Source organism: Allobosea sp. (genome assembly GCF_017308075.1).
Taxonomy (GTDB): Bacteria; Pseudomonadota; Alphaproteobacteria; order Rhizobiales; family Beijerinckiaceae; genus Allobosea.
Genome location: NZ_JAFKFX010000024.1, coordinates 169,469 through 393,233 on the forward strand (window position 1 = coordinate 169,469; position 223,765 = coordinate 393,233).

Below are 223,765 nucleotides of genomic sequence, written 5' to 3' on the forward strand. Positions count from 1 at the left end.
GCGAACGCCGTCAGATGTTGAGCTCGATACCCTTCTTGCGGAGCAGCTCGCTCAGATTGAGCATGTCCCAGGTCGTCTTGCCCTGGAGCAGCTCGCGGCGGAAACGGGCTTCCTTCTCCTCGCGGGTCTTGGACGCCGCGGCGATGGCGACGATCTCCGCCTTCGGCACGATGCAGACGCCGTCATCGTCGCCAATCACGAGGTCGCCGGGCTCGATCAGCATGCCGCCGGCAACGATCGGCTTGTTCAGCGCGCCGAGCGTTTCCTTCACCGAGCCCTTGATCGACAAGGCGCGCGCGAAGACCGGGAAGCCGATCTCGGCGATGGTCGCGCCGTCGCGCACGCCGCCGTCGACGACGAGGCCGGCAATGCCCTTGCCCATGGCGCAGCTGGCCATCACATCGCCGAACAGGCCCTGCTCGGTGAAGCCGGCCGAGGCGCAGACGATGACGTCGCCTGCCTTCGCCATCTTCAGCGCCGCGTGCAAGGTGAGGTTGTCGCCGGGCGGGCAGACGCAGGTGAAGGCCGGGCCCAGCACCTTCATGCCGCGCCGGACGGGCTTGATGCTGGAATCGAGCGCGCCGCGGCGTTCCATGGCTTCATGGGCGGTAGCCGAGGCGACCGAAGCATAGGCTTCGCGATAGTTGAATTCGGTCATGATCTCTATCCGATGAAGGAGGGTCAGCGGGTGACGTTGGCTACGCCCCAGACGTAGTTCTTCCGGGGGAATTCTTCCCAGTACTGGCGCATGTCCTTGTGCGGGAAATCCTTGTATGGCCGCTTGCGCATGCGCTCGACATCGATGTCGACGCCGAGGCCCGGCGCGGTCGGCAGGTCGATCCAGCCATCCTCGACCTTCAGCCCGGGCGAGCCGATCTCGTCGCAGGCCTCGTTGAGGTTGATGAAGCACTCGGCGATCAGGAAGTTCGGGATCACCGCCGAGAAATGCACCGTCGCGGCGAGCCCGACGATGGTGCTGTTGTAGTTGTGCGGGCTGATCGCGATCGCGTGCGGCTGCGCCATCGCTGCGATGTCGAGCATCTGCTGAAGGCCGCCGACGGCGCAGATGTCGGGGTTGAGGATATCGGCCGCGCGCTTCTCGAAGACCCGGGCGAAATCCTCCTTGGTATAGAGGGTTTCGCCGGTCACGACGGGCGTCGAGATCGCGCGGCGGACTTCCGCGACGAGGTCGAGATTGTCGGAGAGGCAGGGCTCCTCATAGCAGAAGATGCCGTATTCCTCGAGCCGCTTGGCGACGCGGATGGAATGATGCGGCGCGACGCGGCGGTGCGCGTCGATCAGCAGGTCCATGTCGGGGCCTAGCGCCTCGCGCATCGCCTTGACGTTGGCGACGGCGTAATCCTCCTCCTCGCGCGTGATGAAGGTTCGCCACGGCCCGGGGAACGGGTCCCATTTCAGCGCCGTATAGCCCATCTCCTTGACCTGGAGCGCCCGCTCCACCGTCGACTCGATATCGGTGACGCCGTACCACCAGCCATTGGCGTAGACGCGGACCTTCTCGCGCGAGGCGCCGCCGAGCAGGTTGTAGAGTGGCTGTCCGGCCTTCTTGCCGACGATGTCCCACATCGCCAGCTCGATCGCGCTCCAGGCGCAGAAGAAGTCGACCGAGGAGCGCCTGATGGCGAAGTCGTCGAACATCACCTGTGCGGTGTGGCGGATATTGTGCGGGCTGCGCCCGATCACATAGGGCGCCATGGCGCGGATATAGTCGTCGACGACCTTCTCCTTCTTCACACCGACATAGGATTCGCCCCAGCCATAGAGGCCGTCATCGGTCTCGATGCGGCAGAACAGCAGGTTCTTGCCGCTGCCGGGGTGGAAGAAGAAGGTTTCGATACGCGCGATCTTCATCGCCAGCTCCGGAATTGGGGTCAGGGCCGCAGGATGGTCTGGCCGGTGGTGGCCCGGCTTTCGAGGGCTGTCTGGGCAGCCGCTGCCTCCTTCAGGGCGAAGACCTGGTCGATCTCCGCCTTGACCACGCCGCGGCGCATCGCCGCGAACAGGTTGCTCGACATCGCCTCGAGCCGGGCCCGGTCCTTGATGAAGGGGAAGATCGAGGGGCGCGAGAGCGTCGCGCATTTCGGCGCGAGGCCGGCGATGGCGAAGGGCGGAACCGGCCCCGAGGCATTGCCGTAGCTGACGATGTGGCCGAACTCGGCGACCGCGGCGAGCGAGGCCTCGAAGGTATCCTTGCCGACGCCGTCATAGACGCAGTGGCAGCCGCGGCCGCCGGTCAGCTCCTGCACCCGGGCCCCGACATCCTCGCGGCTGGTGACGATGACATGGTCGGCGCCGGCGGCGCGGGCCTTGGCCGCCTTTTCGTCGCTGGAGGCGGCGCCGATCACCAGGCAGCCGAGCGATTTTGCCCAGGCGGCGAGCAGCAGGCCGACACCGCCGGCGACGGCATGGATCAGCACGGCGTCGCCGGCCTTCGCCTGCGTCATCCGGAAGAGCAGCATCTCGGCCGTCATGCCCTTGAGCATCAGCGCTGCGGCCTGATCGTCGGAGATGTCGCCCGGCAGCTTGACCAGGGCCGCAGCGTTCATGACGCGGCGCTCGACATAGGCGCCGGGAGCGCCGGTGACATAGGCCACCCGGTCGCCGGCGCTGAGGCCGGTGACGCCGGGGCCGACAGCCTCGACCACGCCGGCGGCTTCCATGCCGGGCGAGCAGGGCATCGTGCCCATCTTGTAGAGGCCGGTGCGAACATAGATGTCGATGAAGTTCAGCCCGATCGCCGTGTGGCGCAGCAGAACCTCGCCTTGGCCGGGTTTGCCGGGGTCGAGATCGACCCATTCGAGCACGCCCGACCCGCCATGCTGGCGCAGGATGATTGCCCCGCTCATGTCTTGTCCTTCATTTTATTCATCTTGAATCGGGCTGCCGGCTGCCGGCATCCGGGAGATCGCGTGTCGTCAGACGGGCGAGGCCTGCCCCTTGCGGGTCAGCAATTCGCCGAGCTTGTAGACGTCCCAGGGCGTCTCGCCGGAAGCGAAGCGCTGCTTTGCGGCGGCCTCCTTCTCAGCCCGCAGCTTGCAGGCCGCGAGCACGGCATCGACGGTCTCGAACGGCACCACGACCAGCCCGTCGGCGTCGCCGATGATCACGTCGCCGGGGCGCACCAGCACGCCGCCGAGGACGATCGGCTCGTTCAGCGAGCCCAGCGTCTCCTTGATCGTGCCCTTGATGCAGATGCCGCCTGCGAAGACCGGAAAGCCGACCTCGCAGATCGTCGCGGAGTCGCGCACGCCGCCATCGGTGACGAGGCCCGCGAGCTTGGCGCCGACGGCGCAGCTCGACATCACGTCGCCGAACATGCCCTGCTCGGTGCAGCCATGCGCGTCGCAGACCAGGACGTCGCCCGGCTTCGCCATCTTGAGGGCGGCATGCAGCGTGAGATTGTCATTGGGCGGGCATTCGCAGGTGAAGGCGGTGCCGGCGACCGTCATCGCCTCGTCGACCGGCTTGATGCCGGAGGCGAAGGCGCCGCGGCGGCCCTGCGCCTCGAAGACGGTGGCGGAGCCATAGGCGAGCAGGGCCTGGCAGGTCTCGGGCGAAATGCGCGGGGGCAGGGGGGCTGTGGACATGGCGGCTCTCGTCAAAAACGTCAGGACTTGGCGGGGCGAGGCGCGGCAGCGAGGGCCGCGTCGAGAATGGTGAGCGCGGCGTCGAGCGAAGGCGGCTGACTGCCGCCACTGGCCGCGACGACGCCGCTGGCAGCGCTGCGCTCCATCAATTGGACGATGGCGTCGGTCATCAGCGGATCGAGGCCGGTCTCGGCGACGGCGGCGCGTGACATGCGCATCTCGTCGGCGCGGCGGCCGGCATGCGGAACATGCGAGCGCACCAGCATCGCGGCGGTGTCGAGGGCAGGGCGGGCATCGAGGAAGGCGCAGAAGCTCTGCAGCACCTCCGCCTCGACGCCCATGCGCCGCGCCGCGATCAGGGCCTCGACATAGAGCGCCTCCAGCCCCTTGGCGAGGACGCTGCGGACGATCTTGATGCCGGCAGCCGCGCCGAAGCGCTCGCCGACCGGTGAGATGTCCATGCCATAGGGCGCAAAGCGCTCGACGAACCGGTCCACCTCGGGCCCGGCCGCGACGATCGGCACGCGATTCCGCGAGGTCGGGGCGGAGCCGAGGATCGCGGCATCGACGAAGCGGCGCCCGGCGGCGGCGACATAGGCGCCGACCGCCGCCTTGTCGGTCGGTCCGAGCGAGGTCAGGTCGACATAGAGCGCATCGGGACTGACATGGCTCGCGCAGCTCTGGGCGACCGTCATCGACGCCGAGGGCTGGACCAGCACGAACACGGTCTCGGCGCCGGAAAGTCCTTCGGGACCATCGAGAAGCGTGACCCCGGCCTGCTCGGCCCGCTCGCGGATCCGTGTCCGGAACGGCCCCCGGTCGGCGGCGACATCGAAGGCGGCCATGCCGTCGAAACCCGCCTCGCGCAGGCCGCTGGCGATCGAGAAGGCCGCCTCGCCGAAGCCGACGAAGGCGAGCCGAAACCTGCGTGCTGCGGCGCTCACCATTTCTCGGGCGCCACGATCGCGGCCGTCTCGGCGGCCGACGCGCCGGTGCTGATCGCGTCGATCAGCGTCTTCTCCTTGGCGGCGACCTCCTCGGCCCGCGCCAGCACTTCGGCGGCGATGGAAAGCGGCACGACGATGACGCCGTCGGAATCGCCGAGCATCAGGTCGCCCGGACGGATCTGCACGCCGGCGATCTCGACGATGCCGTTGAACTCCAGCAGCTCGAAACGGTGCTTGCCGGTGCGCGGCGTCGCCCCGCGCGCCCAGACCGGCAGGCCCATGCGGCGCATCGCGTCGGTATCGCGCACGCAGCCGTCGACGACGACGCCGGCAAAGCCGTGCGCGGCGACGGCGGTCGCCATGATGCCGCCGATGTTCGAGGCAGCCGGGCAGGCGCTGCCGTCGATCACCATCACGTCGCCGCGCTGCGACAAAGTCACCGCGTCGAGCGCACCGAGGCGAGGGGAGGTCTTGTTGGCGATGTTGTAGCCGCTGGTCAGCCGGGCGGCGCCGTGCTTGACCGTGATGGCTGGGCCGACCATGCGCTGGCCCGGCGCGATCGGCGGCAGGGCCGTCGTCGGGATCGCCGAGTCGACGCCGTACTCGTCGAGGATGTCGGCGATGGCGGAGGTCAGGTCGGGCAATTGCCGGAAGCGCGCCACCAGATCCGCCGACGGACGCTCGAATGCGACGGCGCGGATACGCTCGACCGGGATCGTTCCGAGGAGCCGGCCCTCATAGGCGGCGAGCTGTTTTTCGATGCTGGTTGTCATGCCGCTGAACGCGCCTCGTACCGATTGCTCGATTCAATGGCATGCGCTTCGCATGCCATAAAGCGAATTAAATTCAGTTTCATCGATCGCAAAAATGCATCATTCTTGCTCGGCCTTCCTGAGTGGCAAGAGTCGGTGTTTCTCGTATTTGTCTCGCCAGGATCGGTAATTCTCAGCTGGATCGATCCGGATCGAAAAAGCGACCAAGTTTGACTTGAGTGATTGCTTTTTCTATTCGGTCTATGGACCGGCGAAAGGGGCCAGCCATGTTGACCTTCAAGCAAATCGAAGCCGCCTACTGGATCAGCAAGCTCGGCAGCTTCCATGCCGCGGCGAAACGGCTCAACACGACCCAGTCGACCGTCTCCAAGCGCATCGCCGAGCTCGAAAAATACCTCTCGATCGAGATTTTCGACCGCAGCAACAAGACGACGCAGCTCACCATCAAGGGGCGCGAGCTGATCGACGATTTCGTCCAGATGCTCGATCTGCAGCAGAACGTCGTGCGCCGCGTCGGCAGTGACGTTTCCTATGCCGGGCGCTTCCGCTTCGGCGTGACCGAGATGGTCGCCCTGACCTGGCTCCCGGCCCTGATCGCCGGCATCAAGCAGCTCTATCCGGACATCATCCTCGAGCCGAAGATCGATCTGACCGTCAATCTGCGCCAGCAGATGGTCACGCATCGGCTCGACATGATCATCTGCCCGGCGCCAAAGACCGACAACAGCTTCCCGACGGTGCCGCTCGACTTCCTGGAATCGGAGTGGATGTGCAGCCCCTCGCTGGTGGGAGCGAAGGGCGTCGTGCCGATCGAGCGCCTGATGGAGCTGCCGCTGCTGACCTATGCCGAGGGCTCGCTGCTGCATCTCAACCTGCTGCAGGCGCTGGCGGCGATCGACATCAAGCCGCAGAACACCATCACCTGCAACAGCATGATCGCGCTGGCGGAAATGGCGAGCGCCGGGCTCGGCATCACCTATCTGCCGACCGGCTACTTTTCCGCCTATCGCCAGGAGGGCTATCTCAGGCCAGTGCGGACCAATCTCGTCCTGCCGCCGCTCGAATACCTCGCCGTTCATCGCAACGACGCCGTCAGCCGCAGGATCGCGCAGCTGGCGCGCGAGACCTGCGATTTCGGGATCCCGCGCTGGCGCCGGCCGGAGGAGGCCAGCGCCGCCCGCGAGGCGTCCTGAGCGGGCATGCTCAGCGCACCTTGTATTTGCGCACCGCATCCTGGAGCGTCGCGCCGGTGCGCATGAAGCCCTGCATCTCCTCCTCGACCTCGACGAGCTCATGTGCCTTGGCGGCGATCGCGCCGGCCTGGGCCGGGTCGATGACGATGACGCCATCGGCATCGCCGACGATGATGTCGCCGGGGCGGATCAGCACGCCGGCGCAGATCACCGGCTCGTTGCGGATCGCGGTCGCAAAGCGGAAGTGACCGGCGCGCGGCGAGGTGCCTTGCGCGAAGATCGTCATGCCGAGCGGCCCCATTTCTTCGAGGTCGCGGATCGCGCCGTCGGTGATCAGGCCGAGCGCCCCGACCGCGGCCGCCCGCGTCGCCATGTTGCCACCCCAGTTGGCATGGGTGGCGATGCCCTGCGTCGCGATCACCATGATCGAGCCGGGACCACAGCCGTCGATCACCTCCTGGATCGCCAGCGAGAATTCGGGCTTGATCTCTTGCTGGCCGCCATTGGAGGGCAGGGGGACGCGCCCGATCGTCCGGGCGCGTCCGAGAATGCGCTTGCCGACGAGCAGGCGCACGGACGGGCCGAGCGCCGTATCCTTGAGCCCGAGCGCGAACATCGCGTCGGACAGGGTCGAGACCTGCAGGTGCTCGAACTGGGAGAGCTCGGGATCGTTGGCGGGGGTGGCTGAGGACATGATCGTCTCCTGGGCATCGGAGCCCGGCCGGCCAGGGGCGGGCGTTCGGTGAAATGGGGGCCGTCTCGGCCGGGCTATTGCGGCTTGAGGCCGGCGGTCTCGGCCGCCGCCTTCCATTTGATCAGCTCGGAGCCGACGCGCTTGCGCAGTGCCTCCGGGGTGTCGGGCGCGGGCAGGAAGCCGATCTCATAGAGGCGCGCACGCAGGGCAGGGCTCGCCACGGCGTCGCTGAAGGCCTTGCCGAGTTTCTCGACTATCGGCTTCGGGGTTCCGGCCGGCGCGAAGACGCCGCTCCAGGAATAGGCTTCGACCGGGGTGCCGGCCTCCGCCATGGTCGGCAGGTCCGGCGCGTTCGCGGCGCGTATCCCGGCGGCGATCGCCAGGCGGCGCAAGCTGCCATCGGCGATATAGGGCTCGGTCGCGGCGAAGGTGTCGAACATGAAGGTCAGCCGGCCGCCGAGCAGCTCGGTGATGGCCGGCGCCGAGCCGCGGAAGGGCACATGGGCGGCCTCGACCCCGGCCGCCGTCTTGAACAGCTCGCCGGCGAGGTGGAGCGGTCCGCCGACGCCGGAGGAGCCGTAATTGATCTTGCCGGGATTGGCCTTGAGATAGGCGACCAGCTCGGCCACGGTCTTCGCCGGCACATCGCGGTTCACCACCAGCACGAGCGGCACCTCGGCCAGCATCGCGACGGGCTCGAAGCTCGTCTGCGCGTCGAAGCCCAGCGACTTGTAGAGCGCCTGGTTCATACCATGGGTCGCAGCCGTGCCGAGCAGCAGCGTATAGCCGTCCGGCGCGGCACGCGCGACGGCGCTCGCCGCGATATTGCCGGCGCCGCCGACGCGGTTGTCGATCACCAGCGATTGCTTGATCGCCTCCGAAACGCCCGGCGAGATCAGGCGCATGAAGATGTCCTGGCCACCACCGGCGGCGAAGGGCACGAGAATGGTGACGGGGCGGGCAGGGTAGTCCTGCGCCAGTGCCGGCGAATGCCCCAGTGCCGCGCAGGCGGCAGCGGCCATGCCGCCGAGGAAGGTTCTGCGGTCCACGATATCGGTCCTTTTCGAGCGTTGGACGGGGGCGGCATCAGGTGCCGCCGCCGGATCAGTTCTGCATGCCCCAGCGCCGGATCGTGGCCGCCTCGATGCTCCGGAAGACCACCCCCTCGACGATCAGTCCGATGACGATCACCGTGAAGAGTCCGGCGAAGACATGCGCGGTTTCGAGCGCGTTGCGGTTCTGGAAAATGTACCAGCCGAGACCGGCCGAGCTGCCCGAGACGCCGAAGACCAGTTCGGCCGCGATCAGCGTGCGCCAGGCGAAGGCCCAGCCGATCTTGAGCCCGGCCAGGATCGAGGGAAACGCCGCCGGGATCAGGATGGAGAGCACCATGCGCAGGCCACCCAGCCCGTAATTGCGGCCGACCATGCGCTGCGTCTGACTCACCGAAAGGAAGCCGGTGAAGGCGTTGAGCGAGACCGCCCACAAGACCGAATGCACGATCACGAAGATCAGGCTCTCCAGGCCGAGGCCGAACCAGAGCAGCGCCAGCGGCAGGATCGCGATCGCCGGCAGCGGGTTGAACATCGCAGTCAGCGTCGCCAGCAGGTCGGTGCCGATCCGCGTCGAGATCGCGATCGTGGTCAGGACCGCGGCGAGCAGCACGGCCGTGCCATAGCCGATCAGCAGCACGCGCACCGAATTGCCGACCGCCGAAAGCAGGACACCGCTCGACATGTCGGTCGTCCAGGCAACCAGCGTGTCGCTCAGCGAGGGAAACATCAGCGGGTTGTCGGCGAAGCGCGCATAGACCTCCCAGAGGATGCCGAGCGCGATCAGCACCATACCCCGACGCAGCGGCGTATGCGCCATGGCACGCTGCCAGAGCCCGACATCGCGGACGATCTCGCCGATAGCCGCGGCGTCGAGCGTCTGGTGCTCGATGCTCGGGCGTGCCGGCAGTTCCTTGAAGCGCGTCCGGCCGCGCATGGCGTGAATCGCCTCAGCCATCGACCTGCCTATCCATGTGCGATCTTCTCCTCGCCGAAGAGCATGCCGTTGATCTTGCGATTGAAGGCCATGAACTCCTCGCTGCCGGCGTCCTCCTGCTTGAAGGGCGTGGCATCGAGTTCGGCGCGGATCTGGCCGGGGTGAGGGGTCATCACCACGATCCGGCTGCCGATCACGATCGCCTCCTGGATCGAGTGCGTGACGAAGACCAGGGTGAAGCGGATCTCGTTCCAGAGCTCGAGCAGCTCATCCTGCATGCGCCGGCGCGTCAGCGCGTCGAGCGCCGCGAACGGCTCGTCCATCAGCAGGATCTCGGGCTCCATGGCGAGTGCCCGGGCGATGGCGACGCGCTGCTTCATGCCGCCCGATAGGGTGTGGGGGTGGCTGTCGGCGAATTTGGCGAGCCCGACCTTCTCGACCGCGCGCATGGCCCGGTCTCGCCATTCCGAGCGCGGAAAGCGCCCGGTCTTGCGCATCGGGAACATCACATTGCCGAGCACGGTCTGCCAGGGCAGGAGCTGGTCGAACTCCTGGAAGACCATCATCCGGTCGGCCCCCGGGCCGGAGATGCGCTTGCCGGCAAGGCTGATCTCGCCCTCGACCGGTGACAGGAAGCCGCCAATGCCCTTGAGCAGCGTCGATTTCCCGCAGCCGGACGGGCCGAGCAGGATGAAGCGGTCCTGCCGCTGCACGTCGAAGGAGACGCGGTAGGTCGCCGTGACGATCTGGCGGCGCGTCTGGTACTGGAGCGTCACGTCGCGGACGCTCAGCAGGGGCGTCGCCGCCTGCTGAGCCTGCACTTCCATCGGCTCGCGCATCATAGCAAGAGCCATCGCACTAGCTGCCGGAGCCCTGGTTGACGGGCGGGAAGAACACGTCCTGCCACTTGGCCGGCGCGGCTTTCAATTGCCCGAGCTTCACCATGAAATTGGCAGTGTCGATGATGCCGTTCGGCTCGGTCGTGTATTCGTTCTTGTTGTTCTCGATGACCTTGAGCATCTCCTCGGCCGAGAGCTTGCTCGGCTCGGCGGCGGTGTAGATCTTGGCTGTTTCGGCGACCTCGCTCTGGATGAAGCGTCCAGCCTCGTCGAGCGCCGCGACCACCGCGGAAGACAGCTCCTTGTTCTCCTCGACGAACTTCCTGAGCACGCCGACCACGCCATTGGTCATGTTCGGCGGATTGTACTCCGTCGTCCGGCCGATGACGTGGACGTTCGGCTGCTGCGCCAGGAACTCGGCGAAGGGCGACAGCGCGAAATAGACCTGGACCGTATTGCCGGTGGTCAGCGCCGCGACCGCATCCGGATGGGGCAGGGAGACGATCTGCTTGTCGAAGCGCAGCGCCTCGCCCGGGCCGAAAATCTTCTCGGCGGCACGGCGCAGGATCAGCGCCTGCGAGCTCGTCGGGCCCGGCGTCGCGACCTTGTCGGTCGGGCGGATGTCCTTCAGCGACTTGATCGCCGGGTCGTTGGCGAAGATCGTGTAGACGCCCTTCCAATAGGCGCTGAGCCCGCCGAGATCGTAGGCGCGCCGGGTCTTCTCATGGGCGATCAGCAGGCCGAGCGTACCGAGCGCGCCGACCTGGATGTTGCCGCTGATCAGCCCCTCGGTGATCGCTGTCGGACCGCTCAGGCGCACGAAGTTAATCTTGGGATCGCGCACGCCCGCCTTCTCGGCCGCCTTGGTGAACAGGCCCTGCCGCTCGGCAACGATAAAATTCAGATAGGGCAGGCCATATTGGATCGCAAAAGTGATCGGCTTGGTTTGCGCCCAGACGGCCGGCGCGGGCAGGGCCAGCGTGGCCGCCGTTCCCGCTAACAGCTTGCGGCGATTAAGATTCATGACGTTTCAATCCCCATTGAGAAGGTCGATCTGTGCCGACTACTTAGATGGGGCTTTGCCCCTGGGACCAGCCTAAAACTGGAGAGCATGAAGTAAAGAGAACAATGTTCAGCTACGACAATCGCTTTTTGGAATTATCATCTACGCAACGGGGCAGCTGGAGAGCATTGGTCTCGCGCCGTTTGGGCGATCATTGCGTCGGCCGCCGCCGGCCGCTCGAAAACTCCGAGTCGCCGGTGTTCGGCTCTGGCCGGGACCGAAGCGTGCCGGGAACGGCAGCCGAGCAGCGCGTCAGCGAAAGACAACCCAAGATGGAATCGAGCTGTATCTGGACAGTTTCGATACGTGCGTTAAGCTGACTAAAGGGAAGGGATGAAAGGGCGGCAGATGATCAAGCTCAAGGACCCCGAGGGGAACGAGCGCGAATTCGATCCCGGCAGGATCGTACTGATCTTCTATTCGAAGTTTCTCAGCCCACCGAAGGCCAAGGGCAATATGGTCTACGATGGGACAATTCGCAGCTTGCTCGCCAAGCCGGACGAAATCGTCGCGGCTGTCGGCGGCCATGCCAAGCTGATCCAATTGACCTTGCCTGAAGGCGGGCTCGCTTCCGCCAAAGGTCCCGCCTGGTTCAATGTCGCGATGATCGACACCGTCACGCAAGGCAAGGCCGGCGCTGTCGTCAAGATGAAGCCCCAGCGCGGCGTGGTGCTCGTCAAGGAGAGCAAGCAGCAGGTGCTCGATCGCATCGAAGCTGCCGGCTGATGCGCGCCGCGGCTGGACGGAGCAGGCGGACATTCGCCAGTTTGTCTGCCTGCGCCTCAATAGCCACGATTCGCATAAGACATATTATGGAACTTAAATCTGACCCATGGAGCTGCAGACGGCCGGCGCTTACATGAGCCGCCTCGTCAAACCGTCAGGGTCATGCCGTCATAGGCAGGTTCGACATTCGCCGGCAAACGCTTGGAAAGGCGTACATAATCGAAGTCGACATGCAGGTTGGTCAGCACCGTCCGCCGCGGTGCCAGCGTCTCGATAGCACCGAGCGCCTGCTCCAGATTGAAATGGCTCGGATGCGGCGCATCGCGCAGGCAGTCGAGGATCAGCAGGTCCAGCCCGGCCATCGCCGCCATGGCCTCAGGCGGGATCGCGCTGACATCCGGCGCGTAGCCGATGCCGCCGAAGCGGAAGCCGAGCGCGTCGTAACCCGGGCCGTGCTCGAGCCGGAACGGCAAGGCCTCGATCGCGCCGCCTGGCCCGTCGACGACCTGGAGCTCGCCGGCCGTGAGCGGAGCCAGATCGAGGATCGGCGGATAGAGGCTGCCCGGCGGCGTCTCGAACAGATAGGCGAAGCGTGAGCGCAGCGTCGCGCCGGTCACCGCGTCGGCATGGACCGGAATGCGCTTGCGCATGTGCAGGACGAGCGCCCTGAGATCGTCGATGCCATGCGTGTGGTCGGCATGGTCATGGCTGAACAGCACGGTATCGAGCCGGGTCACGCCGGCGTCGATCAGCTGCTCGCGCAGATCCGGCGTGGTGTCGACCAGCACGCTCGTCGTGCCTCCGGCGCCTTGGCGCTCGACCAGCACCGAGCAGCGCCGGCGGCGGTTCTTCGGATTGGCGGGGTCACAGGCACCCCAGCCGGAGCCCGGCCGCGGCACGCCGCCGGAGGAACCGCAGCCGAGGATCGTGACCTTCAGGCTCATGCGGATACCAACCCGGATCAGCCGACCTGCGCCGGGCGCGTGGCGTGGTCCATCTTCCAATAGCAGCGGCGCGCATTTTCCGTGGTGATGCGCGCGATCTCGTCGAAGGAGACGCCTTTCACATCAGCCAAAATCTTTGCAGTCTCAACGACATAGGATGGCTCGTTGCGCTTGCCGCGATAGGGCGTCGGGGCGAGGTAGGGCGCATCGGTCTCGACCAGCAGGCGTTCCAGCGGGATCTCGCGGGCGATGGCCCGCAGCGCCTCGGAGGTCTTGAAGGTCAGGATGCCGGAGAAGGAGACGTAGAGGCCGAGCGCGACGCCGGTCCGCGCCAGCATCTCGCCGGCGGTGAAGCAGTGCAGGATGGCGGGGAAGGCGCCCTTCCCCATCTCCTCGCGCAGGATCGCCGCCATGTCCTCATCCGCCTCGCGCGAATGGATGACGAGCGGCAGCTGCGTCTCCCGGGCGGCGGCGATATGGGTCAGCAGGCCCTGCTTCTGCGCCTCACGCGGGCTCTTGTCGTAATGGTAGTCGAGTCCGGCCTCGCCGATGGCGACGCAGCGCGGATGCCGCGACAGCTCGACCAGTTGCGCGGCCGTGACGTCGAGTTCCTCATGGGCACCATGCGGATGCGTGCCGACGGTGCACCAGACCGAAGGGAAACGTTCGGCCAGCGCGGCATAGGCCGGAAAGCGCGCGACCCGCGTCGAGATCGTCACCATCCGACTGACGCCGGCAGCCTCCGCCCGGCCGACATAGGCTTCGATATCTCCGGCGAAATCGGGGAAATCGAGGTGGCAATGCGTGTCGATCAGCATCAGGAGGCCGGAGCCTCCTCAGGCTCTACATAGCGCGGGAAGACCGCGCTCGGCGCCGGCAGCACCGTGCCCGAGGTCAGGCGCCCAGCCTCGCCGAGCGTGGCGAAGCTGCGCGCTTCGTCCGGGATCGCCAGCAGGTCGAGCAGCTTCGCCATGGCTTGCGGCATGACCGGCTGGGTGAGGAGCGCGACCTGGCGGATCGTCTCGATCGTGACGTAGAGCACGGTATCGCGCCGGGCCGGGTCGCTCTTGGAGAGCTTCCACGGCTCATTGTTGGCGAAATAGCGATTGGCCTCGGCGACCACGGCCCAGATGTCGGCCAGCACGACATGCAGGGCGAAATCCTCCATGGCGGCACGTGTCTTCGCCAGCAGTCCGTCGGCCTGCGCCAGCATGGCGAGGTCGGCCTCGGTCAGCGCGCCGGCCGGCGGCACCCTGCCCTCACAGTTCTTGGTGATCATCGACAGCGAGCGCTGCGCCAGATTGCCGAGATCGTTGGCGAGGTCGGCGTTGATACGGCCGACGATCGCCTCATGGCTGTAGTTGCCGTCCTGGCCGAAGGAGACCTCGCGCAGGAAGAAATAGCGCAGCTGGTCGACGCCATAGGCATCCGCCAGCCCGAATGGGTCGACGACGTTGCCGAGCGATTTCGACATTTTGGTTCCCTTGTTCAAAAGGAAACCATGCCCGAAGACGCGCTTCGGTAAGGGCAGCCCCGCCGACATCAGGAAAGCCGGCCAATACACCGTGTGGAAGCGCACGATATCCTTGCCGATGATGTGAACATCGGCCGGCCAGTAGTGCCAGCGCGGGTTGCTCTCGTCGGGAAAGCCGCAGCCCGTGAGGTAGTTGTTGAGCGCGTCGACCCAGACATACATCACATGCTTCGGGTCGCCCGGGACGGCCAAGCCCCAGTCGAAGGTGGTACGGCTGATCGAGAGATCCTCGAGTCCGCTCTGGACGAAGGAAACCACTTCGTTGCGGCGCGTCTCGGGTGAGACGAAGTCCGGCACATCCCGATAGAGCGCGAGCAGCTTGTCCTGATAGGCTTTGAGGCGGAAGAAATAGCTCTCCTCCTCGACCCATTCGACCGGCGTGCCCTGCCCGCCCAGGCGCGTGCCATCGGGCTGGAGGGTCGTCTCCTCCTCGCCATAGAAGGCCTCGTCTCGGACCGAATACCAGCCGGAGTATTTGGCGAGATAGATGTCGCCATTGGCCTCCATCCGGCGCCAGAGCTCCTGCGTCGAGGGCAGGTGGTCGGCATCGGTGGTGCGGATGAAGCGGTCGAAGGAGCAGCCCAGCTGCTGCTCCATCTCCTTGAAGCGTGCGGCGAAGCCGTCGACGAAGTCCTGCGGCGAAAGGCCGTTCTGCGCAGCGGTGCGCTGCACCTTCTGGCCGTGCTCGTCAGTGCCGGTCATGGCGAAGACGTCGTAGCCGTCGAGGCGCTTGAAGCGGGCGATCGCATCCGCAGCCACCATCTCATAGGCGTGGCCGATATGCGGCGGGCCGTTGGTGTAGTGGATCGCGGTCGTCAGGTAGAACTTCGGGGCCGAGGCCATGGTCTGTCCGCTGCTGTCTCGTTTCACGCCGCGCGCGATCGCGCTACCGCCTCGGACAGATCGTGAAACAGCGACATGACGAGGGGGCGTCGGTCGAGATTATAGGTTTCCACCTCCCGGGCCGAGCGCGCAAGTCTCTCCCACACCTCCGCCAGGGGTGCAAGCCGTGCCGGCCCGACCGCGGCATGCGCATGGAGATGGGCGCTGAGCCAGCCCTGGATGGTCTCGATCAACACCGCGAACTCGGCCTCGCCGGCCTTGCCCGCCACATCCTCTCCGAGAGCCAGCAGGGCCGGAAGATCGACGCCCGGCAGCGCGTCGAGCCGCGCCCTCACCGCTTCGACCAGAGCCAGCGTCGCCGGGTCGACATAGCTGAGCGCCCGCTTCACCGAGCCTTCGGAGAGCGCAGCCGCCCGTTGGAGCGCGGAACCGTCATAAGGCAGGCCCATCCGCTCGAGCGCGATCCGGCCGGCCTCGGCGACATCGCCCTCGGACAGAGGCTCGAAGCCGAGCAGCCGGCAGCGCGAGCGGATGGTCGGCAGGATCCGGCCCGGCGCATGTGCGACGATCAGGAAGAGTGTGCGGGCCGGCGGCTCCTCGAGCAGCTTGAGCAGGGCATTGCCGGCCGAGCGGTCGAGTTCCTCGCTGGAATCGACGATGCAGACGCGCCAGCCGCCCTCCCCGGCGCTGGAGCCGAAGCGCTCGAGCACGCGGCGGACCAGATCGACCGGGATGTTGCTGGTGAAGCTCTTGCCGTCGGGCTTTGGGATCCGGCGCAGCAGATGCAGGTCTGGATGCGATAGCGCCATGATCTTGCGCGTCGCGCCATCATCGGCGGGCATGGAAAGATCGCCTGCGGTGCTGGCGCGGCGCATCGGATCGCCCTCCGCCAGCAGAAAGCGCGCGACGCGATAGGCGAAGCTCGCCTTGCCGATGCCCTCCGGCCCACCCAGCAGCCAGGCATGGTGCAGCCTGCCGGAGCGCAAGGCCGCGAGAAAGGCCTGCTCCTGGCGTTCATGGCCGATCAGCGCCAGCGTTTCGCGCGGATGCGGCGCATTGGGCAGGCGGTCGGGTTCATTGGTCGATTCGATCATGCCGGCGCAATCTGCGGTAGCCGCAGCCGGCTGGCCAGCGCCTGCCAAGCCTGCTCAGCCAATTGCTCTGGAGACCGGCTGGCGTCGAGCACGACGCAGCGGCCGGGCTCGGCCGCTGCGATGTCGAGGAAGGCCTGGCGCAGCCGGCGATGGAAGTCGAGCGTCTCGCCCTCGAAGCGATCGACCGCCTCGCCCGGCAGCCGGCGGCTCGCGGCACGGGCCAGTCCGATCTCGGGCGCGAGGTCGAGGATGAGGGTGAGCTCCGGCTTCAACCCGGCAATGGCGACGGTCTCCAGTGCGGCGAGCTTCTCGGGGCCGATCGCGCCCAATGCACCCTGATAGACCCGCGTCGAGTCGATGAAGCGGTCGCATATCACCCAGGCTCCGCGCGCCAGCGCCGGCTTGATGCGCCGGTCGACATGGTCGATGCGGGCGGCGGAGAACATCAGCGCCTCGGCGAAGGCGCCATAGGGCTTGATCTGGCCGGCGAGCAGCGCGTTCCGGATCCGCTCGGCTTTCGGCGAGCCGCCGGGCTCGCGCGTCAGCTCGACGGTGAGGCCGAGCGCGCCGAGCCGGGCGGCCAGCGCCTTCGCCAGCGTCGACTTTCCGGCACCCTCCCCGCCCTCCAGCGTGATGAAGTGGCCGGCTTCCGGCGCCGACGCGCTGGTGTTCTGCTTGGTCATCGCCGCGCTCAGCTCCGCCCGAGCGCCTTGCGGATCCAGCCGGTCGAGACCTCGAACAGGGCATCGAGCGCGCGCTGCTGCAGGCTGCCGACCTTCACCGCCTCGGCCGTGTAGAGCGGGATGTCGAGCGTCTTGACCTCGCCGCGCGTCACCAGGAGCCGCGCCACCTGGGCACCCTCCTCCACCGGTGCCTGCAAGGGGCCGCGATAGACGATACGGGCGTTGAGGCGTTCATTGCTGCCCCGCGGCACCAAAAGGTTGATCGGCCCTCTGGCCTTGAGGGCGACGCGTCCCTTGTCGCCACCATAGACGCTGGCTTCGCCGACTGTTTCGTCCGCAGCGAAGACCTGGCGCTGCTCGAAGGAGCGGAAGCCCCATTCGAGCAGCTTGCGCCCCTCGCTCGCCCGGTCACGGGCGTTCTTCAGCCCGGCGACCACGACGATCAGGCGCTGGTCCTTCTGAACCGCCGAGCCGACCAGCCCATAGCCGGAATCGTCGACATTGCCGGTCTTGAGGCCATCCGCGCCGATATCCATCGCAAGCAAGGGATTGCGGTTCTGCTGCTTGATCTTGTTCCAGGTGAACTCGCGCTGGCCGAAGATCTTGTAGAGATCGGGATAGGTCTTGATCAGATGGTCGGAGAGGCGCGCCAGCTCGCGGGCCGTGACCTTCTGCTCGGGGTCGGCCATGCCGGTGGCATTGCGGAACACGGACTTGCTCAGGCCGAGCGCCCGGACCCGCTCCGTCATCAACCGCGCGAAGTTCGCCTCGGTGCCGGCGACCGCTTCGGCCAGGGCGATGGCGGCATCGTTGCCGGATTGCACGATCAGGCCTTGCAGAATGTCGCCAAGCTTCACCCGGCTGTTGACCAGCGCGAACATGGTCGAGCCGCCCGAGACGCCTCCGCCCTTGCGCCAGGCGTTCTCCGAGATCGATATCTCGGTATCGAGGGTCATCCTGCCCTGCTCGATCTCCTGGAAGGCGACCAGCGCCGTGGCGATCTTCGCGAGGCTCGCCGGCACCATGAGTTCGTCGGCGGCTTTTTCGTAGAGAATGGCGCCGCTGCCGGAATCGAGCAGCACGGCATGGGGCGCGGCAGATTGGAAACTCTGGGCGCCCGCGCCGGGAATGGCCGCGAGCAGAAACGCCAAAGCGCCGAGCGAGCGCCCGCCACGCGCCAGAAAACGGCCGAACATGAGCATCGAACGACCTCGCGCCATCTCTCGATCAGATGATGGCGCCGTGCGGGCGGTCAAGCCCGGCGCGGATCAATTCCGCGCAAGCGGCTGGAGAATCTGCGGCTTGACGCCGGAAGCCAGCGGGTGGCCGGCGGCGAAGCGCGCCGACGGCGCCTTTTCCGGGGCGGCGAAGAGGCTGGCGACGCTGGTCCGCGGTGTAGCCGACGCGGAGGTCATGACGGCCGGCCGCAGAACCGGGACAGGCTTGCTGGCGTTGGCGATGGTGTCGAGATCGAACGGGCGCTCGGGCGGCAGCCTGACACCACGCATCGGAACGCCGTCGCCCGCGGTGCTGACGGTCGAGACCTGGATCGGGCTCTGGAGCGGCGCGCGCTGCGGTTGCTCGGCGTAGGCCTGAACCACGGGCTGCGAGGCCGGCGCCGCCCGGACGGGAACCGGAGCCGGCTGCGGGCGTTGTTCTTCTGAATCGGAGCTGGAATCGACCTGCGTATTGCCGGCGACGAGGCTGCGCGAGCTCTGACCGGGGATCGAGGCCGGCTGGCCGTCGGTACGAAGCGATGCGAGCAGCAGCTTGTCGTCGGAGCCGCCGAGCGAGGCCTGGCCGAGATACTCGACCTTGACGCGCGCCGTGCCGAGATGGCGGAAGGCGAGCGCGTCGGCCGTGCGTTGCGACACGTCCATGAGGCGGCCGCCATGGAACGGGCCGCGGTCGTTGACGCGCACGATGATGGAGCGATTATTGGCCACGTTGGTCACGCGGGCATAGGCCGGCAGCGGCATGGTCGGATGCGCGGCGCTGATGGCGTAGCGGTCATAGATTTCGCCATTGGCGGTGCGGCGGCCGTGGAAGGCCTCGCCATACCAGGAGGCGGTGCCGACCAGCGTATGGCCGACCGGCTTGTCGTAAGGCGTGTAGCGCTTGCCGGCGACGGTATAGCTGCGGCCGATCAGCTGGCGCCCACCACCCTTCGGGACCGGTTGGCCTTCCTGGACGACGCGGGCGCTGGCGGGGCCGTATTTCGAGGACGGGAAGGCGCCGATCTCCTTCGACTTGCCGCGGCGGGCGACGCCGTCATTGGCGCAATTGGCAAGGAAGACGCCGGCCACCATGACGCAACCGAGGCGGGCAGCCGTCTTGATCAACGGGGTGCGGGAACGGGAGTTGTCGCGGGCTTCATTGGCGCTGGCTGCCACCGGTGCCGAAGAGCTCGCGCGTCCCATCATGCCCAAATTCCTGCGGTTCGCCAAAAACAGCACTACGCTCGCCGCGAGATCGCAGCGATACGCCAGCTTTCGGCCGATTCAATTAAGGGATCGTTAAGGCGGCGAAGCGCGCAGGCGACACCGTTAACAAAAGCCCAGCTGCCCCCTTTGGGCGGGCACAAAGGTGTCGGAAATGCGGCAGCTGTCAACCCGCCTCCATCTCTCCGCCATTTTTCGGGCCGGCGTGGCCTCGATGCAACGACGCTCTCGACGCGACCTCCAAACGAGCGCGCGGCGTCGTGAGATTGCGTAAGCTACTGACAGGCATGGTTTTTCGAGCCGACTGCCGTTCCGGAGCGCGCCCTTTCGGCGGCGCAGGGCCGCAGGGCGCTTGCAAAACGTCGCAACCGGCGGCAATGACGGTCACACCGGAAGGGTGGCCGAGTGGTTTAAGGCAGCGGTCTTGAAAACCGCCGTGGGTGGAAGCCCACCGTGGGTTCGAATCCCACCCCTTCCGCCAGCGCCGGCGGCAAGCTTCCGGCCGCGACCGGAGGCCGCCTTGTCTGTCGAAATCCCCCTCGCCGAGTATCCGCTCCGAACCCGTGACAAGCTTCGCTACGGCGATACGGACCGGCAGGGGCACGTCAACAACGCGGTATTCTCGACCCTGTTCGAAACAGGCCGCGTCGAGCTGATCTACGATCCGGAACATCCTTTGGCCGAGCCCGGAACGGCCTTCGTCATCGCCCGGCTGGAAGTCGATTTCCGGGCGGAACTGCTCTGGCCCGGCGAGGTCGAGAGTGGGCTGCGTGTCGCTTCGGTCGGCCGCAGCTCGGTTCGGCTCGAGCAGGCGATCTTTCAGGCCGGGCGCTGCGCGGCCAGCGCAGTCACGGTGATCGTCCTGGTGGACGAAACGACACGAAAGTCGCGGCCCTTCTCCGACGCTGTGCGCGAGCGGCTGCTCACGCTGATGCCAAATTCCCCAGCGCCCTGACATCAGTCACGCGCAGCCCGAGACATCACAGATCCTGCTGTCAGGCCGGAGCTCGATCAATACAAATTGCTCGACACCGTATCGAATGGAAGGAACCGAATCGCCCTCGCCGCGTTCGAAGCCAAAATGCGGGAGGACATCATGAGCAGCCTTGTTGCGGTCTCGGCGCTGTTCCTGGCCGGCGGCCTTTCAACCGTGACCATGGGGGCCGTGCCGCTGCAGGGCATTCTCAACGAACTCTTCTGGGCCGGCCTCGCCATTTCGGCCTTCATCACCACGGCCGGTCTCGAAGCGTCGAGCTGAGCAACCTCCACAAGCGCTCCTCTGACCGGATCTGACCGCCTGCCTGTTCGGCGTGACTCCTGCGCGCCGCGCAGCCGGGCTCCTTTGGCTCTTGGCAGGCCCCTCTACGCGCGGCAGGTCTTTACGCGGCCCTTATGCCCCTCCCTGCCCTTCCCGCTCGAACGCTTACCCTGCCCGCCCCCACATCTCCGGTCTGAAACACAGGCTGGAGACAGATATGGCCGACATCTTTTTCTTCGCGCTTGGGACCGGAGCCTTCGCGCTTTTCGGCCTCTATGCGGCGCTGCTGCGCAAGGTCTGACGACCATGGCGCTCACCCTTCTCTACGCCGCCGCGGCCATCGGGCTCGCGGTCTACATGGTCGCCGCGCTGCTGCGCCCCGACCGCTTCTGAACTCGAATAATAAAGGAGACCTCGCATGGATTGGCGGGGCTGGGCCGAGATCGTCTTTACGATCGCGTTGACGGTGGCCGTGGGCTGGCCACTCGGTATCTATATGGCGCGCGTCTGGACAGGCGAGCGCACCGTTCTCGATCCGGTGCTGAAGCCGGTCGAGGCCGGGTTCTACGCGGCGCTCGGCGTCGACCGGAACAAGGGGCATGGTTGGCTCGGCTATGCCGGCGCGGTGCTCGCCTTCAGCGCCGCAGGTTTCGCGCTGCTCTACGCTATCCTGCGCTTGCAGGGGCAGTTGCCGTTGAACCCACAGGGCTTCGACGGGCTGTCGCCGCATCTCGCCTTCAACACAGCCGTCAGCTTCGTCACCAACACGAACTGGCAGTCCTATGGCGGCGAGACGACGGTCAGCAGCCTCAGCCAGATGCTGGGCCTCACCGTGCAGAACTTCGTCTCGGGCGCGGTCGGTCTCTCGGTGGCGGCGGCCATGGCACGCGCCTTTGCCGCCGACCGCGGCGAAACGCTCGGCAATTTCTGGGTCGATCTCACCCGCAGCACGCTCTACGTGCTGTTGCCGGTCTCGATCGTCACCGCGCTCGCACTCGTTGCCGCGGGCGTGCCGCAGAGCCTGCTCGCCAATGTCACGGCCAAGACGCTGGAGGGCGCCGACCAGATCATCGCGCTCTTCCCGGTCGCCAGCCAGGAGGCGATCAAGCAATGGGGCACCAATGGCGGCGGTCTGTTCAACGTCAACTCGGCGCATCCGTTCGAGAATCCGACGCCGCTGACCAATCTGATCGAGGTCGTCTCGCTGAATGCGATCGCCTTCGCCACCGTCGTCGCCTTCGGGCGTGTCGCCGGCGCCCGCAAGGAGGCGCGCGCGCTGATCGCGGCGATGGTGATCCTTCTCAGCCTTGGCGCTGCCGCGATCTATGCCGCGGAGACGCTGACGCCGCAGCCAGCCATGGTCGCAGCGGGCATCACCGACGCGCCCGCCAATATGGAAGGCAAGGAAGTGCGCTTCGGCGCTGCCGCCTCCGCCGTGTGGGCCGCCCAGACCACCGGCACCGCGAACGGCTCGGTGAATTCGATGCACGCCTCCTACATGCCGCTCGGCGGCGGCGTCGCGATGTTCCTGATGCAGCTCGGCGAAATCGTGCCCGGTGGAGCCGGCTCGGGCCTCTACGGCATGGTGGTGATGGCTCTGCTCTCGGTCTTCGTCGCCGGGCTCATGGTCGGGCGTACCCCGGAATATCTCGGCAAGAAGGTTGAGGCGCGCGAGATCAAGTTCGCCATGCTGGCGGTGCTGATCCTGCCGCTCTCCATTCTCGGCTTCTCGGCGATCTCGGCCGTACTGCCGGTCGCGCTGGAAGGGCTGCTGAACAAGGGGCCGCGCGGGCTCACGGAGATCCTCTATGCCTATTCCTCGGCGACAGGGAACAACGGCTCGGCCTATGCGGGGCTGACCGCCAATGCGCCCTGGTGGAACACCACCCTCGGCATCGCCATGCTGCTCGGCCGCTTCGCCTACATGGTCCCGGTGATCGCCCTGGCGGGCGCCATAGCCGCCAAGCCGAAGCTCAAGCCGACCGCCGGGACGCTGCCGAGCGACAGCCCGCTCTTCGTCGGCCTGCTCATCGGAATCATCCTGATCCTGGGCGGCCTGCAATTTTTCCCCGCGCTCGCGCTCGGGCCGATCGTCGAGCACTTCCAGGTGCTTGCGGCCGCTCGCTGAGCCAACGAAAGAACGCACTCATGTCTTTCTCTCTCGCCAGATCCGGCGCCTTCGACCAGGCCGTGATCCTCGCTGCCCTGAAGAGCGCCTTCACCAAGCTCGACCCGCGCGCGCTTGCCGGCAATCCGGTGATCCTCGCCACCGAAGTCGTGGCCGTGCTGGCCACGGTCTCGGCCGTGGTCGCCATCGCCGGTGGCCAGCCCGCCGGCTTCGCCGTCCAGATCGCCGCCTGGCTCTGGCTGACCGTGATCTTCGCCAATTTCGCCGAAGCGATCGCCGAGGGGCGCGGCAAGGCGGCGGCGGATGCGCTGCGCGCCACCCGCGTCACCACCAAGGCCAAGCTGATCATCGACGCCTCGCGCAACGCGATCATCCCGACGCCGGCGCATGAGCTCGCGCCGGACGACATCGTCCTGGTCGAGGCCGGCGACGTCATCCCGGCCGATGGCGAGATCGTCGAGGGCGTCGCCTCGGTCAACGAGGCCGCCATCACCGGCGAATCCGCCCCGGTGATCCGCGAGAGCGGCGGCGACCGCTCGGCCGTCACCGGCGGCACCACCGTGGTTTCGGACTGGATCAAGGTCCGGGTCACCTCGCGGCCGGGCTCGTCCTTCCTCGACCGGATGATCGCGATGGTCGAGGGCGCCGACCGGCGCAAGACCCCGAACGAGCTGGCGCTCGCCGTGCTGCTCGCCGGCCTGACCCTGGTCTTCCTGATCGCAGTGGTGACGCTGACCGGGCTCGGCGCCTTCTCCGGCGTCTCGCTCGACCCGATGGTGCTCGGTGCCCTCTTCGTCACCCTGATCCCGACCACCATAGGCGGCTTGCTGAGCGCCGTCGGCATCGCCGGCATGGACCGGCTGCTCAAGGTCAACGTGCTCGCCACCTCCGGCCGCGCCGTCGAGGCCGCCGGCGATGTCGACACGCTGCTGCTCGACAAGACCGGCACCATCACCTTCGGCAATCGCATGGCGGTCGAGGTTGTTCCCGCTCCCGGCATGCGTCCGGAAGCGGCCCTGCGCGCCGCCCTGATGGCCTCGCTCGCCGACGAGACGCCGGAAGGCCGCTCGATCGTCGACCTCGCCCGCAGTCTCGGCGTCACCGCCGAGATTCCGCACGGTGCCAACGCCATCCCGTTCAGCGCGACGACGCGTCAGTCCGGCCTCGATTCCGATGGCAAATCCTGGCGCAAGGGCGCGGTGGACGCGGTGATCCGGACGCTCGACCTCAGCGAGGCGCAGGTGCCGGCCGAGCTGCGCCAGGCGGTCGACGCCATCGCCCGCTCGGGCGGCACGCCGCTCGCGGTCAGCGAGAACGGCGCGCTCGCCGGCGTCATCCACCTCAAGGACGTGGTGAAGCCGGGCGTCAAGGACCGCTTCGCCGATCTGCGCCGCATGGGCGTGCGCACCGTGATGATCACCGGCGACAACCCGGTCACCGCCGCGGCGATCGCGTCCGAGGCCGGCGTCGACGATTTCCTCGCCGAGGCCACACCCGAGGACAAGCTGCGCATTATCCGGGCCGAGCAGGCCAAGGGCCGCCTCGTCGCCATGTGCGGCGACGGCGCCAACGACGCCCCGGCTCTCGCCCAGGCCGATGTCGGCGTCGCCATGCAGACCGGCGCCCAGGCCGCGCGCGAGGCCGGCAACATGGTTGACCTCGACAGCGACCCGACCAAGGTCCTGGAGATCGTCGAGGTCGGCAAGCAATTGCTGATCACCCGCGGCGCGCTCACCACCTTCTCGATCGCCAATGACGTCGCGAAGTATTTCGCCATCATCCCGGCGCTGTTCGTGGTCTCGCTGCCGGCTCTGGGGGCGCTCAATGTCATGGGCCTGTCGAGTCCGCAGAGCGCCATCCTCTCGGCGGTGATCTTCAACGCGCTCGTCATCGTCGCGCTGATCCCGCTGGCCCTGCGCGGCGTGCGCTACCGCGCGATCGGTGCGGCCAAGCTGCTCTCGCGCAACCTCACCCTCTACGGCATCGGCGGTCTGATCGCGCCCTTCGTCGGCATCAAGCTGATCGACATGCTCGTTTCAGCCCTCGGTCTGGCCTGAGCCGCGGAAAGGACAAGAGTCATGATCTCGCATCTGCGCCCCGCCATCGTCGCGATGGTGTTCTTCACCCTCCTGCTCGGCCTCGCCTATCCGCTTGGCGTGACCGGCCTCGCCCAGACGCTGTTTCCGGCCCAGGCCGGCGGCTCGCTGATCCGCAACGCCAACGGCGTGGTCATCGGCTCGCAATGGATCGGCCAGAACTTCAAGGGCGAGGCCTACTTACGTCCCCGCCCCTCCGCCGCCGGCAAGGAGGGCTACGACGCCTCCTCTTCCTCGGGCTCGAATCTCGGCCCGCTGAACGAGGATCTCGCGGCGCGCATCAAGGCCGAGGCCGAGGCGCTGCGGGCCGAGGCGGCGGGGCCGATCCCGGTCGACGCGGTCACCACCTCCGCCTCGGGGCTCGATCCGCATATCTCGCCGGCCTATGCGGCCCGGCAGGTGGCGCGCATCGCCGCGGCCCGCAAGGCCCAGCCGGCCGAGGTTCTGGCGGTGATCGCGGCCAACACCGAGGGCTCGACCTTCGGGGTGCTCGGCGAGCCGCGCGTCAACGTGCTCGCCGTCAATCTGGCGCTCGATGCGCGCTGGCCTCAGCCGCAGCGTTAGCAGCAGAAACAGACTATAGGTTGGGCCGTCCCGGGCGGAGCGCCGGCCCGGGGCGACCCTGAAAGATGGTTGAGAACGTCCGGATAATGTCCAGCGACGAATCCCAGTTCCGTGAGGCGGGCCGGCCCGACCCTGACGCCCTGCTGTCATCGGCCGGTCGCGGCAAGCGCGGCCGGCTGAAGATATTCCTCGGTATGGCGCCGGGGGTCGGCAAAACCTACGAGATGCTGACGCAGGGGCGGCGGGCCCAGGCCGAGCATGGCGAGGTGCTGGTCGGCGTCGTCGAGACCCATGGCCGCCGCGAGACGGAAAGCCTGCTCGAAGGGCTCGAAGTGATGGCCCGCCGGCCGATCGAGCATCGCGGCCGCATCCTGATGGAGTTCGATCTCGACGCCGCGCTCGCCTGCAAGCCGCGTCTGCTGCTGGTCGACGAATACGCCCATTCCAATGCGCCCGGCAGCCGCCATCCCAAGCGCTGGCAGGATGTCGAGGAGCTGCTCCAGGCCGGCATCGATGTCTGGACGACGCTGAACGTCCAGCATCTCGAAAGCCTGGTCGAAGTGATCTGGAAGATCACCGGCGTGCGCCAGCGCGAGACGGTCCCCGACAGCGCGCTCAGCCGCGCCGACGAGATCGAGCTGATCGACATCACGCCGACCGAGCTGCGCCAGCGCATGGACGAAGGCAAGGTCTACCTGCCGGAGACGGCGCGGCTCGCCGCCAGCAACTTCTTCAAGCCCGAGAACCTCACCGCCCTGCGCGAGCTCGCCTTGCGCAGGGCGGCGCAGACCGTCGACGACCAGCTCAGCCAGGCGATGAAGCGCGCAGGCGTCGAGGGGCCCTGGGCGGCTGGCGAGCGTATCCTCGTCCTGATCGGTCCCGACGCCATGGCGGGCCCATTGGTTCGCGCCGGCAGACGGCTCTCCGACATGATGATGGATGCGCCCTGGACGGTTGCCCATGTCGAGCGGCCGAACCGAGCCGATAACGATCCCGGCCGCGGCGCACCGCTCATCGAGGCCCTAAAGCTCGCCGAACAGCTCGGCGGGGCGAGCGTCGTGCTCAATGGCGACGATCTCGCCGGCGCGGTGCTCGACTATGCCAGGCGCAACAACGTCACCCAGATCGTCGTCGGCAAGTCGCATCGGCGCGGCTGGCGTTCGCTGTTCCACCGCTCGCTCGCTCCGGAACTGCTCAAGGCGCAGAACGGCGCCGCACTGCACATCATCACCGAGATGGGCTCGGGTCCGTCCGCGGCGCCCGCTTTCACGGGCCCGAAGCCGCGGTTCCAATGGCGCGGCCATGTCGGCGCCGTCACCATGGTCGGTGCCGCGATCGGCCTCGCCGCCCTGCTCGACCAGCATGTCGAGAACGCCAACCTCGCCATGCTGTTCATGGTCTCAGCGCTCGGCGCAGGCCTCGCCTTCGGGCTCTGGCCGGCCGTGACCGCCGCGGGCCTCGCCGCCTTCGCCTACAACTTCTTCTTCCTGCAGCCACGGCTCTCCTTCTGGATCGGTCACCCGGCCGATCTCCTGACCTTCCTCGTCTTCTTTGCGGTCGCGATGACGACCGGCAGCCTGACCGGCCGTGTCCGCGACCAGGCGACTGCGACGGCAAGACGCGCCTCGGCCATCACCGCTTTGCTCGCCGCGAGCCGCCGCCTTTCCGGCGCCGCCCGCAAGGAGGACGCCGCGGCGATCCTCGCCGAGCAGGTCTCGGCCGCGACCTCCGGCAAGGTCGTCGTTCTGCTGCCGACCGATGGCGGCGAGATCGCCGCCATTGCCGGAGCGCCAGAGATCGAGCCGCTCTCGACCGCCGACATGACCGCGGCGCGCTGGACCTGGAATCGTGGCGAGCCGGCTGGCGCCGGCACCGGCACCCTGCCCAATGCCGGCTGGACCTTCCGGGCGCTGCAGGGCGTGCGCCTGCGCTCCGGGGTCGTCGGCTTCGAGCCGAGCGCGCTGGCGACCGCAGAGAACGAACGCTTCGCGCTCGCCCTGCTCGACCAGGGCGCGATCGCGATCGAGCGCGCCGAGCTCGCCGCGGCGGCGGTCGATGCCGAGGCGCTGCGCCGCAGCGACCGCCTGCGCGCGGCTTTGCTCAATTCGGTCAGCCATGATCTGCGCACGCCACTCGCCACCGTGCTCGGCTCGGCGACCACCCTGATCGACTATGGCAGCGGCATGAAGCCGGCCGTGCGCGACGATCTCCTGCTTTCGATCCGCGAGGAGGCAGAACGGCTCAACCGCTATGTCGGCGACCTCCTCGACATGACGAAGCTGGAAGGCGGCGCTCTGGTGGCTCGGCGGGACTGGATCGATGTCCGCGACGTCATTGTGGCAGCGCTGGCCCGCGTCTCCCGTCGGCTCGGCCAGCGCCGAGCGCTGCGCGATTTCCCGGCCGAGCTCTCCATGGTCAGGGCCGACCCCGTCCTGCTCGAACAGGTGCTGGTCAACATCCTCGAAAACGCCATCACCTATAGCGAGGATGGCGCGCTGATCGAGACGGCGGCCTTTGAAGACCGGGGCAATGTCGTGATCTCGATCGAAGACGAAGGCCGCGGCATTCCGACCGCCGAGCTGGAGCGCGTCTTCGAGAAGTTCCGCCGGCTCGAGGAGGCGATCGATCGCGGTGGCGAGCGCGGCAAGGGCGCCGGCCTCGGTCTTGCCATCGCGAAGGGTTTCGTCGAGGCCATGGGCGGGCGCATCGCCGCCGCCAGCCCGATCCGCGAGCGGCCGGACGGCTCGAAGGGCGGCACCCGTATCCTGATCAGCCTGCGCAAAGACATCGCGGGCGGAGAACCCGACGCATGACAGCCTTCCGCCCCCGCATCCTGGTCATTGACGACGAGCCGCAGATCCATCGCTTTCTCGGCCCTGCCCTCGATGCCGCCGGCTACGAGCCGATCCGCGCCGACGATGCCACGGCCGGCCTGCGCGAGATCGCCCGCAAGCCGCCCGACGCCGTCGTGCTCGATCTCGGCCTGCCCGACATGGACGGCAAGGAGGCGCTGGCCAAGGCACGCGCCTTCTATGATGGCCCGGTGATCATCCTCTCGGCCCGCGACCGCGAGACCGAGAAGATCGACGCGCTCGACGCCGGTGCCGACGATTATGTCGAGAAACCGTTCGGCGTCGGCGAATTGCTGGCGCGCCTGCGCGTCGCGCTGCGCCACCGCATCGAGCGTCAGGGCGCCGAGCCGGTCCTAGTCGCGGGCAGCGTCGAGATCGATCTGGTCAACCGCCGGATCAGCCGCGCCGGCGCCCCGGTCAAGCTCTCTCCCAAGGAATACGACCTGCTCGCCTGCCTTGCCGGCGGCCATGGCCGCGTGCTCACGCACAAGCAGATCCTGACCGCCGTCTGGGGCCCGGCCCATGAGCACGACGTGCAATATCTGCGCGTTTTCGTCGGCCAGTTGCGCCAGAAGCTCGAGGACGACCCGTCGACCCCCCGGCTGATCGAGACCGAACCCGGCGTCGGCTACCGGCTCGGCGGTCTCGCCTGACAAAGGGCAAGCCATCTGTCGTTCGGCACAGGGCTCGAAAGACAAATTTCCCACATTTGAACGGAAATAAGAAAAATCACGCTATCCAACGTGAATTGATGCGGGGCGTTCGGCGGTTTATTTTCAGCGTTCGTAATAGCGAACGTAGCGAGCGCCAGTGTCCAGTCCGAAATCGATCGAGAATGAGAGCATCGCGCCCCGCCAGGGCAGCAGGAGCGTGTGATGGCGGCCTTAGCGAAGCGCCCCGCTTTGCCCGCGATCCTGCTCGCCAACGACCTGCGCGACGGCGATGTCGTCTTCGCCTCCGCGGCGGGCGCAGCACTGGCCTGGACGCGCGACCCGGCGCTGGCGCTGGTCGCCAATGATGATCCCGGCGCCGAGCGCCTGGAAGCCTTCGCCGTGGTCGAGTTCGGAGCTCAGCGCGTCGTCGACGCCTATCTCGTCGACGTCGAGACGGAGACCGGCCGTCCGGTGCCCCGCCATTATCGCGAGCGGATGAAGACGCTCGGACCGAGCAATCGCCGGGATCTCGGCAAGCAGGCCGGCGAAGGCATTGCGCCTTCCGGTCAGAGGGCCTGACAGATGTATCGTTACGACGAATTCGACGAGCGCTTCGTGCGCGAGCGGGTGGCGCAGTTCAGTGATCAGGTCGCCCGCCGCCTCGACGGTTCGCTGACCGAGGACGAGTTCAAACCGCTGCGGCTGAAGAACGGCGTCTATCTCCAGCTCCATGCCTACATGCTGCGGATCGCCATTCCCTATGGCACGCTGTCCTCACGCCAGCTCCGCCAGCTCGCGCTGATCGGCGAGCGCTTCGACCGCGGCTACGGCCATTTCACCACGCGCACCAACCTGCAGTTCAACTGGCCGAAGCTGCGCGACGTGCCCGAGATACTCGGGCTGCTTGCCGATGTCGAGATGCATTGCATCCAGACCTCCGGCAACTGCATCCGCAACGTCACGGCCGACCATTTTGCCGGCATCGCCCGCGACGAGATCGAGGATCCGCGCCCGACTGCCGAACTGATCCGGCAATGGTCGTCGCAGCATCCCGAATTCAGCTACCTGCCGCGCAAGTTCAAGATTGCGGTGACCGGCGCCGAGCAGGACCGGGCGGTGATCAAGGCCCATGATATCGGCCTGCGCATCCGCCGCCATCCCGATACGCACGAGACTTGCTACGAGGTCAGCGTCGGCGGCGGCCTCGGGCGTACGCCGATGATCGGCAAGGTGGTGCGCGACTATCTGCCCAAGGCAGATCTGCTCGCCTATCTCGAGGCGATCATGCGGGTCTATAATCTCGAAGGCCGACGCGACAACAAGTACAAGGCCAGGGTCAAGATCCTCGTCCACGAGACCGGCCACGCGGAGTTCACCCGCCGCGTCGAGGTGGAGTTCGCCGCACTCGACGGCCCCTCGATCAATGCCGATCCCGAAGAGGTCGCGCGCATCGCCGCCTATTTCGCGCCGCCCGCCTATCGGGCGCTGCCGGAGACGAGCACGGCGCTGGAGACAGCCCGGGCCGGAAATCCCGATTTCGATCGCTGGGTCGAGGTCAACACCACCGCCCACAAGCAGCCGGGCTATGCGGCCGTGACGATCTCGCTGAAGACGGTCGGCGAGGCGCCCGGGGACGCAACCAGCGAACAGATGCGGCTCATCGCCGATCTCGCCGAGGAGTTCTCCTTCTCGGAGATCCGCGTTACCCATGCGCAGAACCTCGTTCTGCCGCATGTGAAGCTGTCGGATCTCTTCGCGATCTGGCGGCGCCTCGGGGAAACCGGGCTCGCGAGCGCCAATATCGGCCTGATCACCGACATCATCGCCTGCCCCGGCCTCGACTATTGCGCACTCGCGACGGCGCGTTCGATCCCGATCGCCCAGGCCATCGCCCGCCGCTTCGCCGAGGATGCGCGGCAGCAAGAGATCGGCGCGCTCAACATCAAGATCTCCGGCTGCATCAACGCCTGCGGCCACCACCATGTCGGCCATATCGGCATTCTCGGCCTCGAGAAGCGCGGCATCGAATCCTACCAGATCACGCTCGGCGGCGACGCCACCCAGGATGCGGCGATCGGCGAGATTCTCGGTCCCGGCCTCGCGGCCGAGGAGGTGCCGGATGCGATCGAGCGCATCGTCGCGGTCTATCTGGAGCAGCGCCAAGCCGGCGAAAGCTTCATCGAGAATGTCCGCCGCCTCGGCCTTGCTCCCTTCAAGGCCGCTTTCCTGGAGCTCGACCGTGCTGCTTGATCGCAACGGACCCGCATCCGATCCCTGGACGCAGAGCGATGGCGCCGCCATCGGCAATATCCCGCTCGCCCTCGTCCCTTGGGAGGCGCTGCCGGAAGCTCTCGCCAACAGGGCGCCGGGCCAGCAGATCGGCGTGGTGATTCCCAACAGCCTCGCCATCGCCGAGATCGAGGCGCTGCTGCCGGAGCTTGCGTTGATCGCGATCGGCTTTCCCGCCTATTCCGACGGCCGCGGCTTCAGCCTTGCGAGGCAGCTCCGGCGTGCCGGCTTCACCGGCAGGCTGCGCGCCAGCGGTCCGCTGATCGTCGACCAGTTCGCCTATGCGCTGTTCTGCGGCTTCGACGAGATCGCGCTGCCGGCCTCCAGCGCCGGGCGCCAGCCGGCGGAGCAATGGCAGCGGGCGCTAGGCCATGTCGGCGCGCGCTATCAGCGCGGCTATGGCGACGGCGGCAGCATCCTCGACCAGCGCCGGGCGAAGCGCCTGGCGCAGGCGGCGGGCTGACGGCGATGAGGAGCGCGGCGCAGCAGCATGAACTGCGGCCGGCCGATCGCCATAGCGACGATCATTGGGAGGAAGCCATGCTGACGAGCGCCCTCGACCAGCTGGAGTCCAGCCCCCGCGAACGCTGGTTCGATCTTTGCTTCCGCCTTATCATCCTTGCGCTCGCCGGGCTTTGGCTGTTCATGCCGCCGAGCAGCGAGACGCAAGGGCCGCCGGACGTGAAAGCAGCAGTGACGCCAAGATGACCGACAGAGCCCCGCGCCCGACCGCCCCGCGCCGCATCGAGCGGCTCGCGACGCTGCCGCTGTTCCACAAGCTGGACGGGCGCAAGGTCGTGCTGGCCGGTTCAAGCGAGGGTGCGCTCTGGAAGGCGGAGCTGCTGGCTTCCGCCGGCTGCAACCTTCTGATCCTCGCAGGCGGCAGCGCCGAGATGTTCGCAGAACTCGCCGCCGATCCGCCATCCGGCACGGTCGAAGTCCTCGCGCGCAACTGGCAAGCTGCCGATCTCGACGGGGCGACGCTCGCCATCGCCGATATCGACGCGGTCGAAGAGGCGAAGGCCTTCGCCGCCGCCGCACGCCAGCTCGGCGTTCCCGTCAATCTCGTCGACAAGCCGGAATTCTGCGATTTCGCCTTCGGCTCGCTGGTCAACCGTTCGCCTCTGGTCGTGGCGATCTCGACCGACGGCGCCGCTCCCGTCTTCGGCCAGGCGATTCGCGCCAAGATCGAGGCGTTGCTGCCGGCCGGGCTGAAGCACTGGGCCCAGGCCGCCAAGGACTGGCGCCCGGCCGTGCAGGAGCGCGAGCTCGCCTTTCCCGCGCGCCGCTCCTTCTGGGAGAGCTTCACCAGTCTTGCCTTCGGCGAGCCGCAGCGCCGGCCGGATGCCGGTGATCATGCCAGCCTGCGCAGCACGCTCGACCAGATCGAGGCGTCGGGTTCGGCAGGTGGGCGCGTAACCCTGGTCGGTGCAGGCCCCGGCGATCCCGAATTGCTGACGCTGAAGGCGATCCGCGCTTTGCAGAGCGCCGACATCATTCTCTACGACGACCTCGTTTCCACCGATGTGCTGGAACTCGCCCGGCGCGAGGCCAAGCGGCTGCTGGTCGGCAAGCAGGGCTACGGCCCGTCCGTGAAACAGGACGACATCAACGCCATGCTGGTGGCGCTCGCCGGCCAGGGCAAGCATGTCGTCCGGCTGAAGGGCGGCGACCCCGGCATCTTCGGTCGCGCCGGCGAGGAGATCGAAGCCTGCGCCCAGGCCGGCATTCCAGTCGCGATCGTGCCTGGCATCTCGGCCGCTCAGGGCGCAGCCGCGTCGCTCGGCCTGTCGCTGACCCATCGCGACCACGCAAGACGGCTACAATTCGTCACCGGCCATGCCCGCGACGGGCAACTGCCCAGGGATATCGACTGGGCCGCGATGGCCGACCCGGTCGCCACGACGGTGGTCTACATGGCGCGGGCCACCCTCGCCGCCTTCCGCGACGGCGCGCTCGCCGCCGGAATCGATCCGGCGACGCCGGCCATCGCGATCTTCGGGGCGACGCGCCCGGACGAGGCACGTGTCTCCGGCACGGTCGCCGATCTGCCCGAGCGCCTCGGCGAGCTGCCGAGCAAGGGGCCGGTCCTCGTGATCATCGGCCACGCCATGGGCGCGGCCGTGTCGGCTGCCATTCGCCAGCAGGCTCGCGCCTGAGATTGAACCGATCGGCCGGAGAGGCGTTTTCTCTCTGGCGATCGATGTTTGGAAAGGCTCTACTGCCACACGCGGTTGAGTGCATGCCGCTAATTCAGTACGTTTCGTTTGTTATTTCGAACGGTCTTTCCCTCCCCGGGCCGTTCAATACGGAGCACTGACATGACGCGACAGAGACTTCGCCATCTGCTTCACGCCGGATTGACGCTCGGCGCCTTCTCGCTCTGCTTCGGGCTCGTGACCGGTGTCCGCGCCCAGACCGAGCTGCTCAACGTCTCCTATGACCCGACCCGCGAACTCTATCGCGAGATCAATGCGGCGTTCATCGCCGATTGGAACGCCAGGAATCAGCAGAAGACGATCCGGACGATCCGGCAATCGCATGGCGGCTCCGGCGCGCAGGCCCGCACGGTCATCGACGGCCTCAATGCCGACGTGCTGACGCTGGCGCTCGCCGGCGACATCGACGCCGTGGCGCAGCGCTCCAAGAAACTGCCGGAGAACTGGCAGTCGCGCCTGCCGCACAACTCCTCGCCCTATACCTCGACCATCGTCTTCCTGGTCCGCAAGGGCAATCCGAAGGCGATCAAGGACTGGGGCGATCTGGTGAAGCCGGGCGTCCAGATCATCACGCCGAACCCGAAGACCTCGGGCGGCGCACGCTGGAACTATCTCGCCGCCTGGGCCTATGCCGAGAAGGCCTTCAACAAGGACGAGGCCAAGATCCGCGACTACATCGCCAAGCTCCTGGCGAACGTTCCGGTGCTCGACACCGGCGCGCGCGGCGCGACCACGACCTTCACCCAGCGCGGTATCGGCGACGTCTTCCTGTCCTGGGAGAACGAGGCCTTCCTGGCGCTGAAGGAGTTCGGCGCGGACAAGTTCGACATCGTCGTACCCTCGCTCTCGATCCTTGCCGAGCCGCCGGTGACGGTGGTCGACGGTAATGTCGACGCCAAGGGCACGCGGGCCGAAGCGCAGGCCTATCTCGACTTCCTCTACACGCCGAAGGGGCAGGCGATCATCGCCAAGCATCATTATCGCCCGCGCAATCCCGAGGCCGCCGATCCCAAGGACATCGCCAAGTTCCCGAAGGTCGAGCTCATCACCATCGATGCCGCCTTCGGTGGCTGGTCCAAGGCGCAGCCCGCCCATTTCGGCGATGGCGGCACCTTCGACCAGCTCTACAAGCCGACGCGCTGAACCATGAGCGCGACGGTCTCCCGCTGGCGTGAGCCCAGTGTCCTGCCCGGCTTCGGCCTGGCGCTCGGCATCACGCTGACGGCGCTGTCGCTGATCGTCCTGATCCCGCTCGCCGCGCTGTTCCTGAAGGCGGCGAGCGCCGGCCCGGCCGACATCTGGGCCGTCGCGACCTCGCCGCGGACGCTCGCGGCACTGCGCCTCTCCTTCTTCGGCGCGCTCTTTGCCGCCACGGTCAACGCCGTGTTCGGGTTGATCCTGGCCTGGGTTCTGGTGCGCTACGAGTTTCCGGGCCGGCGCCTGATCGACGCCGCGGTCGACCTGCCCTTCGCTCTGCCGACCGCCGTCGCCGGTATCGCGCTGGCGGCGATCTACGCGCCCAATGGCTGGGTCGGCGGCCTGCTCGCGCCTTACGACATCAAGGTCGCCTACACGCCGCTCGGCGCGATGGTGGCGCTGATCTTCATCGGCCTGCCCTTCGTCGTGCGCACCGTCCAGCCCGTTCTGGAGGAGCTGCCGGCGGATATCGAGGAGGCCGCGGCTCTGCTCGGCGCCAGCCGCTGGCGCACCGTCTTCCAGGTGCTGCTGCCGCCGGTCCTGCCGGCGCTGATGACCGGCTTCGTGCTCGCCTTCGCCCGGGCTGTCGGCGAATACGGTTCGGTGATCTTCATCGCCGGCAATGTGCCGATGGTCTCGGAGATCGCGCCGCTGCTGATCGTGATCCGGCTGGAGCAGTTCGACTATGCCGGCGCGGCCGTGGTCGCCACCCTGATGCTGCTGCTGTCCTTCGCCCTGATCCTGCTGGTCAATCTCGTCCAGGCCCGCGCTCGAAGGAGGTTCGGCAATGTCTGATGCGAGCCTCCCCCTTCAGGCGGAAGACCTCGAGCCCGTCCGTGCTGCGAGGCGCATCTCCGGCGAATCCCGGCTGGTGCAATGGCTGCTGGTCGCGATTTCCCTGGCCTTCCTCTGCCTGTTCCTCTTCCTGCCGCTGATCACGGTCTTCGTCGAAGCCGGTGCACGGGGCTGGCAGGCCTATCGCGAAGCCATCCTCGAGCCCGACGCGCTCGCCGCCATCCGCCTGACGCTGCTCGTCGCCGCGATCGCGGTGCCCTTCAACATCGTCATCGGCATCGCTGCCGCCTGGGCGATCGCCAAGTTCGAGTTCCGCGGCAAGAGCCTGCTGACCAGCTTCATCGACCTGCCCTTCTCGGTCTCACCGGTGATCTCGGGCCTGGTCTTCGTGCTGCTCTTCGGAGCCCAGGGCTATTTCGGCCCCTGGCTGAAGGCGAACGACATCCAGATCGTCTTCGCCTTGCCCGGTATCGTGCTGGCGACGATCTTCGTCACCTTCCCCTTCGTCGCCCGCGAGCTCATCCCGCACATGCAGTCGCTCGGCTCGGCCGAGGAGGAGACGGCGCTGACGCTCGGCGCGTCGCCCTGGCGCACCTTCCTGACCGTGACGCTGCCAAATGTGAAATGGAGCCTGTTCTACGGCGTCCTGCTCTGCAACGCCCGTGCGATGGGCGAATTCGGCGCCGTTGCCGTGGTTTCCGGCAAGATCCGCGGCCTGACCAACACCATGCCGCTGCATGTCGAGATCCTCTATAATGAATACATGGGCGCCGCCGCCTTCGCCGTCGCTTCGCTGCTGGCGGGCCTGGCCCTCGTCACGCTCGCCCTGAAAACCCTGCTGGAATGGCATTTCGCCGACGCGATCGCCGCCAGCCGACGTCATTGAGAGCTCGTCCCATGTCCGTCGCCGTCACCATCGAAACCGTCGAGAAGCGCTTCCAGAACTTCCCTGCCCTGCGCGGCGTCTCGCTCGACATTCAGCCCGGCGAACTTGTCGCCCTGCTCGGCCCTTCCGGCTCGGGCAAGACCACGCTGCTGCGCGTCATCGCCGGGCTGGAGCAGGCCGAGCGCGGGCGTGTGCTCTTTGGCGGCACCGACACCCGCGATCTCTCCCTGCGCGACCGGCGCATCGGCTTCGTCTTCCAGCACTACGCGCTGTTCAAGACCATGACCGTGGCTGAGAACGTTGCCTTCGGGCTGAAATCGCGCCCGCGCGGCGAGCGGCCGGAGCCGGCCGAGATTCGCCGCCGCGTCTCCGAACTGCTCGAACTGATCCAGCTTCCCGGGCTGGAGAAACGCTATCCGAGCCAGCTTTCGGGTGGCCAGCGCCAGCGCGTCGCCCTTGCCCGCGCCCTCGCCATCGAACCGCGCGTGCTGCTGCTCGACGAGCCTTTCGGCGCGCTCGACGCCAAGGTCCGCAAGGAATTGCGCGCCTGGCTGCGCCAATTGCATCAGCGCACCGGCCACACCACCGTCTTCGTCACCCACGACCAGGAAGAGGCGCTCGAACTCGCCGACCGTGTCGCGATCCTGAGCGATGGCCGGCTCGAACAGGTCGGCTCGCCCGACGATGTCTACGACCATCCGGCGACACCTTTCGTCTGCGAATTCCTCGGCGACGCCAACCATCTGCCGGTCAAGGTCGTCGGCAGCCAAGCCTTCTTCCGCGATCGGCCGGTGCTCGGTGGTCTTTCCCAGAACAAGAGCGGCCCGGCCTCGCTCTATGTCCGTCCGCAGCATCTGCGCATCGTCGACGATGCGCCGCTCGCCTTGCCCGGCATCGTCGAGCATCTGCGTCGCAACGGACCGCTGCGCCGCGCCGAGGTCGCCGTCGAGGGCCTGCCGAAACGCCTCGACGTCGATCTCGCCAGCCAGGTCGCCCCGGCGATCGGCGAGCGCGTGCGGCTGCGCATCTCGCATGGCAGCCTGTTCGCTGCGGCCTGACCCTCTCGCTTCGCGCGCCGCGCCGGGCTATTCCGATAGCGAACCAGGCCGAAGGAGATGGCGATGAAAGCGCGCGCAAAATGGGTCGAGGGCATGGCCTTCATGGGTGAGGCCGGCAGCGGTCACGCCGTGGTCATGGACGGCGCCCCTGAATATGGCGGCCGCAATATCGGCATCCGCCCAATGGAGATGCTGCTCATCGGGCTCGCCGGCTGCACCGGTTTCGACGTGGTGCAGATCCTCAAGAAGGGCCGCGAGAACGTCACCGGCTGCGAGGTCGAGGTCGAGGCGCAGCGCGCGGCGGAAGATCCCAAGGTCTTCACCAGGATCCATATCTCCTATCGGATCAGCGGGCGCGGCCTCTCCCCGGCCAAGGCCGAGCGTGCCGTCGCATTGTCGAAGGAAAAATACTGCTCGGCTTCGATCATGCTCGGCGCGACCGCGGAAATGAGCGCCTCGCTCGAGGTTATCGACGAGTTGAAGCAGGTGGCAGCCGAATGAGCGATTTCCCCGTATCCGGACTGGTTTCGCCCGAGATCCTGCAGGCCTCTCTCGGCCGAAGCGACCTCGTCATCCTCGACATCCGCAGCACGGCCGAAGGCGGCCGGGCAGCGTTCGAGGCCGGCCACATCCCCGGAGCGGTGCACAGCGACTATGCCGCCGATGGCTGGCGCGCCAGGATCGGCAATGCGCCCGGCATGCTGCCGCCGCTCGACCATCTCGCCGCCCTTGCCGGCAGGCTCGGCACCCGGCCGGAAAGCCGGGTCGTGATCGTTCCGGCCGGCCTCGCCGCCACCGATCTCGCTGCGGCGGCGCGCGTCTACTGGACGCTGAAGCTGATCGGCCATGGCCAGCAGGCGATTCTCGATGGCGGCTTCAAGGGTTGGCAGGCCGCCCCGGAGCGCCAGGTCGCGACCGGTCCGTCGCAGCCCAGGCCGGCCGAGCCTTATCCCGTGGTCGTGAAGCAGGAACTGCGCAGCACGGCGGATGCGACCTTCGTCGCCGCACGCGGCAAGCTCGCGACCTTGGTCGATGCGCGCGCCGCCAGTTATTTCGACGGTCGCGAAAAGGCGGCCGAGGCGACGCGCGCCGGCCATATCCCGGGCGCGGTCTCGCGCGACTATGCGGCGGCCTTCGATACGGTCACCGGCAAGCTCAAGTCGCGGGACGATCTCGGCGCGCTCTATGGATCCGTGCCCGGCGGTCCGGCGATCTCCTATTGCAACACCGGCCACACGGCGGCTCTGAACTGGTTTGTGCTCTCCGAGGTGCTCGGTCGCGACGAGGTCTCGCTCTATGACGGCTCGATGACCGACTGGACCCAGGATCCCGAGCGGCCGGTCGCAACCGCGGCCGGCTAAGGCGTTTGGGGCGAGGCCGACACCATTCACGCGGCTTTCGGCATGATGACGATCATCCCGAAAGCCATCTTGAAACCCGCCTGCGCTCATCCGGCATTTGCAAATTCGTCGAAAAAGGATCAAAGGAAGCGCCAATGCGCCGGCCCTGCCGCGCCTTTCCCTTTTCCTGACATCGAGTCCAGCCGCCGATGAATGCCGTCGCGCCGAAAATCTCCTTCGTCTCGCTGGGGTGTCCCAAGGCCCTGGTCGACTCCGAGCGCATCATCACCTCGCTGCGCTCCGAGGGCTATGAGCTCAGCAAGAGCCATGCGGGCGCCGACCTCGTCATCGTCAACACCTGCGGGTTCCTCGACAGCGCCAAGCAGGAATCGCTCGAGGCGATCGGCTCGGCCATGGCCGAGAACGGCAAGGTGATCGTCACCGGCTGCATGGGCGCCGAGCCCGAGCAGATCCGTGGCGCCTTCCCGAACGTGCTCGCGATCACCGGCCCGCAGGCCTATGAGAGCGTCGTCTCGGCCGTCCATCAGGCGGTGCCGCCGAAGCATGACCCCTTCGTCGACCTAGTCCCCGAACAGGGCATCAAGCTGACGCCGCGCCACTACGCATATTTAAAGATTTCAGAAGGTTGCAATAATCGTTGCAGCTTCTGCATCATCCCGAATCTGCGTGGCGACCTCGTCTCGCGGCCGATCGGCGAGGTGCTCCGCGAGGCCGAGAAGCTGGTCAAGGCCGGGGTCAAGGAACTCCTGGTGATCTCGCAGGACACCAGCGCCTACGGCCTCGACATCAAATACGCACCCTCGATGTGGAAGGATCGCGAGATCCGCACCCGTTTCTTCGAGCTGGCGCGCGAGCTCGGCCAGATGGGCATCTGGGTGCGCCTGCACTATGTCTACCCCTATCCGCATGTCGACGAGGTCATCCCGCTGATGGCGGAAGGGCACGTTCTGCCCTATCTCGACATCCCCTTCCAGCACGCTTCGCCGAGCGTGCTGAAGGCGATGCATCGGCCGGCCCATCACGAGAAGACGCTGGAGCGCATCGGCAAATGGCGGGAAATCTGCCCCGATCTCGCCATTCGCTCGACCTTCATCGTCGGCTTCCCCGGCGAGACCGAGGAGGATGTGGATTTCCTGCTCGACTGGCTGAAGGAAGCGAAGCTCGAGCGCGTCGGCTGCTTCAAATACGAGCCGGTGAAGGGCGCCAAGGCCAATGATCTCGGCCTGCCCGCCATCGCCGAGGAGGAGAAGGAAGCGCGCTGGCACCGCTTCATGAAGACCCAGGCGTTGGTCAGCGCCCGCCTCGCCAAGGCGAGGGTCGGCAAGCGCATTCCGGTGATCATCGACGAGGCCGGCCCGAGCGTCGCCAAGGGGCGCTCGAAATGGGATGCGCCGGAGATCGACGGCAATGTCTATGTTGCGAGCCGGAGGCCGCTGCGGCCGGGCGACATCGTCACGGTCAAGGTCGAGCGCGCCGACGCCTATGACCTCCACGGGGTTGCGGTCTGACGGAACCTCTTGTCGCTTCCTCTGATCAGGCGAAGCTCGCACCGACGACGCGCGGCATGCGGCGGATTTCGGCGACACGCCCGACACGCATCCGCGAGGGCTTTTCGAGCCGGGCCTGGCCCTCTTCGAGCTGCAGCGCGACGTTGATGGTCGGCCGGCTGGTCAGCTGGCCGAAGAGAACGGTCGCAACGATCAGGAAGGAGAGGCTGAAGCCTGCAAGGCGCAGGAAGCGGTACATGACGTAAGGTCCGGGAAGTGATTTGCTTCCCGGTCATTGCCGTCGGCAGAAGCGCTTTCGATTCTCGCTTTCGCCTGCTTTCGCTTTTTTCTCTTAGGGCGGCTTCGCGCCGGCTCATGCTGCGGCAGGCAGGGCCGGCTGCCAGCGAAGGACCGAGGCCCCTTGCCGTCTCGCTCGCTCCAGCCTGCGGCGACGGCCGAGGCGGCCGAGCCACCAGCCGAAGCGCTGCGCCGCCATGGCGAGCGCCAGCGCATAGCCGATCAGGGCCAGCATCCAGCTCGCGGCGCTGAGGCTTAGCGTTCCGAGCACCAGGGCCGAACGGCCGAGCACCTTCAGTGTCGCCCGCAAGGTCGAAGGTTTCGCCGCTCCGAGCCGGGCCGCCTTGCCGATATCGCCGGCATCGTCGGCTATGGCGAGCACCTGCCGCAGGCCGCGCTGGCCGGTACGGGCATAGAGGACACCGGCATCCTGTCCGAGCGCCGTGAAGCGTGCCAGCGCTGCCGGGCGGACGATCCCGCCGGCCGCGACTTTCGCCGCGGCAAGGTCGAGCCGCGCGGCGGCGCCGAAGCTGGCGGCGAGTGCCGGCCTGTCGAGCGCGCCTGCGGCGGCACGGCCGAGACTGGCGGTGAGGGCCGGCGACAGCAGCTTCGCCTTGCCGGCGGCCTTGACGGCGCTCAGGCCACCACGGGCCGGCAGGCCGCCACCAAGGCTCACCCAGGTAGCGGCGCTGACGGCGAGCCCGACGGCCGAGAGTGCAAGAACGGTTTCGTCCGCGCCCTCCCCGCCGAGCAGCTTGCGTCCTTCGAGGGCAAGATCGCGCAGATCGCCAAAGCCGCTGACATCGCTCGCCAGCGCTCCGGCGAAGGCGGCGTCGCTATCGCGCGCTCCGGCGAGGAAACCATGTCCGAAATCGGAAGCGGAGCGCAGCCAGGCACCGTCGCGCAGCGCCTGGAGTCGCCGGAGCTGCTCGGGCGCCACCGCTATGCCGCGTTCGGCTGCGAGTGAGATGAAGCTGTCGGCGAGCTCGGCGTCGCCGGCATCGATCGCTGCGTCGATCCCCGTTGCAACGCGCGCCGCATCGAGGGTCTCGCCGAGGCGCAGCTGCGACAGCGCGACCGGGTCATCGGCGGCCATGTGAAGCTCCCACAGCCGCAAGGCCGGTGGTGCGACGAGCGCCCCAGCACCGGCGAGCCCGAGCGCCAGCAGCAGCGCCAGCCCCAACCTGTTCATCCCGAAACCTGCTCGCAGCCCGCTCCAGCCGGAAAGCGCTTCCGGCAGGACCGTTCCTAAACGGCAATTCGGGCGGAATAGCGCTCCGGATGCTGCGGTGACTGGAGCATTCTGCGCTTCGTTGAAACGCATGACTGCTCCAGTTCGCATTTTCTCCAGACGAACCGGCGCCCACTCCGCTCGAAAATGCGCTACGGAATAATCACCGTCGAGCCGGTGGTGCCGCGGCTTTCGAGGGCGCGATGGGCCGCAGCCGCCTCGGCCAGCGGGAAGCGGGCATTGATCGCCACCGTGACCTTGCCGGAGCTCACCGCGCCGAACAGGTTCTTCGCCATCTCGACCATGGTCTCGCGCTTGGCGGTATGCGTGTTGAGCGTCGGCCGGGTCACGTAGAGCGAGCCCTTGCTCGCCAGGATGCCGAGATTGACGCCGTCGACTGCGCCCGAGGCATTGCCGAAGCTCGCCAGCAGGCCGAATGGCTTCAGCGAGTCGAGCGAGGCGATGAAGGTGTCCTTGCCGACGCCGTCATAGACCACGTCGCAACCCTGGCCACCGGTGATCTCCTTGACGCGCGCGGCGACGTCCTCCTCGCCGTAGAGAATGACGTGATCGGCGCCATGGGCCCTGGCGAGATCGGCCTTCTCTTTCGAGCCGGCGGTGCCGATCACCGTGGCGCCCAGCGCCTTGCCCCACTGGCAGAGAATGGTGCCGGTGCCACCGGCCGCGGCATGGACGAGGATCGTGTCGCCCGGCTTAACCTTGTAGGTCCGGTGCAGCAGGTACTCGGCCGTCAGGCCTTTCAGCATCATGCTGGCGGCGGCCTCATAGGACACCGCATCGGGCAAGGCCACGGCCGCAGCCGCGGGAATGATCCGCTCCTCGGCATAGGCGCCGAGGCCCGCGACGCAGGCGATACGGTCGCCCGGCTTGAACTCGGTGACGCCTTCGCCGACCGCGAGGACATCCCCGGCCGACTCGTTACCGGGCGTGAACGGGAGCTGCGGCGCCGGGTAGAGGCCGGTCCGGAAATAGGTGTCGATGAAGTTGAGGCCGATGGCACGGTTGCGGATCAGCAGTTGACCGGGCCCCGGCGCCGGCAGCGCGATGTCTTCGAGTTGGAGCACGTCCGGTCCGCCGGTCTTGTGCACGCGAATGGCCTTCACCATGGCAATCTCTCCTCGAGGCAGGTGCGCGACCATAGGGACTTGCATCCGGGCGGCGCAACGGCTGGACTGCGCATGGGGGTCGGCGTCCGGCGCGAGTCGCGTGCCGGAGCGCGGTCGGGCTGGTGGGATCGCAGCGCAGGAACAAGACATGAACGAGCCAGGGGCGCGCCTTGGCAGCGACACGGCTTCGCATGGAACCTTCGCTCCCAAGCTCTTCACCGTATTGCGGGAGGGCTACGGCCCAGCCCGATTGCGGGCCGACGCGCTCGCCGGACTGACGGTCGCCATCGTCGCCCTGCCCCTTTCCATGGCGATCGCCATCGCCAGCGGCGCAACCCCGGCGGCCGGCCTCTTCACCGCCATCATCGGCGGCTTCCTGGTTTCGGCCCTCGGCGGCAGCCGGCACCAGATCGGCGGCCCGGCCGGCGCCTTCATCGTCCTGATCGCCGCGACCATCGACCAGCATGGCTTCGACGGGCTGGTGCTGGCGACGCTGCTCGCCGGGGCCATTCTCATCGCCATCGGGCTGCTCAGGCTCGGCACCTATATCAAATACATTCCGCACCCGGTCCTGGTCGGCTTCACTGCCGGCATTGCCATCATCATCTTCGCCAGCCAGATTCGTGACCTCTTCGGGCTGACCCTGCCGGGCAAGGAGCCGGCGGCATTGCTGCCGAAGCTGGAGGCGCTCTCGGGGGCGCTCGCTACCATCAACCCCGCGGCCGTCGCGCTTTCGGCGCTGACCATCGGCGTCATCCTCGGCCTGCGCCGGTGGCGGCCGGGCTGGCCGGGGCTGTTGATCGCCGTCGCGCTCGCCGCTGCGCTGGTCTTCCTGCTGAATCTGCCGGTCGAGACCATCGGCAGCCGCTTTGGCGGCATCCCGAACTCGCTACCGGCCCCGCATCTGCCGGCCTTCAGCCTCGAGAAGCTGGTCGCGGTCCTGCCGGCGGCGGTCTCGATCGCGATCCTCGGCGGCATCGAATCGCTGCTCTCGGCCGTGGTCGCCGACGGCATGACCGGCCGGCGGCACCGCTCCAACACCGAACTGGTGGCGCAGGGGGCCGCCAATATCGGCGCCTCCCTGTTCGGCGGCATTTGCGTGACCGGGACCATCGCGCGCACGGCGACCAATGTCCGGGCCGGCGGGCAGTCGCCTGTCGCGGGCATGCTGCACGCCTTGTTCGTGCTGCTCTTCATGCTGGTCGCTGCGCCGCTCGCCTCGTACATCCCGCTGGCCGCGCTGGCAGGGGTGCTCGCCGTCGTCGCCTGGAACATGGCGGAGAAGGCGGCCTTCATCGCCATCCTCAGGCATTCCCGCGCCGATTCGGTGGTCCTGCTCGCGACCTTCCTGTTGGTGATCTTCGAGGATCTGATGGTTGGTATCGGCGTCGGCGTCGTGCTCGGCTCGCTGATCTTCATGCACCGCATGGCCAATGTCGTGACCGTCGAGGCCGGCATGGACCCGGCCCTGGTCGACGACGATGATATGTCCGAGCCCGCCGAAGTGGATGTGCCCCGCAACGGCAATGGCGATACCTTCCGCTATCGCATTTCCGGCCCGCTCTTCTTCGGAGCCAGCATGAGTGTCGCGACCGTGCTCGATCGGACCGGGCCCTTTCCGGCTCGTATCGTGCTCGACCTCTCGGACGTCCCCTTTGCCGATTCCAGCGCCGCCGTCGCGCTGCGGGCGATGATCGACAAGGCGATCCGCCATGACGCCAAGGTCGAGATCCTCGGAGCGACGGCGCCGGTGCGCCGCGTGCTCGGCCATGAAGGCATCGACGATAGGCTGGTGAGGTTTCGTGATGTCTGAGCTGCGGCAAGGGCGCGCTCGCCAGCGCCGCCGACATGAGCTAGCCAAGACGGCATGACGGAACAAAGCATGCAGGATTGCCAGATCGCCATCGTCGGCGCCGGCGCCGTCGGGCTCGCCGCGGCGCTCGCCCTCGCCGCCACTGGCCGGGAGAGTGTACTGTTTGGCGCCGCGACCGCCCCGCGCGACGGTCGCACTGTCGCCCTGCTCGACGGCTCCTGGCGCCTGCTCGGCGAACTCGGCCTCGGCAAGGCACTGGAGCGCATCGCCGCCCCGCTCGAGATCATGCGCCTTGTCGACGATACCGGCAGCCTGTTCCGTCAGCCGCCGGTCGAGTTCAAGGCCGCCGAGCTCGGGCTTCCGGCCTTCGGCTGGAATGTCGAGAACGCCGCCCTGGTCGAGACGCTCGCCGCGCGCGCCGCGCAGAAACCGGCGATCCGCATGGTGCCCTTTCCGGTCGAGGAGATCGAGCTCGGGCCGGACGCGGTGCGGCTCTCCGGCGCCGGCTTCGAGCCGCTGCATGCGGCGCTCGTGATCGGTGCCGATGGCCGCAATTCGCGGGTTCGCGCCGCCGCTGGCATCGAGACGCGCGACTGGACTTATCCGCAGGTCGCGCTGACCGCGATCCTCGGCCATCGCCGCGAGCATGGCGACGCCTCGACCGAGTTCCACACCCGCGCCGGGCCGTGCACGCTGGTGCCGCTGCCGGGCCGCCGTTCCTCGCTTGTCTGGATGTTGGCTCCCCGCGAGGCCGACGAGGTCGCCGCGCTCGACGATGCCGGCTTCGCCCGCGCGGTCGAGCGCCAGACTCATTCGATTGTCGGCGCGATGACCGTCGAGGGCCGGCGTGGGCGCGTGCCGATGGGCGGCCTTTCCGTCGAGCGCTTCGCCACGGACCGCGCCGCACTGATCGGCGAGGCCGCCCATGTCTTCCCGCCGATCGGTGCGCAGGGCCTCAATCTCGGCCTGCGCGACGTCGCCGCGCTGCGCGACTCCCTGATCGAGGCCGAGGACCCCGGCGCGGAAGGGCCGCTGGCGCGCTACGATCTTTCGCGACAGACCGACGTCCGGTTGCGCACCGGTGCGGTCGACGCCCTCAACCGGACCCTGCTGACCGATCTCTTGCCCGCCGACCTCCTGCGCGGCGCCGGCCTGCTCGCGCTGTCGCGCTTCGGGCCGCTGCGCCGGCTCGTGATGCGCCAGGGCCTCGCCGGTGGCACCGCCGCAGGCTGAGCGCGCGCCTCAGGCTCAGAGCATCTCGTCGCCGACGGCCGGAACCTTGCGCAGCGCCGGCGCCGCATCGCGGAAGACCGGCGCCAGCGGTAAAGGCGTCGAGACGATCCGGCGCCCGCCCGGCTCCTCGGCCTGCCGGTCGAGCAAACCGCGGGCGGTGAGCTGCGGGTCGGCCAGCGCCTCCTCGAGCGTCCGTACCACGGTGCAGCAGCAGTCGAGCGGTTCGAGCAGCCCGCGCCAGTGCGCGGCCGGCTGCGCGCCGATCAGGGCCGCAACGGCGGTGCGCGTTGCTTCCTCCTGTCGGCGATCGTCGCGCAGGGCCTCGTCGAGACCGATCGCCGCGCTGAAGATCGCCCAGAACTTCTCTTCCAGCGCCCCGACGGCGAGGAACCAGCCATCGGCGGTGGCATAGAGCCCGTAGCGCGGGCTGCCGCCGGTCAAAAGCCCCTCGCCACCCTGCGGATAGCGCCCGCTCGCCTGGCCCTGCGCCAGCCCGTACCAGGCGAAGGTCGGCATCGCGTCGGTCATGGCGATGTCGAGATGACAGCCCTGCCCCGAAAGGTCGCGCTCGCGCAGCGCCAGCAGGATGTTGAGTACGGCCGGCATCGCCCCGCCGGCGATGTCTGCGACCAGCGTCGGCGGCAGCGGCGCGGGCTCGCCGCGCTTCAGGGACTGGCCGAGCAGCCCGCCGATCGCCTGGTAGTTGATGTCGTGCCCTGCTTCGAGCGCGCGGGGGCCTTCCTGCCCGTAGCCGCTGATCGAGCAATAGATCAGCCGCGGGTTGACGGCACGCATGGCTTCAAAGCCGAAGCCCAGCCGCTCCATCACGCCCGGCCGGAACTGCTCGATCAGGATGTCGGCCTTCTCGATCAGCGGGCGCAGTCGCTCCAACGCATCGGGAGCCTTCAGGTCGATGGCGAGGCTGGTCTTGCCGCGATTGAGCGCCGCGAACGGCGCCGAGGTCTCGCCGAGCCGTGGCGGGAAGCGGCGCATATCCTCGCCCTCCGGCCGCTCGATCCTGATGATCCTTGCCCCCGCTTCGGCCAGGAACAGGCTGGCGAGCGGTCCCGGCAGCAGCGTCGAGAAATCGAGGACGAGGAGATCGGAAAGCGGCTGCATCGTCGGGCCCTTGGCGAGGCCCGGAGGGGCGCTCAATGGAAGAGGTCGGCCGGCATCCTGCCCGTCTTCACCAGCCACAGGAAGCCCGTCAGCGTCACGGTGGAGACGATGGTGCCGACGAGGATACAGGCCGAGGCGCGCTCGACGCCGACGCGGTACTGCGTCGAGATCACGAAGATGTTCAGCGCCGGCGGCAGCGCCGCCATGATCACCGCCGCATAAATCCAGGCGTCGGAGAAATTGTCCATCGCCGAGAGCAGCACCCAGACCAGCAAGGGGTGCAGCACCAGCTTGATGAAGACCAGCGCCGGCAATTCGCCGGGCATGCGCTTCATCGGCCGCAGCGCGACGGTGACGCCGAGCAGGAAGAGCGCGCAGGGCGCCGCCGCCTGCGACAGCCAGAGCGTCATCTTGTCGATCGCGGTCGGCAGCTCGAGCTTGGTGAAAGCCGCGAGCACGCCGGCGACGGTCGCGAGGTTGAAGGGGTGCGTCGCGACCTTCCAAGCGACGTCGCCGGCCGTCGCCGCGAGGCTGCGCTTCTCGACGCCGGCGACAGCCATCAGGAACGGGATCAGCGAGAACAGCAGGAGGTTGTCGAAAACGAAGATCAGGACGACCGGAGCGCTCGCGACCGGGCCCAGCGCCGCCAGGATCAGCGGCGGTCCCATATAGCCGATATTGGAATAGGAGCCGGCGACGCCCTGCATCACCGCCTGGGGCATGTTCCCCCGCGTATACTTGTAGCCGAGCCCGAAGGAGAGCGTGAAGGCAAGGAAGGTCGCCGTGGTGGTCGCCAGGACGAAGCCCCAATTCGTCAGATCGCTCAGCGGCTTGTCGGCGATCAGCCGGTAGAACAGGCAGGGCAGCGCCACATAGATCAGGAAGAACTGCATCCATGCGAGCCCCTCCTCCGGCAGTTGCTTGTAGCGGCCGACGGCGAAGCCGAGCACGATCAGCCCGAAGAAGGGCGCGACCAGATTGAAGAGATTGGCGAGATCGGCCATGCGGTCGCGGTACTCGGTGGGGAGTGTCCACCTGGTGCCTTCCCGAAAAGGCTCGAACCACGCGGTACGGCCTTATAGGATGCGGGGCGGCGGATGAGAACCTGCTGTTCCATGCGCTGTCAGCATGACGAGCCTGATCGGCGGCAGAGGCCCGGTGCGTCGCGCCGAAGCGCCCAGAACTCGCGCGCCCTATCTGATGAAGCGCTCGACGGGTTTCGCATTGATTTCGAAGGCCTTGCGGACCCTGCCATAGCATTCGCAGGCATGGCCCTGAAGCCGACCGCCGTCGAGAACGGTCAGATCGCCCCGCGAATAGGCGATCGCGCCGTTCTCCATCAGCTTCGAACAGACTTGGTTGACGGTTGCGCGGCGCAGCCCGAGCGCTTGCGAGATCGCCGCCTGGGTGAGCTGGAAACTGTCGCCTACGACCCGATCATGCGCAAGCGCGAGCCAGCGCGCGATACGCTCCTCGGCGCTGTGCAGGCTGTTGCAGGCGACGGTCTCGAGCAGCTGGATGATTAGGCTCTTGGCGTAGCGCAGCATGGCGTCACGAACGCAGGGGAAGCCGGCGATCGCCTCGTCCAGATCCTCGATCGACAGCCAGGAGGCATAGCCGGATACGGCGACCGTCGACTGGCTGATCGCCTCGCCTCCCCCCATGATCAAGGCGATGCCGATGAAGCCCTCATAGCCGATCGAGGCTTTTTCGACGCTGCGTCCGTCATGCATCTCGGCTCTGAGCGAAATCACGCCCTCATGCGGGAAGATCGCGTGCGTGAACGGTTCGTTCTCCTGGTAGAGCGCCTGGCCCGGCGATAGTCGCCGCGTGATCAGCCTCGGCGCGAGGAACGCTCGCGCTTCGGGCCGAACCGAAAGCAGGATCTGGTTTCGAATCTCGAAATCGCCCCTCAACTCTTGCGTCAAGCATTCCCCCGGACATTGCGTTGGGCCGCGGTGGACAATTTCCTGTTAACCTTACGTAATGTACGATACGGTACTCAATAAGAACGGAATCGTTCGCATCGATCTCGACTCCATTGGTGCGAGGCGATCAGCCGCGGGGGAGCCATCATTCCATGAGTCTGGCTGGACCTGAAGGGGTGGGAGCGGTATCCGTGGCAGGTTCCGGGAGCGCGCATCCTTCACCGGGAGAGCGGCCCACCTTTGGCCGGGGCGGCTCCGGCGATCGCGCGAGCGGCGACGACATTGCCGAAAGACTCAGCTTCGCCGGGATCGATGACGAGGTGCGCCGCGCGCTGCGCGAGATCCGGCCGCTCGTGGCTGCGGAACTGCCCGGGGTGCTCGACGCATTTTACCGGCATATTCGCGCATTTCCCGATGTCGCTCGGTTGTTTCCAAACGATGCCGTGATTGAACGGGCCCGCCAGATGCAGCTCTCGCACTGGGACCTGATCACCGAGGCAAGCTTCGATGATCAATATGCCAGCTCGGTCCGGCGCATCGGCGAGGTGCATTGCCGGCTCGGCCTCGAGCCGCATTGGTATATCGGCGGCTACAATTTCATTATCGCGGGATTGACCGCCCGTATCGGTCAGGCGAAGGCCGCATGGCGGATCGGGCGGGAGCCCCGCATGCGCCGGGCGGCGATCGCGCTCAATCGTGCTGCCCTGCTGGACATGGACCTGGCGATCTCGGTCTATCTCGAGGCCGAGCGCCGCAATCGTCGCGAGACGCTCGAAAGGCTGGCGGGCAGTTTCGAACAGGTGGTCGCCACCGTCGTTCGCTCGGTCACCATCGCCGCGAATGATCTGAAGGCATCGGCGGGGTCGCTCGCGGCCTCGGCGAGCGAGACCCTTCACAGGGCAAGCGACGCTACCGAATCCTCGATGGAGGCGACGAAGGCCATCGAAACGGTCGCTTTTTCGACCGACCAACTGGCAGCGTCCCTCAGCGAGTTCGGTGAACAGATCGCAGCTTCCGGTCTGGTGTCCACGCGCGCCGTCACCGAAGCCGAACAGATCAGCCTGCAAGTGGGCGCATTGACCGGCTCTGTCGACAAGATCGACGGCATCGTCGAGGCGATCCGCGAGATCGCAGGCAAGACCAGGCTGCTGGCGATGAATGCGAGCATCGAGGCGGCCCGGGCGGGTGAAACGGGCCGAGGCTTCTCGGTGGTTGCCGGGGAAGTCAAGCTGCTAGCCGCCCAAACCGCTCAGGCGACAGCCGAGATCGGCTCACAGATCGGCGCCATCCGCGACTTCACCCAATATGTCGCGCTCGCCACCGACGCGATCAGGCAGACCATTCGGGAAATGAACGAGATCGGAGCGGCGATCGCGCATGCGGTCTCCAGTCAGGAGCACGCCACCGAGCGAACGGCCTGCAATCTCCGACAAGCCTGGCAGAGCTCGGCCGAAGTGGCGAACGGCATCGTGGGGGTGGCCCGGCGCGCTTCGGAGTCGAGCGAGGCGTCCGCCCACGCCCTCGCCGCTTCGACCGAATTGGTGCGGCAGGCGGAGAAGCTTTCCTCCGAAGCCGAAAGCTTCCTGGCGACAGTGCGAGCCGCCTGACCGCCACGCCGCCGCCGGAGAGCATTTTCCGGCGGAAGCGAGATCGATCAGCCGCGCGATTTTTCTCCCAGCCTACCGGACCAGCCTGGCCTGCCCGCGATTTCAGCCATCACTCAACCCATCGGGATAGTCACATGTCGTCGTCGAGCGCCCTATCCGAACGTCTTCGATTCATGAAGCTGGGCAAGACTGCCCTGGACAATCTTCAGAGCGCAAAGCCGATCGTCATGGGCGCGCTGCCCCAAGCGCTCGACGATTTCTACGAGCAGGTCCGGGCGTTTCCGGAAACAAGAGCTTTCTTTTCGGGGGAGGCTCAGATCGCCGGTGCCAAGGGCAAGCAGATCGCCCATTGGGAGATGATCTCGGGTGGGCGGTTCGACGAGGATTATCTCAGCGCCGTCTCGATCGTCGGCCAGGTCCATGCCCGGATCGGGCTTGCTCCGCGTTGGTATATCGGCGGCTACGGCCTCGTCCTCGAATCTCTGATCGGCAAGCTCATCGAGGCGCGCTGGCCTCGGGGCGAAGGTGAAAGTGCCGCGTCGAGCGTCCTGGGAAAGGCCTTTCGCGGCCGCCAGGCCAAGAGCGGCGCCGCGGCCAGCGCGCAATCGGTCGCCGCGGAAGTGAGCGCCGTCGCCAAGGCAACGCTGCTCGACATGGATTTTGCGATCTCTCTTTATCTGGAGGCCGCCGAGGCTGCTCGGCTCACGGCCGAACGGGAGGTCCTGGAAAAGGAGCGCGCGGCGGTCGTCAATTCGGTGGGGCAGGCGATGGCCGCCATCGCCCGGGGCGACCTGACCTATCGCATGCCCGATGATCTGCCGGGCGAGTACGGCCAGCTCCGAGACGATTTCAATGCGGCCGTCGCCACCTTGCAGGATACGATGCGGACCATCCTGTCGACGACGCGGGACATTCGTTCCAGCGTCGGGGAGGTTTCGCAGGCATCGCAGAATCTGGCCGAGCGGGCCGAGGAACAGGCGGCCTCGCTGGAGGAAAGCGCCGCGACGACCGAGGAGCTTGCCGCCTCGGTCAAGAGCAACGCGGAAACCTCGCGCAACGCCGAGCAGGCCGCGCGCGAGGCGATGCTGGTCGCCGAAGAGGGCGGCGCGATCGTCCGTCAGGCGGTCGAGGCGATGACGGGGATCGACGATGCCTCGAAGAAGATCGCCGAGATCACCTCGCTGATCGACGGCATCGCCTTCCAGACCAATCTGCTGGCGCTCAATGCCGCCGTCGAGGCGGCCCGAGCCGGCGATGCAGGCCGCGGCTTCGCCGTGGTGGCCTCGGAAGTCCGCACCCTCGCCCAACGCTCCGGCGAAGCCTCGAAGGGCATCAATACGCTGATCGGCGCTTCGAATGCCGAGGTCGCGCGCGGGGTCACCCTGGTGCGCTCCGCCGGCTCCGCGCTGGAGAGGATCGTTGCCGCCTCGCAGCAGGTGGCGTCGGCCGTCTCGGGCATTTCGGCCGGCTCGTCGGAACAGGCCAATGGCATCGAGGAGATGAGCCAGACCCTGGCGATGATGGACGCGACGACACAGCAGAACGCCGCCCTGGCCGAGGAAAGCGCGGCGTCCGCAGCGGCCCTTTCAAACCAGGTTCAGGCCCTGGATCGGCTGATCGCGACGTTCAGGGTAGACCTGTCGGCGGCCCGTGGCCCGCGGTCGATGCCGCTTGCCTCGGAAGTGCTCTCCGAAGCGCCTCTCCGTTCGATCGCGTTCGCCGGCAAGGGGGCCGCATGACATCGGCCGCGGCCGCGCCGTTTGCGCTACCCCGATCCGCGAACCGCGGCCCGGCCTTGTCCGGCCCGCGGCGATGCAAGACCATCGGCCTCAGGCGGCGGCGAGCAGCCCGAACAGGTTGCGCGGATCTTCCGGCTCGGTCAGCAGATCGATCTCGTCATAAAAGTCCGTGCCCTCGATCAGATCGCTGAGATAACGCAGCGCCGAAAAATCCTCGGTGGCGAAGCCGACGGAATCGAAGACCGTGATCTGGTCGCGGGTGCGGCGCCCTGCCGTCTCGCCCACGATCACCCGCCAGAGCTCGGTCACCGGGAAATCGGGCGGCATCTGCTGGATCTCGCCCTCGATCCTCGTCTGCTCGGGGAGTTCGACGAAGACGTCGGCACGCAGCAGGATTTCGCGCTGCAATTCGGTCTTGCCGGGGCAGTCGCCGCCGACCGCGTTGATGTGGACGCCGGCTCCGACCATGTTGTCGGAGAGAATCGTCGCCTTCAGCTTGTCGGCGGTGACCGTCGTGATGATGTCGGCGCCGAGGACCGCTTCCTGCGCGCTCGCCGCCACCTCGATCTCGAAACCCTGGCCGGCGAGATTGGCGAGGAATTTCTCGGTCGCCGTCGAATCGATGTCGAAGACGCGCAGGCGCCTGATGCCGTTCAGCGCCTTGAAGGCGAGCGCCTGGAACTCCGATTGCGAGCCGAGCCCGATGATCGCCATCACCGCGGCATCCTTGCGCGCGAGATAACGGGCCGCGACGGCCGAGGTCGCCGCCGTCCGAAGGGCGGTGGTGATCGTCATCTCGGAGAGCAGGCGCGGATAGCCGGTGCCGACATCCGCCAGCACGCCGAAGGCCGTCACGGTCTGCAGGCCGGACTGCGTGTTCTTCGGGTGACCGTTGACATATTTGAAGCCGTAGAGCGCGCCGTCGCTGGTCGGCATCAGCTCGATCACGCCGTCACGGGAATGGCTGGCGACGCGCGGCGCCTTCTCGAATTCGGCCCAGCGCCGGAAGTCCTGTTCGATATAGTCCGCGAGCCCGGTCAGATAGGCCTCGACCCCGACGGCCCTGACCAGCCGGACCATGTTGTCGACGCCCACATACCGCATCATCGCGCACCCTCCTCCGTTGTCTCGTTCTCTCTCCATTTTACGGCAAAGCAATTTGCACTAAGAACAGCGAACAAGTGCACTTGGATGCAGAAATCAGAACAGTCTGCCAATCGGGATTGAACATTTTGTCATGCATGTTTTCGACGAGCTGGATCATCGATTGATCTCCGCCCTGCGCGAGGATGGCCGTGCGCCGATCTCGAAGCTCGCCACGATCCTCGGGGTGTCGCGCGCGACCGTGCAAAGCCGGCTCGACCGCCTGATCGAATCGGGGGCCGTGCTCGGCTTCACCGTCCGGTTCCGGCAGGATTCCGACGACAAGGCGATCCGGGCGATCATGATGATCGAGGTCACCGGCCGTTCGACGACCGCGGTGATCCGGCAGCTACGCGGCTTCCCCGAATTGCATTCGCTCCACACCACCAATGGCGGCTGGGATCTGATCGCCGAGGTCCGGGCCGACAGCCTGAGCGATTTCGACCGTGTCCTGCGCGAGGTCCGGACCATCGACGGCGTCCTCAACAGCGAAACCAGCATCCTGCTCAGTTCGGTCTGATCGACATGCTCTCCCGGCAACAGAAGCGACGCCGTAGTCGGACGCCCTCGGGACAGCCAGAAGGACGAGCCGGCGAGGCCCTCCCTCATCGCGACAACGCGACCTGCGGCCCCTGTCAGGAGTCGGCACGGCTCGTGGAGCTGGAGGACAAGATCAGGGTGCAGCGGGCGATGCAGCCGGATGGTGGCGAAGAGTGAAGTGACTTCATGTTTGGCGCCTCAGGTGATGAGGGCTCTCCGGGGCCCGGTCAGTTTACGGTCTTCTGCTTTCGCCGTGTTGCGACAGTGAGTGTCAATCCGATCAGCACGAGGGCAACGCCTATGAGGAAAAGCGGCCCCAATGCGTCCCCGAACATCACCGCCGCAGCCGCGACGCCAACGATTGGCTGCAGATACTGAATACTTGCCGCGATGCGTGCAGGAACCGTCCGTAGCAAATGAAGCCAGAGGAAGAGCCCGGCCACGGTCACCATGACGCCGAGATAGACAGCCGAGGCGATGCCGACAGCGGTCACCTCGAATGAAACCCGCGACATCTCCCAAACAGTCCAGGGCAGCACCGCAATGAAGCCGAACAGAGTGCTCCAAGCCGCCACGACAACGGTCCCGTGCCGTTCCGAGAGTTCGACGCTCCACACATAATAGAACGCAATCGTCAACGCGGAGAGCAGCACGAGAGCCGCGCCCGTCAAACTTGTCTGCGATGCAGCGGAAGTCGCATCGCCGCGTCCCCAGGCGACCAAGGCGATTCCTACGAAGGCCGCGGCAATGCCGAGGGCCTGGATACTCGACACCGACTGCTTGAGCCTCATCGCCGCGAAAATGACGACGAAAGCGGGAATCGCCGCAGAAATCGTCGTTGCCACCGAGGCCGAGGTTCCAACGACACCGAAGGTTTGAGCAACCTGTCCAATCCCAATGCCAAGGATGCCAAGCGCTGCAACCTTGGGAAACGCCCTGAGTGGTAGACGCTGCTTTCCAAGGACGAGGAGGAACATCAACGGCACGGCGATCAGGAAGCGCAACCCAGTCAAGGTCAAAGGGGGCAGCGTAAGAAGGCCAAGCTTCGTGATGGGAATCGAAAGCCCCCACATGACAGCGAGGAATAGCGCCGCCGTAAGGTTTCGGAAGGATGCGCCGGTAGGGGAAGCAGCGGGTGCGCTCATGGGGGCAGTCGGGAGACGGAAGCTGGGCCGAAGCCTTAATTCAGCTTCTTGCGCGGGACAATCGGAACGCGGCGCCGGAAGCTCCCCCGCCGCTGCTGCTATCCGGGACCGTCACGAAGTTCGCGGACGCCCTCTTCGCTTGCTTCAGCCTGCCCGGAAAGAGCTGTCAAGCGCCGCGCCGCTCAGCGGCTGCTCATGCCCGGCACAATGGCCGCTTCCGCGTCGGAGCTTCGCGGTCTTTCATCCATCGCAGCATCGTGGGGGACGCCCTCGATCTTCCGCTTTTCATTTTCGTGTAGTTTCAGATACGCACGGCCACCCAGAAAAAGGTGGCGCGACCTACGGGAGTCGAACCCGTCTCCCCAGCGTGAAAGGCTGGTGTCCTAACCGATAGACGAAGGTCGCGAGCTTCTGCCGCGAGGCGGCGTTGCTGCGAAGCGGGGCGAGCTATAGTCACCCTGCCGCGGTTGGGCAAGCCCGGTTTTCGGATTTCTGTCGACGGCTCACAACGGCTTCGCCAGATCGAGCACGCGCAGCTCCGCCTTCTCCGAACCGCCCCAGCGATTCAGGGTCAGCGTCGCGGCGAGGTGGACCTGCTCGCCGCGCGCCGCCAGCAGCGCCTGGCCGAGCGGCTCCTGCGCCGCCCGGAAGGCGACGCCGCCGATGCTGGCGCCGTCGCCTGCGCGCAATCTGACCCGCAAATGCCCGCCGCTACCGATCTCGACGACATCGGCCAGCCGATGCGCCGGCAGCACGAAGACCGGCTCGGGGCAGCCGGAGCCGAAGGGGCCGGCGCGGTCGATCTCGGCAAGCAGGCGGGGATTTGCACCGCCCGCGCTGATCGCCGCATCGACCAGCAGCGCCTCGGATTCGCGCGAGGCGGCGACATTGGCCGCGAGCTCTGCGCTCATGAAGGCGATGAAGGGCGCCTCCTGGCCGGGTGCCAGGGTGATTCCCGCCGCCATGGCGTGGCCACCGCCCTTGATCGCGAGCCCGGCCTCGACCGCCCGGCGCACCGCGGCGCCGAGATCGACGCCGGGGACGGAACGGCCGGAGCCGGTCGCGCCGCCATCGGCATGCCGCGCCAGGGCGAAGGCAGGACGTCGGAAGCGCTCCTTGAGCCGGGCGGCGATCAGCCCGACCACGCCCGGATGCCAGTCGGCCGAGCCGACCAGCAGAACCGGATGCTCGACCGCGTCGCCGAGACGGTGCTCGACCTCGGCCACGGCCTCCTCGACGGCGGCGCGCTCGATCTCCTGCCGCTCCTGGTTCAGCCGGTTGAGCTCGGCGGCGATGCTGCGTGCCTCGACCTCGTCATCGGTCATCAGCAGGCGCGCGCCGAGGCCGGCATCGCCGATCCGCCCGCCGGCATTGATGCGCGGGCCGAGCAGGAAGCCGAGATGCCAGGGCTGGGCCGGGCCATCGAGCCCGGCGGCGTCGAGCAGCGCCGCGAGACCGGGCCGCTGGCGCAGCCTCAGAATGGCGATGCCCTGGCGCACGAAAGCACGGTTGAGGCCGATCAACGGCACCACGTCGGCGACGGTCGCGAGCCCGACGAGATCGAGCATCGCCAGAAGATCGGGCTCCCCGCCCCGGCCCGACCAATGCCCGAGCCGGCGCAGTTCGCGTGCGGTCGCGACCAGCGTCAGGAAGACCACGCCGGCGGCGCAGAGATGGCCGAGGCCGGAGAGATCGTCCTGCCGGTTCGGATTGACGATCGCGGCCGCCGCCGGCAGCTGCTCCGGCGCCTGGTGGTGGTCGAGCACGACGACATCGAGGCCGAGCCTCACGGCCTCGCGCAGCGGTTCATGGCTGGTCGTGCCGCAATCGACCGTGACGAGGAGCGTCGCGCCCTCCCCGGCCAGCATGGCGATCGCCTCGCTATTCGGGCCGTAGCCTTCGATCAGCCGGTCGGGAATGTGCACGCGCGGGCGGGCCCCGGCCTGCTTGAGGAAGATCGCGAGCAGCGCCGCCGAGCAGGCGCCGTCGACGTCGTAGTCGCCGAAGATCGCGACCTTCTCAGCCCGCAGCGCCGCCTGCGCCAGCCTTTGAGCCGCCGGTTCCATGTCGAGCAGCACGGAAGGGTCCGGCAGCAGATCGCGCAGCTTCGGTTCGAGATAGCGCAGGGCCTCGCTGGCGACGACGCCGCGCCCGGCCAGGATGCGCGCCACAGCGTCGGGGACGCCTTCGACCTGCGCCAGGGCTTCGGCCCGCGCCAGCCCCGCAAGGTCGAGCCGATCACGCCAGGGGCGTCCGAGCGCCGAGCGCTCCACGCCGAGAAAGGCGCGTTGGGAAAGGGAAGTCATCCGCCACCGGTCGCCCGACGAGGCGCCTTCGTCAACGGGGCGCGATGCCGCCGGCCCGTCATTCCAGCGGTTTCTGGTCGGCGATCGCCTGCGCCGTCGCCTTGCGGGCGCTGACAGGCGCATGACCGGAGACCTCGGCGCCGGCATCCGGCTTGAGCCGCGCCATCCAAAGCGCCGAGGAGGCCGCGATCAGCCCGACGAGTACGAAGGCCGGCCAGAAATCGGCGGCGCCTAGCGCCGCACCGCCATTGAAGGCGTTCGCCGTCTCCAGCGCGAAGGCGCCGATGGTGACGCCGAGGCTCAGCGATAATTGCTGCGCGACGCTCGACAGGCTGGTCGCGCTCGACATGTCGCGGTTCGAGATGTCGGCATAGCTCAGCGCATTGATGCCGGTGAATTGGAGCGAACGGAAGCAGCCGCCGATCAGGAGCACGCAGAGCATCAGCCAATGCGGCGTCGCCGGCGTGAACAGGCCGGAGGCGGCGAGGAAGGCGGCGCCGATCAGGGCGTTGAAGATCAGCACGCGGCGGAAGCCGAATCGCTGCAGGATCGTCTTCGCCAGGGTCTTCATGATCAGCGCGCCAGCCGCCGAGGCGAAGGTGATCAGGCCCGATTGCAGCGCGTTGAGGCCGAAGCCGAGCTGCAGCATCAGCGGCAGCAGGAACGGGATCGCGCCGATGCCGATGCGGAAGATCGAGCCGCCGATCACGCCGGTATTATAGGTCGGGATCCGCAGCAGCCCGAGATTGAGCACTGGATGGGGGGTGCGCCGGGCGTGGAACCAGTAGGCCAGCAATGCCAGTGCGCCGAACGCGACGCAGGCATAGGAGACGCTCTCCGGTACGAGATGCCGCCCGCCGGTCACCAGGCCGAGCATCAGGGCGGCAAAGCCGGTCGAGGACAGCAGGAAGCCCTTGATGTCCAGCGGCGCCACGTCCTCCTCGCGGATATCCTCGAAGAACTTCGTCGCCAGCACGATGCCGAGCAGACCGATCGGCAGGTTGATGAAGAAGATCCAGCGCCAGTCGAAATAGGTGGTGATGAAACCGCCCAGCACGGGGCCGACCACGGGGCCGACCAGCGCCGGTACGGTCAGATAGGCGAGCGCGCTGACCAGTTGCGATTTCTCGACGCTGCGCAGGATGACGAGGCGGCCGACCGGCACCATCATCGCCCCGCCCATGCCCTGCAGGAAGCGGGCGCCGACGAAAGCGCCGAGCGAGTTCGAGAGCGCGCAGAGCACCGAGCCGAGCATGAACACGCCGAGCGCCGTACGGAAGATCGTGCGAGCGCCGAACCTGTCGGCCATCCAGCCCGAGATCGGGATGAAGACCGCGAGGCTGACCAGATAGGAGGTGACCGCCAGCTTGAGGGCGATCGGGTCCTCGCCAAGCGATTGCGCGATCACCGGCAGCGAGGTGGCGATCACCGTCGAGTCGGTGTTCTCCATGAACAGCGCACAGGCGACGATCAGAGGCAGGAGCTTGGCACGCTGCACGGGCGGACTTTCTGGCGAGCTGCGCGTCAGCCTTAATCCGCGATCCGCCCTCTGACGAGATGCAGGGGCAAGAATCGCTGGCTTGCGCGAGTTGCGCCTGCCGCATGACGAATCCATCCACCGCCCGCAAGGTGACTGCGAGGCAGGCGCAAGCCTTGGCACGAAGACGTGATGGCAAGCTGGCCATGCGTTCGATGCAGGTCAAAGACGGGCGCGCGTCCCTATGTGAAGTCCGGGGCGAAGATCTTCACATTCGAGATCGGAAGGGCCGGCTCGCCGGCGAAGGTGTCCCATGTCTAGTCAAGTGCAGCATTCTTACCGCCTGGCACCAGTCGGCGTGCCTGTTCGCGCCGCCGCCTTCGCCATCCTCGCCGGCTTCGCCTCCCTCGGCCTCGGCTCCACCGCCGCGAGCGCCCAGTCGAACAGCTGGGAACGCGCTTGCGCCGAACGCATGGTCTCGCCCGGTTCCGGCGATGCGCTGCGCGCCTATAACTGCGCCCGCCAGAAGGAATGCCAGGCGATGGCGAATGCCAAGGGCGCGATGATGATGGAGCGCGGTTGCTTCTTCGTCAGCCCCTCGACGGCCGAGGCTGGACGCTCGCGCCCAGGCCAGCAGCAATAGCCGAATCGTGGTTGGGCGCGCCTCGCGGGTGCGCCCAACACAACTTTCCGCCGCCAGCCCCTAGCGGCTTCGTCTCCCGCGTGATAACGGGCCTCGTCAACTCGGCCATGGGCGCCCTGCCCGGCCATGAACTAGTGCCGGCCCGGCCGGCCCCGGAGTTGACGATGGCAACGATCACCGACGGCCTTATTCGCGACGGCCTGACCTTCGACGACGTCCTGCTCGAGCCGGGCCCCTCGGAGGTCATGCCGGCCGATGTCGACGTCTCGACCAAGCTGACCAAGACGATCTCGCTCAACCTGCCGATCATCGCCTCCGCCATGGATACGGTGACCGAGGCCGGCATGGCGATCGCCATGGCGCAGGCCGGCGGCCTCGGCGTGGTGCACCGCAATCTCGACCCGGAGCAGCAGGCCGCGCAGGTCAAGCTGGTGAAGAAATTCGAGTCGGGCATGATCGCCAACCCGATCACGATCTTCCCGGACGAGACGCTGGGCGATGCTCTCGCCATCATGAAGCACAACTCGATCTCGGGCATCCCGGTGGTCGAGCGCGGCCCGCAGGGTCATAAGGGCCGCCTCGTCGGCATCCTGACCAATCGCGACGTCCGCTTCGCGGCCAATCCCGAGCAGCCGGTCTCCGAGCTGATGACCAAGGATCGGCTGATCACGGTGCGCGAGGGGGTCGGCCAGGATGAGGCCCGCCGCCTGCTCCATCAGTTCCGCATCGAGAAGCTGCTCGTCGTCGACGACCATTTCCGCTGCATCGGCCTGATCACCGTCAAGGACATGGAAAAGCAGGTCGCGCATCCCAACTCCGCCAAGGACACGCATGGCCGCCTGCTGGTGGCGGCAGCGACGACCACCGGCGACAGCGGCTTCGAGCGCTCGGAGATGCTGATCGACGCTGGTGTCGACATCATCGTCGTCGACACCGCCCATGGCCACTCCGCCAAGGTGCTGGAAGCCGTGACGCGGGTGAAGAAGCTCTCCAACGCCGTCCAGATCATCGCCGGCAACATCGCCACCGCCGGCGGCGCCCAGGCCCTGATCGATGCAGGCGCCGACGCGATCAAGGTCGGCATCGGCCCGGGCTCGATCTGCACCACCCGCATCGTCGCCGGCGTCGGCGTGCCGCAGCTGACCGCGATCATGGATGCCGCTTCCGCGGCCAGCAAGGCCGGCATTCCGGTGATCGCCGACGGCGGTATCAAATACTCCGGCGATCTCGCCAAGGCGCTCGCCGCCGGCGCTTCCTGCGCCATGGTCGGCTCGCTGCTTGCCGGCACCGACGAGACGCCGGGCGAGACCTTTCTCTATCAGGGCCGCTCCTACAAATCCTATCGCGGCATGGGCTCGGTCGGCGCGATGGCGCGCGGCTCGGCCGATCGCTATTTCCAGCAGGACATCAAGGACTCGCTGAAGCTGGTGCCGGAGGGCATCGAGGGCCAGGTCGCCTATAAGGGCCCCGTCGCCAACGTGCTGCATCAGCTAGCCGGCGGCTTGCGGGCGGCGATGGGCTATGTCGGCGGGCGAAACCTCGAGGACTACCGCGCCAAGGCCCGCTTCATCCGCATCACCAGCGCCGGTCTGCGCGAGAGCCATGTCCACGACGTCACCATCGTGCGCGAGAGCCCCAATTATCCGACCCGCTCGTGAGAAACCTGCTTTGATGCATGTCTGCAGCGCGTCCTTCACGAGGTAGGCCATGACGCTCAAGCTGATCTATCCGGCGCTCGCCCAGATCTTCTGGACCTTCGTCGTGCTGATGATCACGTTCCTGCGTCGCAAGAAGGCCTTCGCCAATCGCGAGGTCCGCATAGCGGACGTCGCCGTCTCGACCGAGCGCTATCCGGAACCCGCCCGGCTCGCCGCCGCGAATTTCAGCAACCAGTTCGAGACGCCGGTGCTGTTCTTCGCGCTGGTGCTGATCGCGACCCATGTCGGTGCCACCGGCTATGCCATGGCGGCCCTGGCCTGGGCTTTCGTGGCGACGCGGATCGTGCACACATTGATCCACACCGGTGGCAACGACCTGCGCCGGCGCGCCCTCGTCTTCGCCGCCGGCGTCGCCTGCCTGTTCTTGATGTGGATAGGTGTCGTCGTCGCGATACTGTGAACGGGACTTGCCCTAACCCGCTATCCTTGGATGAGCGACGCGGCGCAAGGTATTCGTTGTCCGTGTCACATTGTCGCGACGTGCCGCGATAGGCCGCAACAATGCGTGATGCCGGCTTGCGCCGGAAAACAACCCTCTGCATGCTTGATTTCGGCGGCGGCGATGGTTGGTGGGGTGGCGGTTCCGTAAGGTTCCGCCCGGCCGCTCGCATGGCGCAAGGCTCTTCATGGCAAGGCTGTCTCTCGGGCGTTTGGCCCTGTTCTCGGCGGCAGGAATCCTCGCTGTCGGCGCCGCTCTGCACTACACCGGCCGCCCCATCCCCTGGCCGCTCGACCAGGTTCCCTATGGCAAGCTGATCCCGACACAGGCGAAGCCCCCTGCGCCGGTCGCCACCGGGCCGGGCGGGCGCGGCTCCGGCAGCCGTCCGGCGGTGACGGTCGTCACCGCCAAGGCCGAACGCCGGGCGATGCCGGTCCGCCTCGATGCGATCGGCACCGTCCAGGCGATCTCGTCGGTCAATGTCCGCTCGCGCGTCGACACGCAGATCACCGAGGTGGCCTTCAAGGATGGCGGCTACGTCAAGAAGGGCGACGTGCTCTTCCGGCTCGATTCGCGCCTGGCCGAGGCGCTGATCAAGCAATCGGAAGCCGGTGTCGCCAAGGACCGCGCCTCGCTCGCCTCGGCCGAGACTGATCTCAGGCGCGCCGAGGAACTGGCCAAGCGCGATTTCGCCACCGATCAGCGCCTCGATACCGCGCGCACCCAGGTCGCGACCCTGAAGGCGGCCATTCGCGGCGGCGAGGCTGCGGTCGAGGCGCTCAAGGTCCAGCTCAGCTACTACACCATCCTCGCCCCCGTCTCCGGCCGCATCGGCGCCGCCGGGCTGAAGGAAGGCAACATCGCCAAGACCGGCGACAATTCGACCGTGCTGGTGACGATCAACCAGATCGACCCGATCTATGTCAGCTTCGCCGTCGCCCAGCGCCACCTCCCGGATATCCGCACCGCGATGGCGGCGGGGACCGCCGTCGTGCAGGCGACGCAACATGGCGTCTCGAAAAGCGTCGAGGGCACGATCGCGGTCATCGACAACCTGGTCGACGCGACGACCGGCACGATCCAGATCCGGGCCTCCTTCGAAAACGCCGATGAAACCCTCTGGCCCGGCGCGCTCTGCCAGGTCCGCGTGACGCTGCGTGTCGACCCCCACGCCGTCACCGTGCCGCGGGAGGCGATCCAGACCGGGCAGAACGGCTCCTTCGTCTTCGTCGTCGAAGACGGCGTCGCCCGGGCCCGGACGGTCGCCGTCGACCGCACGGTCGATGATCGTGTCGTGATCACCTCCGGCCTCGTCGGCGACGAGACGGTCGTCGTCGACGGCCAGCTCCTGCTGACCGAAGGGGCCCGCACCGTCGAGCGCAAGCGCGATCGCGGCGGCCAGAGTCCGCCGCCGAACCAGACTTCGCTGCGCGGGAGCGCCGGCTGATGAACCTGCCCGAGCTCTGCATCCGTCGCCCGGTCATGACCACTCTGGTCATGGCGACGTTCCTGATCTTCGGGCTCTTCGCCTTTAAGCAATTGCCGGTCGCGGCCCTGCCCCGCGTCGACTTCCCGACGATCAATGTCAGTGCCCGCCTGCCCGGCGCCAGCCCGGAGACGATGGCTTCGTCGATCGCCGCCCCGCTGGAGCGCGAATTCGCCTCGATCTCCGGCATCACCTCGATGTCCTCGGTCTCGCAGCTCGGCTCGACCTCGATCACCCTGCAATTCGACCTCAACCGCAACATCGACGGCGCCGCGCTCGATGTGCAGGCGGCGCTCAGCGCTACGACGCGGCGCCTGCCGCCGGAGCTCCCTGCTCCGCCGAGCTTCAGGAAGGTCAACCCGGCCGACCAGCCGGTGCTGTTCATGGTGCTGACCTCGGCGACCAAGCCGCTCTACGAGGTCCATGAGTTCGGCGAGAACGTGCTGCAGCAGCAGATCGCGCAATTGCCGGGCGTCGCCCAGGTCAACATCTTCGGCGCGCAGAAATACGCGGTGCGCATCCTGGTCAATCCCGATGCGGTCTCGGCACGCGGGCTCTCGCTCGCCGATGTCCGAAACGCCGTTTCGGCCGCCAACTCGAACTCGCCCGTCGGCACGCTGAACGGCATCAACCAGCGCCTGACCCTGGGAGCCACCGGTCAGCTCGAACGCGCCGCCGAATACGGCAACCTGATCATCTCGCAGAAGAACGGCATCCCGATCCGGCTCAGCGACGTCGCCCAGACCTTCGACTCCGTCGAGAACAACCAGACCGCGAGCTGGTATAATGGCGAGCGCTCGATCATCCTCGCCGTCTATCGCCAATCCGACGCCAACACCGTCGAAGTGGTCGACAGCATCAAGGACCGGCTCGAAGCCTATCGCGCGCAATTGCCGGCGGCGATGAACCTCGCGGTGTTGAACGACCGCTCGATCCCGATCCGCGAGGCGGTCGAGGATGTCGAGGTCTCGCTGATGATCGCCATCGTGCTGGTGATCATGGTGATCTTCCTCTTCCTGAAGAGCCTGACCGCCACGCTGATCCCGACGCTGGCGCTGCCGATCTCGCTGATCGGCACCTTCGCGATCATGTATGCGCTCGGCTATTCGCTCGACAACATCTCGCTGCTCGCGCTGACGCTCGCCGTCGGCTTCGTCGTCGACGACGCGATCGTCATGCTGGAGAACATCATCCGCCATATCGAGATGGGCAAAAAGCCGTTCCAGGCGGCGCTCGACGGCTCGCGCGAGATCGGCTTCACCATTGTCTCGATCACCATCTCGCTGGTGGCAGTCTTCATCCCGGTCTTCTTCATGGGCGGCGTCGTCGGCAAGGTCTTCGCCGAATTCGCCGGCACGATCGCCGCGGCGATCATCGTCTCCGGCTTCGTCTCGCTGACGCTGACGCCGATGCTCTGCGCCCGCTTCCTCAAGGCGCATGACCAGCACAAGAAGCCGAGCCTGCTCGACCGCACCTTCGAAGCCGGCTTCCAGGGCATGCTGTCAGCCTATCGCTGGACGCTTGACCATGTGCTGAAGGCCCGCTTCCTGATGCTGCTGTTCACGCTGGGCACGGTCTATGTCTCGGTCCAGCTCTATATCGACATCCCCAAGGGCTTCTTTCCGATCGAGGATACCGGCCTGCTGCGCGGCGCGACCGAGGGTCCGCCGGACACCTCCTTCGAAGCGATGGCGGAGCGCCAGATCCGCGTCGCCGAGATCGTCCGTTCCGACCCGGCGGTCGACTATCTGACCTCGAATATCGGCGGCTTCAACGCGACCAATAACGGTTTCATGTTCATCGCGTTGAAGCCCAAATCAGAGCGCGACAAGGCCGATGTGGTGATCGCGCGGCTGCGCCGCGCAACCGCCGAAGTGCCCGGCATGACGGCGGTTTTCCAGCAGGTCCAGAACATCAATCTAAATGCCGGCCGTGCCTCGCGCGCGCAATACCTCTATTCGCTGCAGGGGCCGGACCTCGCGGCGCTGTTCAATTACGCGCCGCTGATGCAGCAGCGGCTCGCCCAGATTCCGCAACTGCGCGATGCTAATATCGACCTGCAGTTACGCAACCCGCAGCTCTCGATCGACATCGACCGCGAGCGCGCCGCCAGCCTCGGCATCTCCAGCGACCAGATCCGCCAGGCGCTCGGCAACGCCTTCGGCTCGCGCCAGATCGCCACGATCTTCACGCCCGCGACCGACTACCAGGTGATCATGGAGGCGAACCGCGCCTATCAGCAGGATCCGGGCGTGCTCTCGCGGCTCCTGCTCAAGACCGCGAACGGCCAGAACGTCCCGCTGGAAACCGTGGCGACGATCAAGCCGAGCGTCGGTCCGCTCGCGGTCAATCGGATCTCGCAGCAGCCGGCGGTGACGATCTCGTTCAACACGGCGCCCGGCGTCTCGCTCGGCGATGCCGTCAACGCGATCCGCGCCGCCGAGCGCGACGTGAACCTCCCCGCCTCGATCGTCACCAGCTTCGCCGGCTCGGCCCAGCTCTTCCAGGATGCGTTGAAGGGCCAGGGCCTGCTGATCTTCGCGGCGATCCTGGTGATCTACATCATCCTCGGCATCCTCTATGAGAGCTTCATTCACCCGATCACGATCCTCTCCGGGTTGCCTTCGGCCGGCCTCGGCGCCCTGCTCGCGCTGCAGTACTTTCACATGGACCTGTCGGTGATCGCGATCATCGGCATCCTGATGCTGGTCGGCATCGTCAAGAAGAACGCGATCATGATGGTCGACTTCGCGATCGAGCGCCGCCGCCATGGCGACGATGCGCTCTCGGCAATCCGCGAAGCCGCGCTGGTGCGCTTCCGGCCGATCATGATGACGAGTTTCGCCGCGATCTTCGGCGTGCTGCCGATCGCGCTGGGCGCCGGCGCCGGCGCCGAACTGCGCCAGCCGCTCGGCATCGCCGTGGTCGGCGGCCTCCTGGTTTCGCAGCTCCTGACGCTCTACATCACACCGGTGATCTATTTCTACCTCGATAAGGTCGACAGCTGGATCGCCGGGCGCGGCCGCGGCGAGCCCGACGAAGCGCCGGTCGAGGCTGCACCGGTCGCCGTCCCGCAGGCCATGCATCGCGCCGAGCGCTGATCGCGATCCGTTAAGGATCCGCCGCGCCTGCGGGCCGATCCTTCAAATTTTCGAGAATTTTTTCGAGCATTCTGAACAGCGCCCGGCCTACCGCTCACCACAAGACGAGCTTCGTGGGGGAGCGCAGGGACATGTCGGGCGTTGGGGAAGGGATGGCAGAGCGGCCTCGCGCCGCTGGCCCCGGCGCTGGCAGGCATTCCGCCGGCTATCGGCCCCGGCTCTTTCATGGCTCTGCTCTCCTCGCCGCCGCCATCGGTGCCGGCGCCCTGTTGGCGGCCTCCTCATTCGTACGCGCCGAGGACGATGCCGGAATCCGGGCCTTCCACCGGGCCGAAGCGGGCAGATGGGCCGGCCGGCCGGCCGCGCCCTCTGTGCCGGCGCCTCTCTGGTTCGCCCGCCCGCCCCTCGCCATGCGGAATGAAGGGCGCCTTAGCCAGCCTGCCCGCCCGAAGCCGCGGCTGGCAGCGCCTCACGATCGCGGCTCCTTTGCTGGCATGGGCAGTGCCGGCCGTACGGTCTGCGTGCGCCTTTGCGACGGCTTCCATGCTCCGCTCGGTCATGCCCGCTCACAGGCCGATTTCCGGGCCCAGGAAGCCTTGTGCGAGGCGCAGAACCCCGGTGTTCCCGTCAAGCTCTTCCGACTGCAGGCGGGCGCCGCGACGGTCGATCGTGCCATCGCCGGCGACGGCACCCGCTATGCCGCGCTGCCGAACGCCTATGCCTATGAGAAGAAGGCCGATCCGATCTGCCGGCCGGCGATTGCCGGTGCCGGCGAACGGCGCGTCTCTCTGCTGCGCGGCATCACCTTGCGTCCCGGTGACTCCATCGTCCTCGACGGCAAGGTCGCGACCTTCACGGGCGCCTCGGCCTTTCCGTACGAGGCCGGCGACTTCGAGGATTTTCGCCAGGCCGGCAGGCTCGGCTCTGCCACGAAGCGGATGATCGACGAGACCGTCGGCATCAGCCAAGCCGAGGCGCGCCAGAAACTCCTGCGCCAGAGCCTTCAGGTGCGCGAAGCGCCGCGCGAGCTTGCCAGCGTGGCCGAGCTTCGCGGCATGCTCGATTCCGACACCCGCATGGCCGTGCCACTGCGGGAGACGATCCTGCGCTGAGGCGCGTCCGGCTCACCTCCCGAGTCCTGCGGCGGGCGCGGCGTTAAGCATCGCGCCCGTTTGCCGTTGCGGCCGCCTGCGATTGAATACTAACAAAAAGTAAATTATGGCTCGTTTGCGGCGGACAGCTGAACCAGCGAGCGATGGAGTGATCGCGGTGTTTCGTGTCCGTAATATCGATTCGATTGCTCCCAAGGCAGCCATCGCTCTCGCTTCGACCTCTGCTGCGGCAGGCCGGGCCGGCAGCGGGCGCAAGCTGATGCGCCTGGCGGCGATGACCGGGTTCGGCCTTGCCTTGGGCGCCGGCGGCATGGTGCTGACCGTCACCTTGGTCCAGGCCGAGGACGACGCCGGCATCAGGGCCTTTCACCGGCAGGAGGCCGCGGCCCGGCAGGCCCGGTACCAGGCTGCGCCACGAGCGGTCTATGCCTCCGCGCGGGCCTATGCCCCCGAGCGCAATCTCTGGACCTTGCCGCTCTGGCAGGCTCGTCCCGACGGCGTGATCGCGCATCCGAAGGTCGAGCTGAACCCGTTCAAGCGGCGTGAAGCCGCGCCGAAGCGCGCCGCCCCCCGGCAACCGGCGATCCGCTTTGACACCGTCTCGGGCGCCGCCGACATGACGCGCACCATCTGCGTGCGCCTGTGCGACGGCTTCCACGCGCCGATCGGCTATCTCCGGAGCCAGGGCGATCTGAAGGCGCATGAGGCGCTTTGCCAGGCCAATAATCCCGGCATTCCGGTCAAGGTCTTCAAGGTCGCCGCAGGGGCCACGACCATCGACGGCGCGGTCGCCTCGGACGGCAGGACCTATCGCACTCTGCCGGTCGCTTACGGCTATGAGCAATCCTCGGACCCGGCCTGCCGCCCTGCGATCGTCAACCCCGGCGAACGCCGCGTCTCCCTGCTGCGCGACATCACCTTGCGTCCCGGCGACAGCGTGGTTCTCGACGGCAAGGTGCGAACCTTCGCCGGCTCGACCAAATGGCCCTATACCGCCTCCGATTTCCGCGACTTCCGCGACTCGTCCGATCTCAACGCGCGGCAGCGGCGCGAGATCGATGCAAGAGTCGGCATCTCGCATCGCGAGGCCGAACTGCGCAGTTTCCAGCGCCGGATTCGTGTACGGGAGGCCAGTCTGCAGGATCCGAGCTTCGCCAGCGACGCTCCCATGCTCCGCGGCGGACTCGGACCGCGCGACCGCGTGGGCCCTGCGCCGAGGATCGTGCTCGAGACACCTTTCACCCGGAATTGAGCTGGGACCTCGGCGCCCGACCAAGGATCGCAGAATAAGATTATTTTCCTGATATCTACAGCAGGAAAATAATCCCAGGCAATTTTGCCTAGACCTCTATCCCAAAGCCCAGTGGACGCCGTCAGCATGCTCGGCCACATTCGCTGCAGCGCAGCATGGAGCCGAGCATGAGCACGAAGACACCCCGCCAGTTCTACCGCCCCCTGGCGATCGGTGCGCCGGAGCCCTATCGGGAGCCGCCGCTGCGCCTGGAGCGGATGATCCATTTCGTCCCGCCCCATCTCGAAAAGGTGCGGGCCAAGGTTCCCGAGCTCGCCGGCCAGGTCGATATCGTGCTCGGCAATCTCGAGGATGCAATTCCGGTCGAGGCCAAGGAGGCCGCCCGGGACGGCTTCATCGAACTGGCCAAGGCCACCGATTTCGGCGCCACCGGTCTCTGGACCCGCGTCAACGCCCTGAACTCGCCCTGGTTCCTCGATGACATTGCCGCCATCATGAGCGAGATCGGCGGCAAGCTCGACGTCGTCATGGTGCCGAAGGTCGAGGGCCCCTGGGATATCCACTTCGTCGACCAGTTGCTGGCGCAATACGAGGCGCGGCACGCCCTGCGAAAGCCGGTGCTGATTCACGCCATCCTGGAGACGGCCGAGGGCGTCAAGAATGTCGATGCGATCGCCACGGCCTCCCCGCGCATGCATGGCATGAGCCTCGGCCCGGCCGATCTCGCCGCCTCGCGCGCGATGAAGACGACACGTGTCGGCGGCGGCCACCCTGAATACAAGGTGATCGCCGATCCCCAGGCCGATGGTGGGCCACGGGCCGTCGCCCAGCAGGATCTCTGGCACTACACGCTGGCGAAGATGGTCGACGCCTGCGCCTCAGCCGGCCTGAAGCCGTTCTACGGCCCGTTCGGCGATTTCTCGGACGCAGCCGCCTGCGAGGCGCAATTCCGGAATGCCTTCCTGCTCGGCTGCGCCGGCGCCTGGACGCTGCATCCCTCCCAGATCGAGATCGCCAAGCGGGTCTTCAGCCCGGACCCGGACGAGGTCGCCTTCGCCCGCCGCATCCTGGACGCCATGCCGGATGGTTCCGGCGCTGTGATGATCGACGGCAAGATGCAGGACGACGCCACCTGGAAGCAGGCAAAGGTCATCGTCGATCTGGCGCGGCAGGTCGCGGGACGCGATCCGGCGCTCGCAGCCCGCTACGGTTTGTGACGCGAAGTCGTGACCGCGACGGAGATTGACCTGACGGCGAGCTAATCCTAGGTCAGGCTTGGGTCGGCGACGCATTCTGGCGGGGTGAAACCCCACCATATCAAAAACAGATCGAAGAAGCATGGAAGCAAGAACTGCGAAATTTCGCATCGGACAGGTGGTACGTCATCGCGTTTACCCGTTCCGCGGCGTAATCTTCGATGTCGATCCGGTCTTTTCCAATTCCGAGGAGTGGTGGCTCGCAATCCCAGAGAATCTGCGCCCGTCCAAGGATCAACCCTTCTACCATCTGTTCGCCGAGAACGAGGAGACCGAATACGTCGCCTATGTCTCCGAACAGAACCTGGTCAGTGACGAGACGGGACAGCCGATCCGCCATCCCCAGGCGCGCGAATTCTTCCGGCGCGACCGCAAGGGGCGCTATCGGCTCGACAAGGCCGAGCTGAACTAAGCCGGCTTCTGGCGTTCGGGCGAAGCGAACCTGCCGACCGAAACCTCGCTCCGGGGAAGCCGCGATGCGGCGCAGCTCCGGAATTCATCGCGGAGCGCTGAGGGCTGTGATGGCTTCCGGCGCTCCCTTTTGCAGCGCAGCCGGAATGATGGCGCGTGTTGCTCGGACGCCGCCCTATCGCTCCGGCTCGGCCTCCGGAAAACGCGCCGCGAAGGCCCCTTCCCGCTCGGGCGGCAGCCGCACCAGCAGGCTCAGCGCGCCGTCCTCACCGTCGCTGCGCGCCAGAATCTCGCCATTGGCGTGCAGCCAGGCCAGCGATTTGCCGTCGCCCGGCGCGAGCACCAGCCGGTAGACCGGGCGGCTCCGCGCGATCCTGGCCTCGATCGCATCGGTCAGGCGCGTCATCCCCTCGCCGGTCAGGGCCGAGACCAGGACGGGCCGGGAAGCCTCCGGCCTCAGCCCGGCAAGCGCCGCCTGACGTTCGCGCTCGCCCTCGCCGAGCAGATCGGCCTTGTTCCAGACTTCGATCACGCGCTGGCCGTCATCGGGGTCGATGCCGAGATCGCGCAGGATCGCCCGCACATCCGCGGCCTGGGCCTGCGTGTCCTCATGCGAGACGTCGCGGACATGCAGCAGCACATCCGCCTCGATCGCATCCTCCAACGTCGCGCGGAAGGCGGCGACGAGCTGGGTCGGCAGATCCGAGATGAAGCCGACCGTGTCGGAGAGCAGGATCTTGGCGCCATGCGGCAGCTTCAGGGCCCGCGCCGTCGGATCGAGCGTGGCGAACAGCATGTCCTGCGCCAGGACCTCGGCCGAGGTCAGGCGATTGAACAATGTCGACTTGCCGGCATTGGTGTAGCCGACGAGCGCGACGATCGGATAGGGCACGCGCTTGCGGCTGGCGCGATGCAGTGAGCGCGTGCGCTTCACTGTCTCGAGGTCGCGCTCGATCTTGGTCATCCGCTCCTGGATGACCCGCCTGTCGGCCTCGATCTGGGTTTCGCCGGGGCCGCCGAGGAAGCCGAAGCCGCCGCGCTGGCGCTCGAGATGGGTCCAGGACCGCACGAGCCGGCTCTTCTGATAATTGAGATGCGCGAGCTCGACCTGCAGCGTGCCTTCACGCGTGCGGGCGCGCCGGCCGAAGATCTCGAGGATCAGGCCGGTCCGGTCGATGACCTTGCAGCCGAAGGCCTTTTCGAGATTGCGCTGCTGCACCGGCGAGAGGGCGCAGTCCATCACGACGAGCCCGATCTCCTCGAGCTTCACCCGTTCCGCCAGCTCCTCGACCTTGCCCTTGCCGAGATAGGTCGCGGGCCGAAGCGCGCTCAGCATGACCTGGATCGCGTCGACCACCTGCAGGTCGATCGCGCCGGCGAGGCCTATCGCCTCGTCGAGGCGTGCCGCATGACTGCGCTGGTTCTCATCGGCCGCGCCGGCCCGGCCCGGGAGGGAGCGGGCCGGATAGGGGCCGACGACGAAGGCGCGGGTATCGGCCGCGATGGCGTGCTCCGCCGCATCGATCGGCTTGGCGATCGACGCGTCGGAATCACTCCCGGCCTTGCCGGCCATGGCTCAGGCCTTTTCCTGTTCCTCGGACTCGAACAGCTGCACGGGGTGACCCGGCATGATCGTCGAGATCGCATGCTTGTAGACGAGCTGCGAATGGCCATCGCGGCGCAGCAGCACGCAGAAATTGTCGAACCAGGTGACGACGCCCTGAAGCTTCACGCCGTTCACGAGGAAAATGGTGAGGGGAATCTTCTGTTTGCGGACGTGGTTGAGAAACGTGTCCTGGAGATTCTGAGCCCGCTCTGCGGCCATGTTATGCCTCTGTTGTTGGGATCGCAATCGGCTTGCGCATGCGATCCAGATCGTTCCGTTGGGAGCACGGCGACAGCCGCCGAGCCTCGGAACACCGACGCTCCATTAGATCGTGAGGGCGCGATGTCGCGCAAGGGTTGCGGTGCAACAATTTTAGGCGACCGCCCTGCGTGAAACGCATTGCGGACGCGCTATGCTACCCCACTCCCAGCGATTTCAGCTTGCGATGAAGAGCTGAGCGCTCCATGCCGATGAATTCCGCCGTGCGCGAGATGTTGCCCGAGAAGCGGGCGATCTGCGCCATCAGATACTCCCGCTCGAAAATCTCGCGGGCGTCGCGCAGCGGCAGGCTCATCAGCTTTTCGCCGCCCGCTCCCGACGGCGTGGTCGGCACCATCGCTCCAACCTCGGCCGGCAGCATCTCCACGGTGATCTCGGCACCGGGATCGCCTTTGGTCAGGATCATCAGCCGCTCGACATTGTTGCGCAGCTCACGGACATTGCCGGGCCATTCATGCGATTGCAGGATCGCCATGGCGTCGCCGCCGATGCGGCGCTTGGGCAGGCCGCTGGCCACCGAGATCTGCTCCATGAAGAACTCGATCAGCTCGGGCACGTCCTCGCGCCGCTCCGACAGCGCCGGCACCCGGATCGGCACCACGCCGAGGCGATGGTAAAGATCCTCGCGCAATTGCCCTTCGGCGATCAGCCTGACGAGATCGCGGCTGCTCGAGGAGATGATCCTGACGTCGACATGAACGCGCGTCGCGCCGCCGACGCGCTGGAAGTTCTGGTCGACCAGCACGCGCAAGATCCGGTTCTGGGTCTCGCGCGGCATGTCGCCGATCTCGTCGATGTAGAGCGAGCCGCCATGCGCCTCCTCGAGCGCACCGACCCGGCGCGAGCGCCCCTCGCCGCCTTCGACGCCGAAGAGCTCCTCCTCCATCGTCTCGGGCGTGATCGTCGCCGCGTTGATCACGATGAACGGGCCGCCGGAACGGGTCGAGGCTTCGTGCAGCGTCCGCGCCGTCAGCTCCTTGCCGCAGCCGGGCTCGCCGGTGATCAGCACGCGCGCATTGGTCGGCGCCACGCGCTCCAGCGTCTGCCTGAGCTGATTGATCGCGCTCGAACGGCCGACGATCCGGCTCGCCTGGACCGAACGCGTCTTGAGGTCTCGCACCTCGCGACGCAGTCGCGACGCCTCGAGCGCGCGCTCGGCGACGAGCACCAGCCTGTCGGCCTTGAACGGCTTCTCGATGAAGTCGTAGGCGCCGTGCTTGATCGCCGAGACCGCGGTCTCGATGTTGCCATGGCCGGAGATCATCACCACGGCGAGCTCGGGATGGCTCTCCTTGATCAGCTCCAGCACCTGCAACCCGTCGAGCCGGCTGCCCTGCAGCCAGATGTCGAGAAAGACCAGATTCGGCCGCCGCGCGGCGATCGCCGCCAGGGCCTCGTCTGCCGAACCGGCCTTGCGTGTCCGGTAGCCCTCGTCCTCCAGCAGGCCGGCGACGAGTTCGCGAATATCGGCCTCGTCGTCGACGACGAGAATGTCAGCGCTCATGCCTTGGTCCCGTTCATCTGTCCTCCGGCTGTCTCCGCCGGTCTATTGCGCGTTTCTGAGTTCACTTCGCCGCTCTCCGTCGGCCCGGTCTCGACGAACCAGAGCCTGACATGCGCGCCGCGGGCGCTGTCGGGCCGGTCGAGCAGCTCGATGCCGCCGCCATGGTCCTCGAGGATTTTGCCGACGATGGCGAGGCCGAGACCGGTGCCGCCGTCGCGGGTCGTCATATAGGGCTCCAGCAGCTTGTGGCGCTGGTCGGCCGGCAGACCCTTGCCGTTGTCGAGGATGTCGATAACGATTCGGCCATCGCCGTGGCGTTCCAGGGAGATATCGATGCGGCCCTTGCCGCGCTCCTCGCCCGGCACCGCCTCGATCGCCTCGGTCGCGTTCTTGATGACATTGGTCAGCGCCTGCGACATCAGCCGACGATCGAACTGGGCGAGCAGCGGCTCGGCCGGCAGGCGATCGGCGATGATGAGTTCGGGATTGCCGACGCGCATCAGGAAGACGATCTGGCGCACCGTCTCGACGATGTCCTCTCGCGCCAAAGAAGGCTTCGGCATGCGCGCGAAGGAGGAGAATTCGTCGACCATGCGGCGGATATCGTCGACCTGGCGCACGATCGTCGCCGTGCATTGATCGAAGATCTCCTTGTCCTCGACGATGACCCGGCCGAATTTGCGGCGGATGCGCTCCGCCGAAAGCTGGATCGGCGTCAGCGGATTCTTGATCTCATGCGCGATCCGGCGCGCCACATCGGCCCAGGCCGCCGTGCGCTGCGCCGTGACGAGATCCGTGATGTCGTCCAGCGTCACGACCAGTCCGGCACCGGCCCCCTCGCCTTCGCGCACGGCCCGGATGTTGACCATGCGGTCGCGTCCGCCGCGCGTGATCACGACCTGACCGGAGCTCATGCGTTGGCGATTGGCCATCGCCTCCGAGACGAACTCCGCGACCTCCGGGGCGATCTCGGCGATCGGCTGCCCGAGCAGGCGCCCGCCCGTCCCGAGCAGAGCGTCGGCGGAGCGGTTGCTGATCGTCACATGCCCGCCCTCGTCCAGGCTGAGCACGCCCGATGAGACGCCGGACAGAACGGTCTCGGTGAAGCGCCGTCGGCGGTCGATCACCTCGCTCGCGGTCACCAGCCCGTCGCGCTGCCGGCGGAGCTCGGCCGTCATCTTGTTGAAGGTCTCGCCGAGATGGGCGAGGTCGCCCTCGGCTCGTCGGATCGGCACCTGCACGTAGAAATTGCCGCTGGAGACCTGATCGGTGGCGTGGATCATCCGTCGGATCGGCGCCACCAATCCATTGGCGAAGTTCAGCCCGAGCCAGCTCGCCGAGAGCAGGAGGATCACCGCGATCAGACCGTACATCGAGGCGAAGGCGATCTGTACGCCTTTGCGACGCGCATCGATGCCGAGATATTCCACCGCCGCCGCGCGGGCGACCGCCGGAAACTCGACCGCCAGCGGATCGACCTCGCGCGCGACATAAAGAAACGCACCGTCATAGGAGGCGAGCTTCACCAACGCGCCGAAGATTCGTCCTGTCGACGGCACGACACAGATCGGCTCCGGCGAAGTCTGGGCGTCCTCGAAAGCGGCGGCATCCGGTTTGCTGGCGCCGCGCAGCACGTCGATATTGGCCCGCACCAGCACAGTGTCCGGCGGCTTCATGATCCAGACCACCGGCAGGCCCAGCGCCGTGGCGCGCGCCGTCAGGAAATTCTCGAACCAGGGCCGATCCACGTCGAAGGCCGGCTTGGCACGCGCGAGATCGTCCGCCAGCAGGCGGATTTCCCGGCCGAGCGAGCGGCACTGGTTCGCCGTATAGGCATCGGCGACCTCGACCGACTTGAAGATCACATCGCGCATCCGGTCCGAGAACCAGGGCTCGAGGCCGCGCTCCAAGGTGACGGTCGCGACCACGGCGACCAGAGCGGCTGGCAGGGCGGCGACGATGCTGAACAGGCTGACGATGCGCACATGCAGGCCGGCGGCCGCGACGCCCGCCCGCCGGGCGCGGATCAGGACCGCCGCCTCGATGGCGACAATGACCAGCAGCAGCAGGATCAGGAAGCCGTTGAGGACGAACAGGCCGAGCACGACCTCATGGACCGGCGCTACCGGTGTCGCGCCGGCCAGGACGAGGAAGGTCGCAAGCCCGGAAACCAGGGCGAAGCAGACCACCGTCGCCCCGAGCCAGGCCGAGAAACGCCTGGGAGGCTCTTCCGTACGCGGCGTCATGCGAAGGTCGCCGATCGAGGCAGTCAAGACGAGGTCGAAGCTCCTTGGACGCCCCCCGTCGGAATGCGGGCCGGGCGAACGGACGCTGTGATGCGCCGCCGCAACGGTGTTGTCAAAATATGACACGGGCAAGGCAGGAAACCTTGCCGGCAGGAGCTCCGTGAAAGCCAATCTGTTGAAGCCCGGATAGGGCTCTATACCCCCTCGCAGACTGTCTCTAGCCTGTGCATAAGACGGATCCCAGAGGCCATCATGCTCATCGCCTTCCATCAACTACCGTTGGCCGCGATGTTCCTGGTCGTCTGGTCGATCAGCACTGCGATCTGCTGGCTGCTAATCGGCTTCGTCCGGTTCGCCGTGCCGCGCATGGGCTACCGGTTGAGCGAGCCGCTGCCGATTCGCGATTCCCTCATCAATGCCTGCGGCGCGCTCTTTGCCCTGATCGTCGCCTTCTCGGCGGCCGGCATCTGGAACGACGCCGTCTCCGCCCGCACTGCGGTTCAGCGCGAGGCCGATGCCGTCGAGAACGCCTTGGTCGTTTCGGCCGGCTTGCCGGACGAGGTGCAGATCCGGTTGAACGGTGGTCTGCAAGCCTATCTCAAGGAGGTCATCGCGACGGACTGGCCAGCCATGGCCAGGAGCACGCCGCTCGACGACAAGGTCTACGATCAGTCGGAAAAGCACCTGCTTGGCGCGATCGACCTGATCGCCCGGCAGAATCGCGCGCTGGGCGACGGGACGAGCTATTCACCGCTGCTCGGTCAATTGCTGGAGATCCGGCACGCCCGGCTCGCCCGCCTCGCAGCCTCCCGGGCTGGGACGACATGGGCGCAATGGAGCGCGATGTGGCTGATATCGACGGCGACTCTGCTATTGATCATTATCTGCCACAGCCACACCTTCCGCATGCAGATCCTGGCATCGCAGATCTATGTGCTGGTCGCCGCCGCGGCCTATTTCGTGGTCCTGGCACATGACAGGCCGTTCGTCGGCAAGATATCGATCCAGCCGATCGCCATGCAGGGGCTCGTAACGCAGTCGGCTGCGAAGTGACTGGCTTGGAGCGCCTTCTGTGCGCCAAGCGCCACCCTGTTCGCTCGAAAAATGCTCCATCACTTTCGCCCGCAGCCTCAACGCGGCGAGCGCACCACCTGCATGTCGAGCTCGCGGATCTTCTTGCGCAGGGTATTGCGGTTGAGGCCGAGCAGCTCGGCGGCCCGGATCTGGTTGCCGCGGGTCGCCGCCAGCGCCGCCGCGATCAAAGGCGGCTCGATCTCGCGCAGGATACGGTGATAGAGCCCCGGAGGCGGGACATGATCGCCGAAACCCGAAAAATACTGGGTGAGATGACGCTCCATCGAGCCTGAAAGCGTCTCCGCGCGCTCCGGCCCGCCGCCGGCGCCGGCATAGTTCGGCGTCGCCGCGGCAGGTTGCAGCTCCGCCTCGACGATCGGGGCCGTGATCGTCTCCTGCGGATAGAGTGCCGCCAGCCGCCGGACGAGGTTTTCCAGCTCGCGGACATTGCCCGGCCAGCGATAGCGCCGCATCACGTCCATCGCCTCGGAATCGATCTGCTTGCGCGGCAGGCCTTCCTTCTCGACCAGGCCGAAGAAATGGCGGACGAGGTCCGGCACGTCCTCGACCCGCTCGCGCAGCGGCGGCAGGCGGATCGGCACGACGTTCAGCCGGAAAAACAGATCCTCGCGGAACAGCCCATGCGCGATCGAGATGCGCAGATCCTTGTTGGTCGCGGCGACGATGCGGACATTGGTCTTGATCGGCGTGCGCCCCCCGACCGTGGTGTATTCGCCCTGCTGGAGTACGCGCAGCAGCCGCGTCTGGGCCTCCATCGGCATATCGCCGATCTCGTCGAGGAAGAGCGTGCCGCCCTCGGCCTGCTCGAAGCGCCCGGAGGAGCGGGTCAGCGCCCCGGTGAAGGCGCCCTTCTCATGGCCGAACAGCTCGGACTCGATCAGGTCCTTCGGGATCGCCGCCATGTTGATCGCGACGAAGGGCCCGTTGCGGCGCTTGCCGTAATCGTGGAGCGCCCGCGCCACCAGCTCCTTGCCGGTCCCGGATTCGCCGTTGATCATCACGGTGAGGTCGATCGGCATCAGCCGTGCCAGCGCGCGGTAGACGTCCTGCATGGCCGGCGAGCGGCCGATCAGCGGGATGTCGTCGGGCTCAGCCGCGTGCCCGCGCCCAACCTCGCCGCGCGGGCGCGACAGGGCGCGGCCGACGATCGCGACCAGTTCCTTCAGGTCGAAAGGCTTGGGCAGATATTCATAGGCGCCGCGCTCGGAGGCCTTGATCGCGGTCATGAAGGTGTTCTGCGCGCTCATCACGATGATCGGCAGCTCGGGCCGAACCCGCTTGATCCGCGGCAGCAGATCGAAAGCGTTGCCGTCGGGCATGACGACGTCGGTGATGATCAGGTCGCCGAGCCCCTGGGCCGCCCAGGTCCACAAGGTTGCCGCCTGTCCGGTGGTTCTGACCTCGTAGCCGGCGCGAGCGAGCGCCTGGTTGAGGACCGTGCGGATGGCGGCGTCGTCATCCGCGATGAGAATGTTACCCGTCGGCATGCAGCTCTGCTTCCTGGTGGCGCTTAGCCTGCCTGACGCTCGCGCGCTTCGTGCAGGGGCAGTCGGATCCGAAATGTCGTACGTCGCGGCACGGACTCGCACTCGACGATTCCGCCGTGATCGCCGATCACCTTGGCGACGAGTGCAAGTCCAAGGCCACTGCCCTGAGCCTTGGTGGTGACGAAGGGATCGAACAGATGGGCGTGCAGATCGGCAGGGACGCCCGGGCCGTTGTCGCGCACGCCGATCTCCAGCGGCAGAGCAAGCCGCGCATGCGATCCCGGCGCCTGCATGCGGATGCCCGGCCGATAGGCTGTGGTCAGCGTGATCTCGCCGTCGATCGCATCGGAGCCGATCGCTTCGGCGGCGTTCTTGACCAGATTGAGCAGCACCTGGACGAGCTGATCGCGGCTGCCGGAGACCGGCGGCAGAGACGGGTCATAGGCCTCACTGAAACGGATATGCCGTGCGAAGCCCGACTGCGCCAGCCGCTTCACATGGTCGAGCACGTCATGGACGTTGACCGGGCCGCGCTCGCTCGGCCGCTCGTCGCCGAACAATTCGACGCGCTCGACCAGCTTCACGATCCGGTCGGCCTCGTCGCAGATCAGCTGCGTCAGCAACCGGTCTTCATCCGGCACCGAGGTCTCGAGGAGTTGCGCTGCGCCGCGAATGCCGGAGAGCGGGTTCTTGATCTCATGCGCCAGCATCGCGCCGAGCGCGGTGATCGAGCGGGCTGCTCCGCGATGCGTCAACTGCCTGTCCATTTTTTCGGCAATTGTCCGTTCTTGCAGCAGAAGCACCACCGCTTCCGGCTGCCCCGGCAGCGGCGAGGCGAAGACATCGACGATCCGGTCGAGCCCGAGCCGGGGCGAGCCGAGTTCGAGCCGATACTCGCTGACGCCGGCGCCGCGCCGCTGAACCTCGTCGACGAGGGCCAGGACCGGCGAACCGAAGGCGATCAGATCCTGGAGCCGCTGGCGCTTCAGCACCACGGCGCTGGCCTGGAAGAAATCCTCGGCTGCCGTATTGGCATAGAGCACGGCATGCTCCTCCCCGACCACGACGACCGGCATCGGCAGCACATTGAGCGCCTGGATCTCGAGAGAATCGAACAATGCGCCGCCCGGCGTCTCTCTGCTTTCGCCGAATATCGCCATGGTCATACGCGGTTTCCCCTGTGGTTCAGGCGGCTGCGCCGAGGCGCTCGGTCGAAAACAGACGGCCGAGCGCCGCGAGCGCGCGGGACGGCTCGACCGTGGTCAGGAGCTCGCGCCGGGCCTGCTCATCGGGCTCGAGCCCGCAGGCCAGCGCCTCGTCGGCATAGGCGGCCAGATGCTTGCGGGCATGGCGGACGCCGACCTCCCGCCCCATCAGCGACAGCAGGCCCTCATAATGCTCGCGCGCCAATTCGGCCTTGGTCTCGACGGCGATCGCCTCGGGCTCGCGTCCGGCGAGCATCGCGCCGATCTGGCCGGGCAGCCAGGGACGTCCCAGCGCGGCACGGCCGATCATCACATAATCGGCGCCGGACTGTTCGAGGCAGTCGCGCGCCTGCGCCGCGGTCGCGATGTCTCCATTGGCCACCAGCGGAAAGGCACCTGCGGCGCGTACCGGCGCGATCGCCGCCCAATCGGCGACGCCCTTGTAGAATTGCTGGCGCGTGCGGCCATGCACGGTGATCGCCGCAGCCCCGGCCGCGACGGCACGCCGTGCGAGCTCAGGCGCATTGCGCGAGGCATCGTCCCAACCCAGCCGCATCTTGACGGTGACGGGCACCTTCACGGCCGCGACCACGGCCTCGACCAACCCGATCGCATGGTCGAGATCGCGCATCAGCGCCGAGCCGGCCCAGCCTCCGACGACCTTCTTGGCCGGGCAGCCCATATTGATGTCGACGATCTCGGCTCCCGAGGCTTCGGCGACCTGCGCCGCTTCGGCGAGCCAGCGCGCCTCGCAGCCGGCGAGCTGCACCACATGCGGCGTCACGCCCGAGCCCTCGGCCCGCAGGCGCGCTTCCTCGCTGCCCCGCACCAGCTCGTCCGAGGCGATCATCTCTGAAACGACCAGGCCGGCGCCGAAGCGCGCGCTGATCCGGCGCATGACCACATCGGTCACGCCCGACATCGGCGCGAGGAAGGCACGGGCGGTCGGCATCAGCCCGCCGATGGCCGCAACCGCATCGCCTGATTTTGAGGCAGATTCCATTATGGTGATTTATTGGACATCTGCTGCGCTGCGCAAGGGAATTCTCGACAATGCTGCATTGCACCATGGTCGCACGCCGATGGCCGCGACTGCATTTTCGATGTGCAGCAAGGTCGGCACAGACCATCGGACCGGCAGGCCGCTTGGCTATCGGCGCTGCGCGGCCTATCACCCAGCACCAGCAGAATCCGGAGCTTCCGACGCATTCATGACCATGGCCGTAGCCGCCCTGATCGTCGCCGCCGGCCGCGGCCTGCGCGCCGGCGCCGAAGCGCCCAAGCAATACCGCCGTCTCGGCGGCCAGCCCGTGCTCTGCCGTGCGCTCGCGCCCTTCCTGGCCGAAGCCCGCATCGGCCCCGTTCTGGTGGTGATCGGCGCCAGGGATGATGCGCGCTATCGCAATGCCGTAGCGGAACTGGGCGAAGCCGAGCGCGCGCGCCTGCTGCCGCCGACCCATGGCGGCGAAACCCGCCAGGCTTCGGTCCGGGCCGGGCTGAAGGCGCTGTCCGAGGCAGGCTTCGCCGGAGCCGTGCTGGTGCACGACGCCGCCCGCGCCCTCGTCTCGCCCGAACTGGTCCACAGGGCACTCATCGCCGCCCGCAAGACGCAGGCTGCCGTCCCCGCCCTCGCCCTGACCGATACGGTGAAGCGGCTCGATGCCGACGGCCGCATCGTCGAGACCCCGCCGCGCGATCGCCTCGTCTCGGTGCAAACGCCGCAGGCCTTCGCCTTCGCGCCCCTGCTCGCCGCGCACGAAGCGGCCTTCGCGGCAGGCGCTCACGGCTTCACAGACGATTCCGCCCTGATGGAATGGGCCGGCCACGAGGTCGCGACCTTCGCTGGAGACCCGATGAACCTGAAGCTCACCCATCCCGAAGACTTCACTGCCGCCGAGCTGCGGCTGGGGCGCAATCTCGTGCCCCGAATCGGAACCGGCTACGATGTGCACGCCTTCGCCGATGGCGACCATGTCTGGATCGGCGGCGTCAGCATTCCTCATTCGCGTGGCGTCACCGCGCATTCCGACGGCGATGTCGGCCTGCATGCCCTGACCGATGCGCTGCTCGGCGCCCTTGCCGATGGCGATATCGGCAGCCATTTCCCGCCGAGCGACCCGCAATGGCGCGGCGCCTCCTCCGACCGCTTCCTCGCCTTCGCGGCAGAGCGCGTCGCAGCGCGCGGCGGGAAGATCGACCATCTCGATCTGACGATCATCTGCGAGGCGCCGAAGCTCGGCCCGCATCGCGATGCGATCCGTGCCCGCATCGCCGCGATCGCCGGCCTGCGGCTCGACCAGGTCGGGGTCAAGGCCACGACCTCGGAGCGCCTGGGCTTCACCGGGCGCGGCGAGGGACTCGCGGCACAGGCCTGCGCCAGCATCCGTCTGCCGGAACCGGAGTGAGAGCATGTTCGACCTCGAGACCCGTTCGCTGGCTGCCGAGCTCCTGAACATCTCGCGCGAGCGCGGCATCACTGTCGCGACGGTGGAATCCTGCACCGGCGGGCTCGTCTGCGGCGCCCTGACCGCGATCGCCGGCTCGTCGAGCGTGGTCCTGGGAGGCCTCGTCACCTATTCGAACGAGGCCAAGACCACGCTTGCCAACGTCCCTGCCGAGCTGATCCTGCGACATGGCGCGGTCAGCGAGCCGGTGGCGCGGGCGATGGCCGAAGGTGGAAGGGAACGGCTCTCCGCCCGCCTCGCCGTCTCCATCACCGGCGTCGCCGGCCCCGATGGCGGCAGCGAGGAGAAGCCGGTCGGACTCGTCCATTTCGCCTGCGCCGGCGCCGGCCAAACCCTGCACCGCGAAAAGCGCTTCGGCGCGCTCGGGCGCGACGAAATCCGCCGCCTCAGCGTGCTTGAGGCGCTCGACCTGCTGCGCGAGGCCTCGCTGACCTCAGCCTGAAGCGAGAGGCACCCCGGCACCATAGACGGCGTCGGCCCGGCGCTCGAACGCCTCGGCGAATTTGCGGAAGGCCTTGTCGAACATCGCGCCCATCAGCAGGCCGAGCATGCGGCTGGCGAATTCGTAGGAGATGAAGAACACCACCTCCGAGCCCTTCTCGGCCGGTCGGAAGCTCCAGCGGTTCTCGAGATAACGGAACGGCCCGTCGACATATTCGACCAGGATCTTCAGATTGGCCGGATCGAGCGTCACCCGGCTGGTGAAGGTCTCGCGGATCGCCTTGTAGCCGACGGTCATGTCGGCGAGCAGCACCTCGCCTCCGCCCTCGCGCGGCGTTCGCCGACGCACCACCAGCCCCTCGCAGAGCGGCAGGAATTGCGGATACTTCTCGACGTCGGCGACGAGAGCGAACATCTCGGCGGGCGAGTGCTTCACCCGCCTGGTGCTGTTGAACATCGGCATCGGAGAGCCGCTCTCAGGCGCCCGTCTTCGCGGCGCGCGCCGCCCGCAATTTGGCGAAATCCTCGCCCGCGTGATGCGAAGAGCGGGTCAGCGGCGTCGCGGAGACCATCAGGAAGCCTTTCACATAGGCGATGGTCTCGAAGCTCTTGAATTCGTCGGGGGTGACGAAGCGGATCACAGCATGGTGCTTGCGCGACGGCGCCAGATACTGGCCGATGGTGATGAAGTCGACCTCGGCGGAGCGGAGATCGTCCATCAGCTGGAGAACCTCGTTCCGCTCCTCTCCGAGGCCGACCATGATGCCGGACTTGGTGAAGATGGTCGGGTCGAGCTCCTTCACCCGCTGCAGCAGCCGCAGCGAATGGAAATAGCGGGCGCCGGGGCGCACCGTCAGATACCTGCCCGGAACCGTTTCTAGATTGTGGTTGAAGACGTCGGGCTTGGCCGCGACCACGACTTCGAGCGCGCCGGGCTTGCGTAGGAAATCGGGCGTCAGGATCTCGATGGTCGTCGTCGGCGAGGTCTCGCGGATCGCGCGGATCACGCGAGCGAAATGCTCGGCGCCGCCATCATTGAGATCGTCGCGGTCGACCGAGGTGATGACGACATGCTCGAGCCCGAGCTTGGCGACGGCCTCGGCAATCTTGCGCGGCTCCTCATGGTCGAGCGCCTCGGGTACGCCGGTCTTGACGTTGCAGAAGGCGCAGGCCCGCGTGCAGGTGTCGCCCATGATCATGAAGGTGGCGTGCTTCTTTTCCCAGCACTCGCCGATATTGGGGCAGCCGGCCTCCTCGCAGACGGTGACGAGCTTCTCGGCCTTCACGATCTTCTGGGTCTCGGCCCATTTCGGCGAGCCCGGCGCCTTGACCCGGATCCAGTCCGGCTTGCGCAGGATCGGATTCTCCGCGCGCTTCTGCTTTTCGGGATGGCGGACTTCGCCCGGCTTCGCCTCGGCCTTCGGATTGCCGATATTGGGACGCGGGTCGCGGTTCAGAAGGTCGAGCACGACGGCCATGGATGGGTCCGTTTCCTGCGGCCGCAGGAGAAGGCGGCCTCGCCGTCTAGCTAATCCCGATGGCGCGCGCGGGCAACCCGCCCCGCCGCGTGACTCAGTTGCGCAGGGCGCGCCAGACCACGATCAGCAGGCAGGCGCCGGCGATCGCGGCGGTCAGCGTGCGCCAGAAGCCGTAGACCGGGATCTCCAGCAGATCCGCAAGCCGGCTGCCGACGAAGGAGCCGGCGACTCCGACGATCATGTTGGTGAAGAGCCCATGATCGGAAGAGGTGACGCGCTCGGCGATCCAGCCGGCGACGATGCCGATCAGCAACGTCATGAAGAAGCCGTAGCCCGGCGTGCCGAGCGCGGCGACGATCTCGTTGTTCATGCTAGTCCCCCCTGCCCTCGCCGGTCGCAATCCCCCGCGACCGAGCGAACAACGCCGGCGGCGCCGGCCGGTTCCGCCTCAGGCGATGAAGCGCGCCAGCAGCACCACCAGGATCGCCCCGATCACCGCCGTGGCCATGTCGTCGGCGAAGCGGGAACCCGTCGAGATCCGCCAGGCGGTGACGCGCACGATACCCTGCCCGACCAGCATGCCGAGCAGGCCGACCACGGCATGGCGCAGGAAGCCGCCGCCACCGACCACCAGGCTGGCGATGAAGCCGGCCGCCGTACCGAAGGCGACGGGCGGCAAAAGCCGGCGCCAGTCGACCGCAAGGCCCCGCTTCGGCGGCAGGATCTCGACCTTGTCGTCCTCGATGATCCGGCCGGGACCGCGGGGTTTGCGCGTGCGTGTCGTCGTCATCGCAGCGATATGCCCATCGCGCTCGCCGGTTTCCAGAGGAAAGCGCTCAGGCGATCAGCCGGGCCAGCAGCACGACGACGATCGCGCCGATCGTCGCGGTGACGATCTGCGAGATCAGCGGATTGCCGATGCCGAGATTGATGCCGAGGGCGCCGAGCAGGAAGCTGCCGACGAAGGCACCGATCAGGCCGGTGACGATGTAGCGGATAAGGCCTCCGCCGCCGACCACGATACTGGCGAGCCATCCGGCGACGAGGCCGATGACGATGGCGACGAGGATTGCACGCATATCCATCGGAAACCTCCGGAAGCGATCGACCTTGTACCCGTTCGACGCAGATCCCCCGGAAATGCGTCGCGGCCATGGAGAATAGACGGGAGCAGCCGGGAAACAACCGCCCGCGCGCCAAAGACGCTTCCAAACCAGGCCTTTCGGGCGGCTGCGGTTGACGGAGCAGTGTTTTGGGAGTTCGCTATGGCATCGGGCCGAAAAGTGGAATCCACTTTTCGGAAAATTCCGATTCGATAACAATGGCATAGATCACCGTGACCGCGTCCGAACGGACGCGCGGTGATCTAGCCGCTTGGACTGGAGGCTCTGGCTCTGCGGCAGCGTGGAGGACGACGCCGGCCATGCCCTGTTGCGAAGGCGCTCTCGCACCTGAAGGCAGAACCCGTCCACGCCGTTCGGGCGTGCTGATGACGGGGGGCTTCCTTGCTGCCGCCTTCGGCGGCGCCCCTGTATCAATCGCCTCGGAGCGCGAAACGGAGCGGCGCTGGCATGCGACCGGATATGTCAGTCGCTGGGTCAACACCGATCTTCTCGACGTGCCCAGCCGCGCCGTCACCGGCAATCTGAGCTTCTCGGACACGAATTTCGCCGGCGTCGGACTGTCGCGGGTGATCGTGCCCTCTTTCTCGATCCCGCTGCCCTTCACCGATTTCGCTTTCCGCGGCAACCGCATCGAGCTGGAAGGGCAGGTTCTCAAGCATTTCGGCGGCCAGAGCCATTGGGAGGGCACGCTGGCACTGATGTTCCGCACCGGGCAAATCCCGCTCGGCGGCGGGCTCGAAGCCAATCTCGCCATCGCCGAAGGCCTGTCGGTCGCATCCGAGCGGCCGCGCTTCGAGGGGGCCGTCGACGTCCGGCCGTCGCGGGTGCTGAACTATCTCGCCTTCGAGGCGGAGTTCTCGCACGCCTCTGCGCCGGGCGTCTCCTTCGTCACCCGGCTGCATCACCGGTCCGGTGTCTTCGGCCTGATCGCGCCGAAGAAGTCCGGTTCGAACTTCATCGGCGTCGGGATCAGGATCGAGCTGCGTTAGCCCCGCCGCTCAGGCGTTGAGCACCTTGCCATAGGCGTCGAGCACGGCCTCCTTCATCGTCTCCGACAGGGTCGGATGCGGGAAGATGGTGTGCATCAGCTCTTCCTCGGTGGTCTCGAGGTTCATCGCGACGACGAAGCCCTGGATCAGTTCGGTGACCTCGGGCCCGACCATATGAGCGCCGAGCAGCTTGCCGGTCTTGGCGTCGAAGATCGTCTTGACCATGCCCGAGTCCTCGCCGAGCGCCACCGCTTTGCCGTTGGCGACGAAGTTGAAGCGGCCGACCTTGAGCTGGTGCCCGGCTTCCTTCGCCTTGGCCTCGGTCAGGCCGACGCTGGCGATCTGCGGGTGGCAATAGGTGCAGCCCGGGATCATCGTCTTGTCCATCGGGTGCGGATGCAGGCCCTTGATCGCTTCGACGCAGATCACCGCCTCATGCTCCGCCTTGTGCGCCAACATCGGCGGGCCGGCGACGTCGCCGATCGCATAGACGCCCTTCACATTGGTCCGGCAGAGCCCGTCGATCGCGATCACGCCGCGATCGAGCTTCACGCCGAGCGCTTCCAGCCCGAGATTCTCGACATTGGCGACGACGCCGACGGCCGAGATCATCCGCTCGGCGGTGATCGTCTGCTTATTGCCCTTGTCGTCCTCGATATGGGCGGTGACGGAGTTCGCCCCCTTCTCGACCTTGGTGACCTTGGTCGAGGTCAGGATCTTCATGCCCTGCTTCTCGAAGGCTTTCCGCGCGAAGGCGCCGATCTCGGCATCCTCGACCGGGACGACCTGCGGCATCACCTCGACGACCGTCACCTCGGCGCCGAGCGTGCGATAGAACGAAGCGAACTCGATGCCGATCGCGCCCGAGCCCATCACGACCAGCGATTTTGGCATGGTCGGCGGCACCAGCGCCTCGAAATAGGTCCAGATCAGCTTGCCGTCCGGCTCCAGCCCCGGCAGCACGCGCGGCCGGGCGCCGGTCGCGACGATGATGTGGTCGGCGGTGTAGGTGCCCTCGCCCTTGGCGTTCTTCGGCGGCGGCACCTGCGGCTGCATCGCCGGCTTCTTGGTCGGCGCGACCACGATGGTGTTGGCCTTGGTGAGCTTGGCCTCGCCCCAGATCACGTCGACCTTGTTCTTCTTCATCAGGAACTGGACGCCGTTGTTCATCCGGGCGGCGATGCCGCGCGAACGCTTCACCACGGCTTCGAGATCGGCCTTGAACGTGCCTTCCAGCGTCAGCCCGTAATCCTTGGCGTGCTGGCCGTAATGCAGGATCTCGGCCGAGCGCAGCAGCGCCTTGGTCGGGATGCAGCCCCAGTTCGAGCAGATGCCGGCGAGATGCTCGCGCTCGACGATCGCCGTCTTGAAGCCGAGCTGCGCCGCGCGGATCGCCGCGATGTAGCCGCCCGGGCCGGAGCCGATGATGATGATGTCGTAGTCAGCCATGGAAGGCACCTCGGCTCTGTCCTCCCATTTTCGGGAGGCGTTGACGTTGCGGGGCAAGGCCCCGGTAATTCCCTTTACGGACCGGTGATCCGCAGCGCCGGCCCACGCGCCGGCAGCGGCAGGCCGAGCAGCCCGTCGACGACCGGCGCAAGCGCCTGTCCGATGGCGCGGGTGTTGTCGGCGTCAAGATGGATGCCGTCTTCGCCGGTCACGCTCGCGACCACCGCCGCGTCGAAGAAATGAGCACCGATCTCATCGGCGATGCGCCGATAATATTTCGCCAGCAGCGCCATCTTCTCCGGAGCGCCCTCCATGAAGAAGTTGGCTTCATGCTCGGGATCGTCGGGCATACGCACCACCGGCGGCGAGACGATCAGCACCTCCGGCACCGGCATGCCGGGCTCGACCGGCGGGCGCTGCGCCACCTGGGCCAGCATCCGCATCGAGCGGGCCACGTCATAGGGCGCCAGCGAATGCTGGCGCTGGCAGTCATTGGTGCCGAGCATCAGGATGACGAGATCGAGCGGCGCATGGCACTCGATGAACAGCGGCAGCAGCGAGATGCCCGAGCGATAGGGCCGCAGCGGGTCTTCCAATGCGATCCGCCGCCCGTTCAGCCCCTCCTCGATCACCGTGGCGTAGCCGCCGAGCGCCTTCTCCAGCACGCGCGGCCAGCGCACATCGTCGCCATGCCGCTCCGGCCGGTTGGCGATGCGCCCCCAGGTCAGGGAGTCGCCGAAGGCGAGGATGCGCGCCTGACGGGTCATGGCTACCTCACACCAGCATCGCCATCGGCTTCTCGATATAGCCCTTGAAGGCCTGGAGCAGCTCGGCGCCGAGCGCGCCGTCGACGGCGCGGTGATCGGTCGAGAGCGTCACCGACATGATCGTCGCGACCGCGAGCTGGCCGCCCTTGACCACGGCGCGCTGTTCGCCGGCGCCGACCGCCAGGATCGTCGCATGCGGCGGGTTCACCACCGCGGCGAAGTCCTTGACGCCGAACATGCCGAGATTGGAGACCGCCGTCGTGCCGCCCTGATACTCCTCCGGCTTCAGCTTGCGTGCCTTGGCCCGTGCCGCCATGTCCTTCATCTCGTTGGAGATCTGGGAGAGCGTCTTGTGGCAGGCGTCTCGGATGATCGGCGTGATCAGACCGCCCGGGATCGAAACCGCGACGCCGACATCGGTATGCTTGTGCTTGAGCATCGTGCCTTCGGTCCAGGAGACGTTGGCGTCCGGCACCGCCTTGAGCGCCAGCGCCAGGGCCTTGATCACCATATCGTTGACCGAGAGCTTATAGGCCGGCTTGCCGTCCTTCTCCGGCGCCGCCGCATTGAGCTCGGCCCGCAGCTTCAGGAGCGCGTCGAGCTCGCAGTCGAGGGTCACGTAGAAATGCGGGATGGTCTGCTTGGCCTCGGTCAGGCGGCGCGCGATCGTCTTGCGCATGCCGTCATGCGGGATCTCCTCATAGGAGCCCGGCGCGAACAGCTTCTTGACCTGATCGTCCGACGGACCGGCCGCGAGCGGCGCGGAAGCGGGCTTCGCTGCGGCAGGCGCAGCGGCGGCTGCGGCCGGGGCGGCCTTAGCCCCGCCTTGCTTGGCGGCTTCGATATCCTTCTCGACGATGCGGCCATGCGGGCCGGAGCCCTGGACCTTGCCGAGATCGATCCCTGCTTCCTTGGCGAGGCGGCGCGCCAGCGGCGAGGCGAAGGCCCGCTCGCCTGAGGCCGCTGCCTGGGCCTGAGCGGCAGGCGCCGCAGCCGGAGCGGGGGCAGCCGCAGCTGCGGCCGGAGCGGACACTGCCGGAGCCGGCGTGGCCGCCTTGGCCTCGGCCTTCGGAGCCGGCTCGGCCTTGGCCGGAGCGGCGCTCGGCGCCGAGACGCTCTTGGCATCCTCGCCCTCGCCGGCGATCACGCCGATGACCTCGTTCACCGCGACATCCGCGGTGCCTTCCGGCACGACGATCTTCGCCAGCACGCCCTCGTCGACCGCCTCGACCTCCATGGTCGCCTTGTCGGTCTCGATCTCGGCGATGATGTCGCCGGCCTTGATCTTGTCGCCCTCCTTCTTGAGCCACTTGGCGAGGTTGCCCTTCTCCATGGTCGGAGACAGCGCGGGCATCAGGATGTTCACGGGCATGGCTGGAGGCTCGCTTTTTCCAATGCGATGAGCAGCATACGGCGGACGGTGCCCATGCCGAAGCTGAGGGAGACGAGAACGAAGGCGATATAGTCGAGACGTTCGAGCGCGGTGCCGGCGAGTGTCCGTCCCCCTATCAGCTCGGGCGCGAAGGCCTGAACCGATTCAGGGATGAGTGTCAGGACGCCGGCCGCCGCCAGCACGAAAGAAATAAGGTCGACGCGATGCAGGCTGAGCCTCGCCAGAGCGAGATCACGGGCAACCAGCGGGCGTGGCGCCAGCCGGCGCTTGGGCTGGACATAGGCATAGGCCGCCAGCCCCCCGAGCAAAGCGAGGGCGACCGAAGCGATCATGGCTCCGATCGTCAGCTGCACGCGTCAGGCCCTGTAGCAGACGGCCTTGGCCGCCGCGACGACCTCGCCGACATTCGGAAGCGCGAGCTTCTCGAGATTGGCGGCGTAGGGCATCGGCACATCCTTGCCGGTGACACGGGCGACCGGCGCATCGAGATAGTCGAAGGCCGCCTCCATGATCTTCATGCCGATCTCGGCGGTGACGCCGGATTGCGGGAAGCCCTCCTCGACCGCGACGCAGCGATTGGTCTTCTGCACCGAGGCGATGACCGTCTCGATGTCCATCGGCCGGATGGTGCGGAGGTCGATAACCTCGGCCTCGATGCCTTCCTTGGCCAAGGCCTCGGCGGCGCCGAGCGCATAGGTCATGCCGATGCCGAAGGAGACGATGGTCACGTCCGTCCCCGGGCGCACCACCTTGGCCTTGCCGATCGGCACCAGGAAGTCGTCGCCCTTCGGCACCTCGAAGGAGCGCCCGTAGAGAATCTCGTTCTCGAGGAAGATGATCGGGTTGGGATCGCGGATCGCGCTCTTCAGCAGGCCCTTCGCATCCGAGGCGCTGTAGGGCATCACCACCTTGAGCCCCGGCACGTTCGAATACCAGGCGGCATAGTCATGGCTGTGCTGGGCGGCGACGCGGGCGGCCGCGCCGTTCGGGCCGCGGAAGACGATCGGGCAACCCATCTGGCCGCCGGACATGTAGAGCGTCTTGGCGGCCGAGTTGATGATCTGGTCGATCGCCTGCATGGCGAAGTTGAAGGTCATGAACTCGACGATCGGCTTCAGCCCCGTCAGGGCGGCGCCGACGCCGATGCCGGCGAAGCCATGCTCGGTGATCGGCGTGTCGATCACGCGGCGCGCGCCGAACTCCTGCAGCAGCCCCTGCGTGACCTTGTAGGCGCCCTGGTACTCGGCGACTTCCTCGCCCATGACGAAGACGTCGGCGTCACGGCGCATTTCCTCGGCCATGGCATCGCGCAGGGCCTCGCGCACCGTCATCGTGACGATTTCGGCGCCGGCCGGGAATTCCGACGCGGCGTCATAGGCCTTCGCCTGAGCCGGAACGCTCGGCGCCGCGGCCGGAGCAGCGGGCGCTTCGGCCGGCGCTACCGGTGCGGGAGCCTCCGCCGCCTGCGGCGCGGGGGGCGCCTTCGCGGCGCCGCTCGCTGCGGCGTTCACGTCCTCGCCGTCGGCGGCGATCACGCCGATCGGCGTATTCACCGCGACGTTCTCAGTGCCGTCGGCGACCAGGATCTTGGCAAGGACGCCCTCATCGACCGCCTCGACCTCCATGGTCGCCTTGTCGGTCTCGATCTCGGCGATGATGTCACCGGCCTTGACCCTGTCGCCCTCGGCCTTCAGCCATTTTGCGAGCTTGCCCTGCTCCATGGTCGGCGACAGCGCAGGCATGAGAATGTCGATCGGCATGAACGCACCTGGATTTCTGGAAAGCCCGTTGGGCTGAAAAATGCGATTTGGGAGCGCAGCGCCGGTCAGGCCTGCGCCGGCTCCAGCAGAATGTCGGTGAAGAGCTCCGAGACGTCCGGCTCGGGATCATGCGTCGCGAACTCGGCCGCGTCGTTGACGATCTCGCGCACCTTGGCGTCGATCGCCTTGAACTCATCCTCGCCGACCTTGTGCTCACGCGTCAGGCGGCCGCGCACCTGCTCGATCGGATCGTGCTCCTCGCGCATGCGCTGGACTTCGTCCTTGGAGCGGTACTTCGCCGGGTCGGACATCGAATGGCCGCGATAGCGGTAGGTCTGCATTTCGAGGATGTAGGGCCCCTTTCCGGAGCGGGCATGATCGATGGCGCGCTGGCCGGCGGCGCGCACCGCCCGGACGTCCATACCGTCGACCTGCTCGCCGGGAATGCCGAAGGAGACACCGCGGCGCGAGAAATCGGTCTGGGCCGAAGCACGATTGACCGAGGTGCCCATGGCGTAGCGGTTGTTCTCGATCACGAAGACGACCGGCAGCTTCCAGAGCTGCGCCATGTTGAAGCTCTCGTAGACCTGGCCCTGATTGGCGGCGCCGTCGCCGAAATAGGCCATCGATACTCGCCCGTCCTGCCGGTACCAGTTGGCGAAGCCGAGACCGGCGCCGAGCGAGACCTGGGCGCCGACGATGCCGTGGCCGCCATAGAAGTTCTTCTCGCGGCTGAACATGTGCATCGAGCCGCCCTTGCCGCGCGAATAGCCGCCGCGCCGGCCGGTCAGCTCCGCCATCACACCGCGCGATTCCATGCCGCAGGCCAGCATATGGCCGTGGTCGCGATAGCCGGTGATGATCTGGTCACCCTCTTTCGAGGCCATCTGCATGCCGATCACCACGGCTTCCTGGCCGATATAGAGATGGCAGAAGCCGCCGATCAGGCCCATGCCGTACATCTGGCCGGCCTTCTCCTCGAAGCGGCGGATCAGCAGCATCTCGCGATAGGCGTGCAGCTCTTCTTCCTTGTCGAAGACAGGGATGTTGGAGATCGCCTTGCTCTCGCTTTTGCCCCGCGTGGCGGTCTTCGCCGGGGTCTTTCCGGCCACCTTGGCAGAATCGCCTGCCTTCGTCTTACGCGCGGCAATGGCCATAAGCAGTCCTCCGAAGCTCAACTGCTTCGGTTGTAGAGGAACGCAAAAGCCTTGGCGAGATGGACATCTCGCACTGCAACATGAGCTAGTGTGTTGATATATTTTGAGTATCGACGATTAACTTGATATCGGTTAATCGATCTTTTTGCGACTATCGCTACCCTCTGAGCCGGCTCAACGCCCCATCACCACGACATCGTTACGGTGGATGCGGCCGAGCACAGCGCGCCCACGCTCCTCCAGAAGATCGCGATCGACGGCTTGGTCGCGCATCAGGCTGAGGCGCTTTTCCCAGCCTTGCCTCTCGGCCGTCAGGGCGGCGATCTCGACCTCCATCTCGCCGAGCTTCTCGCGCAGGCCGCCGAGCGCCTCGAGGCCGCGCGCGCCATGCTGGGCGTGGAACAGGAAATAGCCGACGACCGCGCCCGACACGAGGTAGAGCGCCAGAGCGATCAGGATGGAGCGGACGCCGCGACGAATGACCATGGCGTGACGCTAGAACGGCTTGGTTTATGGCGCGTTAACGAATGGGCGCCGACACCCGCAAGGCCGGATCCTCCGGCGCAGGCTCACCCTTGCCGAGTGCGATCAGATCGGCCTCGATCCGGCGGGCGATCGGCAGTCGGTAATGTGCCGGATCCCAGTAATTGGCATCCTCGCGGGTCAGGGGCGAGACATGGGCGTAGTCGGCGACGACCGCCCCGTGCCGGGCCGCGATCGCGCCGATCTGCGCCTTGCAGGCGAGTTCCCGCTGATGGGCGGCAGTGCCCTCGCGAGGCAATGCGCCGCCATGGATCGGAGGCAGGACAAGGATGCGCCTGGTCTGCGACGGAAAGACCGCCAGGGCCTGATCGAGCCAGGCCAGCGCCGGAAAACGCCATGTCGCCCGCTGTTCCGGCGTGACCGCCTCGGGCGGCGTCAGCGGCGCAATCTCGGGCGCCTTGCCCTGGCTGCCGCGGTAGAGGTGGAAGCGGGCGCGGTCGAGATCATAGCTCGCCTCCGGCGGCGTGAAGACCTCGTAGCCGTCGCCGCGGATCCGCGGCGGTACCAGGCCGAAACGATTCCCGGCGAGCCTGACGGCGATCTCGAGCGTGGTGAAATTGAGCTGCTTTGCCCAGTCGTTCCAGCCGCTGTCGTCATAGAGCCAGGGCGGAAACGGCCGCGGTGTCAGCTTGCGCGCCTCGCTCGTCGCATCGGCCTCGCACCAGGGCAGGTCGATGCCCCAGATCACGAGCTTGGGCGCCGCGGTCTTGCGCGCGAACAGTGCGGCGATCTGCACCTGCTCCCATGGGGTCGCCGCGTTCATGCCGAGATTGACGAACCGTGCCTGCAGGCCCTGCGACAGAATCGCCGGGTCGAGCAGCCGGATGGTCGAGGTTCCGATGATCGCGGAATCGAAGGCGCCGGACCGCACCAGCTGCGGGTACATGAAGCGCTGATTGAGATCCATCAGCGGGCGCGGCGACTCGCCTGCCTCGACTCGCACGCCATAAGGATCGAGCAGGGCGACGAAGCCGAAAAGCGCGCCGGAAACTCCGAGCGCAGCCAGCGAAAACGCCTTGATCCAGCCCGTCCAGCGGCGGCTATCGCGATTTTCCATAACTTCAGGCGCTCCGGGCGCATCTCGTCCGCAAGGGCCGCGGGGACGCGGTTGCGGCCGGAAAATGCGTGGACTGGGACGTCTGGAACATGCGCGATGGCGACCTCGAAAATCTCTGCGGCGCTTCTGCCATGAGGAAAGCCTGCGAACAATGTTGACCGGAAAGCCGTCGCTCCCTATTCAGCGCCCGGTGAGGGCGGGTAGCTCAGTGGTAGAGCACGTGACTTTTAATCATGTGGTCGAGGGTTCGATCCCCTCCCCGCTCACCACGGCCCAGGTCGTTTATTATCAAAGCTTGGGTCGTTCGAGAGGTCTCCAGAGCCCTCCTGCCGAGGCTGAGAAGCCGGCTCCTGCCCTGAACAGGCCGGGAACATACAGCCTCTGCCTGCGCCGCGCCTGTACGAAACTTGTACAAAGCCCCCCGCATTTGTTCGCCGATGGCCAGATTCGCCCCGCAGGAATCCGGGGCTAATACGGGCTCCAGTCGGCTTTGATCTCCGCGACGCGATAATCGCAATCAGCTTCAAGCAGCCATATCGGCGAGAGCATTTTCTAGGCAGCTCCGAAAGCTCGCAGACGCGACCGGCTGGCCGAAGGGTCTGTGGAATATGGACCGTCGGGCGGGAGCCATATCCGAATCTTTCGGAGCCGGCGCGGATCCAGCCGATGTGCTGAAGGCTGCGGCCCGCACGCAGATCAGCACGACAATGGGCTACGATCATAAAGGCACTGTGCAGTCGATCAGAGTTGCCGGCCTATGGAGTCGGCTCCTCGAGCGACACGTCGAGTGAGACAAGGGGTCAGGTCTTGGGCTTTCCGCGCTCGCTAAAGCCGCCGGCAAGCTGGAAGAACGCGGCAAGCGCGCAGCGTGCAGAACTGTTCTTGACGGATCGGGGGAAGATACGCCCTACCAATGAGGATTTTCGACTGATGCCGAAAAGGAACGGCGCATGATCTCGCACAAGCAGATGGAGGCGATCTACTGGGTCAACAAGCTCGGGACGTTCCATGCCGCAGCCCGCCATCTGAACATCTCGCAATCGACCGCCTCGAAGCGTGTCCAGGAATGCGAGACGATCCTCGGACGCGAGATCTTCGACCGTACCACGCGGCATGTCGAACTCACGCCCACCGGCCGCAGCATCATCGGCCTCGTCGATCAGAGCCTTCATCTTCAGGACGAGATCCGGCAGCTGGCGCGGAGCCCCGATCAGTTCGCCGGGCGCTTCAAGTTCGGAGCTACCGAGATGATCGCGGTGAGCTGGCTGCCCAAGCTGGTTTCGGCGATCAAGGAAGCCTATCCGAAGGTGGTCCTCGAGCCGGTGATCGACGACGCCTGGACCTTGTTCAGCGGTCTGCGGGACCGAAGCCTCGACCTTGTCTTGACCCCGCGCCTTCGCGGGGAGCTCGACCTCCCCTATGTCCCGCTCGGCGACGTCGCGACGTCATGGATGTGCAGCCATTCCCTCTATGCTGGACCCGACATGCTGCCGATCGAGCGGATCGTCGAGTTTCCGGTGCTGATCCAGTCGGAGAAGTCGTCGATCTACGATCTGCTGGCGGCCTGGTTCAACGAGCACAACGTTTCGATCAACCGCACGATCATCTGCAATCACACCTCAGCCGTGGCCGAGCTCGCCAAGGCGGGCTTCGGCATGGCCTGCCTGCCGACGAATTATTTCCTGCCGCAGGTCGCCAGCGGCGCGCTCAGGATCATCTGGACCACGCCGCCTCCGCCTTCGCTGCGCTTCGTCGCCGCCTATCGCAACGACCGGATGGCGCCAATCTGCGCGCGCATCGCCGAGATGGCGCGGCAACAGCATGATTTTGCGCCCCCTGCGGAAGGCTAATTGATTACTTTAATGCATCAGTCAGGCGTCAAAAATATCGCTTTTTTAGGAGAGTGCATCACGGTCTAATCCTCGGGCAAGCTGGCCTGGAGGATCGTCTTGAGCCCATTCGAAGGACGCCGATGCAGCGTGGGGATGCCGGGCCGGGCCCCGTCCGGCTGGCCACCGCGTATCCGATTGGGCTGGATTCGCCGGCCGTCTCGCGACGGCGGTAGAGCGCTCCGCACCGAGGACCGGCCATGACGCATCGCGGCACGATTGCGGTGCTGGGGGCCGGGGCGATCGGCGTGTCGGTGGCGCTCTATCTCCAGCGTGACGGCCGTGACGTCGTCCTGATCGACCAGGACGAACCCGGAAGCGGATGTTCCTATGGCAATGCGGGGCTGATCCAATGCGCCAGCGTCGTGCCGGTCGCGACCCCCGGCATCGTCGGCGCAGTGCCGCGCATGCTGCTCGACAAGAACCAGCCATTGCATATCCGCTGGCGCCATCTCGGCTCGCTGGCGCCCTATCTGCTGCGCTTCCTGCGGGAGGCGCAGCCTGCACGGGTCGAGGCGAATGCCCGCGCGCTCTCCAGCCTGGTTCCGCGCGCCTATGAGGACTACCGCCCCCTGATCGAAGCCGCCGGCATCCAGTCGATGGTGCGGCCGAGCGGCGAGCTCCACGTCTTCGAAACCGACGCGACCTTCGAGAACGCCAAGGCTGCGAACTTCGCCATCAGACGGGCCCATGGCGTACGGGTCGACGAACTCGATGCGGACGCAGTCCGGCAAATGGAGCCTGGCCTCGCGCGCAGCGTCCGGCACGGTCTGTTCCTGCCGGACTGCTACCAGACCGTGAATCCGCAGCGCTTCGTCGCCGCGCTCGCGCGAAACTTCACTGATAATGGCGGCCACTTCATCAAGGCGAAAGTCACCGATATCGCCCTGCACCCGGGCGGCCCGGTCGCGATCACGACGGAGGGCGGGGAAATCGTCTCCGAGATGGTCGTCCTCGCCTTCGGCGCCTTCTCGAAGCCCTGGGCGAGAAAGCTCGGCATCGCGGTGCAGCTCGATTCCGAGCGCGGCTATCATGTCATGTTGCCGGAGCCGGGCGTTGCGCTGAACCGGACCGTCGTGTCGGGCGAGTACAAGTTCGCGCTGTCGCCGATTGACGGCAAGGTCCGGATCGTCGGCTCCTCCGAGCTGGCCCGGGTCGGCGCGCCTCCGAATTACGAGCGCGCGATGCGCTTGCTGCCGCTCGCGAGGCATTTGCTGCCGGGGTTGAACGAGGCCGGGCACAGCCTGTGGATGGGGCACCGGCCGTCGACGCCGGACAGCCTGCCCCTGCTCGGTCCCGTGCCAGCCAATCCGAACATCATCTTCGCCTTCGGCCACAACCATTCCGGCCTCACGCTCGGTGGCACCACCGGAAAGCTGATCGCCGACCTCCTGGCGAAGCGCATCCAGCCGAGCGACCTTTCCCCCTTCAGCCCGACCCGCTTTGCGCGGGCGGCCTAGACCTGTGCCGCGGAACGAGACAGCCATGTCGGTATTTCAGAAGCTCGGAATCGAACCGGTCGTGAACTGCGGCGCGTCGCGCTCGTTCTACGGCAGCAGCATCATGAGCGACCCGGTGCGCGAGGCTATCGACAGCGCCTCGCGCGACTATGTCCTGATGTCGGAGCTAGGCGACGCCGTCGGCCGCCGTCTCTCCGAACTCACCGGCGCCGAATGGGGAGTCGTCTCGGCCGGGTCGGCCGGTGGTCTGGCCCTCGGCACGGCAGCCTGCATCGCCGCCAATGACCCGCTGCGGATGCTGCGGCTGCCGCAACCCTTCCATAACGAGGAGCGGGTGGTGCTGACGCCGAAGGGCCAGCGCTTCGCCTATGATCAGAGCGTGCGCCTCGCCGGCGCGCGCATCATCGAAGTTTCGGATGTGGCGGAACTCGCCGAGGCGTTGGGAAGGCGCCATGTCGTCATGATCCTGCTCTTCGGCGAGCGCGACGCCAGTTCCTCCCTGAAATTCGACGAGATTTTACCGCTGGCCCGAAAGGCCGGAGTGCCGATCCTCGTCGACGCCGCGTCGGAGCCGCTCGCCTGCCCGGAACACTGGACGTCGCGCGGGGCCGATCTGGCCGTCTACAGCATCGGCAAGCTGATCCGCGGCCCTGCTGCGGCCGGCCTGCTGCTCGGGCGCAAGCCGCTCGTGCAGGCGGCATGGTTCAACGGCCCGCCCCATCAGAGCTTCGGCCGCGCGATGAAGATCGCCAAGGAAGAGATGGTAGGCGCGGTCGCGGCGGTGGAGCAGTGGTTCGCACGCGACCTCGAGGCCGAGCGCCGGCAATGGCGGCTGCGCGTCCAGACGCTGCGCGATCGGCTCGCAGCGATCCCCGGGCTCAAGCTCGACATTTCCGCGCTGGCCGGCGGCATTCCGCGGCTGAAGATCGACTGGAGCGAAGCGCAGCCGAACCTGACCTTCCGCGAGCTGCGACGCGAGCTGCTCGAACGGCGCCCGCGCATCCTGATCGACGATTACGGCGGCAGCGAGCACTCGACCATGATCAGCCCGTTCGCCCTGGGCGACGAGCAGATCGATCTGGTCGGCGACGCGCTGCAGGTTGCGCTGACGGCAGCACGGCAGCCGGCGGCCGCCCCGCCGCCGATCGAGGTCGAGATCTCCGGCCAATGGACCGTCACGCTGGACTTCGCCGTCCGGCCCGCCGTCCATCAGCTGAGGCTGCGGCGCGAAGGTGGCAGGCTGGAGGGCCAGCACCTCACGCCCTTCGGCGAGGTCGCGGCCAGCGGCGTCATGACCGAGAACGGCTTCGAGCTTCAGGCCTTCCACATGGTCGAGGGCAATACGGTGAGCTTCCGTTTCGTCGCCGAGAACTGTGCGAGCGATGCGATGTCAGGCTTCGTCGAACTCGGTGCAGCGGCGAGCCATACCAAGGGACCGACGACCTTCGGCCAGTTCGGTCGGATCGCCTTCTCTGCGGTGCCTGCTACCGAAACCTAGCGCATCCAACCGAGCGGAGCTCCCATGGAACCGACCTATCTCAACCCCAAGGGCCTCAAGCATCGGTCCGACACGGTCGTCTTCAACGGCGTCGCCTATGTTTCCGGCGTGGTTCCGGCCGACAACAGCGTGACGATCGCCGATCAGACCCGGCAGGCGCTGACGCAGATCGACGAGCGGCTCGCGGCGGCCGGCACCGACAAGAGCCGGCTGCTCTCGGCGACCATCTGGATGCACGACGTCAATCGCGACGTCGCCGCATTCAACGAGGCGTGGAACAGCTGGCTCGTCGCCAGGTGCGAGCCGGCCCGCGCCTGCGTCCAGGCTACGCTGCAGGGCGGCGCCCAGCTCGAGATCTCCATCATCGCCGCGATGCCGTCGCGATGATCTTCCGCAAGCCCCGAAGGCCGGAGAAGGGCTGCCGGCCGGCGGCCTGGAGCCGTCGGGCCACCGCCGCGCGGCCCTGGTTCTGTCCCCTCCGGCGCGATGCGAAAGCGACGAGGCCCTCGCGATGAGCGGCTTTGCGACCATCCTGTCCTCGCCCTATCTGGAGCAGTTCGCCAGCGGCCTCGTGCTCACCCTGCTGATGACGGTCGCCTTCGTGCTGATCGGCGGGCTGTGGGGAATCGTTCTCACTATGCTGCGGGCAGTGCCGGGCCTCGATCCCGTCATCGCCTTCTACATTTCCTGCCACCGCAACGTGCCGCTGCTCGTCCAGCTGATGTTCTGGTATTTCGGCGCGCCGGAGCTGCTGCCCTCGGCCATCGTCGACTGGGTCAACCAACGCTCGAGCGAAGTCTATTTCGCGGTCTGGGCGATCAGCCTGGCGTTCGGCGCCTATGTCTCGGAGGATTTGCGGAGCGGCATTCGCGCCTTGCCGCCGGTTCAGTACGAGGCGGCGCGCGCCGTCGGGTTGAGCTACATCCAGGCGATGCGGCTGGTGATCATCCCGCAGGCCGCACGCATCTCGCTGCCGGCACTGACGAACCAGTTCCTGCTCTATTTCAAGGCGACGAGCATCGCCTCGGCGATCGGCGCCGCCGAGCTCACCCACGCCGCCTACTCCATCAACAACGCCACCTATCTTACCTACCAGACCTTCGCGGTCGCCACCGCACTCTATCTGGCGATCTCGCTGCTGATCATGTCGGGCAGCGAATGGCTGCGCCGCCGCGAGGGGGTGCCTGCGCGATGATCGAGATCATCCAGAAATACTGGCTGCTGCTCCTGATCGGGCAATATCCGCACGGTCCGCTCGGCGGCCTCGCTATGACGCTGATCATCGCGTTGACGGTGCTGGTGATCTCGATGCCGCTGGCGATCGCGATCGCACTCGCCCGCACGAGCGGCATCGCCTGGCTCGGCCGGCCGCTGGCGCTGCTGGTCTCACTGGTGCGCGGCCTGCCGTTCCTGATGTTCGTCTTCTGGGTCTATTTCGGCGTTCCCGCGCTGTTCGGCATTTCCCTCGGCGGCACGACGACGATGATCGTCGCCCTGACGATCTATGAGGCGGCCTATATCTCGGAGATCGTCCGCGCGGGCATCGAGGCGATTCCGAAGGGCCAGATCGAGGCCGCGCACGCGCTGGGGGTGCGCTATGGGGTGCGCACGCTGCGGATCGTGTTGCCGCAGGCGCTGTTCAACATGCTGCCGAGCCTGATCACGCAGTTTGCGTCGATCGTGAAGGAAACCTCGATCGGCTACATCATCAGCGCCCAGGAACTGACCTTCGCCGCGACACAGGCGAACAATCTCGAGATCACCAAGCCGGCCGCGGTCTTCGGCGTTCTGGCGGCGGGTTACTACATCCTGTGCGGCGGCATCGCGGGAATCGCGAAGATGCTCGAACGACGGATCCTGCAGCAGCGCCAGCGGGCGGCGGCTGCGGAGTTCGTACCGCTCGCCGCGGCGGTGCGAACATGATCCGCTTCTCCGAGGTCTCGAAATTCTATGGCGCCTTGCCCGCCCTGCGCGGGGTCAGCGGCGAGGTCGGCGCTGGCGAGGTTACGGTCGTCTGCGGCCCGTCGGGATCGGGCAAGTCTACTCTGATCCGCACGGTCAACCGGCTCGAGCCGATCAATAGCGGCCAGATCCTCATCGGCGGCCGCGACATTCATGAGCGCGGCTGGTCCGTCAATGCGCTGAGGAGCGGGGTCGGCTTCGTCTTTCAGTCTTTCGGGCTCTTTCAGCACCTGAACGCTCTGGACAATGTCACACTCGCCCTGCGGCATGTCCGCGGCCTGCCGCGCAAGGAGGCTGAGGCCCTCGGCCTGGCGCAGCTCGAACGCCTCGGCCTGGCCGAAAGGGCCCGACAAATGCCGAGCGCACTCTCCGGCGGGCAGCAGCAGCGCGTCGCGATCGCGCGCGCGCTGGTGATGAAACCCGCCGTCCTGCTGCTCGACGAGCCCACATCGGCGCTGGATCCGGAAATGGTCGGCGAGGTCCTGCGTGCGATCGAGGCGCTCGCGGCGGATGGGCTGACCATGATGTGCGTGACCCATGAAATGGGCTTCGCGCAGCGCGTCGCCGACCGGATCTGGTTCATGGAAAGGGGGGAACTCAAGGCGGACGCGACGACTGAACAGTTTTTCAAGGGAGAGGCAGGTGCTCGCGCTCGCGAGTTCCTCAAGCAAATCTGACAAGTGCAATAACGGGGAATGTACAATGACCAGGATACCCAGGAATATCGCGGCCATCGGCTTGTTCTTTCTGGCGGCTACCGCTCCGGCCGCGGCCGACCAACTGGCCGACATCCAGGCGAAGGGCGAGATCGTCTGCGGGACCATCGGCACGGTTCCCCCGTTCAGTTTCCAGGATCCGGCAACCAGAACGACCTTCGGCTATGATGCCGATATCTGTCAGCTCATTGCCAAGGCGTTGGGCGTCCAGCCGAAACTGGCGCTGGTCGCGGGTGCGGCGCGCATCCCCGAGCTCAACCAGCGCCGGCTCGACGTGATCACCGGAACGCTCGGCTGGACGCCGGAACGCGCCAAGCAGGTCGACTACAGCTATGCCTATTTCAATTCGAACCAGATGATCGGCGTATTGGCCAAGACCGGGCTCCGCTCCATGAAGGAGCTCGACGGCAAGCGCGTCTCCGCCCAGACCGCCTCGACCTCGGAAGCGGTCGCCAAGCAGAAGCTGCCGACGACCGAGGTGATATCCTTCCAGGATGTTCCGCAGGCATTGCTTGCCCTCAATCAGGGCAAGGTCTCCGGGCTCGTCTTGTCGGAGCTGATGCTGCGCGACTTCGCGGTGACCAGCAAGGACACCAACACCGCGCTGACGGTCCTCGACGACTCCACCTTGATGATCGAGAAGGTCGGCGTCGGCGTGCGCAAGGGCGAGGACAAGCTCCTCGCCAAGATCAACGAGACTTTGGTCGCGGCCGACAAGAACGGTGAGATCGATCGAATTTACGACAAATGGTTTGGCAAGAGCTCGAAATTCAACATGCCACGCAGCTTCAAGGTCGAGTTGATCCAGTAGCCCATCCGTGGCCGGGGGAGCGCGGCTCCGCGCTCCCTACCGGACGCCGTACAATAGAATCGCACAGGCGGGACAGCTCAGAGCGACGTCGCCCGCCAAGGGACAGCTCACCCCCTTCTTGCCAAGGCGAGCCTCAGGCGAATCCAGTAGCAATTCCTTTTCGCCAAGTGCGCGCTACCCATTTGGGGAAGGCGTCATGCCTTGCAATGTGCACTTCTGCGCCCGACCGAGGCATTGCCGCCGACGGCTTTCTCCCGCGGAGAGGAGTTGGCCATGCGCTCTCTAGCCGTACTTGTTCTTATACCCTTGACGTTCTCGGCCGGGCCTGCAGCGGCCAGGCAGGGCGGCAGAGGTGACGACGAGAGTGCCCGCGAGACTTGTCGTGAAGAAGCCCGGCGAGCCATACAGAAGTCCCGAACGTCTCGACAGGGTATAGAGCAGATCAGGGAACTGCGTCGCGAATACGTGCGCAGTTGCATGCAGAAGGGGCGATGAGGCGCCGATCGCCGGACGGCCTCAATAGCGCTTCAGCCCGGTCCACACCCTGATCATCGCAATGTGATCCACCCAGTTCCTGTCAGCGTTCATCGCCGAGCCATTCGCGATAGATTTAGACGACGCTTGCGCCAAACCGCGAGCCACCCTCATGATCGCCGCGAAGATCGATGCCTGAAATCGTCGATCGACTTATCCTGCTGCATCGGATGTCTGTCGATGACTGATCTTAAAGGCCAACATATCTCCGCCATCGCCCTGGGATTTCTACTCCTCGCCTCGACGGCAAAATCGGCAAACGCCCAGATCCGAATTGACAAGGACCAGACCGGCCGGATCGTCGCGATGGCGAACCTCTCCACGGCCAGCGGCTGTTCCAGAGCCAGCGGCCGCGGCCGGGTGGTCGACCATCATTTCGAAAACGGCCAGATGAAGGGCGTGACCTTCAAGGACGCGAAGTATGGCGAGCGCTATCTCAACCTGCCCTTGCTCGCCATGATCAGCCCCGCATCGGCACGGGCACGTGTCGCCGAAGGCTTCGCAACGCTGCTGGTCAAAGGACAGGACCTGAAGGTCGTGACACTGGGTTGCGGCGCCGCCGGCCGGATCGAGAAACTCGCCTCCGTGGAACTGGTCGGCCCGCCAGTGCGCTCAGGCTCTGGCGCCGCCGCGGCGAACAGCCTCGCCCGCCCGCCGATGGTGGCCGCAGCCCCACTCTCCGACACAGGCGTCAGGTCGCAGGACGGCGACGACAGCGTGCTGCGGGCACAGGACGGGCAGGCGGTAGCTGCGGCGACCTCCTCAGGTCCTCAAGCCGCACCGGCGACCATTACCGGCGAACTCACCTACCCTGGTGAATGGCTGCCGAAGGACCTCAAAGTCTGCGCGGATGAGGTCGTTTCGAAGAAGAGAACCTGCACCAACCGCCAGCAAAAGCGCGGTAAATCCATCCGCTATGAGCTGAAGGTGCCCGCTGGAACCTATCTCGTATTTGCCGAGAGCCGAAGCCAGCCGCAGGGTTCTCCTGCCTATTACTCCGAGTTCGTCATCTGCGGGTACGATAATAGCTGCCCGTCCCATAGGCCGATCCCTGTCACCGTATCTCCCGGCGAGCGTCGGGCCAAAGTCGACCCTGGCGATTGGTACGCCAACAACTAAGCAGTAGGCGGAGCCGGCGTTCGTCGAGGGCCGGCGCCTCGTAGCACCGCGGCTCGGCTCTGAAGAGCAACCTCCATTTGACGGACTAACCCGTTTGCGCCGTTGCGGAACTGCCGCATGGCAGACACCTTGAAGGCTATGGATGACGACGACATTTCATATCGCCTTCCAGAGATCATCGAGGCGATCCAGCGCCGGGTCCGAATTGCCGGTTACTTCACGCTCGCCATCATCGGCGCCTTCATCGTCTGGCGCATCTCGCACTGACGACGGCCCAGGCCATTTCTCGATGAGCCGCACCCCGCCCTGGCCGGCGGGTTTTTCTTTGCCGCCTCGGGACGGCTTTTCTCTGCCTGGAGCGATCTGATGAGGAAGGCTGGCGCTCGGCCAACTCGCATGCTTTGCACGAAAGCCAGCATTGCTCAAACTACCGCGCATCGATCCGGCGCGGCCCGGCGATCAGCAAGGCGACCGGCCACGATCAATGCGCTGCCAAGGCTCGTCTGTCCGTCGACCTCCGCAAGGACGAAGCCGGGAGGCTGGTCCGAGCGGAAAAACAGAGTTTTCGCGATTTCTATGCCGCGCCCGGTTCGGCAAGCGCTTCGATCTTCTCGATGACGAAATCGAAGGTCTTGGTTTCCTCCATCAGCGCCATGTTGAGGTCGCCGCTCTTCAGCGCCGATAGCAGCTCTCCCTTGAAGCCGGTCGCCGCGTCGGCGCCCTCATGTGTGGCGATGTGCTTCATCGCAAAATCGATGCACAGATAGAGCGTATTCAGAACGATCTTTATCTGCTCCATGTCGGTTCCGTCGGTGCTCACGCCGTCATCTGACATGTCGTGCCTCCAGGTTCTGATCGGCCTAGGCGCGCGATCCAATCGCGGCGCACACCGAACCTAACCCGGCATCGCCAGAGCTGTTCCCGCTGGCGGCCGACGATCGCCATTTCGAACATCGGCCCCAGCCCGGCGCAGGCATCGCGCCGGGTCATCACGCCAGCGCGCGCGAGCGCGTTGGCCATGTGCCCCTGCCCGCCACATCCATCCTCGAAGACGGCGGGATCGTGCTCCGAGTTCGCCGCTCGAGGAATGGCCGTCGGCTCAGTTACCGGACAATGCCTGGCTGATGGCGTCCTTGATCCGCAGACGCTCCTTGCGCAACTCGGTTTCGGTGAGCTGATCCACGGGAGCGATGTTCGTCTCGGCCAGATGGACCTGATCGTTGACCTCGTCATAGCGGGCCAGCAGACGCGCGAAATCGGGATCCGCGACCTTCAGCTTGCTGATCGTCTCTCCCGCTCCCGGGAATTCATCGGCGAGAGTATGCGGTGTATTGGACATAGCTGCATCCTAAGTGGAGGAATCTTCCGCAGTCGATGCTACGGGCTCGAGACAGCGCCGGACTTGATTCAACGCAATCGTCCGCGATCGGCGGTTGCGAGCCCGTCGGAGAGTGGCGATCGCTCGCCATCTCGGCAGCGGCACCGCCTGCCCTCGCCCGGTCGCCCCTCAGCATCGTTGCGCTTGCGGACAGGCACTGTTTCACCCCCCATTTGGGGGGCGTTCTCTCGCAGAAAAATCGGCAAACTCCCGGAAAAATGGGAGGCTGGCGTGCTGGAGTGCGAGTACGAGTGCGAGCGGTGCTTTCAGGCGCAGATCGTCGCCGCAATGCCGCATTGGCTGACGGCGCTGGTGAACATCGCCGGCGCTGCGACCCTGCTTCTCATCTGTCGACTATAGGCTCTGGCCGAGAATCTGCTTCGTTGATGACCGAATACCGGCCACCGCTGAACCTGCGCGCATGACGGCCGCGAGCTTCGGCGAGGGATTATGCCGAGATCATCCACTGCACTCGCCCTTGACGGAAGCAGCGAAAGCCATCCGGCGGTTGATCAGCGCATGCCTCGCCATCAGGGCGGATTTCAAGAATAATTGCGGGGTTTGATATCCGCGCAGGTCAGGCCCCTCGAAACCGCGGAAAGAGAAAGCTCCAATCATGCACGCAACTCGGCTCGGCGGCCTCCTCGCCGCATCGCTTTTGATCGCCGCGTCGCTCCTCCACCCCTCATTCGCGCAGACCCCATCACAGCCGGATCCTGCCTTGAATGACAAGGCGATCGCCATGCTGCGAAGCACCTCCGACGTGGCCCGGCAGCGGCAGGCCTTTGCCATGCTCGAGGAGGCGGAGAAGGCGGGAGATCTGCGAGCCCGCGCCAATCTCGGTCTCGGCTCTCTGCTGGGCGTCGGAACGCCGCGTGATCCAATGCTGGGCGGCCGGCTGCTGCGGTCCGCCGCCGAAGCCGGCGATCCCTTCGCCGCCCTCGCAGTCGCCACGACGCTGGCCGGCGGCAATGGCAGTCTCTTCCTGCATGACAGCGCCGCCGCCTGCCGCATGCTCGAGGCCCTGTTCCAGGGCCCGGCCGCCCCCGAAGCGCAATATCGCTATTTCGAGCTCTGCAGCAGCGATCCCAATCTGCAGCAGAGCTTCGCACTGCTCGAGCAAGCCTGCCACGCCTCGGCGCAGCGCCGGCACCGGGTGGCGCTCTATGCCTGCGGAGACCCGAAATCGGGGTCGATCAACAGCCTGAAGAAGTACAAGGCCGCCATCGACCGCGCGATCGGGCTGAAGCCCTGGCAACAGGGCTCGGCCTATGAGGCCTCCTACATGCCGCTGTTCTTCTCGGACCGCGACGAATTCCTCGTCTACACGATCCGTCTGCTCGACCATAACGGCCCGGCCTGGAAATTCGACGTTCAGAAATATCTCGAAGAGCGCGGAATCGTGCTGGCAAACTGGTAGCGGGCGAAGGCCGGCTCGGATGAATCGGCCAAGGCTGGAGCCGCTTCAGCCCAGACGCCTGACGACTACGCCTTGTCGCGGCTCCGTCCATGGCCGCCCCTTCGCCGGCGCACCGGCATAGGGCGCGGTGGCCGGGCCGAAGGACATCGGCACCTGCACCCGCCCTTCGAGTTCCCAGCAACGCAAGCGCTGAAAATCCGCCTCGCTGGCGGCCTCGGAGCAGGCCATGAGTTGTGAGCGCGGCCAGAAGGCCCCGGCCGGCGCGGCCACGGCGCTCGCGACGATTGCGAGCGCGACGACGGCAAAGCTCCTCTGCATTCCGGCAGCCTTTCGCAACACTGTCAGGGCTCGTCCCTGCCCCTCCCAGCAGACAGCAGCAATCCCTAGCGAAGCCTGAACTCAGCTCGATCCTGGCCGTCTGCGAAGGCTTCCGTTCAAGAAGGCGTGAACAAAACCCTGCTTCGGGGGTTGTTCGGGCATCCCGCTTGATGCGGAAGCCGATAGGAGGAACACGATGTACAAGCGTCACGTTGCACTGACGGCGATTGGCGGCGTCATGCTTGCCGCGGCGGCCGTCGCCCAGACGACCGCGCCGAATACCCCACCGAGCCCGCAGCCTGCCGCGCCTGCCACGACAGCGCCGGCAGCCCCGGCCCCTGCAACGGCCAAGGTCCCCGAGAACAACCTCGCGGGCCAGGGCAAATGGCGGGCTTCGAAGCTGATGGGCGTCGACATCTACGGCCCCGACAACAAGAAGGTCGGCGATGTCACCGAGGTCGTCTTCGACAAGACCGGCAAGATCGAGCTCGTCACCGTCGGCGTCGGCGGCTTCCTGGGCATCGGCTCCAAGGATGTCGCGATTCCCTTCGATCAGGTCACCTGGAGCGACCAGCCCATGGCCGCCTCGGCCCCGGCTCCGTCCGGCAGTGCCGGTGGTGCCATGAGTCAGCCGGCGCCCACGCCGCGCGCTCCGGAAATGTATCCGGACCACGGCAAGATCAACATGAGCAAGGAGCAGCTCACCAGCGCTCCGGCTGTGACCTACGCCGCCCGCTGAGGTCTTCCCTGAAGGCCTGATAGCCTGACAACGAGCCCGCTCCCGGGAAGGGGGCGGGCTCTACCTTGCCAGCGGCCCTCGCCCGAACGCCGGTTCAGCCGGCAACCAGCCGCAGCGCGCCGGGCAATGCCTCGGGCAGGTCGTCGGCTATCAGGCCGAAGCCCAGCGCCTCGCCGGCCTTGCCATGCAGCCAGACGGCGGCGCAGGCCGCTTCGAAGCCGGGCATGCCCTGCGCCAGCAATCCCGCAATAACCCCGCCCAGCACATCGCCCGAGCCGGCCGTCGCCAGCGCCGGCGAGCCCGTAGCATTGATGGCGGCGCGCCCGTCCGGCGCCGCGATCACGCTGTCCGGCCCCTTCAGCACGACCACCGCTCCGGTCGCGGCCGCCGCGGCCCGCGCGCGGAAGAGCCGGGAGCGCTCAGGAGAAAAGGCGCCCTGCCTACCGAACACGCGCTCGAACTCACCCTCATGCGGCGTCAGCACCGTCGAGGCGCTGCGCCGGCCGAGGCGCTCCGCCAGCAGGGCTGGGCTGCCGGCCAGAAGCGTCAGTGCGTCGGCATCGAGCACCAGAGGCGCGGCGGAGCCAAGGGCCGCCATCACGATGCTCTCCGCCATCGCGTCCAGGCCGAGCGCCGGGCCGGCGAGCAGCGCCGCCACCTTCCGTTTCGCGAGCAACACCTCGAAGGCGGCGCTGTCCGTGGCAGCAACCTGCATCAGCGCGTCGGGACCGCGCCCGGCATGCGCCGCGAGTGCCTCCGGCCGGCAGATGATCGTCGCCAGCCCGGCGCCGATGCGCAGCGCCGCCCGGGCCCCCAGGCGCGGCGCCCCGACCCCGGCGAGCCCGCCGGCGGCGACCGCGACCGCGCCGCGGCGGAATTTGTGGGTCCCGGCCTCGTGCCGGGGAAGCCAGGCCTGCCAGAGCAGCGGCTCGTTGCTGAAGGTCTTGGGCTCCGATTTGCCGGGACCGAACACCATCTCGGCGGCGATCCCGATATCGGCGAGGGTGACGACGCCGCAGAGCGCCTTGCCCGGGTAGAGCAGATGTCCCGGCTTGAGCCGGAAGAAGGTGACGGTTTCACCGGCCCTGATCGCCGGGCCACCCACCATGCCGCTGTCGCCGGAGACGCCGCTCGGCACATCGACGGCGACGACCGGGCGGCCGCTGGCGTTCACTCGCTCGACCAGCGCGGCGATGGAGCCTTCGAGCGGCCGGTTGAGCCCTGCCCCGAACAGGGCGTCGACGATAATGTCGTGATCTTCCGGCCGAGCCTGCGCAATGGCCAGGACCGGCGCCCGCCAGCCCGAGGCCGCCTCGCCGGCATCCCCCGTGAGCAGTTCGCGCTCGCCCGCCAGCGCAAGCGTGACGGCAAAGCCGCGCGCTTCGAGCAACCTCGCCGCGACGAAGCCGTCTCCACCGTTCTTGCCGGGGCCGCACAGCACCAGCACGCGCTCCCCTGGCCGGCCGCGCCGCGAGACCGCATCGGCCACGGCCCGCCCGGCGCGCTCCATCAGGGCGGAGCCGGCAATGCCGCTGGCGATCGCAGCCTCGTCGGCGGCCGTCATCTCGGCAACGTCGAGCAAGGCGAGTGAATCCGGCGCGGCTAGGATCATGTGTCGATCATCTAGGAAGGGCGCCCGCCCGGCAACAAGGAGCCGCCGGCGGTCATTGTCCAATCATTTGGCATATGCACAAATTTTAGCCGGTTTTCTGCCGCGGGAACGAGCGCTTTTGCGGGGATGCCGACATGGCGAGCGGGCCGCGCCGATGCTATGAGCAAGACAGGCGGGGCCAAGCTGCCCCGGCACGGTCGATACTGGGCCGTCGCCGGGGCGAGAACCGGGCCTGGGACTGCGAATTCGGTAATCTTACGCCACGGAGGCTGGTCGGCGCATGAAGAAGATCGAGGCGATCATTAAACCCTTCAAGCTCGACGAGGTGAAGGAAGCGCTCCAGGAAGTCGGCCTGCAGGGCATCACCGTCCTCGAAGCCAAGGGCTTCGGCCGCCAGAAGGGGCATACCGAGCTCTATCGGGGCGCCGAATACGTCGTCGACTTCCTGCCCAAGGTGAAGATCGAGATCGTGCTCGCCGACGACATGGTCGAGCGCGCCATCGAGGCCATCAAGAAGGCGGCCCAGACCGGCCGCATCGGCGATGGCAAGATATTTGTATCGTCCATCGAGGGGGCGATCCGCATCCGCACCGGCGAGTCCGGCGCGGACGCGATCTGAAGGAATTTTTCCGGAACCCGGCAGGCGTGCACCGGCGGCAGGAAAGCCGCGGACGACGCCGGTCGTGAGAAATGCAGTCGAGAGGAATGTCGAAAATGAAGAACGCCAAGGATGTGCTGAAGGCCATCAAGGACAATGACGTCAAATACGTCGACTTCCGCTTTACCGACCCGCGCGGCAAGTGGCAGCACGTCACCTTCGACATCTCCATGATCGACGAGGAGATCTTCGCCGAGGGCACGATGTTCGACGGCTCCTCGATCGCCGGCTGGAAGGCGATCAACGAGTCCGACATGCTCCTGATGCCCGACCCGACCACGGCTTGCATCGACCCGTTCTTCTCGGCCTCGACCATGGTCATTACCTGCGACGTGCTCGAGCCGGCGACCGGCGAGCCCTATGGCCGCGACCCGCGCGGCATGGCCAAGAAGGCCGAGGCGTATCTGAAGTCGACCGGGATCGGCGACACCATCTATGTCGGTCCCGAGGCCGAGTTCTTCGTCTTCGACGACGTCAAGATCGCTGCCGACCCCTACAACACCGGTTTCAAGCTGGACAATGTCGAGCTGCCGATCAACGGCATGACCGACTACGAGGGCGGCAATCTCGGCCACCGCATCGCCACCAAGGGCGGCTACTTCCCGGTTCCGCCGCAGGACTCGGCGCAGGACATGCGCGGCGAGATGCTCGCCGCCATGGCGGCGATGGGCGCCAAGGTCGAGAAGCACCACCACGAGGTCGCCTCGGCCCAGCATGAGCTCGGCCTGAAGTTCGACACGCTGACCCACATGGCCGACACCATGCAGGTCTATAAGTACGCGATCCACAACGTCGCCCAGAGCTACGGCAAGACCGCGACCTTCATGCCGAAGCCCGTCTATGGCGACAACGGCTCGGGCATGCATGTGCACCAGTCGATCTGGAAGAATGGCAAGCCGCTCTTCGCCGGCAACAAATATGCCGACCTGTCGCAGGAGTGCCTCTGGTATATCGGCGGCATCATCAAGCACGCCAAGGCCCTGAACGCCTTCACCAACCCGTCGACCAACTCCTACAAGCGCCTGGTCCCGGGCTATGAGGCTCCGGTGCTGCTCGCCTATTCGGCCCGCAACCGCTCGGCTTCCTGCCGTATTCCGTGGACGACCTCGCCGAAGGCCAAGCGCGTCGAAGTCCGCTTCCCGGACCCGATGGCGAACCCCTATCTCGCCTTCGCCGCGCTCACCATGGCCGGCCTCGACGGCATCATGAACAAGATCGACCCCGGCCCGGCGATGGACAAGGATCTCTACGACCTGCCGCCGCGCGAGCTGAAGAAGATCCCGACCGTCTGCGGCTCGCTGCGCGAGGCGCTCGACGCCCTGAAGAAGGACAACGCCTTCCTCAAGGCCGGCGGCGTCTTCACCGACGACTTCATCGAGAGCTATATCGAGCTCAAGATGCAGGATGTGGCGCGCTACGAGATGACGCCGCACCCGGTCGAGTTCGCGATGTACTACTCCTACTGAGCCCAGGGCTCGGTAGCTTTCCGTCGGCTGCGGCCAGTTCGCAGCCCGCCGCAAGGACCGGGGCGCAAGCGCCCCGGTTTTTTGTTGTTGGAGGCGACCGACAGGTCAGGACGCGCGATTATGCGCGATCAAGATCTGGGAACCGGCACCGACGGTCTGCGACAGCAGATTGGCATTGTAGGTGACGAGCGGCGGCGTCAGGCCGATCGAAGGCGCCGAGACGATCGCGTTGCCGCCGGATCCCGAGATCACGTTGTTCACGATCACCATCTTGCCGGCCGCAGCATTGGCGGAGAAGGCGATACCGACGCCGCATTGCCGCAGCAGGTTGCCGTCGCAGACGAGGTCGCGAGCGCCCTGCGCGACACCCAGCTTGACGCCGCCGAGCGCGTTCTCGACGATGTTGCTCGAGACGACGCAATCCTGTTCGACAGTCACGCCGATCGCCATCGTCGAATACGGCCCGATGCCCCCCGAAGCTGGAATGGCATTCGAGGACAGATTGCTGATCTGGTTACCCTGAATGATGGCCCTGCGCGCGGTTCCGTCACCGAAATAGCCGGAGTTGGTGACGTAGACACCGTCCCCGGCAGTATCGACCTTGTTGTTGACGATCGTGACGCCCGTACCGTTCTGTCCGGAAGCGGGAGCCTCGTAGTAAAGGCAACCCTCGCGGATGTTCCAGCAGGTGTTGTCGGCGACCACGCAGCGCGAGCCGCCATTGATGCGTACCGCCGAGAAATCACAATTCATGATGACGTTGCCTGTGACCGAGACGTCATTGGCCAGGTAGACGGCGACGCCGTTACCATTGGCCCCGGTTCCATAGTCACTCGCGACGAAATTGATCGTGTTGTTGCGGATGACCGAGAGGTTGCCGCCGCTGCCGATTGTTCCCCAGACCGCAATGCCGTTGTTCCTGGCACCGGTGACCTTGCAGCCATCCACGACGATCTCGGAGCTGAACGCCCAGATCGCGATGTCGACGTTGTTGAAGGCGCACCCGGCGATGCTGGGCTGTGAGTCGTTGACGAAGAGCAGGCCTGCCTTGTAGGCGCCAGTCGACGGCTCGCCCGCCGTCTTCACGGTATTTCGAAACGAGCAGTCCCGGAACACCGTGTCCTTCGCGTTGTCGAGGATGACCAAGCCAGCAGCGGCGGTGATGACATTGGGAGCGCTATAGGCCGGCAACGCGATATTCTGCCCGTCGAAGATCACGTTGCGAAAGCTCATTCCGGACTGGCCTGCGATCCGCAGCCCGTAGCTGCCGCCCGTCAAGGCGAGGATCGCCGTTCCAGCCTGGCAGAAGACCTCGACACCGCGCCCCGCCCCGTTCGTTGTCAGAATATCAACATTGGAGAGGCTATAGCTGCCTGGCCGAACCTGAAGCGGCTTGCCGGCAACCCGCGCGGCCTCGATCGCACCGCCGATCGAAGCACTGGTGAATCCGGTCGGCGGCGGCGTCGCGGGGTCGGCGATGACGAGATCGTCAAAGACGCGATATCCGGGCATCTGGTGTTCCTCGTTGTTGGAATATTTCAGGGACGCATCGGTATAACGGCGCCGGAAGCAACGGGGATAAGTTGTGGGTATAGTGCTTCGAATCCGGGATCTGGCGATCAAAGCTCTGGTCAAGCGCCAATGGGCGGAGCTGCGCCGCAGCTCTCCACGGCTCGCCGTGATCCCATACGAGCATATCGGGCTCGCCGTTTTGACCAACGGCCTGTACGAGCGCGAGGAGCTTTCCTGCCTGACGGATCTCATTCGCGAGCAGGCGCTAGGTGGCGGAATCTGCCTCGATATCGGCGCCAATATCGGTAATCATGCGGTCATTTGGTCAGGGCTGTTCGACAGCGTCGTCTGCTTCGAACCCAACCCGCATATGAGCGCCCTTCTGCGCGCCAACCTTGCCCTCAACGGCTGCACCAATGTCCGCCCCGTCGAGGCCGGCTTGGGCCCGGAGGACGCCGAGCTCCCCTTCTCCTTTTATGAGGAAGGCAATGACGGCTCCGGCACCTTCGCCAAGGGCACTGGCGACCGAACACTGCCGGTGCGCCATGGAGATCACCTCATCGCCGAACTGGGTCTCGCTGGGAAAGCAATCACCTTCGTGAAATGCGATGTCGAAGGCTTCGAGCACTCTGTGTTTCAGGGCCTCTCCGAAACCCTGGCTCGGCACAAGCCTGTAATCGTATTCGAAAGCAACTCGGCGGAGCTCGGCGCGTCGAGCTGGAACGTCCTGCACGGCCTCGGCTACGATCGCTTGTACATGCTCAGGCACACCGCACACACGGCCTCACCGCTCAAGCGCGAGCTTGTCCGGCTCTTTCAGGGACATGCGTGCCGGATCGAGCCTATCGATGCGCCTCCCGCATATTCCGCCAATCTGCTCGCGGCCGCTCGCCCCCTCGCTTGAACCGCCTCACGCAGCCGCAGCAAGAGCACTCCCGTAGCTATTAAGCAAGGCTTCGACATGGCGGCGCAACGTTGGCGGCTCCGTCCAGTACGCCTGATAGGCAGCACTTCCCAGTCGAGCCGCAAAAGCATCGTCGTGCAACGCAGTGAGAGCCTCGCAGAGAGCCTCCGGCTCGACCGCCGGCAGAACCATGCCGTCGATGCCATCACGCACCCGGCCGGCGGCGCCGATCGTGCGCGGCACGATCGGCGGAACGCCCTGCGCCATCGCCTCGCCGACGGTCAATGGCCCCGTCTCGTACCAGAGCGACGGGGCGACCAGGCAACGCGCGGCACGTAGTTCGGCGAGCACTTCTTCAGAAGCGAGCCAACCGGTGATCTGCGCATCAGGATTGAGCCGGCAGACCTCGGCCTTGATCTCGTCGTCGCCATCGCCCACGAACCGCAGGGCACGACCGGCCTCGCGGGCCGCTTGCGCCAGAACCAGCACGCCCTTCTCGCGCGTGAGCCGGCCGACGAACACAGCATGGCTGTTGCCCGCGACATCGGCCGGCTCACGCCTTTCCGTCTCCATCATGTTCTCGACTAGGACATGGCGAGCCGATTTCGGCAGGAACGGCTCGGCGAAGCCGCGGGCGAAGTCGCTGACATGGATGAAGAGCGGCGCCTTCAGGCTGCGTATCGCCTCGTCAGAGCGCCACTGCCTGGCGACGCGAACCAGCTTGTGGACATAGGAGGCGCGGTCGCAATTGGCGGTGACGCAGCCGGCCGACATCGGTGCTCTGCTGCAGGCGGCGCCGGCTCGGAAGTCGAAATAGCCGCCGGTCGGGCAGAAGGAGAAGTAGTCGTGCATGGTGATCGCGACCGGAAGACCGCTGGCGCCGGCCGCCGCGATCGCAGCCGGACTGAAGGCCTTGGTCCATTGATGCAGATGCACGAGCGTCGCATGGCGTGGCTGGCGGGCCAGCAGGACCCTCAGGAACTCATGAGCCTCGGCATTCCAGACCCCCTGGCGGGCCGCGGCGATCCTGTTGCCGACCTGCCAGATCTCCTCGCCCTCGAAGCGCGCGACCTCGATCCTGGGATGATCCAGCCGGTCGGAAACCGGGCCGATGGCACAGGCATAGACAACCTCGACGCCCGCTTCGGCCAGGCCGCGCGCGCTCTCGATCGCAACCTTGGCGGCGCCGCCATTTACCGAGCCGAAATCACTGACGATGACTACGCGCATGCCGACCTCCGCAGAGGCCTTCTAGCGGCGAAAGATTGAGGAAGGCTGACGAGGCCTCAGCGCAGCGCGAGCATCACCAGCCCGACCAGGGCGATCGCCGCGGCCACCCACCAGAGACGGCGCAGTTGAGCTGCCTCGACCTCGCGGGCGTCGGGATGACCGGAGAGCTCCTCATAGGCGAAAGCCTCACCGGCATGGCGAGCCGCACGCTCGAGTCCGGCAAGCCTGATCTTCGGCACAACGGCACGCGACGCCACGGCATTCCTCCCCTTGAGTACCAGCATATCCCAACCACCGGTCAGGCCAAGCCCGAGCTGGACGAGAACGATGATCGGGTCGGCATGGTTAACGATGCCTGAACCGCGCGGGAGCGGTCGAAGTTCCCTTAGCTCTTGACAACGGAGCCTGACGGCGCCGTGACATTCACTCCCCCCGCTCGCCATCCGGCCTTCCGGCCGAGGCGATATCGGTCTATTGCGGGCGGGTAGCGCCCTGCCTGCCACTCCCGGGCAGCGAATGCGCTATATTTTCTCGTTACGAATCACCTGGGCGCAAAAGCGATGGCTGACGATCTTTTCGGCGATGACGAAGGCAGGCTGGAAGGCGCCGAAACGCGCGCCCCTGCCGCCGCGCCGCCGAAGCCGGCGCGCGCCCCTGCCCGCTCCGGCACGCTGTCGGAAACCGGCTACGACGCCTCGGCGATCGAGGTACTGGAAGGGCTCGAGCCGGTGCGCCGGCGCCCCGGCATGTATATTGGCGGCACCGACGAGCGGGCGCTGCACCATCTCTTCGCCGAGGTGATCGACAACGCCATGGACGAGGCGGTGGCCGGCCACGCCACCTTCATCGATGTCGAACTCTTCGAGGACGGCTCGCTCGCCGTAACCGATAATGGCCGCGGCATCCCGATCGATCCGCACCCGAAATTCCCGGACAAATCGGCGCTGGAAGTGATCATGACGATCCTGCACGCCGGCGGGAAGTTCGACTCCCGCGCCTATGAGACCTCCGGCGGCCTGCACGGCGTCGGTGTCTCCGTCGTCAACGCACTGTCCGACCGGCTCGAGGTCGAGGTCGCGCGCGGCCAGGTGCTGTACCGGCAGATTTTCTCCCGCGGTATTCCGCAGGGCCCGCTGGAGACGGTCGGCCGCGTCGCCAACCGGCGCGGCACCCGCGTCCGTTTCCACCCCGACGCCCAGATCTTCGGCGAGGCCGCTCATTTCGTGCCGGCCCGCCTGTTCCGGATGGCGCGCTCAAAAGCCTATCTCTTCGGCGGCGTCGAGATCCGCTGGCGCTGCGCGCCCAGCCTGCTCAAGCCCGAGGGCGACGTCGCGGCCGAGGCGGTATTCAAGTTCCCTGGCGGCCTGCGGGACTATCTCGCCGGCGAGATCGAGGGCAAGGACCTGGTCGCCGAGCCGATCTTCAGCGGCAAGGTCACCAAGGAGGGTGGCCACGGCTCGCTCGAATGGGCCATCGCCTGGCTCGCCACCGGCGAGGATGGCTTCAGCTCCTCCTACTGCAACACCATCCCGACGCCGGAAGGGGGCACGCATGAGCAGGGCCTGCGCATCGCCTTGCTGCGTGGCCTGCGCGACCATGCCGAGCGCATCGGCCAGAGCAAGCGCATGGCCCAGGTCACCTCCGACGACGTGATGGCGACCTGCACCGCCATGCTCTCGGTCTTCATCCGCGAGCCGGAATTCCAGGGGCAGACCAAGGACAAGCTGGCGACGCTCGAGGCGGCGCGCATCGTCGAGAACGCGGTGCGCGACGCTTTCGACCACTGGCTCGCCGCCTCGCCGCAGCAAGCGCTGAGGCTGCTGGACTGGTCGGTCGACCGCGCCGACGAGCGCCTGCGCCGCCGGCTCGAAAAGGAGGTGTCGCGCAAGACCGCGACGCGCAAGCTGCGCCTGCCCGGCAAGCTCGCCGATTGCAGCAATGCCGGCGCCGCCGGCTCCGAGCTCTTCATCGTCGAGGGCGACTCGGCCGGCGGTTCGGCGAAACAGGCCCGCAACCGCAAGACCCAGGCGATCCTGCCGCTGCGCGGCAAGATCCTCAACGTCGCCAATGCGACCCGCGACAAGCTCAACGCCAATCAGCAGCTCGCCGACCTGATCCTGGCGCTGGGCTGCGGCATCGGCACCCAGTTCCGCGAGGACGACCTGCGCTACGAGAAGGTCATCGTGATGACCGACGCCGATGTCGACGGCGCCCATATCGCTTCGCTGCTCGTCACCTTCTTCTGGCGCCAGATGCCGCGGCTGATCGAAAAGGGACATCTCTACCTCTCGGTACCGCCGCTCTACCGGCTGCGCCACGGCAGCAAATCGGTCTATGCCCGCGACGACGCCCACAAGAACGAGCTGCTGGAGACGGTGTTCAAGGGCAAGAAGCCCGAGATCGGCCGCTTCAAGGGCCTCGGCGAGATGATGCCGGCCGAGCTCAAGGAAACGACCATGGATCCGGCCAAGCGCATGCTGCTCAAGGTCATGGTCGATCACGAGAGCAAGCAGGAGACCTCGGACACGGTCGAGCGGCTGATGGGCAACAAGCCCGAAGCCCGCTTCGTCTTCATCCAGGAGCGGGCCGCCTTCGCCGGCGAGTTGATCGACCTGTGAGAACCGGGCCCGGCCGCTGCAGTCGCGCCGGGCTCCCCGGCATTCCTGCCGGGCTGCGGGAAGGCCGCGTGATGGACATCCTGTCCGCATGCAGCCCTCCTCGCCCTGCCCCTGTCATGCTCATCCGGATCGCCCCACCCCCACGCCATGCCGCTGGCAGCTGATCGCATGGGGCAGCCTGCTTCCCCTCCATCTCGACGCGATGGCCAGCCTGCGGCCCTGCCCTGGGAAGATATCGAGATCTTCCATGCCGTCGCCACCGAAGGCGCACTCGCCTTGGCGGCCGTGGCGCTCGGGCTGAGCGAAACCACGGTCGCAAGACGGCTGCGGAGCTTCGAGACCAGGCTCGGTTTCCCTTTGTTCCGCCGCGGCGCCAACCGCCTGATCCCGACCGAGATCGGCGCGGCTCTGGCACAGGAAGCGTCGGCGGTCGCGACGGCCGCCGCGCGCTTCGCCAATCGGGCGCGGGCAGCACTGCCGGCCGACGACGCCCCGGTACGGATTACCGCCACCACCTCGATCAGCCTGCTCCTCACCATGAACGCGACCCGGCTCTCGGCGGCCGCTGGCGGCGTCGAGATCGTCATCCTCAGCACGCGCGAGCGGCTCGACCTCGCCCGTGGTGAGGCGGAGATCGCGATCCGCATGCGCAAGCCTCCGGAGGGCACCGGCTATTACGGCCAGAAGGTCGGCCGCCTCGTACAGGCGCTCTATGCGAGGCGCGACACCGACCCCGCCACCGCCCCGATCATCTCGGTCAGCCGCGAGGTGTCCTCGCGAATCGACGAGCATATCGTCGCCTGGGCCGCCGGGCGCCCGATCGCGGCACGGGTCGCCGATTCCGCCGCGCGCTATGAGAGCATCCGCTCCTCGGGGGCGGTCTCGATGGCGCCCTGCTTCATGGCCGACACCGACGCCAACCTGCTGCGGCTCGAGGAACCGCCCGAGGCGACGGCCGATGCCATCTTTCTCGTTTCGCACGAGATCGCCCGCCAGCGCCCGGCCGTATTGGCGGTGCTGGCGGAACTGCGCCGCATGTTCCGGGAGAACCGGGCGAAGCTTGAGGGGCATGGCTGATCCGCGCCGCCCTGCCGCCTTGTGCGCCGGCACGCCCGGCTATCGCAGCCGAAGACGTTTCGCTAACCAAGTTTTTACAGGACGGATTGCATTCTTCGCGAACCGGCGTCCTACGCCATGCCTTCTTTCAGGAGAGCGCGATGCGCCTCATCATGGCATTCCTGCGCAATCAGCGCGGCAGCATGGTCGCCGATGTCGCCAAGGCCGGCGCGGCGATCGCCTTTATCTCCGTGGTCGCCGCCAATCTGATTTCCTACAAGGCCGCGCAGCTCGACAGAGACGGCTTGCACCAGGCCGCCTCCGCTGCGGCGAAGGGGCAGCCGATCGATCCGCTCGTCACCGGCTCGCTCGCAAAACGCGCCGGCGAGGTCAAGCTCGACCCCTGCGTCGTCCAGCGCTGAGGCCTCAACCGAGCCAGTCGATCAGCGCCCTGTTCACGACCTCGGGCGCTTCCAGTGTCGAAAGATGGCCGCAGCCCGGAACCTCCAGATAGCGCGCCGCAGCGCCGATCCCGGCGGCGATCGCCCTCGCTTCGGCGGGTGGTGTGATCACGTCCTCGGCACCGACCAGGACCAGACTCGGCACGCTGATCGCAGGTAGCCACGGCCGGGCATCGACACGCCCCATGATCGCTCGCTGCTGGCGCACGAATCCGGCGGCGCCGACCTCCTCCGCCATTTGGCGCACGGTGAGCCTGAGAGCTTCATCGGCGAGCCTCTCGGGAGCCACGAGCTTCTGCCACAGCAGGGTGGTGACGTTGTCGAAGGCCCCTTTCTCGGCGAGCGCTATCATCTGCTCGCGGGGCTGGTTGGTTTCCGGCGTCGCGGGCTGCGCGGTGGTGTCGAGGAGGGCCAGCCGCGTCACGCGCTCCGGCGCCCGGCGCATCACCTCGAATGCGACGTACCCCCCCATGGACAGCCCGCAGAGCGCGAAACGCGCCGGAGCAGCCGCCAGCAAACGCTCGGCGATCGCCCCGATATTCTCGTCAAAGGTGGTTTCGGCGACGAGAATCTGGCGTCCGGCCGCCAAAATCCGCCATTGCGGCGCATAGAGCGCCGCGGTGCAATTCAGGCCCGGAACCAGCACCAGCGGCTCGGGAACCGCCATGCTTCTCGCGCTCATCATCGCCTAACCTCGCTAGAATGTTGACTTTGCCCTGCTTTTTCTGCATTCCACGGACGTCCGAAGGCGCGCAGGCAAGCAAAGTCGCGCCACCGTGGTGGTCGATCGGTCATCCCGCCACGTGTCACCGACCCAGAAGAAGCGCAACCCTCGATGTCCTTCGCCGAACTCGGCCTGAGCGATAAAGTTCTGACGGCCGTCACCAACGCAGGTTACACGTCGCCGACGCCGATCCAGGCTCAGGCCATTCCGCACGTCCTCGCCCGCAAGGATGTTCTGGGCATCGCCCAGACCGGAACGGGCAAGACCGCGGCCTTCACCCTGCCGATGCTGACCATCCTCGAGAACGGCCGCGCCCGCGCCAGGATGCCCCGCACCTTGATCCTCGAGCCGACGCGCGAGCTCGCCGCGCAGGTCGAGGAGAATTTCACCCGCTACGGGGTCAACCAGAAGCTCTCGGTCGCACTGCTGATCGGCGGCGTCTCCTTCGGCGACCAGGATGCCAAGATCACCCGCGGCGTCGACGTGCTGATCGCCACGCCCGGTCGCCTGCTCGACCATGTCGAGCGCGGCAAGCTCCTGCTCACCGGCGTCGAGCTGCTCGTCATCGACGAGGCCGACCGCATGCTCGACATGGGCTTCATTCCCGACATCGAGCGGATCTGCAAGCTGGTCCCCTTCACGCGGCAGACCCTGTTCTTCACGGCGACCATGCCGCCGGAAATCACCAGGATCAGCGAGCAGTTCCTGCACAATCCTGTGCGTGTCGAGGTCTCGCGGCCGGCAACCGCCGCGACCACCATCACCCAGCGCCTGATCGCCTCGAACAGCCAAGATTACGAGAAGCGCGAAATCCTGCGCAAGCTCATCCGCGATGCCAAGGACCTGCAGAATGCGATCGTCTTCTGCAACCGCAAGCGCGATGTAGCAACGCTTCACAAGTCGTTGCAGAAGCATGGCTTCCCCGCCGTCGCTCTGCATGGCGACATGGACCAGTACGCCCGCATGGCGGCGCTCGAATCCTTCCGGGCCGGCGAGAACCCGATCCTGGTGGCGAGCGATGTCGCGGCCCGCGGCCTCGACATCCCGGCTGTCAGCCACGTCTTCAATTTCGACGTGCCGACCCATGCCGAAGACTATGTCCATCGCATCGGCCGCACCGGCCGGGCCGGGCGCGAAGGCGCCTCCTTCACGATCGTGACGCGCCATGACGACAAGCTGGTCGCGGCGATCGAGAAGCTGACCGGCAAGACCATCGAATGGGAAGGGCCCGGTCTCGACGCCCTGCCCCCCGCCGAGCCGCGCGAGGAACGCCGTGGCCGCCGGGGCGAGGAGCGCCGGGGCGGCAGGTCGTCGGGGCGTGGCGGGCGCGATGGCCGGCCGCCGCGCAGCGAGCCGAAGGTGGAGACTGAGGCGTCGCATGATCGCGAGGTGCCCCCGCCACGCGAGCGCCAGCCGCGGCGCGAACATACCGCCGAGCCGGCCCCGCGCCGGGGCAATGAGCGGCCACGCACGCCGCGGCGGGATGAGCTCGACGACGGCCCGAAGGTCAAGGGCCTGGGCGATCACGTCCCCGCCTTCCTGTTGCGCTCGGTCCGCGCCGACTGAGATCTGAGCCGGGGGCGCCCTCGCCGCCTCCGGGAAATCTGCGAAGAAACTTTACCTTAACATCATCCGCCTAAGGTCCGTCCCCGGGGTTGAGTGTCGCCAAGCAGGCTGGCATTCGGCGGGAAGCTTGTTCCAGCCAGACCAGGACAGGATGTCCCGTTTCGGTTGATGCAGGGCCGACCTTCGTCGTGCGACGAGGAGTCGCCCGGCGAGGGAACAAGCGTGATGAGTCTCGACCAGCCAGCTTCGCCGCAACCACATGATCTCGCGGAACGCGTCGTCGCAGCGATGCGCCAGCATTATTCGCCGGGCTACCCCCGGGCCTTCGAGGTCTGGTACGCTCATCTCAGTGGCGAGCTGCCCGCTCTCAGCATGGCGATGAACGCGATCATCGCCAGCAGCAATGGCGAGGTCGGCGTCGCCGACATCGACACCCTATACGACCGCTTCATCGGCACCGAGCGCCTGTCGCGCCAGGCCGAGCGTACCAGCCTGCAGGTCCTGGGCGAGATCGACGCGATGATGGCCCTGGTCGACCAGACCCTGGCCTCGAGCCAGACCTATCACGGCCGGCTCTGCCAGATGTCCGACGAGGTCCCGCCCTCCGCCGACAGGCAGCGGCTGCGCGAATGGGTCGAAGCGCTCGTGCTCTCGACCCGCGAGGAAGTCGCGCGCAAGACCCAGCTCGAAACGCAGCTTCGCGAGAGCGCCCATGAAATCCGCAATCTGCGCGAGGCGCTGGAGTCGACTCGTGCCGAGGCCCTGACCGATCCGCTGACCGGGCTCGCCAACCGCCGCCATTTCGAGGAGATGCTGCAGAAGGCGATCGACCAGGCCACGCTGCGGCGCGAGCCCTTCGCGCTTGTCATGGCCGATATCGACTTCTTCAAGCATTTCAATGATGCGCACGGCCACCTCACCGGCGACCAGGTGCTGCGCCTCGTGGCACGGACCATGAAGGACAAGTTCAAGGACAAGGCGGTGATCACGCGCTTCGGCGGCGAGGAGTTCGCGATCATCCTGCCCGATGCCGACGTCACCGCCGGCAAGTTCGGCGCCGAGACCGTGCGTCAGGCTCTGCTGACCCGCGAGCTCGTCAAGCGCTCGACCAATGAGAATCTCGGCCGCATCACGATCTCGCTCGGGGTCGCCGTCTACCATCGCGGCGATACTCTCAACTCGATCGTCGAGCGCGCCGACAGCGCTTTGATGCAGGCCAAGCGCGACGGCCGCAACCGCACCGTCACCGAAGAGGCCGTCCTGGACGCGAACAAGGTCGCCTGAACGGCGGCCTCCGGCGGTGCTATTGCGCGGCGATCGCGCTCTCGGCCCGTGGCTTGATCTCGACCGACTCGCCACACCCGCAGGCCGAAACCTGGTTCGGGTTGTTGAAGACGAAGGTCGAGGAAAAGCGGTCCGTCCGGAAATCGAGTTCGGTTCCGAGCAGGAACAGCACAGCTTTGCCGTCGACGATGACGGTCGCCCCCTTCTCGGTCACGACCTCGTCGCCCTTCCTGGCCTCGCGCGCCACCTCGAAGGTGTATTCCATGCCAGCGCAGCCGCCCTTCTTGACGCCGACGCGCAGCCCGAGCACCGGAGTGCCCGTATCGTCATTGGCCGACTGCGCCATGATCTCGCGAATGCGCGCTGCGGCGGCATCGGATAGCGAGACGACTTTCAGGCCTGGTATCGAGAACATCCCTCGTCCCTCCTCGACCGGATTCAAGGTCCGGTGAAAACAGGATTGCATTCTGCAACATAAGGATTGGTGAGCGCAGCGTCGAGATGCGACGGCGCAGCACGGCCATTTCGCCGGGCACATTGCGCCGCGCGCCGCACCGTGCACTGTGGCGCTCCGCACCTTTTCGAGTTCCCCGATCAAGAAGCCGCCATGACCTACCGCCTGCACCGGCCCGAAGCGCTCCAAGCGCTCACTATCGCCATGATCACCGCCGCCGGCTGGAGCGAGGCCGAGGCCCGGGAGACCGCCGAACATCTCGTGCTCGCCAATCTCAGCGGCCATGACAGTCATGGTGTCGGCATGCTGCCGCTCTATTTCAACTCGCTCGCCGACGGCAATCTGAAACCCGCTTCGAAACTGTCGATCCGCATCGAGGCCGGGCCGTTCCTGATCGCCGACGGCAATGTCGCGCTCGGCCAGCCCACCGCCCGCGACGCCGTCGACCGCGGCATCATTATCGCCCAGGCCGGTGGCGTCGCCATCCTCAACCTGCTCGACGCCCATCACATCGGCCGTATCGGCCATTACGCCGAGGTTGCGGCGGCCGCGGGGCTGATCTCGCTGTTCTGGGTCAATGTCGCCGGCCGCCCGCCGATCGTCGCGCCCTATGCTGCGAAGGAAGCGCGCTTCGGCACCAACCCGCATGCGATCGGCATCCCGGTGCCCGAGAACGATCCGATCATCCTAGACTTCGCCACCAGCCGCATGGCGCATGGCAAGGCCCGCGTCGCGCTCAACAAGGGCGTGCCGGTGCCGGAGGGCTACATCATCGACGGCGAGGGCCGCCCGACGACAGACCCCAAGCACGTCTTCCAGCACGCCATTCCTGATCTGCCGCTCGGCGCTCTGCTGCCCTTCGGCGACCATAAGGGCGCCGGTCTCTCGCTGATCGCCGAATTGCTCTCGGCCGGGCTGATGGGCGCAGCCCGCATCGACGAGAAGCCGCATCGCAGCTGGATCATCAACTCGCTCTTCGGTGTGCTGATCGATCCCGCCCGTCTGGAGCCAGACGCCAATCTGCGCCGCAAGCGTATCGAGAGCTATCTTGCCTTCGTGCGCGCCGCCGCGCCGCAGGATCCCGCCGAGCCGGTGCTGGCGCCGGGTGACAAGGAGCGTACGACCCGGATCGAGCGCCAGCGCGACGGCATCCCGCTCGACGACGAAACCTGGTCGCAGATCGTCGCCGCCGCCAAGCGCCACGGCATCGACGCCGAGAGCTTCTGAAGCGGCATGACGCTCGCCGAGTACAACGCCTTCTGCGCCGACCTGCCAGCGACCACCCATGTCGTGCAATGGGGCGGCGCCGATGTCTGGAAGGTCGGCGGCAAGGTCTTCGCCCTCGGCCGTGACGAGGTCGACGGGACACTCTTCGTCTCGTTCAAGTGCTCGCCGATCGCCTATGAGATGCTGCGCGATGCGCCAGGGTGCCGCCCGGCGCCCTATCTCGCCTCACGCGGCATGAAGTGGATCCAGCGCTTCTCCGAGGAGAGCCTGCCGGACGACGCCTTTCGCGATTATCTGCGCGAAAGCCACCGGCTCGTTGCGGCCGGGTTGACGAAGAAGCTGCGCGTGGAGCTGGGCTTGAGCGGCTGAGGCGTGCGTCGTTCTCGGGCGAAGCGCAGGCCCGAGAATCTCATAACGAGAAGGTGCGTTTCAGAGCCTCTTTCGGCCTGAGATGCTCACAAGGTCGCTTCGCCGCGCAGCACCGGCACGCAGCCACCGCCTACCGTCGCACGGATCTCGCCGTCCATGCGCCGCGCTGCGACATGCAGCAGGCTGGGCCGCCCCATCTCGACGCCCTGGGTGATCTCGAAGGCGACGCTGTCTTCGCTACCGAGCGACAATGTCAGCGCAGCCAGCGTCGCGCTGGCGCTGCCGGTCGCCGGGTCTTCCCAGGTACCGGCCAGCGGCGCGAACATGCGGGCGCGGGCGTTGCCGCCATCCAAGGCATAGAAGAAGATCGAAAGGCGGCCTTCCAGGGCCGGATTGGCCTCGGCCAGCCGGCGATAGGCGGCGATGTCGGGGGTCGCTCGCCTCAGCGCCTCCGGCGTGACCTCGACCAGCACGAATTTGACGCCGACCGAGGCCTGCTGCGGCCGGTGGCGGCCGACGACGATATCCTCCGGCACGAGCCCGGCGCAGGCCGAGATCGCCTCCGCCGGCAGCTGGAGGCCCAGCGAGAGCGGCTGCGGCGCGGCGATGGTCGCGCCGGTCACCCGGCCCTCGCCATCACGCGAGACCTTGACCTCGACAAGCCCGGCCAGCTCCTCGAACCGCAGCACGCCGTCGCGATCGCGGCCATGGACCGCGAGCACGCAGGCCGTTCCGACATTGGGATGGCCGGCAAAGGGCATCTCGGCCGTACGATGGAAGATGCGGACGCGCGCCGTGTTCGCCGGGTCGCTTGGTGGCAGGACGAAGGTCGTCTCGCTGTAGTTCATCTCCGCCGCCAGCGCCTGCATCTCGGCATCCGACATGCCGCGCGCATCAGTGAAGACCGCGAGCTGGTTGCCGCCGAAGCGGCGGTCCGTGAAAACGTCGACTGTCTCGTAGGGATAGTTCGGCATGACGGTTCTCCGGCGGCCTAGTCAGCTGCGGAGACTGCCACCCGGCGCGGCGCCGGAGAAATCAGGAATCGGAATACGATCGATCAAGCTGCGCCGGTCGATCTTCAGATTGGTTTCCGGTGCCATCCCGGAGCTCCCTGCGGTCGCCCCGGATGACAAAAAATCGACGAACGGCGCGGGATACCCGATCAGGCCCACCAGCGCTCGCCGATGGCGAAGCGCCCGGCTGCCTGCTCGATCACCTCGCCCAGCGAGAACAGCGTCTCCTCGTCGAAAGGCCGGCCGATCAGCTGCAGCCCGAGCGGCAGGCCCTGGCTGTCGAGACCGGCCGGGACCGCGATACCCGGCAGACCCGCCATGTTCACCGTCACCGTGAAGATGTCGTTGAGATACATCTCGACCGGATCGGCCGAGCCCTTCTCGCCGATCCCGAAGGCGGCCGACGGCGTCGCCGGCGTCAGAACCGCATCGATGCCCGCGGCATAGGCCTCCTCGAAGTCGCGCTTGATCAGCGTGCGCACCTTCTGGGCGCGCAGATAATACGCGTCGTAATAGCCGGAGGAGAGCACATAGGTGCCGATCATGATGCGGCGCTTGACTTCGGCGCCGAAGCCGGCGGCCCGGGTCTTCTCATACATCTCGACGATGTCGCGGCCGGGCTCGCGCAGGCCGTAGCGCACGCCGTCATAGCGGGCGAGGTTGGACGAGGCCTCGGCCGGCGCGACGATGTAGTAGGCCGGCAGTGCGTATTTGGTGTGCGGCAGCGAGATCTCGACGATCTCGGCGCCGGCGGCCTTCAGCCAGGCGATGCCCTGCTGCCAGAGCGCCTCGATCTCAGGCGAGATGCCGTCGATGCGGTACTCCCTGGGAATGCCGATCTTCATGCCCTTGACCGAGCGGCCGACGGAGGCCTCGTAATCCGGCACCGGCTGGTCGACCGAGGTGGTGTCCTTCGGATCATGTCCGGCCATCGAGCGCAGCATCACGGCGCAGTCGCGCACCGTCTTGCCGATCGGCCCGGCCTGGTCGAGCGAGGACGCGAAGGCGACGACGCCCCAGCGCGAGCAGCGGCCATAGGTCGGCTTGATGCCGACCGTGCCGGTGAAGGCGGCCGGCTGGCGGATCGAACCGCCGGTGTCGGTCGCGGTCGCGGCAAGGCAGAGATGCGCGGCGACGGCCGCCGCCGAGCCACCCGACGAGCCGCCGGGAACGAGGTGATTGCCCTCGACGCTGCCGGCTGCGGCCGCGCCGACATTCGAGCCCTCACGGCGCCAGGGATTGACCACCGGGCCGAAAGCCGAGGTCTCGTTCGACGAGCCCATGGCGAACTCGTCATTATTGAGCTTGCCGAGCATCACCGCGCCATCGCGCCAGAGCTGGCTCGAGACGGTCGATTCATAGGCCGGCACGAAATTGCCGAGAATCTTCGAGCAGGCGGTGGTGCGCACGCCTTCAGTCGCGAACAGGTCCTTGATGCCGAGCGGCAGGCCTTCGAGCGGCCCGGCCTCGCCCTTGGCCAGCCGCGCATCGGAGGCTTCTGCCTGCTTCAGCGCGTGCTCGGGCGTCTCCAGCACATAGGCGTTGAGCGCCCGCGCCTGCTCGACGGCGGCGACATGCGCCTTGGTGAGCTCGGTGGCGGAGAAACTCTTGGCCTTCAGCCCGTCGCGGGCTTCGGTGAGGGTCAGGCGGGTGAGATCGGTCACGATGGCAAATCCGAAAAACTGGGCTGTCGGGCGTTTCGTCAGTACGCGCGCGAGGGCTGGTCCGCCTCGCAGGGCTCGCCGCGACGGCGAGCGCGCGCCTTACTCGATGACCTTCGGCACCATGAAGTAATCGTCCTCCGAGGCCGGGGCGTTGGCGACGATCGCCTTGGCGATCTCGCCATCGTTGACGACGTCCTGGCGCTTCTTCATCGCCATCGGCGTCACCGAGGTCATCGGCTCGACGCCGGCGACATCGACCTCGTTGAGCTGCTCGACAAAGCCGAGGATGGCGTTGAGCTCACCTTGCAGCTTCGCGACATCAGCGTCCTCGACGGCGATGCGCGAGAGATGCGCGACGCGTTTGACGGTGGCGGCGTCGACCGACATGGGCGGGCTCCTGAAAGGGACGGGTGCGCGCGCACCGCAAATTCGTTGCCAGCCCTATAGCGTGCCGGCCTCCGAACCTTCAATCAATCAATGCCACCATTCCGGCCGATGCACGACTTTCGGCCGGAATGGTGGTTCTCGTCGAGAAAAGGGCGTCAGACCGCGACGGCCTTGCCCTTCTGCGGAACCAGTACCTCGATGCCGCTGCCAGCCATCGCCGAAACGAAGGCCGAGGCGTTCTGATCGATGATCGGGAACGTGCCGTAATGGCAGGGAATCGCCAGCTTCGGCTTGACGAAGCGGGTCATCGCCAGCGCGGCGGCCTTGCCGCCCATGGTGAAGCGGTCGCCGATCGGGCAGATGCAGATTTCGACGCCGTGCATCTCGGAGATCAGCGCCATGTCCGAGAAGATGTCGGTGTCGCCCATATGCCAGAGCGTCTTCTCGCCGGCCGCCTTGATGATCGCGCCGTTGGGGCTGCCGAGCGGCACGGCGACGCCGGCATCGCCCATGCCGGCCGAGTGGTCGGCGCGGACGAGGCTGACCGCGAAGGCGCCGAGATCGATCGTGCCGCCGGTGTTCATCGGCTCGAACTTCTTCAGCCCCTTGGACACCAGGTGCATGCACAGATCGTAATTGCTGATCACCGTGGCATCGTTCGCCTCGGCGATGCTGAGCGCGTCGCCGACATGGTCGCCATGGCCATGGGTGATCACGATGTGGCTGACGCCTTTGGCCGCAGCTGCCGCATCGCCCTCGAAGGACGGATTGCCGGTGAAGAACGGGTCGATCAGGATCGAGGTCTGAGGCAAATCGAGACGAAAGGCCGAGTGACCGAACCAGGTGAGCTGCATGACGATCTCCGCAAATGTCTGGAACGGGCGGGTATAGCGGCTGCCGCCCGCTCAATCGAGATGGACGGTGGGATACAGATCGTTCCAGTCGGGATTTGAACGCTCGATCAGCGCGATTTTCCAGGATCGACGCCAGTGCTTGACGCGCTTTTTCCCGGGCGACTGCGTCCAGCGCATCATCGAACCGGTCTGCATGAACCAGACGCAAGGCACCGTGGCGGCTGGCAAATTCCGAACCACATCCTTCGCGATGCTCATGGATGCGGCGAGACAACGAGTTGGCAACGCCGACATAGAGCGCGCCCTTCTTGCTCGCGAGAAGTTACATCCACATCTCAGGACCATAGCGCGCCGTCGTCCCGGCGAAGCAGAGTGTAGACCCGTGACCCATTCTGGAGCGTTCCCAGGACAGACACGGAAACCTGCCGCAGTCCTGGGCCGTTCCGGAATGGGTCCCGCATCGGCGCGGCGGCGCAGCTTGCCCGCAAGGGCACCGCGAAACTCATGCATCGCCAAGTCGACATCCCGGCAAGGCGCGTGCAATTTCCTTCGATCGACGCCATGGAGGGCTCAGCCATGACCGACGCAGCCACCCTCGCCCGCCGGATCGCGCAAGGCCGCGGCGACGAGCCCGCCGATCTCGTCATCCGCGGCGCGAAATTGCTCGACCTCGTCTCCGGTGACCTCGTCGAGACCGACATCGCGCTCTGCGGGGACTCGATCGTCGGCACCTATGGCCACTATGAAGGCAAGGTGCTCTTCGATGCCAAGGGGCTGATCGCCGTCCCCGGCTTCATCGACACGCATCTGCATGTCGAATCCTCGCTGGTGACGCCGCTCGAATTCGAGCGCTGCGTGCTACCGCACGGCGTCACCACCGCGATCTGCGACCCGCACGAGATCGCCAATGTGCTCGGCGCCGAGGGCATCCGCTATTTCCTCGCCTGCGCCCAGGCGATGCGGATGGATCTGCGCGTCCAGCTATCGAGCTGCGTGCCGGCGACACATCTGGAAACCGCCGGGGCCGCGCTCGAAGCCGGCGACCTGATACCCTTCATGAACCACCCGAAGGTGATCGGCCTCGCCGAGTTCATGAACTTTCCCGGCGTGCTGCATCGCGACCCCGGCTGCCTCGCCAAGCTCGCGGCCTTCGCGGAGCGCCATATCGACGGACATGCGCCGCTGGTCCGGGGCATGGATCTCAACGGCTATCTTTCCGCCGGTATCCGCACCGACCATGAGACGACGACGCTCGACGAAGCCCGAGAGAAGCTCGCCAAGGGCATGGCGATCCTGATCCGCGAAGGCTCGGTCTCCAAGGACCTGCATGCGCTGATCCCGCTGATCACCCGCGACGCCTCGCCCTTCCTCGCCTTCTGCACCGACGACCGTAATCCGCTCGACATCGCCGAGGAGGGTCATCTCGATTTCATGATCCGCACCGCGATCGCCCACGGCGCCGACATTCTTGCGACCTACCGCACCGCCAGCCTGTCGGCCGCGCGCAATTTCGGCCTGTTCGACCGCGGCTTTATCGGCGCCGGCAAGCGCGCCGACATCGTGCTGGTCGAGGACCTCGCCGCCTGCCGCGTCGCCCGGGTCTTCGCCGGGGGCAGGCTGGTCGAGGAGGCGCTCTTCAGCGACCGCCGGGCGGTCGCGCCGGTCGGCCTCGCCAGCGTGAAGAGCCGGCATTTGACGCCGGACGATTTCACGGTCCGCGCCCGCCCCGGCGAGACGCCGGTGATCGGCGTCGTGCCCGGCCGGATCATCACCGAGCGACTGTCCATGCGCCTGCCGGAGCAGGACGAGGCCGCCCTGCCCGACCTCGCCCAGGATGCGATCAAGGTCACGGTGATCGAGCGCCATGGCCGCAATGGCGGTGTCGCCACCGGCTTCGTCCACGGCTTCGGCATGAGGCACGGCGCCATCGCCTCCTCCGTCGGCCATGACAGCCATAATCTCTGCGTCGTCGGCGTCGACGAGCCGTCGATGGCGGCAGCGGCGAACCGGCTGATCGCGCTCGGCGGCGGCTTCGCCGTGGCGGAGGCCGGCGAGATCACGGCCGAGCTCGCACTCCCCGTCGCCGGGCTGATGAGCGATCGCCCCTTCGAGGAGGTCCGCCATGGGCTCGAGGCCCTGCGCGCCGCAGCCAAGGCGCTCGGCGTGGTTCTCGCCGAGCCCTTCCTGCAGGTCGCTTTCCTGACCCTGCCAGTGATTCCGCATCTGAAGATCACCGACAAAGGCCTTGTCGATGTTGATCGTTTCGATTTCGTCTGAACACCTGCGCATGCCTCGGCCAGAGAGGCTCGGCTCAGGCCCGGGCGAGACGCGGCAATGTCAGAGCTCGACCTCGATCCCTTCGGCTCGCGCCTTGGCCCGCAATCCATAGCGCCTCATGCCCGGCAAGCGCGTTCCCGGCTGCTCCTCGATCATATGCGCCAGCAGCTTCATGCGCTCATCGAACCAGTGGCCGCCCATGCTCGTCGGATCGATGGCGAGGATGAGCTGGCCCGTATCGGGCGGGCCGCCCTTGTCGTCGAGGAAGGAGGAGGCCTGGAAGGCGAAATGGGTACCGACCAGAGCGGCGGCGAGGATCTCGACCATCATGGCGAGCGTCGCGCCCTTGGCCTCGCCGAGCGGCACCATCGTGCCGGCGAGCGCAGCGGCGGGGTCGGTCGTCGGCTTGCCGTCGGCATCGAGCGCCCAGCCCTCGGGAATGGCCAGCCCCTTCTGCCTGGCGGCGACGATCGGCCCGCGGGCGACCCTGGACAGCGCCATGTCGATGACGACAGGCTCACGGCCGGCGAGCGGCGCAGCGAAGGCGATCGGGTTGGTGCCGAAGACCGGCTTCGAGCCGCCCCAGGGCGCGATCGCACCAGGCGTGTTCGCAAAGAGCAAGGCGACCAGACCCTGCTCCGCCAGTCGCTCGACATGGTGCCCCGCGGCCCCGCAATGATTGGAGCGGCGGATCGGTGCCGCGACGATGCCCTGCCAGCGCGCCATCTCCGGCAACTCGACGATGGCGAGGTCGATCGCCGGATAGGCGAAGCCATGGGCGGCGTCGATGGCCAGCACGCCGGGTCTCGGCTGGCGCGCCGTCGGCACGGCCTGTCCATCGATCTTGCCGGATTTCAGCATGGCGAGATAGGTCGGCACGCGCGACAGGCCGTGGCCTTTGAGCCCGTCAGCCTCCGCCGCGACCAGGGCCTGCGCCACCGAGGCGGCATTGGCGGCCGACGCACCGGCCGCGACGAACAGCGCCGCGACCTTCTCCTCCGCTTCTGCGAGCGACAGCCGCGTCATGCCCGGCCCTCCAGGGCAGCGATCACCCGCTCGGCGACGAGCCCGGAAACCCGGCCGTTCGATTCGATCGTATTGCCGGCGATATGCGGGGTCAGGATCAGGTTCGGCGTGCCGGCGAACAGCTTGGCGCCGTCCGCCTTGAGCGGCTCCTGCTCGAAGACGTCGAGCGCCGCTCCTGCGAGCCTGCCGCCCTTCAGCGCCGCGACCAGCTCGGCCTCGTCCATCACGCCGCCGCGCGCCGCATTGATCAGGATCGCATCCGGCTTCATCCGGGCGAAAGCCGCCGCACCGATCACGCCACGCGTCTCGGGCGTCAGCGGCAGATGGATCGAGATCACGTCAGAGGTCGAAAGCAGGGCATCGAGCTCGAGCTTCTCGACGCCCTGCCAGGCCGGCGCGTCGGCCGGCACATAGGGATCATAGGCGGCGACGCTCATGCCGAGCGCCTGGGCATGCCGGGCGACGTCGCGCGCGATCGCGCCGAAGCCGACCAGCCCCATGCGCTTGCCGGCGATCTCCCGGCCGATCAGCTTCGTCTTCGGAAATTCGCCGGCGAGCATCGCCGCATTGGCGAAATAGGCCCCGCGCAGCAGCGTCATCGCCGTGCCGATCACATACTCGACCACGGAGAGAGAATTGGCACCGGTCGCCGGGAAGACCTTGATCTCGCGCGCCGCGCAGGCTGCCATGTCGATATTGTCGAGGCCGACGCCGAGCCGGCCGACGACCTTGAGGTTCTTCGCAACGGCGAGCAGATCGCCCCGCACCTGCGTCTGGTTGCGCACGATCAGGGCCGGAACCGTGGCGACCAGCCGCGCCAACTCTTCCGGTTTGCCGAACAGCTCGGGATCGTGATGCACGGCGTAGCGCTCGCGCAGCGACGCCACCGCCGCCTCGTCCATGAATTCGGTGATGACGATGTCGGTCATGGCTTCCTGCTCGGTTGGCCGTGTTCAGCCCATGAGGATCAGGCCGCTCGTGGCGACCAGGAGGATGACGAGGCTGGTGCCCGTGACCAGGGCGATATGGCGCCAGCCGAGCCGCGCCATCGCCGCGATCGAGGTGCCGAGGCCCAGCGCCGCGATGGCGATCAGCAGCCCCCAGCGCGAGGCCTCCAGCAGCACGTCGCGGATCGGGCCGTAGACACCGGCAAAGGCAGGCTGGGTGGCAAGGATGCTGTTCACCAGGCACAGAAGCAGGAAGACGATGGCGAAGACCGGCACAGGCACCTTGGCCTCGCCATGCTCGCCGCCATGGCGCGTCAGCCACCAGCCGACGATCAGAACCGCCGGCAGCAGCATGAAGACGCGGAAGAGTTTGACGATGACGGCTGCGTTGGCCGCCTCGTCCGAGACCGACTGGCCGGCACCGACGACCTGCGCAACGTCATGGATGGTCGAGCCCAGCATGACGCCTGTCTGCTGCTCACTCAGGCCGAGCCAGACGCAGATCAGCGGATAGGCCAGCATCGCGACCGTCGAAAGCGCGTTCATCGCGATCACGGTGAAGGCGATGTCGGCGGCCTTGTTGCGGTAATCGGGCACGACCGTCGCCGTGGCGAGCGCCGCCGAGGCGCCGCAGACGGCGGTGGCGACGCCGCCGAGCGCGCCCATGCCGGTTTCACGGCCGAGCAGGCGCGCCAGCACGAAGCCGGAGACGATGGTGGCGGCCATCGAGACCACGACCAGCACGGCCGTGCCGAGGCCGAGCGCGACGATGTCGCCGAGCGCGATGCGCAGTCCGAGCAGCGCGATCGCCCAGCGCAGCAGCTTCTTGACGCAGAAGGTCATGCCCGGAACGAAGCGCTGATTGTTAGCGACGAGATGCAGCGACATGCCGATCAGCAGCGCGATGACGACGGCGGGGACGCCGATCCTGCCGCCGGCCATCTGCTTCAGCACCGGCTCGGCCAGCACCGAGACGATGGCCACGACCGTCGAGAGCACGATGCCCGGCAGGAGCGGGCCGAGCCCTTTCGCCAGACGCGGGATGGCAGCTTCGGTCATGATTGCAAATCGATCCGGTACATCAGGCGCTCCTCGGGGCCGTAGAATGGAGCGACGAAATTCTCGACGAAAAGCCCGCCATTCTTCTCGATGATCCGCCGCGAGGCCGCATTCTCGGCGTCGCAGGTGATCTTGACGAAGCGCAGGCCGATTGCGCGGGCTTCGGCGAGCACCGCCGCCAAGGCGGCGCTGGCATAGCCTCGCCCGGCATGGCCCGGCAGGATCGTATAGCCGACATGGCCGAGGACATGCGGCGGCAGCGTCGTGACCGGCCGGCCGGCGGCATCCTCCTGCCAGCGCAGGTTGATCGAGCCGACGAAGGGGCGCTCAGGCTGATCGATGGCGATGATCCAGCGGATGATATCAGGCAAGCGCTCGACTTCGCTGCCGTCATGCAGACGAATCTTGCCACCCCGTCCGTTCAGCCCGGCCAGGAACATGGCGGGATCGGCCGCGATCGCCGCGAGTTGCTCGGGCGCGACGTCGCGCATCGTGTTCGGGGACCAGCCCGCTTCCAAGGCATGGACATAGGCGGGCAACACGTCCCGCCCTGGCGCATGCAGTGAAACGATCCTGTCCGACACTCTTGCCTCGTCGCCCCTGGAGATCTTGCTCCTTAAAGCCCGCAGATCTCGCCGGAAACCACCGTCGTCATCCTGGCGAGCCAGGCTCGGCCCGGGATCCATCGTAGTGCGCGAGGGCCTTACAATGGTTTCCGGATCTGCACGGCTGCGCCGCCTATCCGGGATGACGACGTGGCTCCGGAGAACACCCGCATGCTCTATAGCATCGGACCGAAAAGTGGACTCCACTTTTCGGAAAACTCCGATGCGATAACAATGAGATAGATCACCGTGACCGCGTCCGAACGGACGCGCGGCGATCTAGGCGCTGCGGTATAGCTTGGTCATCGAGAATTCGCGATGGCCCAGCGCCTCGGCTGCCGTGAGGCGGCCATTCGCTGTGCGCACGATGTTCTCGATCAGCGCGTCGCCGGCCTGCGGAATCGTCATATCGCGGCGCAGGATACCGGAGACGTCGACGTCGATATGCTCCGGCATGGTCCGCATCGTCTTCGGGTTGCCGGTGATCTTGATCACCGGGACGATCGGGTTGCCGATGACGTTGCCCTGCCCGGTCGGGAAGGTGTGCACGACAAAACCGCCAGCCGCCATCAGGGTCACGCACTCGGCCGCAGCCGAGGAGGTGTCCATGTAGTAGAGCCCCGGCCCGTTCGCCGGCGTCTGCGCCGGCTCCAGGATGTCGATGAACTTGCACTCGCGGCCGATCTTCTCGAGATTGCCGAGCGCCTTTTCCTCGATCGTCGTCAGGCCGCCGGCGATATTGCCCTTGGTCGGCTGCGAATCCGAGAGGTCGTCGGTCTTGTGGGCCTCGATCACGTCGTCCTGATAGGCCTTCCACATCTTGTACCAGCGCTCGCCGACCTCCGGCGTCGCGGCGCGCGCCTTGCAGAGATGCTCGGCGCCGGTGATCTCGGAGGTCTCGCCGAAGACGCCATGGACCCCGCGCGGAATCCATTTGTCGTACATGTTGCCGACCGTCGGGCAGGAGGACAGGCCGGTCGTCGTGTCCGACTCGCCGCACTTGGTCGAGACCCAGAGCTCCTCGATGCCGCATTTCACGCGCTGCAGCTCGGTCGCCCACTGCACGAACTCCTTCGCGACATAGGAGGCGCGGGCGATGGTCGAGATGTCGCCATGACCCTCGATGCCGAAGCCGACCACCGGCTTGCCGGTCTTGGCGATGCCGTCGACGACGCGCTTGGTCCAGCCATCCTCGATGCCGATCACGACCACGGCCGCGACGTTCGGGTTCGCGCCGGTGCCGATCAGTGTGCGGAAATGGATTTCGAGGTCCTCGCCGAACTGCAGCCGGCCATAGGCATGCGGGATCGCCAGCGTGCCCTTGACGTTGTTGGCGACGGCCTCGCAGGCGGCATTGGAGAGATCGTCGAGCGGCAGCAACAGGACATGATTGCGCACGCCGACGCGGCCGTTCTCGCGGCGCCAGCCCATGAAGGAATCGAGCGAGCGGCCGCTCGGGCGCTTGATCTGCGGAACCTTGAACTCTGGCGCCTCGATCTTGCGGCCTTTGATGCGGCCCAGCTTGCCCTTCACGAGATCGAAATTGGCGACGATGGAAGACATGGAAAAATCCCTCGGCTGAGGGCTCGACCCGCTCGGGGAGCCCGATTTCAGGAATCGCGGCGGGCGAAATTCACCAGCGCTTGGTCTTCACATTGTGGATGTGGAGATGCTCGCCCTGGCGGATGTCACCGATGGCCTTGCCGATGTCCTGGCCGTATTTCCAGATCGTGTCGCCCTTCTTGATATCCTTCAACGCGACCTTGTGGCCGATCGGGATATCCATCTTGGCGGTCAGGCGGAAATCGGAATTGTCGTGAGTTACGACGCCGAGCATGTCGGTCCCGGCCTTGAGGCCCTCGACGACGACGACGCCGACGGTGTCCTTCTTCTCGTGCACCAAGAGATGCGGCTTGCTCATTGCGGCCTCCTTGCAGCTTCCTCGGATCGGTCGTCGCTCTCCGAAATCGGGGCTCGACCTTGCTTATCTCAAGTCTTATATAAGACACATGAGTGTGCACAAGCTCGAAAATGCAGCGCGGCCCGGCGAGGCCGGAATGCCGGAGGCGCTGGGCTTCCGTCCGCTCTATCGGCAAGTGAAGGCCATCTTCGTGCGCCGGCTCGTCGATGGTGTCTGGGCACCCGGCGCCGTCCTGCCGAGCGAAGGCCAGCTCGCCGCCGAGATCGGCGTCAGCCAGGGCACGGTGCGCAAGGCGCTGGACGAACTCGCAGCGGAGAATCTGGTCGTGCGGCGCCAGGGGCGCGGCACCTTCGTCGCCGAGCATGACGAGCGGCGAATCCTCTTCCAGTTCTTCAAGCTCGCACCCGATCAGGGCGCGCCGCGCTTTCCCGACAGTGTCGTCCTCAGCACCAAGACGGCCTTCGCCGATGCTGGCGAACGCGAGGCGCTCGACCTCGCAGACAGCGAGACCGTCATCCGCATCCGGCGACTGCGCTCACTCGGCGAGCGGCCGCTGATCGTCGAGACCCTGAGCCTGCCGCAGCGACTCTTTCCGGGGCTCGAGACCGGGCCCGTTCCGAACAATCTCTACAGCCTCTATGCCGGCCATTACGGCATCACCATCGCCCATGCCCGGGAACGCCTCAAGGCTGTGGCGCTCGGCAGCGAGGACGCAACCGCGCTCGGCGTCGCAGCCGGCGATCCCGCATTACAGATCGACAGGCTCGCCCTTTCGCTCGACGGCATGCCCGTCGAGCGCCGGCTCAGCCTGTGCCTGACACAGGAGGTCCACTACCTCTCCGACCTGCGCTGAGGGGCGCAAGGTCGGCAGAGACCGCACTTTTCCAAGCAAGCCGCCGCAGAGCGGTCAGCCCAACCGGAGGAAGTGAATGATTGCAGGTCTCAGACGCTTGCTGGCGACGCGCCGTAGCGCCCTCGCCGGCTTGATGGCATTCGCGCTTTGCGCGCCCGCCGCAGCCCAGAACTTTCCGACCAAGCCCATCACCCTGATCGTGCCCTTCGCAGCCGGCGGCCCCAGCGACGTGATCGCGCGGCTTCTCGGCGAGCATATGGGCCGGACGCTCGGCCAGCAGGTCGTGGTCGAGAATGTCGCCGGAGCCGGCGGCACCGCCGGAGCCAAACGCCTCGCCAGCGCCGACGCCGATGGACACACGCTGCTGATCCACCACCTGGCCCTGGCCGCCGCGCCATCGCTCTACAGCAATCTCGGCTATGACACGCAAACCGCCTTCGCCCCGGTCGGCCTGGTCAATACCGGCCCGATGGTCATCGCCGGCAAGCTCGCTTTGCCACCGGTCGACGGCAAGGCCTTCTTCCCCTTCGCCAAGCAGCAGGCCGACAAGCTGACCATCGCCCATGCCGGCGTCGGCTCGAACGCGCATCTTTGCGCCGTTCTGCTCTCCCAGGCTCTCGGGGTGAAATTCGCCCAGGTCGCCTATCGCGGCACAGGCCCGGCGATGAACGATCTCGTCGCTGGCCAGGTCGACGTGCTCTGCGATCAGTCGACCACCGCCGTCCCGCAGATCCAGGGCGACAAGATCCGCGCCTATGCGGTGACCTCGGCCGAGCGCCTCGACGTCCTGCCCAATGTCCCGACCGCGGAGCAGGCCGGCACCAGGATCGACATGACGATCTGGCACGGGCTCTACGCCCCGAAAGGCACGCCTACGGCGGCGCTCGACAAGCTCAACACGGCTCTCGCCGGTGCGCTGAAGCAGCCGACCGTGCTCGAACGCTTCAAGGCCGTCGGCACCAGCGCCTTCCCACAGGCCGAATGGAGCCGCGAGGCGCATGCAAAGCGCTTCGCAGCCGAGATCGCCAAATGGGCGGCCTCGCTCAAGGCGGCCGGCGTCACCCAGCAGACCGTCAACTGACGAAACCAACGCGCCGCTCGCAACTGCGGGCGGCGCATGGTACCGGCGGAACATGTCCAGCAATCTCGTTCCGCTCGAAACCTATCTCGACCTGCCGGCACATGCCCGGCTGCTCGGACTCGACCTCGGAACCAAGACGATCGGTCTTGCGCTCTCCGATGTCGAGCGGCGGATCGCCAGCCCGCTGGAAACGATCCAGCGCGTCAAATTCGGGCTCGACGCAGCGGCCCTGCTGAAGATCGCCGAAAAGCACGCCATCGCCGGGCTCGTCATCGGCTTGCCGCTCAACATGGACGGAAGCGAAGGCCCGCGCGCCCAGTCGACGCGTGCCTTCATCCGCAACCTCGCGCCTCTCACGGCGCTGCCGATCGTCTTCTGGGACGAGCGCCTCTCGACGCTCGCCGTTACGCGCACCCTGCTCGACGCCGACGCCTCTCGCGCCAGGCGCGCCGCCGTCGTCGACAAGATGGCGGCAGCCTATATCCTCCAGGGCGCGCTGGACCGGCTGGCCCGGCTGACACCCGAGGAGGAATGACCGCGCCGATCAGGGCAGCACATAGCCGCGCTTGATCGCCTTCTTCTGGGCCTCGCGATGGTTCTTCAGGGCCCGCTTCTGTTCCTCGATCGTCATCCGGTTCGCCGGAGTGTCGCGACCGCGACCATAGCCCTGCTCGCGCTGCGCCCGCTCATAGCCGCGATCATAGCCTCGATCATAGCCGCGCTGGTTACGCTGATCGTAGCCGCGCTCGTTGCGGCGGTCATATCCCCGCTCATAGCCACGCCGCTCGTAACCGGGGCGCTGATAACCCTCATTGTAGTATTGCGCCGATGCGGCCGCGGACCAGAAAGCTGCGACGGCAAGCGCGCCGCAGCCGGCCAGCAGGGTCTTCAGCGGGGATTTCATCGTCGTTCTCCAAGTCTGCAGGGCCTTCCCCTGCCGAAACGGCATGTCGGCCGCAAAGGAACGCCACCGCCGCAAGGCGATGGCGATCGTGAATCACTAGGTCCGGCCGGTTCAGAATTGCTTAAGGCTACCGGATCGCAGCACTTGGCTCAGCGATAGCTGCCGCCGGCCGGGTCGCGGATATTCTCCGGCACATAGCCATAGTAACGCGGCGCATAGTAGCGGCGCGGCGCGACATAGACCGGCTCCTCATAGACATAGCGCGGCTCGTAGCCGTACTCGTATCCGTAGACCGGTTCGGCATAGGCCGGCCGGCTGGCCGCAATGGCCGCCGCGCCCAGGACACCGAGGCCGACGCCAGCAGCCACGGCCGCACCGCGGTTGGCACGCCAGCCGCGCCGGTAATAATACTGCGAATAGTCCGCCTGAGCCTTGTCGAGCCTGCCCTTGTCGAAGGACACCGAACGGCCCGGATCGGCCGATGCCGGCGTCATGGTGACGGCCAGTAAGCCACCGGCCAGTGCAGCGGCTATGGTGAGGCGGCTCTTTCCGAAATCAAGCATGGCACCCTCCTCTCGGCGGCATTGCCGCCATGCCGCGGAATCTGGAGAACGGCGGTTGAATGGCTGCTGAACCAATCGCGGCCGAAATGCGGCTGGGAAGAAACGCGCCCGGCGGCGGCAGGTTCCCGGCTCAAGGTGCCAGCGCCTTGATATACACGCAAAGATTGCATTTCTGTTCACTGTTGGGCAATGATCCGTCTTGGCAACCAACCTTACGGTGACCGGAATGGGGTGGCCATCGATGAGAAAAGCAGATTCACTGCTTCGTGAATCTCTCTTAATAGGCCAAACATGACCGAATCCGATGAGAGAAACCGAGATTCCGGCAGAGAAACACCCTCTCCGACGCCAGCTCCAACCGAACCCGGATCCTTTGCAGAAAACCAACTACAGGTTGCATTTTACATCGAGGAAATCAGCCTGGAGCTCCGCGCTCTGGCACGTTCGGCACGGCTCGAGAGCCTCGCCTATTTCATCGACATGGCCCATGTCGAAGCGGAGAGCACGCGACGCCGTTGCGAAGCGCAGATGAGAAGGCCGGCACGTCCCCTGGAATGATCAGAACCGGCGCGAGAGCGCGCCTCCCGCATGACGCTGCACGACGCCGTCCAGTTCCAGCTCGAACACCGCCTGACTGACTTCGCGAGCCGGTGCGCCGCTGGCCCGGACGAGATCGTCGAGCCCGATCGGCGCCGCCCCGATCAGGGTGAGCAGCCGGGCCTTGCGGTCGCAGGCCTCCGCAGCCGGGAGGATCGAAGCTGCTGGGATCATGGCGAGCGCGAGCTCGGGCGCTGCCGCGATGTCCGGCAGATCGAGTTCGTCCCAGAGCGCCTGCGAGGCTGCCGCGCCCTCTCCCTCCTCGCGCGCCAGCATTGGCGGCGGCGCGAACTGATCCCTGCGCTGCAACATCGGTGCGAGCACCTCGATCACATGCGCCGCTTCGGCGCACAGGATCGCCCCCTCCCGGATCAGGTGATTGCCACCCTCGGCCCGCGGATCGAGCGGGGAGCCGGGAACGGCGAAGACCTGCCGCCCCTGCTCATTGGCGAATCGTGCCGTGATCAGGGAGCCGGATTTGCGCGCGGCCTCGACCACGACCGTGCCGAGCGCCAGCCCTGAGACCAAACGGTTGCGGCGCGGAAAGTCGCGCCCCCTTGGTGCCCAGCCGATCGGCATCTCGCTGATCGCCGCGCCGCGCTCGCACAGGCGGCGCAGCAGCGGCAGGTTCTGCGGCGGATAGATCTCGTCTAGCCCGCCGGCCAGCACCGCGACCGTGCCGTTTTCAAGACTGGCCTCGTGCGCCGCGGTATCGATGCCGCGAGCCAGGCCGGAGACAATGACGAACCCCGCCTCACCGAACTCCCGCGCCAGCACCGCCGTGAGCTTCAGCCCGGCGGCCGAGGCGTTGCGCGAGCCGACCATGGCGATGCAAGGACGGTTGAGGACGGTCGGATCGCCCTCGACTGCGAGCAAAGGCGGCGCCGAGTCGATCGCCTGCAAAGGGAGCGGATAGCTCGCCTCTCCCAGCGCGATCAGCCGCGCGCCTCGCCGCAGCAGCATCTCAAATTCGCGCTCGGCCTCGACCAGCGGGCAGATCTTCAGGGTTTTGCCGGCTTGGCGCGCTAGCTCGGGCAAGGCGTCGAGCGCTGCGGCGGCTCCGCCGAACCGATTGAGCAGCGCGCGGAAGGTGCGCGGGCCGATGCTCTCGCTACGGATCAGACGCAGCCATTCGAGGCGCTGTCGATCATCGAGAGCCGGAGCCGGCATGAGATCCTATCCCTTCTGGCCGATCTTGCCTTCGTTGCCGGCCAGCAGGCGCGCAATGTTCTCGCGGTGCATGAACCAGAGCAGCACGGTCAGGATCGCCATCAGGCCGGCCGCCTGCGGGTCGCGCACCCAGAACCAGAACAGCAGCGGCGTCAGCAGCGTCGCGACCAGCGCCGACAGCGAGGAATAGCGGCTGAGATAGGCGAGGCTGAGCCAGATCGCGGCGAAGGTCACGGCAAGCGGCCATTTCAGCCCGATCAGGATGCCGAGATAGGTCGCGACGCCCTTGCCGCCCTTGAAGCCGAGCCAGACCGGAAACAGGTGCCCGACAAAGGCGCCGAGCCCGGCGACCAGCGCGGCGTTCCTGCCGCCGAGCAGATAGGCCGCGAGCAGGACGGCGGCCGTGCCCTTCAGCATGTCGCCGACCAAGGTCAGCGCCGCCAGCTTCTTGTTGCCGGTGCGCAGCACATTGGTGGCGCCGATATTGCCCGAGCCGATGCTGCGCAGATCGGGGCCGCCCGAGAGTCGGGTCAGGATGATGCCGAACGGGATGGAGCCGAGCAGATAGCCCAAGGCGAGCGCGATCGCGCCCTGCGGGCCCGACAGTGCCCAGCTCAACGTCTCAGCCATAGAGCCTCCCCTGCCCTTCGGGCGCGATTAGAGCAGGTTTCCGTAAAGAAGGAACCGGTTTTCGCATGGTCGCCACCGCGATGCTTGCCGGCGCAGGCGCGCCGATCGCTCAAGCCTGGTCGCCGCGATAGACCGCAGCACCGCCGACCAGGGTCAACTGCACCATGCCCTGCAGCCTCGCCTCGTCGAAGGGCGAGTTCTTGGCACGCGACTTCAGCTTGCGCTTGTCGACGACGAAGGGCGCATCGGGATCGAGCAGGACGAGGTCGGCCGGCGCGCCGGCGACGAGCCGGCCGCAATCGAGGCCGAGCAGCCCGGCTGGCCGGCCCGACAGTGCGGCGAAGAGCGCCGGCAAGCCGATCTGGCCGGCATGGAACAGCCGCAGGCTGGCGGAAAGCAGGGTCTCGATGCCGAGCGCGCCATTCGCCGCCTCGGCGAAGGGCTGCCGCTTGGTCTCGACGTCCTGCGGGTCATGGTCGGAGACGATCACGTCGATCAGCCCCTCCGCAACGCCCTCGACCATGGCGAGGCGCTCGTCCTCGTGGCGCAGCGGCGGCGAGACCTTGCAGAAGGTCCGGTACTCGCCGACATCGTTCTCGTTCAGGCAGAGATTGTTGATCGAGACGCCGCAGGTCACGCCGAGCCCGTCCGCCTTGGCGCGGCGGATCAGCGCCAGCGAGTCGGAGCAGGAGATCATCGCCGCGTGGTAGCGGGCCCCGGTCGCGCGAGCGAGGCGGATATCGCGCTCCAGCATCACCGTCTCGGCCTCGACCGGAATGCCCGGCAGGCCTTTGCGGCTGGCGAACTCGCCGAGATTCATCACCCCGTCGCCGCGCAGCTCGGGGTCTTCGACATGATTGATCAGCAGCGCGTCGAAATCCCGGCCATAGATCATCGCCCGGCGCATTACCTGCGGGTTGCGCACGGCCTTGGCACCATCGCTGAAGGCGACCGCACCGGCTTCGAGCAGCAGGCCGAACTCGGTGATCTCCTTGCCGGCGAGCCCCTTGGTCAGCGCCGCCGACGGCAGCACGTTGACGATCGCCTTGTCCCGGGCCCGGCGCTTGATGAAATCGATTACCGAGGGATCGTCGATCGGCGGATCGGTGTCTGGCCGGCAGAGCACGGTGGTGACGCCGCCGGCAGCCGCAGCCTGCGAGCCGGTGCCGAGCGTCTCGCGAAACTCCGCGCCGGGCTCTCCGAGGAAGGCGCGCATATCGACGAGGCCGGGCGCCAGCACGAGACCGCGCCCCTCGATCCGCTCGACGCCCTCGGGCAAGGCCGGCGCCGCCTCGCCCCAGGCGACCGAGGCGATGGCGCCGTCGCGCACGAGGACGGAGCCGCGCTCCTCGCGCCCGCTGGCGGGGTCGACCAGCGTCGCCCCGAGAATGGCGATGTCGCGGGCCTCAGACATCGGAGTTTCCTATCAGAGCGACCGACAGGCCGGCGGCCCGGCTTCGCCACGCCCATGCCGGCCTGGGCAAAGCCGGGCCTTGCGCCGCCTCAGACATTGGGAAGATGTTGGGAGAGCGCATCGAGTACCGCCATCCGGACGGCGACGCCCATCTCGACCTGCTCGCGGATCAGCGATTGCGCGCCGTCAGCGACCTCCGAGGAGATCTCGACGCCGCGATTCATCGGTCCGGGATGCATCACCAGCGCGTCGGGCGCCGCCAGTGCGAGCTTGTCCCGGTCGAGCCCGAAATAGCGGAAATACTCCTTGGGAGACGGCACGAAGGCACCGTTCATGCGCTCGAGTTGCAGGCGCAGCATCATCACGATATCGGCACCGTCGAGCCCCTTGCGCATGTCGCGGAAGACCTCGACGCCCATGCGTTCGACCCCGGCCGGCAGTAAGGTCGAGGGCGCGATCAGCCTGACCTTGGCGCCGAGCGCGTTGAGCAGGATGATATTGGAGCGGGCGACGCGCGAATGCAGGATGTCGCCGCAGATCGCGACGGTCAGCCCCATGATCCGCCCCTTGTTGCGGCGGATGGTCAAAGCGTCGAGCAGCGCCTGCGTCGGATGCTCATGGGCGCCGTCGCCGGCGTTGACCACGGAGCAGCCGACCTTGCGGGCGAGCAGATTCACCGCGCCGGCCGCATGATAGCGCACGACCAGGATATCGGGACGCATCGCGTTCAGCGTCGCCGCCGTATCGATCAGCGTCTCGCCCTTCTTCACCGAGGAGGAGCCGACCGACATGTTCATCACATCGGCGCCGAGGCGCTTGCCCGCCAGCTCGAAGGAGGCCTGCGTCCGGGTGGAGGGTTCGAAGAACAGGTTGATCTGGGTGCGACCACGCAGGGTCGCGGTCTTTTTCTCGACCTGTCGCGACAATGCGACATAGGCCTCGGCCCGGTCGAGGAGCGCCTCGATATCCAGATGCGAAAGCCCCTCGATTCCGAGGAGATGGCGGTGCGGATAGAGGGGTGCTTGCGAGGTCATTAAAGCAGGCTGTTTAGGCGCGCCCCACAGCGTGCGCAAGATGGTCCGCACGGCCCTGCACAGGCATTGGCGCTGCCCCTCCCATCGGCTGGCAGGCAGGACAGCCCCGCATCGCCCAGCGCATGGCTGATCCGCGCTTGAACGGGCAGCCTCCCCGCTCCATTTCCGCGGCACCGCCCTCTCAGCGGATGCCGGAGCGCCCGACGCCGCTCCGCGCTTGACGCAAAGCACAATCGTCGTTTGACAGAGGCGGCGGGCTGAACCACTTTCGCGCGCAAATTTCCGAACCTTCGGAGCTTACGCCTGCCGCGCCTGCCGCCCTTTCGGCCGGGTGCGCGGTGGCGGAGGCTGTCTCATCGAGTATCTGGATCATGAAGCTTCTCGTCGTCGAGTCGCCGGCCAAGGCCAAGACGATCAACAAATATCTGGGCTCCGACTACGAGGTGATCGCCTCGTTCGGGCATATCCGCGATCTGCCGGCCAAGGATGGCTCGGTCGATCCCGAGAACGATTTCGCGATGCTCTGGGAGACCGAGGGCCGCGGCGCCAAGCAGGTGTCGGAGATCGCCAAGGCCGCGAAGAACGCCGAGAAGATCATTCTGGCGACCGACCCGGATCGCGAGGGGGAAGCGATTTCCTGGCATGTGCTGGAGGCGCTGAACCAGAAGCGCGCCATCAAGGGCATCCCGGTCGAGCGCGTCACCTTCAACGCCGTCACCAAGGAGGCGGTGCAGACCGCGCTGGCCAATCCGCGCCAGATCGACCAGGCGCTGGTCGACGCCTATCTCGCCCGCCGCGCCCTCGACTATCTCGTCGGCTTCACGCTCTCGCCGGTGCTCTGGCGCAAGCTGCCCGGCGCCCGCTCGGCCGGGCGCGTCCAGTCGGTAGCCCTGCGCCTGGTCTGCGACCGCGAGCGCGAGATCGAGGCCTTCCGGGCCCGCGAATACTGGTCGCTCACCGCGACGCTGGCGACCGCGGCCGGCGCGACCTTCGACGCCCGTCTCAGCGGCGCCGACGGCAAGAAGATCACCCGGCTCGACATCGGCACCGGCGAGGAAGCCGCAGCCTTCAAGGCCGCGCTGGAAACAGCAGCCTTCAGCGTCGCAGAGGTCGAGGCCAAGCCAGTCAAGCGCCATCCCCAGCCGCCCTTCCAGACTTCGACGCTGCAGCAGGAAGCCTCGCGCAAGCTCGGCCTCGCCCCGGCCCGGACCATGCAGCTGGCCCAGCGCCTCTATGAAGGCGCCGACATCGGCGGCGAGACGGTCGGCCTGATCACCTATATGCGTACCGATGGCGTCGACATGGACGGCTCGGCGATCGCCGCGGCGCGCCGCGTGATCGGCAAGGAGTTCGGCGACAATTACGTCCCGCAGGCGCCGCGCAAATACACGGTCAAGGCCAAGAACGCGCAGGAGGCTCACGAAGCTATCCGCCCGACCGATCTCGGCCGCTTGCCGGCGATGGTCGCGCGCCATCTCGAGCCCGAACAGGCCAAGCTCTATGAGCTGATCTGGAAGCGCACCATCGCCAGCCAGATGGAATCGGCCTCGATCGAGCGCACTACCGTCGACATCGCCGCCAAGGTCGCCGCGCGCCACCTCGAGCTGCGCGCCACCGGACAGGTCGTGCTCTTCGATGGCTTCCTGACGCTCTATCAGGAGAGCCGCGACGACGAGGAGGACGAGGACTCCAGGAAGCTGCCGCCGATGAAGGCCGGCGACCCGCTGGAGAAGCGCGCCATCGCCGCCGACCAGCACTTCACCGAGCCGCCGCCGCGCTTCTCGGAAGCGAGCCTGGTCAAGCGCATGGAAGAGCTTGGCATCGGCCGTCCCTCGACCTATGCCGCGACGCTCGGAACGCTGCGCGACCGCGAATATGTCCGCATCGAGAAGAAGCGCCTCGTGCCCGAGGACAAGGGCATGCTCGTCACGGCGTTCCTGGAGAGCTTCTTCAAGCGCTATGTCGAGTTCGACTTCACGGCGAGCCTCGAAGAGAAGCTCGACCGCGTTTCCAATGCCGAGATCGACTGGAAGGCGCTGCTGCGCGAGTTCTGGGAAGAGTTCACCGCGACGATCGGCGAGACCAAGGAGCTGCGCGTCACCGAGGTGCTCGACTCGCTGAACGGCATCCTCGGCGACTACGTCTTCCCTGCCCGCGCCGATGGCGGCGATCCGCGCCGCTGCCAAGTCTGCGGCACCGGCACGCTCTCGCTCAAGCTCGGCAAGTTTGGCGCCTTCGTCGGCTGCTCGAACTATCCGGAATGCCGCTTCACCCGGCCGCTGACCGTGCCGGCCTCGGATGGCGAAGCCTCCGGCGAAGGCGGCCAGATGGTCAACGGCGTGCGCGTGCTCGGCACGGATCCGGAGACCGGCCTCGAAGTCAGCGTCCGCGAAGGCCGCTTCGGGACCTATATCCAGCTCGGCGAAGGCGAGAAGCCGAAGCGCTCGAGCCTGCCCAAGGGCACCAACGCCGCGACGCTCTCGCTTGAGAAGGCGCTCGCGCTGCTCTCGCTGCCGCGCGAGGTCGCGCGCCATCCCGAAAGCGGCGAGCCGATCCTTGCCGGCATCGGCCGTTACGGCCCTTACGTCCAGCATGGCAAGACCTATGCGAACATCGACAAGGATGACGATATTCTCGATATCGGCGCCAACCGCGCCATCGATCTGATCGTCGCCAAGGAGAGCGGCGCGGGCGGCCGGCGCTTCGGCGCCGCGGCCACGCCCGGCCGCGAGCTCGGCGACCATCCGTCCGGCGGCAAAATGGTGGTGCGTGCCGGAAAATACGGGCCTTACGTCAACTGGGGCAAGGTCAACGCCACCCTGCCGAAGTCGATGACGCAGGAGGAGATCACGCCCGAGCAGGCCATCGAGCTGGTCAACGCCAAGGCGGCGGCAGGTGGCGGCGCCAAGTCGAAGACCAAGGCAAGTGCGAAACCTGCGGCCGCAAAGACGCCGGCAAAGGCAAAGAGCACCACGGCCAAGAAGGCGGCGCCGGCCAAGAAGGCCGGAGCAACCAAGAAGGCCGCCACGACCGAGGACTAGCATCGACGCGGCCCAGCGCAGTTAACACTGCATTCAAAGCCCTGAGTTACCCTGCGTCGCCGCGATCGAAACGACGGCGCAGGGGAACAGCATGAAATCCATCAGGACCCAGATTCTGGGGCTGATCGCGATCGTCGCGGCCGGTGCCTTGATTGCCGTTGGTTGCGCGCTTCTGGCGATGTTGCGCATCGAGGCGATGAACGAACGCTCCTCGCAGCAGAACCATGTCGCCCTCGCCGCCGAACGGCTCAACGCCGCGGTCAATCTCGTCGTCGCCGATTCCTATCTCGTCTATACCGCGCGCAACCCGCATTTCGCCGGCATCGCCGCGACCACGGTCGAGGCCGGCCTTGCCAAGGTCGAAGAGCGCCGCAAGGAACTCGCCACGCTCGTTCCCGCCGGCGAGCGCGAGCGCATGGAGAAGATCAGCGCACTTATCGCCCAATTCGTCGGCATCCGGCTCGAAACGACGCGCATGGTTCGCGAAATCTCGGCCCGGGCCGCCGAAGCCTGGGGCAACAGCGACGCCAGCCGGAAGAATCGTGCGGCGCTGCAAGAGGAGCTCGCTTCGCTCAGCGGCTTCAACGAAAGCCACGCCAACCAGTTGGACGCCGAAGCCAGCGCCTTTTCGGGTCAGGTGCGCATCTGGCTGCCGGTCGCCCTCATCCTGGTGCTCGGCGGCGCCATTGCCGGTGCGCTGGTGTTCTCCCGCCGCTCGATCATCGCCCCGCTCATCGACCTCGGCGGCACGATGAGCCGCCTCACCGCCGGCGAGACGCAGATCGAGGTGCCGCATATCGGCCGCCGCGACGAGATCGGCGAGATGGCGCGGGCGGTCTCGGTGCTGCGCGAGAGCACCGAGCAGGTCGCGCTTCTGCAGGAGCAGGAGCGCCAGGCTTCCGCGGCGCGCATTCGCTCGGCCGACGCCATGGCGGCGGTGGTATCGGATGTCGGCGAGGTCGTCGGCGCGGCGGCCGCCGGCGATTTCTCGGCACGACTGCAGATCGACCATGGCGACGAGCAGGTGCAGCAACTTGTCGACGGCATCAACGAGATCAACACCGTGGTCGACAACGCCACGACCGAATTCGTCGCGGCGCTGCGGGCGCTGGCCGCCGGCGACCTGACCCGGCAGGTGCCGACCGCCTATCGCGGCCGCTTCGCCGAGCTCAAGGACGCCATCAACGAGACCATGGCGGGCCTGTCCGCGACGGTCGGCACGATCCAGAACATGTCGACCGAGGTTGGCCTCTCGGCCCGCGAGATCACCTCGGGCTCCGACGACCTCTCGAAGCGCACGGAGGAACAGGCCTCGTCGCTGGAAGAAAGTGCTGCGACGACCGAAGAGCTCGCAGCCTCGGTGAAGGCCGCGGCCCAGGCCGCCCAGCAGGCCGTGCGCCAGGCCGGCGAGGCCATGCAGGTCGCCCAGGCCGGCGGCAACATCGTCACCGACGCCGTCTCGGCCATGGCGCGCATCGAGCAGGCCTCGAAGAAGATCTCCGACATCACCCGCGTCATCGACGACATCGCCTTCCAGACCAATCTGCTCGCCCTCAACGCGGCCGTGGAAGCAGCGCGTGCGGGCGATGCCGGCAAGGGCTTCGCCGTGGTCGCCTCCGAGGTCCGCAGCCTGGCGCAGCGCTCCGGCGAGGCGGCCAAGGATATTTCGGGCCTGATCTCTTCCTCGAACATCGAGGTCGAGGCCGGCGTCAAGCTGGTCCGGCAGGCCGGCGACGCGCTGACCCGCATCGTCGCGGCTTCGCAGAACGTTCAGAGCACGGTCTCGGACGTCGCCGCAGCTTCGGCAGAACAAGCCAACGGCATCGAGGAGATGAGCCAGACGGTCGCCCATATGGACGAGATGACGCAGGCCAACGCGGCGCTTGCCGAACAGAGCGCCGCTTCCGCCAGCGCGCTGTCGAGCAAGATCGGCGAACTCAACGCCCTGGTTTCGGGCTTCCGGACCAGTGAGAGCGCCGCCTCCGGATCTTACCAGCCGGCCGCCTCCAGCCCGGCCAATGATTCCGAGCCGGAACGGCTGCGGCAGCTGGCGGAAACCGCCTTCCAGCAGCACCAGCCGGCCCCACGCCGCGAACGCCTTGCCGTGGCCCAGGGGCCCGCAGCCGCTCCGGCCCGCAAGGTCGCCAATGCACGCGGTGGCGACGCCGGCTGGGAAGAGTTCTGAAACTGAAGCGCCGGCCGGGCCGCAAAAAACTGCGGCCCGGCCAACACCAAAGCCCGCCAGTTCGGCGATGAGTCTTGCGCAACGCTGCCCGGTCAGCGCCGCTCGATGCGTTGCAGATGGCAGATCTTGACCCGCCCGCCCCGGCCGTCCGAGCGCCAGCTGCAGCCCGGGTTGCGCGGCTTGCCCCGATAGAGATGGTAGACGCCGCGCTTCCGGCGGTCGAAGCGCTGGTTCGAAGCGTCATGCCCGCCGATGCGGACATTGTCGCCGAAGCGCACCTCGGCGCTCGCCGGCGTCGCCGAGACAGGCAGCAGAGCGAACATCCCCGCAATCAGGAGCCCTCCTGCCCCGGCCTGCAACCTCGCCATCCCGCCTCCTACAGAAATCCGATCCAGCGCCCCGCAAGCAGCGTCGCGAGCCAGAGCGTCGCCGAGACCGCCGCCCGAAAGCGCATCGCAGCCGTCACCATCCCGCTCGCGAGCGCCCTGCGGTAGCCACCAGCATGCTGCAGCCCGATATTGGCGATGGCGAACGCCAGCAAGCCGAGCTTCCAGAGGAAGGCTTCATTGGCGAGATACTCGTCCGGCTTGACGGTGAACAGCCAAAACCCCGTCGACAGCGCCAGCGCCAACCCGAAGCCGGCGGCGCGCGTCAGGAAGGCCGCGATCACCGCCAGCGGCACGGCGCGAAAGAAACCGAGAACCCGCAGGTCGAGCGGCAGGATCGCGCCGACCAGTAGTCCGATCCCGAGGATGTGGGCGGCGTTGACGAAGAGATAGGCGGTGCCGGATTGCCGGATCAGCACGGCGCCCGGCCAGGCCGCAAGACCGGTCAAGACGTCCATGGGCGGCGTCAGTTCGTGCGGATCCTCTCCGGATACATGTCGTAGTTCTTGCCGGCCAGCACGATCCGTACCGCTTTCATATGGGTCTTGCTCTTGTCGAGATGCCGGTTGCCGATCGCGGTCACCGCATCGCCCACCTTGGCGGTCGTACCGGTGAAGCCCGAGCGCTCGGTCTGGCTGGGATTGCCGAGATCGACCTGCCAGACCTTGCCGTCGGCCGCGGTGACCATCAGCATCGGATGCGGCGGAGCCATGGAGATGCTGCGGATCGTGCCCTTCAGCTCCATCTGCTCGCCCGCGGCCCAGGACCAGCCGTGATGAGCGAGCACCGGTGCGGCAGCGAGAACGCCCGCCGCGAGCGACCATGAAACAAGGTTCCGGCGGAAAAGCGAAAAGCGAAAGCTGCGATGGGTCATGGATCGGCTCCCTGTGCGCTCTGGCAGATGCCGGGACTATAGCCCCCGGCATCGCCAAGCTCATGGCGCCACCCGCGACCGCAAATCACGATCCGATCAGCGGCCGGATCAGCCCCGACCGGCGACCACGACGAGCCGCGTGATCTCGCCGCGCAGGAAGGCCTGCAGGAAGCGGTCATAGTCCTTGACCGAGACGCAGCCATTGGAATCGCCGCGCGGACCGAGCAGGTAGCTGTGCACCAGAAGGCCTGTGCGGCCGAAGATCTTGCCGGCGCCGCCGACCGGATGCATCCGGATCGCCCGCACGCCGTGGAACAGAGCCTCGCGCTCGGTCAGCGTGTAGACATGCGGCGGCGTCGGCCCGTGCATCCGGACATGGACATAGCGCAGATCGTTCATCTTCTCGCCGAGGCCGGAATTCGCCACGAGGCGCTCGCCATTCGGCAGATAGAGCGTGCGGGCGCTGATGTCATAGACCGCGGTCTTGGGGCCGACACTCATCGGCGAGGCCATCGGAGACGGCGCAGGCGCCGGCTCGGGCGCCACCGTCAAGCCACTGCCGCGACGCCCGGTGATGTCGTCCTGCGGCGCCGCATAGGCGAGCTGCGTACCCGTGCTCGGCGTGCGTGCGCCGAAGATCTTCTCGAGGAAGGAGCGGTTGTCGACCGGCGGCTCGGCCGCGACGGCGACGTCCTTGCTCCGGCGCGAGGCAGCGCGAGTCGTGGCGCGCGGTTCGGGCACGGAAGGCAGCCTGAGATCGGACGGGCGGGGCACCGGCAAGGGGCTGATCAGCGCGATCTGCTGCTGCGGCTCGATTGTTGACGGTGCAGGCTGGAGAACCGACGCGACCGCGGGACTGGACGGCGCAGACGGCGCGATCGACCCGGTGGTCTCCGGGTCAAGCACTACGAGCTTTGCCGCCGCCTTGGTCGACTGGAAGCCTCCGGCGAGCGGCCTGGTCTCGGCGAACGGCCGCGCGACATAGCCGGCGACATAGCCGGGCCTGAGCAATGGCGTGGAGGTGGCACTCACAGGGGCGGCGAGCTTGGCCGGCACCGCCCGCGCCATCTGGGCGGGCGGGCTTCCGGCGTCGCCGGTCTCGACCGACTTGCCCGACCAGGCCGAGAAGCCGGCCGCGGCCGCGCCGCCGAGCCCGACCAAGATGGCGAGGCGCATGATGGGCCCATGGCCACGCTTGCGCCCGAGGCTATAGGCATAGCCGGACGACCTGTTCGAAATACGCATACGCAACGCCTCGGGACACCTGGACGCCGTACTGAACCGACGCTGACCATCGCCCGCCCGCGCTAAGCGAACAGGCTTTCCCGGCCGGTGCCTGGTTGTGGGAGCGCCCAACCTCGTGGGTCCATTGAGCGCGCGCTTGGTTAATCCCGGATGAATCGCGGCGAAGAAATTTGACGGGACACCCCGCTGCGAAAATGCGCCGGGGCACCTGCCTCGCGGCAGATGCCCCGGCCGGTTCAGGACAGTGCTAGAGCGGCTTCAGCCCGGCCTCGATCGCCGCTCGCTTCGCCTCCAGGAAGGGCGGCAGCGACAGGGCTTCGCCCATGGTCTCGGCCGGCTCGTCGGTGGCGAAGCCCGGCCCGTCGCTGGCGATCTCGATCAGGATCCCGTTCGGCTCGCGCAGATAGAGCGAACGGAAGTAGAAGCGATCGACCGGCCCGCTATTGGGATAGCCGGATTCGCGCAGCCGCTCGGCCCAGGCATCGTATTCGCCGAAGCTCGGCGTCCGCAGCGCGAGATGATGCACGCCGCCCGCCCCTTCGCGGGCCTGCGGCAGTCCGGGTTCGACCGCGACGTGCAGCTCGGCCGCCGGCCCGCCCTCGCCGATCCTGAAGACATGGATGTCCCCCGAGGCATGCGCGGCATGCTGGTAGTTCGAGGTCCGCTCCAGCCCGAGCAGCTTGGTCAGGACGAGCTCGGTGCGCTCGATCTGCGGCACAGAGATCGTCACCGGCCCCAGCCCGCGGATCTGGTGCTCGGCCGGAACCGGGCTCTTCTCCCAGACCGCGAACGGAATCGCGCCGCCGTCGACGACGAGTGTCAGGCGCTGGCCCTCCGGATCCTCGAAATCGAGTGCCGCACGGCCATTGATCCCGACGATGTCCGAGACGGCGACGCCAGCCGCCGACAGCCGCTGCCGCCACCATTCGAGCGAGGCTTCGTTCGCGACGCGCAGGGCGGTGCGGACGATCGAATGCGTGCCGCGCCGCGCCGGCGCCGTCGGCCAGTCGAAGAAGGTCAGATCAGTGCCGGGCGAGCCGGCGCCATCGGCATAGAACAGGTGATAGGCCGAGGTGTCGTCCTGGTTCACGGTCTTCTTCACCAGCCGCAGGCCGAGCGTCTCGACATAGAAGCGGTGGTTCTGCGCAGCCTGCGCGGTGATCGCGGTGACGTGGTGAATGCCTGTGAGTTGCATGGCGTGAGCCCCTTTCCTGGCGCCGCCACCTTTCGGCGACGCACGCTGTTGCATCGGTCGTCACCAAGATAGGCATTGCCGTCACGCCACAAAGCCACCCTCACGACAATCATACATTGCAAAAATGCAATCAACCTTAAGGCTTCGCAGGCGAGGTGCCGGCCGGAGGCGGCGACAGAGCAGGCTTGCCGGCCTGATCGGCGGGTGTCGTCGGTGTCGTGCAGTCCTGCGGCTTCTTTTCGCAGTCATACACCATGGTCGGCGCTGCCGACTGTCCCGCCTGTCCGGCGGAGGGCAGGATCATGTTCTGGCCCTTGTCGACCTGCGCCGGATGCGTCGTCTGCGGCCCGACGCCCGGCTGCGTAGGCGGGCTCGGCTCCGGCGAAGGCTCGGGCGGCGTCGCGGTCTGGGCGAAACCCTGGCCTGCGCCGAGCGCTACGCTGATCAGCAGTGCAAATAGGGGCGTTCCTGTACGGCTTCGTGCCATGGCGTTGCCTCGCATCGTCCAAAAAAGAGGTTTGGACGACAACCCGCCGGCAGGCCGCGAGGTTCCCGCGCTATTCCGCGGCCCTGGCCTGCTGCGCCGCAACCGCTCCCTCGCCATGGCGGCTCGGCTTGGCCTTGAGCTTGAGTTCGCGCAGCTCCTCGCGCTCGCGCGGCGTGTTACGCATCAGCTGGTCCTTGCCGGGCTGGTACTGCACGGGCTGGGCGACATCCGCCCCATACCAGGCCGCGGCGCGCAGCACGAAGGACGGGTCGGCCAGATGCGGCCGCCCGAGCGCCACGAGATCGGCCCGCCCGGCCGCGACGATGGTGTTGGCCTGATCGGCAGAGGTGATCGCCCCGACGCACATCGTCGCGACGCCGGCCTCGTTGCGGATCCGATCGGAGAACGGCGTCTGGAACATCCGCCCGTAATGCGGCCTTGCCTTGGGCGTGGTCTGCCCGGTCGAGACGTCGACGAGATCGCAGCCGGCCGCTGCGAACGCCTCCGAGATCGCTACCGCATCCTCGGCGCTGATGCCGCCCTCCTGCCAGTCGGTCGCAGAGATACGGACCGACATCGGCTTGCCGGACGGCCAAGTTTTGCGAAGTTCCGCAAAGACTTCGAGCGGATAGCGCATCCGGTTTTCGAGCGAGCCGCCATAGGCGTCGTTGCGCCGATTGGTCAGCGGCGAGAGGAAGCTGGCGAGCAGGTAGCCATGGGCGCAATGCAGCTCCAGCATGTCGAAGCCGGCGCGCAGACCGCGCTCTGCGGCCAGCACGAAGTCGGCCAGTACCCGGTCCATGTCGACGCGCGTCATCTCACGCGGGACCTGGCTCTCGGGATAATAGGGCAACGGCGACGCCGAGATGATCGGCCAGCCCCCCTCATCGAGCGGGCGGTCCATGCCGTCCCACATCAGCTTGCTCGCGCCCTTGCGTCCGGCATGGCCGAGCTGGAGGCAGAGCTTCGCCGCCGAATTGGCGTGCACGAAGTCGACGATCCGCTTCCAGGCCGCCTCCTGCTCGTCGCTGTAGAGCCCCGCGCAGCCGGGGGTGATCCGGGCATCGGCCGAGACGCAGGTCATCTCGGTGAAGACCAGCCCCGCCCCACCAATTGCGCGGGCGCCGTAATGCATCAGGTGCCAGTCGCCCGGCATGCCCTCCTGCGCCGAATACTGGCACATCGGCGAGACGGTGAAGCGGTTCGCGACCCGCATCTCGCGCATCCGGAAAGGCTGGAAGGCCGGCGGCACCGGCGAACCGTCCCGCCGCACCGCCTGGTCCGCGCCGAGATCCTCTGCGACGAGCCTGTCGACGGCTGCGACGAACTCCGGAGCCCGCAAGGCGAGATTGTCATAGGTGATCGCCTTGGAGCGGGTCATCAGCCCGAAGGCGAAGCGCAGCGGCTCGACAGCCCAGAAGCGCTCGAGCTGCTCGAACCAGACCAGCGAGACATCGGCCGCATGCTGCGTCTTCTCGACCTCCTCGCGCCGAACTGACTCGAAGGAAGCGAGCGCGGCCCGGACATCGAGCCCGGCCCGAAGGAAGGCGCCATGCAGCGCGATCGCATCCTCCATGGCGAGCTTGGTGCCGGAGCCGATCGAGAAATGCGCGGTCGCCTTGGCATCGCCGAGCAGGACGACATTGTCGACCACCCAGTTCCGGCAGCGGATCATCGGGAACTGGCGCCAGAGCGAGCGATTGGTGATCAGACGATGCCCCTGGAGTTCCTCGGCGAAAACCGTCTCGAGGAAGGCGGCCGACCGCGCCTCGTCCATGCCCTCGAGCCCGGCCCGGGCAAAAGTCTCCGGATCGGTCTCCAGCACCCAGGTCGATTGCCCCGCCTCGTACTGATAGCAATGGGCGATGAAGACGCCGTGCTGCGTCTCCTTGAAGAAGAAGGTGAAAGCGTCGAAGGGCCGGGTCGAGCCCATCCAGACGAAGCGGTTCGGCCGCAGATCGACCTCGGGCGCGAAGCGGTCCCGGTCGCCTTCCCGGATACGGCTGTTGATGCCGTCCGCACCGACGACGAGGTCATAGTCGCGCTTCAGGGCGGCAATATCGACGATCTCCTCGGTGAAGCGCAGCGCAACGCCGACCTCACGGGCCCGCTCCTGCAGCAGCATCAGCAGGGTTCGGCGCGAGCAGCCGCAGAAGCCGTTGCCGGAGATCCGCTGCTGCGTGCCTTTGAAATGGATCGAGATGTCGTCCCAATAGGCGAAGCGCGAGACGATCGCCTCATAGCTCGGCAGGTCGGCCGCCTTGAACAGGTCGAGCGTCTGGTCGGAGAAGACGACGCCGAAGCCGAACGTGTCGTCATGGTGGTTGCGTTCGAACACGGTGACGTCGAGCGCCGGCCAGTCGCGCTTCATCAGAAGCGCATAATAGAGCCCCGCCGGTCCGCCGCCCACCACCGCAATGCGCATGACGTCTCTCCGCAAGCTGACGCAGATATTTTAGGTCTAAAATAATTTTCTTTCAACAGCGATACGAAAGGTCAAGACATCCAGCACGTCAAGCCGCCCCTACAATGACATAAGATACTGACAAACATCATAATTTATTAGTTTTGACCGCAGCCGTACCGGCATCGGAACGGTCCCTTGCAAAATGCTTCAGACCTAAAATATATTGATCCGCAAGACGGGAGTGGCAGCTTCATGGCATCAGCTCTGGCTGGACAGCATGCCCTGGTGAGCGGCGGTGGACGCGGCATCGGCCGCGCGATCGCCTCGGCCCTTCACCTTGCCGGCGCCCGGGTCTCGATCATCGGTCGCAACGGGACCATCCTGCAGCAGGTTCTGGACGCCGGCGAGGCCGACCGATCCGCGACCGTCGACGTCACCGACGAGGCCGCCATGGCCCGGACCCTGGCGGAGCTCTCGGCCGAGCAGCCTTTCGACATCGTCGTGGCCAATGCCGGCGCAGTCGAGACCGCGCCCTTCCGCAAGAGCGACGCCGCCCTGTTCCGGCGCATGGTCGAGATCAACCTCGTCGGCACGGTCAACAGCTTCCGCCCGGCCCTGCCCGCGATGCTGGAGCGCGGCTCCGGCCGGCTGATCGCGATTGCCTCGACCGCCGGCCATCGCGGCTACCCTTATGTCTCCGCCTATGTCGCGGCGAAGCATGCCGTGATCGGGTTGGTGCGTTCGCTCGCTTTGGAGACCGCCCGCAGCGGCATCACCGTCAATGCGGTCTGCCCCGGCTATACCGATACGGACATGGTCGCCGGCAGCATCGCCGCGATCACCGGCACGACCGGTGCGACGGCGCAGGATGCCCTGGCGCAACTGGTAAAGGACAATCCGCAGGGCCGGCTGATCACCCCCGAGGAAGTCGCGGCGAGCGTGCTCAATCTCTGCCGGCCCGAAAGCCGCGGCATCACCGGCCAATCCCTCCTGATCAATGGTGGGGAGTTCTGACCATGGAAATTCCCGTCAGCGCACTGATGCTCGACCGCGAGACCAAGGCGAGCGAGCGCCCCGGAGACCACAAGGACGAGCTGCGCCTCTGGCTGCGGCTTTTGACCTGCTCGACCCTGATCGAGAGCGAGATCCGCACGAGGCTGCGCGAGGAGTTCAAGACGACGCTGCCGCGCTTCGACCTGATGGCCCAGCTCGAAAAATCGACCACCGGCATGACGGTCGGCGAGGTCTCGCAGCGCCTGATGGTCTCGAATGGCAATGTCACCGCGGTCGTCGCCGGCCTCCTCGCCGACGGGCTGGTCGACAAGCGCCCGGCCGCCCAGGACCGGCGCGTGCAGGTTCTGACGCTGACCGCCCAGGGCCGCCGCGCCTTCAAGGCGATGGCGGAGCGCCACGAGGACTGGATCGCCGAGCTCTTCGCCGGGCTGGAACCGGCCGAGACGGCGCAGCTCTTCCATCTGCTCGGCCGCACCAAGGCCTCGCTGCACAACGCCATCAGCCGCCGCCAGAGCGGCACGCCGGATCCGGCGGGAGACCAGACATGACCAGCGCCAACCCCGTCACCCTGCCGCTCGCCGGCTTCAAGCCACAGCATTTCCAGCTTTCGATCGCCGGCAAGGTCGCGACCGTGACGCTGAACCGGCCGGAGAAGAAGAATCCGCTCACCTTCGAGAGCTATCGCGAGCTCGCCGACTTCTTCCTGGCGGCGCAGAAGGAGGAGGAGATCAAGGCCATCGTCGTCACCGGCGCCGGCGGCAATTTCTCCTCGGGCGGCGACGTCTTCGAGATCATCGGGCCGCTGGTCGCGATGGACACCAAGGATCTCTTGAAGTTCACGCGCATGACCGGCGAGCTGGTCAAGACGATGCGCGCCTGCCCGCAGCCGGTCATCGCCGCGATCGACGGCATCTGCGCCGGCGCCGGCGCGATCATCGCCATGGCCTCCGATCTGCGCCTCGGCACGGCTGAGACCAAGATCGCGTTCCTGTTCAACCGCGTCGGCCTCGCCGGTTGCGACATGGGCGCCTGCGCGATGCTGCCGCGCATCATCGGCCAGGGACGCGCCGCCGAGCTGCTCTACACCGGCCGCGTCCTGCGTGGCGACGAGGCCGAGCGCTGGGGCTTCCTCAACCGGCTTCTCGCCCGCGAGAACGTTCTGGCGGAAGCGCAGGCGCTCGCCGCCGAGCTCGCCGACGGCCCGACCTTCGCCAACGCCATGACCAAGCGCATGCTGGAAATGGAATGGGCGATGTCGGTCGAGTCCGCGATCGAGGCGGAAGCGGTGGCGCAGGCCTTGTGCATGCAGACCGAAGATTTCGCCCGCGCCTACCACGCCTTCGCCGCCAAGCAGAAGCCGGTCTTCGAGGGCAACTGACATGGTCTCGCTCGGGGATACGCTGGACTGGCCATTCTTCGAAGCGCACCACCGCGACTTCGCCGAAAAGCTCGCGGCCTGGGCCGACACCACCCTGCCCGGCCTGCCGCATGACGATGTCGACGCCGCCTGCCGCGCCCGCGTCAAGGCGCTGGGCGAGGCCGGCTTCCTGCGCGCCGCGGTGCCGGCCGCCCATGGCGGCCTGCATGCCGCGCTCGATGTCCGCACGCTCTGCCTCGCCCGCGAAATTCTCGCCGCGCGCGACGGGCTCGCCGACTTCACCTTCGCCATGCAGGGCCTCGGCACCGGCTCGATCTCGATCGCCGGCAGCGATGCGATGCGACTGCGCATCCTGCCCGGCGTGCGCGATGGCAAGCGCATCGCCGCCTTTGCCCTCTCGGAGAAGGAGGCCGGTTCCGACGTCGCCGCGATGGCGACGACAGCGACCCCGGACGGCAACGCACATATCCGCATCGATGGCGAGAAGACCTGGATCTCGAATGGCGGCATCGCCGACCATTACGTCGTCTTCGCCCGCTCCGGCGAGGCGCCGGGGGCCCGCGGCCTCTCGGCCTATCTGGTCGAGGCCGATACGCCAGGCCTCTCGATCGCCGAGCGCATCGACGTGATCGCGCCGCATCCGCTGGCGACCTTGCGCTTCGACGCCTGCCGCATCCCGCTGGAGAACCGTATCGGCGGGCCGGGCGACGGCTTCAAGGTCGCGATGGCGACGCTCGACATCTTCCGCTCGACGGTCGGCGCCGCGGCGCTCGGCTTCGCGCGGCGCGCCCTGCACGAGACGGTGAGCCACGCCAGTAGCCGCAAGCTGTTCGGCGGCACGCTCGGCGATCTCCAGCTTTCCCAGGCCGCCATCGCCGACAGCGCCGCGGAGGTTGATGCGGCCGCGCTGCTGGTCTACCGCGCCGCCTGGACCAAGGACCGCGGCGCGGCCCGTGTCACCCGCGAGGCGGCGCTCGCCAAGCTCGTCGCCACCGAGAACGCCCAGCGGGTCATCGACCGCGCCGTGCAGATCCATGGCGGGCTCGGCGTCACGCGCGGCGTCAAGGTCGAGGAGCTCTACCGCGAGATCAGGGCGCTGCGGATCTATGAGGGCGCGAGCGAGGTCCAGAAGATCGTGATCGCGCGGGACCTTCTGAAAAACACCGACGGACAGAACAAGGGCAAGATCTAGCTCCAGCCCTCATCCTGAGGAGCCGCGAAAGCGGCGTCCCGACGGATGATCGGGGAGACTCCGGAACCAACCGGAGCATTCTTCGAGACGTGCTCCTGGGGGGCGCTCCTCAAGATGAGGGCTGCGGATAAGACGAACAAAGCCAGGGGAACGAGATGGGTACCGCAGATCTCTTGCGGTCGGGACATGAGGACAGCTTTGCGCGCGACAACCTGCCGCCGCGCGAAAGCTGGCCGCGTCTCGACCTCGCGGCCGCCGGGCTGAGCTATCCCGAGCGGCTAAACGTGGTCACCGAGCTGGTCGACCGCCATGTCGCCGAGGGACGCGGCGACCGCCTCGCGGTGATCGGGCCGAGCGAGACCTGGAGCTATGTTCAGCTCGCCGAGACCGTGAACCGCATCGCCAATGTGCTCACCCGCGATCTCGGCCTCGTCCCCGGTCATCGCGTGCTGCTGCGTGCCGCCAACACGCCGATGATGGTCGCCACCTATCTCGCCGTGCTCAAGGCTGGCGGCGTCGCCGTCGCGACCATGCCGATGCTGCGCGCCGGCGAGCTCGCCTATCCGATCCGCAAGGCGAGGATCGCTCTGGCACTCTGCGACCATCGCGTGGTCGACGATCTTAAATCAGCACAGGTGCTTGCACCTGAACTCTCGACCATCGTGTCATGGGGCGACGGCGAGCTCGAAGCCCTGATGGCCAAGCCCGGCTATGGTGAATTCGCCGCCGCCGACACGGCGCAGGACGATGTCTGCCTGATCGCCTTCACCTCGGGCACGACCGGCGAGCCCAAGGGCACCATGCATTTCCAGCGCGACCTCTTGGCGATCTGCGACAGCTATGGCGCGCGGGTGCTGCAGGCCTCGCCCGATGACCGCTTCATCGGCTCGCCGCCACTCGCCTTCACCTTCGGCCTCGGCGGCATCGTGCTGTTCCCGCTGCGCATAGGCGCGGCCATCGTCCTGCCGGAGAAAACCGCGCCGGCCGATCTTGCGGCCGCGATCGAGCAACACCGCGCCAGTGTCTGCTTCACCGCGCCGACCGCCTATCGCGCCATGCTCGCCCAGGCCGGAGCGCGCGACCTCTCCTCGCTGCGCATCTGCGTCTCCGCCGGCGAGACGCTGCCGAAGGCGACCTTCGAGGCCTGGCAGGCCAAGACCGGGCTGCCGCTGATGGACGGCATCGGCGCGACCGAGATGCTGCACATCTTCATCGGTGCGCCCCGCGACAGGATCAGGCCTGGCGCGACCGGGCTGCCGGTGCCGGGCTACGAGGCCAGGATCGTCGACGAGGAGGGCAAGGAGGTGCCGGACGGCACGCCTGGGCGCCTGGCCGTACGCGGGCCGACCGGCTGCCGCTATCTCGCCGACAGCCGCCAGACCCGCTATGTCGAGAATGGCTGGAACATCACCGGCGACACCTATCTGCGCGATGCCGACGGCTATTTCTGGTACCAGGCCCGCTCGGACGACATGATCGTCTCGGCCGGCTACAACATCGCCGGTCCCGAGGTCGAGGCCTGCCTGATCGCGCATGAGGCGGTGGCCGAATGCGGCGTCGTCGGTGCGCCCTGCCCGGATCGCGGCCAGATCGTCAAAGCCTATGTCCTGCTGCGGCCCGGCTTCACCGCCGACGCAGCACTTGCCAAGGCCCTGCAGAACCACGTCAAGGCGATGATCGCGCCCTACAAATACCCGCGCGCCATCGCCTTCGTGACCAGCCTGCCGAAGACGTCCACCGGAAAGCTGCAGCGTTTCGCGCTGCGCGAGATGGCGCGGGCCGAAGCCGCCGCCGCTTCGTAGCCCGCCTTGATAATGAGAGCCTTTGCCGTCGCTTCATCCGCCATTCCGGTGTTTAGCTCCAGCCGCGATGACGAAGCGATGACGCCATGACCAGACAGGACCACGCCATGACCAGCGGCTTGCCGCCTTCCGACCTCGCCACGCGCAAGCCCCGTCCCGTCCTGCCGGATGGCTGGCCGCAGCCACGCGGCTACGCCAACGGCATGATCGCCCAGGGAAAAGTCCTGACCACGGGCGGCCTCGTCGGCTGGGATGAGAACGGCGTCTTCGCCAAGGATTTCCTCGGCCAGGTCGGCCAGACGCTCGCCAATATCAGGGCGGTCGTCGAAGCCGGCGGCGGCGAGGTCAGCGACATCATGCGCCTGACCTGGTACGTCACCGATATCGAGGCCTATCGTGGCTGCCTAGCCGAGCTCGGCCCGGTCTACCGCGCCCATCTCGGCCGGCATTTCCCGGCCATGGCGGTCGTCGCCGTCTCGGCCCTGGTCGAGCCCGAGGCTATGGTCGAAATCGAGGCGACGGCAGTGCTGGCGGACTGAGAGGGCTCAGCCGGCCTCTCCAAGCTGATCACGGCGTGCGGACGGCGCAGCCGCGCCGTTCCCGGATAGACCGGCAGGCGTGAGCGCGCCGCGCGCTCAGCGCGGCATCAGCCAGTCATGCGCGGGATCGTTGGCGAATTTCCAGATCCGCTTCGGCCCTGCCATCACATTGAGGTAATAGAGATCGTAGCCATGCGGCGCGCCGACGGGGTGGTAGCCCCTCGGCACGAGCACGACATCGCCATTCTCGAAGCTCATGGTTTCGTCGAGCGAGCGATCATCGGTGTAGACGCGCTGGAAGCCGAAACCCTGCGGCGGGTTGAGCCGGTGATAATAGGTCTCCTCCAACTGCGACTCGTCAGGCAGCCGGTCCTCGTCATGCTTGTGCGGCGGATAACTCGACCAGTTTCCGGCCGGGGTAATCACCTCGACCACGAGGAGCCCGTCGGCAGCCTCGGTTTCGGGGAGGATGTTGCGGACATGTCGGACATTGCTGCCCTCACCACGGGTCAGGCAGCCGACATCGGACGGCGCGATGACCCTTGCGGGCCGAACGTTCGCGATACCAGGCGCCGAGCAGATCGCAAACTCGCACGGTCCCCGCGCAGCCACGCTCCAGGCCGAGCCGGCCGGGACATAAAGCGACCAGGGATCGGGCTCGAAGGGCGAGGTGCGGCCACCGATGACCCCGCAATCCTGGCCGTCGGCCCGGGCTGCGAGCTTGCCCGAGAGCAGGACGAGGCAATGCTCGCGCTCGCCGGTCTCGCGCGACAGGGTCTGACCGTCGGCGAGGCGGTGGACGGCGAAGCCGACATGGCCCCAGCTCGCCGACTCCGGCGTGATCTCGTGGACGCAGCCATCGGCATCAGGGGTCCGCGGTTTCACCAGCAATTTCGACATGGCGATCCCGGGCTCAAACGAGCCCGGCCTCCTTCAGGCTCGCTTCGAGATGGGCGACGCCCTTCTTGGCATAGGTCAAAGGATGGGCTTTTTCGGGATCCTGCTCGGCCTCGACGACGACCCAGCCGGAATAGCCGGGCAGCGCCTTGAACACCGCAGGGTAGTCGACCATGCCGTCGCCCGGCACGGTGTAGACGCCGAGATCGGTACCCTTGCCGAGGATCGCGTCGAGGAAGCTCCAGTCTTCCGCCCTCGCCTGCTCCATCACAGCCTTACGCACATCCTTGGCATGGACATGGCTGATGCGGGCGCGATAGCGCTGCGCCAGCTTGACCGGATCGGCTCCGCCCCAGGTCGCGTGGCCGGTGTCGAGCAGCAGATGCGCCGCCTCGCCGGTCGCCGCCATGAAGGCGTCGATATCGGCCTCGCTCTCGACGATCGTGCCCATATGGTGGTGGTAGACCAGCCGGATGCCCTCGGCGAGCGCGCGCTCGGCGACTTCGGTGATCCGCTCTCCGAACTGCGCCCAATCACCCGGCGCCATCACCGGGCGCTGCGACAAGGGCTTGCTGCGGTCGCCATGGATCGCATTCGAGGTCTCGGCGAAGACCAGCACGTTCGAGCCCATCGCCTTGAGCAGGTCGAGATGCGGGCGCAGATGCTTCATCTCCTCGTCCGCGTCGCGCTCCAGCAATTCGGCCGAATACCAGCCGGAGATGCAGGCCATGCCGAAGGGCGCGAGCGCCGCCTTCAGGGCCTTGGGCTCGCGCGGAAACTTGTGGCCGAGCTCCATGCCGACGAAGCCGGCCTCCCGAGCCTCCGCCAGGCAGGTTTCGAGCGGCGTCGCGCCGCCGATGTCCTGCAGATCGTCATTCGACCAGCCGATGGGGTTGGCGCCGATGCGGATAGGCATGTCGTCCTCTTTGACTCAGTTGTCGCGCGCAGCGAGCGCGCCGTCATAGCGCTGGCGCGCCGCCTTGACCTCGTCGCGAACCGAAACCTCGGGCACCGCGACATCCCACCAGTGACCGCCGGCATCGGTCGAGATCAGCGGATCGGTGTCGATCACGATGACACTGGTCCGATCGTGGCCGCGGGCCTCCGCGAGTGCGGTTTCCAGCTCAACCAGGCTCGCGACCTTGCGCGAAATCGCTCCCATCGAACCAGCATGCGCGGCGAAATCGACCTCCGGAAGCACCTCGTGCCGGGCATCGCGTAGCAGGTTGTTGAAGGAGGCGCCGCCGGTCGCGTTCTGCAGGCGGTTGATGCAGCCAAAACCCCGGTTGTCGAGCACGACGATGGTGAGCTTGATCCCGAGCATGACCGAGGTCGCGATCTCGGAGTTCATCATCAGATAGGAGCCGTCGCCGACCATGACGACGACCTCCCGGGCGGGGTCGGCGAGCTTGGCCCCGAGGCCACCAGCGATCTCGTAGCCCATGCAGGAATAGCCGTATTCCATGTGGTAGCCACCCGGCGCGCCGGCTTGCCAGAGCTTGTGCAATTCGCCAGGCAGGCCGCCGGCGGCGCAGAGCACGACGTCGCTCGCCCGGCTCTGGCGCTGTACCGCGCCGATCACCTGCGCATCGCTCGGCAACGCTGCATCGCCGGCTGCGATATAGCGGGCGGCGGTGGCGAGCCAGGCATCGCGCGAGGCCTGCACCTGCTCCGTCCAGTCAGACGGTGCCCGCCAGCCCGCCAGCGCTTCCTCCAACTCGGCGAGCCCCGCCCCGGCATCGGCGACGAGCGGCTGCGCGCCATGCTTGCCGGCGTCGAAGGCTTGGGTGTTCAGCCCGATGATCCGGCAGTCCGGATCGGCGAAGAGCGCGCGCGACCCCGTGGTGAAATCCTGCAGGCGCGTGCCGACCGCGAGCACGACATCGGCGCTCTTCGCGGCATCGTTGGCGACGCCGGTGCCGGTGACGCCGATCGCGCCGAGATTGAGCGGGTGGTCATGCGGCAAAGCGCTCTTTCCGGCCTGCGTCTCGGCACTCGGAACGCCGTGCGCCAGACAGAAGCGGGCGAGTTCGCCCTCAGCCTCGCTGTAGAGCACGCCGCCGCCGGCGACGACCAGCGGGCGCCTTGCCCCTTTCAGCAGCGCGACCGCCTGCGCCAACTCCTGCTCGTCGGGCCGTGCCCGGCGCGGCTGCCAGATCCGCTCGGCGAAGAAGCTTTCCGGATAGTCGAAGGCTTCCGTCTGCACATCCTGGCAGAGAGCCAAGGTCACCGGGCCGCAGTCGGACGGATCGGTCAGCACCTGCATCGCCCGCTCGAAGGCGGGGATCAGCTGCTCCGGCCGGGTGATCCTGTCGAAATAGCGCGAGACGGGCTTAAAGCAGTCATTGGCGGAGACGGTGCCATCGCCGAAATCCTCGATCTGCTGCAGCACCGGATCGGGCCGGCGTCCGGCGAAGACGTCGCCGGGCAGCAGCAGCAATGGCAGGCGGTTGACATGGGCGACCGCAGCCGCCGTCACCATATTGGTCGCGCCCGGCCCGATCGAGCTCGTCACCGCCATCATCCGGCGCCGGCGCGAAGCCTTGGCGAAGGCGATCGCGGCATGCGCCATCGCCTGCTCGTTATGGGCGCGCAATGTCGGCAGGATGTCGCGGGCGCCATGCAGAGCCTCGCCGAGCCCGGCGACATTGCCATGGCCGAAGATCGCCCAGACGCCGGCGAAGAGCGGCAGGGCCCGTCCGCCGACGCGTGTCTTCTGCGCCGCCATCGCGGCGACGAGCGCCTGCGCCATGGTGAGCCTGATCGTGGCCATCGCCGTTCTCCTCAGCCGCGCTGCCAGGCGCCGACCAACTGGCCGAAGCGCTCGGCCATCATCGCGGTCGCCGCCTCGTCATCGAGCTTGCCGGCAAGCCAGCCGCGCGCCGCATCGCCGAAGATCGTTCGGCCGACGGCAAAACCCTTCACCGTGCTCGCGCCCTTGGCCAGCCGGAAAGCGGCTTCCAGCTCGGCGGCCGGCGCATCGAGGCCGAGCAGCACGACGCCGCGGCAATAGGGATCATTCTCTGCAATCGCGGCATCGACCGCAGCCCAGGCCGCTGCGCTCGGCTGGCCTTCCAGCTTCCACCAGTCGGGCTTGATGCCGATCTCGTAGAGCCGGCGCATGACGCTCGCCATGGTGTCGTCGCCGACCGACCCGTTCTTGGAGCAGATGATCTCGACCAGTAGCTCGCGGCCGACCTGCCGGCAGGCCAGAGCGGCACGCTTCAGCGTCGCCTCCTGCCCGGCCTTGAGCGCCGCATCATCGTCGGGATGATAGAAGACCAGCACCTTGGCGATGTGATCGACCGGCCATTCGTTCAGCGTCGCCCCGAGCGAACCGTCAGCGTCGGTCTCGAGGCGCAGCGGCCGCGAGCCCGGGACTTCGAGCGGCCGGGCGATCCAGAAACCGTGATCGCCGGCGCGGAACAGCGCCTCGCGGCCATAGCGCCCATCGAGCAGCATGCCGAAGCCTGTAGCGCCCTTCGCAACCCGCGCGGCGGCACCGACGGCGAGCCGCTTGAAGGCGGGAATGCGCTCGCGTGGTACACCCGCCTCGTCCGCCATCGCCTCGACCTGGGCGCGGTGATCGATGGCGAGCGCCATCAGCGTTTCGGCCTGTGGCCGGCGTGTCGTCGCCCAGTGGACATGGTTGATCGCCACGTCATGGCGTAGCGCCCGGTGCGGCGAGCCATGCTGCAGGAAGAACTGCAATTCGGCGAAGGTCGGGCTCTCCGGCGAGCAGAGCAGGCGCGAGACGGCGAAGGCGCCGCAGGCATTGGCCCATTTGCAGCAGGTCTCGACCGGCTCGCCGCGGAGCCAGCCGCGCAGGAAACCGGACATGAAGGCGTCGCCCGCCCCCAGCACATTGTAAACCTCGACCGGGAAGCCCGGGCCCTTGATGCCGTCCTCGATTGTTTCTGGGATGGCTCCAGGGAAAACCACACACCCCATCGGGCCGCGCTTGCAGACGATGGTCGCCCGGCTCAGCGCGCGGATGTTGCGGATCGCGGCGAGCGTGTCCTCCGAGCCGCCGGCGGCGTGCAATTCCTCCTCGGTGCCGACGATCAGGTCGCAATCGGGCAGGATCGCCTGGAGATGCTGGGTGACGGTGTCTGAGCGGATATAGCGCTCCTCGCCCGCGGCATGGCCGGCGAGCCCCCAGAGATTGGGCCGGTAGTCGACATCGAACACGACCTTGCGGCCGTGCCTGCGGGCAAGCGCGATCGCCTTCTTCTGCGCCTTCGCCGCATTCGGGATCGCGAAATGCGTGCCGGTGACGACCACCGCCCTCGCCGAGGCGATGAAATCCTCGTCGATTTCGCTCTCGTCGAGCGCTGCATCGGCGCAGTCGGTACGGTAGAAGATCAGCGGGAAGGTCTTCTCGTCGCGCACACCGAGAATCACCAGCGCGGTCAGGCGCTTGCGGTCGACGACGACGCCCCTGGTGTCGACGCCTTCGCGCTGCAATTGCTCCAGGATGAAGCGGCCCATCTGCTCGTCGCCGACGCGGGTGATCACCGCCGATTTCAGGCCGAGTCTCGCCGTGCCGATGGCGATATTGGTCGGGCAGCCGCCGACCGCCTTGGAGAAACTCGCCATGTCCTCGAGCCGGCCGCCGATCTGCTGGCCGTAGAGGTCGACCGAGGAGCGGCCGATGCTGATCAGGTCGAGCACGGGGTCAGACATCGTCGCGGACTTTCTCGGCAGTGCCGACGGCGAGCGTCATCGCGAGCGCGAAGGTCGCAGCCATCGAGCGGAAGGCACCATAATCGGCCTCGCTGACTTCGAGGCAGAGATCGCAATGCGCCGCCAGCGGGCTGAGGGCGCTATCGGTCAGGGCGATCACCGGCACGCCGGCAGCCTTTGCAGCGGCGGCCATCTCGATCGTCGCCGGGGTATAGGGCGCGCAACTCACCGCGATCATCACATCGCCGGGACGGGCCATCGCGGCCTGCTCGGCCCCCAGCGAGGCGACATTGTCGACGAGCACTGCGCGGATGCCGACCTTGCCGAAGGCGTAGGCGAGATAGGCGACGACCGGGAACATGCGGCGCGCGCCGACGAGCACGATGGTACGCGCGGCGGCGAGCATGTCCGTCGCGGTCTCGATGTCCTCTGGGCGCAGACCGGAGCGCAGCCGCTTCAGCGAGGTCTCGCTGGCATGGATGAAACCGTCGAGGAGAACCGAAGCCATGTCGGCTCCGGCGGCCCCACCGTTGCGGAGCGCCGCGAGGCGCTCGCGATGATCCGGCAATTGCTGGCGCAGCCTGGTGCGGAAGACCTGCTGCAATTCGCTGAAGCCGGAATAGCCGAGCGCCTGGGCGAAGCGAACCAGCGTCGAGGGCTGCACGCCGGCCCTCTGCGCGATCTGCGAAGCGGTGTTCAACGCCATGTCGTCGGGATGGGCCAGGGCATGGTCGGCGACCTGGCGCAGCCGCCGCGGCAGGAGCGGGGCACGCTCGCGCAGCAGCGCGACGAAGCCCTCGAAATCCGGCCTTGGCGTTCCCTGCTGAAGCTCTGCGGACATGGGGCCCCGTTCGCGTCCGGCCGGCTCTGCGGCGGCCTTGACTTGCGGGTGGGAAGATTGAAATATTTGTTCCACTAGTCAAGCAGAACAAAAAATCTGTGCCGAAAGCGGTCTCGGGGAGCAGGCGTCAATTGTCGGAAACACCGAGCTTCGGCCGCAGTCTGGCCGGCAAGATCGCGATTGTCACCGGTGCGAGCCAGGGCCTGGGAGAGGCCGTCGCCCGCGAGTTCGCCGAACGCGGCGCCGCCGGCCTGATCGTTACCGGGCGCAACCGCGAACGCGGCGAAGCGGTGGCCCGAAGCCTGCGCTCCGGCGGCTGTGATGCCCGCTTCCATAGCGTCGACCTCGCCGACCTCACCGGCGTCAGGACGATCGTTCCGGCGGCCGACAAGGCCTTCGGGCGGGTCGACATCCTGGTCAACGCCGCCGGCGACACAGACCGCGGCACGATCTTCGACACCTCGCCCGAGCTCTATGAGCGCATCATGGCGGTCAACCTGACCGCGCCCTTCTTCCTGATCCAGGACGCGGCGACGCTGATGCGGCGCGAGAAGCTCGCCGGCAGCATCGTCAACATCCAGTCGATGTCGGCCCATGGCGGCCAGCCCTTCATCGCCGCCTACAGCGTCTCGAAGGGCGCGCTGGCGACACTGACGAAAAACGCCGCCTACGGGCTGATCACCGACCGGATCCGCGTCAACGGCCTTAATATCGGCTGGATGGCGACGCCGGGCGAGGATGCGATCATGCGCCTGCGCCATGGCGCCGAGGATGGCTGGCTCGACAAGGCCGCCGGCGGCCAGCCCTTCGGGCGGCTGATCGACCCGCGCGAGGTCGCCAAGGCCGTCGCCTATCTCGCTTCGGGCGAATCCGGGCTGATGACCGGCGCCAACATCGATTTCGACCAGACCATTCTAGGCGCGCACGACTAGGCGGCCGGACCACGACGACGGGAAACGGAATCACGATGCGATTTGGTCTTTTGGGCGCCGGCAGGATCGGCCGGATTCATGGGCTGAACGTCGCGGCGCGCGGCGATGCCACCCTGGTCGCGCTGGCCGATGCCGCGCAGGACGCCGCAGCCTCGCTCGCCGCCGCCTCCGGCGCCAAGGTCGCCAGCGCCGAGGCGATCCTCTCCGATTCCTCGATCGACGCCGTGCTGATCTGCACGCCGACCGACACCCATGCCGATCTGATCGAGGCAGCGGTCTCGGCCGGCAAGGCGGTGTTCTGCGAGAAGCCGGTCGATCTCGACGCTGCCCGCATCCGCCGCTGCCTCGATGTCGTCGCGAAATCCGGCAAGCCCTTGATGATCGGCTTCAACCGCCGCTTCGATCCGAACTTCGCCGCGCTGGAAAAGCGCCTGCGCATGGGCGAGGCCGGCGCGATCGAGATTGTCAGCGTGATCTCGCGCGACCCCTCCCCGCCTCCGGTGGACTATGTGAAGCGCTCGGGCGGCCTGTTCCGCGACATGATGATCCATGATTTCGACATGGCGCGCTTCCTGCTCGCCGAGGAGCCGGTCGAAGTCTTCGCGCTCGGCTCGGCCCTGGTCGACCCGGCCATCGGCGCCGCCGGAGACGTCGACACCGCCGCCGTGCTGATGCGCACCGCGAGCGGCAGGATCGCCCAGATCTCGAACTCGCGCCGCGCATCCTACGGCTACGACCAGCGCATCGAGGTGCATGGCTCGCAGGGCATGCTGCGCGCCGGCAACATCCACGAGACCACGGTCGAGATCGCGACCGGCGCCGGCTTCCGGGCCGACCCGGTGCAGAACTTCTTCCTCGAACGCTATGCCGGCGCCTACCGGGCAGAGCTCGACGCCTTCATTGCCGCCGTGCGCGACCGGCGCCAGCCGTCGCCTTCCGGGCAGGATGGGCTCAAGGCCCAGATCCTGGCCGATGCCGCGACGGAATCCCGCCGCACCGGCAAGCCGGTCGGCGTCGCTCTGGAGACGATTTGACCATGCTTGCCGCCGATCTCGACCTGCGCCAGTTCGCCGTTCTCGGCCTCGTCCAGGAGGCCAGCCGCCTGGCGCTGGACTATTTCCGCAAGAGCGACAGCCTCGGCATTACCATGAAGGGCGCGCAGGACTGGCTCACCGTCGCCGACGGCGCCGTCGAGGCCCTGCTGCGCGAGCGCCTGGCGGTGCTCTTTCCCGACGACGCCGTGATCGGCGAGGAAGGCGGCGGCGAAGCGGCCGATGCGGTCTGGATCATCGATCCGATCGACGGCACCGCCAATTTCGCCCATGGCGACCGCAACTGGTGTATCTCGATCGGCCTCCTGCTGAACGGCGTGCCCGAGATCGGCATCGTCTGCGCCCCGGCCCTCGACGAGATCTATGTCGGCAGACGCGGCCGAGGCGCGACCCTGAACGGCGAACCGCTTCGGGTTTCCGGCCAGGCCGACATCGCCCGCTCCTGCATCGAGATCGGCTGGTCAACGCGGATTTCGCACGCGGACTATCTCGCCACCGTGCAAGGGACGCTGGCGGCGGGCGCATCGATCAGGCGCGTCGGCTCGGGTACGCTCGGCATCTGCCATGTCGCCGCCGGCCGGACCGACGGCTATGCCGAGCGCCATATCAATGCCTGGGACGTCGCGGCCGCCATGGCGATCGCGGCCGAAGCCGGCGCCGACCTCAACGACTTCTTTGCCGGAGATGGCATCCGCACCGGCAACCCGATCCTCTGCTGCACGCCCGCCCTCTCCGCCGAGATGGAGCGGATCACTGGCATCATTTGCCGGCGCAGGGGTGATTGATCTTTTCGGGCGAACGATCAGTATCGCTCCAAGAACAAAAGAACAAAAATCAACCATCGGGGAGGACGACATGCAGAAATCCAACTGGCTCCGGGCAGGGCTCCTGGCGACGCTCGCCGGCGGTGCACTGCTCGCCGGGACGCCGGCAAAGGCGCAGGGCTCGCTCGTGCTCTATTGCGCCGTCCAGGAGGAGTGGTGCCGCGCGATGAGCTCGGCCTTCGAGAAGGAGACCGGGATCAAGGTCGCCATGACCCGCAAATCATCGGGCGAGATCTACGCCCAGGTGAAGGCCGAAGCCTCGAATCCGCGGGGCGACGTCTGGTGGGGCGGCACCGGCGACCCGCATCTGCAGGCGGCCGAGGAAGGGCTGACGCTGGAATACGAATCGCCGATGAACAAGGATCTCCATCCTTGGGCGACCTCGCAGTGGAACGCCGCCAAGAAGCGCTCGATCGGCATTTATGCCGGCGCGCTCGGCTTCGGCTACAACACCCAGCAGATCAAGGCCAAGGGTCTCGCCGAGCCGAAATGCTGGGCCGATCTGCTCGATGCCAAGCTGAAGGACGACGTCCAGGTCGCCGATCCCAACTCCTCGGGCACGGCCTATACGCTGCTCGCCACCGTGGTTCAGCTGATGGGCGAGGAGAAGGGCTTCGACTACCTCAAGGCCCTGCACAAGAACATCAGCCAGTACACCAAGTCCGGCGCCGCGCCGGCCAAGGCGGCAAGCCTCGGCGAAACCGCCGTCGGCATCGTCTTCATCCACGACGTGGTGGTCTTCGCGGTCCAGGGCGACCCGATCAAGCCGGTCGCGCCCTGCGAGGGCACCGGCTACGAGATCGGCTCGATGTCGATCGTCAAGGGCGCGCGCAATCTCGACAACGCCAAGAAGTTCTATGACTGGGCCCTGACGCCCGCGGCGCAGGCGCTGGCGGCGCCGGCAAAATCCTATCAGGTTCCCTCCAACAAGAACGCGCCCGTCCCCGCGCAGGCGCCGAAGATGTCGGAGATGAAGCTGATCGACTACGACTTCGTCAAATACGGTTCCTCGGCCGAGCGTGTCCGGCTGCTCAGCAAATGGGACAAGGAGGTCAAGTCCCTGCCGAAGTAAGCACCGACGATCGAGACGAGAGGACTGAAGACGATGCGTTCCGCGACCCGGCTCGCGCTGCTGGTCGGCTGGCTCGGCTATGCGCTCATCCCCTGGTATCTTGCCGAGGGGATGAGCCTGACCGGATCCGGCTGGCTCGCAGGCTACCCATTCGGCAAGGCCGGAACCGCACTGGCGCTGGCGCTTTCAGGCGCCGCGCCCTGGCTGTTGCCGATCGGCCTGGTCCTGCTCGTCGCGACTCTGCTGAGCGGCAGGGAGTCGTCCCCCGCCACGGGGAAGATCCTGGCCTGGGCCGGTTTCGCCGGTCTCGTCCTCTTCTTCGCCCAGGGCTTCGCCGTCACGCTGAAGGGCCAGGGCATTCCCTGGCTCGCGGCCTTGCTGGGCGGTGCCGGCACCGCCCAGCCCGGGATGGGCTTCGGCGCCTTCCTGACCGTGCTGTCGCTGCTGCTGCTGCTCTGCCACGGCCTGGCCTATCGCGGGGTCTGCCGCGGCGATCTGTTCACGACCTCCTCGATCGGCATCGTCGTACTGCTGATCAGCCTGTTCATCTTCCTGCCGGTGGCGACGATCCTGCAGAGCGCGCTCGTCGATTCCGACGGGGCGCTGGCGCTCGCCGATTTCGGCGAACGCTTCCTCAGCCCCAGCATCTGGGGGCTCGGCTGCCTCACCGCCAACACCAATTGCGGCGTCGCATGGAACACGCTGATCCTGGCGGTGCTGACCGGCATCATCACCACCCTGCTCGGCCTCGCCTGCGCGCTCCTGATCCTGCGCACCGGCATGCCCGGCAAGCGGGCCATGCGCCTGCTCACCGTGCTGCCGATCATCACGCCGCCCTTCGTCATCGGTCTCGCGCTGATCCTGCTCTTCGGCCGCTCCGGCCTGGTCTCGACGGTGCTGTTCGAGTGGTTTGGCATCCCGCGCTCGCGCTGGATCTACGGCCTGCCGGGCGTGCTTCTGGCGCAGGTGCTCGCCTTCGCACCGATCGCCTTCCTGGTCCTGATCGGCGTGGTGCAAGGCATCGCGCCCAGCCTGGAAGAGGCCTCGCAGACGCTCGGCGCCAAGCGCTGGACGACGTTCCGCACCGTGACCTGGCCATTGCTGCGGCCCGGCCTCGCCAACTCGTTCCTGCTCGGCTTCGTCGAGAGCATGGCCGATTTCGGCAACCCGCTGGTACTCGGCGGCAATTTCGAGGTGCTTTCGACCAAGATCTTCTTTGCCGTCGTCGGCGCCGCGCATAACCAGGGCCAGGCGGCGGTACTCGCCATCGTGCTGCTCGGTTTCACGCTCGCCGCCTTCTGGGCACAGCAGCGCTGGCTCGGCAGCAAGTCCTACACGACCGTCACCGGCAAGGGCGATTCCGGCCTGCCGACCCCCTTGCCGCGACGCATCACCTGGATCGCCGCGCTGGTGATCGTGCCCTGGGTGGCGCTGACCGCGATCATCTACATCGTCATCCTGATGGGCGGCTTCGTGAAGACGATGGGGCGCGACTACACCCCGACGCTGCAGCACTACATCACCGGCTTCTCGGTCGATCTCAGCCGCGGCCTGCATTTCGACGGCTCGGCCTGGCCATCCTTCTTCACCACGCTGAAGCTGGCGGCGATCTCGGCGCCGCTGACGGCGCTGGTCGGCCTGCTGACGGCCTATCTGCTGACGCGCCAGCGCTTCGCAGGCCGCGGCGCGCTCGAATTCGCGACCATGCTGAGCTTCGCCATTCCCGGCACTGTTCTCGGCGTCGCCTATATCCTCGCCTTCAACGTGCCGCCGGTCGAGATCACCGGCACCGGCCTGATCCTCGTCATCGCCTTCGTCTTCCGCAACATGCCGGTCGGCGTGCGCTCCGGCATCGCCGGCCTCTCGCAGATCGACAAGAGCCTGGACGAGGCTTCGGCCACGCTCTCGGCCCGCAGCTTCACCACGCTCTGGCGGGTCGTGCTGCCCCTGCTGCGCCCGGCCCTCGTCGCGGCCTTGGTCTACAGCTTCGTGCGCAGCATGACGACGGTCAGCGCCGTGATCTTCCTGGTTTCGGCCGAGTACAACCTCGCCACCGCCTATATCGTCGGGCGGGTCGAGGCCGGCGAGTTCGGGCTGGCGATCGCCTATTCCTCAGTGCTGATCGTGGTCATGGCCATCGGCATCAGCCTGATCCAACTCGGCGTCGGCGAGCGCAAGCTCGGCCGCCGCAGCGCGCCAGCCCTCGCGACCTCGGCCGCCGAGCCAGTCAAGTAAGGATCCGTACTGCGATGACCAGGCAGGGCCCCGCCTCCGTCGAATTCCGCAATGTCAGCATGCGCTATGGCGCGGTCACGGCCGTCGACAATGTCAGCTTCGACATCGAGGCGGGCAAGCTGGTGACGCTGCTCGGCCCTTCCGGCTGCGGCAAGACCACGACGCTGCGGATGATCGCCGGGCTCGAGATCGCCAGCGCAGGCCAGATCCTGATCGGCGGCAAGGACGTCACCAAGCTCTCGGCGGCCGACCGCGACGTCAGCATGGTGTTCCAGTCCTATGCGCTCTTTCCGCATATGAACGTGCTGGAGAACGCCGCCTATGGCCCGATCGTGAAGGGCCTGCCGAAGGAAAAGGCGCGCGAGATGGCGCTGGAGAAGCTCGCCTTGGTCGGCCTCAAGGGCTTCGAGAAGCGCCTGCCGTCGGAATTGTCGGGCGGGCAGCAGCAGCGCGTCGCGGTCGCCCGCGCGCTGGTGCTGGAGCCGCAGGTGCTGCTCTTCGACGAGCCGCTCTCCAATCTCGACGCCAAGCTGCGCCGGCGCGTGCGCGAGGAAATCCGCGAGCTGCAGCAAAACCTCAACCTGACCGTCGCCTATGTCACCCACGACCAGGAGGAGGCGCTCGCCGTCTCCGACCGGATCATCGTGATGTCGAACGCCAGGATCGCCCAGGAAGGTGCACCGCGGGAGCTCTACGAACAGCCGGTCAACGCCTTCGTCGCCGACTTCATCGGCGACGCCAATCTGCTCGACGTCACGATCCGCTCGGTCGCCGGGGACACCGCGGAGACGGCGCTCGGCCCTGCGATCCTGTCGCTGCCGGCGCGCGGCCTGCCTCCCGGCCCCGCCCGGATCGCGATTCGCCCCGAGAGCCTTCTTATCGACGGCCCGGCGGCCGGCGCTTCGCTACCCGGCACGGTGCGCAAATGCACCTATCTCGGCAACCATCAGGACATCATGGTCGCCACCGAGCTCGGCGAGCTTTTCGTCGTCCGCCACGGTACCCATGGCATGCTGGCGCCGGGCACGCCGGTGACGCTCGGTTTCGCCGGATCAGGCGTCACCCTGATCCCGCCCGCCTGACCTGGCACGAAGAATCACGATTCTCAGATCGGTGATTTCTGCCGCAATATCAGCATGTTTGGCGTGCATAGGCGGTAAGCTGGCTAATGAAAATCTCAAGAATCCGGGCTATGCTGCGGCCCTGAGTCGATAGAATCTCGGAAAGACCCTCTGCACGATGAACCCAAGCGACAACGCCACCACCATTCTCATCCACCTTGCCGGCGGCGTCGCGCTGCTGATCTGGGCGGTGCGGCTGGTGCGAACGGGGGCGATGCGCGCCTTCGGCGTCTCGCTGCGACAGGCACTGCAGAGCTTCACCCGCAATCGCTTCGCCGCCTTCGGCAGCGGCATCGCCGTCACCATGGTCTTGCAGAGCTCGACGGCGACGACCCTCCTCGTTTCCTCTTTCGCCGGCCGCGACCTCATCGTCCCGGCCATGGCACTGGCGGTATTGCTCGGCGCCAATCTCGGCACGGCGCTCGCCGCCTTCGTCATCTCGATGGACCTCGGCTGGGTCTGGGGCGTGTGCGTCGCGCTCGGCGTCGCGCTCTATCTCGGCCATGAAGCGATGGACCGGGCCCGCAATATCGGGCGCATCCTCGTCGGAATCGGGCTGATCCTGCTGTCGCTGATCGAGCTCAACGCCGCCGCCGCCCCACTGGCCCAGTCGCCGACGTTCCGCACCGTGCTCGGCGCGCTCGCCGGCGAGCCGCTGCTGGCGATCCTGGTCGCCGTCGCGGCGACCTGGCTGACCCATTCGAGCATCGCGATCATCCTGCTGATCGCGACATTCGCGGCCTCCGGCCTGTTTCCGCCGGCGACGGCGGTCGCGCTCGTGCTCGGCGCCAATCTCGGCAATGCGCTCATCCCGGTGCTCAACCAGCTCGGCGCGCCGGCCGCACAACGCCGTGCCGCCATCGGCAACCTCCTGACTCGGCTGATCCTCGTCGCCGTCCTGCTGCCCTTCGCCAAGCCGCTCTCGGCCTGGCTGCAGGCCCTGCCCGGACAGGACCCGCGCCTCGCCATCGAGTTCCATGTCGCGCTCAACCTGGTCGGCGCGCTGATCTTCCTGCCCTTCGTCGGACCGATTTCGGCTCTCGTCGCGCGCTTCATGCCGGGCCAGAAGGCGACCGACGCGGTCGTCAAGCCGCGTCATCTCGATCCGAGCGTGCTCGACAGTCCGACCGAGGCGCTGGCCGGCGCGATGCGCGAGGCGCTCAGCCTCGGCGACCGCGTCGAGGCCATGCTGCACGACACCATGGAGATGATCGGCAAGGACGAGCTCAAGCTCTCGCGCGCCATCGCCCAGGCGGATGACGGCGTCGACGCCATCCATGAATCGATCAAGCTCTATCTGGTGAAGGTCTCGCGCAACGAGTTGAGCGAGGCCGAGAGCCGCCGGCTGGTCGAGATCATCACGCTGATCACCAATCTCGAGCATATCGGCGACATCATCGACAAGAATCTGCGCGAGCTCGGCGAGAAGAAGATCCGCAAGCGCTACGCCTTCTCGCCGGAAGGCCTCGCCGAGATCCGCGATTTCCACCAGCGCGTCGCCTCCGGGCTGCGCCTCGCGCTCAACGTCTTCGCGACCCGCGACGTCGCGCTGGCGCGCCAGCTCTTCGCCGAGAAGGCGCCGATGCGCGACGCCGAGCGCCACGCCGCCGAGAGCCATTTCGAGCGCCTGCGCAGCGGCCGGCCGGAATCGATCGAGACCAGCGCGATCCATCTCGACATCATCCGCGACCTCAAGCGCATCCATGGCCACGCGGTGGCGATCGGCTATCCGATCCTGGAAAGCGCCAATGCACTGCGCGAGAGCCGGCTCAAGGCTGATGAAGAGTCGAAGTCGGAGGTCAAGCTGGCGGCAGCGCCACAACCGGGCCGCTAAAATCGGCCTGCGGACGCGATTTCGGCTTTGGCGCCATGGTCGCCATGCGCCGGATGCAGCGCCCGCCAATTGACGTAACGACCGCCCGCCGCCAAGCCTGCGCCATGACCTCGATCCCGCTGAATGTTCGCGCCGCCCGCCCACTGATGCCGATGCTGGCGGCGCTCAGCATGGCGCATCTGCTCAACGACTTGATCCAGTCGATGATCCCGGCGCTCTACCCTCTGATCAAGGAGGCGTATCAGCTCGACTTCGCGCGGATCGGCCTGATCACGCTGGCCTTCCAGGTGACTTCGTCGCTGCTCCAGCCGGTGCTCGGCTACATCACCGACCGCAGGCCCTGGCCCTATGCGATGGTGGCGGGAATGGGCTCGACCCTGCTCGGCCTGCTCGGGCTCTCCTTCGCGGTCAGCTACGAGATGGTGCTGGTCTCGGCGGGACTGGTCGGGCTCGGCTCGGCGGTGTTCCACCCGGAAGCCACGCGGATGGCCCGTCACGCCGCCGCCGGCCGCCAGGGCTTCGCTCAGGGCGTCTTCCAGATCGGCGGCCATACCGGCTACGCGATCGGCCCGTTGCTGGCCGCTGCCATCGTCGTGCCCCGGGGGCAGCAAAGCCTTGCCTGGTTCTCGGTGGTCGCCCTGGCTGCGATGGTGCTGATGGCCTGGACCGGCGCGCGCTATGCCGCGATGCGGCGCGACCAGGCGGCGGCGAGCAAGGACAAGCCGCCCGAGCCGGCTCCCGCACGGCTCCCGCGCGCCCATATCGCGCTGGCGATGACCATGCTGATCATCATCCTGTTCTCGAAGAACGCCTACACGGCGGGCTTCACCTCCTACTACACCTTCTACCTGATCGAGCGCTTCGGGATCAGCCTGCAGCTCTCGCAGATCATGCTGTTCCTCTATCTCGTGGTCGGTGCGGTGGGGGTGATCGTCGGCGGCATGATCGGCGACCGGATCGGCCGCGACCGGGTGATCTGGATCTCGATCCTGGGCTCGCTGCCCTTCGCCCTGATGCTGCCCTATGCCGATCTGTTCTGGACCGGCGTGCTCAGCATCCTGATCAGCCTGATCATGGCCAGCGCCTTCTCGGCGATCCTGATCTACGCGATCGATCTCGTGCCGCACAGGGTCGGACTGGTCGGCGGCCTGTTCTACGGGCTCGCCTTCGGCCTCGGCGGTATCGCCGCAGCCGGCATCGGCGCGCTTGCCGACCAGATCGGCATCATCGCGGTCTTCAAGCTCTGCTCGTGGCTACCGGCCGTCGGCCTGCTGGCCTTCCTGCTGCCGCGCATGCCGAACGCGTCCTGAGTTAAGCGCCGCGCGAGCGCGCGCAACGCCGGGGCTTACCTGCGCTCCAGCACTTTCGCTCCAGGACTTGCCTTCGCCTCGCCTGGCGGCCAGCTGCTACTGCGTCTGACGCCGGGGCGTAGCGTCTTTCGGCGCAGCGTGCCGGCCGCCCGAAGCCTCCATCTGCCGATCCGAGACTTCGGCCTCGTCGTTGCGATGGCGAAAGTTCCAGATCTCCTTGGCTCTCTCCCAGTGCTCGCGATCGCGGCCCTCGGGTTGCCCTTCTTCCATCCAGAGCCGGTAGGCGATCTTGCGAATCTCCCGCTGCGCATTGCCGACATCGGCCATGTCGTCCTCCTTGGCTTGCCACTGCAGGTCTGGGACAACGCTTGGCCGGCCGCATGGTTCCCGGCCGGAAGCGCCCGTTCGAGAACGGGCCGCCGCCGCCCACCACCACCTTCCTGTTTGCCAATGCGCAAACAAGCCCGGAGGGCGACCCGCTATCGCTACGCCGCTCCCTTCCACGACGGGACGGGGAGCGCGGCACCGGCCTTCGCCGGTCAGCCGTCGCAACGGCTATTCAGCGGAAGGGGAAATGCATGGCCGAACGTCTGACAAAGGCGGGGGCGCGAAACGTCTTCTATGGCGGCTCGATCTTCTTCTTCGCCATCTTCGTCGGCCTCACGGCCCATAGCCACTGGTTCATCCGGACCCAGTCGACCGATGAAGCGACGCTGACCCCGGCGGTCGCCCGCGGCAAGCATGTCTGGGAGCGCAACTCCTGCATCAACTGCCACACGCTGCTCGGCGAAGGCGCCTATTTCGCGCCGGAGCTCGGCAATGTCTGGAAGCGCTATGGCGGCGACAAGGACCATGCCGGCGCCCGCGAGAGCCTGAAGGCCTGGATGGCTGCGCAGCCGAGCGGGATCGAGGGCCGGCGGCAGATGCCGCAGTTCAACCTCACCGATCAAGAGCTGAACGATCTCGCCGATTTCCTGGAATGGACGAGCCGGATCAAGACCCAGAACTGGCCGCCCAACGATGCCGGTTGAGACAGCGCGACAGGAGAGAGCCATGAGTGGCTACAACACAACGAGATACAAGACCCAAAGCGTCGCGATGCTCTACTTCTACGGCGCGCTGACGCTGTTCGTCGCGCAGGTGGCGTTCGGAACCCTGGCCGGGCTGATCTACGTCCTGCCCAATACGCTGTCCGAGCTCCTGCCCTTCAGCATCGTACGCATGATCCACACCAACGCGCTGGTGGTCTGGCTGCTGCTCGGCTTCATGGGCGCGACCTATTACCTGCTGCCCGAGGAGGCGCAGACCGAGCTCTACAGTACCAAGCTCGCGGTCATCCAGTTCTGGCTGTTCTTCATCGCGGCGGCGGTCGCGGTGGTCGGCTATCTCTTCCGCATCCATGAGGGCCGCGAATTCCTCGAGCAGCCCTTCGCGATCAAGGTCGGCATCGTCGTGGTGGTGCTGATCTTCCTGTTCAACATCACCATGACCTCGCTGAAGGGCCGCAAGACCACCGTCACCAACATCCTGCTTTTCGGCCTGTGGGGCCTGGCGATCTTCTTCCTGTTCGCCTTCTACAACCCGATCAACCTCGCGCTCGACAAGATGTATTGGTGGTACGTCATCCACCTTTGGGTGGAAGGCGTCTGGGAGCTGATCATGGCCTCGGTCCTGGCCTTCCTGATGATCAAGCTCAACGGCGTCGACCGCGAGGTGGTCGAGAAGTGGCTCTATGTCATCGTCGGCCTCGCCCTGTTCTCCGGCATCCTCGGCACCGGCCACCACTATTACTGGATCGGCGCGCCCGGATACTGGCAGTGGATCGGCTCGCTGTTCTCGACGCTCGAGGTCGCGCCCTTCTTCACCATGGTGCTTTTCACCGTCCACATGACCTGGAAGGCCGGCCGTAACCACCCCAACCGCGCAGCGCTGCTCTGGTCGATCGGCTGCTCGGTGATGGCCTTCATCGGCGCCGGCATCTGGGGCTTCCTGAACACGCTGTCCTTCACCAACTACTACACCCACGGCACCCAGCTCACCGCCGCCCATGGCCACCTCGCCTTCTTCGGCGCCTATGTGATGCTGAATCTCGCGGTGATGGCCTACGCCATTCCCGAGCTGAAGAACCGGGCGCCTTACAACCAGTGGCTCTCGATCGTGAGCTTCTGGCTGATGGTGCCGGCGATGATGGTGATGACCTTCGCCCTGACCTTCGCCGGCGTGGTGCAGACCCATCTCCAGCGCGTGCTCGGTCAGTCCTACATGGAGGTCCAGGACCAGCTCGGCCTGTTCTACTGGGTCCGGCTCGGCTCCGGGATCGTCGTGGTGATCGCCGCGCTGATGTTCGCCTGGGCGGTGCTCGTGCCCGGCCGCGAGCGCGAGCCCGAAGCCTTCGGCCTCGCCCAGCCGGCGGAATGACGCCCCGGCCCGCCGGCTCTGGCCGGCGGGCCCTCGCCCACAGCTTTCCCAGGGACTTGCCCGATGAACATGATCTCGCCCCCGCCGCTCGCGGCACCGCCCGCCGACGGCTACGACATCCCCGCCTACAGCGCCTCCGGCAATGAACGTGCCCTGTTCGAGACGGCCTGGGAGAAGCGGCTGCCGCTGCTGCTCAAGGGGCCGACCGGCTCGGGCAAGACCCGCTTCGTCAGCCATATGGCGGCGAGCCTCGGCCTGCCGCTCTTCACCGTGGCCTGCCATGACGACCTCTCGGCCGCCGACCTGACCGGACGGCATCTGCTCAAGGGCGGCGAGACCGTCTGGGTCGACGGGCCGCTGACCCGCGCCGTGCGCGAGGGCGGGCTGTGCTATCTCGACGAGATCGTCGAGGCCCGCAAGGACGTCGCCGTCGTGCTGCATCCGCTGACCGACGACCGGCGCATCCTGCCGCTGGAGCGCACCGGCGAGCTGCTCACGGCCCCACCTGCCTTCATGCTCGCGGTCTCCTACAACCCCGGCTACCAGAATCTCCTGAAGAACCTGAAGCCCTCGACCCGGCAGCGCTTCGTCTCGATCAGCTTCGACTTCCTGCCGCGCGACAAGGAGATCGCCGTGGTCGCGCAGGAAAGCGGGCTCGACGACAGCGCGGTGGCGCCGCTCGTCGACCTTGCCCGGCGGCTGCGCAGCCTGAAGGGTCAGGACATCGAGGAAGGCGTCTCGACCCGCCTGATCGTCTATGCCGCGAGCCTGATCGCAGCCGGCCTGCCGCGACGGGAAGCGGTGATGGCGGCGATCATCGAGCCGCTGACTGACGAGCCCGAAGTGCGCGCCGGCCTCGTCGAGGTCGCCCGTGCGGTTCTCGGCTAGGAGAGCGCCATGCTGGACTTCCTCGAGCTCGAGGAAACCGTCGGGCGCTTCTGGCACAAGCTGGTCGGCGACACCGGCAGCCTGGCGCATCACCCGCAGGCGGCGGTGAGCCTGGCCGCGATGGCGCCGGCGCTCGCCGTCTGCTTCCGTGGTTTCGGCGGCGAATCCGGGGTCAGGATCGTCCCCGCCCGCGAGCGCGTCGCGACCCACCGGCTCAATCTGCGCCAGCGCGTCGGCCTCGGCGAGGAACGCCTGGCCCAGGCGCTGCGCGCCTCCGACAGCCTGCAACTGCCGGCAGAGATCGCCATCTTCCCCGAGGCCGCCCTGAACCGCGATCTCTATGTCTGGCTAACCGCCTGCATGGCACGGATGACGCCGCGCGCCGTCACGGAGACCGATCCGCTGCGGCGCGACCTCGCCCTGATTGCCGCAGCGAGCCGACTGGTCGGCGATGTGCTGGCGACTTTCCCCGGGCTCGCTCCGGTTTATCGACGGCTCGCCACGGCGACGCTGGAAACCCGCCGACGCGCCGGCCTGCCGGCGACCGAAGCCCGGGTCGAAGCGCTGATCGGCGCTCTGCTGCAGGGCGAGGACATCGCCATCGAGGCCGGGGACTGGCCGGCGAAGGCACCGCCCGGCTACCTGCCGGCGCTCGACGTCGCGCTCTGGCCGCTCGCCAGCGCCAGCAAGCTGGCGCGTTCGCGCCGCAATGACGAGGACAGGCCGCTTCCGGGCACTCCGCCCGCTGCAGCCGAGGAGATGAAGACCTATGCCGCCAGCCGCGACGAGACGGCGGAAGCCTGGAGCGAGCGCAGCCCCTTCATCCTGAACCGCTTTGAGAAGATTCTGGCGATGTCGGAGATGGTTGCTGTCGACCGCCCTTCCGACGACAGCGACGAGCACGACCCTGAGGCGGCCGACGAGCTCGACGACATGGTGCTGAGCGAGCGCAAGGGCCGTCCGGCCTCGCGCTTCCGCTTCGACCTCGACCTGCCGCCCGAAGCCATGGACGAGACGGTGCTGGCCGGGCCTCTGACCTATCCGGAATGGGATTTTCGCAGCGCCAGCTATCGCGAGGACTATTGCCGCGTCCTGTCGGCCATCGCCGGGCGGGAACTCGCTCCCCCCGCCCCCGATCCGGCGACGCAGGCGCTGGTCCGGCAGGTGCGCCGCCAGTTCGAGGCCTTGCGCCCCCTGCGCGAGCCGCAGCGCGGCCAGATCGACGGGCCGGATCTCGATCTCGACGCGGTGGTGCGTCGCCAGGCCGACCTCGCCGCCGGCGGGCCCGGCAGCGACCGCATCCATATCGCGAGCCGCCCGCAGGCGCATGATCTCGCCGTGACGACCTTGATGGACGTCTCGCTCTCGACCGATTCCTGGTTCGACGATCTGCGCGTGCTCGATGTCGAGAAGCAGGCGCTCACCGTCTTCGCCCATGGCCTCGCCGCCTGCGGCGACCGGCACGAGATCCTGACCTTCACCTCGCGCCGGCGCGACTGGGTGCGGATCGAGACGCTGAAGCGCTTCGACGAAGCTATGGGACCGGCGGTTGAAGCGCGCATCGCCGCATTGAAACCGGGCTACTACACCCGCATCGGCGCGGCGATCCGCCATGCCGGGGCCGGGCTCAAGGCCCGCCCCGACCGCCGCAAGCTGCTGCTGGTTCTGACCGACGGCAAGCCCAACGACATCGACCATTACGAGGGCCGCTTCGCCATGGAGGACACCCGCATGGCGGTGATCGAGGCACGCCGCGCCGGCATCTGCGTCTTCGCCGTGACGGTCGACCGCGAGTCGCGCGCCTACATCCCCTATCTGTTCGGCCGCAACGGCCATGCCGTGGTCTCGAAGCTGGAGCGCCTGCCGACCGCCCTGCCCGCGATCTACCGCGCGCTGGCAGCCTGAGGAGCCCTGTCATGACCGATGCCCAGATGGGTCTCGCCGTCGCCACGCCCGCCATCATCGTGATGGCGCTGCTGCTCTATCGCATGGGCGTGCTCCAGAAGGGCGGCGTCACTGCTGCGGTGCTGATGTCGCTCGCCATCGCGACCATGCTGTTTCTCGAACAATGAGGCGGTTGCCTGCGCGCTGTTTGAGATTCGACAAATTGCCGCAGGCGCAGCGCCGCTAGGCTCGTCAGGCTCCCCGCATTTTCGGGGTCTACCGGAGCCGACACCATGACGACAATGCCGCTCGAACCCCTCGACGTCCGCATGATCCCGCCGGTCGTTCGCCATGCGACGATCTTCGGAATCCTCGAACGCCTGCCGCCCGGCGAGAGCTTCAGCATCGTCAACGATCATGATCCCGCGCCGCTGCGCCGGCAGATCGAGGCGCGCTATCCCGGCACCTATAGCTGGTCCTACATCGTGCAGGGGCCTGAGATCTGGCAGGTCGAGATCGGTCATGCCGGGGCCAATGAGGCCGATTGCGGCGGCCATGACGAAGGCCAGGCCTGCACCTGCGGCCACTGATGCCCGCCCGGTTGCCGCGCCGGACCAGACGCTGACTGGCGATCCATTTTCTGTCTCGCAGCATCGGATCCCTCCGGAAAGCCGAATCCACTTTCCGGTCCGATGCTCCTGCTTCGCTCGGGAGACCCGGCCATGCCGATGGCGTCGCTGTCCCGCTGGACGATGAGCTATTTCGCGGCCGCCCTCGGCTTCCTGCTGGCGGCCGAGCTTCTCGTCATCGCCGGCATCGGCTATCCCGGCGCCGGGCTCCTCGAACCCGCGACCCTCGTGGTCGTCCATGTCGTGGCGATCGGCTGGCTCAGCCTCGCCATGGCCGGCGCGCTGCTTCAGTTCGTTCCTGTGCTGGTCGCGCGCCCCCTCGCCTTTCCGGGGCTCGCCCTCCCGGCCCTGCTCTCGCTTCTATCCGGGCTCCTTTTGCTCTGCGCCGGTTTCGCCAGCCTCGCCGGCTGGACCGACTGGCCGGTGGCGCTGATGCCGCTGGCCGCCCTGGCGCTGCTCGGCGGTTTCCTGCTGCTGGGGCTGATGCTCGTCGCGACATTGCTGAGCGCGAGGCCGGTGACGCTGTTCGCACGCTTCGTCCTGATCGGGCTCGGCTGCCTGCTCGTCACCGTTATCAGCGGTGCGACCTTCGCCGCCATCCTCTCCGGCCGCGGCGACTGGCTTGGAGAGATCGCCCTCCTGCCCGCCGGCCTGCCCTTCCATGCCCTGCTTGGCTTCGGCGGCTGGCTCGGACTGATCGCCTTCGGCGTCAGCTACCGGCTCCTCGTCATGTTCCTGATGGCGCCGGAGCCGCCGGCCCGGCAGGTTCGCCTCGTTTTGATCTTCGGCGGCCTCGGTCTCGGCCTCGCGCTCGCCGGGCTGCTCGCCCCGCTTGCGGATGTAGGGCTCGGGGCCGGCTTCGCCGTGGCGCCGCTCGGAGCGCTGGCGCTCGCAAGTGCCTTCTATGGCCGCGATATTCTCGTCCTCTATCGCGCGCGCCGGCGCAAAGCGCTCGAGATCAACATGCTGGCGAGCATTCCGGCCTTCGCGGCGCTCGGCATCGGGCTGCCGCTTCTGCCCGTCGTGACCGCGGCGGACGCACCGGAGAGCTGGCTCGCAGCATCGGTCTTCCTCCTGGTTTTCGGCTGGCTCGGCGGACTGACCCTGGCGCAGCTCATGAAGATCGTCTCCTTCATGACCTGGCTCGAAACCTATGCCTCGCGACTCGGGCGCGGACCGGCGCCGCGGGTCGGCGATCTCGTCGCCATGCCCCGCTCCGGGCTCTGGTTCATGCTCTACTATGCCGGCGTCGCGCTCGGGACAGTCGCGCTCGCCGCCGGGCTCGCCACCGCCTTCAGATATGCCATGCTGCCGGCCCTGATCGGGACCGCCGGCATCGCCTGCGAGCTGATGAGGGTGCGGCGCTTGTCCGAAATCAAGGCCGAGCAACGGCCGCCCTTCCATGAATTCCCGCGGCTGCTGCTGGCACGCGCCGAGGAAAGGAGACAACCTCATGCCGACGACCGAACCGCTGCAAATCCGCGAGCTTGACGTCAGGCCGGCGCTGCGTGCCGGCGAGGAGCCGTTCCAGGCGATCATGGACGCCGTCAGCACGCTGGCGCCCGGCCAGTCGCTGCGCCTGATCGCACCGTTCCGGCCAGTGCCGCTGTTTTCGGTGATGGCCAATCGCGGCTTCGCCGCGAGCGACCGCGCCATCGGCAATGGCGACTGGGAGGTTACCTTCTCGCCGGTTGCGGCGGAGCAGGACGACAGGGCGGGCCTCGCCGTCGGCAGCAGCCCCTCGGCCGTATCCTGGGGAACCCCGATCGAGGAGCTCGATCTGCGCGATCTCGATCCGCCGGAGCCGATGGTCCGAATCCTGGAAGCGCTGGAGGATCTGCAGGCCGGCGACGTGCTGTTCGCCCTGCTGGTGCGCGAGCCGGTGTTCCTGTTCCCGGAGCTGGCGAAGCGCCAGCATGAATGGGCCGGCAATTTCGACGAATCGGGCGCGACCTATCGCCTGCTGGTCCGCCATGGCGGCGGGAGCACGCACTGATGAGCGCCCCGCTGGAACGTCTGGTCGAGATCGCCCTGCGCGACGTGCTCGACCCCGAGATGGGCCGCAGCGTCGTCGATCTCGGCCTGATCTACGCCATCGCCTCGACGCCCGAAGGCAAGGTCGCCATCACCATGACGACGACCACGCGCGGCTGTCCCCTCGCCGGCTTCCTCAAGGAGGCTGTCGCAGTGGCAGCCGGCGCCATAAGCGGGGTCACCTCCGTCGAGGTCGCGCTGACCTACGAACCTGCCTGGGAACCGGCGATGATCGCCGCCGAATGACCCCGACGATCATGCGTCAGGCGCATGATCGTCAAAAATGTTGCGCTGCGACAAAGAGCGATTCAGCCCTGTTCCTAAAGTCTTCTCAACCGGTCGGTGTCCGGCCGTTGGCAAGGAGACAAGCCATGGGCGAAGAGTTCAAACTGACCCGCCGCAGCATGCTGGCGGGAGCGGCGGCCACCGGGGCGATCGTCCAGGCTGCGACTTCCACTCCGGCGCAGGCCCAGGGCGTGATGACCAAGGCGAGCGCTACCGACGTAGCCAAGCTGCCGCGCGTCAAGCCGAAGCTGGTCGATCCCCCGTTCGTCCACGCGCATGAGCAGATCGCCACCGGCGGTCCGAAGCTCGTCGAGTTCGAGATGACGATCCATGAGAAGAAGATCGTCCTGGACGACGCCGGCACCGAGACCTTCGCCTTCACCTTCAACGGCACCGTCCCCGGCCCGCTGATGGTCGTGCATGAAGGCGACTATGTCGAGCTGACGCTGATCAACGCCGAAACCAACGAGCTGATGCACAATATCGACTTCCATTCGTCGACAGGTGCGCTCGGCGGCGGCGGACTGACCGAGGTCAACCCGGGCGAGAAGGTCGTGCTGCGCTGGAAGGCCACCCGGCCGGGCGTCTTCGTCTACCACTGCGCCCCTCCGGGCATGGTCCCCTGGCACGTCACTGCCGGCATGAACGGCGCCATCATGGTGCTGCCGCGCGACGGGTTGAAGGACCATCAGGGCAAGGCGCTGAAATACGACAAGGTCTACTATGTCGGCGAGCAGGACTTCTATGTGCCTCGCGACGAGAAGGGCAACTTCAAGCGCTATGCCAGCGTCGGCGAGTCGCATGACGACGTCGTCAAGGCGATGCGTACCCTGACCCCGACCCATGTCGTCTTCAACGGCAAGGTCGGCGCCCTGACCGGCAAGGCGGCCCTGACCGCCAAGGTTGGCGAGACCGTGCTGATCGTCCATTCGCAGGCCAATCGCGACACCCGCCCGCATCTGATCGGCGGCCATGGCGACTATGTCTGGGCGACCGGCAAGTTCCGCAACCCGCCGGAGCGCGACCTTGAGACCTGGTTCATCCCCGGCGGCTGCGCGGGAGCAGCGCTCTACACCTTCCTGCAGCCGGGCATCTACGCCTATGTCAACCACAACCTGATCGAGGCCTTCGAGCTCGGCGCCGCCGGACATTTCAAGGTCGAGGGCGAGTGGAATGACGATCTGATGAAGCAGATCATCGCGCCCGCCGGCATCTGACCGGCCATGCCTCCCCGCCTCGTGCGGGGAGGCGCTCTTTCTTTCGGCGACAGGAGGCGATGATGGCCACGACGCTGCGCATGGGACTTCCGGTGCTGACGACCTCGCTCGGACTCCTGTTCATGGCAGGAGCGGCCACGCTGCTGTTGACGGCGCAGCCACGGCCCTCCGTCCCGCTGGTGCCGCTGCCCCAGACGGCGATCGTGCCGCCGATGACGATGATGCACAGGCTCGACGGCGAATATCTGCGCGTCGGGCGGCCGGTCGATGCGCCGCGCGTCGCTGTCACGCTCGACAAGCCGCTGGTGATCATGCGCTACCAGGTCACCGTCGCCGACTATACGCGCTGCGTCGCGGCCGGAGCCTGCAAGCGACTGGACGGCAAGGCAGCGCGCGGCGACCTGCCGGCGACCGGCGTCAGCCATGGCGACGCCAGCGACTATGCCGCCTGGCTGTCGGCTTCGACGGGGCTGAGATGGCGGCTGCCGACAGATCGGGAATGGGCTCACGCGGCCGGCACGCGCTTCATCGACGATGCGCGTGGCTTCGACGGCGACAACGCCAATCCCGCCTTGCGCTGGCTCGCCGACTATGACCGCGAGAGCGCCCGCAAGCAGGCGAGCGATCCTGCGCCGCGGCCGGTCGGCAGCTTCGGCGCCAATGAGCACGGCGTCCACGACATGGCCGGCAATGTCTGGGAATGGACCCAGAGCTGCCTGCGCCGCGTCTCGCTCGACGCCGCCGGCAAGACGACCGGCGAGACCACGAATTGCGGAGCCTATGTGGTCGAGGGCCAGCACCGCGCCGTGATGACCTCGTTCATCCGCAATCCCAAGAGCGGCGGCTGCTCGGTCGGCACCCCGCCGGACAATCTCGGCTTCCGCCTGGTCAAGGAGCAGCGCTGGCAGGACCGGGTTCCGGCCGGGCTGCGCAGGCTGCTGCCGGCATGAACGCACACACTCCGCCGGCCAGCCTCACCGTGGGCCAGCCGACCAGCGAAGGCGGCATGGAGCTCCTGCTCTGGATCCTGATCTGGAGCGAGTTCGCCGTCTTCGGCGCGTTTCTCGTCGCCTTCCTGATCCTCGGGCTGATCGATCCGCCGGCACTGGCAAAGCTGCATGGCGCACTCGACCTGCCGCTCGCCGGCGCCGCCACGGCGATACTGCTCACCAGCGGCTTCTTCGCCGCCCGCGCCGCCTTCGGCCGTCGGCCGCGCTGGAACCTGGTCGCCGCCGCGCTCGGCGGACTCGGCTTCGTCGCGCTCAAGCTCGTCGCCTATAGTCACGAGATCCCCGCCATCACCGCCGTGGAGAGCCGCCTCGTCGAGCTCTATTTCCTGATCACCGGCTTCCATCTCGCCCATGTGCTCTTCGTCGCGCTGATCATGCTCGCCATCGCCTGGCGGCCGACGCCGCGCCGGACCGGGACCATTGCCGCCATCTGGCACGCGATCGACCTGGTCTGGCTCCTGATCCTGCCCATTATCTATCTGGGGTGAGATGTCGTCCCTTCGCGATCTGCCGCTCCCCATCGTGCTCGGCGCCCTGCTTCTGGCGACCGGGCTCGGCCTGCTCGCCAGCCTGCACCTTGCGCCGCTGCCGCGCGGGCTCGCCATCGCCGCATTGAGCCTGGTCAAGGCGGCGCTCCTCGTGATCGGCTTCATGCGGCTGCAGCAGGAAAGCCGGGTGCTCGCCGGAGCGCTCATCGGCTATGCGGCTCTGCTCTGCGCCCTGGCAGGTCTGCGGATCGCCCTTTCCGCGTAGCGCGCGGGCTTGAATGCTGGCAATGTTTGCGCTCAAATCCGGCGCCGCCGGCCGGGTCCGGCGGCTTTGTCGCGGGCGAGATGTCCGGCCCGCCAAAAGGAAAGACGATACCGTGGGAATGGACCGCAGCGTCCTGCGCAGCATTCCGCTGTTCGCGACGATGGGCGACGAACAGCTCGACCGCATGACGGCGCAGGCGAATGCACGCCGGGTCCCTCAGGGCGAATCCGTCTTCGAGCAGGGCGACCCGGCCAAGGCCTTCTACCTCCTGCTGCACGGCCGGCTGAAGGTCACGCAAGTCACCCGCGATGGCCAGCAGATCATCGTGCGCGTTGTCCATCCCGGCGACCTGTTCGGCTTCACCCGGGCCCTCGGCCGCCCCGACTATCCGGGCACGGCGACGGCGGCGGTCGACAGTCTGGTCGCGAGCTGGCCGACCGAGTCCTGGGACGGTTTCGTCGAGAACAATCCGCAGCTCGCGATGAGCGCGATCCGCACGATCGGCCAGCGCCTCGACGAGGCCCATACCCGCATCCGCGAAATGTCGACCGAGGAGGTCGAGCGCCGCGTCGCCCATGCGGTGCTGCGACTGGTCGAGCAGGCCGGTATGCGTGTCGAGACCGGGATGCGCGTCGACTTCCCGATCTCGCGCCGCGACATCGCCGAAATGACCGGCACGACGCTGCATACCGTCTCGCGCATTCTCAGTGCCTGGGAGACGCAAGGGCTGGTCGAGGGCGGACGCCAGCGGCTGGTGGTCTGCGATGCCGCCGCCCTCACCCGACTGGCCGAGAACGCCGAATAGCGCACCGCCGGAGCGGTACGCCATTCGCGGCCGTCTTGAGAATCAAGCCTGCTGCGCGACGGATGGCGCCTTCGCGCCGAGGCGGGCGCCGGTCAGCACCTGCCAATAGGCCAGCGCGAACACCAGGAAGGCCAGCGACCAGGACAGCGCCGCGACATGCAGCAACGCGGCCGGACCATGGCCGAGCGCCGAGCAGATCCGCGCGACCGTGCCGATGACGACCAGGACGTAACAGGCCTGGGTCGCGGCCGTTGCGACGAGCGGCCGGCCGGTATGGCCGAGGCTGGCCCGCGACATCACCGCGAGGGTCATGGTACCGAAGGCGCCGGCAGTCCAGGCATGAAGGCCGGCGCCGGTGCTGACGAAGCCGAAGCTTGCGGCCGCCGTCAGGGCGAAGCCGACAGGCACGAAGAGATAGCCGACATGCAGGATGATCAGCAGCGGATTGCGCCAGCAGCGGTCGCCGGCCCAGCGCGCCAATCTGACGAGATTGAGCAAGGCGGCGATCCCGAGCACGAGGCCGCTCGCCGGAGAATCCGGCAGCGCGACCCATAGCACCAGAGCGATGGCGCTGGCGGCCAGCACGAGCTTGTCGAAACCGGCGAAGGGCACGGGCAGACGTCCCGCGCCGCGCTGCGCCAGCCAATTGCGCGTGAAGCTCGGCACGATCCGCCCGGCGATCAGCAGGACCAACATCAGGACGACGGCGATGGCGAACCGCCGGGAGATTTCGGCGCCTCCGGTCAGGCCGGCCTCAAGATGGAAGGCGAGATTGGCGGCGAGCAGCAGGCAGACCAGCACGACGACCTTGAGATTGCGCCAGTTGCGGCCGGCCAGAATCTCGCGCGCGGCCGCCGCGGCGAGCAGCAGCAGGAAAAGCGCGTCGACCGCCATGGCCAAGCGCCAGCCGATCCAGGCCGAGGCCGAGACGGCTATACGGCCGGCGAGCCAGGCGAGGACGAGGACGAGCAAGGGCGTGCCCTGAACCGGAAGCCGGCCGGTCCAGTTCGGGATCGCGGTCAGCAGGAAGCCGGCGATCGCAGCCGCCTGATAGCCGAACAGCATTTCATGGATATGCCAGTCGATCGGCCCGAACGCCGTCGGAACGGTGAGATGCCCGGTGACGAAGGGCAGCCAGACCAGGATCGTCAGCCCGGCCTGCAGCGCCGCGAGCAGAAAGAACGGACGAAAGCCATAAGAGAGCAGAGCGGGCCCCTCATAGGAGCGCAGTCGCGGAATGGGCGCCATGATGGTTCTCCCAGCGGCAACAGGCGCGGCCGGCCGGCCGCGCCTTCTCTTCACGAGCCTGATGATGGTCGGCGGCGCATCTGCGCGGCCGGCTCACTTCGCCTTGGCCACCAGATCGGCGAAGATCGCCTTGGCCTTGCCCGGGTGCTTGGCCGCCGCGGCCGCATCGAGATTGGTCGGGTCGCCGACCACGACCAGCGCGACCATGCCCATGCCGTAATGCGGCTTGCACTTGATGCCGTAGACACCGGGCTCCTTGAAGGTGATGTCGACCTGCTCGTTCAGCTTGCCGATGAAGGGCGCCGCGCCGGCCGGCATCATCTCGGGGACGCTCTCGGCATTGTGGCTCTTGTCGGTCGGCAGGAATTTCACGGTGTCGCCGGGCGCGATCTTGATCAGCGCCGGCTCGAACACCATGGCTCCGGCAGCGCCCTTGTTGAGCATCTTGACCTCGACTTCCGCCGCATTCGCGCCGGCCGCGGCCAGGGTCATCAACGCGCCGGCCAGAATCATCTTGAACATCTTTTTTCTCCTTCAGCGCAGCGGGTTCGTCAGCCCCTCGCTGCACCGCAACATTAGCTGCGGCGGCGCGATGCACTTTGCGAAATGGCAAACATCGCGAAGATTGGCCGCGGCCTGCCCCTGCAGCGGCGGACGTGTCTCCGGAACCGCGCCCAGACGGCCGGAATTTCGCATCCGTGGAATCGCTTGGGGAGGAAACCTGAAGCGCGATCTAAAGCTCGCGCAGCGCCGCCGCGCCCGCCTGGGCGCTGCGGCCAATCTCGGCGAAGAGCAGAGCCAGCTCCTCGAAAACGCTGCGGTCGTTCTCCGCCTCGGTCAGCGAGTCGAGATCGGATAGGAAGCCGAGCAGCGCTGCGATCCGCTCCTTGTGATCGCGCGCCTTGGCGAGCTGCCGGCGGGATTCGCGCCGGCGTTCGAGCTGGTCGAACCGCTCGAGCGCGCCGTCGAGCCGCTCGCGGCAGGCGCAGTCTAGGTCCTCCGGCCGCAGCACCCGGCGCAACCGGTCGATCAGCTCGCTCGCGGGGGTCGCCCGGCTGGTCGGCTCGAAGCCGGGACGCGCTGCTCCGCCTTGGCCGCCGTTCATGCCCGCCTCCTTTTCCGCCCTCACCGGCGGTTCAGACGCCCGTTCCGACCCGAAGATGCCCGGGAACCGCATGCAGGAACCCATTCGCCAAGGGCACCTCGGGATAGAGCTCGGCGAGACGCTGCTCGCCCTCCTCGCCAGCAAGGCGACCATCGGCGACATCGCGGAACAGCCTGGCGACCGCGACCATGTCGCAAGCCTGCGGCGAGAGACGCAAGGAGGCGACGCCGGCATCGCGCAGCGCCGGAATGTCGCGCAGCAGGCTGGCGCAGCCATGCGAGAGCGTCTGCACCCCGTTCACCGAGAGGAACCCGGCACCGTCGAGCGTCTTGACCGGCATGCCGTCCGGATCGAGCTCGCAGACGAAACGACAATTATCCTTGGTCAGCTTGTGGGCGCGGGCATGATAGCAGCGCGCCGATATCGCCAGCGGCACCTTGCCGAAGGCGAAGACCTCGATCGCCAGCTGCGGCAGGGAAGCGGCGATGGTCGCGATCGCCGGCAGCGGCAGTTCCGGCGGCAGGCAGATCCGGCTCGCGCCGCACTCAGCCAGGAAGCCCGCCGTGCCCTCATTGTAGACGTTTACGTACGGACCGACGGCGAAGGGCCGGCCGCTCAGCGAGGCGAGGCAGGTCAGGTCGTTGATCTCGACCATGCTGCCCTCGGCCTGCATCAGCTCGCGGCTCTGGCGGCGCTCGCGCGGCAGCGAGACCAGGATCAGCGAGGCCGGCAGGACCTGCTTGCCCGCCGCCTCGAGCCGCTCGATCACGTCGGGCAGAAGATCCTGCTTGAACGGCGCCCGCTTGGAGCAGACGACCTCGCCGACCACGACGGTCTCGACCGGCGCCTCGTCGGCGATGCGATAATAGAAATCGCGCCATTGCTCCGGCGACCAATGATAGAGCACGGGGCCGAGAGTGAGTTGCATCGGCAATTTCCTTGATCGAGGACGAGCTGGCTAACGCCAGGCCTTGCGATAGGCCCCGACCGTGTTGGCCTGGCCCTCCGACATGGCGACGAGCCCCGTCATCGGCGCGCTGCGGCCCTGGTCGAGGGCGGCGAGAATCTCGCGGAAGGAGCGGACCACGCCGGCGATATAGGCCCGCCCGCGCTGGCGCCCCTCGATCTTGAACGCCGTCACGCCGGCATCGCGCAGCGCCGGCAGCAGGACGCCGGCATCGAGACTGACCGGCTCCTCGAAGATGTAGCCGGTGCTCCTGGGCGTGACGAAGCGGCCCTTGCACAGGGTCGGGTAGCCGGCGGGCTCCCCCCTTTCGAAGGCGTTGATGGTGAAGCCACCGAGCTTGGAGACGATACGGCCATCCTGCTCCGCATAGGCGACATCGCCGGCGGGCGAGCAGACGCCGTGCATGTTCGGCGATTTTCCCGTGGCGTAGGAGGAGAGCGAGCAGCGCCCCTCCTCCATCACGCAGAGGCCGCCGAAGACGAAGACCTCGGTCTCGCAGGCGGTCTCGCGGACGATCGAGGCGATCTCCGTCACGCCGAGCACGCGCGGCAGCACCACGCGCTGCGCCCCAAAACGCTCGACATAGAAGCGGATCGCGTCGGGATTGGCCGCGGCTGCCTGCACCGAGACATGCAGGCGCTGGCCGGGATGGCGACGCGCGGCATAGGCGAGCGTCGCGAGATCGGCGAGGATGAGGGCATCGGCGCCGGCCGCGACGGCATCGTCGATCGCCGATTGCCAGAGATGGAAGGCGCCGGCCCGTGCGAAAGTGTTGATCGCGACCAGCACCTTGACGCCGTGGCGATGCGCGAATGCGATGCCTCTTCGCAGCTCGTCGCGCGAAAAATTCAGGCCGGGAAAGTTGCGGGCATTGGTCTCGTCGCGAAAGCCGCAATAGACCGCATCCGCACCAGCCTCGACAGCGGCCTCGAGGCTCGCCGGGGTGCCGGCCGGGCAGATCAGTTCCAAGGCGAACCTCCGGATATGGCAGACGCGGGGCGCGACTGGCCGCTCTGACGACGCAGCATCTCTGCGACGCGGGTGCCGAGCGGGCCGAGACAGCCGAGCAGGATGACGCCGAAATCGAGCCGGGCATCGTCGAGCGCGTTGCGCAGGGCGAGCGTCGCCTCCATGTCGCCCTCGATCGACAGCGTCCGCGAGAAGAACAGCGCATCGCCGTCGAGCCGGCCCTCGGCCATGCCGATCAGACCGGACAGCGGTCCGCGAATGCGGACATCGAGCCCGGGCGGCAGCCGCCGCACCACGCGCGCCTGCGGGCGTTCCGGCCGCGGCTCCAGCACGAAGGCGAAAGGCAGATCTGTCGGCGCGATGCCGAAACGCTTCTCGGCATGCTCGCCGAGGCGGCCATAGAGATCGGGGTGGAGGCGACCGATGCGCGTCAGCGTCAGCGTCAGCAGCGGCTGCAGCGGCCCAAGCGGCAGCGGTGCCATGGCGTGGGTGAGCCAAGGCGGCAGGACGGGGGGTCCAGGCGGTGCTGCATTCGGCGTTGCGCTGTTCGGCATCGGTCTCCTCCGGCCCGCAAGATCGCGGCGGAGACGCTCCCGATCGTTGCGCCATCGCAAAGACGGCGAGGAATGCGAGGGAGCAAGGTGCGGCAACCGGAGCCCCTGCCCTTGCCGATCCGCGAACTGCCCCGCTTCCGCGACCTCAGCGCCTTCCTCGCCCATCTCGATGACGCCGGTCAGTTGCGGCGGATCGCCGAGCCGGTCAGCGTCGTGCACGAGATCACCGAGATCCATCGCCGCGTCATCGCGCAGGAAGGGCCGGCCCTGCTCTTCGAGCGCCCGGTACGGCCCGACGGCACCGTCTCGCCCGTCCCGCTGCTGACCAATCTGTTCGGCACGGTCGAGCGGGTCGCCTGGGGGCTCGGCCGCACGCGCGAGCAACTGCCTGCCCTCGGCCGAACGCTCGCCGAGCTGCGCGAGCCGCGCCCGCCCCGCGGCCTCGCCGAAGCCTGGAAGGCCCTGCCGCTGGCGCGCGCGGCACTGTCCATGCGCCCGCGCGGCGAGAGCCGGGCGCCGGTGCAGGAGCAGGTGTTCCGGGGCTACGACATCGACCTGACGGCTCTTCCCGTGCAGACCTGCTGGCCGGGCGAGCCCGCCCCGCTGATCACCTGGCCGCTGGTCATCACCGCGCCGCCCGAGCCGACGCCCGAGGACGAGTGCAATCTCGGCGTCTATCGCATGCAGGTGCTGGGCAAGGACCGCGCCATCCTGCGCTGGCTCGCCCATCGCGGCGGCGCCCGCCATCATGCGCAATGGCGAAGGCTTGGCCGTGACATGCCGGTCGCGGTGGTGATCGGCGCCGACCCGGCGACGATCCTTTCCGCCGTGCTGCCGCTGCCGGAAACCGTTTCGGAAATGCGCTTTTCCGGCCTGCTGCGTGGCGAACGGCCGGCCCTCGCGAATTGCGTCAGCGTGCCGCTCGCCGTGCCGGCCGCGGCCGAGATCGTCATCGAGGGGCTGGTCTCGCCCGACGAGACCGCGCCGGAAGGTCCGTTCGGCGACCATACCGGCTACTACAACGCGGTCGAGCCCTTCCCGGTGATGCGGGTCACGGCGGTGACGATGCGCCGGGCGCCGCTCTATCTCTCGACCTTCACGGGGCGTGCTCCGGACGAGCCCTCGCGCATCGGCGAGGCGCTGAACACACTGTTCCTGCCCCTGCTGCAGCGGCAGTTTCCGGAGGTCGTGGATTTCTGGCTGCCACCGGAAGCCTGCTCCTACCGGATCGCGGTCGTCGCCATGGCCAAGCGCTATCCCGGCCAGGCGCGCCGGCTGATGCTCGGCCTGTGGTCGATGCTGCCGCAGTTCAGCTACACCAAGCTGATCATCGTCGTCGACGCCGACATCGACCCGCGCGACTGGGCACAAGTGATGTGGGCGGTGGCGACCCGCTCCGACGCCAGCCGCGATCTGGTGGAAATCACCGACACGCCGATCGACTATCTCGACTTCGCCTCGCCCAAGCCCGGCCTCGGCGGCAAGCTCGGCATCGATGCCACCAACAAGCTGCCCCCCGAGACCGAGCGCGAATGGGGCGCGCCGATGGCGATGGATCCTGCGGTTAGCGCCCGCATCGACGCGCTCTGGCCCTCGCTCGGCCTCGCAACGCCACCTGGAGCCTACCCATGAACCCGCTTCCGCCCCCTGCCGCCTCGCGCCGACCGCTGCGCGTCATCGTCGGGCTGAGCGGCGCATCCGGCGCAGCGATCGGGCTGCGCGTGCTCGAGCGGATCGCGGCCTCGGGCCGGGTCGAGACCCATCTCGTGATCTCGCGTGCGGCCGAGCGCACGCTTGCCACCGAGGTCGGCCCCGACGCGCTGGCGCGGGCGCTCGCCCTGGCGAACGTCCATCACGACCATTGCGATATCGGCGCCTCGATCGCCAGCGGCTCCTTCCCGGTGGCGGGGATGATCGTCGCTCCCTGCTCGATGCACACGCTCTGCGCCATCGCCTATGGCCAGCTCGGCAATTTGCTGGTGCGCGCCGCCGATGTGCAGCTCAAGGAGCGCCGCCGCCTCGTCCTGATCGCAAGGGAGAGCCCGCTGCATCTCGGCCATCTGCGCGCCATGGCACAGGTCACCGAATATGGCGCCATCGTCGCACCGCCGGTGCCGGCCTTCTATCTGCGCCCGCCGGACATCGCCGCGATCATCGACCAGATCGCGCTGCGCGCCATCGGCCTGCTCGGCCTCGGCCTCGACGAGATCGCTCCCCTTGCCTGGGAGGGCGAGCCGACACCGGAGGACTGCATATCCACCGGTGCCTAGCGCCTGCCGACCTTGTGAAGATCGCTTCGTCGTCGCGGCCGCGCCGCCGCCATGTTGCTCCGACCGCCGGGATCACCGGGAAGCGGGCCGAACTTAGATCCCCGCCCCATCCTGCAAGGCGCCGGCATCGTCTCGGCGCCAGAGCCGCTCATGCACCCTGTGCGCCAGGGGCCGCAGCACGAAATCCCCGATGGCGAGCGTCGCTGCGAGGCCCTCGGACGCGCCGAGCGCGATCGTCGCCCCGGCCAGCATCAGGCTCGACCCCGCGCGCCAGCTCAACCCGCTGACGAAGGCGCGGCGCCGGGCCGAGCCCGGCCGGCCGAGCTCGCGCACCAGCGCGCGACGCAGGCTCGGCTCCTGTCCGGCCATGCCGGCCCCGCGCTGCGTCGACAGACCTTCATCAATGAAACCAAAGGCTACCGTCTGATTGCTCAGCCGTTCTATCAGGATGAAGCCACCGAGTTCGCGGCTCTGCACGTAATCCTGCACAGCCAGCGGCCGATCGAGCCGTAAGCTCGCAAGGCCGATCGCGTTCATCGGCAGCTCGTCGGCCGGCACTTCGGCAAAGCTCTCGACATCGAGCCTGTGCTGCAGCTGCGTGACGCTGGCATTCGCCGTCGTAGTGGCGAGCTTCAGGATGAACTCGCCCCCCTCTCGCAAGGGCGCCTCGCCGGTCCAGAGCAGCCGTGCCCGCAAGTCCTGCCGGATGAGCGGCCCATCGGCGAGCGAGGCGATGACGTCGCCGCGCGAGACGTCGACCTCGTCGGCCAGCGTCACGGTGACGGACTGCCCGGCGCTCGCCTGCGAGACCTCGCCCGAGGGCGCGAGAATACGGGCAATGCTGCTGCGGCGGCCCGAGGGCAGCACGGCGATGCCAGCGCCGACGCGCAGACGCCCCTGCGCCACCATGCCGGCATAGCCGCGGAAATCGAGATCGGGCCGGTTGACCCATTGCACCGGCAAGGCGAAGCCCGGCGCCTCGGGCGCCTCGCCTGCCAGGGTCACGGCTTCGAGGAAAGGCAGCAGCGCCGGTCCGCGATACCAGGGCGTCAGGCGCGAGGCCTGCGTGACGTTCTCCCCATCCCGGGCCGAGACCGGGATGAAATCGACCGTCGTGAAGCCGAGCCCGGCCGCCATGGTGCGATAGTCTGCCTCGATCCGGCGGAAGACCGCCTCGTCATAGCCGACGAGGTCCATCTTGTTCACCGCCACCACGACCCGGCGCACGCCGACCAGCGAGACTATGAAGGAGTGGCGCCTTGTCTGCGACAGCAGGCCCTTGCGGGCGTCGACCAGGATGATGGCGAGATCGGCGGTGGAGGCACCGGTCGCCATGTTGCGGGTGTATTGCTCGTGGCCCGGCGTGTCGGCGACGATGAAGCTGCGCTGCGCCGTCGAGAAATAGCGATAGGCGACGTCGATGGTTATGCCCTGCTCGCGCTCGGCGCTCAGCCCGTCGACCAGCAGAGCGAAATCCGGCGCCTGCCCCTGCGTGCCGAATTTGCGGGAATCGGCATCGAGCGCGGTCAACTGGTCGTCGAAGACCGCGCCGGCCTCGTAGAGAATGCGGCCGATCAGCGTCGATTTTCCGTCATCGACCGAGCCGCAGGTGATGAAGCGCAGCAGGGCGCGGGCGCTGCCTTCTGCGTTCTGGCCCTCGTCATTGGCCGGGCGGAAGGCGCCCGCGGGCGCCGGCGCACCTCTTGTTTCGGCGAGCGCGCCCATCAGAAATAGCCTTCCTGCTTCTTCTGCTCCATCGAGCCGGAGCCGTCATGGTCGATGACGCGGCCTTCCCGCTCCGACGATCGGGAAGCGCGCATCTCGGCGATGATGTCGGTCAGGCTCGCCGCCTCGCTCTCGACCGCCCCGGTCAGCGGATAGCAGCCGAGCGTGCGGAAGCGGACCAGCCTGGTCTTGACCATCTCGCCGGGCAAAAGCGCCATGCGCTCATCGTCGCGCATGATCCAGGCGCCGTTCCGGCGCACGACCGGGCGCGGGGCGGCGAAATAGAGCGGCACGACCGGAATATTCTCGAGCGCGATGTAGTCCCAGACGTCCTTTTCGGTCCAGTTTGACAAGGGAAAGACGCGAAAGCTCTCGCCTGCCGCCTTGCGCGTGTTGAACAGCCGCCAGGGTTCCGGCCGCTGGTTCTTCGGGTCCCAGCGATGCTGCGCCGAGCGCAGCGAGAAGACCCGTTCCTTGGCTCGGCTCTTCTCCTCGTCGCGGCGGGCGCCGCCGAAGGCGGCATCGAAGCCATGCTTGTCGAGGGCCTGCTTCAGCCCCTGCGTCTTCATCACGTCGGTGTGCAGCCTCGAGCCCGAGCTGAACGGGTTCACCCCGGCGCCTACGCCCTCCTGGTTGATGTGGACGATGAGGTCGAGCCCGAGCCGGCGCGCGGTCTCGTCGCGAAAGGCGATCATCTCGCGGAATTTCCAGGTCGTATCGACATGGAGCAGCGGGAAAGGCGGTTTGCCGGGATGGAAGGCCTTCATCGCAAGGTGCAGCAGGACGGCGGAATCCTTGCCGATCGAATAGAGCAGCACCGGCTTCTCGCAGGTCGCGGCGACCTCGCGGATGATGAAGATCGCCTCGGCTTCGAGCTTTTGCAGATGGCTGAGCTGGATCACGCCGAAACCTCCAGAGCCGGCTTCGCCCGAACGAGCAGTCCATCGGGGCCGACATGGAGTCCGCACTCCTTCGCAGCCTCCTCCTCCCACCACCAGCGCCCCGCCCGCTCCGGCTCGCCCGGACGGACAGCACGCGTGCAGGGCTGGCAGCCGACCGAGAGAAAGCCCCGCTCATGCAGCGGGTTGAGCGGGGTTTCGTTCGCCCGCGCAAAGGCCAGAGCCTGCTCGCGTGACCAGTCGAGCAGCGGGTTGAACTTGACGAGGCCGCGCCCGGCATCGGCCTCCGCAAGCGAAACACCGCCGCGCGCCGCCGACTGATCGGCGCGCAATCCGGTGATCCAGGCGGCAGCGCCTTCCAGCGCACGGGCGAGCGGCTCGACCTTGCGCACGCCGCAGCAGGCCTTGCGCGCTGCGATCGAGGCATAGAAACCGTTGATGCCATGCTCGCTTACGAAGCCCTCGACCTCGTCATGGCGCGGATAGAACGGCTTGATGGCGAGCCCGTAGCGGGCCTCGGTCTTCGCCCAGAGCGCGTGGACCTCGGCGAAGAGCCGGCCGGTATCGAGCGTGACGATCTCGATCGGCAGCCCCTGCGTCGCGATCAGATGGGTAACGACCTGGTCCTCGAGGCCGAAGCTGGTGGTGAAGACGAGCCGGCCATCGATCTTTGCGCAGAGCCCTGCGAGCCTTGCAGCCGCATCCGCCGTTCCGAACGCCGCGACCAACGCCTCCACTTTCGCGCGCAGCGCTTCCGGCTCGTTCCCGCTTGCCGGAACGCGGCGAGTAGCCGGGATCGCGCTGCCGTCATCAGCCTCCGCTAATCGCTTCATCGGGCACTCGAACGTTCTGTAAAACGAACATTTCAATAGCCGCACGCTGCCCAAAGCTCAATTCACGAATGATAGCGTGAAATTTCATATTTTCCCGGCCACGGAGAATTTCTTCCGCCGACCCGCAGCGCCCCGGAGCAGGCGCGTCGGAACCTTCCAGAGGGGGACGGCGTTTTCAAAGACGAAGCGAGCCGGCCGAAAGCCGGCCGGCACATCACAGTGATCGACAGGGGGAAGCCATGAACAAGCCCGCCAGCAAAGCCGTCGAGAGCCTGCGCAAGGAACAGCGCGAGCAGAAGAGGGAAGGCAACGGTTCGGCCGAGAAACGGCTCGACGAAGCGTTGCGCGAGAGCTTCCCGGCCAGCGATCCGGCCGCCCCGGTCTCGCCGACCACGCCCGGCTCCCCGAAGCAGCGGCGCGCCTGATACCGTGCCAATCTTCAGACGGCCGCACCAGGACCGCATTGACGGCCTGCCGATCCGACCGCCGCCCTTCTCTATGAAGTCACTGCGGACGGCGGCGGATCCAATCGGTCCGATGCGATAACACTGAGATAGATCGCCGTGACCGCTCCCGAACGGACGCGCGGCGAGCTAGCGGAGGCCGCCGAGCCCGACCGAGAGTTTGTCGCCGGTCTCGATGAATTTGAGCGGATTTTGAGCCTGATCGGAGAGCCGCGTCTCGTAATGCAGATGTGGACCGGTCGAGCGGCCGGTCGAGCCGACACGGCCGATCACCTGTCCAGCGGCGACGAGTTGGCCGACCTTAACGTCGAAGGCGCTGAGATGGGCATAGCGCGTGGTGACGCCATTGCCGTGATCGAGTTCGACGAGATTGCCGTAGCCGCCGAAGACTTCCGCACGCAGCACCTGGCCGGCACCGCCGGCGCGTACCGGCGTGCCGGTCTCGCCGCGGAAATCCATGCCGGCATGCATCGCCGTCTGCCCGGTGAACGGGTCGCTGCGCGGGCCGAAATTGCTGGTCGTGCTGTCGTCGCCTTCGAGCGGCCGCTGGAACGGAACGATGCTGGCGAGGTCGCGCCAGCGGCCATAAACCGAAAGCGCCTGGTTGAGCTGCATCAGCGCGTGCTCGAAGCTGCCCGCCTTGATCGAGGCCGAGAGCGGCACCAGTGGCCCGCCCATGCCGGCGCGCGCCGCCGGCAGCTTGACCCTTGCCGGATCGAGCCCGACCTCGCCCAACGCCGCCCTGACCTCCTGCACCCGGCCGACGAATTGCCGCCCGAGCCCGGCGATCTGCTGCGACTGGCCGGTCTCGACCCGGTCGAGTGATTGGCCGAGCAGCGCGATGCGCTCCTCCAGCGGCAGAGGCTCGCTCGCCTTGACCTGCGCCGAGACCTGACGCCGCTGCTGCGCCAATACGGCCGGATTGATCTTTTCGATGATGTTGATCGCACCGGCAAATTGATTGCCGCCCGGAGCCTGCGCCCCGCCTTGGGGCAGAACCGGCCCGACGGCCTGCCCGGCCAGTGCCCCCAAAAGTGCCTGGCGCGCCTCGAGCTCGATCTGCCGGGTGATCAGATCGGCGAGATAGTCCTGCGCCCCTCTCGCGCCGGCGGAGGGCGACTGGCCCGGCTGTGCCGGCGCACCCGGCGTCGTGCCCTGGGCGATGATCGCACTGACCAGACGGCGCTGCAGCGCCTTCAGTTTCTCGTCATAGCTGCTTTGCAGCAGGGCCTGCTCCTGCTCCAGCACGGCGAGGCGCCCCTTCTCCCGATAGAGCTGATACCCGGTCACGCCGGCGGCAAGACAAGCCGCGGCGGCGATGCACCAGGGCCAGGGGCTGCTGCCGCGCGGCGCTCCAGTCCGCCCGGAGCCGCGCAGGCGCCGCTGCGGTGCGCTCTCTGTCTCGCTCGACGCCGTGGCGGCAGGAGCTGCCGCCTCGCCACGCCGCTTCAGGCGAACTGGTTGCATCGTCCCCGTCCGGATCGGCGGCCGGAGCAAGCCTGCCGATGCGATGATAGCGCATATGGGGCTTGGCCGCGACGAATCCTGCGCTAATCTGAGGCGGTAGCCTGGCATCCCGCCCCCGATCGCCCGTTCCGGGGATACGGCATCGACCGCCCTGGCGCAGCTTCGACGCCCTGGCGACGACCGCATCCGCCGTCTTGAGGCTGAACGTCGGCGCGAGCGAAGCGGGTCTCGCTATTCGCAGGCTGCGGCGAGCGGCGGCAAGGAGCGGTCCATGGCGGATGTCGCGATCCACCTCTACGACATGTCCGATGTCGGCTTCGCCAAGCTCTACAAGCAGAACCCGCCATCACCGGATCGTCTGCCGACGGGTGCGGTCGGCGCCTATGCGACGAGCACGGCCGCGCAGATCGTCGGCGCCATTCGCAAGGTGGCCGACGGCGACCGGATCAAGGTGATGCGCATCGTCGCGCACGGCAACAGCGGCACCTTCTACTTTCCGCATCTGCGCGATTACGACAGTTGCTCGCAAACCTATGGCGACATCCCGAAGGGCAAGCTCTGGGCTCCGCTGGCACGGCTCGAACTGCATGGCTGCGGGCTCGCCAGCGAAACCAGCGTGCTGCGGCCGGGAGCCGATCCCGCCAGCGTCAGCCTCGCCGACATCATTCCGGGGACCTTCACCGGCGATGCCGACGGCTATGGGCTCTGGCTGCTGAGGCGCATCGCCTCGCTGTTCAATGTGCCTACGACGGCAGCGGTCAACGCGCAGGCCGTCGGCATGTCTGGCTGGGGCTATGAGGGGCGGACCGTCACGGTCCAGCCGAACGGCAAATTCCTGCTCCAGGACGAGAACACCCGGACCTGGGACTTCGCCGCCCAGGAGCGCTCGGCCGAGGCCTACAAGAACCGCATCATCCAGGGCTATGTATATCGGGGGCAGTACGATGCGGCGGTCAGGCAGTTTCGCGATCTGATCAGGGTCTTTCCGAACACCAAGACGGCCGCCTGGGCCCAGAACAACCTGACAGTCGCGGCGATGAAGAAGATCGACGACGCTGCGATGCGGCCGGACTAAAGGCCTCGAGGCCGGCTCGGGGCCCGGCCTCAAGGCTCAGCTGCAGAGATAGCGGAACTCGCCGTCCTCGACCGTGACGACCGCTTCGGTCAGTGGCTTCTTCTCCAATTGCAGGTTGAGGATACTGCGCGACAGTGCCGGCAGCATCGAATTGGTGATGATGTTGTCGATCATCCGTCCGCCCGAGTCCGGATCATTGCACTGGGCGACGATGTGGGCGACGACGGCCTCGTCATAGCGGAAGGCGGCATTGTGATTGTCGCGCAGGCGCTTGCCGATGCGGCCGAGCTGGAGCCGCACGATGCCGCCCAGCATCTCGCCGGAGAGCGGATAATAGGGGATCGTGACGAGGCGCCCGATCAGCGCCGGCGGGAAGACTTTCAGCAGCGCCGGCCGCAGCGCCACTGCGAGTGCCTCGGGATCCGCCCGGCTCGCCGCGTCCCCGGCCATGCGCATGATCTCGTCGGTGCCGACATTCGAGGTCAGGATGATCAACGTGTTCTTGAAATCGATCCGCCTGCCGGTGCCGTCCTCCATCTGGCCCTTGTCGAAGACCTGGAAGAACAGCTCGTGCACGTCCGGATGCGCCTTCTCGACCTCGTCGAGCAGCACGACCGAATAGGGCTTGCGGCGCACCGCCTCGGTCAGCCTGCCGCCCTCGCCATAGCCGACATAGCCGGGCGGCGCCCCCTTCAAGGTCGAGACGGTGTGCGCCTCCTGGAACTCGCTCATATTGATGGTGATGACGTTCTGCTCGCCGCCATAGAGCGATTCCGCCAGCGCCAGCGCCGTCTCGGTCTTGCCGACGCCCGACGGGCCGCAGAGCATGAAGACACCGATCGGCTTGCCGGGATTGTCGAGCTTGGCCCGGCTGGTCTCGATACGCTTGGCGATCATCGCAATGCCGTGCCCCTGCCCGACCACGCGCTTGTTCAGCGTCTCGGCGAGGTTGAGCACGGTCTCGATCTCGTCCTTGACCATGCGGCCGACCGGGATGCCGGTCCAATCGGAAACGACGGAGGCGACCGACTGCTCGTCGACATGGGCGTAAATCATCCGGCTGGCGGGATCGATCTCGCCGAGCGAGCTGAACTTTGCCTTCAGGCTGGCGCGCGTCGCTTCGGGATCGGCCGCGGCGTCACCCGGCGGCGGCTCGGTGGCGCCCTCGCCGGATACCGATGCGGCCGCCTCGCCGAGCTTGCCGCGCAGCAGCGTGATCTCCTCGACCAGCGCCAGCTCGGAGGCCCAGTCGGCCTCGCGCATTTCGAGCTTCGCCTTCAGCGCAGCGCTCTCCTCCTCGATCTCGGCGAGGCGCTCATCCGAGACATCGCCGAGATCCTGATCGGCGATCAGCGCCGCCTTTTCCTTCTCCAGCGCCGCAAGACCGACGCGAGCATCCTCGATCGCGGCCGGCACCGCGGTCTGGCTGATCGCGACGCGGGCGCAGGCCGTGTCGAGCAGGCTCACCGCCTTGTCCGGCAATTGCCGCGCCGGGATATAGCGGGCTGACAATTGCACCGCCGCGACGATCGCCGCATCCGAGATGCGGACCTTGTGATGCTTCTCCATCGGCCCGATCAGCCCGCGCAGCATGGTACAGCAGCGCGCGACATCCGGCTCGCCGACCTGCACCGGCTGGAAGCGTCGGGTCAGGGCCGGATCCTTCTCGAAATACTGGCGGTATTCCGACCAGGTCGTCGCCGCGATGGTGCGCAAGGTGCCGCGCGCCAGAGCGGGCTTGAGCAGATTGGCGGCATCGCCCGTGCCGGCCTGGCCGCCGGCGCCGATCAGGGTATGCGCCTCGTCGATGAACAGGATCACCGGGGTTGGCGAGGACTGCACCTCGTCGATCACCGAACGCAGGCGCTGCTCAAACTCGCCCTTCATCGAGGCACCGGCCTGCATCAGGCCGATGTCGAGGGCACAGACTTTGACCCCGCGCAGCGGCGGCGGCACCTCGCCCGAAGCGACGCGCTGGGCGAAGCCCTCGGCGATCGCCGTCTTGCCGACGCCGGCCTCCCCGGTGAGGATCGGGTTGTTCTGGCGCCGCCGCATCAGCACGTCGATCACCTGGCGGATCTCGTCGTCGCGCCCGAGGATCGGGTCCATCGTCCCCGAACGCGCCTTCTCGGTCAGGTCTTGCGAGAAGCGGTCGAGCGCCGTCGTGCCCTTCGGCCCCTGCGCCTGCTCGGCGCCGGGCGTCCCGGCGGCCCGCAGCCCCGAGCCATCCATCGGCCGCAGATTCTCTTCTTCCGAATCCTTCCAGATCCTGGCGTGGCCGGCAGCCAGTTCCTCGACCGGGATCTTTCCGAACTCCTTTGAAATCGCGGTCAACGCCCGGCGCAGCTCCAGCGATTTCAGGGCCGCGACCAGGACATGGCCGGTGCGGATCTGCGTCTCGCCGAAGAACAGGGTGGCGTAGTGCCAGCCGCGGTCGAGCACGTCGACGACATTGTTGGCGACACCCGGCATCTCCGTCTCGTTCTTGCGGAAGCCTTCGATGACGCCGCCGATATCGGAAGCCAGCCTTGCCATATCGAGCCCGTAATGCTGGGCGGTCAGGCCGATATCGGTCGAACGGCGCTGCAGGATCTGGGCGAGCCAATGCGCCAGCTCGACATTGCGGTTGCCTGCCCCCTTGGCCTGGCGCAGGGCCTGGATGAAGGCTTCATAGCCGACGCGGTTGAGCTTGCCGGTGACGGCCTCGAGACTGATGTCGGCCATGTCTGCCCCCTGTCATCGGTTCTTCGGACGCATGTTCTCGGGCCGCGAATTCTGGTTTTGCCGGCTCCGCTTCTGGCGCATCCGTTCGGCCGGGTGGAAGCGAGCATCGCGCCGAAGCGTCCCGTCGGGCACATTCCAGTTCGGCGCCATCCAGCTCGACCAGCCGAGCGCGCCGAAGCGACCGAGCTGTAGCGGACGAACCTGTCCGACCGGCAAGGCGAGCTCGACATCCCATGCGAACAGCTCGCCGAGGTAGAAAAACACCGCATCGGCCAGAGGCTCGCAGCGATCGCCATCAGGCAGGAAGCGGCTGAACTGCTCGATGTCGCGCGCGACGATGCGCAGCCTGAACTTGTCCTCGACGCTGTAGACGCTGGCACCGACCAGGGCATCGCGCCCGAGCCCGCAATGGCCCCGGCCGAGCCGGCTGCGATCCGCCGGATCGAAGGCCAGCCACATGCCGACGAACTGCTCGACCTCGACCTCGATGTCGAACAGCCCCGCGAGCAGGCTGCGCAGGCGCGAAGCGGATTTGGCCTGCGCACCGCTCAGCCCGGCATGGGCGAGCTTTCCGGCATCCGGCACGCTGTCGAGGTCTCGATAGGGCCTGGAGCCCAGCCCGGCCACGCTGCCGACATAGGCGACGAAACGGTCGAGATCGGGCCGGTCGTGCTGCGCAGCCGGCCGGGAATCCGCCCAGGCCCGGAAGAAGAGCTGCAGGAAGCGGTGGTTGAAGATGTCGAGAAAGCGCGGAAAGGCATCGTCATGCGCGAGCTGCCAGTGATAGCTCTCCTCGGTGGTCGCCAGCGGCAGAGCCCCCTGCGGCCCGAGCAGGCCGAGAAACTTGACGAAGAGCCGCAGCCTCCCCTGCCCGTCCCTGCCCGCCTCGGCGAAGGTCGAGGCCGGAAAATCCATATAGGCCTGCTCGCCCAGCGCCAGATATTCGTCGCGCCGCGCCGCGACGTCGCCGATGCGCTCGCGCTCGGGAAAGCTGCGCTCGATGCGCCGCAGCACCGCATAGAAATCATGGCGCCAGGGCTCGGCCCGCAAGCTTTCGACGAAAGGCGGCTCGACACGCTCGCCCTCGGACGCGATCGCCGGAGGCCTGCCTGCGCCCGCGCTCACAGGATCCGCCTCGTGCCGGCGCGCGGCGGCCAGCGCATCACCTCGCCGCGTTCGACGGTGCGGATCACGGTCTGGGTGAAATGGTTCATCGCGGCATATTCGGCGAAGAAGCGGTCGAGCACTGCGCCAAGCAGAAAGACGCCACTGCCCTCGAAGGCCTTCTCGTCGAACAGCACCGTGATCTCGAGCCCCCGCGCCGCTCCGGTGCCGGCGCGTTGCGGAAACCGCCTGACCACCGGCCGGCTGTCGACGCTCTTGATGCCCCTGATCCGGCGCTCCGTCGCCCCATCGCTGAGATCGGCGAAGAGCGCCAGTAATTCGCGCAGTGCCTCGCCATTGCGCCCGGCGCCGTGCTGGACGAGGCCGAGATGGTTGAGGCTGAGCAGGTTGATCAGCCGCCAGGTGACGACACCGGTACTCGCGGTCTCGGAGCGCAGCCTGAGTTGTGTGACGATCGGCTCGCGAGGCGGTGTCGGCCCGGCGAGGCAGGTGATGTCGAGTGCGACATTGTCGATCAGGCGAAAATCCGCCCCGCCCGCCCCCGTCGGCAGATGCTCCGTGAGATGGCGGTTCGAGCACAGAGCCCGCACGCTGAGCTCGGCCACGGCGTGGGCATCGGCGATGGTTGCGGGCTCGACCAGCGAGATGAACATCTCGGTGCCGGTATAGTCGGAAGCCCTGCCCTCCCGGCGCTCGGCCGCCGAACGTCGGCGCGGCAACCGGCGCTGGGTGTAGAGCAGCCCGGACGCCGGCGACGCCCCTTCGGGCGAGGAGTAGAGCGGAGCGACCTTCTGCTTCTCGCGCCCGCCGACATAATGGGCGTGGACGTCGAGAATGCTGTGCGGCTCGAAGTCGAGCATCCGGCTACGATCGGGGACGACATGGTATTCGTGCTCGTTGATGCGCACGGGTATGCGGTCGGTGGTCTTCTCGAACAGGTTGACCGCCGGCGCGGCATAGAGCGCGAACATCTCGCGACGCACCGCCGCCGCAAGCCGCGCATCGACCTCGTCGAAGACGAAAATCACGTCGACATTCTTGGATTTGAGCCGCGCCATGACCCGCTCCAGGCCGCGCAACCGGAAGCCGAGGAATTTGCGCGGGAACCAGAAATATTCGCGCAGAAGGTCGAAGCCGCGGAACACCCGGCTGTCGGCCGGCAGTAGTGCCTTGTCCTCGTCGAAGCCCGGCTGCTCGAGCGTGCACTCCGTCGCCGGGGTGATCACCGGGTCGCCGAACTCGTCGAGATGACGGAAATAGACCCCGAGGCAATTGGAGAACAGCTGCTCATAGAGGGCGATCGCCTCGGCCTCGCCGCCGAGCAGATGAATGGTCAGCTCTCGGCATTTGCAGCCGGCAAACCAGCTGCTCGGCAGCTTGGCCGCCTGGGCGACGCTGGGCTCGTCGGCGGGGTCGCCGGCGATCCGGTGGGTCAGCGAAAGCCTGAGGCCCGACAGAACCCGCCCGTCGCTCGGCAGGCCGAGCGCCTGGAGCGGGCCGGGTGCGGCGATATACTCGGCAGCGGAGACATCGAAGGGCCAGAGCGCGATGTCCGCTCCCAGCCGATAGCGGCAGGCGACACGCCGGTCGCGCTCCAGATAGGTCGCATCGAGATAGGCGCCGCGCGGAATCCTCACCCCTTCGCGCAAGGCCGGATCGCCATAGGGCGGCGCCACCCCGGCGAGGAGTGCCGACGGCGTCGGCGCCAGATAGTTCGGGAGCAACTGCTCGAGCAGATTGTTGGTGAATTCGGGAAACTCGTGCTTGAGCTTGAGTTGGACACGGGCCGCAAGAAAGGCCGCGCCCTCGAGCAAGCCACGAACCATCGGGTCCATGTGCTCGCCGACCAGGCCGCCGAGCCGCTCGGCGATGCCCGGATACTCCTCGGCGAACTCCTTGGCATGCTCCTCGAACAGCCGAAGTTCGCGATTGTAGAAGTCCAGGAATTCTTGGTTCATGAGGCGCTATCGGTTCTTGATCGCGATCTTGCCGGTATCGAGCTCGACATCGGCCACGAATTGCAGCGGCACATTGACCGGCTCGCAATCCAGGTCCGCACGGACCAGGAAGCGGATCGTCAGCTCGGACCGGTCGATGCTTTCATCGCGCTGCACGCTGATCGACTGCCGGATCAGCCGCGGCTCGTAGCCGATAAGCACCTCGCGCAGCTCGTCCTTGATCGAGCCCACCCGATGCTCGTCGATCGAGCGGTTCACGATATCGGGGAAGCCGTGGTTCAGCACGGAGCGCCGGACATGCTCGAACCCCGAGAGATCGATCGACGAAGCCAGATTGGTGGTGTTCACCAGCGCGTCGAGATCGGCCGCAATTTCCTGCCTTAGCTTCTGCTCGGTGATGGCAGCACGCGGCGCGGCCCGGCGCCCGGCGATGATCCGTTCGCCGCCGGCGTCGCGCAGATCGAGCGCGGTCTTCGCATCCTTGCTGCGATGCGCCTCCCGGAACGCGTACATCAGCGGCGGACGCAGCCGGTTCTTCGCTCTGGCATCCATCCTCGCGCCCTCCAACCGCCAGCCGGGCGGCCCGGCGCCCGGCCCTTCTCCACGACACCCGAGGGAGCGGTCGGCCCTCCCAAGGCGTGACATTCGAACAGTCGCCCGGCGCCGGACGAAAAGCGGCCGCAGCGCTGCCGACCGAAGACGAGGCCTGGCCGCACAGGCGGCCAGGCCGTCCTCTCATTCCTTGTTGGCCTTGATGTCCCAGGTCCCGGTCGAGGGCGCGCCGAGCGTGCCGTCCTCCTTCTGGAACTTGTATTCGAACTTGATCTTGGCGAAGTTCAGCGAGAACTGGTCGGTCGGCACCGGGTTGCCACCGGTCGAGTCGCCGGACTGATAGCTTGAGACCAGCAGGTCCTGCAGCGTCACGGTGTAGAATTCCTGCTGGTCCTTGCCCTGCTTGCGCACGAACAGCACCGCCTTCTTGATGTGCTTGCCCGACGCGCAGGACAACATCAGTACTGGCGACGCCTTGCTGACATTGGCCGTGCAATGCAGGTCCTGGAAGCTGACCTTGCCGGCGCCGCCGCCGGACCCTGCGGAATGCGTGCCCGAATTGCTCGCTCCCCAGGAGAAGGATTCGATCTCGATCGTTTCCTTGTGCTTGGAATCATGGCTCTCGCCCTTGATTCCCTCGATCTCGAGCAGGAAGTCGCTGGCCATCGTTCTCTCCAGTGTTTGACCGTCATCCGACGAAGTCGATTGCGACTGCGCTTCGCCCGCGGGGTGGTACCGGCGCGCGACCGCTCAGCCCCGGCGCGATCCGCGCGGGGGTAGGCACAGGCCTGGAGACTCCGCGCGCCCGAAGGCGCGCGACGCCTTAATTCTTGGGCGCGGGCAGGCGCGAGACCAGGCTCAGGCCGATATCCATGCCCTCCAGCTGGAAATGCGGCCTGAGATAGAACTTGGCCGAATAATATCCGGGGTTCTCCTCGTCTTCGAAGACGTCGATGCGCGCATCGGAAAGCGGACGGCGCGCCTTCGTCTCCTCGCTGGAATTGACCGGATCGCCGTCGATATAGTCGGTGATCCATTCCTGCAGCCAGCGACGCAGGGGTTCGCGCTCCTTGTAGGAGCCGACCTTGTCGCGCACCATGCATTTCAGATAGTGCGCGAAGCGCGAGACGGCGAACATGTAGGGCAGCCGCGAGGACAGGTTGTCCGAGGCGGTCGCCGCGACGCCGTCGGGACCGAAGAAGGCCTTCGGCTTGTAGAGCGACTGTGCCCCGATGAACGCCGCCTTGTCGGTGTTCTTGCGGTGGATCAGCGGGATCAGCCCCGATTTCGCCAGCTCCGCCTCACGGCGATCGCTGATCGCGATCTCGGTCGGGCATTTCAGGTCGACGCCGCCATCATCCGTCGGGAAGGTGTGGGTCGGCAAGTTCAGGACCTCGCCGCCCGATTGCACGCCGCGGATGCGGGTGCACCAGCCATATTCCTTGTAGGCACGGTTGATGTTGACAGCCATCGCATAGGCCGCGTTCATCCAGGCGTATTTCTCGCCCTTGTGCCCGTCGGTATCTTCCTCGAAGGCGAATTCCTCGACCGGCTCGGACTTCGCGCCATAGGGCACGCGCGACAGCACGCGCGGCAGGCACAGCCCCATATAGCGGGAGTCCGCCGCGTCGCGCAGCGATTTCCAGGCGGCATAGTCGGGCGTATCGAAGACCTTGCCGAGATCGCGCGGATTGGACAGCTCCGTCCAGGCGTCCATGCCCATCAGCGTCGGATCTGCGCCGGCGAAGAAAGGTGCATGCGCCGAGGCCGCGACCTTGGAAAGATCGCGCAGCAGCTGCACATCGGTCGCCACATGGCTGAAATGATAGTCGCCGATCAGGCAGCCGAAGGGCTGGCCGCCGAGCTGACCGAACTCCTGCTCATAGATCTGCTTGAAGAGCGGGCTCTGATCCCAGCGGGCGCCGGGATAGGTCTTGAGATTGCGATAGAGCTCGCTCTTGCCGACATTCATGATCTTGATCTTCAGCTGCGAGTCCGTCTCGGAGTTGAAGACGAGATAGTTCAGGCCGCGCCAGGCGCTTTCGATCTTCTGGAACTCGGGTGCGTGCAGCACCTCGTTCATCTGCTCGGTCAGCTTGGCGTCGAGCCGTGCGATCATCTCCTCGATCGTGTCGAGCACGTCGCCCTTGATCAGCGTGGAGTCGGCGAGCGCCTGGGTGACCAGGGTCGCCACCGCGTTCTCGACCTCGGTCGCCGCCCGCTCGGTCTTCGGCTTGAAGCTCTGCTTGAGAACGTTCGCGAACTCGTCGGCGTCGCGTGTCTCGGCGATGGCTGCGCCGGGTTGCTGGATTTGTGCTTCCGCCATGGTCGCCTCCGCCTCGCTCACCCGTTGCCGTCACGCTTGTTGCCGTCAGCCGATGTCTCGCCGAGCCTGTCCTTCAGCGCCGTCATCAGCTGCGGGTCGGCGAGCAGCGCCTTGATCTGGTCGCTCGCCGCCATCTTGCCGTCCATGTAGCGCAGCAGGTTGGCGAGCTGCTCGCGTGCCTCGAGCAGCTTGGCCGTCGCCGGGATCTGACGGGCGATCGCCGCCGGGTTGAGGTCGTCGAACCGCGAGAACTTCAACGCCACCGAGAGCTTCTCATTGCCGTCGCCGCCCAGCTTGTTGGGCACGTTGAAGGCGACGCCCGGCTCGATCGCGGCCATGCGCTGATCGAAATTATCCATGTCTATGTCGAGGAATTTGCGCTCGGAGATATCGGGCTTCGCCACGGCCGAGGCATTGCCCGAGAGATCGGCAAGGACGCCCATCACAAAGGGCAATTCGATCTTCTGGTCGGCATTGTAGGGGTCCTCATAGGTGATATGGACCCGTGGTGGCCTGTTGCGGCGAATGAACCTTTGCCCAGAATCTCCGGCCATCGTCAGTGCCTTTCCTCTCGATGCATCACGCAGAGGCAGCGTGACACCACGCCAAGTCACCAATCTCCCAATACAATACACAAATGCAGTCAGCTTGACAGTTCCCGTCGCGCTGCTTGGCATCCGCAAGTCGTCATCGCCGACCGGTCGCGATCTTGTGAAGTCGCGGCGGGCCGCAGGCCTGGGGAGGCGCGCCGCAGGAGCGCCGGCCCGGCGCCAGACCCCGACCTACTCGTCCCTGCTCTGACGTATGCCGACTTCAGGAAGGATATCGCTGAGCAGCGACATGAAATCATGCTGCGCGAGCCCACAGGCCTTGTCCATCAGCAGCGGGATCGGGTTGGAGGGCTCGACCTGCCGGTAGAACCCCGCCACCGCCTTCATCCGGCCGACCGCCTCGGCGCGGGTCGCGACGCCCGCCACCAAAGGCGCGCCGACCGGCGCCGGAGCGACCGCAGCCGGCCCGGTCTCGCTCCCCTGCCCGGGCTCCGCCTCGAGCTCGGCCACCGCATCGTCCGGCCCCTCTTCCGCCTCCTCCCAGCTCTCACTCGGCGCCTCCTTCGCGCCATCATCGGGCTGATCATAGCCATCCGACGCGTTCAGGCGCTCGAGCGGCAGCTGAAAACGCGGCTCGGTGCCGATTTCGAGCATCGCCTTGTCGACATGTTCGGGAAACATGATCTGGATCACTTCGATCAGCGACTTGCCGATCAGCCGCTGGGCTTGCCCGATCAGCAGCACGGCCGGGCTCGAAGGCTCGGCGCGGCGAAAATAACCCAGGCAGGCGGCCAGCGCCGCACGCGCCTCCGCCACCGAAGCGCAGGAGCCCGGCGGCAGGCCGGCCGGGCCCACCGAAGCCGCGACCGGCATACCGGCCTCGATGGGCTGATCCGCCGGAGCGGCGAGCATCCGCGCACCGACGACCGGCTCGAGAAAGCCGATGATCTGACCGACCAGCGCCGAGAGACGTGGAAAGCTCACCGCCCCGCCGCCAGCGCGCTCGCTCCAGGTCGCACGGATCCGGGCGATCGCATCACGGATCGCCACGACATGAGCGAAGGCGGCCTGCAGCTCCGCGCCATCGGTTTCGGCCAGCGCCGCCTGGATCGCACCCGCATCCGGATGCTGCTCCTCCTCCTCGGGCTGGATCGCGCCGGCGGCGACGAGCTGGCTGCGGAAGACCAGAGGGCCGATCCGCCGGCTGATCAGGAGTGGCGCATGCTGCAGCGGCAGCACGACCGTGGCCAGGTCGTCGAGGCTTTGCAGTGCCACCTCGCGCAGGATGAAGTCGCCCTGCTCGGCACGCGGATGCACCTCGTCCCAATGCTCCGAGAGATGACCGGTGATCAGGCCCAGGCAGGCGGAAAAGCCTGGTATGTCGCGATTGAGCAGGCAGAGCTTCCCGGCCAGTACCAGGACCCGGATGTCGCGGCTGAGCTTGAGTATCTTGGCGAGGTCGCCGAAGGCGGCGGGGAAATCGATCGTCGCCCGGTCGAAGGCGACCAGCCGGCCATCCGGCCGGGGCGCGAAATAGGATGTCGGCAGCGCAACTTCCAGATGCGCGATAATGTTCGTGAAGCCCGCATCTTCTTCGGGATCGGGCCCGCAGAGGTCGTCCGCAGAAACCGGCCCGGAAAAATCAGCGAAGTTCAGCGCCGCCATGGAGCCCCTCGGTCAACAGGCCGATGCCAAGCGGCCGCTGGCAGGAATGCGCGTCAATCCACACGGATCCGCGTCTCGACCCGGCGATTATCGCCGGAATAGGGATCGGCCACGATCGGCTTGGTCTGGCCGAAGCCGCGCGGCAGCAGCTTGGCGGTATCGACACCGCGTTCGCTGAGATAGCTCACCACGGCCTTTGCGCGACGCTCCGACAGGTTGAGATTGTAGTCGGCCGAGCCCCTCGCATCGGTATGCCCTTCGACCAGGAAGCTGCTGGCGGCGAGCTGCGGATCCTTCAGCGCCTTGGCGAACTCGTCGAGATTGCTCTTGGCATCGGGCTCGAGCACGTCCGAATTGTACTTGAAGCGGACCACCAGGTCGAAGGCGGCCGCTGGTTTCACGACATGACCCGCCTTGCTGCATTCTGCCTCCGTTCCGACGCAGAGCCCGCGCGACACGCCGAGATTGGGCTTCCCACCCCCGAAATGCTTGATGATGTCATCTGCCTTGTAGCTTTGGGCCTGTGCCGACACAGCCGAAACCGCGCAGACCCCGACGGCGAAAGCGGCGCTGATACTGACAAGGGCCTGCTTGCGCACGGTCTTCCTCCCGATTAACTTCAAGTCGGCGGTCGAAGACTGAGGGTTGAGACTATGACTCTCAGCATCCGCTGCGTCAATGTCGTACCCGGCCACAAGCCACGAGGTTTCGTTGATGCCAAGCGAACTTCGACAGTCAAAAAGACTTGCTTCCTTTACAACCCCATTGGGGAAAGACTTTTTTTCACTTATCAAGTTTGAAGCGCGCGAAGCTCTGAGCGAACTATTCGCCTATCAGGTCGAGGCGACGAGCACGACTGCGAACGCCGACCTGCAAAGCATCATAGGCGAGAAATGCTCGGTCAAGATGACCTTGAAGAACGGTCAGGACCGCGTCTTCAACGGTGTTCTCGTCGATGCGCAATGGCTCGGCCGCGAGAACGACATCGACAGCTATCGTTTCGTCCTGCGGCCCTGGCTCTGGCTGCTCTCACAGCGCGCAGATTGCCGGATCTTCAAGAACAAGACGCCGCTCGACATCGTCAAGACGATCTTCGGCAAGGAGGACAAGGCGAGCTTCGACGACCGCGTCAGCGACAAGCCGGGCGAGATCGATTACTGCGTGCAGTATCGCGAGACCGATCTCGACTTCGTGCTCAGGCTGCTCGAGAAGCACGGGATCTACTATTACTTCAAGCATACGGATGGCGACCACAAGCTGATCCTCTCCGATGCCCGCTCCTCGCACGACTCCGTCACCGCGGCGGCCGAACCCACCTTCGCCGGCGCCGGCAGCGCCTACCCGTTCATGCCCAGGGATGGCCAGCAGCGCCGCCCGATCGAGCACATCACGCAATGGTCGACGCTGCGCCGCCTGCGCACCGGCAAGATCGAGCTCAAGGACTATGATTTCGAGAAATCCACCGCCGACCTGACCGCCAAGGCCGAGGAAGGCTTCGCCCGCAGCAAGGCTTATGAGAGCTACGACTATCCCGGTGCCTATCTGGATCGCGGCAAGGGTGAGCGCTTCGCCAAGGTGCTGGCGCAGGCCGAACAGGCGCAGGATGATCGCCGCCAGGCCATGGGCGAGGCACCGAGCCTGCATCCGGGCTCGGTGATGACCCTCGGCGTCCACCCGGTCGGTTCCGAGAACGCCGAATATCTGGTGGTGCGCGCCACGCATAATTTCGGAGTTCAGAGCTATCGCTCCGCCAAGCGCGTCGACGACGCGATCTATCACGGCTCCTACGAGCTCCTGAAAGCCGACAAGCGCTTCCGCGCGCCGCTCGTCACCCCTTCTCCGGTGATCGTCGGACCTGACACCGCCAGGGTGGTCGGCGAAAAGAACAAGGGTGAGGAAGGCGATATCGACGTCGACAAATACGGCCGGGTCTGGCTGCGCTTCCACTGGGACCGGGAGAAGGACTCGACCTCCTGCCGCGTCCGCGTCGGACAGCTCTGGTCCGGCAAGAACTGGGGCGGACAGATCATCCCACGCATCGGCCAGGAGGTCATCGTCGAATTCATCGAGGGCGATCCCGACCGCCCGCTGATCACCGGCGCCGTCGTCAACGACCAGCACATGCCGCCCTATGACCTGCCGGCCAACAAGACCCAGTCGGGGCTGAAATCGGAATCCACCGAAGGCTCAGGCAAGGCTGGCAGATTCAACGAAATCAAGTTCGAGGACCTCGCCGGCAAGGAGGTCTTCAGCCTGCAGGCGCAGAAGGACCACAAGACCGTGGTCTTCAACACCGAGACCCGCGATGTCGGCAAGGAGTTCGAGGGCGGCCCGACCGACTTCACCCGCACCACCCAGATCATGGGCGGCAGCGACAAGCTGCACGTCAAGGACGGAAAGCGTTATGTCGAGGCGGCGCTCGAGATCAAGCTGGTCTGCGGCGAGAGCACCATCACCATGACGCCGACCGACATCACCATCTCGTCGCCGACCATCAAGGTCACCAGCACCCTCAAGACCGAGGTCCACGCCGACGCGACCACCATCGTCACCGGCGGCATCGTCAAGATCAATTGAGCGCGCGATGACCCGCCTCCGCTTCAGCACGGCCGGCGAAGTCTTCGAGAGCTTCCCCGCTCTGCGCCGGCTCGTCGCCACGGCACCGGCGAACGAGGCACCGCTGGCCTTCCTCGCCCGGCTTGCCGCCGGCGCCGAGCCGAAAGATGCGATCGGCTTCTGCGCCTTTCTGCTGCCGCGGCGGGAAGCCGTCTGGTGGGCCCTCCAGAGCGTCCAGCGCATGCGCCCGGCGGGCGCCCCGGCTGGGCCGGCGCTTGCCGCGGCCGAAGCCTGGGTGCGTGACCCCGGCGATGCCCGGCGGCGCGAAGCGCTGTCGGTCGCGGAAGCCGCGGACCCGGCCGAACCCGCCACCTGGGTCGCCTGGGCGGCCGGCTATTCCGGCGGCAGCATGCTGGCGAGCCATGCCGTGCCCTGCCCGCCCGACCTCACCGCCAAGACCGCCCGGATCGCCGTGTTAACCGCATTGGGCCGCCTTCCGGCCCGTGAGCGCGATGCCGCATTGCGAAACTGCATCGAAGCGTGCTTTCGTCTGGTCGATGACGAAGGCGGCGGAGCGCGGACGTAGAGCTGGCGTGGCGATGCCGCCTGAGCGGCACAAGCCTCGTGGCAGCGATACGGACATGTCCAGATGGCGCTGACGCTGACGATCGAGAACGAGACCTCGCTGCCCGATGGCGGCCCGCTCAGCGTGACGCTCAGTGGCGGACGGGGCCTCGATATCGGGCGTGACCAGCATCTCGACTGGGCCCTGCCCGATCCGACGCGCACCATCTCCGGCCGCCATTGCGAGATTCGCTTCCACGACAACGCCTATTGGCTGCGTGACATCTCGACCAACGGCACCTTCGTCAACGGCGCGGCCCATCGGGTGCAGTCGCCCTATCGCCTGCAGCATGGCGACCGGCTCGAAATCGGCCACTACATCATCGCCGTGGCGATCGACGATGCCGGCCGGCAACCGGCGGCCATGGCCGAGCGGCCGCCGGCCCCGCCGCCCCCGGCTGAATCGCTCTGGGACGGCAATGGCGACGAGGCGCCACCGATCGCGCGCCGCGACCTGATGCCGCCGCAGAAATACCGGCCGGTCCATGCCGGCTTCATCGACTGGGCCGCCGATATCCCGACGCCGGAGGAAACCGGGCGGCAGGCCTTCGCGCCGCAGCCTGAGCCGCCGGCCACTGCCGCTCCGCCCGCGCCTTCGCGCCAGGACGAGATGGCCTGGGCGCCCTATCAGCCGCCGCCCGTCCCGGCGGCCGCCCCCATCGCCCCGATCCCGACACCTCGCCGGCCGCCGGGTCCGCTCCCGGCCGCCGATCCGTGGAGCGAGGCGCCGCCGGCAGGGCCGCTGCCCTCCTTCGAGCCGCCCTTCCCGCCGCCTGCGCCGCCGCGTCCGCCACCACCCTCGGCAGCCGCGACCGCCGGCGAGATCTCCCCGGCCGAGTTCATGGCCCGCTTTGCGCGCGGCGCCGGCCTGCCGGTCGAAGCCCTGTCCTGGCAGGATCCCGGCGCTTTCGCCGAGCAGACCGGCGCGCTGATGCGTCTCGTCGCCGTCGAGCTGAAGCAGTTGCTGGCGGCGCGGGCCGAGAGCAAGCGCATCGCCCGCAGCGCCAATCAGACGATGATTCAGGCGCAGGACAACAACCCGCTGAAATTCTCGCCGACCATCGAGGATGCGCTCAGGCTGATCCTGGGCCGCCCGACCAGCGGCTATCTCAACGCCCAGAAGGCGTTCGAGGAGAGCTTCAGGGATCTCAAGGCCCACCAGATCAAGACCTATTCGGCGATGCAGCACGCGTTGCGCATGCTGGTCGAGGATCTCGATCCGCAGGCTGTTTCCGAAAGCCTCGGCTCGGAGCGCGGCCTCGAAGGCCTGCTCTCGTCGCGCAAGGGCAGGCTCTGGGACGCCTATGTCGCGCGCTGGGAGGCCAAGACCGCCCCTTACGAGGATGGGCTGGTCGACGCCTTCATGCTCTACTTCGCCGAATGCTATGACCGCGGCGGCCGTTGAGGGGCCCCCTAGGTCCGGCGCCGCTCACAGCCCCAGCAGCGCCCTGATCGCCCGCGGCTCGAGCTCGGGCGGCGGATCGTCGAAGCTCGCCCGGTAATAATCGAGCATGCTCAGCCGCTCGAAATTGTTCCAGACCTCCGCGTCGCCCATGGCGCTGCCGCGCTCTTCGAGATTGAGAATCGTGTTGTAATCGGCGCTCCCTGGCTCGCCGAAGACCAGGGCTGGCGGCAGCGGCTCGGCACGCAACTCGCTCTCCGCCGCCAGGATCGCCGCCAGGGCTCGCGGTGCCCAGATCCGGTTGTAGGCATCGGCGACGTCGCGCTCCGGCACACCCTGCGCCATCAGAACCTGCCGGCAGGCATCGGCGAAGGCATTGGTCATGCCGTTGCGCTCGGCGATCCGGTCGGCCGCGTTGAAATTGGCGTGGATCGGCTCAACATAGGCGAACTCGTTCTGCAGCAGCCGGGCCGGCTCGCCCTGGAGATAGAGCCAGGGCATGGCGCCATCGATGACGATCTGGCCCGGCAGGAGATGCGCTGCCTGGTTCTCGCCGGACGCGCTGAAGAACTGCTGCTCGGCCCCCTTGCAGATCACGCTCGGCTGGCGCGAGAGCGGCAAGCCGCCCCCGCCTCCGGCGCGGATCAGCAGCATGAAGGCCAGTACCTTGGCGACGCGTGAATTGCGCGAGCGCCCATGCCAGACTGCCAGATCGGCATCCCGCACGCTGCGCTCGACACGCAGCAGGCGGAAGCGCTCATAGCCCGATACGATCCGGTCGGGAGAGCTTCGCCGCCCCATTTCAGCCGCCGATGATCACGGTCGGCTCGCCGAAGGCGATCTTGTTCGGCGGCCCCACGGCCTCGATGATGGTGTCGCCGACCCGGCAGGCGCTGAGGCTGTTGATCAGCACGGTCTGCGAGCCGTCGACGACGACGCCGGGCCCGTGCGGCGGGATCGGCAGAGGGGTCGCGCAAATGTGAATATCCGCGCCACCGGCCGCGCCGGAGATCATCGAGCCCATGCTGGCGGCGGCAGCGGCCTTCGTCGCCTCCTCGGCGGCCTTGGCCGCGGGCGCCCCCGGCGTGCCGGCGGCGGCGAGCGTCGCCGCCTCGGCCACCTGGATTGTGGTGTCCGAGATCGCCTTGGCCGCCTGGATCGCCGCCGCGGCGGCGGCCGAAACGCCACGCCAGGCGGGCTTGCCGCCGATGATCACGTTGAAACTGCCGGGGCCGGGCTGAAGCACGCCAGGGAGCGGATGGATCACCGGATCGAGGATGCGCGCGGCAGGACCGGTCGGCATGGCCTATCCCCTTCGACTACCGCCACGGCGCGCAGGCCACGGCCCACCCGCAAGTTGATCTAGCGGGGGATCCGCAGACCTGCCGCCGCGAAATCTTTGCCAAAGCACGCAAACAGGTTCGGCGAATACGATGGCACGCCATGGTGACGCTGGGAAGCGAGCTGTATATGCTCTTGAACCAGCCTTGAGATAGCGAGAACCGGATGTCGTGGTACAGCAAGGTTGTCTGGTCCGAAGGCCTGTTCCTGCGACCGCACCATCTGCAGCAGAGCGACCGCTACCTCGAAAACCTGCTGGAAAGCCGCGTCAGGCACACCACGCCCTATCCATGGGGGTTTTCGGTGCTGGAGATCGACCGCGACCTCGCCCAGCAGAGCCGCATCGGCCTGCGCCGCGCCGTCGGCGTACTGCCGGACGGGACCCCCTTCGCCGTGCCGGACAACGCGCCGCTGCCGCCGGCGATCGAGGTGCCGGAGAATGCCGCCGGACAGATCGCCTGGCTCTCCCTGCCGCTCGCTTCCGCCAACACGCGCGAGGTCGAGGACAGCCTGAGCGGCAGCGCCAGCCGCTTCATCCCGGCGACCGAGATGCTGATCGACTCCACCGCATCGCTGCGGATCGAGGAGGAGATCGACATCGCCCATCCGCGCCTTTCGCTCGAACTGCGCAAGACCGCCAAGCCCGGCTATGTCGGCCTCGCCCTCGGCCGCATCCTGGAAGTGCGCGATCGCGCCGTCCTGTTCGACGAAAAATTCGCGCCGCCGCTCCTGATCTGCTCGGCCCACCCGGTCGTCGACGGCTGGATGGACCGGGTCATCGGCTGGATCGACAACAAGCTGGAGGAACTCGCCCGCTACGCCGCCGACCCGACCGCGGGCGGCGGCCTGCAAAGCGCCGACTACTTCATCCTGCAGATGCTCAACCGGCACATCCCGGTGCTGAAGCACATGCGCGGCTCGCGCTTCGTGCATCCGGAACGGCTGTTCGTGACGCTGCTCGCCATCGCCGGCGAACTCGCCACCTTCACCACCGCCGAGCGCCGCGCCCGCGACTATCCCGCCTATGATCATGACGATCTCGAGGGTTGCTTCACCCCGGTCGTGCGCGACATCCAGGATTTTCTCTCGGCCCAGCTCGGCCGCCGCGCCATCCGCCTCGAAATCGTCGAGCGCGCGCCCAACGCCTTCATGTCGACGATCCGCGATCGCGCCCTGGTGCGCAATGCGACGCTGATCCTCGAAGTCGCGGCGCGCCGGCCGCTGACCGAGATCCAGGCGCAGTTCCCGCATCTGTTCAAGGTCGGCCCCAACACCAAGATGAACGAGATCGTCCATGCCCATCTGCCGGGCATCAATCTCGTCCATCTGCCGACGCCGCCGCCGCAGATCCGGGCGCTGACCGACCACGTCTATTTCTATCTCGACCGCACCTCGCCGCTCTGGCCGGAGTTCAGCACGGCGAGTTCGATCGGCATGCATTTCTCCGGTGACTGGCCCGATCTCGAAATGGAGCTCTGGGCCGTGCTCGAGGGCAGAAGATGAGCGACAAGGGTTCGCCCTCCGACC

Annotated in this window: 213 protein-coding genes, 3 tRNA genes and 1 pseudogene (1 of these 217 only partly in view); 108 read left to right on the forward strand and 109 right to left on the reverse strand. The window is 67.0% G+C overall.

Going from position 1 to position 223,765, the window contains the following annotated elements; all coding sequences use genetic code 11:
• Positions 1-10: 10 nt before the first annotated feature.
• From J0J10_RS04095 to J0J10_RS04120, 6 genes are all read right to left on the reverse strand, one after another.
• The gene (locus tag J0J10_RS04095; RefSeq protein WP_291645393.1) at positions 11-658 is read right to left on the reverse strand and encodes a 4-carboxy-4-hydroxy-2-oxoadipate aldolase/oxaloacetate decarboxylase; all 648 of its coding nucleotides are present in this window, start codon (positions 656-658) and stop codon (positions 11-13) included.
• Positions 659-681: 23 nt separating this feature from the next.
• Positions 682-1,872, reverse strand: a complete 1,191-nt coding sequence (locus J0J10_RS04100; RefSeq protein ID WP_291642613.1) for a mandelate racemase/muconate lactonizing enzyme family protein — start codon at positions 1,870-1,872, stop codon at positions 682-684.
• A 20-nt stretch (positions 1,873-1,892) separates the two neighbouring features.
• Positions 1,893-2,867 carry a quinone oxidoreductase family protein gene (locus J0J10_RS04105; RefSeq protein WP_291645394.1) on the reverse strand — a complete coding sequence of 325 codons (975 nt, stop codon included), beginning with the start codon at positions 2,865-2,867 and terminating at the stop codon, positions 1,893-1,895.
• A gap of 69 nt (positions 2,868-2,936) precedes the next feature.
• Positions 2,937-3,608 (reverse strand): 4-carboxy-4-hydroxy-2-oxoadipate aldolase/oxaloacetate decarboxylase, encoded by a 672-nt coding sequence (locus J0J10_RS04110; protein WP_291645395.1) that lies wholly within the window; start codon positions 3,606-3,608, stop codon positions 2,937-2,939.
• A gap of 20 nt (positions 3,609-3,628) precedes the next feature.
• Positions 3,629-4,552: an NAD(P)-dependent oxidoreductase gene (locus J0J10_RS04115; protein WP_291645396.1), complete on the reverse strand. Its 924-nt coding sequence runs from the start codon at positions 4,550-4,552 to the stop codon at positions 3,629-3,631.
• Positions 4,549-5,328 (reverse strand): RraA family protein, encoded by a 780-nt coding sequence (locus tag J0J10_RS04120; protein ID WP_291645397.1) that lies wholly within the window; start codon positions 5,326-5,328, stop codon positions 4,549-4,551. The genes J0J10_RS04115 and J0J10_RS04120 overlap by 4 nt, the downstream gene beginning before the upstream one ends.
• Before the next feature lie 266 nt (positions 5,329-5,594).
• Here J0J10_RS04120 and J0J10_RS04125 point away from each other — a divergent pair, with 266 nt between their 5' ends.
• Entirely contained in the window at positions 5,595-6,521 is a 927-nt protein-coding gene (locus tag J0J10_RS04125) for a LysR family transcriptional regulator (protein WP_291642602.1), read from the forward strand.
• Positions 6,522-6,531: 10 nt separating this feature from the next.
• Here the strand turns inward: J0J10_RS04125 and J0J10_RS04130 are convergent, their stop codons facing one another.
• The 5 genes from J0J10_RS04130 to J0J10_RS04150 form a co-directional block, all read right to left on the reverse strand.
• Complete coding sequence (locus tag J0J10_RS04130; protein ID WP_291645398.1) at positions 6,532-7,215, reverse strand: RraA family protein; 684 nt, start codon at positions 7,213-7,215, stop codon at positions 6,532-6,534.
• Between the two features lie 74 nt (positions 7,216-7,289).
• Entirely contained in the window at positions 7,290-8,264 is a 975-nt protein-coding gene (locus J0J10_RS04135; RefSeq protein WP_291639869.1) for a Bug family tripartite tricarboxylate transporter substrate binding protein, read from the reverse strand.
• Between the two features lie 55 nt (positions 8,265-8,319).
• Positions 8,320-9,225: an ABC transporter permease gene (locus J0J10_RS04140; protein WP_291645399.1), complete on the reverse strand. Its 906-nt coding sequence runs from the start codon at positions 9,223-9,225 to the stop codon at positions 8,320-8,322.
• A gap of 8 nt (positions 9,226-9,233) precedes the next feature.
• Positions 9,234-10,031, reverse strand: a complete 798-nt coding sequence (locus J0J10_RS04145; protein WP_291645607.1) for an ABC transporter ATP-binding protein — start codon at positions 10,029-10,031, stop codon at positions 9,234-9,236.
• A gap of 31 nt (positions 10,032-10,062) precedes the next feature.
• Positions 10,063-11,067: an ABC transporter substrate-binding protein gene (locus J0J10_RS04150; RefSeq protein ID WP_291645400.1), complete on the reverse strand. Its 1,005-nt coding sequence runs from the start codon at positions 11,065-11,067 to the stop codon at positions 10,063-10,065.
• 387 nt (positions 11,068-11,454) lie between these two features.
• Between J0J10_RS04150 and J0J10_RS04155 the strand changes: the two genes are divergently transcribed.
• On the forward strand, positions 11,455-11,832 hold the full coding sequence (locus J0J10_RS04155) for a hypothetical protein (protein WP_291639878.1): 378 nt from the start codon (positions 11,455-11,457) through the stop codon (positions 11,830-11,832).
• 146 nt (positions 11,833-11,978) lie between these two features.
• Here the strand turns inward: J0J10_RS04155 and J0J10_RS04160 are convergent, their stop codons facing one another.
• The 7 genes from J0J10_RS04160 to J0J10_RS04190 all read right to left on the reverse strand — a co-directional run bounded on the left by J0J10_RS04160 (position 11,979) and on the right by J0J10_RS04190 (position 19,353).
• Complete coding sequence (locus tag J0J10_RS04160) at positions 11,979-12,776, reverse strand: MBL fold metallo-hydrolase (protein ID WP_291645401.1); 798 nt, start codon at positions 12,774-12,776, stop codon at positions 11,979-11,981.
• Positions 12,777-12,793: 17 nt separating this feature from the next.
• Positions 12,794-13,594 carry a TatD family hydrolase gene (locus tag J0J10_RS04165; protein ID WP_291645402.1) on the reverse strand — a complete coding sequence of 267 codons (801 nt, stop codon included), beginning with the start codon at positions 13,592-13,594 and terminating at the stop codon, positions 12,794-12,796.
• The gene (metG, locus tag J0J10_RS04170; protein ID WP_291645403.1) at positions 13,594-15,153 is read right to left on the reverse strand and encodes a methionine--tRNA ligase; all 1,560 of its coding nucleotides are present in this window, start codon (positions 15,151-15,153) and stop codon (positions 13,594-13,596) included. Before metG ends, J0J10_RS04165 begins: the two co-directional genes overlap by 1 nt.
• 23 nt (positions 15,154-15,176) lie before the next feature.
• On the reverse strand, positions 15,177-16,247 hold the full coding sequence (locus J0J10_RS04175; RefSeq protein ID WP_291645404.1) for a DNA polymerase III subunit delta': 1,071 nt from the start codon (positions 16,245-16,247) through the stop codon (positions 15,177-15,179).
• Positions 16,244-16,930, reverse strand: coding sequence for a dTMP kinase (tmk, locus tag J0J10_RS04180; RefSeq protein ID WP_291645405.1), 687 nt, complete (start codon positions 16,928-16,930; stop codon positions 16,244-16,246). Before tmk ends, J0J10_RS04175 begins: the two co-directional genes overlap by 4 nt.
• Positions 16,931-16,938: 8 nt before the next feature.
• Positions 16,939-18,126 carry a D-alanyl-D-alanine carboxypeptidase family protein gene (locus tag J0J10_RS04185; protein WP_291645608.1) on the reverse strand — a complete coding sequence of 396 codons (1,188 nt, stop codon included), beginning with the start codon at positions 18,124-18,126 and terminating at the stop codon, positions 16,939-16,941.
• A gap of 72 nt (positions 18,127-18,198) precedes the next feature.
• Positions 18,199-19,353, reverse strand: coding sequence for a septal ring lytic transglycosylase RlpA family protein (locus J0J10_RS04190; RefSeq protein ID WP_291645406.1), 1,155 nt, complete (start codon positions 19,351-19,353; stop codon positions 18,199-18,201).
• Positions 19,354-19,762: 409 nt separating this feature from the next.
• On the opposite strand from J0J10_RS04190, the gene J0J10_RS04195 reads away from it, so the two are divergent.
• The 21 genes from J0J10_RS04195 (at position 19,763) to rimO (ending at position 40,235) form a co-directional block, all read left to right on the forward strand.
• A tRNA-Ser gene (locus J0J10_RS04195) sits at positions 19,763-19,852 on the forward strand.
• A 39-nt stretch (positions 19,853-19,891) separates the two neighbouring features.
• Positions 19,892-20,326 (forward strand): acyl-CoA thioesterase, encoded by a 435-nt coding sequence (locus J0J10_RS04200; protein ID WP_291645407.1) that lies wholly within the window; start codon positions 19,892-19,894, stop codon positions 20,324-20,326.
• 141 nt (positions 20,327-20,467) lie between these two features.
• Complete coding sequence (locus J0J10_RS04205; protein ID WP_291641876.1) at positions 20,468-20,629, forward strand: hypothetical protein; 162 nt, start codon at positions 20,468-20,470, stop codon at positions 20,627-20,629.
• 306 nt (positions 20,630-20,935) lie between these two features.
• Positions 20,936-21,022 (forward strand): K(+)-transporting ATPase subunit F, encoded by an 87-nt coding sequence (kdpF, locus tag J0J10_RS26995; protein ID WP_366824912.1) that lies wholly within the window; start codon positions 20,936-20,938, stop codon positions 21,020-21,022.
• A gap of 25 nt (positions 21,023-21,047) precedes the next feature.
• On the forward strand, positions 21,048-22,757 hold the full coding sequence (gene kdpA, locus J0J10_RS04210; protein ID WP_291645408.1) for a potassium-transporting ATPase subunit KdpA: 1,710 nt from the start codon (positions 21,048-21,050) through the stop codon (positions 22,755-22,757).
• Positions 22,758-22,777: 20 nt separating this feature from the next.
• Positions 22,778-24,814 carry a potassium-transporting ATPase subunit KdpB gene (kdpB, locus tag J0J10_RS04215; protein ID WP_291645409.1) on the forward strand — a complete coding sequence of 679 codons (2,037 nt, stop codon included), beginning with the start codon at positions 22,778-22,780 and terminating at the stop codon, positions 24,812-24,814.
• A 21-nt stretch (positions 24,815-24,835) separates the two neighbouring features.
• Complete coding sequence (gene kdpC, locus J0J10_RS04220) at positions 24,836-25,417, forward strand: potassium-transporting ATPase subunit KdpC (protein ID WP_291645410.1); 582 nt, start codon at positions 24,836-24,838, stop codon at positions 25,415-25,417.
• 86 nt (positions 25,418-25,503) lie between these two features.
• Positions 25,504-28,230, forward strand: coding sequence for a sensor histidine kinase (locus tag J0J10_RS04225; protein WP_291645411.1), 2,727 nt, complete (start codon positions 25,504-25,506; stop codon positions 28,228-28,230).
• Positions 28,227-28,922, forward strand: a complete 696-nt coding sequence (locus J0J10_RS04230; RefSeq protein WP_291645412.1) for a winged helix-turn-helix domain-containing protein — start codon at positions 28,227-28,229, stop codon at positions 28,920-28,922. The genes J0J10_RS04225 and J0J10_RS04230 overlap by 4 nt, the downstream gene beginning before the upstream one ends.
• 222 nt (positions 28,923-29,144) lie before the next feature.
• A complete protein-coding gene (locus tag J0J10_RS04235) occupies positions 29,145-29,501 on the forward strand; it encodes a DUF2849 domain-containing protein (RefSeq protein ID WP_291645413.1) in 357 nt (118 codons plus the stop codon).
• A gap of 3 nt (positions 29,502-29,504) precedes the next feature.
• A complete protein-coding gene (locus J0J10_RS04240) occupies positions 29,505-31,172 on the forward strand; it encodes a nitrite/sulfite reductase (RefSeq protein WP_291645414.1) in 1,668 nt (555 codons plus the stop codon).
• Positions 31,162-31,674, forward strand: coding sequence for a DUF934 domain-containing protein (locus J0J10_RS04245; protein WP_291645415.1), 513 nt, complete (start codon positions 31,162-31,164; stop codon positions 31,672-31,674). The genes J0J10_RS04240 and J0J10_RS04245 overlap by 11 nt, the downstream gene beginning before the upstream one ends.
• Positions 31,675-31,751: 77 nt before the next feature.
• The gene (locus J0J10_RS04250) at positions 31,752-31,919 is read left to right on the forward strand and encodes a hypothetical protein (protein ID WP_291645416.1); all 168 of its coding nucleotides are present in this window, start codon (positions 31,752-31,754) and stop codon (positions 31,917-31,919) included.
• The gene (cysG, locus tag J0J10_RS04255) at positions 31,916-33,370 is read left to right on the forward strand and encodes a siroheme synthase CysG (RefSeq protein WP_291645417.1); all 1,455 of its coding nucleotides are present in this window, start codon (positions 31,916-31,918) and stop codon (positions 33,368-33,370) included. The genes J0J10_RS04250 and cysG overlap by 4 nt, the downstream gene beginning before the upstream one ends.
• Positions 33,371-33,532: 162 nt before the next feature.
• Positions 33,533-34,573 (forward strand): sulfate ABC transporter substrate-binding protein, encoded by a 1,041-nt coding sequence (locus J0J10_RS04260; RefSeq protein ID WP_291645418.1) that lies wholly within the window; start codon positions 33,533-33,535, stop codon positions 34,571-34,573.
• A 3-nt stretch (positions 34,574-34,576) separates the two neighbouring features.
• A complete protein-coding gene (gene cysT, locus J0J10_RS04265; RefSeq protein ID WP_291645419.1) occupies positions 34,577-35,422 on the forward strand; it encodes a sulfate ABC transporter permease subunit CysT in 846 nt (281 codons plus the stop codon).
• Positions 35,415-36,308, forward strand: coding sequence for a sulfate ABC transporter permease subunit CysW (cysW, locus tag J0J10_RS04270; RefSeq protein WP_291645420.1), 894 nt, complete (start codon positions 35,415-35,417; stop codon positions 36,306-36,308). Before cysT ends, cysW begins: the two co-directional genes overlap by 8 nt.
• A gap of 11 nt (positions 36,309-36,319) precedes the next feature.
• The gene (locus J0J10_RS04275) at positions 36,320-37,366 is read left to right on the forward strand and encodes a sulfate/molybdate ABC transporter ATP-binding protein (RefSeq protein WP_291645421.1); all 1,047 of its coding nucleotides are present in this window, start codon (positions 36,320-36,322) and stop codon (positions 37,364-37,366) included.
• Between the two features lie 63 nt (positions 37,367-37,429).
• Positions 37,430-37,867, forward strand: coding sequence for an OsmC family protein (locus J0J10_RS04280; RefSeq protein ID WP_291645422.1), 438 nt, complete (start codon positions 37,430-37,432; stop codon positions 37,865-37,867).
• Positions 37,864-38,727: a sulfurtransferase gene (locus J0J10_RS04285; RefSeq protein WP_291645423.1), complete on the forward strand. Its 864-nt coding sequence runs from the start codon at positions 37,864-37,866 to the stop codon at positions 38,725-38,727. Before J0J10_RS04280 ends, J0J10_RS04285 begins: the two co-directional genes overlap by 4 nt.
• Before the next feature lie 188 nt (positions 38,728-38,915).
• On the forward strand, positions 38,916-40,235 hold the full coding sequence (gene rimO, locus J0J10_RS04290; protein ID WP_291645424.1) for a 30S ribosomal protein S12 methylthiotransferase RimO: 1,320 nt from the start codon (positions 38,916-38,918) through the stop codon (positions 40,233-40,235).
• 25 nt (positions 40,236-40,260) lie between these two features.
• Here rimO and J0J10_RS04295 read toward each other — a convergent pair whose 3' ends face one another.
• From J0J10_RS04295 to J0J10_RS04305, 3 genes are all read right to left on the reverse strand, one after another.
• Positions 40,261-40,473: a hypothetical protein gene (locus J0J10_RS04295; RefSeq protein WP_291645425.1), complete on the reverse strand. Its 213-nt coding sequence runs from the start codon at positions 40,471-40,473 to the stop codon at positions 40,261-40,263.
• Positions 40,474-40,587: 114 nt separating this feature from the next.
• On the reverse strand, positions 40,588-41,703 hold the full coding sequence (locus J0J10_RS04300; protein ID WP_291645426.1) for a hypothetical protein: 1,116 nt from the start codon (positions 41,701-41,703) through the stop codon (positions 40,588-40,590).
• A gap of 191 nt (positions 41,704-41,894) precedes the next feature.
• The gene (locus J0J10_RS04305; RefSeq protein WP_291645427.1) at positions 41,895-42,869 is read right to left on the reverse strand and encodes a quinone oxidoreductase family protein; all 975 of its coding nucleotides are present in this window, start codon (positions 42,867-42,869) and stop codon (positions 41,895-41,897) included.
• A 148-nt stretch (positions 42,870-43,017) separates the two neighbouring features.
• Here J0J10_RS04305 and J0J10_RS04310 point away from each other — a divergent pair, with 148 nt between their 5' ends.
• Entirely contained in the window at positions 43,018-44,682 is a 1,665-nt protein-coding gene (locus tag J0J10_RS04310) for a SulP family inorganic anion transporter (RefSeq protein WP_291645428.1), read from the forward strand.
• Between the two features lie 69 nt (positions 44,683-44,751).
• Positions 44,752-45,915: an FAD-dependent monooxygenase gene (locus tag J0J10_RS04315; protein ID WP_291645429.1), complete on the forward strand. Its 1,164-nt coding sequence runs from the start codon at positions 44,752-44,754 to the stop codon at positions 45,913-45,915.
• A gap of 15 nt (positions 45,916-45,930) precedes the next feature.
• On the opposite strand, the gene J0J10_RS04320 is transcribed toward J0J10_RS04315, so the two are convergent.
• From J0J10_RS04320 to J0J10_RS04330, 3 genes are all read right to left on the reverse strand, one after another.
• The gene (locus J0J10_RS04320) at positions 45,931-47,070 is read right to left on the reverse strand and encodes a CaiB/BaiF CoA transferase family protein (RefSeq protein WP_291645430.1); all 1,140 of its coding nucleotides are present in this window, start codon (positions 47,068-47,070) and stop codon (positions 45,931-45,933) included.
• Positions 47,067-48,038: an AEC family transporter gene (locus J0J10_RS04325; protein WP_291645431.1), complete on the reverse strand. Its 972-nt coding sequence runs from the start codon at positions 48,036-48,038 to the stop codon at positions 47,067-47,069. Before J0J10_RS04325 ends, J0J10_RS04320 begins: the two co-directional genes overlap by 4 nt.
• Before the next feature lie 189 nt (positions 48,039-48,227).
• Positions 48,228-48,962, reverse strand: a complete 735-nt coding sequence (locus tag J0J10_RS04330) for a Crp/Fnr family transcriptional regulator (RefSeq protein ID WP_291645432.1) — start codon at positions 48,960-48,962, stop codon at positions 48,228-48,230.
• A gap of 152 nt (positions 48,963-49,114) precedes the next feature.
• Between J0J10_RS04330 and J0J10_RS04335 the strand changes: the two genes are divergently transcribed.
• Together J0J10_RS04335 and J0J10_RS04340 are read left to right on the forward strand one after the other, a co-directional pair.
• A complete protein-coding gene (locus J0J10_RS04335; protein WP_291645433.1) occupies positions 49,115-50,569 on the forward strand; it encodes a globin-coupled sensor protein in 1,455 nt (484 codons plus the stop codon).
• Between the two features lie 173 nt (positions 50,570-50,742).
• On the forward strand, positions 50,743-52,308 hold the full coding sequence (locus J0J10_RS04340; protein ID WP_291645434.1) for a methyl-accepting chemotaxis protein: 1,566 nt from the start codon (positions 50,743-50,745) through the stop codon (positions 52,306-52,308).
• Between the two features lie 90 nt (positions 52,309-52,398).
• Here the strand turns inward: J0J10_RS04340 and J0J10_RS04345 are convergent, their stop codons facing one another.
• Entirely contained in the window at positions 52,399-53,415 is a 1,017-nt protein-coding gene (locus J0J10_RS04345; protein WP_291645435.1) for an ornithine cyclodeaminase, read from the reverse strand.
• A gap of 130 nt (positions 53,416-53,545) precedes the next feature.
• Between J0J10_RS04345 and J0J10_RS04350 the strand changes: the two genes are divergently transcribed.
• The gene (locus J0J10_RS04350; RefSeq protein ID WP_291640977.1) at positions 53,546-53,971 is read left to right on the forward strand and encodes an Lrp/AsnC family transcriptional regulator; all 426 of its coding nucleotides are present in this window, start codon (positions 53,546-53,548) and stop codon (positions 53,969-53,971) included.
• 247 nt (positions 53,972-54,218) lie between these two features.
• On the opposite strand, the gene J0J10_RS04355 is transcribed toward J0J10_RS04350, so the two are convergent.
• The 4 genes from J0J10_RS04355 to J0J10_RS04370 all read right to left on the reverse strand — a co-directional run bounded on the left by J0J10_RS04355 (position 54,219) and on the right by J0J10_RS04370 (position 58,940).
• The gene (locus J0J10_RS04355) at positions 54,219-55,136 is read right to left on the reverse strand and encodes a DMT family transporter (RefSeq protein ID WP_291640974.1); all 918 of its coding nucleotides are present in this window, start codon (positions 55,134-55,136) and stop codon (positions 54,219-54,221) included.
• 330 nt (positions 55,137-55,466) lie between these two features.
• Positions 55,467-55,541, reverse strand: a tRNA-Glu gene (locus J0J10_RS04360).
• Positions 55,542-55,639: 98 nt separating this feature from the next.
• Positions 55,640-57,442: a single-stranded-DNA-specific exonuclease RecJ gene (recJ, locus tag J0J10_RS04365; RefSeq protein WP_291645436.1), complete on the reverse strand. Its 1,803-nt coding sequence runs from the start codon at positions 57,440-57,442 to the stop codon at positions 55,640-55,642.
• A gap of 58 nt (positions 57,443-57,500) precedes the next feature.
• On the reverse strand, positions 57,501-58,940 hold the full coding sequence (locus J0J10_RS04370) for a DHA2 family efflux MFS transporter permease subunit (protein WP_291645437.1): 1,440 nt from the start codon (positions 58,938-58,940) through the stop codon (positions 57,501-57,503).
• 292 nt (positions 58,941-59,232) lie between these two features.
• Between J0J10_RS04370 and J0J10_RS04375 the strand changes: the two genes are divergently transcribed.
• From J0J10_RS04375 to hspQ, 9 genes are all read left to right on the forward strand, one after another.
• Positions 59,233-59,562, forward strand: coding sequence for a hypothetical protein (locus J0J10_RS04375; protein WP_291645438.1), 330 nt, complete (start codon positions 59,233-59,235; stop codon positions 59,560-59,562).
• Between the two features lie 164 nt (positions 59,563-59,726).
• Positions 59,727-61,220, forward strand: a complete 1,494-nt coding sequence (guaB, locus tag J0J10_RS04380; protein WP_291645439.1) for an IMP dehydrogenase — start codon at positions 59,727-59,729, stop codon at positions 61,218-61,220.
• A gap of 49 nt (positions 61,221-61,269) precedes the next feature.
• Complete coding sequence (locus tag J0J10_RS04385) at positions 61,270-61,680, forward strand: MAPEG family protein (RefSeq protein WP_291645440.1); 411 nt, start codon at positions 61,270-61,272, stop codon at positions 61,678-61,680.
• A gap of 226 nt (positions 61,681-61,906) precedes the next feature.
• On the forward strand, positions 61,907-63,166 hold the full coding sequence (locus tag J0J10_RS04390) for an efflux RND transporter periplasmic adaptor subunit (protein ID WP_291645441.1): 1,260 nt from the start codon (positions 61,907-61,909) through the stop codon (positions 63,164-63,166).
• On the forward strand, positions 63,166-66,306 hold the full coding sequence (locus tag J0J10_RS04395; RefSeq protein ID WP_291645442.1) for an efflux RND transporter permease subunit: 3,141 nt from the start codon (positions 63,166-63,168) through the stop codon (positions 66,304-66,306). The genes J0J10_RS04390 and J0J10_RS04395 overlap by 1 nt, the downstream gene beginning before the upstream one ends.
• A gap of 494 nt (positions 66,307-66,800) precedes the next feature.
• On the forward strand, positions 66,801-67,418 hold the full coding sequence (locus J0J10_RS04400) for a DUF2865 domain-containing protein (protein WP_291645443.1): 618 nt from the start codon (positions 66,801-66,803) through the stop codon (positions 67,416-67,418).
• A 157-nt stretch (positions 67,419-67,575) separates the two neighbouring features.
• A complete protein-coding gene (locus J0J10_RS04405) occupies positions 67,576-68,670 on the forward strand; it encodes a DUF2865 domain-containing protein (RefSeq protein ID WP_291645444.1) in 1,095 nt (364 codons plus the stop codon).
• 167 nt (positions 68,671-68,837) lie between these two features.
• Positions 68,838-69,887, forward strand: a complete 1,050-nt coding sequence (locus J0J10_RS04410) for an HpcH/HpaI aldolase/citrate lyase family protein (protein WP_291645445.1) — start codon at positions 68,838-68,840, stop codon at positions 69,885-69,887.
• Positions 69,888-70,008: 121 nt separating this feature from the next.
• Positions 70,009-70,338 carry a heat shock protein HspQ gene (hspQ, locus tag J0J10_RS04415; protein ID WP_291641856.1) on the forward strand — a complete coding sequence of 110 codons (330 nt, stop codon included), beginning with the start codon at positions 70,009-70,011 and terminating at the stop codon, positions 70,336-70,338.
• Between the two features lie 174 nt (positions 70,339-70,512).
• Here the strand turns inward: hspQ and hflX are convergent, their stop codons facing one another.
• From hflX to J0J10_RS04435, 4 genes are all read right to left on the reverse strand, one after another.
• Positions 70,513-71,910: a GTPase HflX gene (gene hflX / locus J0J10_RS04420; protein WP_291641854.1), complete on the reverse strand. Its 1,398-nt coding sequence runs from the start codon at positions 71,908-71,910 to the stop codon at positions 70,513-70,515.
• 3 nt (positions 71,911-71,913) lie between these two features.
• Positions 71,914-72,162, reverse strand: coding sequence for an RNA chaperone Hfq (gene hfq / locus J0J10_RS04425; RefSeq protein WP_066469118.1), 249 nt, complete (start codon positions 72,160-72,162; stop codon positions 71,914-71,916).
• Between the two features lie 196 nt (positions 72,163-72,358).
• Positions 72,359-73,726: a nitrogen assimilation response regulator NtrX gene (gene ntrX / locus J0J10_RS04430; RefSeq protein WP_291645446.1), complete on the reverse strand. Its 1,368-nt coding sequence runs from the start codon at positions 73,724-73,726 to the stop codon at positions 72,359-72,361.
• Entirely contained in the window at positions 73,723-75,972 is a 2,250-nt protein-coding gene (locus J0J10_RS04435; protein ID WP_291645609.1) for a sensor histidine kinase NtrY-like, read from the reverse strand. Before J0J10_RS04435 ends, ntrX begins: the two co-directional genes overlap by 4 nt.
• 252 nt (positions 75,973-76,224) lie before the next feature.
• Between J0J10_RS04435 and J0J10_RS04440 the strand changes: the two genes are divergently transcribed.
• Entirely contained in the window at positions 76,225-77,025 is an 801-nt protein-coding gene (locus tag J0J10_RS04440; RefSeq protein ID WP_291645447.1) for a bestrophin-like domain, read from the forward strand.
• 77 nt (positions 77,026-77,102) lie between these two features.
• Here J0J10_RS04440 and ntrC read toward each other — a convergent pair whose 3' ends face one another.
• The 3 genes from ntrC to dusB form a co-directional block, all read right to left on the reverse strand.
• The gene (gene ntrC, locus J0J10_RS04445; protein ID WP_291645448.1) at positions 77,103-78,554 is read right to left on the reverse strand and encodes a nitrogen regulation protein NR(I); all 1,452 of its coding nucleotides are present in this window, start codon (positions 78,552-78,554) and stop codon (positions 77,103-77,105) included.
• A gap of 23 nt (positions 78,555-78,577) precedes the next feature.
• Positions 78,578-79,630, reverse strand: coding sequence for a two-component system sensor histidine kinase NtrB (locus tag J0J10_RS04450; protein ID WP_291641862.1), 1,053 nt, complete (start codon positions 79,628-79,630; stop codon positions 78,578-78,580).
• Between the two features lie 109 nt (positions 79,631-79,739).
• The gene (gene dusB, locus J0J10_RS04455) at positions 79,740-80,711 is read right to left on the reverse strand and encodes a tRNA dihydrouridine synthase DusB (protein ID WP_291645449.1); all 972 of its coding nucleotides are present in this window, start codon (positions 80,709-80,711) and stop codon (positions 79,740-79,742) included.
• A gap of 265 nt (positions 80,712-80,976) precedes the next feature.
• Between dusB and J0J10_RS04460 the strand changes: the two genes are divergently transcribed.
• Positions 80,977-82,164 carry a bifunctional 2-C-methyl-D-erythritol 4-phosphate cytidylyltransferase/2-C-methyl-D-erythritol 2,4-cyclodiphosphate synthase gene (locus J0J10_RS04460; protein WP_291645610.1) on the forward strand — a complete coding sequence of 396 codons (1,188 nt, stop codon included), beginning with the start codon at positions 80,977-80,979 and terminating at the stop codon, positions 82,162-82,164.
• A 4-nt stretch (positions 82,165-82,168) separates the two neighbouring features.
• Entirely contained in the window at positions 82,169-82,666 is a 498-nt protein-coding gene (locus J0J10_RS04465) for a CinA family protein (protein WP_291645450.1), read from the forward strand.
• Here J0J10_RS04465 and J0J10_RS04470 read toward each other — a convergent pair.
• The 5 genes from J0J10_RS04470 to J0J10_RS04490 form a co-directional block, all read right to left on the reverse strand.
• A complete protein-coding gene (locus J0J10_RS04470; protein WP_291645451.1) occupies positions 82,658-83,128 on the reverse strand; it encodes a type II toxin-antitoxin system RatA family toxin in 471 nt (156 codons plus the stop codon). The two genes, J0J10_RS04465 and J0J10_RS04470, sit on opposite strands and share 9 nt — an antisense overlap.
• Before the next feature lie 13 nt (positions 83,129-83,141).
• Positions 83,142-84,143, reverse strand: a complete 1,002-nt coding sequence (gene lipA, locus J0J10_RS04475; RefSeq protein ID WP_291645452.1) for a lipoyl synthase — start codon at positions 84,141-84,143, stop codon at positions 83,142-83,144.
• Between the two features lie 94 nt (positions 84,144-84,237).
• Positions 84,238-84,513 carry a GlsB/YeaQ/YmgE family stress response membrane protein gene (locus tag J0J10_RS04480; RefSeq protein WP_291641836.1) on the reverse strand — a complete coding sequence of 92 codons (276 nt, stop codon included), beginning with the start codon at positions 84,511-84,513 and terminating at the stop codon, positions 84,238-84,240.
• Between the two features lie 78 nt (positions 84,514-84,591).
• Positions 84,592-84,933 (reverse strand): GlsB/YeaQ/YmgE family stress response membrane protein, encoded by a 342-nt coding sequence (locus tag J0J10_RS04485; protein WP_291645453.1) that lies wholly within the window; start codon positions 84,931-84,933, stop codon positions 84,592-84,594.
• Between the two features lie 46 nt (positions 84,934-84,979).
• A complete protein-coding gene (locus tag J0J10_RS04490) occupies positions 84,980-85,228 on the reverse strand; it encodes a GlsB/YeaQ/YmgE family stress response membrane protein (protein ID WP_291641832.1) in 249 nt (82 codons plus the stop codon).
• 404 nt (positions 85,229-85,632) lie between these two features.
• On the opposite strand from J0J10_RS04490, the gene J0J10_RS04495 reads away from it, so the two are divergent.
• A complete protein-coding gene (locus J0J10_RS04495; protein WP_291645454.1) occupies positions 85,633-86,256 on the forward strand; it encodes a hypothetical protein in 624 nt (207 codons plus the stop codon).
• Positions 86,257-86,265: 9 nt separating this feature from the next.
• On the opposite strand, the gene lpdA is transcribed toward J0J10_RS04495, so the two are convergent.
• From lpdA to J0J10_RS04535, 8 genes are all read right to left on the reverse strand, one after another.
• A complete protein-coding gene (gene lpdA, locus J0J10_RS04500; protein ID WP_291645455.1) occupies positions 86,266-87,705 on the reverse strand; it encodes a dihydrolipoyl dehydrogenase in 1,440 nt (479 codons plus the stop codon).
• 74 nt (positions 87,706-87,779) lie between these two features.
• On the reverse strand, positions 87,780-88,472 hold the full coding sequence (locus tag J0J10_RS04505) for an SGNH/GDSL hydrolase family protein (RefSeq protein WP_291641826.1): 693 nt from the start codon (positions 88,470-88,472) through the stop codon (positions 87,780-87,782).
• A gap of 7 nt (positions 88,473-88,479) precedes the next feature.
• Positions 88,480-89,844 carry a pyruvate dehydrogenase complex dihydrolipoamide acetyltransferase gene (locus J0J10_RS04510; protein ID WP_291645456.1) on the reverse strand — a complete coding sequence of 455 codons (1,365 nt, stop codon included), beginning with the start codon at positions 89,842-89,844 and terminating at the stop codon, positions 88,480-88,482.
• Positions 89,835-90,197, reverse strand: a complete 363-nt coding sequence (locus J0J10_RS04515; RefSeq protein WP_291642359.1) for a hypothetical protein — start codon at positions 90,195-90,197, stop codon at positions 89,835-89,837. Before J0J10_RS04515 ends, J0J10_RS04510 begins: the two co-directional genes overlap by 10 nt.
• A 24-nt stretch (positions 90,198-90,221) precedes the next feature.
• On the reverse strand, positions 90,222-91,625 hold the full coding sequence (locus tag J0J10_RS04520) for a pyruvate dehydrogenase complex E1 component subunit beta (protein ID WP_291645457.1): 1,404 nt from the start codon (positions 91,623-91,625) through the stop codon (positions 90,222-90,224).
• Positions 91,626-91,690: 65 nt separating this feature from the next.
• Positions 91,691-92,782 (reverse strand): pyruvate dehydrogenase (acetyl-transferring) E1 component subunit alpha, encoded by a 1,092-nt coding sequence (gene pdhA / locus J0J10_RS04525; RefSeq protein WP_291642356.1) that lies wholly within the window; start codon positions 92,780-92,782, stop codon positions 91,691-91,693.
• Between the two features lie 174 nt (positions 92,783-92,956).
• Positions 92,957-93,268, reverse strand: coding sequence for a septum formation initiator family protein (locus J0J10_RS04530; RefSeq protein ID WP_291642354.1), 312 nt, complete (start codon positions 93,266-93,268; stop codon positions 92,957-92,959).
• A gap of 34 nt (positions 93,269-93,302) precedes the next feature.
• Complete coding sequence (locus tag J0J10_RS04535; RefSeq protein WP_291645458.1) at positions 93,303-94,382, reverse strand: hypothetical protein; 1,080 nt, start codon at positions 94,380-94,382, stop codon at positions 93,303-93,305.
• A 194-nt stretch (positions 94,383-94,576) separates the two neighbouring features.
• Between J0J10_RS04535 and J0J10_RS04540 the strand changes: the two genes are divergently transcribed.
• The 11 genes from J0J10_RS04540 to J0J10_RS04590 all read left to right on the forward strand — a co-directional run bounded on the left by J0J10_RS04540 (position 94,577) and on the right by J0J10_RS04590 (position 104,638).
• Positions 94,577-94,651 (forward strand) — tRNA-Lys (locus J0J10_RS04540).
• A 681-nt stretch (positions 94,652-95,332) separates the two neighbouring features.
• Entirely contained in the window at positions 95,333-96,232 is a 900-nt protein-coding gene (locus tag J0J10_RS04545) for a LysR family transcriptional regulator (protein ID WP_291645459.1), read from the forward strand.
• Between the two features lie 239 nt (positions 96,233-96,471).
• A complete protein-coding gene (locus J0J10_RS04550) occupies positions 96,472-97,731 on the forward strand; it encodes an NAD(P)/FAD-dependent oxidoreductase (protein WP_291645460.1) in 1,260 nt (419 codons plus the stop codon).
• Between the two features lie 25 nt (positions 97,732-97,756).
• The gene (locus J0J10_RS04555; RefSeq protein WP_291645461.1) at positions 97,757-99,229 is read left to right on the forward strand and encodes a hypothetical protein; all 1,473 of its coding nucleotides are present in this window, start codon (positions 97,757-97,759) and stop codon (positions 99,227-99,229) included.
• A 24-nt stretch (positions 99,230-99,253) separates the two neighbouring features.
• On the forward strand, positions 99,254-99,616 hold the full coding sequence (locus tag J0J10_RS04560; protein WP_291645462.1) for a RidA family protein: 363 nt from the start codon (positions 99,254-99,256) through the stop codon (positions 99,614-99,616).
• A gap of 124 nt (positions 99,617-99,740) precedes the next feature.
• Positions 99,741-100,424, forward strand: a complete 684-nt coding sequence (locus tag J0J10_RS04565; RefSeq protein WP_291638366.1) for an amino acid ABC transporter permease — start codon at positions 99,741-99,743, stop codon at positions 100,422-100,424.
• Entirely contained in the window at positions 100,421-101,152 is a 732-nt protein-coding gene (locus J0J10_RS04570) for an amino acid ABC transporter permease (RefSeq protein WP_291645463.1), read from the forward strand. The genes J0J10_RS04565 and J0J10_RS04570 overlap by 4 nt, the downstream gene beginning before the upstream one ends.
• Positions 101,149-101,868 (forward strand): amino acid ABC transporter ATP-binding protein, encoded by a 720-nt coding sequence (locus J0J10_RS04575; protein ID WP_291645464.1) that lies wholly within the window; start codon positions 101,149-101,151, stop codon positions 101,866-101,868. The genes J0J10_RS04570 and J0J10_RS04575 overlap by 4 nt, the downstream gene beginning before the upstream one ends.
• Positions 101,869-101,893: 25 nt before the next feature.
• On the forward strand, positions 101,894-102,718 hold the full coding sequence (locus tag J0J10_RS04580) for a transporter substrate-binding domain-containing protein (protein WP_291645465.1): 825 nt from the start codon (positions 101,894-101,896) through the stop codon (positions 102,716-102,718).
• A gap of 714 nt (positions 102,719-103,432) precedes the next feature.
• The gene (locus J0J10_RS04585; RefSeq protein WP_291645466.1) at positions 103,433-104,371 is read left to right on the forward strand and encodes a hypothetical protein; all 939 of its coding nucleotides are present in this window, start codon (positions 103,433-103,435) and stop codon (positions 104,369-104,371) included.
• A gap of 117 nt (positions 104,372-104,488) precedes the next feature.
• Positions 104,489-104,638, forward strand: coding sequence for a hypothetical protein (locus J0J10_RS04590; protein WP_291638361.1), 150 nt, complete (start codon positions 104,489-104,491; stop codon positions 104,636-104,638).
• Between the two features lie 307 nt (positions 104,639-104,945).
• Here the strand turns inward: J0J10_RS04590 and J0J10_RS04595 are convergent, their stop codons facing one another.
• Both J0J10_RS04595 and J0J10_RS04600 read right to left on the reverse strand, forming a co-directional pair.
• Positions 104,946-105,206: a hypothetical protein gene (locus tag J0J10_RS04595; RefSeq protein ID WP_291645467.1), complete on the reverse strand. Its 261-nt coding sequence runs from the start codon at positions 105,204-105,206 to the stop codon at positions 104,946-104,948.
• 264 nt (positions 105,207-105,470) lie between these two features.
• Entirely contained in the window at positions 105,471-105,710 is a 240-nt protein-coding gene (locus J0J10_RS04600) for a YdcH family protein (protein WP_291645468.1), read from the reverse strand.
• A gap of 760 nt (positions 105,711-106,470) precedes the next feature.
• Between J0J10_RS04600 and J0J10_RS04605 the strand changes: the two genes are divergently transcribed.
• On the forward strand, positions 106,471-107,169 hold the full coding sequence (locus J0J10_RS04605; protein WP_291645469.1) for a hypothetical protein: 699 nt from the start codon (positions 106,471-106,473) through the stop codon (positions 107,167-107,169).
• A 45-nt stretch (positions 107,170-107,214) separates the two neighbouring features.
• Here J0J10_RS04605 and J0J10_RS04610 read toward each other — a convergent pair whose 3' ends face one another.
• Positions 107,215-107,487 carry a hypothetical protein gene (locus J0J10_RS04610; RefSeq protein WP_291645470.1) on the reverse strand — a complete coding sequence of 91 codons (273 nt, stop codon included), beginning with the start codon at positions 107,485-107,487 and terminating at the stop codon, positions 107,215-107,217.
• 196 nt (positions 107,488-107,683) lie between these two features.
• Here J0J10_RS04610 and J0J10_RS04615 point away from each other — a divergent pair, with 196 nt between their 5' ends.
• On the forward strand, positions 107,684-108,226 hold the full coding sequence (locus J0J10_RS04615) for a PRC-barrel domain-containing protein (protein ID WP_291645471.1): 543 nt from the start codon (positions 107,684-107,686) through the stop codon (positions 108,224-108,226).
• Between the two features lie 94 nt (positions 108,227-108,320).
• Here the strand turns inward: J0J10_RS04615 and J0J10_RS04620 are convergent, their stop codons facing one another.
• Entirely contained in the window at positions 108,321-109,838 is a 1,518-nt protein-coding gene (locus J0J10_RS04620; protein ID WP_291645472.1) for an NAD(P)H-hydrate dehydratase, read from the reverse strand.
• Positions 109,839-110,118: 280 nt separating this feature from the next.
• On the opposite strand from J0J10_RS04620, the gene J0J10_RS04625 reads away from it, so the two are divergent.
• On the forward strand, positions 110,119-110,457 hold the full coding sequence (locus J0J10_RS04625; RefSeq protein WP_066469077.1) for a P-II family nitrogen regulator: 339 nt from the start codon (positions 110,119-110,121) through the stop codon (positions 110,455-110,457).
• Between the two features lie 95 nt (positions 110,458-110,552).
• A complete protein-coding gene (gene glnA, locus J0J10_RS04630) occupies positions 110,553-111,962 on the forward strand; it encodes a type I glutamate--ammonia ligase (RefSeq protein WP_291638355.1) in 1,410 nt (469 codons plus the stop codon).
• A gap of 105 nt (positions 111,963-112,067) precedes the next feature.
• Here glnA and J0J10_RS04635 read toward each other — a convergent pair whose 3' ends face one another.
• Positions 112,068-113,474: a TIGR03808 family TAT-translocated repetitive protein gene (locus J0J10_RS04635; protein WP_291645473.1), complete on the reverse strand. Its 1,407-nt coding sequence runs from the start codon at positions 113,472-113,474 to the stop codon at positions 112,068-112,070.
• 82 nt (positions 113,475-113,556) lie between these two features.
• On the opposite strand from J0J10_RS04635, the gene J0J10_RS04640 reads away from it, so the two are divergent.
• On the forward strand, positions 113,557-114,378 hold the full coding sequence (locus J0J10_RS04640) for an FkbM family methyltransferase (RefSeq protein WP_291645474.1): 822 nt from the start codon (positions 113,557-113,559) through the stop codon (positions 114,376-114,378).
• A 6-nt stretch (positions 114,379-114,384) separates the two neighbouring features.
• On the opposite strand, the gene J0J10_RS04645 is transcribed toward J0J10_RS04640, so the two are convergent.
• Together J0J10_RS04645 and J0J10_RS04650 are read right to left on the reverse strand one after the other, a co-directional pair.
• Positions 114,385-115,608 (reverse strand): glycosyltransferase family 4 protein, encoded by a 1,224-nt coding sequence (locus J0J10_RS04645; RefSeq protein WP_291645475.1) that lies wholly within the window; start codon positions 115,606-115,608, stop codon positions 114,385-114,387.
• A gap of 56 nt (positions 115,609-115,664) precedes the next feature.
• On the reverse strand, positions 115,665-115,865 hold the full coding sequence (locus J0J10_RS04650; protein WP_291638351.1) for a hypothetical protein: 201 nt from the start codon (positions 115,863-115,865) through the stop codon (positions 115,665-115,667).
• A gap of 303 nt (positions 115,866-116,168) precedes the next feature.
• Here J0J10_RS04650 and parE point away from each other — a divergent pair, with 303 nt between their 5' ends.
• The 3 genes from parE (at position 116,169) to J0J10_RS04665 (ending at position 119,704) form a co-directional block, all read left to right on the forward strand.
• Entirely contained in the window at positions 116,169-118,226 is a 2,058-nt protein-coding gene (gene parE, locus J0J10_RS04655; protein ID WP_291645476.1) for a DNA topoisomerase IV subunit B, read from the forward strand.
• Positions 118,227-118,394: 168 nt separating this feature from the next.
• Positions 118,395-119,303, forward strand: a complete 909-nt coding sequence (locus J0J10_RS04660; RefSeq protein WP_291645477.1) for a LysR family transcriptional regulator — start codon at positions 118,395-118,397, stop codon at positions 119,301-119,303.
• A gap of 140 nt (positions 119,304-119,443) precedes the next feature.
• Positions 119,444-119,704 (forward strand): hypothetical protein, encoded by a 261-nt coding sequence (locus tag J0J10_RS04665; protein WP_291645478.1) that lies wholly within the window; start codon positions 119,444-119,446, stop codon positions 119,702-119,704.
• Positions 119,705-119,708: 4 nt separating this feature from the next.
• On the opposite strand, the gene J0J10_RS04670 is transcribed toward J0J10_RS04665, so the two are convergent.
• Entirely contained in the window at positions 119,709-120,410 is a 702-nt protein-coding gene (locus J0J10_RS04670; RefSeq protein ID WP_291645479.1) for an alpha/beta fold hydrolase, read from the reverse strand.
• Between the two features lie 168 nt (positions 120,411-120,578).
• Here J0J10_RS04670 and J0J10_RS04675 point away from each other — a divergent pair, with 168 nt between their 5' ends.
• Positions 120,579-122,033: a DEAD/DEAH box helicase gene (locus J0J10_RS04675; RefSeq protein ID WP_291645480.1), complete on the forward strand. Its 1,455-nt coding sequence runs from the start codon at positions 120,579-120,581 to the stop codon at positions 122,031-122,033.
• A gap of 225 nt (positions 122,034-122,258) precedes the next feature.
• A complete protein-coding gene (locus J0J10_RS04680) occupies positions 122,259-123,317 on the forward strand; it encodes a GGDEF domain-containing protein (protein WP_291645481.1) in 1,059 nt (352 codons plus the stop codon).
• 19 nt (positions 123,318-123,336) lie between these two features.
• On the opposite strand, the gene J0J10_RS04685 is transcribed toward J0J10_RS04680, so the two are convergent.
• A complete protein-coding gene (locus J0J10_RS04685) occupies positions 123,337-123,732 on the reverse strand; it encodes a HesB/IscA family protein (protein WP_291634649.1) in 396 nt (131 codons plus the stop codon).
• Positions 123,733-123,924: 192 nt separating this feature from the next.
• Between J0J10_RS04685 and J0J10_RS04690 the strand changes: the two genes are divergently transcribed.
• Together J0J10_RS04690 and J0J10_RS04695 are read left to right on the forward strand one after the other, a co-directional pair.
• Positions 123,925-124,998, forward strand: coding sequence for a malate/lactate/ureidoglycolate dehydrogenase (locus J0J10_RS04690; protein WP_291634650.1), 1,074 nt, complete (start codon positions 123,925-123,927; stop codon positions 124,996-124,998).
• A 6-nt stretch (positions 124,999-125,004) separates the two neighbouring features.
• On the forward strand, positions 125,005-125,367 hold the full coding sequence (locus tag J0J10_RS04695) for an MmcQ/YjbR family DNA-binding protein (protein ID WP_291645482.1): 363 nt from the start codon (positions 125,005-125,007) through the stop codon (positions 125,365-125,367).
• Between the two features lie 86 nt (positions 125,368-125,453).
• On the opposite strand, the gene J0J10_RS04700 is transcribed toward J0J10_RS04695, so the two are convergent.
• The 5 genes and pseudogenes from J0J10_RS04700 to J0J10_RS27000 all read right to left on the reverse strand — a co-directional run.
• Positions 125,454-126,341 carry a PhzF family phenazine biosynthesis protein gene (locus J0J10_RS04700; RefSeq protein ID WP_291645483.1) on the reverse strand — a complete coding sequence of 296 codons (888 nt, stop codon included), beginning with the start codon at positions 126,339-126,341 and terminating at the stop codon, positions 125,454-125,456.
• Positions 126,342-126,529: 188 nt separating this feature from the next.
• Positions 126,530-128,044 (reverse strand): Asp-tRNA(Asn)/Glu-tRNA(Gln) amidotransferase subunit GatA, encoded by a 1,515-nt coding sequence (gene gatA / locus J0J10_RS04705; RefSeq protein WP_291645484.1) that lies wholly within the window; start codon positions 128,042-128,044, stop codon positions 126,530-126,532.
• A 99-nt stretch (positions 128,045-128,143) separates the two neighbouring features.
• Positions 128,144-128,431 (reverse strand): Asp-tRNA(Asn)/Glu-tRNA(Gln) amidotransferase subunit GatC, encoded by a 288-nt coding sequence (gene gatC, locus J0J10_RS04710; protein ID WP_291634656.1) that lies wholly within the window; start codon positions 128,429-128,431, stop codon positions 128,144-128,146.
• Between the two features lie 155 nt (positions 128,432-128,586).
• Positions 128,587-129,285 carry a metal-dependent hydrolase gene (locus J0J10_RS04715; protein WP_291645485.1) on the reverse strand — a complete coding sequence of 233 codons (699 nt, stop codon included), beginning with the start codon at positions 129,283-129,285 and terminating at the stop codon, positions 128,587-128,589.
• Positions 129,286-129,490: 205 nt separating this feature from the next.
• A pseudogene (locus J0J10_RS27000) lies at positions 129,491-129,559 on the reverse strand (hypothetical protein); the annotation flags it as partial.
• A 302-nt stretch (positions 129,560-129,861) separates the two neighbouring features.
• On the opposite strand from J0J10_RS27000, the gene ade reads away from it, so the two are divergent.
• Complete coding sequence (gene ade / locus J0J10_RS04725; protein ID WP_291645486.1) at positions 129,862-131,562, forward strand: adenine deaminase; 1,701 nt, start codon at positions 129,862-129,864, stop codon at positions 131,560-131,562.
• Between the two features lie 60 nt (positions 131,563-131,622).
• Here ade and J0J10_RS04730 read toward each other — a convergent pair whose 3' ends face one another.
• From J0J10_RS04730 to J0J10_RS04755, 6 genes are all read right to left on the reverse strand, one after another.
• Entirely contained in the window at positions 131,623-132,588 is a 966-nt protein-coding gene (locus J0J10_RS04730) for an Ldh family oxidoreductase (RefSeq protein WP_291645487.1), read from the reverse strand.
• Positions 132,585-133,517 (reverse strand): hydroxyacid dehydrogenase, encoded by a 933-nt coding sequence (locus J0J10_RS04735; protein ID WP_291645488.1) that lies wholly within the window; start codon positions 133,515-133,517, stop codon positions 132,585-132,587. Before J0J10_RS04735 ends, J0J10_RS04730 begins: the two co-directional genes overlap by 4 nt.
• A 24-nt stretch (positions 133,518-133,541) precedes the next feature.
• The gene (locus J0J10_RS04740) at positions 133,542-134,594 is read right to left on the reverse strand and encodes a YeiH family protein (RefSeq protein ID WP_291645489.1); all 1,053 of its coding nucleotides are present in this window, start codon (positions 134,592-134,594) and stop codon (positions 133,542-133,544) included.
• On the reverse strand, positions 134,591-135,178 hold the full coding sequence (locus J0J10_RS04745) for a GNAT family N-acetyltransferase (RefSeq protein WP_291645490.1): 588 nt from the start codon (positions 135,176-135,178) through the stop codon (positions 134,591-134,593). Before J0J10_RS04745 ends, J0J10_RS04740 begins: the two co-directional genes overlap by 4 nt.
• A 300-nt stretch (positions 135,179-135,478) precedes the next feature.
• Positions 135,479-136,630 carry a UxaA family hydrolase gene (locus J0J10_RS04750; protein ID WP_291634828.1) on the reverse strand — a complete coding sequence of 384 codons (1,152 nt, stop codon included), beginning with the start codon at positions 136,628-136,630 and terminating at the stop codon, positions 135,479-135,481.
• A 202-nt stretch (positions 136,631-136,832) separates the two neighbouring features.
• Positions 136,833-137,120 (reverse strand): UxaA family hydrolase, encoded by a 288-nt coding sequence (locus tag J0J10_RS04755; RefSeq protein WP_291634670.1) that lies wholly within the window; start codon positions 137,118-137,120, stop codon positions 136,833-136,835.
• A gap of 88 nt (positions 137,121-137,208) precedes the next feature.
• On the opposite strand from J0J10_RS04755, the gene J0J10_RS04760 reads away from it, so the two are divergent.
• From J0J10_RS04760 to ruvX, 3 genes are all read left to right on the forward strand, one after another.
• Complete coding sequence (locus J0J10_RS04760) at positions 137,209-137,973, forward strand: GntR family transcriptional regulator (RefSeq protein WP_291645491.1); 765 nt, start codon at positions 137,209-137,211, stop codon at positions 137,971-137,973.
• Positions 137,974-138,049: 76 nt separating this feature from the next.
• Positions 138,050-139,054: a tripartite tricarboxylate transporter substrate-binding protein gene (locus tag J0J10_RS04765; RefSeq protein ID WP_291645492.1), complete on the forward strand. Its 1,005-nt coding sequence runs from the start codon at positions 138,050-138,052 to the stop codon at positions 139,052-139,054.
• A gap of 52 nt (positions 139,055-139,106) precedes the next feature.
• The gene (ruvX, locus tag J0J10_RS04770; RefSeq protein ID WP_291645493.1) at positions 139,107-139,589 is read left to right on the forward strand and encodes a Holliday junction resolvase RuvX; all 483 of its coding nucleotides are present in this window, start codon (positions 139,107-139,109) and stop codon (positions 139,587-139,589) included.
• Positions 139,590-139,598: 9 nt separating this feature from the next.
• Here ruvX and J0J10_RS04775 read toward each other — a convergent pair whose 3' ends face one another.
• Both J0J10_RS04775 and J0J10_RS04780 read right to left on the reverse strand, forming a co-directional pair.
• Positions 139,599-139,958 (reverse strand): hypothetical protein, encoded by a 360-nt coding sequence (locus J0J10_RS04775; RefSeq protein ID WP_291645494.1) that lies wholly within the window; start codon positions 139,956-139,958, stop codon positions 139,599-139,601.
• Positions 139,959-140,107: 149 nt separating this feature from the next.
• Positions 140,108-140,521 carry a hypothetical protein gene (locus tag J0J10_RS04780; RefSeq protein ID WP_291645495.1) on the reverse strand — a complete coding sequence of 138 codons (414 nt, stop codon included), beginning with the start codon at positions 140,519-140,521 and terminating at the stop codon, positions 140,108-140,110.
• Positions 140,522-140,812: 291 nt separating this feature from the next.
• Between J0J10_RS04780 and J0J10_RS04785 the strand changes: the two genes are divergently transcribed.
• The gene (locus tag J0J10_RS04785) at positions 140,813-141,079 is read left to right on the forward strand and encodes a hypothetical protein (protein WP_291645496.1); all 267 of its coding nucleotides are present in this window, start codon (positions 140,813-140,815) and stop codon (positions 141,077-141,079) included.
• Here the strand turns inward: J0J10_RS04785 and dprA are convergent, their stop codons facing one another.
• The 4 genes from dprA to J0J10_RS04805 all read right to left on the reverse strand — a co-directional run bounded on the left by dprA (position 141,080) and on the right by J0J10_RS04805 (position 145,366).
• The gene (gene dprA / locus J0J10_RS04790; RefSeq protein ID WP_291645497.1) at positions 141,080-142,288 is read right to left on the reverse strand and encodes a DNA-processing protein DprA; all 1,209 of its coding nucleotides are present in this window, start codon (positions 142,286-142,288) and stop codon (positions 141,080-141,082) included.
• A 6-nt stretch (positions 142,289-142,294) separates the two neighbouring features.
• Positions 142,295-142,918 carry a glycerol-3-phosphate 1-O-acyltransferase PlsY gene (gene plsY, locus J0J10_RS04795; protein WP_291645498.1) on the reverse strand — a complete coding sequence of 208 codons (624 nt, stop codon included), beginning with the start codon at positions 142,916-142,918 and terminating at the stop codon, positions 142,295-142,297.
• A 109-nt stretch (positions 142,919-143,027) separates the two neighbouring features.
• The gene (gene pyrC / locus J0J10_RS04800; RefSeq protein WP_291634687.1) at positions 143,028-144,332 is read right to left on the reverse strand and encodes a dihydroorotase; all 1,305 of its coding nucleotides are present in this window, start codon (positions 144,330-144,332) and stop codon (positions 143,028-143,030) included.
• 89 nt (positions 144,333-144,421) lie between these two features.
• Positions 144,422-145,366 carry an aspartate carbamoyltransferase catalytic subunit gene (locus J0J10_RS04805; RefSeq protein ID WP_291645499.1) on the reverse strand — a complete coding sequence of 315 codons (945 nt, stop codon included), beginning with the start codon at positions 145,364-145,366 and terminating at the stop codon, positions 144,422-144,424.
• Positions 145,367-145,737: 371 nt separating this feature from the next.
• Here J0J10_RS04805 and topA point away from each other — a divergent pair, with 371 nt between their 5' ends.
• Both topA and J0J10_RS04815 read left to right on the forward strand, forming a co-directional pair.
• Positions 145,738-148,407, forward strand: a complete 2,670-nt coding sequence (gene topA, locus J0J10_RS04810) for a type I DNA topoisomerase (protein WP_291645500.1) — start codon at positions 145,738-145,740, stop codon at positions 148,405-148,407.
• Positions 148,408-148,498: 91 nt separating this feature from the next.
• Entirely contained in the window at positions 148,499-150,592 is a 2,094-nt protein-coding gene (locus J0J10_RS04815) for a methyl-accepting chemotaxis protein (protein WP_291645501.1), read from the forward strand.
• A gap of 92 nt (positions 150,593-150,684) precedes the next feature.
• Here the strand turns inward: J0J10_RS04815 and J0J10_RS04820 are convergent, their stop codons facing one another.
• The 7 genes from J0J10_RS04820 to J0J10_RS04850 form a co-directional block, all read right to left on the reverse strand.
• Positions 150,685-150,960, reverse strand: a complete 276-nt coding sequence (locus J0J10_RS04820) for a hypothetical protein (protein ID WP_291645502.1) — start codon at positions 150,958-150,960, stop codon at positions 150,685-150,687.
• Between the two features lie 8 nt (positions 150,961-150,968).
• Positions 150,969-151,436, reverse strand: coding sequence for a DUF2214 domain-containing protein (locus J0J10_RS04825; protein WP_291645503.1), 468 nt, complete (start codon positions 151,434-151,436; stop codon positions 150,969-150,971).
• 8 nt (positions 151,437-151,444) lie between these two features.
• Complete coding sequence (locus J0J10_RS04830; RefSeq protein WP_291645504.1) at positions 151,445-151,852, reverse strand: DUF6152 family protein; 408 nt, start codon at positions 151,850-151,852, stop codon at positions 151,445-151,447.
• Positions 151,853-151,960: 108 nt separating this feature from the next.
• Positions 151,961-153,097: a tlde1 domain-containing protein gene (locus J0J10_RS04835; protein WP_291645505.1), complete on the reverse strand. Its 1,137-nt coding sequence runs from the start codon at positions 153,095-153,097 to the stop codon at positions 151,961-151,963.
• A 247-nt stretch (positions 153,098-153,344) separates the two neighbouring features.
• A complete protein-coding gene (locus J0J10_RS04840) occupies positions 153,345-154,292 on the reverse strand; it encodes a ring-cleaving dioxygenase (RefSeq protein ID WP_291634703.1) in 948 nt (315 codons plus the stop codon).
• 136 nt (positions 154,293-154,428) lie between these two features.
• Positions 154,429-154,779, reverse strand: a complete 351-nt coding sequence (locus J0J10_RS04845) for a hypothetical protein (RefSeq protein ID WP_291645506.1) — start codon at positions 154,777-154,779, stop codon at positions 154,429-154,431.
• Positions 154,780-154,849: 70 nt separating this feature from the next.
• Positions 154,850-157,204, reverse strand: a complete 2,355-nt coding sequence (locus J0J10_RS04850; RefSeq protein ID WP_291645507.1) for a bifunctional salicylyl-CoA 5-hydroxylase/oxidoreductase — start codon at positions 157,202-157,204, stop codon at positions 154,850-154,852.
• 234 nt (positions 157,205-157,438) lie between these two features.
• On the opposite strand from J0J10_RS04850, the gene J0J10_RS04855 reads away from it, so the two are divergent.
• From J0J10_RS04855 to J0J10_RS04880, 6 genes are all read left to right on the forward strand, one after another.
• On the forward strand, positions 157,439-158,200 hold the full coding sequence (locus tag J0J10_RS04855; RefSeq protein WP_291645508.1) for an SDR family NAD(P)-dependent oxidoreductase: 762 nt from the start codon (positions 157,439-157,441) through the stop codon (positions 158,198-158,200).
• A 2-nt stretch (positions 158,201-158,202) separates the two neighbouring features.
• Positions 158,203-158,748, forward strand: coding sequence for a MarR family winged helix-turn-helix transcriptional regulator (locus tag J0J10_RS04860; protein ID WP_291645509.1), 546 nt, complete (start codon positions 158,203-158,205; stop codon positions 158,746-158,748).
• The gene (locus tag J0J10_RS04865) at positions 158,745-159,578 is read left to right on the forward strand and encodes an enoyl-CoA hydratase family protein (RefSeq protein WP_291645510.1); all 834 of its coding nucleotides are present in this window, start codon (positions 158,745-158,747) and stop codon (positions 159,576-159,578) included. Before J0J10_RS04860 ends, J0J10_RS04865 begins: the two co-directional genes overlap by 4 nt.
• Position 159,579: 1 nt before the next feature.
• Positions 159,580-160,770 (forward strand): acyl-CoA dehydrogenase family protein, encoded by a 1,191-nt coding sequence (locus J0J10_RS04870; RefSeq protein ID WP_291645511.1) that lies wholly within the window; start codon positions 159,580-159,582, stop codon positions 160,768-160,770.
• 155 nt (positions 160,771-160,925) lie between these two features.
• On the forward strand, positions 160,926-162,572 hold the full coding sequence (locus J0J10_RS04875) for a benzoate-CoA ligase family protein (protein WP_291645512.1): 1,647 nt from the start codon (positions 160,926-160,928) through the stop codon (positions 162,570-162,572).
• 86 nt (positions 162,573-162,658) lie between these two features.
• Complete coding sequence (locus tag J0J10_RS04880) at positions 162,659-163,111, forward strand: RidA family protein (protein WP_291645513.1); 453 nt, start codon at positions 162,659-162,661, stop codon at positions 163,109-163,111.
• Positions 163,112-163,207: 96 nt separating this feature from the next.
• On the opposite strand, the gene iolB is transcribed toward J0J10_RS04880, so the two are convergent.
• From iolB to J0J10_RS04905, 5 genes are read right to left on the reverse strand one after another with little or no spacing between them, the layout of a single operon-like run.
• A complete protein-coding gene (gene iolB, locus J0J10_RS04885; protein WP_291645514.1) occupies positions 163,208-164,011 on the reverse strand; it encodes a 5-deoxy-glucuronate isomerase in 804 nt (267 codons plus the stop codon).
• A 13-nt stretch (positions 164,012-164,024) separates the two neighbouring features.
• Entirely contained in the window at positions 164,025-164,924 is a 900-nt protein-coding gene (gene iolE, locus J0J10_RS04890) for a myo-inosose-2 dehydratase (protein WP_291645515.1), read from the reverse strand.
• A 15-nt stretch (positions 164,925-164,939) separates the two neighbouring features.
• Entirely contained in the window at positions 164,940-166,781 is a 1,842-nt protein-coding gene (iolD, locus tag J0J10_RS04895) for a 3D-(3,5/4)-trihydroxycyclohexane-1,2-dione acylhydrolase (decyclizing) (RefSeq protein ID WP_291645516.1), read from the reverse strand.
• 11 nt (positions 166,782-166,792) lie between these two features.
• Positions 166,793-168,694, reverse strand: a complete 1,902-nt coding sequence (locus J0J10_RS04900; RefSeq protein ID WP_291645517.1) for a bifunctional 5-dehydro-2-deoxygluconokinase/5-dehydro-2-deoxyphosphogluconate aldolase — start codon at positions 168,692-168,694, stop codon at positions 166,793-166,795.
• Positions 168,687-169,535 (reverse strand): MurR/RpiR family transcriptional regulator, encoded by an 849-nt coding sequence (locus J0J10_RS04905; protein WP_291645518.1) that lies wholly within the window; start codon positions 169,533-169,535, stop codon positions 168,687-168,689. The genes J0J10_RS04900 and J0J10_RS04905 overlap by 8 nt, the downstream gene beginning before the upstream one ends.
• A 131-nt stretch (positions 169,536-169,666) precedes the next feature.
• Here J0J10_RS04905 and J0J10_RS04910 point away from each other — a divergent pair, with 131 nt between their 5' ends.
• From J0J10_RS04910 to J0J10_RS04945, 8 genes are all read left to right on the forward strand, one after another.
• On the forward strand, positions 169,667-170,467 hold the full coding sequence (locus J0J10_RS04910) for an SDR family oxidoreductase (RefSeq protein ID WP_291645519.1): 801 nt from the start codon (positions 169,667-169,669) through the stop codon (positions 170,465-170,467).
• A 35-nt stretch (positions 170,468-170,502) separates the two neighbouring features.
• A complete protein-coding gene (iolG, locus tag J0J10_RS04915) occupies positions 170,503-171,501 on the forward strand; it encodes an inositol 2-dehydrogenase (protein WP_291645520.1) in 999 nt (332 codons plus the stop codon).
• Between the two features lie 2 nt (positions 171,502-171,503).
• Positions 171,504-172,304, forward strand: a complete 801-nt coding sequence (locus J0J10_RS04920) for an inositol monophosphatase family protein (protein WP_291645611.1) — start codon at positions 171,504-171,506, stop codon at positions 172,302-172,304.
• Between the two features lie 70 nt (positions 172,305-172,374).
• On the forward strand, positions 172,375-173,415 hold the full coding sequence (locus J0J10_RS04925; RefSeq protein ID WP_291634734.1) for an ABC transporter substrate-binding protein: 1,041 nt from the start codon (positions 172,375-172,377) through the stop codon (positions 173,413-173,415).
• Positions 173,416-173,448: 33 nt separating this feature from the next.
• On the forward strand, positions 173,449-175,650 hold the full coding sequence (locus J0J10_RS04930) for an ABC transporter permease (RefSeq protein WP_291645521.1): 2,202 nt from the start codon (positions 173,449-173,451) through the stop codon (positions 175,648-175,650).
• Positions 175,651-175,664: 14 nt separating this feature from the next.
• Positions 175,665-176,732, forward strand: a complete 1,068-nt coding sequence (locus J0J10_RS04935) for an ABC transporter ATP-binding protein (protein ID WP_291645522.1) — start codon at positions 175,665-175,667, stop codon at positions 176,730-176,732.
• Between the two features lie 157 nt (positions 176,733-176,889).
• Positions 176,890-178,605 (forward strand): Na/Pi cotransporter family protein, encoded by a 1,716-nt coding sequence (locus tag J0J10_RS04940; protein WP_291645523.1) that lies wholly within the window; start codon positions 176,890-176,892, stop codon positions 178,603-178,605.
• A gap of 104 nt (positions 178,606-178,709) precedes the next feature.
• A complete protein-coding gene (locus tag J0J10_RS04945) occupies positions 178,710-179,915 on the forward strand; it encodes an MFS transporter (protein ID WP_291645524.1) in 1,206 nt (401 codons plus the stop codon).
• A gap of 96 nt (positions 179,916-180,011) precedes the next feature.
• Here the strand turns inward: J0J10_RS04945 and J0J10_RS04950 are convergent, their stop codons facing one another.
• Complete coding sequence (locus tag J0J10_RS04950) at positions 180,012-180,242, reverse strand: DUF2934 domain-containing protein (RefSeq protein WP_291645525.1); 231 nt, start codon at positions 180,240-180,242, stop codon at positions 180,012-180,014.
• Between the two features lie 251 nt (positions 180,243-180,493).
• On the opposite strand from J0J10_RS04950, the gene J0J10_RS04955 reads away from it, so the two are divergent.
• The 14 genes from J0J10_RS04955 to J0J10_RS05020 all read left to right on the forward strand — a co-directional run bounded on the left by J0J10_RS04955 (position 180,494) and on the right by J0J10_RS05020 (position 191,838).
• Positions 180,494-180,946, forward strand: a complete 453-nt coding sequence (locus J0J10_RS04955; RefSeq protein ID WP_291634747.1) for a c-type cytochrome — start codon at positions 180,494-180,496, stop codon at positions 180,944-180,946.
• Between the two features lie 22 nt (positions 180,947-180,968).
• Positions 180,969-182,333 (forward strand): cbb3-type cytochrome c oxidase subunit I, encoded by a 1,365-nt coding sequence (locus J0J10_RS04960; protein ID WP_291645526.1) that lies wholly within the window; start codon positions 180,969-180,971, stop codon positions 182,331-182,333.
• Positions 182,334-182,402: 69 nt separating this feature from the next.
• The gene (locus tag J0J10_RS04965) at positions 182,403-183,221 is read left to right on the forward strand and encodes an AAA family ATPase (RefSeq protein ID WP_465247158.1); all 819 of its coding nucleotides are present in this window, start codon (positions 182,403-182,405) and stop codon (positions 183,219-183,221) included.
• A gap of 9 nt (positions 183,222-183,230) precedes the next feature.
• Complete coding sequence (locus tag J0J10_RS04970) at positions 183,231-185,126, forward strand: nitric oxide reductase activation protein NorD (protein WP_291645528.1); 1,896 nt, start codon at positions 183,231-183,233, stop codon at positions 185,124-185,126.
• Between the two features lie 11 nt (positions 185,127-185,137).
• Complete coding sequence (locus J0J10_RS04975; protein WP_184231634.1) at positions 185,138-185,293, forward strand: hypothetical protein; 156 nt, start codon at positions 185,138-185,140, stop codon at positions 185,291-185,293.
• Between the two features lie 105 nt (positions 185,294-185,398).
• A complete protein-coding gene (locus J0J10_RS04980; protein ID WP_291634757.1) occupies positions 185,399-185,695 on the forward strand; it encodes a DUF2249 domain-containing protein in 297 nt (98 codons plus the stop codon).
• A gap of 132 nt (positions 185,696-185,827) precedes the next feature.
• Entirely contained in the window at positions 185,828-187,225 is a 1,398-nt protein-coding gene (locus J0J10_RS04985; RefSeq protein ID WP_291645529.1) for a hypothetical protein, read from the forward strand.
• Positions 187,188-187,730, forward strand: coding sequence for a DUF2249 domain-containing protein (locus J0J10_RS04990; protein ID WP_291645530.1), 543 nt, complete (start codon positions 187,188-187,190; stop codon positions 187,728-187,730). The genes J0J10_RS04985 and J0J10_RS04990 overlap by 38 nt, the downstream gene beginning before the upstream one ends.
• Positions 187,730-188,014, forward strand: coding sequence for a metal-sulfur cluster assembly factor (locus J0J10_RS04995; protein ID WP_291645531.1), 285 nt, complete (start codon positions 187,730-187,732; stop codon positions 188,012-188,014). The genes J0J10_RS04990 and J0J10_RS04995 overlap by 1 nt, the downstream gene beginning before the upstream one ends.
• Before the next feature lie 125 nt (positions 188,015-188,139).
• The gene (gene nirK / locus J0J10_RS05000) at positions 188,140-189,270 is read left to right on the forward strand and encodes a copper-containing nitrite reductase (RefSeq protein ID WP_291645532.1); all 1,131 of its coding nucleotides are present in this window, start codon (positions 188,140-188,142) and stop codon (positions 189,268-189,270) included.
• Positions 189,271-189,332: 62 nt separating this feature from the next.
• Complete coding sequence (locus J0J10_RS05005) at positions 189,333-190,220, forward strand: SUMF1/EgtB/PvdO family nonheme iron enzyme (RefSeq protein ID WP_291645533.1); 888 nt, start codon at positions 189,333-189,335, stop codon at positions 190,218-190,220.
• Positions 190,217-190,768 carry a cytochrome c oxidase subunit 3 family protein gene (locus J0J10_RS05010; protein WP_291645534.1) on the forward strand — a complete coding sequence of 184 codons (552 nt, stop codon included), beginning with the start codon at positions 190,217-190,219 and terminating at the stop codon, positions 190,766-190,768. The genes J0J10_RS05005 and J0J10_RS05010 overlap by 4 nt, the downstream gene beginning before the upstream one ends.
• 1 nt (position 190,769) lies before the next feature.
• Positions 190,770-191,033, forward strand: a complete 264-nt coding sequence (locus J0J10_RS05015) for a hypothetical protein (protein ID WP_291645535.1) — start codon at positions 190,770-190,772, stop codon at positions 191,031-191,033.
• A 112-nt stretch (positions 191,034-191,145) separates the two neighbouring features.
• Positions 191,146-191,838: a Crp/Fnr family transcriptional regulator gene (locus tag J0J10_RS05020; RefSeq protein WP_291634773.1), complete on the forward strand. Its 693-nt coding sequence runs from the start codon at positions 191,146-191,148 to the stop codon at positions 191,836-191,838.
• A 42-nt stretch (positions 191,839-191,880) separates the two neighbouring features.
• Here J0J10_RS05020 and J0J10_RS05025 read toward each other — a convergent pair whose 3' ends face one another.
• From J0J10_RS05025 to ubiT, 6 genes are all read right to left on the reverse strand, one after another.
• On the reverse strand, positions 191,881-193,086 hold the full coding sequence (locus J0J10_RS05025; RefSeq protein WP_291645536.1) for an NnrS family protein: 1,206 nt from the start codon (positions 193,084-193,086) through the stop codon (positions 191,881-191,883).
• A gap of 93 nt (positions 193,087-193,179) precedes the next feature.
• A complete protein-coding gene (locus tag J0J10_RS05030; protein ID WP_291634777.1) occupies positions 193,180-193,608 on the reverse strand; it encodes a pseudoazurin in 429 nt (142 codons plus the stop codon).
• A gap of 211 nt (positions 193,609-193,819) precedes the next feature.
• Positions 193,820-194,191 carry a hypothetical protein gene (locus J0J10_RS05035; RefSeq protein WP_291634779.1) on the reverse strand — a complete coding sequence of 124 codons (372 nt, stop codon included), beginning with the start codon at positions 194,189-194,191 and terminating at the stop codon, positions 193,820-193,822.
• Positions 194,192-194,222: 31 nt separating this feature from the next.
• Positions 194,223-195,119 (reverse strand): ubiquinone anaerobic biosynthesis protein UbiV, encoded by an 897-nt coding sequence (ubiV, locus tag J0J10_RS05040; RefSeq protein WP_291645537.1) that lies wholly within the window; start codon positions 195,117-195,119, stop codon positions 194,223-194,225.
• Positions 195,120-195,149: 30 nt separating this feature from the next.
• The gene (ubiU, locus tag J0J10_RS05045) at positions 195,150-196,127 is read right to left on the reverse strand and encodes a ubiquinone anaerobic biosynthesis protein UbiU (protein WP_291645538.1); all 978 of its coding nucleotides are present in this window, start codon (positions 196,125-196,127) and stop codon (positions 195,150-195,152) included.
• Positions 196,118-196,681 (reverse strand): ubiquinone anaerobic biosynthesis accessory factor UbiT, encoded by a 564-nt coding sequence (gene ubiT, locus J0J10_RS05050; protein ID WP_465247155.1) that lies wholly within the window; start codon positions 196,679-196,681, stop codon positions 196,118-196,120. Before ubiT ends, ubiU begins: the two co-directional genes overlap by 10 nt.
• A 111-nt stretch (positions 196,682-196,792) precedes the next feature.
• Between ubiT and J0J10_RS05055 the strand changes: the two genes are divergently transcribed.
• Both J0J10_RS05055 and J0J10_RS05060 read left to right on the forward strand, forming a co-directional pair.
• Positions 196,793-198,313 (forward strand): UbiD family decarboxylase, encoded by a 1,521-nt coding sequence (locus J0J10_RS05055; RefSeq protein WP_291645539.1) that lies wholly within the window; start codon positions 196,793-196,795, stop codon positions 198,311-198,313.
• Positions 198,310-198,951, forward strand: coding sequence for a UbiX family flavin prenyltransferase (locus tag J0J10_RS05060; protein ID WP_291645540.1), 642 nt, complete (start codon positions 198,310-198,312; stop codon positions 198,949-198,951). Before J0J10_RS05055 ends, J0J10_RS05060 begins: the two co-directional genes overlap by 4 nt.
• 93 nt (positions 198,952-199,044) lie before the next feature.
• Here J0J10_RS05060 and J0J10_RS05065 read toward each other — a convergent pair whose 3' ends face one another.
• Genes J0J10_RS05065 through J0J10_RS05075 form a run of 3 tightly spaced genes read right to left on the reverse strand, consistent with a single transcriptional unit; the run spans position 199,045 to position 202,408 of the window.
• Positions 199,045-200,676, reverse strand: a complete 1,632-nt coding sequence (locus J0J10_RS05065; RefSeq protein ID WP_291645541.1) for a sulfate adenylyltransferase subunit 1 — start codon at positions 200,674-200,676, stop codon at positions 199,045-199,047.
• Positions 200,676-201,578, reverse strand: coding sequence for a sulfate adenylyltransferase subunit CysD (gene cysD, locus J0J10_RS05070; protein WP_291645542.1), 903 nt, complete (start codon positions 201,576-201,578; stop codon positions 200,676-200,678). The genes J0J10_RS05065 and cysD overlap by 1 nt, the downstream gene beginning before the upstream one ends.
• On the reverse strand, positions 201,575-202,408 hold the full coding sequence (locus tag J0J10_RS05075) for a phosphoadenylyl-sulfate reductase (protein ID WP_291645543.1): 834 nt from the start codon (positions 202,406-202,408) through the stop codon (positions 201,575-201,577). The genes cysD and J0J10_RS05075 overlap by 4 nt, the downstream gene beginning before the upstream one ends.
• Positions 202,409-202,647: 239 nt before the next feature.
• On the opposite strand from J0J10_RS05075, the gene J0J10_RS05080 reads away from it, so the two are divergent.
• Positions 202,648-202,833, forward strand: a complete 186-nt coding sequence (locus J0J10_RS05080; RefSeq protein ID WP_291634797.1) for a hypothetical protein — start codon at positions 202,648-202,650, stop codon at positions 202,831-202,833.
• A 168-nt stretch (positions 202,834-203,001) separates the two neighbouring features.
• On the opposite strand, the gene J0J10_RS05085 is transcribed toward J0J10_RS05080, so the two are convergent.
• Positions 203,002-204,339 carry a M23 family metallopeptidase gene (locus J0J10_RS05085; RefSeq protein ID WP_291645544.1) on the reverse strand — a complete coding sequence of 446 codons (1,338 nt, stop codon included), beginning with the start codon at positions 204,337-204,339 and terminating at the stop codon, positions 203,002-203,004.
• A 271-nt stretch (positions 204,340-204,610) separates the two neighbouring features.
• Here J0J10_RS05085 and J0J10_RS05090 point away from each other — a divergent pair, with 271 nt between their 5' ends.
• Positions 204,611-205,414, forward strand: a complete 804-nt coding sequence (locus tag J0J10_RS05090) for a tetratricopeptide repeat protein (RefSeq protein WP_291645545.1) — start codon at positions 204,611-204,613, stop codon at positions 205,412-205,414.
• 36 nt (positions 205,415-205,450) lie between these two features.
• On the opposite strand, the gene tssH is transcribed toward J0J10_RS05090, so the two are convergent.
• The 9 genes from tssH to J0J10_RS05135 all read right to left on the reverse strand — a co-directional run bounded on the left by tssH (position 205,451) and on the right by J0J10_RS05135 (position 216,914).
• The gene (gene tssH / locus J0J10_RS05095; RefSeq protein ID WP_291645546.1) at positions 205,451-208,138 is read right to left on the reverse strand and encodes a type VI secretion system ATPase TssH; all 2,688 of its coding nucleotides are present in this window, start codon (positions 208,136-208,138) and stop codon (positions 205,451-205,453) included.
• A gap of 12 nt (positions 208,139-208,150) precedes the next feature.
• Positions 208,151-209,263, reverse strand: a complete 1,113-nt coding sequence (tssG, locus tag J0J10_RS05100; RefSeq protein WP_465247156.1) for a type VI secretion system baseplate subunit TssG — start codon at positions 209,261-209,263, stop codon at positions 208,151-208,153.
• Positions 209,260-211,221 (reverse strand): type VI secretion system baseplate subunit TssF, encoded by a 1,962-nt coding sequence (gene tssF / locus J0J10_RS05105; protein ID WP_291645547.1) that lies wholly within the window; start codon positions 211,219-211,221, stop codon positions 209,260-209,262. The genes tssG and tssF overlap by 4 nt, the downstream gene beginning before the upstream one ends.
• 6 nt (positions 211,222-211,227) lie before the next feature.
• On the reverse strand, positions 211,228-211,773 hold the full coding sequence (gene tssE / locus J0J10_RS05110) for a type VI secretion system baseplate subunit TssE (RefSeq protein ID WP_291634807.1): 546 nt from the start codon (positions 211,771-211,773) through the stop codon (positions 211,228-211,230).
• 183 nt (positions 211,774-211,956) lie between these two features.
• On the reverse strand, positions 211,957-212,439 hold the full coding sequence (locus tag J0J10_RS05115; RefSeq protein WP_291634810.1) for an Hcp family type VI secretion system effector: 483 nt from the start codon (positions 212,437-212,439) through the stop codon (positions 211,957-211,959).
• A gap of 157 nt (positions 212,440-212,596) precedes the next feature.
• Positions 212,597-214,099, reverse strand: coding sequence for a type VI secretion system contractile sheath large subunit (gene tssC / locus J0J10_RS05120; protein ID WP_291634812.1), 1,503 nt, complete (start codon positions 214,097-214,099; stop codon positions 212,597-212,599).
• Between the two features lie 17 nt (positions 214,100-214,116).
• Positions 214,117-214,653 (reverse strand): type VI secretion system contractile sheath small subunit, encoded by a 537-nt coding sequence (tssB, locus tag J0J10_RS05125; RefSeq protein WP_291634814.1) that lies wholly within the window; start codon positions 214,651-214,653, stop codon positions 214,117-214,119.
• A 228-nt stretch (positions 214,654-214,881) separates the two neighbouring features.
• On the reverse strand, positions 214,882-216,315 hold the full coding sequence (locus tag J0J10_RS05130; RefSeq protein ID WP_291645548.1) for a type VI secretion system protein TssA: 1,434 nt from the start codon (positions 216,313-216,315) through the stop codon (positions 214,882-214,884).
• A 53-nt stretch (positions 216,316-216,368) separates the two neighbouring features.
• Positions 216,369-216,914: an OmpA family protein gene (locus tag J0J10_RS05135; RefSeq protein WP_291645549.1), complete on the reverse strand. Its 546-nt coding sequence runs from the start codon at positions 216,912-216,914 to the stop codon at positions 216,369-216,371.
• Between the two features lie 115 nt (positions 216,915-217,029).
• On the opposite strand from J0J10_RS05135, the gene J0J10_RS05140 reads away from it, so the two are divergent.
• The 3 genes from J0J10_RS05140 (at position 217,030) to tagH (ending at position 220,900) form a co-directional block, all read left to right on the forward strand.
• The gene (locus tag J0J10_RS05140; protein ID WP_291645550.1) at positions 217,030-218,892 is read left to right on the forward strand and encodes a type VI secretion system Vgr family protein; all 1,863 of its coding nucleotides are present in this window, start codon (positions 217,030-217,032) and stop codon (positions 218,890-218,892) included.
• 7 nt (positions 218,893-218,899) lie between these two features.
• Positions 218,900-219,457, forward strand: a complete 558-nt coding sequence (locus J0J10_RS05145; RefSeq protein WP_291645551.1) for a DUF6931 family protein — start codon at positions 218,900-218,902, stop codon at positions 219,455-219,457.
• A 63-nt stretch (positions 219,458-219,520) separates the two neighbouring features.
• Positions 219,521-220,900, forward strand: coding sequence for a type VI secretion system-associated FHA domain protein TagH (gene tagH, locus J0J10_RS05150; protein ID WP_291645552.1), 1,380 nt, complete (start codon positions 219,521-219,523; stop codon positions 220,898-220,900).
• 24 nt (positions 220,901-220,924) lie between these two features.
• On the opposite strand, the gene J0J10_RS05155 is transcribed toward tagH, so the two are convergent.
• Both J0J10_RS05155 and J0J10_RS05160 read right to left on the reverse strand, forming a co-directional pair.
• Positions 220,925-221,698, reverse strand: coding sequence for a hypothetical protein (locus tag J0J10_RS05155; protein WP_291645553.1), 774 nt, complete (start codon positions 221,696-221,698; stop codon positions 220,925-220,927).
• A 1-nt stretch (position 221,699) separates the two neighbouring features.
• Complete coding sequence (locus J0J10_RS05160) at positions 221,700-222,200, reverse strand: PAAR domain-containing protein (RefSeq protein WP_291645554.1); 501 nt, start codon at positions 222,198-222,200, stop codon at positions 221,700-221,702.
• A gap of 203 nt (positions 222,201-222,403) precedes the next feature.
• Here J0J10_RS05160 and tssK point away from each other — a divergent pair, with 203 nt between their 5' ends.
• Together tssK and tssL are read left to right on the forward strand one after the other, a co-directional pair.
• The gene (gene tssK / locus J0J10_RS05165) at positions 222,404-223,741 is read left to right on the forward strand and encodes a type VI secretion system baseplate subunit TssK (protein ID WP_291642065.1); all 1,338 of its coding nucleotides are present in this window, start codon (positions 222,404-222,406) and stop codon (positions 223,739-223,741) included.
• Positions 223,738-223,765 carry the beginning of a type VI secretion system protein TssL, long form gene (tssL, locus tag J0J10_RS05170; RefSeq protein ID WP_291642066.1) on the forward strand. Its footprint extends 1,451 nt past the window's final position, so the window shows 28 of its 1,479 coding nt (coding positions 1-28); it begins with the start codon at positions 223,738-223,740; its stop codon lies beyond the right edge, outside the window. Before tssK ends, tssL begins: the two co-directional genes overlap by 4 nt.

What these genes read in the sequence shown, in the direction of transcription:
- kdpF (WP_366824912.1), top strand. Translation starts at nt 20,936, where the DNA reads ATGGCGCTCACCCTTCTCTACGCCGCCGCGGCCATCGGGCTCGCGGTC.
- J0J10_RS04920 (WP_291645611.1), top strand. Translation starts at nt 171,504, where the DNA reads ATGCTTGCCGCCGATCTCGACCTGCGCCAGTTCGCCGTTCTCGGCCTC.
- pyrC (WP_291634687.1), bottom strand. Translation starts at nt 144,332, where the DNA reads ATGTCTGAGGCCCGCGACATCGCCATTCTCGGGGCGACGCTGGTCGAC.
- J0J10_RS04950 (WP_291645525.1), bottom strand. Translation starts at nt 180,242, where the DNA reads ATGGCCGATGTCGGCAATGCGCAGCGGGAGATTCGCAAGATCGCCTAC.
- tssC (WP_291634812.1), bottom strand. Translation starts at nt 214,099, where the DNA reads ATGGCGGAAGCACAAATCCAGCAACCCGGCGCAGCCATCGCCGAGACA.
- J0J10_RS04595 (WP_291645467.1), bottom strand. Translation starts at nt 105,206, where the DNA reads ATGTCAGATGACGGCGTGAGCACCGACGGAACCGACATGGAGCAGATA.
- J0J10_RS04935 (WP_291645522.1), top strand. Translation starts at nt 175,665, where the DNA reads ATGACCAGGCAGGGCCCCGCCTCCGTCGAATTCCGCAATGTCAGCATG.
- J0J10_RS04980 (WP_291634757.1), top strand. Translation starts at nt 185,399, where the DNA reads ATGACGACAATGCCGCTCGAACCCCTCGACGTCCGCATGATCCCGCCG.
- J0J10_RS04905 (WP_291645518.1), bottom strand. Translation starts at nt 169,535, where the DNA reads ATGTCCGCAGAGCTTCAGCAGGGAACGCCAAGGCCGGATTTCGAGGGC.
- J0J10_RS04560 (WP_291645462.1), top strand. Translation starts at nt 99,254, where the DNA reads ATGGAACCGACCTATCTCAACCCCAAGGGCCTCAAGCATCGGTCCGAC.
- J0J10_RS05030 (WP_291634777.1), bottom strand. Translation starts at nt 193,608, where the DNA reads ATGTTCAAGATGATTCTGGCCGGCGCGTTGATGACCCTGGCCGCGGCC.
- iolG (WP_291645520.1), top strand. Translation starts at nt 170,503, where the DNA reads ATGCGATTTGGTCTTTTGGGCGCCGGCAGGATCGGCCGGATTCATGGG.
- J0J10_RS04150 (WP_291645400.1), bottom strand. Translation starts at nt 11,067, where the DNA reads ATGAATCTTAATCGCCGCAAGCTGTTAGCGGGAACGGCGGCCACGCTG.
- tssB (WP_291634814.1), bottom strand. Translation starts at nt 214,653, where the DNA reads ATGGCCGGAGATTCTGGGCAAAGGTTCATTCGCCGCAACAGGCCACCA.
- J0J10_RS04315 (WP_291645429.1), top strand. Translation starts at nt 44,752, where the DNA reads ATGCAGGATTGCCAGATCGCCATCGTCGGCGCCGGCGCCGTCGGGCTC.
- J0J10_RS04515 (WP_291642359.1), bottom strand. Translation starts at nt 90,197, where the DNA reads ATGATCGCTTCGGTCGCCCTCGCTTTGCTCGGGGGGCTGGCGGCCTAT.
- recJ (WP_291645436.1), bottom strand. Translation starts at nt 57,442, where the DNA reads ATGACTTCCCTTTCCCAACGCGCCTTTCTCGGCGTGGAGCGCTCGGCG.
- J0J10_RS04225 (WP_291645411.1), top strand. Translation starts at nt 25,504, where the DNA reads ATGTCCAGCGACGAATCCCAGTTCCGTGAGGCGGGCCGGCCCGACCCT.
- J0J10_RS04625 (WP_066469077.1), top strand. Translation starts at nt 110,119, where the DNA reads ATGAAGAAGATCGAGGCGATCATTAAACCCTTCAAGCTCGACGAGGTG.
- J0J10_RS04965 (WP_465247158.1), top strand. Translation starts at nt 182,403, where the DNA reads ATGATCTCGCCCCCGCCGCTCGCGGCACCGCCCGCCGACGGCTACGAC.
- J0J10_RS04555 (WP_291645461.1), top strand. Translation starts at nt 97,757, where the DNA reads ATGTCGGTATTTCAGAAGCTCGGAATCGAACCGGTCGTGAACTGCGGC.
- J0J10_RS04105 (WP_291645394.1), bottom strand. Translation starts at nt 2,867, where the DNA reads ATGAGCGGGGCAATCATCCTGCGCCAGCATGGCGGGTCGGGCGTGCTC.
- J0J10_RS05085 (WP_291645544.1), bottom strand. Translation starts at nt 204,339, where the DNA reads ATGCAACCAGTTCGCCTGAAGCGGCGTGGCGAGGCGGCAGCTCCTGCC.
- ruvX (WP_291645493.1), top strand. Translation starts at nt 139,107, where the DNA reads ATGTCCAGCAATCTCGTTCCGCTCGAAACCTATCTCGACCTGCCGGCA.
- hfq (WP_066469118.1), bottom strand. Translation starts at nt 72,162, where the DNA reads ATGGCCGCAGAGCGGGCTCAGAATCTCCAGGACACGTTTCTCAACCAC.
- J0J10_RS04865 (WP_291645510.1), top strand. Translation starts at nt 158,745, where the DNA reads ATGACCAGCGCCAACCCCGTCACCCTGCCGCTCGCCGGCTTCAAGCCA.
- J0J10_RS04305 (WP_291645427.1), bottom strand. Translation starts at nt 42,869, where the DNA reads ATGGTGAAGGCCATTCGCGTGCACAAGACCGGCGGACCGGACGTGCTC.
- rimO (WP_291645424.1), top strand. Translation starts at nt 38,916, where the DNA reads ATGAATGCCGTCGCGCCGAAAATCTCCTTCGTCTCGCTGGGGTGTCCC.
- J0J10_RS04250 (WP_291645416.1), top strand. Translation starts at nt 31,752, where the DNA reads ATGCTGACGAGCGCCCTCGACCAGCTGGAGTCCAGCCCCCGCGAACGC.
- J0J10_RS05015 (WP_291645535.1), top strand. Translation starts at nt 190,770, where the DNA reads ATGTCGTCCCTTCGCGATCTGCCGCTCCCCATCGTGCTCGGCGCCCTG.
- J0J10_RS04350 (WP_291640977.1), top strand. Translation starts at nt 53,546, where the DNA reads ATGCATGTTTTCGACGAGCTGGATCATCGATTGATCTCCGCCCTGCGC.
- J0J10_RS05065 (WP_291645541.1), bottom strand. Translation starts at nt 200,676, where the DNA reads ATGGGCGCGCTCGCCGAAACAAGAGGTGCGCCGGCGCCCGCGGGCGCC.
- iolD (WP_291645516.1), bottom strand. Translation starts at nt 166,781, where the DNA reads ATGGCCACGATCAGGCTCACCATGGCGCAGGCGCTCGTCGCCGCGATG.
- J0J10_RS04465 (WP_291645450.1), top strand. Translation starts at nt 82,169, where the DNA reads ATGTTCGACCTCGAGACCCGTTCGCTGGCTGCCGAGCTCCTGAACATC.
- J0J10_RS04575 (WP_291645464.1), top strand. Translation starts at nt 101,149, where the DNA reads ATGATCCGCTTCTCCGAGGTCTCGAAATTCTATGGCGCCTTGCCCGCC.
- J0J10_RS04530 (WP_291642354.1), bottom strand. Translation starts at nt 93,268, where the DNA reads ATGGTCATTCGTCGCGGCGTCCGCTCCATCCTGATCGCTCTGGCGCTC.
- J0J10_RS04870 (WP_291645511.1), top strand. Translation starts at nt 159,580, where the DNA reads ATGGTCTCGCTCGGGGATACGCTGGACTGGCCATTCTTCGAAGCGCAC.
- J0J10_RS04400 (WP_291645443.1), top strand. Translation starts at nt 66,801, where the DNA reads ATGGGCAGTGCCGGCCGTACGGTCTGCGTGCGCCTTTGCGACGGCTTC.
- hflX (WP_291641854.1), bottom strand. Translation starts at nt 71,910, where the DNA reads ATGGCCGGCAAGGCCGGGAGTGATTCCGACGCGTCGATCGCCAAGCCG.
- plsY (WP_291645498.1), bottom strand. Translation starts at nt 142,918, where the DNA reads ATGGCTGAGACGTTGAGCTGGGCACTGTCGGGCCCGCAGGGCGCGATC.
- J0J10_RS04390 (WP_291645441.1), top strand. Translation starts at nt 61,907, where the DNA reads ATGGCAAGGCTGTCTCTCGGGCGTTTGGCCCTGTTCTCGGCGGCAGGA.
- J0J10_RS04240 (WP_291645414.1), top strand. Translation starts at nt 29,505, where the DNA reads ATGTATCGTTACGACGAATTCGACGAGCGCTTCGTGCGCGAGCGGGTG.
- J0J10_RS04735 (WP_291645488.1), bottom strand. Translation starts at nt 133,517, where the DNA reads ATGACCGACATCGTCATCACCGAATTCATGGACGAGGCGGCGGTGGCG.
- iolE (WP_291645515.1), bottom strand. Translation starts at nt 164,924, where the DNA reads ATGCCTATCCGCATCGGCGCCAACCCCATCGGCTGGTCGAATGACGAT.
- gatC (WP_291634656.1), bottom strand. Translation starts at nt 128,431, where the DNA reads ATGTCGGTCGACGCCGCCACCGTCAAACGCGTCGCGCATCTCTCGCGC.
- J0J10_RS04900 (WP_291645517.1), bottom strand. Translation starts at nt 168,694, where the DNA reads ATGTCTGACCCCGTGCTCGACCTGATCAGCATCGGCCGCTCCTCGGTC.
- J0J10_RS04340 (WP_291645434.1), top strand. Translation starts at nt 50,743, where the DNA reads ATGAAGCTGGGCAAGACTGCCCTGGACAATCTTCAGAGCGCAAAGCCG.
- lpdA (WP_291645455.1), bottom strand. Translation starts at nt 87,705, where the DNA reads ATGGCTGACTACGACATCATCATCATCGGCTCCGGCCCGGGCGGCTAC.
- J0J10_RS05075 (WP_291645543.1), bottom strand. Translation starts at nt 202,408, where the DNA reads ATGAAGCGATTAGCGGAGGCTGATGACGGCAGCGCGATCCCGGCTACT.
- kdpC (WP_291645410.1), top strand. Translation starts at nt 24,836, where the DNA reads ATGATCTCGCATCTGCGCCCCGCCATCGTCGCGATGGTGTTCTTCACC.
- J0J10_RS04945 (WP_291645524.1), top strand. Translation starts at nt 178,710, where the DNA reads ATGACCTCGATCCCGCTGAATGTTCGCGCCGCCCGCCCACTGATGCCG.
- J0J10_RS04440 (WP_291645447.1), top strand. Translation starts at nt 76,225, where the DNA reads ATGCTCATCGCCTTCCATCAACTACCGTTGGCCGCGATGTTCCTGGTC.
- cysW (WP_291645420.1), top strand. Translation starts at nt 35,415, where the DNA reads ATGTCTGATGCGAGCCTCCCCCTTCAGGCGGAAGACCTCGAGCCCGTC.
- J0J10_RS04975 (WP_184231634.1), top strand. Translation starts at nt 185,138, where the DNA reads ATGACCGATGCCCAGATGGGTCTCGCCGTCGCCACGCCCGCCATCATC.
- J0J10_RS04285 (WP_291645423.1), top strand. Translation starts at nt 37,864, where the DNA reads ATGAGCGATTTCCCCGTATCCGGACTGGTTTCGCCCGAGATCCTGCAG.
- J0J10_RS04990 (WP_291645530.1), top strand. Translation starts at nt 187,188, where the DNA reads ATGCCGACGACCGAACCGCTGCAAATCCGCGAGCTTGACGTCAGGCCG.
- J0J10_RS05155 (WP_291645553.1), bottom strand. Translation starts at nt 221,698, where the DNA reads ATGGGGCGGCGAAGCTCTCCCGACCGGATCGTATCGGGCTATGAGCGC.
- J0J10_RS04860 (WP_291645509.1), top strand. Translation starts at nt 158,203, where the DNA reads ATGGAAATTCCCGTCAGCGCACTGATGCTCGACCGCGAGACCAAGGCG.
- J0J10_RS04140 (WP_291645399.1), bottom strand. Translation starts at nt 9,225, where the DNA reads ATGGCTGAGGCGATTCACGCCATGCGCGGCCGGACGCGCTTCAAGGAA.
- dusB (WP_291645449.1), bottom strand. Translation starts at nt 80,711, where the DNA reads ATGCCGACCGCCCGTGCCTTCCTCGCGCCGATGTCGGGCGTGACCGAT.
- J0J10_RS04835 (WP_291645505.1), bottom strand. Translation starts at nt 153,097, where the DNA reads ATGCGTATTTCGAACAGGTCGTCCGGCTATGCCTATAGCCTCGGGCGC.
- iolB (WP_291645514.1), bottom strand. Translation starts at nt 164,011, where the DNA reads ATGTCGAAATTGCTGGTGAAACCGCGGACCCCTGATGCCGATGGCTGC.
- J0J10_RS04730 (WP_291645487.1), bottom strand. Translation starts at nt 132,588, where the DNA reads ATGACGCGGCTGTCGCTCGCAGAAGCGGAGGAGAAGGTCGCGGCGCTG.
- J0J10_RS04645 (WP_291645475.1), bottom strand. Translation starts at nt 115,608, where the DNA reads ATGCGCGTAGTCATCGTCAGTGATTTCGGCTCGGTAAATGGCGGCGCC.
- J0J10_RS04740 (WP_291645489.1), bottom strand. Translation starts at nt 134,594, where the DNA reads ATGACCGAAGCTGCCATCCCGCGTCTGGCGAAAGGGCTCGGCCCGCTC.
- lipA (WP_291645452.1), bottom strand. Translation starts at nt 84,143, where the DNA reads ATGGCCGTCGTGCTCGACCTTCTGAACCGCGACCCGCGTCCCAATATC.
- metG (WP_291645403.1), bottom strand. Translation starts at nt 15,153, where the DNA reads ATGGCCTCGGCCCCGAAGTTCTACCTGACGACCGCGATCCACTACACC.
- J0J10_RS04825 (WP_291645503.1), bottom strand. Translation starts at nt 151,436, where the DNA reads ATGGACGTCTTGACCGGTCTTGCGGCCTGGCCGGGCGCCGTGCTGATC.
- J0J10_RS04780 (WP_291645495.1), bottom strand. Translation starts at nt 140,521, where the DNA reads ATGCTTGATTTCGGAAAGAGCCGCCTCACCATAGCCGCTGCACTGGCC.
- J0J10_RS04325 (WP_291645431.1), bottom strand. Translation starts at nt 48,038, where the DNA reads ATGGCCGATCTCGCCAATCTCTTCAATCTGGTCGCGCCCTTCTTCGGG.
- J0J10_RS04635 (WP_291645473.1), bottom strand. Translation starts at nt 113,474, where the DNA reads ATGCCCGGATATCGCGTCTTTGACGATCTCGTCATCGCCGACCCCGCG.
- J0J10_RS04165 (WP_291645402.1), bottom strand. Translation starts at nt 13,594, where the DNA reads ATGCTGATCGACACGCATTGCCACCTCGATTTCCCCGATTTCGCCGGA.
- J0J10_RS04100 (WP_291642613.1), bottom strand. Translation starts at nt 1,872, where the DNA reads ATGAAGATCGCGCGTATCGAAACCTTCTTCTTCCACCCCGGCAGCGGC.
- ubiV (WP_291645537.1), bottom strand. Translation starts at nt 195,119, where the DNA reads ATGCAACTCACTCTCGGCCCCGTGCTCTATCATTGGTCGCCGGAGCAA.
- J0J10_RS05115 (WP_291634810.1), bottom strand. Translation starts at nt 212,439, where the DNA reads ATGGCCAGCGACTTCCTGCTCGAGATCGAGGGAATCAAGGGCGAGAGC.
- J0J10_RS04610 (WP_291645470.1), bottom strand. Translation starts at nt 107,487, where the DNA reads ATGCAGAGGAGCTTTGCCGTCGTCGCGCTCGCAATCGTCGCGAGCGCC.
- J0J10_RS04190 (WP_291645406.1), bottom strand. Translation starts at nt 19,353, where the DNA reads ATGATGGGACGCGCGAGCTCTTCGGCACCGGTGGCAGCCAGCGCCAAT.
- J0J10_RS04490 (WP_291641832.1), bottom strand. Translation starts at nt 85,228, where the DNA reads ATGGATATGCGTGCAATCCTCGTCGCCATCGTCATCGGCCTCGTCGCC.
- J0J10_RS04120 (WP_291645397.1), bottom strand. Translation starts at nt 5,328, where the DNA reads ATGACAACCAGCATCGAAAAACAGCTCGCCGCCTATGAGGGCCGGCTC.
- J0J10_RS04830 (WP_291645504.1), bottom strand. Translation starts at nt 151,852, where the DNA reads ATGACCCATCGCAGCTTTCGCTTTTCGCTTTTCCGCCGGAACCTTGTT.
- J0J10_RS05005 (WP_291645533.1), top strand. Translation starts at nt 189,333, where the DNA reads ATGGCCACGACGCTGCGCATGGGACTTCCGGTGCTGACGACCTCGCTC.
- J0J10_RS04395 (WP_291645442.1), top strand. Translation starts at nt 63,166, where the DNA reads ATGAACCTGCCCGAGCTCTGCATCCGTCGCCCGGTCATGACCACTCTG.
- J0J10_RS04955 (WP_291634747.1), top strand. Translation starts at nt 180,494, where the DNA reads ATGGCCGAACGTCTGACAAAGGCGGGGGCGCGAAACGTCTTCTATGGC.
- J0J10_RS04470 (WP_291645451.1), bottom strand. Translation starts at nt 83,128, where the DNA reads ATGCCGATGTTCAACAGCACCAGGCGGGTGAAGCACTCGCCCGCCGAG.
- tssK (WP_291642065.1), top strand. Translation starts at nt 222,404, where the DNA reads ATGTCGTGGTACAGCAAGGTTGTCTGGTCCGAAGGCCTGTTCCTGCGA.
- J0J10_RS04660 (WP_291645477.1), top strand. Translation starts at nt 118,395, where the DNA reads ATGGGGCAGCCTGCTTCCCCTCCATCTCGACGCGATGGCCAGCCTGCG.
- J0J10_RS04310 (WP_291645428.1), top strand. Translation starts at nt 43,018, where the DNA reads ATGAACGAGCCAGGGGCGCGCCTTGGCAGCGACACGGCTTCGCATGGA.
- J0J10_RS04385 (WP_291645440.1), top strand. Translation starts at nt 61,270, where the DNA reads ATGACGCTCAAGCTGATCTATCCGGCGCTCGCCCAGATCTTCTGGACC.
- J0J10_RS04520 (WP_291645457.1), bottom strand. Translation starts at nt 91,625, where the DNA reads ATGCCGATCGACATTCTCATGCCTGCGCTGTCGCCGACCATGGAGCAG.
- J0J10_RS04125 (WP_291642602.1), top strand. Translation starts at nt 5,595, where the DNA reads ATGTTGACCTTCAAGCAAATCGAAGCCGCCTACTGGATCAGCAAGCTC.
- J0J10_RS04550 (WP_291645460.1), top strand. Translation starts at nt 96,472, where the DNA reads ATGACGCATCGCGGCACGATTGCGGTGCTGGGGGCCGGGGCGATCGGC.
- J0J10_RS04155 (WP_291639878.1), top strand. Translation starts at nt 11,455, where the DNA reads ATGATCAAGCTCAAGGACCCCGAGGGGAACGAGCGCGAATTCGATCCC.
- J0J10_RS04175 (WP_291645404.1), bottom strand. Translation starts at nt 16,247, where the DNA reads ATGATCGAATCGACCAATGAACCCGACCGCCTGCCCAATGCGCCGCAT.
- J0J10_RS04995 (WP_291645531.1), top strand. Translation starts at nt 187,730, where the DNA reads ATGAGCGCCCCGCTGGAACGTCTGGTCGAGATCGCCCTGCGCGACGTG.
- J0J10_RS04300 (WP_291645426.1), bottom strand. Translation starts at nt 41,703, where the DNA reads ATGAACAGGTTGGGGCTGGCGCTGCTGCTGGCGCTCGGGCTCGCCGGT.
- J0J10_RS04815 (WP_291645501.1), top strand. Translation starts at nt 148,499, where the DNA reads ATGAAATCCATCAGGACCCAGATTCTGGGGCTGATCGCGATCGTCGCG.
- glnA (WP_291638355.1), top strand. Translation starts at nt 110,553, where the DNA reads ATGAAGAACGCCAAGGATGTGCTGAAGGCCATCAAGGACAATGACGTC.
- J0J10_RS04510 (WP_291645456.1), bottom strand. Translation starts at nt 89,844, where the DNA reads ATGCCCGTGAACATCCTGATGCCCGCGCTGTCTCCGACCATGGAGAAG.
- J0J10_RS04295 (WP_291645425.1), bottom strand. Translation starts at nt 40,473, where the DNA reads ATGTACCGCTTCCTGCGCCTTGCAGGCTTCAGCCTCTCCTTCCTGATC.
- ubiT (WP_465247155.1), bottom strand. Translation starts at nt 196,681, where the DNA reads ATGCCGAACAGCGCAACGCCGAATGCAGCACCGCCTGGACCCCCCGTC.
- J0J10_RS05140 (WP_291645550.1), top strand. Translation starts at nt 217,030, where the DNA reads ATGCCAAGCGAACTTCGACAGTCAAAAAGACTTGCTTCCTTTACAACC.
- J0J10_RS04410 (WP_291645445.1), top strand. Translation starts at nt 68,838, where the DNA reads ATGAGCACGAAGACACCCCGCCAGTTCTACCGCCCCCTGGCGATCGGT.
- J0J10_RS05035 (WP_291634779.1), bottom strand. Translation starts at nt 194,191, where the DNA reads ATGAACGGCGGCCAAGGCGGAGCAGCGCGTCCCGGCTTCGAGCCGACC.
- parE (WP_291645476.1), top strand. Translation starts at nt 116,169, where the DNA reads ATGGCTGACGATCTTTTCGGCGATGACGAAGGCAGGCTGGAAGGCGCC.
- J0J10_RS04940 (WP_291645523.1), top strand. Translation starts at nt 176,890, where the DNA reads ATGAACCCAAGCGACAACGCCACCACCATTCTCATCCACCTTGCCGGC.
- tssH (WP_291645546.1), bottom strand. Translation starts at nt 208,138, where the DNA reads ATGGCCGACATCAGTCTCGAGGCCGTCACCGGCAAGCTCAACCGCGTC.
- J0J10_RS04545 (WP_291645459.1), top strand. Translation starts at nt 95,333, where the DNA reads ATGATCTCGCACAAGCAGATGGAGGCGATCTACTGGGTCAACAAGCTC.
- J0J10_RS04260 (WP_291645418.1), top strand. Translation starts at nt 33,533, where the DNA reads ATGACGCGACAGAGACTTCGCCATCTGCTTCACGCCGGATTGACGCTC.
- J0J10_RS04765 (WP_291645492.1), top strand. Translation starts at nt 138,050, where the DNA reads ATGATTGCAGGTCTCAGACGCTTGCTGGCGACGCGCCGTAGCGCCCTC.
- J0J10_RS04565 (WP_291638366.1), top strand. Translation starts at nt 99,741, where the DNA reads ATGAGCGGCTTTGCGACCATCCTGTCCTCGCCCTATCTGGAGCAGTTC.
- J0J10_RS04590 (WP_291638361.1), top strand. Translation starts at nt 104,489, where the DNA reads ATGGCAGACACCTTGAAGGCTATGGATGACGACGACATTTCATATCGC.
- J0J10_RS04675 (WP_291645480.1), top strand. Translation starts at nt 120,579, where the DNA reads ATGTCCTTCGCCGAACTCGGCCTGAGCGATAAAGTTCTGACGGCCGTC.
- J0J10_RS04685 (WP_291634649.1), bottom strand. Translation starts at nt 123,732, where the DNA reads ATGTTCTCGATACCAGGCCTGAAAGTCGTCTCGCTATCCGATGCCGCC.
- J0J10_RS04620 (WP_291645472.1), bottom strand. Translation starts at nt 109,838, where the DNA reads ATGATCCTAGCCGCGCCGGATTCACTCGCCTTGCTCGACGTTGCCGAG.
- J0J10_RS04715 (WP_291645485.1), bottom strand. Translation starts at nt 129,285, where the DNA reads ATGCAGCTCACCTGGTTCGGTCACTCGGCCTTTCGTCTCGATTTGCCT.
- J0J10_RS04755 (WP_291634670.1), bottom strand. Translation starts at nt 137,120, where the DNA reads ATGAGCAAGCCGCATCTCTTGGTGCACGAGAAGAAGGACACCGTCGGC.
- J0J10_RS04615 (WP_291645471.1), top strand. Translation starts at nt 107,684, where the DNA reads ATGTACAAGCGTCACGTTGCACTGACGGCGATTGGCGGCGTCATGCTT.
- J0J10_RS05060 (WP_291645540.1), top strand. Translation starts at nt 198,310, where the DNA reads ATGAACCCGCTTCCGCCCCCTGCCGCCTCGCGCCGACCGCTGCGCGTC.
- J0J10_RS04230 (WP_291645412.1), top strand. Translation starts at nt 28,227, where the DNA reads ATGACAGCCTTCCGCCCCCGCATCCTGGTCATTGACGACGAGCCGCAG.
- pdhA (WP_291642356.1), bottom strand. Translation starts at nt 92,782, where the DNA reads ATGGCCATTGCCGCGCGTAAGACGAAGGCAGGCGATTCTGCCAAGGTG.
- J0J10_RS04335 (WP_291645433.1), top strand. Translation starts at nt 49,115, where the DNA reads ATGAGTCTGGCTGGACCTGAAGGGGTGGGAGCGGTATCCGTGGCAGGT.
- tssF (WP_291645547.1), bottom strand. Translation starts at nt 211,221, where the DNA reads ATGAACCAAGAATTCCTGGACTTCTACAATCGCGAACTTCGGCTGTTC.
- J0J10_RS04850 (WP_291645507.1), bottom strand. Translation starts at nt 157,204, where the DNA reads ATGCGCATTGCGGTGGTGGGCGGCGGACCGGCGGGGCTCTATTATGCG.
- J0J10_RS04750 (WP_291634828.1), bottom strand. Translation starts at nt 136,630, where the DNA reads ATGGGCTGGCGCCGCGAGAACGGCCGCGTCGGCGTGCGCAATCATGTC.
- J0J10_RS05090 (WP_291645545.1), top strand. Translation starts at nt 204,611, where the DNA reads ATGGCGGATGTCGCGATCCACCTCTACGACATGTCCGATGTCGGCTTC.
- kdpB (WP_291645409.1), top strand. Translation starts at nt 22,778, where the DNA reads ATGTCTTTCTCTCTCGCCAGATCCGGCGCCTTCGACCAGGCCGTGATC.
- J0J10_RS04875 (WP_291645512.1), top strand. Translation starts at nt 160,926, where the DNA reads ATGGGTACCGCAGATCTCTTGCGGTCGGGACATGAGGACAGCTTTGCG.
- J0J10_RS04375 (WP_291645438.1), top strand. Translation starts at nt 59,233, where the DNA reads ATGTCTAGTCAAGTGCAGCATTCTTACCGCCTGGCACCAGTCGGCGTG.
- tagH (WP_291645552.1), top strand. Translation starts at nt 219,521, where the DNA reads ATGGCGCTGACGCTGACGATCGAGAACGAGACCTCGCTGCCCGATGGC.
- J0J10_RS04160 (WP_291645401.1), bottom strand. Translation starts at nt 12,776, where the DNA reads ATGAGCCTGAAGGTCACGATCCTCGGCTGCGGTTCCTCCGGCGGCGTG.
- J0J10_RS04695 (WP_291645482.1), top strand. Translation starts at nt 125,005, where the DNA reads ATGACGCTCGCCGAGTACAACGCCTTCTGCGCCGACCTGCCAGCGACC.
- J0J10_RS04580 (WP_291645465.1), top strand. Translation starts at nt 101,894, where the DNA reads ATGACCAGGATACCCAGGAATATCGCGGCCATCGGCTTGTTCTTTCTG.
- J0J10_RS04435 (WP_291645609.1), bottom strand. Translation starts at nt 75,972, where the DNA reads ATGACGCCGCGTACGGAAGAGCCTCCCAGGCGTTTCTCGGCCTGGCTC.
- J0J10_RS04840 (WP_291634703.1), bottom strand. Translation starts at nt 154,292, where the DNA reads ATGCAACTCACAGGCATTCACCACGTCACCGCGATCACCGCGCAGGCT.
- J0J10_RS04930 (WP_291645521.1), top strand. Translation starts at nt 173,449, where the DNA reads ATGCGTTCCGCGACCCGGCTCGCGCTGCTGGTCGGCTGGCTCGGCTAT.
- J0J10_RS04960 (WP_291645526.1), top strand. Translation starts at nt 180,969, where the DNA reads ATGAGTGGCTACAACACAACGAGATACAAGACCCAAAGCGTCGCGATG.
- guaB (WP_291645439.1), top strand. Translation starts at nt 59,727, where the DNA reads ATGGCAACGATCACCGACGGCCTTATTCGCGACGGCCTGACCTTCGAC.
- J0J10_RS04690 (WP_291634650.1), top strand. Translation starts at nt 123,925, where the DNA reads ATGACCTACCGCCTGCACCGGCCCGAAGCGCTCCAAGCGCTCACTATC.
- J0J10_RS04585 (WP_291645466.1), top strand. Translation starts at nt 103,433, where the DNA reads ATGACTGATCTTAAAGGCCAACATATCTCCGCCATCGCCCTGGGATTT.
- J0J10_RS04185 (WP_291645608.1), bottom strand. Translation starts at nt 18,126, where the DNA reads ATGTTCGGCCGTTTTCTGGCGCGTGGCGGGCGCTCGCTCGGCGCTTTG.
- J0J10_RS04505 (WP_291641826.1), bottom strand. Translation starts at nt 88,472, where the DNA reads ATGACCCGTCAGGCGCGCATCCTCGCCTTCGGCGACTCCCTGACCTGG.
- J0J10_RS04535 (WP_291645458.1), bottom strand. Translation starts at nt 94,382, where the DNA reads ATGGAAAATCGCGATAGCCGCCGCTGGACGGGCTGGATCAAGGCGTTT.
- J0J10_RS04275 (WP_291645421.1), top strand. Translation starts at nt 36,320, where the DNA reads ATGTCCGTCGCCGTCACCATCGAAACCGTCGAGAAGCGCTTCCAGAAC.
- J0J10_RS04485 (WP_291645453.1), bottom strand. Translation starts at nt 84,933, where the DNA reads ATGACGACGACACGCACGCGCAAACCCCGCGGTCCCGGCCGGATCATC.
- J0J10_RS04925 (WP_291634734.1), top strand. Translation starts at nt 172,375, where the DNA reads ATGCAGAAATCCAACTGGCTCCGGGCAGGGCTCCTGGCGACGCTCGCC.
- ntrC (WP_291645448.1), bottom strand. Translation starts at nt 78,554, where the DNA reads ATGCCGACGGGTAACATTCTCATCGCGGATGACGACGCCGCCATCCGC.
- J0J10_RS04785 (WP_291645496.1), top strand. Translation starts at nt 140,813, where the DNA reads ATGACCGAATCCGATGAGAGAAACCGAGATTCCGGCAGAGAAACACCC.
- J0J10_RS04345 (WP_291645435.1), bottom strand. Translation starts at nt 53,415, where the DNA reads ATGATGCGGTATGTGGGCGTCGACAACATGGTCCGGCTGGTCAGGGCC.
- J0J10_RS04130 (WP_291645398.1), bottom strand. Translation starts at nt 7,215, where the DNA reads ATGTCCTCAGCCACCCCCGCCAACGATCCCGAGCTCTCCCAGTTCGAG.
- hspQ (WP_291641856.1), top strand. Translation starts at nt 70,009, where the DNA reads ATGGAAGCAAGAACTGCGAAATTTCGCATCGGACAGGTGGTACGTCAT.
- J0J10_RS04760 (WP_291645491.1), top strand. Translation starts at nt 137,209, where the DNA reads ATGAGTGTGCACAAGCTCGAAAATGCAGCGCGGCCCGGCGAGGCCGGA.
- J0J10_RS04355 (WP_291640974.1), bottom strand. Translation starts at nt 55,136, where the DNA reads ATGAGCGCACCCGCTGCTTCCCCTACCGGCGCATCCTTCCGAAACCTT.
- tmk (WP_291645405.1), bottom strand. Translation starts at nt 16,930, where the DNA reads ATGACCAAGCAGAACACCAGCGCGTCGGCGCCGGAAGCCGGCCACTTC.
- J0J10_RS04095 (WP_291645393.1), bottom strand. Translation starts at nt 658, where the DNA reads ATGACCGAATTCAACTATCGCGAAGCCTATGCTTCGGTCGCCTCGGCT.
- cysG (WP_291645417.1), top strand. Translation starts at nt 31,916, where the DNA reads ATGACCGACAGAGCCCCGCGCCCGACCGCCCCGCGCCGCATCGAGCGG.
- J0J10_RS04280 (WP_291645422.1), top strand. Translation starts at nt 37,430, where the DNA reads ATGAAAGCGCGCGCAAAATGGGTCGAGGGCATGGCCTTCATGGGTGAG.
- nirK (WP_291645532.1), top strand. Translation starts at nt 188,140, where the DNA reads ATGGGCGAAGAGTTCAAACTGACCCGCCGCAGCATGCTGGCGGGAGCG.
- J0J10_RS04665 (WP_291645478.1), top strand. Translation starts at nt 119,444, where the DNA reads ATGCGCCTCATCATGGCATTCCTGCGCAATCAGCGCGGCAGCATGGTC.
- J0J10_RS04805 (WP_291645499.1), bottom strand. Translation starts at nt 145,366, where the DNA reads ATGACCTCGCAAGCACCCCTCTATCCGCACCGCCATCTCCTCGGAATC.
- J0J10_RS04820 (WP_291645502.1), bottom strand. Translation starts at nt 150,960, where the DNA reads ATGGCGAGGTTGCAGGCCGGGGCAGGAGGGCTCCTGATTGCGGGGATG.
- J0J10_RS04205 (WP_291641876.1), top strand. Translation starts at nt 20,468, where the DNA reads ATGAGCAGCCTTGTTGCGGTCTCGGCGCTGTTCCTGGCCGGCGGCCTT.
- J0J10_RS04700 (WP_291645483.1), bottom strand. Translation starts at nt 126,341, where the DNA reads ATGCCGAACTATCCCTACGAGACAGTCGACGTTTTCACGGACCGCCGC.
- J0J10_RS04880 (WP_291645513.1), top strand. Translation starts at nt 162,659, where the DNA reads ATGACCAGACAGGACCACGCCATGACCAGCGGCTTGCCGCCTTCCGAC.
- J0J10_RS04110 (WP_291645395.1), bottom strand. Translation starts at nt 3,608, where the DNA reads ATGTCCACAGCCCCCCTGCCCCCGCGCATTTCGCCCGAGACCTGCCAG.
- J0J10_RS05080 (WP_291634797.1), top strand. Translation starts at nt 202,648, where the DNA reads ATGAACAAGCCCGCCAGCAAAGCCGTCGAGAGCCTGCGCAAGGAACAG.
- J0J10_RS05130 (WP_291645548.1), bottom strand. Translation starts at nt 216,315, where the DNA reads ATGGCGGCGCTGAACTTCGCTGATTTTTCCGGGCCGGTTTCTGCGGAC.
- J0J10_RS04775 (WP_291645494.1), bottom strand. Translation starts at nt 139,958, where the DNA reads ATGAAATCCCCGCTGAAGACCCTGCTGGCCGGCTGCGGCGCGCTTGCC.
- J0J10_RS04460 (WP_291645610.1), top strand. Translation starts at nt 80,977, where the DNA reads ATGGCCGTAGCCGCCCTGATCGTCGCCGCCGGCCGCGGCCTGCGCGCC.
- J0J10_RS04495 (WP_291645454.1), top strand. Translation starts at nt 85,633, where the DNA reads ATGACGGGGGGCTTCCTTGCTGCCGCCTTCGGCGGCGCCCCTGTATCA.
- J0J10_RS04855 (WP_291645508.1), top strand. Translation starts at nt 157,439, where the DNA reads ATGGCATCAGCTCTGGCTGGACAGCATGCCCTGGTGAGCGGCGGTGGA.
- J0J10_RS05160 (WP_291645554.1), bottom strand. Translation starts at nt 222,200, where the DNA reads ATGCCGACCGGTCCTGCCGCGCGCATCCTCGATCCGGTGATCCATCCG.
- J0J10_RS05010 (WP_291645534.1), top strand. Translation starts at nt 190,217, where the DNA reads ATGAACGCACACACTCCGCCGGCCAGCCTCACCGTGGGCCAGCCGACC.
- J0J10_RS04600 (WP_291645468.1), bottom strand. Translation starts at nt 105,710, where the DNA reads ATGTCCAATACACCGCATACTCTCGCCGATGAATTCCCGGGAGCGGGA.
- kdpA (WP_291645408.1), top strand. Translation starts at nt 21,048, where the DNA reads ATGGATTGGCGGGGCTGGGCCGAGATCGTCTTTACGATCGCGTTGACG.
- J0J10_RS04480 (WP_291641836.1), bottom strand. Translation starts at nt 84,513, where the DNA reads ATGAACAACGAGATCGTCGCCGCGCTCGGCACGCCGGGCTACGGCTTC.
- J0J10_RS04570 (WP_291645463.1), top strand. Translation starts at nt 100,421, where the DNA reads ATGATCGAGATCATCCAGAAATACTGGCTGCTGCTCCTGATCGGGCAA.
- J0J10_RS04845 (WP_291645506.1), bottom strand. Translation starts at nt 154,779, where the DNA reads ATGGCACGAAGCCGTACAGGAACGCCCCTATTTGCACTGCTGATCAGC.
- ntrX (WP_291645446.1), bottom strand. Translation starts at nt 73,726, where the DNA reads ATGAGCGCTGACATTCTCGTCGTCGACGACGAGGCCGATATTCGCGAA.
- J0J10_RS04235 (WP_291645413.1), top strand. Translation starts at nt 29,145, where the DNA reads ATGGCGGCCTTAGCGAAGCGCCCCGCTTTGCCCGCGATCCTGCTCGCC.
- topA (WP_291645500.1), top strand. Translation starts at nt 145,738, where the DNA reads ATGAAGCTTCTCGTCGTCGAGTCGCCGGCCAAGGCCAAGACGATCAAC.
- J0J10_RS04680 (WP_291645481.1), top strand. Translation starts at nt 122,259, where the DNA reads ATGAGTCTCGACCAGCCAGCTTCGCCGCAACCACATGATCTCGCGGAA.
- ade (WP_291645486.1), top strand. Translation starts at nt 129,862, where the DNA reads ATGACCGACGCAGCCACCCTCGCCCGCCGGATCGCGCAAGGCCGCGGC.
- J0J10_RS04670 (WP_291645479.1), bottom strand. Translation starts at nt 120,410, where the DNA reads ATGGCGGTTCCCGAGCCGCTGGTGCTGGTTCCGGGCCTGAATTGCACC.
- J0J10_RS04970 (WP_291645528.1), top strand. Translation starts at nt 183,231, where the DNA reads ATGCTGGACTTCCTCGAGCTCGAGGAAACCGTCGGGCGCTTCTGGCAC.
- J0J10_RS04985 (WP_291645529.1), top strand. Translation starts at nt 185,828, where the DNA reads ATGCCGATGGCGTCGCTGTCCCGCTGGACGATGAGCTATTTCGCGGCC.
- cysT (WP_291645419.1), top strand. Translation starts at nt 34,577, where the DNA reads ATGAGCGCGACGGTCTCCCGCTGGCGTGAGCCCAGTGTCCTGCCCGGC.
- J0J10_RS04145 (WP_291645607.1), bottom strand. Translation starts at nt 10,031, where the DNA reads ATGGAAGTGCAGGCTCAGCAGGCGGCGACGCCCCTGCTGAGCGTCCGC.
- J0J10_RS04450 (WP_291641862.1), bottom strand. Translation starts at nt 79,630, where the DNA reads ATGCCGGTCGTCGTGGTCGGGGAGGAGCATGCCGTGCTCTATGCCAAT.
- J0J10_RS05145 (WP_291645551.1), top strand. Translation starts at nt 218,900, where the DNA reads ATGACCCGCCTCCGCTTCAGCACGGCCGGCGAAGTCTTCGAGAGCTTC.
- tssE (WP_291634807.1), bottom strand. Translation starts at nt 211,773, where the DNA reads ATGGATGCCAGAGCGAAGAACCGGCTGCGTCCGCCGCTGATGTACGCG.
- J0J10_RS05025 (WP_291645536.1), bottom strand. Translation starts at nt 193,086, where the DNA reads ATGGCGCCCATTCCGCGACTGCGCTCCTATGAGGGGCCCGCTCTGCTC.
- dprA (WP_291645497.1), bottom strand. Translation starts at nt 142,288, where the DNA reads ATGCCGGCTCCGGCTCTCGATGATCGACAGCGCCTCGAATGGCTGCGT.